Below are 225668 nucleotides of genomic sequence, written 5' to 3' on the forward strand. Positions count from 1 at the left end.
GTTCATGAAGGACATGACGCGCCAGCGCTTGGCGCATACGATCCGGGAAGGGCTTGCAAATACGTCGATGCCGGCGTGGAAGTCGGTGCTCAAGGATGATGAGATCGAGGCGATCATCGCCTACATCTCCCGAGTGTTTCATCCCGTGAAGTCGTAACGGACTGGCGCAGTAACGGTCGCCCCGCATTGTTGGGGTCGCCGTCACTGCGCGGTTCGTGCCGGCAACCCTCCGACGGTAAGCTGATCGAGGAGTTGGCGGGCACGTTCATGCTCGGGTGCCAACGACAAGGTACGATTGGCTGCTTCAATCGCGAGCTCTTTTTGACCTAAGTGCGCAAGGGCTTCTGCACGACCGTAATGGGCTCGTGCCTCCATGGGTTCCAGTTGGATTCCGAGCTCGAAATCGGAAAGCGCGGAAGGATAGTTGCCGAGTCGAAGGTGGGCAAAGCCGCGGTTCATGAAGGCCTGAGATCGGGAAGGGTCGAGGCGCACTTCCCGAGTGAAGGCGACAATTGATTCCGCGTAGCGGCCGGTACGTGCCTTCGTCATTCCTTGAAGATCAAAGAAGTCGGCAGTCGCAATAGCCGGATCCAGACCGTATGCTTCATCGAGCGCTCGTTGGGCAAGCTCGGCTCGGTTGGTCTCAAGATAGATGCTTGCGAGTTCGTAAAGGGGCAGAGGGGAACTCCGCTTCAATGTGTTCGCGCGCAGTAACAGGGCTTCGCCGTCGTTGAGCCTGCCCATCGCAGCGTAGAGGGCCCCCAGGGCATATGGGCCGCGAAAGTCATCCGGTTCCAGCGCGATGAAGCGCAGGTAGTCATTCTCGGCTTCGCTTATGCGCCCGCTCTTGCGGTAGCTCGAGCCTCGGTTAAGGTAAGCGATAGAGCGTTTCGAGTCGAGTTCGATGGCCCTTGTGTATGCTCGGAGTGCATCCTCGCTGCGATTTTCCTCTTCATAAGCCGTGGCGAGATTGGTCCAGGTGCGGGGCGCCATCGGGGCGACGTGAGTCGCGTGCTCATAGAGCGTTGAAGGGGTCCGCCAGACGGGGATGCGAATGATCGTGCTTGCAGTCAGTGATGCGGCGAGCGTGACGCTCAGTGCCGCGAGTGCCAGTCGTTTCCTCGGGCCGTTGGCCAGGACTCTCAGGGCGAGAGCCAGTAGTCCAGCTAATCCGACTGACGGCAAGTACATGCGGTGTTCGAAGACCATTTCGAGAGCGATGGCGCTGCTCTCGATCGCCAGCGTGACCGGTATCCAGAGAAGAAGGAATGCCGCGCGAGCGAAACGCGTTCGGGCGGCTAGCCAGAGTGCGCCTGCGAGCCATGCGGCAACCCCCAGAATGGCGGCGGCAGTGGTCCAGGGGGAAAAGAGGCTGGTCGATACGGGGAAGTCGTGTTCGATCGAGAAACGCCCTGGTAGCGGCCACAGAATCTGTCCGAGGTGGAACGCAATGACTCGCGGTTGGGTCAGGAGGCGCTCTGCCAGGGTGAAGTCACGGACTGCGTAGGCCGGGGTGATGTATTTCCATATCGGGCCATGGATGAGGGCGAGATCCAGCACGGCGTAGACTAGGATCAGCACCGGCAGCATCAGGATGGCCCGGTCGAGATGCGACCGGACGCGTTCGCCGGTCGGGCGACAAAGGATGTATTCCGCCAATAAGTAGAGCGCCGGAAGTACAAAGGCGTTCTCCTTCGACAGACATGCGGCCACTGCGGTAAGTGCAGTCACCGGGTACCACAATCGACCATGTCCTGTGAGGCGTGCGCGGATATAGGCGAAGACCGAGAGCAGCATGAACAGCGCGGCAAGTGATGCCATACGCTGGACAATGTAAGTGACTGCCTGAACCTGAATCGGATGAACGGCCCAGACAGCTGCGGTGATCGAAGCTGCCAGCCAATCGCTACGGGTCGCTTCGCGATTTCCTGCAAGTATCTGCAGCAAGAGAGCGAGAACGCTCAAGCTGACGCAGATGTGAATAATGATATTGGTGGTCTGAAACGTCGCCGGCCTGCCGCCGCCGCGCCACCAGTCGATGGCGATGGTGACATTGGCAATCGGCCGTTGCGGGAGTAGTCCATCCGTCCAGGCGCGGCGGAGGGAGTCGAAGGATAGGTCGGTCATGTGGACCGGGCCGTGGCTGACGATGTTGCTGGCGTCGTCGAGATGAAATCCGTTGGCCGGAGCGTCGTGGTAGGCGACGATGACCAATGCGATCAATGCGCCCACGAGCACGCCTCGATAAAGCCAACTGGGCAGGAGAGCGCGGCGAGATATGGGTTCGGAGTGGTCGGCCATCGAAAGACGCAGAGGGCAAGGGTTAGCGGTAGCAGTCGTTGCGGACGCCGAGGAAGCATGCGCGATGGCGGGCCCATCTTGCATCTTCAGGCCGGCCCGCAGCCTGATAGATCTCGAAGAGATAGTGAAAGGCTGCGCTGTCTTTGTCGGACAGGCTTATTGCGGTTTCGAGGTCGTGCTGTGCCGCATCGGCTTCGCCATGCACCCAATGGGCAACGCCGCGGTTGGTCCAAGGTGCTGCGTATCGGGCATCCAGCTCGATGGCACGTGAGAAGGCATCGAGGGCTTGCGCATAGTGCTCGGGCGAGACTTGCTCATTACGTCGCTGGCTCAGCAGCGAAATTCCGAGATAGTTCCATGCGCGCGCCGAGTGCGGCGCAACTTTGACGGCCTGCTCATAGAGCGTCGTTTCGGTTCGCCACTGCGGTATGCGCTCGTTGGTTGACCACATCGAGAGCAGGGCGAATGTGGCCAAGACGGTCCACGCGACGGCGCGTCCTCGCGGATGCCAACTTCCGGTCCGCGCAAGGCCCTGCGCGACAAGGCCGGCAAAGCCAACCGAAGGGAGGTACATGCGGTGCTCGAAAACCATTTCGAGCGGAACGAAGGAGCTCTCTATGACGAGGGTGGCGGGAATCCAGAGCATCCAGAATGCCGAGATGCGATGCATTCTTCCGTATGCAAGCTTGAGTGCGACGCCGCACCACGCAGTGATGACGAGGGCCGGCAACCAGAACGCGAGCGAAGCTGCGGAATGGACGATCTGTACATCGTGTTCGAGGGAAAAACGGTCGGGTAGCGGCCAGAGAAGCTGGGAGATGTGAAAGAGAACGACCTTGGGTTGAGTCAACAGACGGTCGCCCAGCGTGAAGCTTCTCGTCTCATAACCGCGCAAGGCCCAATGACTGATAGGGCCTTGTGCGAGGAGGTCGATAAGAATGAAAAGCGTCCCGACGAGCGGAAGGGCGATTAGAGCTCGATCGAATCGCGATCTGATCAATGGTCCGTCGGAGCGGACGATCAGGAATTCGGTCATCAGTAGCAGCAATGGCGCAATCCAGGCGTTTTCCTTGGATGTCGCTGCGAGTAGCAGGCTGATGACTGAGCATGCGAGCCACAAGAAGGGCTGACGGGTGTTGCCGCGTGCTTTGAGATATGAGGTTGCAGCTGTCAGGGTGAATAGGGCTGCCAGGATCGTCATACGCTGAACGATGTAGCTGACCGCTTGTACGTGGATGGGCTGAAGGGCCCACCACAGCGTTGCACCAGCCGCTGCGAGGAGGGGGGGCGGCGGCAGTGACCCGCCATTCGCCATCAGTTGGACCTGGCGAAGCAGGCTCCACACGGCGCAGGTGGTAAGCACGTGAAGCGCGAGGTTGGTGACCAGGAATGGTGCCGCTGCGCCATTGCCGCGCCACCAGTCCAGCGCAAATGTGATCGAAGGGAGCGGGCGCAGCGGCAAGAAGGCATGGCGGCCAGCTTCAATTAGGCCTGAAAGGCTGAGCGTCGACAGTTTGATTGCCTGAAGCTGGAGAATGTTCGGCCAGTCGTCAAAGTGGAACCCATTCCTCTCCATGCCATGGTAGGTGACTATGACGGCCAGCGAGAGTGCGACGCAGGCGACCGCTCCCCACCACCACGGAGGGTTGGAACTGGAGACGGCCTTGTCGACCTGAAGACGCTGTGAAATGAGCTGTGAGTGCATCAATTGGGTGGCGTTGCCGAGGTGGATCGCGCGATGTCGCAGTCGGATTTGATGTCAAGGCGGCAGGCCGCCGTTCGAGCCCGCCGTGCCTCCGCTGACCGTCCGAGGCCTTGATAGATCTGTGCGAGGTAATGGAGGGCTATCGGTTCGTGCGGAGACAGGCTCGTCGCCTTTTCGAAGTCGATGCGTGCACTGCCCGCGTCTCCCAGGAAAAGCTTCGCCGTTCCCCGATTGGTCCAGGCGGGTGCGTAGCTTGGGTCGACATCGATAGCGCGGGAGAAGTCCTGCAGCGCATCCTGCAATTGACCGGCTCGGAGGTTCAGGAGGCCCAGGTTGTTGTAGCCGAGCACTTGGCGAGGGAATTGCGCGATCGCTTGTTCGTAGATATCGCGTGCCTCTTGGGTCTTACCCATTGACTCGAGGATGACTCCGCGATTGACGAAGGGATAGCCGTCGCCCCAGCGGGGTTCGAGCGCAATCGCACGGTCGACCGCCTGTAGTGCCAATTGGCGCTGTCCGGCGTCCAGATAGCTCAGCGCGAGTTGATTCCAGGCGCCGACGGATCGAGGCGCGTGCTTGACCGCTTGTTCGTACAGTGTCAGATCGTTGCGCCATTGAGGAAGTCGTTGTGCCGTCGACCAGCATGCGAAGGCGGTCGCCACCGCGAGCAGGGTCCAGGCGACGGCCGCGCCGTTACTGTTGGACCGGTGCAGCCGCTCGAGTCCGAGGGCAATCAGCCCGGCGACACCGACGAGCGGCAGGTACATCCGGTGCTCGAAGATGAGTTGCAGGGGCACGAAGCTGCTTTCGAGCAGCAGCGCCGCGGGCAGCCAGAGCATGAAGAAGCCGGCCGCGCGCTGGCCGGGCCTTTGTGCCAACCTCGCTCCGACAGCGCACCAAGCGACGATCAAAGACATCGGCAGCCAGAACTCCCATGACGCCGCGCTGCGCACGAGTTCGACATCGTGTTCGAGCGAAAATCGATCGGGCAGCAGCCACAGAATCTGCGATGCGTGGAACAGGAGTACCTTGGGTTGGGTGAGCAGGCGTTCGACCAGCGTGAAGTCGCGGTCCGGATATCCGCGCAGGACCCAGTGGCTGAGCGGGCCGTCGACGGCAACGTCGAGGACGGCTGCGGCGATGACGAGAAGGGGCGACGCGAGCAGCAGCCGATCGACTGGCGAGCGGATCAGCGGGCCGTTGTTACGCAGAACCAGGAACTCGGCCATCAGTACGAGGGCAGGGGTGACCCAGGCGTTTTCCTTGGACAACGCCCCGAGTATGAAGGAGAGTGCCGAGATGACCATCCATCCCGGGCTGAACGCGCCGTTCTGGCGAGCTTTGAGGTAGGCCCAGACGCAGAGGACGGAAAAGAGTGCCGCGAGTTCCGTCATGCGTTGAACGGCGTAGCTGACCGCTTGGACATGGATTGGCTGCGATGCCCACCACAGCGCTGCGGCGCCCGCAGCGACAATTGCCGCGCGGCCGAGTGCTCGGTCGTTTGCGGCATAGAAAACGGCAAGCAGCAGAGCCATCGTTGCCCATGCAGTGAGGATGTGGAGGGCAAGATTGGTGACGAGAAAGGCGGCGGGATGGCCTTCGTCGCGCCACCAGTCAACCGCAAACGTCAGCGAGGCGACGGGGCGACGCGCGAGATGCGCATTGGCGGCGGCGTTCAGCAAGCCCTCAAGGCTGAACTGTTCCATCCGGACCGGCGCGTGATTCAGAATGTTGGGCCAGTCGTCGTAGTGGAAGCCGTTGGACGCGATACCCCGATACGCGATCAGAATAAACGCTGCCAGGGCCGCTGCGACGAGGATCCGGGTCAGGCCGGTTTCGATGCGGGAGTGTCGTATGATCACAAGCCGAAGGTAGGGGTGGCCCGAGTGGCCGAAACAAAGGCGTCAAAATGGACGCCAAGTAGCAAGCAAGGGATGTTCCAGAAGGGTGTCGTCGTCGCTTGTGCCGGTGCCGAGGTCCTCGGGGCGTGCAAGCAGTATATGATTGTAAGCCTTAATGACGAAGAGATGCCCGAAGCGTCTTCTCGGTTCACTGAACGGTGCCGAGTCGCTTGTCCGAAGCCCGATGAAAACGAAGATAAGTGTTGTGCTGCCTGCCAAGAACGAGGCGCTCGTGATCGGTCAGGTGTTGGCCGGGATCCGGGGCGCCTTGCCCGAAGCCGAGATCGTCGTGGTCAATGACGGTTCGAGCGATGCAACGGCGGAGGAGGCGCGGCGGTCGGGGGCGAGCGTCGTCGATCATCCGTACAGCATGGGAAACGGCGCGGCGATCAAGAGCGGTGCGCGTGCGGCTTCCGGCGATGTCATTGTCTTCATGGATGCGGACGGCCAGCACGATCCGGCGGACATCCTGCGCTTGATCGAGCGCCTGGACGAGGGTTTCGATATGGTCGTCGGCGCACGCGACGGCGCGTCCCAGGCGAGCGTGGGACGGGGCTTGGCCAATCGTTTCTACAATCGGTTGGCCAGTTACATGACCGGGCATCGGATCGAAGACCTGACATCCGGTTTGCGCGCGGCGCGCGCCGAACGCTTCCGGGAATTCCTGTACCTCTTGCCGAACGGTTTTTCCTATCCGACGACGAGCACGATGGCGTTCTTCCGTGCCGGCTATCCGGTCGCCTACGTACCGATCCGGGCCGGCAAGCGCATCGGCAAGAGCCATGTGCGGATTCTCAAGGATGGGACGCGCTTCCTGCTGATCATCTTCAAGATCGGCACCTTGTACTCGCCGCTCAAGCTCTTCGCGCCCGTCGTGGCGGTCCAGGTCTTGCTTGGCTTGGCCTATTACGCCTATACGTTCATCTTGCACGGTCGCCTGTCCCTGGCGACGATCTTCATGCTGACCTCGGCCGTGACGACCTTCCTGATCGGCCTGGTGTCGGAGCAGATCACGCAACTGATGTATCGAAGCAACGGCGAGGAGAAAGCTTCCCGATGAGCAAGCCGCTTTACGTCACGCGTCCTTTCCTGCCGCCGCTGGAGGAGTTGCAGCCCTATCTCGAGGAGATCTGGGCCAATCGGCAGCTGACGAACGGCGGTCCGTTCCATCAGCAACTCGAGGCGTCGCTGTGCCAGTACCTCGGCGTCGAGCATATTTCGCTCTTCGCCAACGGCACGCTCGCGCTGGTGACGGCCTTGCAGGCGCTGCGCATCACCGGCGAAGTCATCACGACGCCATACAGCTTCGTCGCGACGGCGCATTCTCTGCTCTGGAATGGGATCAAGCCGGTGTTCGTGGATATCGACCCGGAGTCCTTGAATCTGGATCCCGAGAAGATCGAGGCGGCGATCACCCCGCAGACGACGGCGATCCTGCCCGTGCATGTCTATGGCCGTCCGTGTGCGACCGAGCGTATCCAGAAAATTGCGGACACCTACGGCTTGAAGGTCATCTACGACGCTGCCCATGCATTCGCAGTCGAAGATCGGGGCGGAAGCATCCTTCGGCATGGTGACCTGTCGATCCTCAGCTTCCACGCGACCAAGGTGTTCACGACCTTCGAAGGAGGGGCGATCGTCAGCCCGGATGCGAAAACCAAGAAGCGCATCGACTACCTGAAGAATTTCGGCTTTGCGGACGAGGTGACGGTTGTCGCGCCGGGGATCAACGGAAAGATGAACGAGTTGCAGGCGGCGATCGGGCTTGCGCAGCTCAAGCATATCGACGCGGCCTTGAGCGAACGTGCCGCGATCGACCGGCGCTACCGCGAGCTGCTCTCCGACATCCCCGGCATCCGCTGCCTTCCGGCGCCCGAGTCGGCGCGACACAACCATTCCTACTTCCCGATCATGGTCGAGCCGGCGTTTGCGCTGAGCCGGGATCAGCTCTACCAGTGCCTGCGGGAGCATGACATTTACGCTCGCCGCTATTTCTATCCACTGATCAGCGAATTCCCGATGTACCGGGCGCTGCCGAGTGCAGCGCACTCGAACGTCCCGGTCGCCGTCTCAACGTCGAGCAAGGTGATTTGCCTGCCGATCTTTCCGCAGCTGGGGGCCGACGAACTCGAATCGATCGCGTCCGTCATCCGTGAGGCGGGGAAGTAGTATGGCCCGGCAGTTGGTCATCTACGGCGCGGGTGGGTTCGGCCGCGAGGTACTGCAGGTCGTTCGCGACATAAATGGTGCACGGCCCGGCACCTGGGATGTGGTTGGTTTCGCGCTGGATGAGCAATTCGTTTCGGCGTCCCTGGTTCAGGGGTTGCCCGTCGTCGGAAGCGTCGATTGGCTCGCCCGGAATCCGCAGGTCGAGGTCGTCATCGCCATCGGGGCGCCAGCGGCGCGTTGTCGTATCGCACGGCGCATCGCACAGGAAGTGGGCAATCGTTTCGCGACGCTGGTCCATCCGCGTGCTTGGCTGGGGCAGAACGTTCAGGTCGGAGAGGGCTCAGTGATCTGCGCAGGGGCGCTGGTGACGACGGACATTTCGATCGCGAGCCACGTGCACGTCAATATTGGGGCGACGATCGGGCACGACGCGATCCTCGGCGACTTCGTGACGCTGAATCCTTCTGTCAACGTGTCGGGCAACGTCCATCTGGCCGAGGGCGTCGAGGTGGGTACCGGGAGCGTGCTGTTGCCGAAAGTGATCGTGGGCGAGTGGGCGATCGTCGGTGCAGGCGCGGTCGTGACGAGAGAGGTGCCGGCCGATGCCACGGTCGTTGGCGCGCCGGCCAGGGTGATCAAGACGCGGAGTCACGGATGGCAGGGGCAGTAAGCGCGCGGCCGGCGTCGCGCGAAAGCCGCACCCGATCGGCTGGCGCGACGTGTTGAAACGCGCGCTGCTGGCGAGTTATGCGACTCAGATATACGTCGGTCTGATCGGTCTCGTGCTGATGCCGGTGTACCTCCGGTACATGGGCGCTGAAGCGTTTGGTCTGGTCGGGCTTTTCGTGTCGTTGCAGGCGTGGCTCCAGTTGCTGGACCTGGGGCTGTCGCCGAGCCTGTCGCGTGAAATGTCTTTGTACTGTGCCGGCATGCTGCCTGCGGATCTCGCGCGCGGTCGTCTGCGCAGCCTCGAATGCCTGTTGGGCGGCATGGCGGTGCTTGCAGTACTGGGCCTCGCCACAGCGCGCGATTGGATTGCGCATGACTGGTTGAACGTGAGGTCTTTGTCGGTCGAGACCGTTTCGTCCTGTCTTGTATGGATGGGAGGTGCTGCGGCCGCGCGGTGGCTGGCAGGTCTGTACCGTGCGGGCCTTGCGGGGATGGAGCGGCAATTGTCCGTGAATGCAGCGGTTGCGACTTTCTCGACCCTCAAATTTGTCGGTGTCATTCCTCTGCTGGCCTTCTGGACAAGCGAGCCGCGAGCCTTCTTTGCGTATCAGGCCTTGATAGGTGGGTTTGAACTGGTGACGTTCGCCGCGCTGATGTACCACATACTGCCGAGAGCGACACGCCCGGTTTGGCCGAGCTGGTCGGCGCTGCGTGGAATGTTGCCAGTCGCCGGTGCCATGGCCTTCCTGTCGGGGATGTGGGTCTTTCTGACGCAGATCGACAAGCTGATCCTTTCGCGCGCGCTGTCGTTGGAAGTTTTCGGTTATTACAGCGTCGCCGTGGCGGCGGCGGGCAGCGTGTTGACACTGGTACCGCCGCTCAATCAGGTGCTTCTGCCGCGCATGACGATTCTCGCAGCACAGGGGCGTACGGAGGACTTGAAGCAAATCTTCTGCATGGCCACGCAGTGTTCGGCGGTCGTATTCACGGCAACGGGTGCCGTTTTGGCGATTCTGGCCGATCCGGTGCTTTGGGTCTGGACGGGCAGTCGGGCGGTGGCGGATCAAGCTGCGCCGATCCTGTTCTGGTATGGGCTGGCTAACGGCCTGATTGGAGTGTTAACGCTTCCCTTCATGCTGCAATTTGCGTTCGGTTATCTCCGCCTGCACATCGTTGGAAATCTCGTGCTCGGCTTGACGCTGCTGCCTGCGCTGGGTGCCGCGGCGACGTATTACGGTGCGAAGGGGGCCGGCGGCGTACTGTTTGCGGCGAATCTGATGTTTCTGCTTTTCTGGATACCCCTTGTTTATCGGAAGCTGATGCCGGACTTGACCTGGCGCTGGCTAGGACGCGAGCTGATGCCGCCAGCGTGTGCAACGTTGCTGGTTGTCGTCGCTTTCGCCGCAATGATGCCGATGGCGCCAAGCCGCATCGAGGCCGCAGGCTTGTTGATTGCGGCCGTGTCGGCAAGTGCGTTGGCAGGGGTCGCCGCCGGAAACCGGACGCGTGCATTGATAGCGACTGCACTATTCAGGAAAACAATGGCTTGAGCACGTTGATGGTATCGGTCTGCGTGGTGACCTACAACCACGCGCGCTATATCAAGGACTGCCTGACCAGCGTGCTGGCACAGGGCGAGGATGTGCCGCTCGAAATTCTCGTCGGTGACGACCTTTCCAACGACGAAACGGGCGACATTATTGCAGGGCTCGCCGCCCGGCATCCGGATGTGATCCGTTACTTTCGCCACACCGAGCGGCAGGGGCCGACCGCGAACTATCTGTTTCTGATCCGCGAGGCCAAAGGGAAATACATCGCTCATTTGGATGGTGACGACTTCTGGCTGGCCGGGAAGCTGAAACGGCAAGTTGCACTGCTTGAGCAGCATCCCGAATGCCCTGCCGTCTATACGAACGCACTGGCGGTGGACGATCAGGGACGGGCACTGGGAATATTCAACAATTTGCAGCCGGAGCGATTCGATATCAACGCGCTCCTACGTCGAGGAAATTTCCTGAACCACAGCTCATTGCTTTACCGCGCTCGGTTGGGTCAGGCACTTCTCGACATTGCCCCCCCCTTTCTGGACTACCGGATTCATCTGAGGCTGGCGCGCGAAGGCGCGGTTGCCTACCTGAATGAAGTTCTCGTGTCATATCGTGTGGCGTCGAGTAGTTCGATCATCGTCCATGCAAACGATCACGTCCGGCAGTTGTACTGGGAGGCATTGTTGGATGTCCCTGTGGCGCAAGTCGATAGGAAGGCGCTGGCTGGAGGCATGGCCGAGTTCATGCGTTCGGTTGTCTTTCGATCTGCTCGGTTGCAGTCGTGGTCGCTGGTCCGGAAATGGTGGCCACAGGTCCTGGCCAACGCGCCGGAGGGGCGCGTGATGATGGTCGTTCGGACGGTGCTGGCGGTTCTGCGTACCGGTCTCCGTCTTGCGGTCGAGGAGATCTGCCGATATGTGAGCGGGAATGGCATGAAAATCCTATATCGGCGCTAGATTGAAATTAGTGGTGGGACGTTGAACTTCAAAAGAGCTTTTCAGGCCCTGATTGCCCGGCTGTCATTCGGCAATGGGCCGGTGTGCGTGATGTGTGGTCATCGTGTCGGCAGATTCCTGCCGTATGCGGGGGGATGGCGCCATGCGCCGGCCCTGACGCGAGCGCTCCAGGTGGTGGGGAGCGATCTCGACCATTTCGAATGCCCGTGGTGCGGAGCGCATGACCGGGAGCGTCATCTGCTGCTCTACATGCGGGCAGCGGGGGTGCTAGAACGGCTAAGCGGCCAGGACGTGCTGCATTTTGCACCTGAGCGGCGTTTATCCGGTGTGATCGCCGAGGCGGGGCCGCGAAGCTATCGCAAGGCCGATTTGTTTCCTCAGGCTGCCGACGTGGAACGAATGGACATGCTGGCCATCCCCTGCGAAGCCGGAAGCTTCGACCTGGTCATCGCAAATCATGTACTCGAGCACGTGGGCGATGACGAGCGTGCGGTGCGTGAAATTCATCGGGTGCTCAAGCCGGGTGGATATGCGATCCTGCAGACGCCCTTCAGCGCGAAATTGCTCCATACATGGTCCGATGCTGGCATCGATGACGATGCCGCGCGTCTTGAGGCATACGGCCAAGAGGACCATGTCCGCCTGTTCGGGCGGGACGTGTTCGGCAGGTTCGAATCTGGTGGCCTCGTGGCATGTGTCGGAACGCATGACGAGTTGCTCAAGGATTGCAGCCCGGCGACGTACGGTGTGAATCGCGACGAGCCGTTCTTTCTTTTCCGGCGGCCACCTGCCGGAGGCTAACGAATGCCTGGCAGCCCGTGCTTCAGCAGCATTTGAAGCTTGCGTGGTAGCGCAGTGAAAGCGCTGCAATACGGTGGTGAGGTCGTGTTGCGGAGGTGCTGTGCATTGCGTCGTTCCATCGCCAGGCGGCGGCGCTCCCGGTCGAGCGAGAACAGGACGTTGGCGTAGATTTCTCGCCAGATTCGGAGTTCGCGTTTGGCGACCGACAGCAGGGCGCCCTCTATAGCCAGTGCCAGCAAGTGCAGCGGCAGAAGCACCCACACCCATGGCGCCGGCGTGCATATCGTTAGGACGAAGGTCTTGTTGCGTTCGCTCAGACGCCGTCGGCGGTAGGTGCTGGCGAGGCGGCCCGCGGTGGCGCGGTTCCCGCCGAAGCTCTGACCCTGGCGATGGCGGTATGCGCTGCCAGCGGTGACCTGAACGGGATGGCCTGCCAAGCGTGCGCGGCAGCACAGGTACATGTCTTCGGCGATCGATTCGAACCACTCGGGGAAGCCGCCGAGTTCGTGCCACAGGCTACGCGGAATCCACAGGCAGGCGCCGATGACCATCGCGACGTCGTTGCGTTGCGGGTCGAGGTTGGGGACCGGGTTGTAAAAGGGATCGAGCAGGCAGCCGCGATCGACGAGTTCGTCCGTTTCCCAGTCGTGTTGTGGCAGGGTAAGAATGCCCTGCGGGCGCTGCGTTTGGGAGTGGCTGCGCAGCGTGCGCAGCGCGTCGGGGGCGAGGGCGGCGTCGTTGTTCAGGAGCAGAAGGTATTTGCCGCGCGCACGCTGCGCCATCCGGCTGTTTGCGACGCAGAAACCGACGTTCGCGGCGCTGGCGATGATTTCGACCTGCGGATAGCTTGCGCGCAGGAGTTCGAGCGAGCGGTCGGTTGAGGCGTCATCATGGACGAGGATTTCGACGGGAAAGTCGCAGTCCTGGGCGAGGACCGAGTCGATGCAGTCGGCGAGGAGACTCTCGCCGTTGTAGTTGGCGATGCAGACCGAGCAGAGCGGTTCCGTACTGCTCATTGCGCCGAATACCATGCCCAGGTGCGTTCGAGACCGGTTGGCAAAGAGGTGGTCGCGGACCATCCGTAGCGGTGCTGTGCGCGCTCGGGCGACAGCACGATGCGTGAGACATCGACGCTTCGGCCCGGTTGGTAGTGTCGCGTCATCGGTTTTCCGGTCACTGTTTCGATGTGGGCCAGCAGTTCGTTGAGGCTCACGCCGTGGCCACTCGCGGCGTTCATGATCTGCGTGCCGGCGGGCATTGGAGCGGCCAAGATGTCGAGGCAGAGGCGGATGAAGTCGACGATGTAGAGATAGTCACGCACAGTGCTGCCATCGCCCCAGATCGGCAGCGGGGTGCCCTTCATGGCGGCGTCCAAGGCGGTGGGAACGATGCCGAAGCCTTGGCGAATGGTCTGTCCCGGTCCATAGAGATTCGACGGGCGGAGGATCGTGGCGCGGGACGAGAATTGTGCGGTCCAGGCTGAGATGAAGTGCTCGGCGGCGGCCTTGCCCGCGCCGTAATAGGACTTGGGGCGGATGATGTGGTGCTCGGTGGCAGGGTCGGCGCCGGCGTCGCCGTACAGGGTGCCTCCCGAGGAGAGGTACAGGAGTTCGCAATCTGGGTGGTCCTGCAGGGCCTGCAGTAGCGCGAGCGTCGTGCGGAGATTGGTGTCGAGTTCTTGGAGGGGGTTGCCGGCGCTGCTGCCCGGTGTCGAAGCGGAGGCGCAATGGACGACGGCGCGGCATTCGGGTAGCCAGCGCGCGAATTGTTCCGGGTTGTCGAAGGTGTCGTCGATGGAGGTGATCTTGCCTGCGGTGGCGACAGGATGGTGTCCGACGGCGATCAGCGGGACGTTCGCTTCGCTGAGTGCGCGGGTCAGTGCGTTGCCGACGAAACCGCCGGCGCCGAGCAGCAGGATGGTGTCCTTCATGCCTTGGTGTCCTGCAGCAAGTTTCGATAGAGCGTGATGTAACGGGTGGCGCAGTCGTCCCAAGTGCCGATCTCGCGTGCAGCCCATTGCCGTGCCGTCTCGCCGGCCTGCCGGTTTGCTTCGGGCCGTTCCAGGGCGTCGAGCGCCGCGGCGACGTCCTGCGGGGCGTCGCAGAGCCAGCCGGTCTCGCGGTGGAAGACGATGTTCTCGTGCGCGGGCAGGCGCGAGGCGATGATCGGGAGACCTGCGGCCATCGCTTCGAGCATGACCTGCGGGCGGCCTTCGGCGTGCTGGCTGAGGGTGATCAGGCCGTGTGCGCCGGGGAACCAGTCATGCATCAGTTGGGCCGGCGAGGCGGGGCCGTGGTAGTGCACCCAGGCCGGCAGTTCGATCTCCTCCTGCATCGGACCGAAGAGGTGCAACTCGCGTGTGCCGTCGCGAAAATGCGGTTCGCACCACTCGAACAAAGGCCCCAGTTTGCCGCGCGTCAGCCGCGTGACGGCGAGCCATTTCGCGGGGCCGGTCGGGGCGAAGCTGCGGTCGATTGCAAACCAGCCGGGGTCGATGCCGAAGGGGACGAAGCGGACAGTTGCGAAATCACCGAATCGTTTCGTGAGTTCGGGAATCATCCATTCCGCATTGGGGCAGATGGTCACGGCACGGCCGCGCATCGCGCGCTTGAGGAGCGTCGCCATCAGTGGCAGCTTGAGCAACTGCATGTCGGTCCCGAGCACCGTGATCAAGGCCGGGCGTCCATTCGCCGGCAGGGGCAGGGCGTTCTGGAGCCAGTTGATGTGATAGACATCGACCTTGCGGCTGCGAGCATAGGTGCTGTGCAAGAACTGGAGGAGCCGCAGAGCGTGGGCCACGCCTTGCGCGGTGCTGTTGCGCAGCAGGTGGGCGATACCCCCCTTCTGCATCAATGCTGCGAGCCAGGCCGACTCGGACGGCGTGGCGGCGACGCGCACAGCGGGATGCGATTCGCCCGGCGGAGCCCACAGTCGCAGCGCGAGGTCGTCTCGCCGGGCGAGCGCGTCGGAGAGGTGGCGGATGAAGAGGCCACGCCAGTCGGTGAGCGTCGACGGATACGAGGTGCTCACCATTAACACGTCGAGAGGTGCGGCTTGATTGATCGGCGCAGGCATCACTTTGTCGAATGGACGCGCACCGATCGGCACGGTCTGGGATCGGGTTTCAAGAGTAGATTGAGGCTTGTTAACTAGCAATTACATCATGTAGATGGTATTTCCACCAAGGAGCGATCTGTAATCGGCGGGATGGAATGCAGTTTTCACGCCATGCGGGTCGGATTTTCGGTTGCGAGGCGAGGAGTCCGCCGCGACGAGTGGCTCATCCGCGACAAGGTCCGTCGAAGGCCCGGGTGTTCGGCGTGCAGTGCGGCGAGTAGCCGTTGGCCATTCCACGGAGTGCAAGCTGGTCCATAGAGTTGCCGATCGAGCGCTCCAAGCTCCGTCCGAGTAGCCTGTCCTCCAAGGTGCTGGGCGATTGCGAGCAGGCTTGCGGGGGCCGGTGGGAGGCCTTTGCCGCGCCATTGGAGCAGGGCGGCTCGGGCGGCGAGCGGATCATTATTGCGGCATGCACGTCGGAAGTGGAAGTACGGCGTATTGCGGCGGAGCCAGATGAGTGCCGCGGCCATTGCCAGTAGTGCCAGTCCCGCGAAGGTCGTGATGAGTGCAGGGCCGCTGGCTGGCGCGTTCACCGGGGCAGCGGAAGGGGCCAGGGGGGGTGAAACTGGGGGCGCGGATGATATTGCTTGGGCGCTCACGTCGATAGCGGGCGAGGCCGCGGTGGCGGGGCTTGTCATGGCCATGATCGTGCGTGCAGGAAGATCGGCATGGCGCGCTGCATTGTTGAGGGTGTCCCACCATGCCAGCCTCAGAGCGGGGATGGTGAGATCGCCGCTCTGCCGCGGCACCATCAGCCAGGTCTGCTCGCGCGTGCCAATAATCCCGCCCTCGTCCTCACGCTCTTCGAGGCGCGGCGGTTCGGGATGCACGGAGAAGCCTTCGGCATCCGGTTGCAGCGCGGGCAGCTGCGCGGCGGACAAGCCTCTCGCCTCGATACGGATGGTGCGCCGTAATGCTTGTCCGGGCTTCAGCGGGAGCCCGGCGGGTTGCCACGATTCGGTCAGCGTCAGCGTGCGTGCCGGCAGCCAGTCCTCGCCCCGTCGATCGAAGGGGATTGCCCGTACGGCGAGCGTCAAAGGCGGCGCATCGATACGTCGCTCGGCGGATTTGCCGGTGCTGTTGGCCTGGATGCTGACATGGCCGTCGGTTAGCGGCAGCGGCCCGCTGGCGAAAGGGAGGATCAGGTAGCGGCGTTCCGTGACGCGGTAGCGTCTGCCGGCGCGGGTGACTTCGTCCACCTTTTCGCCTGCGCTGGCGCGGATCTCGGCGAAGGCCGAGCGTGGAGCGTGGAAGGCGAGTTCGCGCGTGCTTACGGCTTGGTAGAGACGCAGGGTGTAGATCGCTTGCGCTTGAACGTAGACCGTGTCGGGTTCCAGTTGCGCCTCGATCCAGAGGTCGGCATTCGCACCATCACTTGCCATCGCCCGTCCGACGGCGAGGATCAGCGCGATGGCGCACGCGAGCCGCGCCATGGCAAGGGCGGTCCAGTGAGGACGGGCGGCATCTCGCAGTCGCATCACCATGGGCGCGACACCTCCCCGCTTTGGCGGCGGCGATGTTCGAGTTCGAGCTTGCGCCGCAGCAGCCCCGCTGGTTCGTCCGGCACGCGGCGCAGCCATTGTTCGGCGAGGCGTTGGGCTTCCTGTTCGTGATCGCTGCGCGCGGCGTTCTGCTCGGCTGCGGACGGCGCAGGCGGCGGAGGGGGTGCCTTGCCCTTGCCTCCGCCTGCAGCAGGTGGCGGCGGGGGCGGTATCAGCCTTTGCACCACATCGCGGTTGTGTCGGATATCAGGGTCGTTCGGGCGTTGCCGCAGCGCAGTTTCGAACGCTTGCAAGGCTTCTTGCAGGCGCTCCTCGTGCGCCAGCGCATTGCCGCGGTTGTACAGGGAGTCGGCATCGTCGAACGGCTCGAGCAGGGATGCGGCTTCCGCATAGCGACCGGCGCGATAGTAGGCGACGGCTTTCCAGCGGGGATCGGCGAACTGTCGGGCTGCGGCTGCGGCGTCTCCGTCTTGCAGCACGAGCGGCGCACGCTGGTCGGGACGGCGGCGCCATCCGGTGAGGTCCATCGCGTCGGCGGAGGAGAAGGGGCACACCACGGCAACGGCGAGGAGGATGAGCAGGCCGCGCCGGAACGCCAGGGCGGCGAGCGGCAGGATGAGTGGCAACAGCCATGGTCCCAGTTCCTGAGGTGTCGCCGCGTGTGCCCGGGTTGCCCGGGTACCGTGGCCGGTGGCGAGATCGGTGGCAATGAGGCTTGCAGCCGCGCTGGCATCGGCGAGGGCGACGTAGCGTCCCCCTGTTGCGCGGATCGAGTCGGTCAAGGGCGACGCGGCGGCGCTCCCATTGTCGGTCGGGCCGGTGTGCAGCAGCGAGACGCGGACGCCGTCGCGGTGCAGCGCCTCAAGAACTTCGAGGGCTTCGGCGGAGGCGACGGTATGCGACGTGAACCAGACGACGTCGCGCCCGTCCGCTCCGGACTTGGACAGGGTTTTTTGGGCGAGGCGCAGGGCGCGCTCAGGGCGGTCGCCAGCGAGCGGCAGCAGTCCCGGCGACAATTCCGGGACCAGCAATCGCAGCGTTGCCGCGTCGGTGGTCGGGGGCGCCGCGAGGTAGGGTTCCTCGCCATACACCACGAGCGCCGTTTGCCCGTCCGGCAACTGGCCGAGCAGTTCGAGCAAGGCGATGCGCATGGCCTCGTCGGTCGCGGGCGCGTCGAGCTCGGCGGCCGGCGGAGAAAGGCCGACCAGCAGCACGCGCACGGCATCGCTGCGCAGGGCAATCGCGTTCTTGCCCGGGACCGCGGGGCCCGCCAGCGCAAGCACCGCGAGCATCAGGCCGACGGTCGTGGCGATCCGCGTGCTGCGGTGCCGGTCGGGCAGACGTGGTATCGCCACATGCGGGAGTAGCGCGGGATCGACGACGCCTTCCCAGTTGCCATGCTCGGGCGTCCGGTGGCGAGCGAGGTGCCAGAGTAGGATCCCCAGCGGCAGCAGGGCGAGCAGCCACCAGGGGCGCAGCAGCGTCAGTTCTGCGAACAGCTTCGCCACGTCGGTCATCGCCGTGCTCCGGTGCGGCGACGCAGGGCGATCAGCGTGGCGAGAACCAGCGCAGCGGCCAGCGGCCAGGGATACAGCTCCTGTGCCGGTCGGCCGTCCGCGTGCCCGAGATCGGTCGGTTCGAGATCGTCGATCAGGCGATAGAACGCCGACAGGCCTGCGGCGTCGGTGGCGCGCCGGTAGGAGCCGCCCGTCCTGCCGGCAAGCTCGCGCAGGGAATCTTCATCGAGGTCGGCCGAAGGATTGGTCTCGCGCGGCCCGTCCGCCATAGCCACCTGCGTGCGTTCTGCGCCGATGCCCACGACATGGATGCGCAGTCCCTCGCGTTGCGCGATCCAGCCCGCCTGTGTCGGCGTCAGTTGCCCCGCGGTGTTGGCGCCGTCCGTCAACAGCACCAGTACGCGGGCGTTGCCGCCGAACTCCCGAAGACGCGTGGCGGCGAGCGCGATGGCGTCTCCGAGCGCCGTTTCGCGGCCCGCGAGGCCGATCGCGACGTCGTCGAGCGCGGCGCGAACGGCGTCCAGATCGAAGGTGAGCGGCGTATGCAGGTAGGCCTGTTTGCCGAACACGATCAGGCCGACGCGATCGCCGTCGCGGCGCGACAGGAAGTCCTGCGCGAGGCGGCGCGCGACGGTCAGGCGCTCGGTGGGCCGGCCGTCGACGCCAAGGTCGGCCGTCGCCATGCTGGCCGAGATGTCCAGCGCGAGCATCAGGTCGCGGCCGGTTGCCGGCAGGTCATGCGGATCGGCGGGGGCGAGCGGCCGGGCTGCTGCCAGCACGAGCAGCATCCAGGCTGTGCTGGCGAGCCATAGGTCGATGCCGACCCTTCGGCGTGTCCGGGCGGGACCGGGCAGGGCGGCCTGGTTGGGGGAAGGCAGCACGAATGCGTCGAGCGAGGGTACGCGCAGGACGGCGCCCGGATCTGTCGCCGGCAGGCACCGGCGAACGAGCCAAGGGAGCGGCAATAGCGCCAGCAGCCAGGGCCACAAGAAGCTCATGGCGCGTTGTGCTCCAACCACTGGCGGGCGAGCGCCACGAGTGGCTCGGCGTCGTGCTCGCGCCACCCGCGGACAGCGTCGGTGCGCCGATACGGCAAGTCTTCCAGCACCGCTCCGGCGCCCGCCACGAACGCTGTTTGGCCTCCGTGCGCATCCAGGAACTGCAGCCAGGCCACGCCCGTCAGGCCCGCCACGGATGCCTGTGGGAAGCGCCACCGGGCGTAGCGGCGCAGTAACCCGGAGATACCGGCTGCGAGCGCGACCGGATCACGAGCCTCCCCATAAACTCGTGCCAGGGAGTCCAGCTCATGCAGGGCATCGCGGAGCGGGCGTCGCCGCCAATATCGTCGGCCGAGCCAGATTCCGGCGGCGAGCACGCATGCCAGCACGATCCACCAGCCGGGCTCGGGCGGCCACCATCCCGATGGTGGCGGGAGGTGGATGTCGCGGAGGTCGTCGACCGTTGCGGTATTCATGCGGCGCGACGCGGCTGAAACAAGGGCGCGAGCGCCGACAGCGGATCGTCGTCCGTCGCAAGCGGCAGGAGTGTTGCGCCAAGATGCCGCGAGAGGGCGGCAAGGCGTTCGCTGCGCGCACGAAAGGGCGCGCCGTAGGCTGCGCGAGCGGCATCGTCGCGCAGATCCAGCGAGCACTCGGCGTTGGGAGTGGCAATGCGATAGATGCCAGGCGGAGGCGGCGTGGATTCGAGTGCGTCGAATACGTGCACGAGGGTAATGCGTGTCGCAGTGCGTAGCGTGTGCAGCACATGTTCGCCCGTCGTATCCAGGGCTTGGAAGTCGGACAGCACGACTGCACAGGTCCCCGGACGGACTCCACGGGCGAATGCCTGCAGGGCGGCACCGAAACTGGCCGGATTGCGGGCGATTTCCGCGTCTGCAGCGCTTGTCACGAGCCGATGGATGAAGCCGAGCGCGCTGTGTTCGCGCGCACGTGCGGGCAGGTCGTGATAAGTGCGCCCGTCGTGAATGACGCCGCCGATGCGGTCGCCCGCGTCGACCGTGGTCCAAGCCAGCAATGCCGCTACCTTTGCCGCGGCGACCGATTTGAACATGCGGCGTGTGCCGAAGCGCATTGTCGCGCCGAGATCGACGAACAGCCGGACCGGCTGCTCGCGCTCTTCGTGAAACAGTTTCGTAAAGGGGCGACCGCAGCGCGCGGTGTGTCGCCAGTCCACATTGCGCAGATCGTCGCCGGCCTGGTAAGGGCGTACCTCGGCAAAGTCGAGCCCGCGCCCGGGCGTCGTGCCGCGGTGTACTCCGCCGCGCGGGCCTCGCGCCGCCGCGGCGAGGGTGCGCAGCGCGGCGGCCCGGGCGCGCAGCGCAATCAGGTCATGTTGCGAGGGGGCGACCGCAGCGGACTGCCGGTCGAAGTCCGGGCTCACGGTACCGGTACGCGTTCGAGCAGGGCCGTCACGAGCGCGTCCGTGCTCATGCCGTTCGCTTGCGCATCCCAGCCCAGCAGGATGCGGTGGCGCAGGACGTCCGGTGCGACGGCCTGGATGTCATCAGGGGAGACGTAGTCGCGGCCGAGCAGCCAGGCACGCGCCCGCGCGGCACGTTCGAGCGCGAGCGTCCCGCGCGGACTCGCGCCGAAGCGCACGGCTTGTGCGAGATCGACGCCGTAACGCTCGGGGCTGCGGGTCGCCGCGACGAGCTCGACGATGTAGCGTTCGAGGTCCGGACTGAGGTGCAGTTCGAGGACGGCGCGCCGCGCAGCGAAAACCTGCTCCTGCGTGAGGATCGGGCTCCGCGCCGGCCGCGGCCTCGTCTCCAGCGCGCCGAGCGCTTCCGCTCGGGCGAGGCGCAGGATCTCGCGTTCGCTTTCGGGCGTCGGATAGTCCACGCGTACGTGGAGCAGGAAGCGGTCGAGCTGCGCTTCCGGCAGCGGATAAGTCCCTTCGTGTTCGATCGGATTCTGCGTCGCGATCACGAGGAACAGGCGAGGCAGTGCGAAGGTGGTCTGTCCGACGGTGATCTGCTGTTCGCCCATCGCTTCGAGCAGGGCCGACTGCACCTTCGCCGGCGCGCGATTGATCTCGTCGGCGAGGAGCAGATGATGGAACAGCGGTCCGTGCTCGAAATGGAAGCTGCCGTCCTGCGGACGGAAGATCTCGCTGCCGGTGAGGTCGGCAGGCAGCAGGTCGGGCGTGAACTGGATGCGGTGGAAGTCGGCCGCGATCATCGACGCCAGCAGGCGTGCAGCGCGCGTCTTGGCGATCCCGGGAGGGCCCTCGAGCAGCACGTGGCCGTCGGCGAGCAGCGCGATCAGCAGCCTTTCGATCAGTTGCGGCTGGCCGACCACTTCGGCCTGCAGCGCGGCAAGTAGGGTCTGCACCTGGGGGAGCGGATTCATCGGTTTGGAGTCTCGTTCAAGCTGCGGACGCCGTGTTTTCGACGACGGGCTGATCGGCGGTGCACGGACGGCACGCGAGCCAGAACAGGGCGGCGAGCATTGCCGCGAACAGGAAACCGCCCTGGTTTTGCACGAGCCAGCGCATGTCCACGAAGCCGCGCCAACCGAAGGGGACGGCTCCTATAAGCAGCATCCCCTTGCGCAGCCACCACACTGCCGCGGGCAGCGCGACACCGAATCCGCCCACCAGTGTCAGCCACTGCCGACGTTCGGAGCCCGTCAGTGAAGACCACATTGCCACGGAGAGCGGCACGAGAACGAGGCAATCGTATTCCTTCAGCCGCGGCAACAGGAGTGCCGTGCCTGCAACGGCCACCAGCGTGCGGACCAGGGAGGACGGAGTGCGCGCGATCGCCCGCAGCGTCAGCAGAACGACTCCGCAGGCCCACAGCAGGTAGGCGAAGATGACGCCGGGTCCGCCTCCGAGGCCGAGGCCGGTCTTTCTGACGAGCATCGAGAAGCCGAAGCCGGGAACCTCGTTCGCGTGACGGACGGCGACGTTCAGCCATTCGGCGAAGTAAGTGGGAAAGAGCGTCAAGTCCGCCGCATACCACGCGGCGACAAGCACGATACAGAGCCCGGGGATCAGGAACTCGCGGCGCAGGAGCACCGGCAGGATCAGGTAGGCCGAATACAGCGGCTTGAAGGGGGCCGTGACGACACACAGCGCGGCGACCGGCCGCGTCGCGGATGCTGTGCTCCAGGTCAGCCACAGCAGCAGTCCGTAGAAGGGGATGGCCATGTTTCCCGATACCAGCTCGGAGACGAACACCCCTGCGCCCGGAGCGACCACCAAAGCCAGCACGAGGGCCGCCGATCCGCACAGCCGGTAGAGGACATGGACGAAGAGCGCCGCGCCTGCGACATAGAGCGAGACGTAGGCGACGCTCAGGGCCGGCATGCCGAGCATCGATGCGATGCCGGCAAGCAGGCGCGTGCCGGCATACGGATAGGTGTGCGGGAGGAAATAGCCGGTGCAGTCGCCGACGAAGCGGTAGGGATCGCCCGTTGCCTGTGCGGCTTCGATCGCACAGCGATAGACCGTGCCGTCCCAGAAATACGCCTGATGTTCGACGAGGAGCGACAGCGCGAAGACAGCCCCCGGAATCAGGCAGGCGAGTGCGGCCAGCCAACGGGATGCGGGCATGCCGGTCATCGCGTGGCCCTCGCCGGCTGCGGTGTCATGTTCGACGGGGCACGGTGCAGGATCGCCCAGTGGGCAAAGCCCGCGATCTCCTTATATCCGAGCTTCGATTCGCCCACCTTTCGGTCCGGGAACACGACCGGGACTTCGCGGACGCGTAGCCGAGCCTGAACTGCCCGCTGCAGCAGCGCCACCAGGAACACGTAGCCCTGGGCCGTCACTTCCGCGTAATCGGCCTTGACCAAGGCGCTCGCGCGCCACGCGCGGAACCCCGCCGTGCAGTCGCGCACCGGGGCGAGACCGAGCCAGTGCCGCGCGACCAGATTGCCGCCCCAGGACAGCATCCGGCGTCGCCAGCCCCAGTCGGGCGGCGTGCGATTGCCTTCCAGGTAGCGACTGCCGATCGCGAGATCCGCGCCCTGTTCAATCGCCTCGACGAGGCGCGGCAGGTCCGATGGCAGATGCGAAAAGTCGGCGTCCATCTGGATGACGATGTTCGGCGCGAACGTGGCCAGCACGTGGTCCAGTCCGCGCACGTACGCGGCGCCGAGGCCTGCGCGGGGGCCGCTCAGCAGCGACACGCCCGCCTGCCGCGTCGCGAGGCGCTTCACCTCCTCGGCGGTGCCGTCGGGCGACTCGTCGTCGACGACCAGCACGTGGACCTGCCATGCGGGACGCGACAGCGCAGCCAGAACCTCCCCGACGAGGGGGCCGATGTTGCCGCGCTCGTTATAAGTGGGAATGACGGCGGCAATTTTCATGGGCGGGACGGGAAGGGCGCTGCGGGCGCGTAGAATACAGGGCGAAACCCTTGAAATCCATACGAATCAATGCAATCGGCAATGGTATGCGGCTCTCGGTAGTCATCCCGGTACATAACGGCGCGGCGGTGGTGAGCGGTTTGCTCGAATCCCTGGCTGCGCAGCGACTCGACGGGATCGCGGGCTGCGAATTCATCGCCGTCGACGATGGCTCCCGCGACCGGACAGCGGAGTTCCTTGCTGCGCATTCGTGGCTCCGCGTGCTGCATCATTCCGACTGCCGCGGTGCGGGAGCGGCCCGCAACACTGGCGCGCGCGCGGCCCAAGGCGATTTCCTTCTTTTTCTCGATGCCGACACGCGGCTTCGCGACCCGGATTTCCTGCGCCAGTGCGTCGCCGTCTTCGAGGCTCATCCGGAAGACGACGCGATTTCGGGCTGCTATTACGACCGCAATCCCGGCGGCGGCGCCTTCGCGCGCTACCTGGACGTGTGCGAGGCGGCGATGCGCGCGGACGGACTCGATCGGCCCGCTGCCGGAGTCTTGAGCGGATCGGTGTGCTGCATACGACGCACAGTCTTCCTGAGCCTCGGCGGATTCAGCGAGCACACCAAGGTCGTGCTCGAGGATCCCGAGCTGGGATGCCGTTTGCACGCGGCCGGATACCGGACTCGGCTTTCCGGCGCGCTGCGTGTCGAGCACCGCCAGCCCGGTTTCCTGTCCTACATGCGCGAACTGGTGCCGCGGGCGCGCCACTACATGAAGCTCATCCGGCACTACCGCATCTTCAACCCGATGATGGGGGGCGCAGCCGAGGGGCTTGGCAGAGGTACGCTGGTTCTCGGCGTGGGCCTGCTCGTCGCCGCGATCGCGCTGCCGTGGCTCGCTCCGCTCGGCGCATTTTCGCTCGGGCTGGCGGCGTGGATGTCGCGCCGCTTTCTCGGGGATCTCGCACGCAGCGAGGGCCTGTTGTTCGTGCCGACCGGGTTGGCCTTCCATGTCGCGACCAGCGCAGCGATCGTCCTCGGGGGAGGATTGGCGCTGAAAGACATGGCGTCGCGCAGCATCCGCAGTCGGCTCGTCGACGTAACGGTCGTGCTGGCTTACCTCAGGAGCCTGCTGTCGCGCGGCTCGCCCGGCTACCTGATCCAGTTCCTGACCCACCGCTGCAACGCCCACTGCCGGCACTGCTTCGACGATCCACAGCGCCAGACGATCGGTCGCACCGCCGAACTCGACTTGGCGCGCATCGAGCGCCTCGCGCAACGCACCGGTGTGCTCGGCCACTTGTCGCTCACCGGCGGCGAGCCGCTGCTGCGCGACGACTTGCCAGAAATCATCGCCGCCTACTACCGGGCGGGCGTGCGCTCGATCAGCGTGTCGACGAACGGTTCCTACCCGGAGAAGCTGGAGTCGCTGCTTGTGCGACTGCCGCAGGTCGCGCCCTTCGGGCGCATCATGGTGACCTTGTCGGTGGATGGCGTCGGCGTTGACCACGACCGCCTCCGCGGGGTGCCGGGTCTCTTCGCGAAAGTCGAGCAGTCCTTGCGCTTGCTGTGTGAGGCGCGGCAATGGCTGCCGCAGTTGCGCGTCCATGCATGCATTGCGGCCACCGCCGAAAATGCTGCAGCCGTGCCGGCTATCATTGCCCACCTGAAACGGTTCCGACTCGATCAGCTCGAGATGACGCGTTTGCGCGGAAAACCGGCGGATGCGTCGCTGCAGGGCGTCGACGATGCCACGTACGATCGCCTCGCTGCCTGCCTTGCCGAGGCAAACGGCGCGGCGTCCGGACTGTCGAAGGTCTTCGCTCTGCTCGACCGCGCCATGTTCGCCGTCGTCAAATCGCCGCAGCAGCCTTGGCCCTGCGGCGACTGTCTTGCGGGGCGCCGCCTCGCAGTGATTCACGCGGACGGTTCCGTCCTGCCGTGCGAGATGATCCGCGATGTGCGTCCCGGCGACGCGGCTGAGTTCGACAATTTCATCGTCGGCCGTCTCGCGGATCACGGGGACGATCTGCGAGCATTGCTGCGCAGCGGCCGGGCGCGTTGGGTTGCAGAATACATTCGGCGAACGCAATGTCGTTGTTCCTTCGAATGCGCGATCTTTACGACGATGGTCTATCGACCGTGGACGCTGCCGCGCTTTCTCGTGCGCGGGGCGTTCGCGGCCAAGCGCTCAGGATTCACGTTGCACCGCCATGAGAAAACGGGACAGCGCGAGTCCGAGCAGCACGGACAGGATCCACGGAGCGGCCTGGAAGGACGCGAGCTTCGCGAACTCCTTCACGCCGAGGAGGGCGATCAGCCCCGTCACGAGTATCCAGTATTCTTTGCGCCCGGCACCGTGGCGCCGCATGTCCGCCCACAGCCAGGCGGCTGCCGGCACGATCAGCACGAGGTCGTATAGGAAGGTCAGCGGCAGTGCGAGCGGCGTCGCAAAACACAGCACCGCGGCTTGCAAGCCCTGGGATTCCGTGTGGCGTCGGCCGCGCCACCACACGGCGGCGACGAGGATCAGCATCAGCGCACTGACCGCGTACTGAATGCTCCAGGCCTGCGCGAGCGACATTCCGGCCAGACGCGCGGCCGACCACGCGGTGGCCATCGCCGGCAGTGTGAAGGCGCCGACAGTGAAGCCGTCGAGATGGAAGAGGCTGGTGCCGATGAATGCGAACCACGGGTCGTCTCCGAGCATGACGACGCTGACCAGCACGGTTGCCAGCACGCTCGCGGCGGCGGCGGCGAAGACTCGCCAATGGCCGCCGGCGAGCAGCGCAAAAGGCACGAGGATGCCGAAATGGGGTTTCACGCTGGCGAGCCCGATCAGCACGCCGGCGCGCAAGGGGTGACTGCGCACGAGCAGCAGCCCGAGTCCGAGGAGGCCGGCCGTCAGGAAGCCGGTCTGGCCATACATCAGGTTGAAGAAGGCAGGCGGTGCCGCGAGCGCGAAGGGCAGTGCGATATGGCCGGGCAGGATCCTGCGGATCGTCGCCAGGTAGGGCAGCGCGGTGACCGCGAGCCAGCCCGCCCACGCGAGGAGGTAGGGCAGATAGGCAAGCGGGATGACGAGGAGGATGAAAGTCGGCGGATACATCCACGGCGCGAAGCCGACGTTGGCCGCCTGCCGCTCGTCGATGTTGTCGTAGATGCGGTGCGCCGCCGCCTTGCCCGCTGCGATCATGGAGCGCGGCAGGTAGACGAATTCCGCTGGCACTTCGCGGACAAGCAGCGATGCGGCGTAGGTCGACGTGAAGTCGGTATAGAGCGGCACTTCGCCGCGCGCGGCGTCGCGATAGCCTTCGGCGAACTTTCCGCCGATGAAGACGGCGTAGCCGAACACGACGACCCACAGGAGCGCCGCCAGCGGCAGGGCCCGGCGCTGCGGGCGCGTGTCCTCGTTCAGATGGCCCCCTTGTGCAGCGCGGTTGTGACGAAGGGGATGCCGAAGAAGGTGAAGAAGGCGATGACGAAGGTGCCAGTGGTCAGCATCGAGTTCGTCAGTGGGCGCGTGCGGAAGGAGGCGCGGATGTGCAGCGTCAGGCCGATCGCGAGCCAGGTGACGAGCGACCACACTTCGAGCGGATCCCACGACCAGTAGCGGCCCCACGCATCCTGCGCCCAGATCGCGCCGGCGGCGATGCCGAGGGTATCGAAGATCAGCGCGAGGGCCATGCAGCGATAGGCGGTCGCATCGAGTTCGTTGTCGCTTGGCAGGCGTTGCAGTCTCGCGGTGCCGATGCCGAGCTGGCGGAAGATCGTGATCAATGCGATGCCCAGCGCGACGAAGGCGGCGCCGAGGAAGATCTTCAGGAAGGCGATGTGGATGAAGAGCCAGATCGTGTGGTAGGTCGGCGGCAGCGACGACTCGTCCATCGGGATCATGATCATCCAGCCCATCAGCATCGTCACGATGGGCAGCACGAAGGCTGCAAACGCACGCACCCGCGGCAGCAGCACGTAGCCGATCCACACCGCGGCGGCCAGGCCCCAGACGTTCGCCGACAGCATTTCGAAGGTGTTGATCACCGGCAGGTGGCCGATGCGCATCCAGCGCGCGCCGAATGCGAGGGTATGCAGTGCCCAGGCGAGGAGCAGCAGCACGAAGATGCGTTTCGGCCAGTCGCGGCGGAACACCAGCCCGAAGATTGCGGTTGCGGTGGCGATGCTATAGGTGAGAACCGAGGCCCAGAAGGCCATCACCTCGATCTGGAGCAGGTCTGTCATGGTTTCTTGTACATCTCGATCCTGTCGGCGTGCTTGATCTCATATTGCTGCACGCCGTTCTTGTCCTGGGTGCCCGGGATCGGCATCTTGACCGCGACGCCCTTGCCGTCGCGGCGCAATTCCGCTTCGGTGAAACCCGGCGGGATGCCGCGCGTCGGGCCCCACGGTCCGCGCCCCAGCTTCGATTCCCATTCCCAGATCGCCGAACGGGCCTGGGCCACCTTCAGCCGGAACGGATCCTTGTCCGGCACCACGTGCAGGAAGCTGCGCATCCCGCCGAGGGCCGATTCGAGGTCGCCGAGCGCTTCGGATGCCGTGGCATGCGAGAAATAGGCATCGGCACGCATCGGGTCGCGATCGATCTCGGATTCATAGTAATCGCGGGCTTGGGCGAAGCGGCGCCGCTGCATCATGATGTCGCCCATGACGTGATAGGCGTCCGGATTTTTGGGATCCAGATACATCGCCTTCATCGTCGATTCGGTGGCGCGGTCCGGCTGGCCGGCCTTCAGGAAGTCGCGTGCGAGGCCGAGCATCGCGTTGATCGTCACCCGCTTGACCTCATCCTGGTGGCCGGCCGGATCCTTGTTCGGGTCGATCGTCAGGCCGTCGGACTTCGGCGGTGCTTCCGCCGTCTCCTCGGTGCGCATCCGGTCGGGGCCGTGCGGCGCGGAGTAGGGAAACGGCGAATGCGAGACTGTGCTGCCGCTTTCGACGCCTCGCCCCGGGAGCAGCGAGACGATCGTTGCGATCGTTGCGATGGCGAAAGGCACCGCAATGATCGAGCTCTTGCGGTAATCGCGGCCCCGTGCGGGGCGCGCGGGTGGTGTTGGCGGTGTTGCGGGCATCGGCGAAGCGTCTGTCACTGTGTGAGAACCTTGGCCGTACCTGCTTGCAACTGCCGTGCCACAACGGCTTCATCCACGGCGAAGCGGGTGCCGAAGCAGACGAAGCCGCCGTCCGGGCGATGCAGGCTGCGGGCATAGATCGTCATGCCTTGGGCATCGGTCGCCCAGCGCCCGCCCTTCAGGACCTTCTGCGGCTCAGTGATGTCGGGTGCGACCGTGCCATTCTTGGGCGGCGCGGGGTTGCGCTGGCCGTCCTTGAGCGCCAGGTCGTAGGCGTTGTTGTACCAGTCGGCGACATGTTCATAGACATTGCCGCCCATGTTGTAGAGGCCGTATGCGGAGCGGCCGTTGGCGAATGCGTCGATGGGGGCCGGACTGCATCCGGAATGCGACTTGTAGCCGGCGAAGGTGTCGTCCGGATATTCGTCGCCCCACGGGTACATGCGATGATCGGTGCCGCGTGCGGCCTTGACCCATTCGATCTCGGTTGGCAGGCGGAAGCCCATCCACTGCGCGAATTCGACCGACAGGTTGTTCGACAGGTGCGTTGCCGGGAGGTCCCGGTCGGGAGCCGTCAGCGTGTAGCCCGACTTGCCGTTTCCCCTCACGGCGCATCCGTCGGCCTCCCCCGCATATTCACTGCGGTGCTTGACGTTGGGCTGATCCATGAAGCGCTTGAAGTCGCGTGCCCGAGCCTCGAACTTGGCCATGTAGAAGCCGTCAAGCCAGATCTGGACGTCGCGGTAGTACTTGCCGTCCACAGGCCGCTGGTTGTTGAGGTGGTCGGTGTTTTCGACCCCGTACCAGAAGTTGCCGGCCGGGATATGGACGAACTCGACGCCATTGATCAGCACCTCGCGCGGTAGCGGAGTGCCGGGGGTTTGGGCGAACGACAGCGTGGATGCCGCAGTGGCGATCAGGAATGCGGCGTAGCGAAGTGGTTTCATGGCAGGGTCCTCATTCCTCGCGCACGACGCGTAGGCCGATATGGTCGAGCGTGTCCTGTTTCGGATAGCGTCCGCGCATCGTGCAGCGCGCCTGCATGAACTCGGTGCGGACGCTGCCGCCGCGGATGACGGCCTTGTCGAGGCCAGCTTTGTAGCGCGGGTTATACAGGCTGTGCTTGGTGTAAGCATCGGGGGCGTAATCGTCGGCGGTCCATTCCCATACATTGCCGAGCAGGTCGTAGAAGCCGGCGGTGTTGGGGTTGCGGCTGCCGACGGGTTCGGGGGGGCGAGGTGCATGGATGTCGGCGACCGCCTGGAGAGCGAGATCTTCGGGCGTCGTGGGCACGCCCTGGTCGAGCGTCTTCGGGTTGGCGCCGCGGCATGCGAATTCCCATTCGGCTTCGGTCGGCAGACGGAAGCGATAGCGGTTCTTGTACAGCGCGTTGAGTCGGTCGGTGAAGGCGTTCGCTTGCTCCCACGTGACGCGTGCCACCGGCAGGTTTTGAGGCAGGCTTGCATCGCCGTCGGGTAGCGCGCCCATCACCTTCAGCCATTGCTTGCGCGTGATTTCGTGGCTGCCGAGCCAGTAAGCGTCGAGGCAAGCTTCATGCGCCGGGCCTTCGTCATGGGACAGCGACTGTGTGTAATTCAGTCTGACCCAACCGCCATCGACCTCAGGGGGGATTTGCCGATCGTTGCCCATCCGGTAGCACGACTTCTCGACGTGGATGAATTCGATCGCAACTTGCGGGTCCTGCCAGATCCGGGGCGTGCCGGGACTTGCAGCATGCGCGGCCGATCCGAGCAGGGCGCCGGCGAGGATCAGCGCCGCGGGGGGCGTAGTGAACGGTCTCATGATGGGATCGATTTAGCGGAAAGGGGACGGAAGACGATGCGCGAGTAGAACCAGACAAGCGAAATGACGGCGACGGCGATGGTGCCGATGAGCCAGGGTTTGGTCGGGTCGGCGACGATCCGGTAGCCCATCCAGGAGTCGAGGCGGACGTAGGTCAGCGTGCCTTCGGGCAGCACGAGTTGCTCGCCGGGGGAAAGGGTATGCCGTTCGTCGCCTACGCGCAGGATGAGGCGGTCGGTGTCCGACCCGGCGCCGAGATTGGCACGGACATGGGCGCCAGTCTGTTCTTCTGAGGGCGCTTCGATGTCGACCATCAGCCAGGCTTGCCGGCCGTCGGGCAATTGCCATTCGTTGGCGCCCGCGAAGGCGCCGTTGTTGCTGTCCCGCAGCTGCACGGTGCCCAACTCGTCGGTGCCGTCGGTCTTCTGCCAGCGGAATACGGGCGAAAAACCGCGATGGCGGGTCGTATAGATGCGATAGCCCGCGAGGATCAGCGGGATGTCGTCGCCGATATCGGCCGTATGAGTCGCGCCGTCGGCGCGCCAGCGGACGCGGTTGTAGGTGGCGTGGTAGTGGCCGCGCTCGGGATAGTTTTCGGTGAATCCGAGATTCGTGAAGCGCAGGTCGTCGAGACGCCGGCTGTGCAATGCGCCGCTCGTTTCCGAGATCAGCTTGCCGTCGAAGGCGGTGCCTCCGGTGACGGTCGCCTGGCCTTCGAAGTAGGTGAGTCGCGCTACGACGAGTGTGACGACGAGGGCGAGTAGAGCCAGGTGAAAGACGAGCAGCGGCAGGTCGGCGCGGAAGCGGCGATTCGTGACGATCGCCGCAAGCAGGTTGGCGGTCAGCAGCGAGAACGGAAGCAGCATCGCCAGGGTGGCGCTGCGCTCCGGGATGCGGGCCCAGAGCGCGCAGCCGGCCATGACCACGAAGAACGCGGCCGACAGCTTGGGCGAAGCAAGCAGCACCACCCAGCGCGGTGTTTGCCGCCTTGCGCCGGGAGCAGGGCTTAGAACCCGCACGCGCTCGACATCCAGTCCTTGCCGTTGTAACTCGGCGCGCCGCAGCTGCCCTCGGTCCAGTTGCCGCTCGCTTGCCAGACGTTCACGCGCAGCACGGCCTGGTTGTAATAGGGGGCAATCGTCTCTTTGCTGTAGGTGGTGCTACCGACGGCCGTGCAGCCCGCTGCCTGCCCGCCTTCAGGGCCGACGCACGACAGGTTCACCAGGAAAGCCTTGTTCTTCCAGCCGTGCGGGACCGCAATGTGGCAGTACATGCAGGGCCGCACGGTCTTGCCGTCAAAGGCGTGGGATGCTTCCGACGACGAGCCGTCGAAGCCGCTGTTGTCGCCCGGGTTGTGGCAGCGCCCGCAGATGCCGTTGCTGCTGTTGCTGCCACGGGTGGTCGATGGCGTGAGGGTGGTGTCCCAATATCCCTTCAAGATGAAGTTGCGGTCCGAGCCGTGCGGGCCTTGAACCTTGGTTGTGTCCGGGCCGTTCGTCGTGGTGGTCGAGTCGGCTGCCTGGGTCCACGATCCGTAGGCGCCGTGGCAGTCCGAGCAGTACATCGTCTGTGTGCCGGTGCCGGAGAGGAAAGGATAGCGGACGTTGTCGAAGGTGCCGCTGCTGTTTCGCGTGCGCTCCTTCACGTCGCGCCCTGTCGGCCACATCACCGGGTGCCACGAACGGTGATTGTTGCCGCCTGCGCCGCTCGATTGGGGCGCGGTGCCGGTGGGAACACAATCGCCACCGCCGCAGGCGGTACCGGCGTTCGTCTGCTCGCCCTGGTCAGTGCCAGAGGTGGGTGTGTCGGTGGCATAGACCGCGAATTCGGCGGCGACGTTGGTGTAGCGGGTCATGCCGTTGGTGTTGGAGGCGGTGCCTCCCGGATAGCCCATCGTCGGCATATTGCCGCCTGAGGTGCCGCCATAATCCGAGTGGCACTTGAAGCACAGCTGGTATTCGCGCGTGAGATACGGCTGGGATTTGGCCGTGTCTGTCGAGCTGCCGGGGTCGCCCTTCTTGATGTCATAGCTCGCAGGAGCCTGAGGCCAGGTGCTCATGTTCCCGTACACGGGCTGCACGCCCCAGGCACCGCGCAGCACGCCCGACGCGACGTTGCCATTCGTTCCGGCAAGATCGTGGGTGCGCTTGTCCTTGTTTGCGTCACTGTTTGTGCCGTAAAACTTGCTGTTGCGGATCACGCGGTGCGGATTGTGGCAGTCGGTGCACTCGACGTGGCGGTTGCCATGGTTCCCCGACCCGAGCAGGGACGGCGGCTCGATGAAGTCCGCGTTGGTGATGTTGTGCTTTTCTTCCGTTGCCGCGCCGCCGCCTTGTGCGCTGGTAACGATCGGCATGTGGGTGGTGCGGCCGAATTCGAACTTGATGTCGGGCACGGTTCCCGTTGCGGCGACGACGGCCTTGGTCGCCGTGCCCTGGTGGCACTGGTAGCAGGTCTGCTCGATGGCAGACACGGTGGCCGGGTTGGAGGCCGCCGAGCCGGTCTGGTAGGCGCCGGCATCGGTGCCGACGACGGTCGAGTCGACGCCTTCCCGCAACAGCCGGCGCGTGCCTTGTGCCGTGTGGGTATCGTGGCAGTTCAGGCAGGCCGCTTCCCAGACCTTCGTGCCGCGGGGGAATTCGCGGCGGTCGGCCGCGAGGTCCGCATAGCTTTCATCGGCAACCGTTGAGTTCGCGTGGGCGGAATTGGCCCACGTCGTGCCAAGCTTGTTGTGGCAGCCGAGGCAGATCTGGTCGTTTGCCGCGATGAAGTCTCCGCCGGCAGGCACGACCTTTTGCAGACGGTTGAGGCGCAAGAATTTGGAGGCTTGGAGGTGCGGATCATGACAGCTCGTGCATTGCACCTTGCCCTCGTGGTCGAGCGGCAGCATCGGCTTGACGCCGGAACTGCGTTTTCCGACGACCACGGTACCGCCTGTCGTGTACGGCGGGCTGCGGAATTCCCCGTCGCTCGTTGCAAGATTACTGTCGAAGGTGAAGGAAATCGGATGATCGTTGCGCAGGTCGACGCCGAGGTTGCGGGTGAAGCCCGTGGTGACGCCGGTGCCGGCGGGCATCGTGCCAGTGAGGCCGGCGACGGTGGCCGGATTGGATTTGCCGTCGAGCACACCGACCGTGCCGAGGGCGAGCGTGCCGTCGTGACAGGACAGGCACAGTTTGGATGCGCCGCCGGGTTGGGGCAGCGTCTTGATGCCGGTGACCGGGTCGGGCGTGGCGTCGGTCGTGTCAAGGCTGTTCGACTGATAGGGCGAATAGGTGGCGATGTAGGTATTGCCGTCGGCGGTGCCTCCGCCGATCTTGCGGTTCCATAGAGGCGACGGCGCCGTGGTGTTTGCCGCGTGCGGGGTGTGGCAGAAGACGCAGATCTGATCTTCGCTGGTTGCCTTGACCGAGCCTGTTCCGGACGACGAAAGGTTGTGCTTGGTCGCCTTGATGTTGGCGGTGGTATTGAGCTGTGCGGGGGCGATCGCAACGTAGCCGAACAGCGCGAGCGCCGTCAGCACGAAGGCATGAGACTTGCGGAAGTTTTTCATAACCATTGGATTGCCGTGGGTATCGGGCCGTCGGTCCGGAAGGATGGTGCGCCGCACATGCTATATGAATTAAGGGATAGGCGCGAAATTGCGCGGTTCGCTACCTGATTTGGATTTCAGATCGCGGCGGTGGGCGTTGACCTTGCGCAGCATCTCCTTGACCGCCTCGGGCATGCGCTGGCCGGCGGCCATTTCCTGCATCTGGCCGGAGAGGTAGGAGTGGTTGATCAGGATGTCGAACACGGAGAGCATGAATTCGCGCTTCCATGACGACAGCTGGTCGAGGTTCTGGAACTTGTGCATGAAGAAGTCGCGCGAGGCGCGGCCCAGGGCGCGTTCGACTTCTTCGAGGGTCATCGCGTCGGGTTTGACGACGGGCTGGACGAGGTTGTACTTGCTGTAGTCCTTGGTCGCGACGTGTTGTTCGAGCTGGGGATAGAGGTCGGCATAAGGCCACGGGGCGATCGCAAGGAAGAAGGCCATGTCCGGGTTGTAGAGCTTGGCGAGTTCGACCGCTTCCTTGAAGGTTTCGGGCGTGTCGCCGGGCATGCCGAGCACGAAGGAGGTCTCGGAGACGATGTCGGCGCCGTTGATGATTTCGATCGCGCGGCGCGAGTCTTCGGCCTTCGAGCCTTTCTTGAAGAGGTCGAGCGTGGCCTGCTGGCCGGCTTCGACGCCGACGTAGATGTGCTCGATGCCCGCGAGCGCGTAGCGGTCCATGATGTCCTCGTCGCGCACGATGTCGTCGACGCGGGTTTCCATCAGCAGGCGCACGCCGGGCTTGCGCTCGATCATGAGGTCGAGGATGCGGATCCAGCGCTCGCGGTCGAGCGTGGGGATTTCGTCGGCGAGCATCGCGACCTGGACGCCGTACTTCTGGTGCAGCATTTCGATTTCAGCGACGAAGTTCTCCGGGCTGCGTGCGCGCCAGCCGCGGCGCCAGAAAAGCTTTTGCGAGCAGAAGGAGCAGTCCTGCTGGCAGCCGCGTGCGGAGGAGACGATGGCGAGGCGGGCGTCGTTCTTGGCGCGGTACTTGTAGATCGGCCACTCGACGAGGTCCCAGGCGGTGGGTAGTGAGTCGAGGTCGCGGATGAAGGCGGCAGAGCGGGTGGCGATGACCTTGCCTTCGTGCAGGAAGGCGATGCCGGCGACCTTGGCGGGGTCGTCGCCGGCGTTGAGGCAGTTGAGGAGTTCCGGCAGCGTGCGCTCGCCCTCGCCGCGCACGACGAAGTCGATTGCGTCGTGGTCGGCTTCGAGCATCTCCGGGTAGCAGAACGTGGCGTGCACGTTGCCGATGACGGTGACGATCTCGGGGTCGACTTGCTTGGCGAGGCGAAGCAGGCCGGTGGCGGCGACGATCGCGGCAGTGAACGCGGAGGTGCAGACGACATCGGGCCGGAAGTCCTCGAGCCGCTTGCGGATGTCGTCTTCCTTGTGCCACAGGGACATGGCATCGTAATAATCGACTTCATAGCCTGCGGCGCGCAGGGCGCCGGCGATGTAGACGAAGCCGACGTTGAGCCAGGTGCCGGCCGATTCGACGACCCCCGAGTGGTAGGGGACGGTGACGAGTGCGACGCGCTTGATCTTGCGCCGACGAGGAGTCGCCGGTGTGTTGCGCGGCGGGGGGATGAAAGTGATTGGGGTATCGGGTCTTTTCATTGTTTTCCGGCAGCGGGATATGTTGGGGGCCTAACCTTGGGATGGTAGGCGAGCGCCACCGCTGCCGGTTTGACGTACGTCAATGGGCCGGACGGAAGATGCTGCGCCGCCGTGTTACGGCGGCCAGCGCACGACGAATCAGCGTGTCGCGGGACCCGGCGCAGGGCGTGGTGCGTCCTGCGGGTCGCGCGCGACCGGGTTGGCAAGCACCTCTTCGGTCAGCTGGTCGCACGGGCATGAAGGGGGGATCATCGGCAAGGCCTGCGTGCCGACCGCCGTCGACGAGGGGTGCCGGGCACGGGCGAGTCCCATCTTGAAGCGGATCGAGAAATTCACATAGGCCTCGAGGAAGCGGAAGATGCGCTTGTCGCCCATCGGGCCGACGACGCGTTCGCTCGGCAGCGGAGTGACCTTGCCGTCGACGACGCGGGCGCGGCCGACGATCTGAAAGTGACCGTCGTCTTCGATATAGCCGAGGTTGTCGGTTTGCACGGCGAGGACAGTCGGGAGGTTCGCGAGGTCGTAGTGGCGCAGCAGGCCGATTTCGCCCGGCGGCAGCGGCTGCAGGTCGTCGAGGCCGACGGCGGCCACGCGCGCCCAGGGAGGGGTGGCGCGGCGGCGTTTGGAGTGGGTGCCGCGGATGGCGGCGCGCAGCGTGTCGTCAAAGTAGTTGGTGGCGCTTTCGGCCATGCCGAGCACGTTGACGCAGTGCGAGGCGGGCAGGCCGAGGACTTCGGCGGCGAGGCGGTAGTAGTCGTCCTGGGTGAGTTCGCCGAAGCGTCCGCGATAGCCGCCGCCGTCGCCGATGCGACTGCCCGGCGGAAGCCGGAAGGCGAGCCCGCGGGCCTTGCAGGCGTTGAAGAAGTACACGAAGGCGGAGGTCGAGCCGATCATCGCGACCGGCACACCCGTGGCTTCGGACTGTTCGAGGGCCGCGATCAGGCCCTTGATGTCGAGGCCGGAGTAGTCGAGCAGGAAGCGGCTGTCGGCGGTGCCGAAGTGGCGGCGGGTTTCGTCCATGCCGACGGCCATGCCCATCGACGGGGCCATCTCGGGGCTCGGCGCGAGGATCAGGACGCGGCAGCGCTGTCCTTGCTGGAAGTCCGGGAAAAGGTAGGCCGCCGTCATCACGCGGTTGGCCGTCAGGATCAGCTCGCGCCCGATCTCATCGCGGAAGATCTGGCCGCGCCGATTCGCGGTGGTGCCGCTGGTGATCTGCGCCATCACGGCCTGCTCGGGCGGAAACGAGGTGACGACGTCGGTCTTGAAGCTGTCGGTCGGGAAGGCGGGGATGTCCTGCCAGCGGGCGATGTTCTCGGGACGGATGCCCTTCGCATCGCAGAACTCGCGGTAGGGCGTGTTGTGGGCGTATTGCCAGGCGAAGACTTCCAGCGCGAGGGCGTCGAAGGGCGTGCGGTCGCCATCCACGCCCGCGGCGATCATCGCGCGGATGCGTCCGGCAAGGCGGTCGCGTTGGGCATCCGGTGCCGGGGTCGAGAGGGTCTGGTCGTTCATCGCGAGGGTCAGCCGAGGGTCCGCCCGGGACGATGCGCGAGCGGGTGGGGGAAGGAATGCCGGGTCGGCACGCGCGACTGTACCAATGCGTGCATGATGATGGCAATCGAACTGTAGCGGCGCCAGCGACTATGGCGGCGAGCGCAATGCGGACAAGTACCGGCGCAGCGTCAGGCCGAGCAGCACTGCGAGGATGACTGCGCCGATCTGGATGCCGAAGGTGGTGGCGATGGCTTTGACGCTGAGCAGGGACGCCATCGCGACCCCGAAGAAGGCCTTTTCGGCGGCCGGTGCGTCGCGTCGGCCCAAGTCGACCCACAGCCACGCGGCGGCCGGCACGATCAGGGCGAGGTCGTAGAGGTAGGCCATCGGAATCGCGAGCGGCGTCGCAAGGCACAGCGTGGCGCATTGAAGGCCGAGCGTGTCGGGGCGGGAGCGGCCGCGCCGCCAGGTCCAGAGCACAATCAGCACCATCAGCGCGGCGACGATGTACTGCGCAGTCCACGCGGAGTCGAGCGAGGCGCCTGCCATGCGCAGGGTCGCGAGCACGGTTGTCATTGGTGCGAAGTTGAAGGCACCGGCGGCGAAGCCTTCGAGGTGGAATTGCGAGGTGCCGATGAAGGCGAGCCAGGGATCGTCGCCGAGGGCAATGACGCTCGCGACGATGCTTGCAAGCACGGTTGCGGACGCGGCGGCGAAGGTTCGCCAGTAGCCGCCGGCCGCGAGGGCGAAGGGGACGAGGACGCCGAAATGCGGTTTGAAGCTCGCCAGTCCGATCAGGATGCCGGCGGCGACGGGACGCGACCCGAGCAGCGTCAGGCCCATGCCGATCAGGCCGCTCGTGAGAAAGCCGGTCTGGCCGTACATGACGTTGAAGAAGGTCGGCGGCGCGGCCAGCGCGAACGGCCAGGCGAGGGGCGCTGGCAGGATCCGGCGCATCGCGGCCAGGTAGGGCAGGGCGGTCAGCGCGATCCACGCGAACCACGATGCGAGGTAGGGCAGCGCGGCCAGCGGTGCGACCAGCAGGATGAAGGTCGGCGGGTACATCCAGGCGGAGAAGCCGACCGCGCGTGCCTGCTCATCAGTGATGCCGGCGTACTGGGCCTTGGCTGCTTCGCGTTCGGCTGCGGCCATGGGGCGCGGCAAGTACAGGTTTTCAGGCGGCAGTCGGCGGATCAGCAGGGAGGCTGCGTAAGTCGGCGTGTAGTCGGTGTAGAGCGGCGTTTCACCGTTGCGGGCGCGTCTCGTGCCCTGGATGTGCTCCCATGCAATTAAGGCTGCATAGGCTGCGACGAGGAGCCATAGGGCGGCGACGAGCAGCGCTGTCTTGCGGAGGGTGATCAATGCCGTGGCCCCCCGTTGTCATTCGGCGCGGGGCATTGATCGCACACGCCGATGCACGTCATTACGGTGGATTCGAGCAGGTGGTCGTCATCCAGTTCTTGCCGGTGTCGACCGTGTTGCTCGTGCTGTTCTGGCTGTTGGCGATGAGGTTGGTGCCTGTCTTGCCGGCCGAGCCGCAGTCGGTGTCCGCCCAGTCTGCGTTCTGGCGGAAATTGATGATCTTGAGCTTGGCGTTGCGGTAGTAGGGGCCGACGCTGTAGTTGCTGCTGCTGCCGTTCGTCGCGACTTCCTTGCTGCCGCTCTGGCCCGCTTCAGTGCTGACGTCGTTCAGATTGACCAGGAAGGACTTGTTCTTCCAGCCGTGCACGACGGCGACGTGGCACCAGTTGCAGCGGATCTTGCCGATCCTGTTGATGTGATAGGAGTGCAGGTCGCCGCGGCTGCTGTTGTAGAAGCCCGTGCGAGTTCCGCCGTCCTGGCCGTAGCCCGCAGTCGTGCTGTGGCAGCGGAAGCACAGCGTGCCGGTCGTGTTGTCGCTGCCGCTGGTGGTCTTGAACGGGGCCTTGAGGAGGAAGTCGTTGGTCGAGCCGTGCGGGCCCCAGGGATTGGTGCCCGACGGCGTGATGGTGCCGACCGCGGTAGCGTTGCCATGACAGTCGGTGCAATGCATCGTGTTGTTGCCGACGTTCGCGTTCCACGGGGCGAGCCAGGCGTTGGCGCTCGCGCCGTTGCGCAGCGCCGTGGTGCGGCCGGTGTTGAGCATGACCGGGTGCCACGAGCGGTGGTTGTTGGTGTTGTACCCCGCGCCCGCGTCGGTGCCGAGACTGCCTGGTGCACCCTGGTGCGAGACCGGCGCCTGGAATTCGCGTGCCTGGTTCGTGTAGCGGGTGTAATTGCTCCGTTCGGTCGCCGTGTAGGGCGTCGTGGTGGTATTGCCGCCGGCGCTGCCATTGAGCAGCGGCCGCGTGTTGCCGCTCGGCAGGACGTTGTCGTCGGTGTAGGCGTAGTCGGAATGGCACTTGAGACAGACTTGGTATTCGCGCGTCACCCAGGTGCTGCTGACGGCGGTACTGGCGCCGACGCCGCCGTCGCCCCGCTTGTCCGTGAAACTGCTGGGTAGCGAGAAGAAGCTGTGCGAGCCGTAGACCGGCTCGACGCCGAAGGCGCCGCGCAGCGCGCCGGATGCGAGATTGCCCGTCGTGCCGCCGGGCTGATGCGTGCGTTGATTAGCGCCTTGGCGGTTGAACAGGCTGTTGCGAGTCACCCGGTGCGGAACGTGGCAGTCGGTGCATTCTGCATGGCGGTTCTTGAGATCCAGTTGCCCCAGCGCAGTGCGCGCTTCGGTGAAATCTCCGTTCTGGATGTCATGCGCTTCGACCCCGGCGTTTTGTTCGCTGGTCTTGATCGGCATGTGGCGCAGCAGGTTGAAGTCGGTCTTGATATCGGGCACGGTGCTGCCTGCGACCGTGCCGATCACGCTCTCCGCCGCCGTCGTATGGCATTGGTAGCAGGTCTCCTCAATGGCGGAGACGCTATTCGGGGCGGAGGTTGAATCGAAACCGAGCTTGTAGGTGGCGGTCCCCGTCCCGCCGCTGCTTCCGCCAACGCCTTCGCGCAAGAGGCGGCGGGTGCCTTGCACGGCATGCGTGTCATGGCAGTTCAGGCAGCCTGCCTGCCAGACCTGGGTCGTTGTCGGAAACTCCCGCAGGTTTGCGGCATCGGTCTTGTAAGTTTCGTCGCCGATCGTCTGCGACGCGTGCGAGGAGTCGGACCAGGCCGTGCCCAGCTTGTTGTGGCAGCCAAGACAGATCTGGTCGCTGGCGGGAATGAATTCCCCGCCTGCGGGCGCCACGCTTTGGAAGCGGTTCAGGCGCAGGAATTTCGAGACGTTGAGGTGGGGATCGTGGCAGGTTGTGCACTGCACCTGGCCCGCGCCGGCGGTGCCGGTGGGCTGCAGGGGCAGCAGCGGCTTGTAGCCTGCGCTGCGGATGCCGATCACGGTGCCGGTGCCGGACGGATAGCGCTGTTGGGAATCCATGTGCCGCAATTCGCCGTCCGCGGTCGCGAGCGTGTCGTTGAAGGTGAACGAGATCGGGTGGTCGTTGCGCAGGTCTATGCCGAGGTTGCGGGTGAAGCCGGTGGTGGCGCCCTGCGTGCCGGCCGGCATCGTGCCGCCGGTCCCGGTGCCCGTCATCGTGATGGTCTGGTTGGCCTTGCCGCCCAGTACGCCGACCGTGCCGAGCGCCATCGTACCGTCATGGCAGGACAGGCACAGCTTCGAGCTTCCGCCCGGCTGCGAGAGGGCGCCGAAGATCGTCTGCGCGTCGAGCGAGTTGGACGTGTATGGCGTGTACGTCGCGCTCGACAGGCTCCGGTTCCAGATTGGTGATGGAGCGCTCGTGTTCGCGGCGTGGGGCGTGTGGCAGAAGACGCAGATCTGGCTCTCCGTGGTGGCCTTGACGGTGCCGGGGCCTGAAGCGGACAGGTTGTGCTTGGTATTGGCGATGTTGGCCTGCTGGCCGCTCGCGGACGGCACGATGCTGACCGCACCGAGCAGCACGGCAAGGAGGACGGCGAATCGGGAGAGGCTGAAGCGGGTGTCGTCGAACCTTTCGCGGAAGGAGGAAAGTGTACGACGAGCGCGGGTCGGGCAGGCGCCTGGATTGGAGGGAGCGAGTGCGAGCCGCTCGTCGCAGGCAGGGCCGCACGTGTCTGAATTTTCCGGATTGTCCATGGCGTCGGGGTTACGCGTTAACTTCCACTGCGGTCTGTAAGGCAGTGGAAGGCACCGGTCGGGCGTGCCCCGACTGCCCTGTCGACTGCTGGCCGTCTTTTGAGTTCCGGTCTCGCCGGGGTATGCCCCGTAAGCCCGCGTGCGTGCCTTCTTGCGAGGCATTCGCGGGCCATTATCCGGGACGGTCGCGGGAATGCAAGGTGCCCCGGGGCGCGCGCTGCGAGCAGGTCAGGCGCGCGGGTGGTCGCCGCCGTCTTCGAGGTAGGGGAAGTAGTGGCGGTCTGCTCCGACCAAGTGCTGCGCCACGACTTCATACGCGAGAAAGTGAAAGACTTCAGCGACCGGCAGATCCTCCCCGGCTTCGCGGAAGAGGCGGCTCGCCTTGTCGAGCAAGTGGGCGTGCTCGGCGGCGTGGGCAACGCGCTCGGGAAAACCGATCCTTGCATGGAGGCGCTCCTCGTCAGCGAAGTGCGTGGAGATGTCGACCATCAGCACGCGCGCGATCTCCAGTATATGTGCGCGCGGCGCGTGCGCGATGATGGCCTGCAGCAGGTGGTTGGCGTGGTCGAAGAGCTGGCGGTGTTGCCGGTCGACGTGCGGGTCGCCGCTGCAGTAGCTGTTGCGCCAGACGAGTTGTATGGGCGACTTGCTCTTGCGGGTACCGTCGGGCGAGAAGGCCGTCAGCGGGTCGCACTCTACGCGATTGCGGCCGTCGGCCTTCGCGCGGTACATCGCATGGTCGGCCCGCTCGAACCAGTCCTCGAAGCTTTCGCCGCATTGGTATTCGGCGACGCCGATGCTGACGGTGACGTGGCCGGCGCTCGATAGCCGGGATTCGGCGACGCGGTCGCGCAGCTTGTGGGCGAGTTGTTCGGCTTCGTGCAGCGAGGCGTCCGGCGCGAGGACGACAAATTCCTCGCCGCCCCAGCGCGTGATGGTGTCCGCGCGGCGGATGTCGGTGCGGATGCTGCGCACGAGTTCGACCAGGACGTAGTCGCCGATGGCGTGGCCGAAATGGTCGTTGATGTCCTTGAAGTGGTCGACGTCGAGGACCATCAGCGATACCGGGTGCCCGTGGCGTTCGGCGCGCGACATCTCGAGCAGCGCGGCGTCTTCGAGATGGCGCCGGTTCCACGCGCCGGTGAGGCGATCGGTGTAGGCGAGGCGCTCCATCTGTTCGAGCGCGCGCAGCAGTTCGGCGTGGCGCGCTTCGGCGGACGCCATTTCGGTTTGCTCGTCGGCCGGGACGTCTGTGGGAGTGTCAGGCGTCTGCGGGAGGGCGGGCGACAGTTCGGTCGCGATCATGCCGCGCGCAGCCGCCTCCCCCGCTGCGTCGCGAATCGGAAAGCGCGTGACGACGAAGCGCCGCGTGCGCAGGCCGAATTCGGCTTCTTCCTCGGTGTGGGTGACGTCGGTGTCGTTCGCGGCGCCGCCGACGCGCAGTACATGCGGCGAAAGGGGGCCCCGGGAGAGCTCGTCTTCCCGGCGCCCGAGCAGCGATTCGGACGGCACGCCGAGCGCCTTTGCAAAGGCGCTGTTGGCATACAGGTACTCACCGTCGCGTCCGCGGATGGCGATCAGTGCGGGGGACTGATCGACGAGCGAGTGCAGCAGGGATGTGCGGGGATCCTCGGCTTCGCCGGCCGACGAATCTGCAATTCCGCTCATTCCCGTTTCTCCGTACATGATAGGGGTGATCGCCAACCCCCGACTTCGGGGGAGGCAACATTACCCACAATTCTAACGGGAGAAATCGGTATTTGGCGTGCGACGGGTCACGTCGCCGTGGCCAGACGCGGTATATTTGCGCCATCACAGCGCCCGAATGAATTTCCGCACGAGCCTCTTGCGCGGCGCCCCGCGTGGTGTCGATCCTTTCGCCGCTGTGCGCCCTGCTCAGCGCAGACGCAAAGATGCCCGTGCCATTTCTGTAGATCCATCCGACATGCAACGTCGTCTGCCAGTTTGCCTGCATCCTGTTCCACGAGGAGTTCACGCGCGATGATCGGTCATGCAGCCATGCGGCATGTCGACCGGCTCGTCGGGGTTCCTCTGTGCGCCTTCCTGACCGGTCTGCAGCGGCTCGGACGGGCATTCGGGGGGCGTGCGGCGGGGGAGGGCGCCGAAGTGCGTCGGATCCTGTTCGTCCAGCTGGCCGAGTCCGGAAGCATGGTGCTGGCGGATCCGGCGATGCGCGCCGTGGCGGCACGCAGCGATGCGCGATTGCACTGCCTGACCTTCGCCCGCAATCGGGCGAGCCTTGCGATTGCAGGCAGCATTCCCGACGAGCGGGTGTTCGGCGTGCGGACGGACGGCGTGCTGTCGCTGCTCGTCGACGCATGCCGCTTCCTGTGGTGGGCGCGTACGATGCGCATCGATGCGATCGTCGACCTGGAGCTCTTCTCGCGCCTCAGCGCCGCGCTGTGCTTCCTGACCGGGGTGCGGCGGCGGGCCGGATTCCATCGTTTCGCAGGAATCGGTCTGTATCGGGGCGATCTCTTTTCGCGTCCGGTCGCCTTCGATCCGCGACTGCATATGGCGCAGAACTACATGATGCTCGTCGATGCGCTGTTGCGCGACGGACCGGCGCCGCTTGCCGTGCGAGAGATGCCGGTCGAACGCCTGCTGCCGAGGGTGCGCCGCCGCATCGTCGAGGAGGCGGAGCGCCGGGCGGTGCACGGCAAGTTGCGCCGGCTGGCGCCGAAGACGGTGGAGGCCGGCGCGCGGCTGGTGCTGGTGAACGCCAATGCGAGTGCCTTATTGCCGCAGCGGCGCTGGCCCGAGGAGCGTTTCGTGGCTTTGATCCAGGCGGTGCTGGAGCGTTTCGGGGATGCGCAGGTGCTGCTGATCGGCGCCGGCGAGGACAGGGCGACGACGATGGCGGTCGCGGGGCAGGTTTCGGATGCCCGGTGCGTGGACGTCGCGGGACAGTTCTCGCTCGGTGAGCTTCCCGCACTCTTCGCTCTGGCCGCGGCGATGGTGAGCAACGACTCCGGTCCCGCGCACTTCGCCGCCGTGACCGATTTGCCGGTCGTCGTGCTGTTCGGTCCGGAAACGCCGACGCTGTTTCGCCCCTTGGGCGACGCGACGGTGCTGAGTGCGGCGCTGCCGTGCTCGCCGTGCGTCAACGTCAACAATCAGCGCCGCACCCGCTGCACGAACAATCTGTGCATGCAGGGGATTGCCGTCGACGACGTATTCGCCGCGCTGTGCCGGGTGCTCGGCGAGCCGGCGCTGCGCGGCGATGCGGCGCGGGAATGCCCGGAGACGGTGGCCGCATGATTCCCCGTCGTCGAATCGCATTCGAGTGGGCCGACCTGGGCGATGCCTTGCGCGCGCTCGCGGTGTCGCCGGCGCTCGCCGCGGAGCAGGTGGGGGCCTTCGAGCGGGCGTTTGCAGCGGCGATCGGCGTGCCGCATGCGATCGTAACGGCGAGCGGGCGCGATGCGCTCGGCCTGATTCTCGACGGCCTGGGCTTCGCGCCCGGTGACGAGCTTGTCATCCCCGCCTACACGCTCGGCGAACTGGTGCCCTTGATCCGGGCGCGCGGCATCGTGGCGGTGCCGGCGGACATCGATCCGGCCACTTTCAACGTCACGGCCGACCGCGTCGCCGCACGCATCGGCCCGCGCACGCGGGGCATCTTCGTCGTGCATCTGCTGGGTGCGCCCTGCGATATCGGCGCGATCTGCGCCGTCGCCGACGCACATAGGCTCGCGGTGATCGAGGATTGTGCGCACGCGCTGGGCGCGCAGTGCGAGGGGCGACCGGTGGGGAGCTTCGGCCGCGCGGCGCTGTTCAGCCTGGAGGCGACGAAGGCGGTGGCGACCTTTGGCGGCGGCGTGTTGACGACCGCGGACGACGAGCTCGCCGCCCGCATCCGCGCGCGCGTCGCCGACCGGCCCAGGCGCGAGTGGCCGCCCGTGCGCAAGATGTTGTTGAAGTTCGCCGAGGAGGCCGTGATCCGCAGCCCCGCCTATGCCTTGCTCGCGCGCTGGATGTTCTCGGATCGCGTGGCGGGCGGCTTCGAGAAGTTCTACCGTCGCGCGCATGACCGAGTGCGCGGCAATCCGGCCGCTTTCAGTGCTTTCCAGGCGCGTCTGGGCCTGCGCAAGCTCGCGCGTCTCGCGGTCCGGCAACAGACGCTGAACGCGCGCTGGGAGGCGATGGCGGCGCAGTTGCCGGCGCGTTTCGAGCGGCAGCAACGCGGCGATCACGGCAAGGCCGCCTTCTACAACTTCGTCGCGCGCTTCGATGGCGACATCGGCGCGTTGCGGCAGGCGGCCTTGCGTGACGGGCTCGATCTCGGCGTCGGCAGCGAAGTGATGGACGACACGGCGGCGATGCTCGGTTTCGACGATTGTCCGGGAGCGGCGCGCGCGTTCCGGCAGGCCGTGTTGTTGCCTTTGTATCCGGGGCTGTCCGAGCGGCGTTTCCGGCGCGTCGTCGCGACGCTGGGCCGCCTCGCGCAGGAAGTGAAATGAGCGCGTCCGCGAGCCCGGTCGTGTTGTTGCGTGTCGACCGCGAGGCCGGGCGGCACACGGGGCATCCGCGACATCTGCATCCTGCGCTCGACCTCAAATACATCCAGGCCGGGCTGGAGGCCGCGCTGCACGCGCCGGTACCGCTGCTCGACGGCTGGCTGGAGCGGTTTTCGGTCGACGACTTCGTGTGCCGCGTGCTGGCGCTGCGGCCGCGCTATGCGGTGATCCGCGGTGTGACCTGGTGCATCGGCGAGGCCGTAAGGGTGGCGAGCCGGCTGCGGGCGGCCGGCGTCGTCACGATCGCGATCGGGCAGCAGGTGCAGCATTTCGCGCGTGCCGGCTTTGCGGGCTGGGATGAGGCCTACGATCTGGCGATTCCGGGGGAGGCCGAAGAGGAGGCGCCGCGCCTGCTCCTCCGCTTGCTCGCCGGCGAGGAGCTGGCGCACCTGCGTAGCGGCTGGCGACAACGCGTCGCGCTCGGCAACGTCATGCTCGTGCAGGAACCGGACGCGCTACCCCCGCCGCGTGTCGAAGCGGACGAAATGCGCGATTACGCCTTCCCCTTCCCGGTGCAGCGCCGCGGGGCGGTATCGCGCTGGGGCTACGTGCTAACGGCGTGGGGTTGTCCCCGTCCATGCCGCCATTGCACGGCGATCGTGCGCAAGAGCGTCGGACGGGACCTGCGGGCGCGGACCGTCGGCGCGGTCGTCGACGAAGTGCTGGCGATGCAGGACGAAGGCGTGCAGGCGATTTCCTTCGAGGATGATTCGCTGCTGGTGCACCGCGTCCGCTTCCTGCAACTCGCGGACGAACTCGTGCGCCGCGGCGTGCGAATGCCATGGATGGCGAACGCGCGGCCCGACGAGCTCGACGACGAGCGCGTTGCGGCGGCGGCCGCGGCGGGCGCGATGCTGCTCAAGGTCGGCGTGGATAGCGGGTCGGCGCGGCTGGTCGAGCGGCTGGGCAAGACCGGCGACGGCGACGGATGGCTGCGGGCGACCGAGGAGGGTTTCGCCCGGCTCGAAGTGGCCGGCATCGGATCGGTGGCGCTGCTCATGATCGGGATGCCGGGCGAGACGGTCGCGGATGCCCAGGCGAGCCTGGCGCTCGCGCGCCGCATCCGGCCGGACTACGTGCAGGTGCAGCGCTACCAGGCTTACCCCGACGTTCCGCTATGGGGCGAGCTGCCGGAAAGCGCCCGTGCGCGCGGGGACGAATACCACTACCTGGATTCGACTACCAACTGCAGCGAGATTCCCGACCGCGAACTGGCCGCGCTGCAGCGCCGCTTCTACCGCGAGTTCTATCTTCGGCCGGGCTTCGTCGTCCGGCACGTCGCGCGGTATTGGCGGCATTACCTGTCGCCGGCGACGCTCGCACGTCTGCCGGCGACGGTCGGCTATTTGCTGCGGACGTAGGGCTTACGCGCCGCCCGAGCAGCCGCAGCCGCCTCCGCCGCCACCGCATCCGCCACCGGTCGGTGCGGGCGGCGCCGATGCTTCGGTCGCATGGAGCTGGACCGTGAAGTCGATGACGACGCCCTCGACGCTGCGCGAGACGTAGTTGATGCCGATCTGCGCGCCGTAGCGCTGGCGGATCTGACCGAGCAGCGGCAGCGGGTCGTGATCGTTGACGAAACGCATCGTTTCGCCATCTTCGAGCGACTCGAGTGCGCCGAAGATCGCGGCGTGGCGGAAGCGCTTGGCGACGCCGCGGGCGTCGAAGGGATGGACGGTGTTGTCGAAGACGGGCAATTCGCAGCTCATGGGTGTTTCCTGTCGGGTCTCTCGGATGATTGGGGTCGGGGTCGCGACAGTGGGATCCTAGGGGCGCCGGCTATCCAATTCCTTGAGCCAGGACAATTTTCGGAAATTGACGGGACCGCTGTTGTGCGACGTCGTCCGGTCAGGCGCCTTCCGCCCTATGACGTTGTGCGGATAGCATTACATTGTGTTACCGTTTGCACGCGCGCGGGATAGCGCTGAATGGGGCGGGAATGGTTTCATGCGGGCGAAGACAATTCGGATGCCGGATGATCGGGGGCGCCGTCCTGCTCGCCGCGTCGAGATGGATTCCCGCGGCCGATGACAAGCGCCCCGTGATTCTTGCGATCGATGCGGAATTCGGCGTGCCGGCGGCGACGTCGGCGCAGGCGATCCAGCGCGGCGCCGAGATCGCCGCGGCGGAGATCAATGCCGCGGGCGGCGTGCTCCCGGGGCGTTCGCTGGAGATCGCGATCCGCAACAACAACTCGATGCCGGCGCGTGCCCGCGACAACCTCACGGAATTGGCCGCGCACCCGGACGTCGTCGCGGTGATGTCCGGCAAGCACAGCCCCGTTGCGCAGCAGCTGATCCCGCTGATCCACGAACTGGGTATGCCCTATCTCGTACCGTGGGCCGCTGCGGACGACATCACCGACAATCGCCATCAGCCGAATTTCGTATTCCGTCTGTCCTTGAGAGACAGCTGGGCGATGGCTGCGCTGATTGGGCGTGCCGAGGCGCGAGGCTATCGCCGGCTCGGCCTGTTGATCCCGAACAACGGCTGGGGGCGCAGCAATCTCGCCGCGATCGAGGGGCAGCTCGCCGGGTCCAAGCGTCTAGCGCTGGTGTCGCGGCAATCGTACAACATGGGCCATCCGTACTTGCACGAGCAGTACGAGGCATTGCTGAAGGATCGTGCGGATGTCGTCATCCTCGTCGGCAACGAGCTCGAGGGCGTTGCGGTGGTCGAGGAGATTTCCGGCCACCTGCCGGCCGATCGCCTGCCCGTGCTGTCGCATTGGGGCGTCACCGGCGGAGAGTTCTTCGAGCGTACCGGCGACGCGTTGAAGAAGGTCGATTTCTCGGTCGTGCAGACCTACAGCTTCATCGACGCGAAGGGCGAACGCGTGCGGCGCATCGTGGAGCAGCTGCGTGCGCGCTGGGGTGTCGCGAGTGCGCGCGAGATCGATTCGCCGGTCGGCGTGGCCCAGGCCTACGACCTGACGCACTTGCTGGCGCTGGCCGTGCGCCAGGCCGGGAGCACCGATCGCGCCGCGGTGCGTGCGGCGCTCGAGCAGATTCCCGAGTACGCCGGGCTGATCCGCCATTACCGTCGGCCGTTCACGCCGGCGCGCCACGACGCGCTCGATGCGTCGCAGGTCTTCGTCGCTCGCTATGCACCCGACGGAGCGATCGTGCGCGTCGCCAAATGACCGGTCGCCCGGCGCATGCCTGACGCTCACCCCTTCTTCCGTTGGCGCCTCGGCCTGCGGGGCCGTTACACCCTTTACAGCGCCGCGCTCACGACGCTCGTGGTGCTGGCGCTGACGGCGCTCTCCTACCTCAATGCGCGCGAGCTCGTGCGCGCCGCGACCGAGAAGCAGTTGCAGCAGACGGCGGCACAACTTGCCGACCATATCGGCCGCAGCATCATGATCGGCGCCCGCGAAGTCGTCACGCTGGCCGACCAGCCGCTCTTCGCGAATGCGATGCTCGACTCCGAGGGGCGCAACACCTACCTCGGACCCTTCCTCGCGCGCCACGAGCTGCCGGTGAAGATGGAATACAACCTCGTGCTCGTCGATTACCGCGGCGAGCCGCTCGTCTCCCGGCGGGCCCTGACGAGCTACGCCAATGAGGATTGGCTGGTCTCGGCGGTCGAGCAGGGCGAAACCCACACCGCCCTCGTACAGCACGACGGGGACGCCTGGCTGCGCATCGCCGTGCCCATCCTCTATCGGCTGACCGGCACGCACGAAGGGGCGCTCGTCTTCGAAACGAACCTCACGCAGTGGCTGGACGAACCGACCTCGCCGTTCGCCGAACTCGGCGGCGGGCTGGCCCGCGTGGAATTGCTGGCGGGCGAGGTGCCGATCGTCAGCCGGATCCGCAACGCGCCGCCCGAGCAGGTCGCGATGTCGGCGCCGATCGCAACCGAACTGCCGCTGCATCCGGGGCTCTCGGTCAGGGTCGCGATGGATGAAGCGGCGTTCGAGGCGCCGCTCGAAGCCTTGCTCGGCAAGCACTTGTGGTGGGGGATGCTGGCGGTCGTGCTCGTCGCCGCGGCAAGTGCAATCGTGGCGCGGGCGCAGACCCACCGCATCGAGGATCTCGCCGACGATGCCCGCGCGATCGCGCAGAACGGCGAGAGGCGGCATGCGCTGACGGCGGGGCGCTTCGGCAACGACGAAATCGGTGACCTCGCGAACAGCCTGATGACGCTGCTGGGCGAATTGAAATCGCATGAAGGCGAGCTCGAGGCGTTGGTCGAGCAGCGCACGGCGGAGCTGGCCGCACGCGAAGCGGACCTCAACCACGCACAGTCGATTGCCCGCGTCGGAAGCTGGGTGTTCCATCCCGATGTCGGCCAGTTCGAGCTTTCGGCGCAAGCGCGCAGCATCTGCGGGGTGCCCGACGGGCAGATGCTGCGCTTCGAAGACCTTCTACGGATGGTCCATCCGGAAGACCGCGAGCTGATGACCCAGGCCTGGCGCGCGGGCCTGGAAGGCAGCCACTACAATCACGAGCACCGCTTGCTTGTCGGAGGGGAGACGCGCTGGGTGCACGCGCAGGCGGAATCCAACTTCGACGCCGGAGGCCGCCTCGTGCGCAGCGTCGGCACGCTGCAGGACGTGACCCTGCGCCGTCAGACCGAAGCGCGCATGCGCGAGGCGCTGGCGGTGTTCGAGGCCTCCTCGCAGGGCATCATGACCACCGACGCACGCGGGGTCATCGTGTCCGTTAATCCGGCGTTCTGCCGCATCACCGGCTACACCGTGGGCGAAGTGGTCGGACGCACGCCGTCGGTCTTGCGTTCCGGTCGCCACGACCAGGCCTTCTACCACGCGATGTGGTCGCGCCTGCTCGACGACGGCCAGTGGGAGGGCGAAGTCTGGAACCGGCGCCGGTCGGGCGAGGTGTACCCCGAATGGCTGACGATTTCGGCGGTGCGCGATGTCGCCGGCCGCGTCGTCGAATTCGTTGCGCTCTTCAGCGACATCTCCGAGCGCAAGGAGCACGAGGAGGTGATCTGGCGGCAGGCGAACTTCGATGCGTTGACCGGGCTCGCGAACCGCAGCCTGCTGCATGACAGGATGGAACTCGCGCTGCTGCAGCAGCGGCGCGCCGGTCAGAAGATGGGCCTGCTCTTCCTCGACCTCGACGGCTTCAAGTGGGTCAACGACACGCTCGGCCACAACGTCGGCGACGAACTGCTGATCGAGGTCGCCCAGCGCCTGAAGGGCTGCGTGCGCGAGCACGACACCGTCGCTCGCCTGGGGGGCGACGAGTTCACGATCGTCGTCACCGGCCTGCACGATGCCGACGTGCTGCGCTCGATCGGCGAGAAGATCCTCGACGTGCTGCGCGAGCCCTTCACGCTCGGCGGCGGTTCGCATCACATCTCGTGCAGCGTCGGCATCACGGTGTTCCCCGACGACGGCGGGGACGTCCAGATCCTGCTGCGCAACGCCGACATCGCGATGTACAAGTCGAAGCAGGCGGGCAAGAACCGCTTGCACTTCTACGCACCGCAGATGCAGGCCGACGTCGCTGCCCATCTGGAGATGCAGGCCGAGCTGCGCAAGGCGATCGCCGCCGAAGCCTTCGTGCTCGAATACCAGCCGATCATCGATGCCGGCAGCGGCGAGCTTGCCGGTGCCGAGGCCTTGATCCGCTGGGAGCATACGGAACGCGGACGCATTCCTCCGGCTCAGTTCATCCCGGTCGCCGAGGAGTGCGGGCTGATCGTCGCAATCGGCGAATGGGCGCTGCGGGCGGCAGCGCGGCAATGGCGGAGCTGGTACGACGCGGGCGCCCGGGACTTGCGCCTCGCGGTCAACGTCTCGGGCATGCAATTCCGCGACGCGAGCCTGCCGCCGCTGGTCGCGGAGGTCATCCGCGAGTGGGGCATCGTGCGCGGAGCCTTGGTGCTGGAAATCTGCGAATCGGTGCTGATGGATGGCAGCGTCCAGGCGCAGGCGCGGATGCGCGAGATCAAGGAGCAGGGGATCGGCTACGCGCTGGACGACTTCGGCACCGGCTTCTCGTCACTGTCCTATCTCAAGCGTTTTCCGGTGGACGTGGTCAAGATCGACCGCAGCTTCGTCAGCGGCTGCCCGGACGACCGCAACGACGCGCACTTGGTCGAGGCGATCATCAACATGACCCACAGTCTCGGTCTGAAGGTCGTTGCCGAGGGGGTCGAGACCGAGGCGCAGAGGGCGTTCCTGCGCGCGCTCGGCTGCGACCAGCTGCAGGGCTACCTCATCGGGAGGCCGATGTCGGCCGAGGCCTTCCTGCGGCTGATCGAAGCGCGTGCCGCGAGGGCGGCAAGCGTCAGCCCGGATACTCGAAGCGAACCCGCTTGACGTTGCACAGCAATTCGTACGAGATCGTGCCCGCGGCCTCGGCGATGCGGTTCACGGGGATGTTGTTGCCCCACAGTTCGACGCGGCTGCCGATGCCCGCCTGCGGCAGGTCGGTGAGGTCGACGGTGAGCATGTCCATCGACACGCGGCCGATAAGCCGCGTGCGGATGCCGTCGACGGCGACCGGGGTGCCGTTCGGCACGGTGCGCGGATAGCCGTCGGCGTAACCCATCGCGACGAGTCCGACGCGTGTCGGACGGTCGGCGCTGAAGCGTGCGCCATAGCCGAGCGGAGCGCCTTGCGGGATCTCGCGCACGGCAATGATGCTGCTTTCGAGCGTCATCACTGGCCGCAGCGGGTTGGGTGCGCCGGGCATCGGGTCGGCGCCGTAGAGCAGGATGCCGGGGCGCGCCCAGTCGCGATGCGCCGCGGGCCAGCCGAGGATCGCGCCGGAGTTGGCGAGACTGCGCGGACCGGGAATCTCGCGCGTTGCAGCGTCGAAGGCGACGATCTGCTCGGTGGTCGAGATCACGTCCGGCTCGTCGGCACGCGCGAAGTGGGTCATCAGCGTGATGTTGCCGACCTTGCCGCAGTCCTTCAGGCGTTGCCACGCGGGAAGCATCTCGTGCGGCAGGAAGCCCGCGCGGTTCATCCCGCTGTTCATCTTCAGCCACACCTCGATCGGCAGCGCCGGGTGAGCATGGTCGATCATGCGGATCTGCTCGGCGTGATGCACGACGATCCACAGGTCGTGGCGGACGACCTCGTCGAGCTCTTCGCCCGAGAAGACGCCTTCGAGGAGCAGGATCGGCTGGTCGATGCCGGCCGCGCGCAGTTCGAGCGCTTCCTCGAGGAAGGCGACGGCGAAGCCGTCCGCCTCGGGCGCGAGCGCCCGGGCACAGGGAATGGCGCCGTGGCCATAGGCATTTGCCTTGACAACGGCAAGGGCCCGGCCGCCGTGTCGGCTGCGGGCGAGGAGGTAGTTGTGACGCAGGGCGTCGAGGTCGATCAGGGCGCGGGCGGGTCTCATGCGGCAGGAGAGAGGTTAAGGCCTTGTGAGCGGGAAGCTGCTACTTTGCCATAACGCGCGAGCCCCAGGTCTTGATGACGAATCGCTGGCTGGTGTCCGGTGACGAGGTCGGCCATCAGCTGGCCGGAGCCGCAGGCCATGGTCCAGCCGAGGGTGCCGTGGCCGGTGCTGACGAAGAGGTCGGGGTAGGCGGTTGCGCCAACCACCGGGGTGCCGTCCGGCGTCATCGGGCGCAGGCCGGTCCAGAATTCCGCCTTCGGCACGTCGCCGCCGCCCGGGAAGAGGTCGCTGACGACCATCTCCAGCGTTTCGCGGCGGCGCGGGTTGAGCGCCAGGTCGAACCCGCCGAGCTCGGCCATGCCGCCGACGCGGATGCGGTCCGCGAAGCGCGTGATCGCGATCTTGTAAGTTTCGTCGAGCACGGTCGATACCGGGGCGGCCGCGGCGTCGATGAGCGGCACGGTCAGCGAGTAGCCCTTCAGCGGATACACGGGCAGGTCGAGGCCGAGCGGCGCGAGCATCTGGCGCGAGTAGCTGCCGAGCGCGAGCACATAGCGGTCGGCGGCGAGCACTTCGTTGCCGACCTGCACGCCGATCACGTCGCCGCCGCCGACCATCACTTCGCGGATGTCCTGGCCGTAGCGGAACTCGACGCCCAGTTCGCGCGCCTTCTCGGCGAGGCGCGTCGTGAAGAGATGGCAGTCGCCGGTCTCGTCGTTGGGGAGGCGCAAGCCGCCCGCCAGCTTGTGGCTGACGCGGGCGAGCGCCGGTTCGACGCGTCCGAGTTGGTCGCGGTCGAGCAGCTCGTAGGGCACGCCGCATTCTTCCAGGACCTGGATGTCGCGCGCGGCGGCGTCGACCTGGGCCTGGCTGCGAAAGAGCTGGAGCGTGCCGAGGGTGCGTTCCTCGTACTGGATGCCGGTATCGGCGCGCAGCGCGCGCAGGCAGTCACGGCTGTACTCGGACAGCCGCATCATGCGTTCCTTGTTCACCGCATAGCGGTCGGCGGTGCAGTTGCGCAGCATCTGCGCCATCCAGCGCAGCTGGAAGAGGCTGCCGTCGGGGCGGATCGACAGCGGCGAGTGGCGCTGGAAGAGCCACTTCATCGCTTTCAGCGGAATGCCGGGCGCGGCCCACGGAGTCGAGTAGCCGGGCGACACCTGGCCGGCGTTGGCGTAGCTGGTCTCGAGTGCCGAGCCGGGCTGGCGGTCGATGACGGTGACCTTCGCGCCGCGCCGGGCAAGGTACCAGGCGGTGGTGGTGCCGACGACGCCGCTGCCGAGGACGAGAACGCGCATGACTGACTCCGATGATCCGATCTATTGAATATCGCCAGTTTAGGCACTATAAAGCAGTGATTTTCACTAAAATAAAACCGTTAATTGGTGAAAAAAATGATTCGCCGGGGCAATTCCCGGCTGGAGGAGTGAAATGCGCGAACTGGACCGGATTGACCGGCGAATCCTCGATCTGCTGCAGAAAGACGGCCGCCTTTCGATGACCGACCTGGCGCACAAGGTGGGGCTATCAGCCACGCCCTGCACCGAGCGCGTGAAGCGCCTCGAACGCGACGGCGTGATCACCGGCTACCATGCGCGCGTCAGTCCTCAGGCGCTCGGCAAGAACCTGCTCGTCTTCGTCGAGATCAAGCTGTCGGCGAAGTCCGGCGAAGTCTTCGACCGCGTGAAGAAGGAGCTGCTCTTCGTGCCCGAGGTGATGGAGTGCCACCTCGTGTCGGGCGACTTCGATTACCTCGTGAAGGCGCGCATCACCGAGATGGGCGAGTACCGGCGTCTGCTCGGCAACATCCTGCTCAAGCTGCCGTCGGCGGTCGAGTCGCGCAGCTACGTGGTGATGGAGGAGATCAAGGAGACGCTCTACATCCCGGCCGAGTGATGCGGCCAGCACAGAGTCGTTTTCAGATCATGCCCGGGATCTCGGGGCGGAAGAGGGTGTCGGGGAGCGGCAGGTCGAATTCGACGTCTTCGATGTAGGAGCGGCCGATGTAGCGTCCGCCTGCGAAGTGATGCTCGACGGCGGCATAGCGTCGTCCGTCAACGTTGCGGAAATCCTCGTAGATCGTGCCGAAGACCATCTCGCTGCCGTTCTCGGCGGCCAGGATGCCGCGCGAGCGCCGGATCAGGCCCGACTCCGGGTCGACTTCGACGACGAGTTTCAGGCCGCCCGACAGGGGGAGCTCGATGAAATGCAGGCGGCCTTCGCCGATCGCGTGCTCGCCGCCGTCGCGCAAGGTCTCCCGTGCTGCAAGCAGGTTCCACGGCAGGGCCACGCGTGCCGCCTGCAGCAACAGGGCGCCGCGAAAAATCTCGCTCATCGGCTTGTTGCGCTGCCAGGCCCGCGCGCCGTCCACGATGCGGACCTCGGTGCCTTCCGGGTAACGGATCTCGATGCGGAAGCGTTCGGGACCCCGGTAGGCGCGGATCAGCGTCCCTTCTCCCTGCATCTGCGAGATCGTGCGGCCGCGCTGCATGATGCTCGCCGGCGGCGTGACGTTGCCGTAGGCCTGCTCGATGCGCGCGAGCAGGGGAGCGAGATCCTCCGCGGCGGCCGTGCTTGCCCAGTGCAGCACGGTCGTCAGGGCAAGCAAGACGCCCAGCAGTTGCCTCAGGGGGAACGCCGGGCGCATGGGTTCATTCCTTCTTCCAGCGGTCGTGGCCGATGAATTCCTGCCAGCTCAGGTAACCGTCGTGGTTAGTGTCGAGCCGGTCGAAATTCTCCGCGACATAGGTCAGGCGCCCCTCCACCTCGGCTTTCGATAGCCGCCCGTCCTTGTCCGCATCGGCGCCGTCGAAACGGGCGACCGCCTTCTCCCGCGCTGCGCGCCCCAGATCACCGACGTGATCCTGCCGTTCGAGCGAAGGGATCAGCGTCTGGGCAGTGGCGCTGCAGGCGGCGCCGAGCAGCAGCGCGCAGAGGGTGGCGGTCGCGACGCGCTGGCAGGGGATGGGGAGGCGGAGGTGCGAAATCTTCATCGGGTTCGAAGCGGTTGGCGGTGCCGGTGGGAAAGGAAATGTTCCGCCAATTCGTGCGCACAGGCAATCAAAAAAACAGTAGTCCGGAAAGGGTTGTTCATGCTGCAGCGCCAGATGTTCCACTGTGGAACAGCCTGTATCGGCACAAAAGTGTCGAGGTGTTTCAAAGCGGATCAATGAAGCAAGGAAATTCGAAGACAAAAGCGCCCAAAACCCGTGGAAAAGCCGCTAAACCGTGCTTTACGTGCGATTGGCCCGGAGTTTGCAATGACCGCCCCAAGCCCCGCCGGCAGGCGTGGCTGCGCGCACGTATCGCCGCCTTCCGAGGCATGCGACGCAGGCGATCGAGACAGAAATAGGCATCAAACCAAAGGCCAAGGAGGCAAAACAAGATGAAATCTCGTGCGAAAACCGGGGTGTTCCAGCGGACGGTACTCGCCAGCGCGCTGTGCGTGCTCGGCCTGGGTCAAGCCCATGCGGTGAGCTTCACCCAAGGCGATTCGACGATCGACATCAACGGCACGATCAACGGTTTCTATTCGAACCGCACGTCGGAAAGTGGTGGCGTGAAGACCACGAATTCCGCACTGACCAACGGGCTGCTGCCGGGCTGGATCAACTTCGTGTTCACGACCAAGGCCGAAGGTCTGGACATCAAGGCGCACGTCGGCTTCGCGCCCGGCATCAACGACAAGTCGGACGTCGTCGGCCTGCCGACCAACCCGGGTTGCGGCGGCGCGACCGGCTGCGACAGCCCGTTCTCGCAGATCGACACGCGTAACCTGTACTTCCAGTTCGGTTCGAGCGACTGGGGCACGATCAAGCTCGGCCGCGACATCGGTCTCTTCGGCCAGAAGATCATCCTGTCCGACATGACCCTGCTCGGCCTGGGCGGCAACAGCTACGCCGCGACGCCGTTCAACACCACCTTCGGCATGATCGGCCACGGCTACATGTACACCGGCTTCCAGCCGCAGATCACCTACACGACCCCGACGATGGGCGGCTTGTCGGCTGCGATCGGCGTCTTCGATCCGAACCGCTTCGCCGGCGACGAGACGAAGGATCCCGGCGTGCAGGGCATGGTCAATTACGACTGGAAGGGCGGCAACATGAGCGCCTCGCTGTGGGGCGGTTTCGTGCATCAGACGACCAGCGGCTCCGGCAGCTTCGACGCCAATGGCTACGAGCTCGGCGCCAAGTTCGGCATCGGCGACTTTGAGGCGGTGGCCTACGGCTTCGACGCGAAGGGTCTCGGCCTGTCGACGGTCGGCGCGCTGTACTTCTCGCCGTTCGAGAAGACCAAGGGCAAGGGCTACTTCGTCCAGGGCACCTACAAGTTCGGCAAGACCAAGGTCGGCATCAACTACGGCCAGAACCGCGACACCGACGGCCTGCTGACGGACGACAACAAGTTCAAGTCGATGACCGTGGGCGTGTATCACTCGCTCAACAAGTACATCACGCTGGTCGGCGAGTTCAACCGCGAGCGTGGCACGGGTAGCGACGTCTTCCCGGGCGACCTGAAGACCCGCACCATTTCCCTGGGCGGCATCATCTTCTTCTAAGCCAGAAGCGTTAACGCAGCAACCCGAGGACGGGCTCAGAGTTTGAGCTCGTCCTCGATTAGTTTTTGATAGACGAAAGCGGTCAGCGCGACTTGGTCCCCTGGAGCATGGTCGACGAACTGGACGCCGTGCGTGAAGCGCGAGCGGCCGTCGACGGGCGCATTGTCGAGCTGGATGCCGCGGACGATGCCCTTCAGCGTCAGGAGTTGTTCGATGCCGCTGATCGGCGCCTTGAACTTCACGACGATTTCGTCGCTTTTCTGGCCGAGCTGATTTTCGGCCAGCAGCGAACAGCCGCCGGTGCTGAGGTCTGACAGGATCGCGGCCGCCGAAGGCGAATTGCGGCTCTGCACCGCTGCGATCACGCGAACCTTCACGCGCGCGTCGCGCCGGACCATCACCGCTTCCACTTCCGCCGGGTAGGACAGGTGCAGGTGCGGATAGGGGACGTTCGTGACCTTGATGATGGTCGCCGGGAATGCATACGCGTTCTTGCCCGAGAACATCCGTGCGATGAAGCTTTGTCCTTCACGCATCATCAGGAACTTGCCGTCCCGCATCGGTGCGGTGACGATGATGCTCTTTCCCTTCAGATAGCCGATCAGCGAGACCGCGAGGCGCATGTTGCCGCCGTCGAACTGCGCCTGCAGCTGGATCGTGTCTCCGACCGCGAGGCGGGTTTCGTCGAGCAGCTTGCGTTCGGTGCGCTGCTCGCTCGCCGCGGGCTGGGGGGCAGGCGCAGGAGGCGGACTGGCGGGCGCGGGCTGCCGCGGGGGCGCTGCGGCTTCGCGATAGAGTCCGCGCGCGAGCAGCGTCCGGATCTGCTGTTCCGATTCGAACTCTCCACCCTTGTCGAGCACCAGCTTGCCGTCGCGATCGTAAACGGCCCACGGCACGGGTTGTTCGACATACAGATCCAGCGGGTCAACGGGCGCGAAATACATCGGCGGCAGGGGTTTTGGTGAGTCGCAATGGGAGGCGATGGTAACGCGTGTGCATGTTCCGGACAATGCCATATTGATGGGGCGTCGGATTGCTGGAGCGTCGCCTTCCGGGCGGTTTTTCCGCCTGTCGTCGGCGGCGCCAAACTCCGCGGCGGGCGCCGTGTCTACGTGGTCACATTCCGGTAATATTGCGCACCTTCCGTGGGGATGCGGGTGCATGTCCGGAAGGGTGCCTGCGGAGTTGTGATGCGTGTCAGAAGATTGTTCAAGCCGCTGGCGATCCTCGCCGGCTGTCTGCTCTATGCCGTGCCGGACTGGCTCACGGACGAATTCGGTTCGGTGACGATCGACCAGGTGCTCTACCACCTGCGTTTCGGAACGGAAGGCCTTCTGACCACCGATCCCGAGCTCGTGCGCCGGGCGCTGTGGCGTGGTCTGGCCTTGCCGCTCGCCCTCGCGCTGGTGCTGTGGGGGCTCGACGAGTGGGTCAATCACCTGCGGGCCCATCCCGAAAAATGGCCGGTGCCCTGGCTGCGCGCGGCGATGACGTCGCTACGCAACGGGCTGACACGAGTCGGGCGCTGGGGCATGCGCGTCTTCACGCACGGCGCGCCGCGGGCGATCCCGCTGATCGTTCTCGGTGCGGGCGTCGCCTACTTCATCGACAGCTTCTCGCTCGCGAGCTACGTGCGCGCCTACTTCGGCGAGGATTACTTTTCCGGTTCGTACGTCGATCCGCGGCGCGTCGCGCTCGTGAAGGGCAAGGAGCAGCCGAAGAACCTGATCCTGATCTACGTCGAGAGCCTCGAGAACACCTATTCCGATCCGGCGCTGTTCGGGCACGATCTATTGCACCGCCTGACGGCCCTGAAGGCGAAGGGGCGTGCGATTTCCTTCGATAACTATCACCAGATGATGGGCGCGCACTTCACGATCGCCGGCATCGTCGGCACGCAATGCGGTCTGCCGTTGAAGTCGGTCGCGCTCTTCGGCGGCAACGCGCAGGGCGAGCAGGTCGAAAGCTTTCTGCCGCGGGCGCGCTGCCTCGGCGACATCCTCGCGGGCGAGGGCTATACGAACATCTTCCTGAACGGGTCGAGCCTCGCCTTCGCCGGCGTCGGCAAGTTCTTCCACGACCATCACTACAGCAAGGTGATGGGCCGCGAGGAATGGATCCGCGCGGGCGAGCGTCCGGAGCTGATGAGCGGCTGGGGCCTGCACGACGACGACCTCTTCCGTCGCGCACGGAGCGAACTCGACACGCTGATGAAGTCGCGCAAGCCCTTCAACCTCACGATACTCACGATCGACACGCACCATCCCTACGGCCATCTGTCGCAGCTGTGCGAGCGCCAAGGCTATAGCGACTTCGAAGGCATCGTGGAGTGCACGGCCGGGCAGGTCGCGGACTTCATCGACTACGTGGCCTCGCGCGGCTGGCTCGACCGGACCGCGATCGTCGTGCAGGGCGACCATCTGGCGATGGGCAACACCTCCTACGACAAGTTGATCACCAATCCGAACCGGCGCGTGTTCAACCTGCTGGTCGGCGGGGACAAGCACCTCGTGAAGAACACCGAAGACGTCACGCACTTCGACATGCTGCCGACGATTCTCGACCTGATCGGCCTGAATGTGCAGGGCGATCGCGCCGGTCTCGGTTACTCGGGGATCGGCCCGGTGACGGCGGCCCGTCCGGCCGACCGCATCGCGAAGATGACGCAGCAGTTGGGCAACTATAGCGCGGCGTATCGCGCGCTGTGGGAGTCGTCGCCGATTCCCGACGGTGACCTGCACGGCGGCGAGACGACGGCCGTGGCGCCGCCACAGCAGCCGCCGGCGCGCGTGCTGCCGCCGCCCGTGGCGGTCCGCCCCGACGCGCCGCGCACCCAGTAAGTCCTGCCGATGTCATTCGCCGTCGGGCGTTTGATCCATGTCAATTTCGTTTTGATTTGTCATTTTGATGAGGGTCTAGAGGCCCTAGAATAGGGCTTCCTGGCCGCTTTGACGTACGCCGAAGGGAATAAGCGGACGGCCGACGGAGAGCGTATCGCCGACAGTCCGATTCTCATCAAGACAGACAATGTTCCTCTCGTCCGTGAAGGCAAGAATGCTGGCGTTGCTCGCGGTGGCGGTGACCGCCAGCGTGGTGATTGCTGTCGGCTCGACCAGCGCGCCGAAGCAGATGACCGAGCGCTTCCGGCTTGCCGGCGTGGGAGCCTGAGCCATGTTCACGATCGATTGGACGCCGGATCTGGAGGTCGGGGTCGCGGAGATCGACGAGGACCACCGCGTCATGGTCGCGATGCTCAATCGTATAATGAAGGCAGGCGGCCGCCACGAGACGACGCAGGCGGTTCTGGAGGAACTCGGGCGTTACACGCTGCACCACTTCGAGCGGGAAGAGCGCTTGATGGTGGAGTGCCGCTACGAGTTCGCCGACTTGCACCGGCGCGAGCATCGCGCCTTGTACGACGAGATCCGGCACCAGATCGACGATCTGATCGCCCGCGAGCGCAGGCTTTCGGAGCTTGCGAAGTTCATGCAGCGTTGGCTGCTGAGACACATCGTTGCCGAGGATCGGCTGTTGGCGCTGGCCATTCGGCGTCATCGCGAGACGCAGGTAACGGCCGAGTCCGAGGATTGAGGGCGCGTCCTGGCCGGCTTGCCTATACTGGGGCAGGCTCCGGTCTGCGGGAGGTTCATCGTGCGCAGCGCGCTTTTGCTGGCAGGACAGTTCGTCATCCTGAGCTTGGCGGGCCCCTGCCTCGCGCAGGACGTCGATTGCCGCGCTTGCCACGGTCCCGAGCCCCGGCCCGAGGGGGCGGCGGATTTTTCAGCGTATTACATCGAAGGCGCACGTCACCATCCGGTCGGCGTCCCCGTGCCGGCAGGTGGCGGATACGTCTTGCCGCAGCGCGCAGCCGACGGCACGGCCTTCTTCGACAGCAATGGCGACGGGCTGCTCGACATCGACGAGTTGCGCCTGTCGTCGAGCGGTACGGTGGAGTGCCTGAGCTGCCATCGCGAGCACGAGGGGGCGCAGGAAGTCGCGGGGCCTGCGGCCTATCTGCGGCGGGACAATCGCGACAGCGCGCTGTGCCGCGTGTGCCACCACCTTTGATGCGTCTTAGAGGTCCGCTGAACGGTTGATTTCGACGGTGACGTGCACGAGCTCGGCATGCTCCGCGAGCGCGCCGCGCACCGTTGCCGGCGTGATCACCGGATCGTCGCTGACAAGGCCGATGATCACCGAGAAGCTGTTGCGGCCGACGCGCCACACGTGCAGGTCGATGACCTGCGGCGGCGCCTGCCAGGCCGGATGGCCCCCGAGCGTTGCGCGGATCTCGGCGACGATCGGGTGATCCATCTCGTGGTCGAGCAGCACTTTGCCGGTGTCGCGGATCAGGCCCTGGGACCAGCGTGCGACGAGCACCGCACCGACGAGGCCCATCACGGGGTCCAGCCAGTTCCAGCCGAAGAGCATGCCGCCCAGCAGGGCGACGATCGCGAGCACCGATGTGGCCGCATCGACGACTACATGAAGATAGGCAGCGCGCAGGTTCAGGTCGTGGTGGTGCGCGTCCTCGTGGGAGTGGTGATGGTGCGTGTGATGGGCGTGGCCGTGGTGATCATGGTCGTGATGGTGCCCATGGTCGTGTCCATGCTGGCCAGCGCGGGCGAGGATCAGCGCGCAGACGAGGTTGACGATCAGGCCGACCACGGCGACGACGATGGCCTCGGTAAAGCGGATCGGCTGCGGTGCAAGCAGCCGTTCGACCGAGCCCACCACCATCGCGAGCGCGACGCCGATCAGGAAGATCGCGCTCGCGAAGCCCGCGAGGATTTCGATCTTCCAGGTGCCGAAGGCGAAGCGCGGGTCGCTCGCATAGCGCCGCGCGGCGGCGTAGGCGAGGGCCGACAGGCCGATCGCGAGCGCGTGCGAGCTCATGTGCCAGCCGTCGGCGAGCAGCGCCATCGAGTTGTACCACCAGCCGGCGAGGATCTCGACGACCATCGTCACGGCGGTGATCGCCATCACCAGGCGCGTGCCTTTTTCAGCCGCGAGGTTGCCGGTGTCGAAAACGTGCGGTTGCTGAAAATTGTTCGGGGTCGCGCTCATCGTCGTGTTCACGGCAGGCCTTACAGGTAGCGAGTGATCTGTTTCAGATCGCGGATCGCTTCGGCCGGGTCCTTGCGTCCTTCGGCCGCGGCGTGGTCGAGGCAGTGGTCGATGTGGTCGTGCACGAGCGTCTTCTTGGCGCTCGCGACCGCGCTTTCGACGGCCTGCAACTGTTGTGCGATCTCGATGCACGGGCGACCCGCCTCGAGCATCGTGATGATGCTGCGCAGGTGCCCTTCGGCCCGTTTCAGGCGCTTGATGATGTCCGGGTGGGAAGTGTGCTCGCTCATGGCGATTATCCTATCCTGGGGGAGGGGATACGGCAAGCGAAACGCGGATGCTCAAGGGACTGCCACGACGCGTGGCGTCATGGCGTCGGGGCGCAATGCACGGCGAGCCACACGGTTGCGGGGCCGGTCGATTCGACGCGGTGACGGCAATGGGCGGGGATCGTGATCCAGTCGCCGGCGCGCATCTTATGTTGCCGTCCGTCGTCGAAGGCGAGCACGGCCTCGCCCTGCACGACCATCACCCATTCGGCCTGCGGCTGGTCGTACCAGAAGCCTTCGGGGCTCGCGTGGCCGTGCGAGACGATGCGCTCGATGCGCGCACCGGGCAGGTCGAGCAAGGTCTCGAAGACTTCCTCGGGGGCGGGGACGGCCAGTGGGCGAAGGAGGTTTCCGTGATCGGGCATGGCGGGTTCCGGCGGCGAAGGCGGTACAAGGATAGACGGCATCGGTCGGATCGGCGAGGTGGTGGGGGAAAGCGCCGATTGGGTGGGGCATATCGCCCGGCCGGCGGGGCGAAACGGGCGAGCCTCCGGCCGTCGCGTGTCTGAGTGGATTGCGAATCCCTTGGGAACCGGGCGATTCGGCGCTGCGAGACCGGCGCCGGCGTTTCTGGCATGCGCCATGCATTGATTCAGTCAAGTGGGAATAAATCCCACGAAACATGCTGCCCACCGGTTCGTCCGCGCGGCGACATGTCCTCAATCCGACTGGAGAGAAATCATGACGACCACAACTGACAGGATTCGCCTCGAACTTTTCGCCGTTGCCCTCGCGGCGTGCGTGGGGGCCGGCAACGCGCTCGCCGACTGGGGGGGCGACGATCTGAACGTGTCCGGCGTGAAGCTGCGCGGCGACGGGACCGTCGACGACACGCAGCCCGGCGCGGGCGTGGGAGGGGTGAAGGTGCGCGGCGACGGTACGGTCGACGATGGCGTGCGGCACGGAGGCCTCACGAAGATGGAGCGTCAGGGGCGCCGCGAGCGCGGCGAGCGGGTCGAAAAGGCTGAACGCCTGCAGAAGCCTGAGCGCCCGGAAAAGGCCGAACGCCTACAGCGCCTCGAGCGCCCCGAAAAGCTTGAGCGCATCCAGCGGCCCGAGCGCGTCGAGCGTCCGGAACGCGAGGACCGCGGCGGCTGAGTGCAGGCAAGGCGGTGGCCGGAAAGGCGCGGCCGCCGCGCGGCTCAGGCGGCGTTCTTCTTCAGGTCGACGAGCGGCACGATGCCGGGGATGTCGATGTGCGGGCGGTCGGGTTCGGCCTCGGTGAGCGGCTCGCAGGGCTTGAGCGTGGCGAGGCTGCGGCGCGCGAGGTCGTGGTAGGTGGTGGTGCCGTCGACCTTCCAGCTCATCTCCTGCGCGGTGAGCGGGCGCACGACCTTCGCCGGCATGCCCGCGACGAGCACCTGCGGCGGGATCTCCATGCCGGCCTTGACGAAGGCGCTGGCAGCGACGATGGCCGATTCGCCGATCACGGCGTTGTCCATCACGACGGCGTTCATGCCGACGAGCGCGTTGCGGCCGACGCGGCAGCCGTGCAGCACGGCGCCGTGGCCGATGTGGCCGTCCTCGCCGACGACGGTGTCCATGTTGGGGAAGCCGTGCATCACGCAGCAGTCCTGCACGTTGCTGCCGGCTTCGAGGATGATGCGGCCGAAGTCGCCGCGCAGGCTCGCGAGCGGCGCGACGTAGCAGCGCGGGCCGATGTGGACGTCGCCGATCAGCACGGCGTCGGGATGGACGTAGGCGCTCGGATGGACGACGGGGCGCAGGCCGTCGATTTCGTAGCAGGGCATGGGATCTCTCGTAGGGGCTGGGAGTGCGTCGGTGCGCAGTTCAGGCCCGAACCACCAGGTTCCGGCCGTTCTGCTTGGCGTGGTAAAGGGCGTCGTCGGCGCGCTCGACGAGCACGTGCGGCGACGGGGTGTCGGGATCGAACTGGGCGACGCCGAAGCTCGCGGTGACCGGGATCGGCTCGGCGCAACCTGTCACCGGTTCGGCGGCGATCAGCGCGCGGGCCCGTTCGGCCCACACGGCGGCGCTCGTCTTGTCGGTGCCGGGCAGGATCACGAGGAACTCCTCGCCGCCCCAGCGGCAGAAGATGTCGATCTCGCGCACGCTGCTCCGGACCTTGTCCGCGACGGCCTGCAGCACGCGGTCGCCGCAGGCGTGACCGTAGTTGTCGTTGATCGGCTTGAAGCCGTCCAGGTCGAAGAGCACGACCGACATCGGATGGCCGAAGCGCAGGCAGCGGCCGATCTCGGTCTTGAGCGTCGCATCGGCGAAGCGCCGGTTGTGGATGCCGGTCAGCGCGTCGTAGGTCGCGGCGCGCGAGAGTTCCTCGATCAGGCGCGCGCGCTCGGAAATGTCGCGCACGACGGCCGTCATCTCCATTTCGTTGCCGACACGGATCTTCGAGATCGCCACTTCGATCGGGAACTCGGTGCCGTCGGCGCGCAGCCCGCGCACCGTGGCGCGGGACTCCATCGGACGCGCATTGACGGGCGAGTCGCGGAAGCTCGCGAGGTGATCGCCATGCTGTTCGCGGAAGCGCATGGGCATGAAGCGGGTGAGCTGGGTGCCGACGACCTCTTCGCCCGTGACGCCGAAGATGTAGCGCGCGGCCTCGTTCATCAGCTTGATGGTCTGCTTTTCGTCGACGGTGATCACGCCGTCGTAGGCGCTCTCGACGACGGCCTCGAAGCGCTGGCGGACGATTTCGAGCTGATGTTCAAGCTGCTTGCGCTCGGTGATCTCGATCAGCGTCGCGATCACGCGCGTGGTTGCGCCGTCCCCGGCGAGCACCGGCGAGGCCACCAGGCGCCACCAGTGGCTCTCGCCGCCGCGCTCGACGACCAGCTCCGCCTCCTGTGCGCCCTGCACCGTCTGGCAGTGTGCGATGCAGGTGCGCAGCGACTTCTCCAGGTAGCGTGGCAGGAATTCGGTCAGCGGCCGGTCGATGCATTCGGCGACGGGACGGTGGCTGATCTGCTCGAAGCGCGAATTCGCCGTGACCAGCACCGCGCCCTTCGCGCTGTCCTTCAGGTCGAAGATCGCGAAGGCGGCGCCGATGGTTTCGAGCGAGGCGGAAAGGGTCTTGTGGTTGCCGGTGATGAACATCTGCGGTCTCGGTTTCGGCCGGGCGGCGGATTCCCGCGGGGTGGCGTACTCCGCGGGCCGCACGACCGCGACCGGGTCAGTCGATGTGGTAACGCCGCTGCACGACGCGGAAGCGGTTCGCGACGAAGGCGCTGTCGGAGTAGCTGGCGTTGGCGGCCGGGTTCATGCCGACTCCATGATAGTCGGAGAAGCCCGCTGACTGGTTAACGAAGACGCCCCCCGTCAGGTTGATCGACAGTGCGACACCCGCGCGCCACGTGGCTTCGGTCATCGCGTCGATGACGTCGGGCTTGGTCGAATAGACGCCGACGGTGAGCGCGCCATGCTCGCGCACGATGCGTTCGGACAGGGCAATCGCCGCGGCGCCGTCAGCGACCCGGACGACGAAGCTGATCGGGCCGAAGCGCTCTTCCATATAGCTCTTCTCGTCGGCGGCGTCGCAGGCGAGCAGGAGCGGGCTGCGGACCTCGGCCCGCGGGAATTCGGCGTGCTCGATCTTCGTCGAGGGGCGCACGACGCGGCCGTATTCGACGGCTTCGGCGATGCGGGTGAGCGTGTCGGGCGACTGGATCGCGCCGAGTACCGCGGTGGCGACGGCCGGGTCGGCGAGGAACTTGTCGATAGCCGCGGCGAGATCCGCGCAGACTTCGTCGTAGCTCTTGTGCCCCTGGTCGGTGTCGATGCCGCCGGCGGGGACGAGGATCGCCTGCGTCGTCGTGCACATCTGGCCCGAATACAGGCACAGCGTGAAGGCGAGATTGCGCAGCATCGCCTTGTAGTTATCGGTCGATTCGATGACGACGTTGTTCACGCCGGCGAGCTCGGCATAGACCTGCGCCTGGCGGGCGTTGTCGATCAGCCACTGGCCGAAGGTGTTGCCGCCGGTGAAGTCGATCGATTTGACGGCCGGATGGGTCGCGAGCTTCTGCGTCGCGTCGCGCTTGTCGAAGGCAGCGAGCGTGACGAGGTTCGGGTCGAGGCCCGCCTCGGCAAGCACTTCGCGTGCGATGCGCACCGTGATGGCCGCGGGCAGGATCGCGTTGCCGTGCGGTTTGACGATCACCGGGTTGCCGGTCGCGAGCGCGGCGAAGAGGCCGGGATAGGTGTTCCAGGTCGGGAAGGTGCCGCAGCCGATCACGAGCGCGACGCCGCGGCCGACGATCTCGAAGTGCTTCTGCATCTTCAGCGGCGGGTTCTTGCCCTGGGGCTTTTCCCAGACGGTCTCGGCCGGCACGGCCTTCATCGCGTCCCATGCGTAGGCGAGCGCTTCGAGGCCGCGGTCCTGCGCGTGCGGGCCGCCGGCCTGGAAGGCCATCATCCAGCCCTGGCCCGTGGTCAGCATCACCGCGTGGGCGATCTCGAAGCTTCTCTTGTTCAGGCGTTCGAGGATCTCCATGCACACGCCGGCGCGGCCCTGCGCGCCGATGCGCTGCCAAGCCGGCATCGCGGCTTGCGCCGCGGCGATCAGCGCCTCGGCATCGCACACCGGATAGCGCACGCCCAACTCGACGCCGTAGGGCGAGCGCTCGGTGGCCATCCAGCCGGTCTGGCCCGGCTGGCCGAGCTCGAACTCGCGGCCGAAGCAGGCTTCGACGGCTTTGCGGCCATCGTCCTGGGCGGTTTCGCCGTAGATCTTGGGGCTGGGCATCTCGGGGTAGGGCGTCCAATAGCCGCGGGTATGGATGGCCTGGACGGCGGCTTCGAGCGTGCCGTGATGCTTGTCGAACAGCTGCGCGGGCGTGACTGACATGGGTGTCTCCTCTGGTGGCGGGCGGATTTCTGCGAACCCGTGGGGAAGTGTTTCGACTTGAAACGGCCGTGTTGCGCCGCGGAAACCTGTCAAGCAAAAAGTAGTTGTTTTTTGATCTGGATCAAGCTTACTATTGATTGACCGGTCGGTCAAACAACGCGGCGGCTATAAAAGCGAGATGCGACCGGTCAGCCGACTGAAGGTCTAGAAACCTTCCGGGCCGAACAAACCAAGGGATTTCTGCAGAGGCGGCAGCCTGTGCAGAGGTCGCAACAGGAGGAGACGCATGAGCAGCCAGCTGGGCAGTACCGAATGGGGCATGCAGGGCGAGACGATTCGCCTGGAAGTGATCGACGGCGTCGCGACGCTGACGCTGAACCGGCCGGATCGGTTGAATTCCTTCACGACGCAGATGCACGAAGAAGTGCGTGCGGCGCTGGCCAAGGTGAAGGAGGGGCGTGCGACGGGCGTCGTGCGGGTGCTGGTGCTTACTGGCGCGGGGCGCGGTTTCTGTGCGGGACAGGATCTGGCGGACCGCGCGGTCGCGCCGGGCGCTGCGCCGGTCGATCTGGGCGAATCGGTCGAGAAGAACTACAAGCCGCTGGTGCTCGCGCTGCGCAGCCTGGAGTTGCCGGTGATCGCTGCGGTCAATGGTGTCGCAGCCGGTGCCGGCGCGAGCCTCGCGCTCGCCTGCGATCTGGTGTTCGCGGCGCGCTCGGCGAGCTTCATCCAGTCCTTCAGCAAGCTCGGCGTCGTGCCGGACACCGGCGGCAGCTGGATTCTGCCGCGTCTCGTGGGCCCGGCCCGCGCGATGGGCATGGCACTCTTGGGCGAGAAGCTCTCCGCCGAACAGGCCGAGGCCTGGGGGTTGATCTGGAAGTGCGTCGATGACGAGGCGCTGATGCCGACGGTGCAGCAGGTCGCCGCCGGTCTCGCGAAAGGGCCGACCTTCGGTTACGCGAAGACCAAGCAGGCGCTGTGGGCGAGCTCGACGAACGACTTCGAGACCCAGCTCAATCTCGAGCGCGACTTGATGACGGTGTGCGGCCAGTCGAACGACTACCGCGAAGGGGTCGCCGCCTTCATCGAAAAGCGCACGCCTCGGTTCAAGGGGGACTGAGATGGCGGCTCTCGGTAAAGACGTGAAGGTGTTGGTCGTCGGTGCCGGCGCGATGGGCAGCGGCATTGCCCAAGTCGCGGCGCGCGCGGGCCACACCGTGTATCTCTACGACGGTCGCACGGAAGCGATCGCGGCCGGCTGCGCGGCAATCGAGAAGGATCTGAAATTCCTCGTGTCGAAGGGCAAGCTCGACGAGGCCGAGGCGGAGGCGACGCTGGCGCGTGTGGTGCCGGTCGCGATACTGGCGGGCGCGGAAGACGCGGGCCTCGCGATCGAGGCGATCGTCGAGAACCTCGACGTGAAGCGCAAGCTCTTTGCCGAACTCGAAGGCCTGCTCGGCACGGAGGCGATTCTCGCGACCAATACCTCCGCGCTGTCGATCAATGCGATGGCGGCCGGGCTCGCGCGTCCCGGTCGCGTCGTCGGGATGCACTTCTTCAACCCGGCGCCGCGCATGGCGCTGGTCGAAATCGTGTCAGGGCTCAACACCGAGCGCGAGGTCGCCGACAGCCTGTACGCGACCGCGCGCGAGTGGGGCAAGATGCCGGTGCATGCGGCGTCGACGCCCGGCTTCATCGTCAATCGCGTCGCGCGTCCCTATTACGCCGAGGCGTTGCGCGTGCTCGCCGAGCACGAGGCGGAGCCCGCGACGCTGGACGCGATCCTGCGCGAAGGCTGCGGCTTCGCGATGGGCCCGTTCGAACTGATCGATTTGATCGGTCACGATATCAATTTCGCGGTCACGAAGTCGGTCTTCGAAGCCTACTTCTGCGACCGCCGTTACGCGCCGAGCCAGTTCCAGCAGGAACTCGTCGCCGCCGGGCGCCTCGGGCGCAAGACCGGGCGCGGCATCTATGAATACGGCGAGCTCGCCGCGAAGCCGGTGCCGCAGGACGAGCCGCCGCAGGACGGCGAATCGCGCATCACGGTGGTCGGGGACATCGGCGCCGCGGCGCCCTTGCTTGCGCGGCTGGAGGCCGCCGGCATCGAGGTGCGTCGCGAATCCGGCATGCATGGACGCCGCGGCTGGATGCAGATCGGTGCCGCGCGCGTCGCGCTGACCGATGGCCGCACCGCCACCTTCCGTGCGGTCGAGGAGCATTGCCCGAACCTCGTCCTCTTCGACCTCTGCCTGGATTATTCGACGAGCAGCCGCATCGGGCTCACGCGCGCCGACCAGTGCGGGCTCGGTGCGCTGCGAGCGGTCGCCGGCACCTTCCAGAAAGCCGGCTTCAAGGTCAGCGTGATCGACGACGTCGCCGGGCTGATCGCGCTGCGTACCGTCGCGATGCTCGCGAACGAGGCCGCCGACGCCGTGCTGCAGGGCGTGGCGAGCGCGCGCGACGTCGATACCGCGATGCGCTACGGCACGAACTACCCGAAGGGCGGGCCGCTCGCGTGGGCCGACATGCTCGGCGCGGGCTTCGTCGTCGATGTGCTCGCGAACCTGAAGGAGCACTACGGCGAGGAGCGTTACCGCGTGTCGCCGCTGCTACGCCGCAAGGCCTACAACGGCGAGGCGCTGTATGACTGAGGCCGGTTACCGCGACATGACGAACGGACTCGACCCGCAGACCGTCGCCGAGCGCGTGCGCGACGGCATGTCGGAGAACGACCGCGTGCTGCGCGCGAACGGCATCCGCTTCGAGGCGGTCGGCCCCGGCTACGCGAAGCTGACGATGACGGTGCGCGAGGAGATGCTGAACGGCTTCGCGATCTGCCACGGCGGCTTCATCACGGTGCTTGCCGACACGGCTTTCGCCTATGCGTGCAACAGCTACAACGAGCAGACCGTCGCCTCCGGCATCAGCCTCGATTTCATGGCGCCGGGCCGCCCCGGCGACCTGCTGTGTGCTGAGGCGAAGGAGGTGTTCGCCGCGGGACGCACCGGCGTGTACGACATCAGCGTCACGAACCAGAAGGGAGAGCTGATCGCGGTGATGCGCGGCAAGTCCTACCGGCTGAAGGGCCGGGCGGTCGTCGAGCTGTGAAAGGAATATGCGGACAGGAATTGTGAATAGGTTTTGACGCGGATCATCCGGAGTGTGGCGGCAGCGTCGCGATAATTCCGGATCCATAAAACGAAATCCGCGCGAACCGGAAAACTTGGAGGAGATGGCAATGCCCGTAAGAACCCCGCCGCCAGCCGATCTGGAGCCGATCGAAAAGGCCAGCCAGGACGAACTGCGCGCGCTGCAGCTGGAACGACTGAAGTGGAGCGTACGCCACGCGTACGAGAACGTGCCGCACTACCGCCAGAGCTTCGACGCGAAGGGCGTGCATCCGGACGACCTGAAGACGCTCGAAGACCTCGCGAAGTTTCCCTTCACCGCGAAGAGCGACCTGCGCGACAACTACCCCTTCGGGATGTTCGCGGTGCCGCGCGAGAAGGTGGCGCGCGTGCATGCGTCGTCCGGCACGACCGGCAAGCCGACGGTGGTCGGCTACACGCTGAAAGACATCGACACCTGGGCGACGGTGGTCGCGCGCTCGATCCGCGCCGCTGGCGGCCGGCCCGGCGACATGGTGCACGTGTCCTACGGCTACGGCCTCTTCACCGGTGGCCTGGGCGCGCACTACGGCGCCGAGAAGCTCGGTTGTACTGTGGTGCCGATGTCCGGCGGCCAGACCGAGAAGCAGATCCAGGTGATCCAGGACTTCAAGCCGGACATCATCATGGTGACGCCTTCCTACATGCTGACCGTGCTAGACGAGATGGAGCGCATGGGCATCGACCCGCACTCCACGTCGCTCAAGATCGGCATCTTCGGCGCCGAGCCCTGGACCCAGGGCATGCGCGAGGCGGTGGAAGCGCGCGCAGGGATCGATGCGGTAGACATCTATGGCCTTTCCGAAGTGATGGGCCCGGGCGTCGCCAGCGAGTGCGTCGAGACCAAGGACGGGCCGGTGATCTGGGAGGACCACTTCTATCCCGAGATCATCGATCCGCGCACCGGCGAAGTGCTGCCGGACGGCTCCGAAGGCGAGCTGGTGTTCACCTCGCTGACGAAGGAAGCGATGCCGGTGATCCGTTACCGCACGCGCGACCTCACGCGCCTCTTGCCGCCGACCGCGCGCAGCATGCGCCGCATGGCGAAGATCACCGGCCGTTCGGACGACATGCTGATCATCCGCGGCGTGAATCTCTTCCCGACGCAAATCGAGGAGCTGATCTGCCACATGCCCAAGCTCGCGCCGCAGTACCTGCTGGAGGTCGACAAGGACGGGCACATGGACACGTTGACGGTGAAGGTCGAGGTGAACCCGGAAGCCAACGTCGGCCGCCATCCCGAGCAGAAGGAGGCGCTCGCGAAGGAGCTCGCGCACCGGATCAAGACGCATATCGGCGTGTCGTCGAAGGTCATCGTCGGCGAGCCGTTCTCGATCGAGCGCGTCACCGTCGGAAAAGCCAAGCGCGTCATCGACCGCCGGCCCAAATAAGAAAGCGCCATAAGGAGCAATCGCAATGTACACACAAGCTCTGGACATTCCCCAGCAGACCACCGAAGCGAAAGGTCCGCGCGTCGTCGAGAACCCCGACTACCAGGCCGAGTTCGACGCGAAGATCGACGCCGGCGGCTACATCGAGCCGAAGGACTGGATGCCCGAGGCCTACCGCAAGACGCTCGTGCGCCAGATCAGCCAGCACGCGCATTCCGAGATCGTCGGCATGCTGCCCGAAGGCAACTGGATCACGCGTGCGCCGACGCTGAAGCGCAAGGCGATCCTGCTCGCGAAGGTGCAGGACGAGGGCGGCCATGGCCTCTATCTCTACGCCGCGGCCGAGACGCTGGGCGTGTCGCGTGACGAGTTGCTCGAAGCGCTGCACACCGGCAAGGCGAAATACAGCTCGATCTTCAACTACCCGACGCTGACCTGGGCCGACATCGGCGTGATCGGCTGGCTCGTCGACGGCGCCGCGATCATGAACCAGATCCCGCTGTGCAAGTGCAGTTACGGCCCCTACGCCCGCGCGATGGTGCGCATCTGCAAGGAGGAATCCTTCCACCAGCGCCAGGGCTACGACCTGCTGCTGACGATGATGAAGGGCACCGAAGCACAGCGCGAGATGGTGCAGGACGCGGTCAATCGCTGGTGGTGGCCGTCGATCATGATGTTCGGCCCGCACGACAAGGATTCCGTGCATTCGGGGCAGAGCTCGCGCTGGGGCATCAAGCGCATCTCGAACGACGACCTGCGCCAGAAGTTCGTCGACGCGACCGTCGAGCAGGCGAAGGTGCTCGGCGTGACGCTGCCCGACCCGGACCTGAAGTGGAACGAGTCGCGCGGCCATTTTGATTACGGCGCGATCGACTGGGACGAGTTCTGGAACGTCGTCAATGGTCACGGCCAGGGCAACGTCGACCGCCTCGCCGCGCGTGTGGAAGCGTGGGAAGACGGCGCCTGGGTGCGCGAGGCCGCGCTCGAGCACGAGCGCAAGCGTGCCGCACGCGAGCATCAGGCCGCCTGAACGGAATATCCCGAACACACCGATAGAAAGGGCGGCTCCGGCCAGCCCTCAAGAGAGGAGAAGAGACATGGAACGCAAGGAATGGCCGCTGTGGGAAGTCTTCGTACGCAGCAAGAACGGCCTTGATCACAAGCACTGCGGCAGCGTGCACGCGCCCGACGCGAAGCTCGCGCTGCAGGTCGCGCGCGACGTCTACACCCGTCGCCAGGAAGGCGTGAGCATCTGGGTCGTGCAGGCCGACCACATCGTCGCCTCCGACCCGGACGCGAAGCCCGAGCTGTTCGATCCGGCCGAGGACAAGATCTACCGTCACCCGACCTTCTACCAGCTGCCCGACGAAGTGAACCACATGTGAGAGGGCCGCAAAGATGACTCAGACCCCCAACACTGCTCACATCGAGTACGTCACCCGCATCGGCGACAACGCGCTGATCCTCGGCCAGCGCATGTCCGAATGGTGCGGCCACGCGCCGGTCCTGGAAGAGGACATGGCGCTCGCGAACATGTCGCTCGACCTGATCGGCCAGGCCCGCATGCTGCTCACGCACGCCGGGAAGCTCGAAGACCAGGGGCGCGACGAAGACCAGCTCGCCTTCCTGCGCACCGAGATGCACTACCGCAACCTGACGCTGTGCGAGCTGCCGAACGCGGACTTCGGCCGCACGATGGTGCGCAACTTCCTCTTCGCGAGCTTCCAGGTGCTGCTGTGGGAACGCCTGCTGGCGTCCTCCGACAGCGAACTCGCCGCGATCGCCGCGAAGAGCCTCAAGGAAGCGCGCTACCACGCCCAGCACGCCGGCGATTGGGTCGTGCGCCTGGGCGACGGCACGGCCGAATCGCACGAGCGCACGCAGGCCGCGCTCGACTACCTGTGGCCCTACACCGCCGAGTTCTTCGCCGCGAATCCGACCGACGAGGCGATTGCAGCCGCCGGCATCGGCCCCGCGTGGAGTGAGCTCGAGGCGGCGTGGGAAGCGGCGGTCGTGCCGGTCCTCAACGAGGCGACGCTGACCGTGCCGGCGCGCACGCCGTTCAAGTCCTACGGCAAGTTCGGCCGCCACAGCGAGCATCTGGGGCACCTGCTGTCCGAGATGCAGTACCTGCAGCGCACCTATCCGGGCGCCCAGTGGTAATGCGGCGATGATCACCGAAACCCAGGCCTGGGAGGTCCTCCACGCCGTGCCCGATCCCGAGATCCCGGTGATCTCGGTGACCGAGCTCGGCATCGTGCGCGAAGTCCTTGCGCGCGAGGGCGGCCTGCACGTCGTCGTCACGCCGACGTATTCCGGCTGCCCTGCGACTGAGGTCATCTCGCAGAGCATCCACGACGCGCTGGTCGCCGCCGGTGCGGGCGAGGTTTCCGTCGAGACGCGCCTCGCGCCCGCCTGGACCACCGACTGGATCACCGAGCCGGCGAAGGAAAAGCTCCGCGCCTACGGCATCGCGCCTCCGGGCGGCGATGCTCCTGTGGGCGGTGCTCAGCCGATCCGCTTCGTGCCCCGAAAACTCGCCTGCCCGCGCTGCGGTTCGACCGACACGGTGCGCCTGTCGCAATTCGGTTCGACCGCCTGCAAGGCGCTGTACCGCTGCCAGAGCTGTCTCGAGCCGTTCGAGTACTTCAAGCCCATTTAAGAACCGAATCGCCGACAGAAGCGATCGAGGAGACAAAGACATGACGACGACGCACAGAACGCCGAAGTTCCACCCCCTGAAAGTCGCCGAGGTGCGGCGGGAGACGCCCGAGGCGGTGAGCCTGCGCTTCGAGATCCCGGCCGCGCTCGCCGAGGACTACCGCTTCGAGCAGGGCCAGCATCTGAACCTGAAGGTGTCGGTCAATGGCGAGGAGCTGCGCCGGTCGTACTCGATCTGCTCCGGCGTCGATGACGACGAGCTGTGCGTCGCGATCAAGAAGATCAACGGCGGCGTGTTCTCGACCTGGGCCAACGACGGCGGCATCAAGGCCGGCGACGTACTGGAGATCATGACGCCGGAAGGGCGCTTCCATACGCCGCTCGACCCCGCGCAGGCGAAGCACTACGTGGCGTTTGCCGCCGGCAGCGGCATCACGCCGATCCTGTCGCTGATCAAGACCACGCTGCGCGCCGAGCCGAAGAGCCGCTTCACGCTCGTCTACAGCAACCGGCGCCAGGCGAGCGTGATGTTCGCCGAGACGCTCGAAGACCTGAAGAACCGCTACATGTCGCGCTTCACGCTGTACAACCTGTTCTCGCGCGAGGAGCAGGAAGTGCCGCTCTTCAACGGGCGGCTGGACGGCGAACGCGTGCGCATGTTCCTCGACACGCTGATCCCGGTGGATACCATCGACGAAGCCTTCATCTGCGGCCCCGGCGGCATGATCGACGAAGTCGAGGCCGCCTTGCTCGGCGCCGGCGTCTCGCCGGATCACGTTCACCTCGAACGCTTCGGCGTGCCGGCCACGGCTCCCGAGCACCACGTCGAGCCGGGCGACGCGACGCAGGCGAGGGTCACCGTGATCGCCGACGGGCTCAAGCGCGAGATGGAGTTCCGTGCAGAGGATCCGTCCATCCTCGATGTCGCGCTGCGCGCCGGCATGGATCTGCCGTATTCGTGCAAGGGCGGCGTGTGCTGCACCTGCCGCGCGAAACTGCTTGAGGGCAAGGTCCGCATGGACAAGAATTTCACCCTCGAACAGCCGGACATCGATGCCGGCTACATCCTCACCTGCCAGTCGCATCCGCTCACCGATCGCGTCGTCATTTCTTTCGACGAGCGCTGAGCGGCGCACGGCAAACACACGATATACGGAACCGGGCATGGCACGCGGCAAATCGGCCAATTTCGAACAGCAGCGCGGCGCGATCCTCGCGGCGGCGGCGGGACTCTTCGCGCAGAAGGGCTTCCACAACGCCTCGATGGCCGAACTGGCGAAGGCTTGCGGCATCTCCAAGCCGCTCGCGTATCACTACTACCGCGACAAGGAACATATCCTGTTCGACATCGCCGACAGCTACATCGACGAGCTGCTGGCGATCGTCGCGGAGGTCGAGGCGCGCAAGCTGGACCCGGCCGCGCATTTCTCGGCGCTGATCACGCGTTTCATGGACGAATACGAGCACTCGCAGGACCAGCACATGGTGCTCGTACAGGACGTGAAGTTCCTGCAGCAGGAGCAGTCGGCCCATATCAACGACAAGCAGCGCCGCGTCGTCGCGGCCTTCGCCGACGCGCTGGTGCGCATCGAGCCCAGCCTCAAGCGGCGCAAGCTCGACAAGGCGGTCACGATGATCCTGTTCGGGATGATCAACTGGACCTTCACCTGGCTGCGCGCCGACGGGCCGCTGACCTTCCGCGACATGGCGCCGATCGTCACGCAGATCTTCCTGAACGGCGTGCGCGGGCTGATGAGTTCCGACGTCGAGAAGGGCAAGGACGGCGGCAAGGGCAGGGCGCTCGCGGAGAGTCCGCCCGGCTGAGCACGTCGTTGGGTTCCGCTGACCGAATTACACCGAAAAAAGAGACGAGGAGACAGGTAGCGTGAGTTCAAGAGAAGTGTTCATCTGCGACGGCATCCGTACCCCCATCGGGCGCTATGCCGGCGCGCTGTCGGCCGTGCGTACGGACGATCTGGCCGCATTGCCGATCAAGACGCTGATGGCGAGGAACGCCGGTGTCGATTGGGAAGCGGTCGACGACGTCTACTACGGCTGCGCCAACCAGGCCGGCGAAGACAACCGCAACGTCGCGCACATGGCGGGCTTGCTCGCGGGCCTGCCGGTCGCCGTGCCGGGCGGCACGATCAACCGCCTGTGCGGCTCGGGCATGGATGCGGTCGGGACTGCAGCGCGGGCGATCGCCGCGGGCGAAGCGGAGCTGATGATCGCCGGCGGCGTCGAGAGCATGAGTCGCGCTCCCTTCGTCCTCGCCAAGGCCGACTCCGCTTTCTCCCGCAGCGCGAAGATCGAGGACACGACGATCGGCTGGCGCTTCGTGAATCCCTTGATGAAGGCGCAATACGGCATCGACTCGATGCCTGAAACTGCCGAGAACGTCGCCGTGCAGTTCGGCGTCTCGCGTGCCGACCAGGACGCCTTCGCGCTGCGCAGCCAGCAGCGCTATGCGGCCGCCGCCGAGCGCGGCTTTTTCGCCGGGGAGCTCGTGCCGGTCGAGATTGCGCAGAAGAAGGGCGAGCCGCTGCGCGTCACCGCGGACGAGCATCCGCGCGCGACTTCGCTCGAGGCGCTCGCGAAGCTCAAGGGCGTCGTGCGCCCGGACGGCTCGGTCACCGCCGGCAACGCGTCCGGCACCAACGACGGCTCCGTCGCGCTCCTCCTCGCGTCGGCGGCCGCCGCGTCCCGCCACGGACTCACGCCCCGCGGCCGCGTGCTCGGCATGGCGACCGTCGGCGTCGAGCCACGCATCATGGGCATCGGCCCTGCGCCGGCGTCGCAGAAACTCCTCGCCCGGCTCGGCCTGCGCCTCGACCAGATGGACGTCATCGAGCTCAACGAGGCCTTCGCCGCGCAGTCGCTGGCGGTGCTGCGCATGCTCGGCCTGCCCGACGACGCCCCGCAGGTGAACGCGAACGGGGGCGCGATCGCGCTCGGCCATCCGCTCGGCGCCTCGGGTGCGCGGCTCGTGTTGACCGCGCTGCGCCAGCTCGAAGCCACCGGCGGCCGTTACGCCCTGTGCACGATGTGCATCGGCGTCGGGCAGGGGATCGCGATGGTGATCGAACGCGTGTCGAACGGCACGAAGTAGTGATTCAGATCAATATGTTTGACTTGCAATAATTGTATCATAAGCAATAATTCGCATAGCGCGGCCGCGGCTTCCCTCAGGTCCGGTCGTACATAAACGAGAGGAGGAGACACATCATGAAGCGACGCATTTCCCTCATGGCGGCCATTGGACTCGCCTTCGCCGCTGCCGCGCACGCCGAGATCAATGTCGGTGTGATCGTGTCGGCGACCGGCCCGGCCGCCTCGCTGGGCATCCCGGAGAAGAACACCATCGGGCTCCTGCCGACGACGATCGCCGGCGAGAAGATCAACTACATCGTCCTCGACGACGCCTCCGACACGACCTCGGCGGTCAAGAACATCCGCAAGCTGATCTCCGAGGACAAGGTCGACGTCATCCTCGGCTCGACGATCACGCCGAACTCGCTGGCGATGATCGACGTCGCAGCCGAATCGGCGACGCCGATGATCTCGATGGCGGCCTCCGCCCGCATCGTTGACCCCGTCGACGACAAGAAGCGCTGGGTCTTCAAGACGCCGCAGAACGACGCGCAAATGTCGACCGCGATCGTCGAGCACATGACCAACAACGGGGTGAAGAACGTCGCCTTCATCGGCTTCTCCGACGCTTACGGCGAAGGCTGGTACGAACAGTTCTCGTCGGTGGCCGAGGCGCGCAAGCTCAAGGTCGTCGCCAACGAGCGCTTCTCCCGCACCGACACCTCAGTGACCGGCCAGGTCCTCAAGATCATGGCGGCGAGGCCCGACGCGGTGCTGATCGCCGGTTCCGGCACGCCGGCCGCGCTGCCGCAGAAGGCGCTGAAGGAGCGCGGCTTCACCGGCAAGATCTACCAGACCCACGGCGTCGCCAACAACGACTTCCTGCGCGTGTGCGGCAAGGACTGTGAGGGCACCTTCCTGCCCGCCGGCCCGGTGCTCGTCGCCGACCAGTTGCCCGACAGCAATCCGGTCAAGAAGAGCGCGCTCGACTACATCAACAAGTACGAGGCGGCGCACGGCAAGGGCAGCGTATCGACCTTCGGCGCGCACGGCTGGGACAGCGGCGTGCTGCTCGCCGCCGCGGTGCCGTCGGCGCTGAAGAAGGCCAAGCCGGGCACGAAGGAATTCCGTGTCGCGCTGCGCGACTCGCTCGAAGGCCTGAAGGAAGTGCCGGCCGCGCACGGCATCTTCAGCATGACTCCGACGGACCACCTGGGCCTCGACCAGCGCGCGCGCGTGATGGTGCAGGTCCAGAACGGCGCCTGGAAGCTGGTGAAATGAGTAGCCGGATGAGGGCGCTCGCATGACTCGCCGAACCGCCCGCCGGGGTCATCCGGCGTGAGCTCGAACCGCGACGGCCAGGGACGGATGTCCCGCGCCGCGCGGGGTTCCATCCATTGCTGTAACGTCGGAACGGCCTTCGGACCGCGCCGATAGCGGAGTTCGTCCATGGATTTCCAGATAGCGCTGTTGCTCGCGCAGGACGGCATCACCAACGGTGCGATTTATGCGTTGCTCGCGCTCGCGCTGGTGCTGGTGTTCGCCGTCACGCGAGTGATCTTCATCCCGCAGGGGGAGTTCGTCGCTTATGGCGCGCTGACCCTCGTCATGATCCAGGCCGGCACCGTGCCGGCGACACTGTGGCTGCTCGCCGGCGCCGGCGTGCTCGCCGCCATCGCCGACGCGCGCGGTGCGCTGCATAGCGGCCAGCGCGGACGGCTTGCGGCGGTCCTCGCGTGGAACGTCGGCTACCCCGGCGTGCTCGCGGCGCTGCTCTATGCGCTGCCGCTCGCGACGCTGCCGATGGCGGGCCAGGTGCTGCTCGCGTTGCTGGTGGTCGTGCCGCTGGGGCCGCTGATGTACCGGCTGATCTACCAGCCGATCGCCGCGGCGCCGGTGCTGATCCTCTTGATCGTGTCGGTCGCCGTACACGTCGGCATGGTCGGCCTGGGGCTCTTGTTCTTCGGCGCCGAAGGCTCGCGCACGCCCCCCTTCTCCGAGGCGCGCCTCGAAGTCGGTCCGATGATGATCACCGGACAGATGCTGTGGGTGATCGTCGCCTCCATCGTGCTGATCGTCGCGCTCTACCAGTTCTTCGGCCGCACGATCTACGGCAAGGCGCTGCGCGCGACCGCGATGAACCGCAACGGCGCCCGCCTGATGGGCATCTCGCCCGCGCTCGCGGGGCGCCTCACCTTCCTGCTCGCCGCGCTGATCGGCGCGCTCTCCGGCGTGCTGATCGCACCGATCACGACCGTCTATTACGACACCGGCTTCCTGATCGGCCTCAAGGGCTTCGTCGCCGCGATCATCGGCGGGCTCGCGAGCTACCCGATCGCCGCCGCCGGCGCCGTGCTCGTCGGCCTGCTGGAGGCCTTCAGCTCCTTCTGGGCCAGCGCCTACAAGGAAGTCATCGTGTTCACGCTGATCATCCCGGTGCTCTTGTGGCGCTCGCTCACCAGCCACCACGTGGAGGAAGAGGAATGAAACCACGTACCGTACTGGGCATCTTCCTCGCCCTGCTGCTGGTGGCGCCGCTCGTGATGCCGCCGTTCTACGTCACGCTGCTCAACTACATCGGCCTCTACGCGCTCGTCGCCCTCGGCCTCGTGCTGCTCACCGGCGTCGGCGGCCTCACGAGCTTCGGCCAGGCCGCCTTCGTGGGCCTCGGCGCCTACACCACCGCCGTGCTGACGACCGCCACCGAGCTCCCCGGCTGGCTCGCGTGGGCGGGCGGCTCGCCGTGGCTCGCGCTCGTCGTCGGCCTCGTGTTCACCGCGACCGTCGCACTGGTGCTCGGGTCGATGACGCTGCGCCTGTCGGGGCACTACCTGCCGCTCGGCACCATCGCCTGGGGCATCAGCCTGTACTTCCTCTTCGGCACGCTCGAATCGCTGGGCGGCCACACGGGCCTCACCGGCGTGCCGCCGATCTCGATCTTCGGCTACGCGCTCACCGACGGCAGCCAGATCTACTACCTGATCTGGGCCTTCCTGCTGTCGGCGGTGCTCACGACGCAGAACCTGCTCGACTCGCGCGAAGGCCGGGCGATCCGTGCGCTCAAGGGCGGCATGGTGATGGCCGAGGCGATGGGCGTGAACACCTCGCGCTCGCGCATGGTGATCTTCATCATCGCCGCGCTGCACGCCTGTGCCTCGGGCTGGCTGTACGCGCACATGCAGCGCTTCGTGAACCCGACCCCCTTCGGCCTGCACATCGGCATCGAGTACCTCTTCATGGCGGTCGTCGGCGGCGCCGGCCAAGTGTGGGGGGCGCTCCTCGGCGCGGGTGTGATCACGATCGCCAAGCAGTGGCTGCAGGACATCCTGCCGAAGATCCTCGGCCAGAGCGGCAACTTCGAAGTGATCTTCTTCGGCCTGATGATGGTCGTGATCCTGCAGCGCGCGCGCGAAGGCCTGTGGCCGCTCGTCGCCCGCCTCGTGCCGGTGCGGGCGGTGCGCCGCAAGCTCGACGCCGCCGCCGAGCCCCTGCCGCGCAAGGCCCAGCCGGCGCGCGGCGACGTGATCCTCGAAGCGAAGGAGGTCACCCGCAGGTTCGGCGGTCTCGTCGCCAACAACAACATGAGCCTCACGGTGAAGGCCGGCGAGATCCTCGCGCTGATCGGCCCCAACGGCGCCGGCAAGAGCACGATGTTCAACCAGATCTCGGGCGTCGACACCCCGACCTCGGGCGAAGTGCTCTTCCTCGGCAAGTCCGTCGCCGGCCACGGCTCGCGCGAGATCGCCCGCATGGGCATGAGCCGCACCTTCCAGCACGTGAAGCTCCTGCCGGCGATGAGCGTGCTCGAGAACGTCGCGATCGGCGCCCACTTGCGGGGCGGCAAGGGCGTATTCCCGGCCGCGTGGCGGATGGACCGCGCCGAGGAGGCGCGCCTGCTGAACGAGGCCGCGCGCCAGATCGAACGCGTGGGTCTCGCCGAACACATGTTCGAACCCGCCGGCAGCCTTGCGCTCGGCCAGCAGCGCATCCTCGAAATTGCCCGCGCGCTCGCCGCCGACCCCTGCCTGCTGCTGCTCGACGAGCCGGCCGCGGGGCTGCGTTTCAAGGAGAAGCAGGCGCTCGCCGAACTGCTGAAGAAGCTCCGTGGCGAAGGCATGGGGATTCTGCTGGTCGAGCACGACATGGACTTCGTGATGGGACTCGTCGATCGCATCGTCGTGATGGAGTTCGGCCAGAAGATCGCCGAAGGCCTGCCCGAGGAAGTGCAGCAGAACCCGGCGGTGCTGGAAGCCTATCTCGGAGGTGTGGAATGAACGGCATGAGCGTGGAGATGCAGGCGATTGGCTCGGCTGTCGACACGGCACCCGGTGCGGTGCGCACGGTGCTCGAAGTGCGCGACCTGTGCGTCGCCTACGGCAAGGTCGAGGCGCTGTCGAACGCCAACCTGCGCGTCGGCGAAGGTCAGATCGTCACGGTGATCGGCCCCAACGGCGCGGGCAAGACGACGATGCTGTCGGCGATCATGGGCCTCCTCGAATCGCGCGGACAAGTCACCTTCGACGGCGAAGTCGAGCTCGTCCCGCGCGTCGAGCGCATGGTCGCCCGCGGCATGAACCTCGTCCCGGAAAAGCGCGAACTCTTCAGTGAGATGAGCGTCGAGGACAACCTGCTGCTGGGCGCCTTCCAGCGCTACCGCATGGGCAAGCGCGACCACGCCGAGACGATGGCCGAGGTCTATCAGCTCTTCCCGCGTCTGCAGGAACGCCGCACCCAGATGGCCGGCACGCTCTCGGGCGGCGAGCGCCAGATGCTCGCGGTGGGCCGCGCGCTGATGGCGAAGCCGAAGCTCCTGATGCTCGACGAGCCAAGCCTCGGCCTCGCCCCGCTGATCGTGCGCGAGATCTTCCGCATCATCAGCGAGCTGCGTCGCCGCGGCGTGTCGATCCTGCTCGTCGAGCAGAACGCACGCGCCGCGCTGCAGGTCGCCGACTACGCCTACGTGCTCGAGACCGGCGAGATCGCGATGGAAGGCCCCGCCAAGCAGCTCGCCGACGACCCGCGCGTGATCGAGGCCTACCTCGGCCTCGGCGGCAAGCATCAGGACAAGCTCGCGCGGTGAGCAAAGGGCCGGCGGAACGCCGGCCCACGCACCGCATGCTGGAAGGAAGGGCATTTGATTGCTCTTTGACTAGGATATTGTCATTTGCGCGGAAACCGGTAGGATGCCGGTTTCATCAAGTCCGCGCGCCGCCATGTTCCCCTTCACGTCCGACACCCGCCTCTTCTCCCTGAGCTGGCGGGATGCGGACCTGGATCTGCCGGTCGAAGCCTGGTGGGGGGGCGAACGCCTGTCGGCGGGCTTCGAGCTGTGCATCGACCTGCTATCGACCGACGCCTTTATCCCGCTCGGGAGCCTGATCGGCCAGGCGGTCACGCTGGGCGCGACGACTTCCGACGGCAGCCGTGTGGCTCGCAGCGGCCTCGTGCGTGCGGCGCTCAAGCTCGGCGCCGACGGCGGTTTCGCGCGCTATCGGCTGGTCGTCGTGCCCTGGACATGGCTCCTCACCCGCGGCCGTCACAACCGCGTGTTCCAGGAGAAGTCGCTTGTCGCGATCGTCGAAGCCGTCTTCGCCGACTACGCGGACCACGCCGCGTGGCACTGGAGCGACGAAGTCGCCGAGTTCCTCGCCGACGTCCGGCCGCGCAGCTACTGCGTGCAGTACGGCGAATCCGACTACGCCTTCGTGTCGCGCCTGCTGGCCGAAGAAGGGCTCGGCTGGAGCGTCGAGGAAGACGCCGACGCTCCGTCGGGCCACCGCCTGCGCCTCTTCTCCGACAGCGCGCGCTTTCCCGAAGACTCGCTGTCCGCGCGCGCCAACGGCGGGCTCGGGCTGCGCTTTCACCGTGCCGACTCGCAGGAGGCGCAGGACCGCATCGTCGCCTTCGGCGCCCGGCGGCGCCTGTCGATTGCGCTCGCGACCGGGCTCGCCTACGACTACAAGGCGCGCCGCGCGGTCGCAGCGAGCACGCCGACCGCCCGCGAGCTCGGCGGCGAACACGCACCGCGGCTCGAAGCCTACGACGACGCCGGCCCTTACGCCTTCGCGAACCGCATAGAGGCCGAGCGTGCCCAGCGCCTGCTGATGGAAGCGATGGAAGCGCGCAATGAGATCTTCCTCGGCCGCGGCACGGTGCGGAGCCTTCGGCCCGGCAGCTGCTTCGACCTGATGGGCTCGCCGCTCGACACACTCGTCGCCGCGCTCGCGCCCGGAGATTCCGAGCGTGACCGCCGCTTCGCCGTCACCGAAGTACTCCACGTCGGCATCAACAACCTCAGCGCGGAGCGCATCGCCGACGTCGCGAAACGCCTCGGCGCCGCCGAGCTCCTCACCGACGACCCGCAGGCGCTCGCGACCGGCGACTTCGTCGAACCGGTGCGCGCCCCGCGCCGACTCCCCGTCGAGGTCCTCGCGCTCGCGGCCGCGCGCGGCTACGCCAACCGCTTCGAGGCCCTGCGCGGCCACGTCCCCTGGCGTCCGCAACTCGAAGACGACACCGGCGCGCGCCTCAACCCGCGCCCGACCGCCCCCGGGCCGATGAGCGCGATCGTCGTCGGCCCGCAAGGCGAAACGACACCGAACGGCGCGGACGAACTGTGGTGCGACGCCCTCGGCCGCATCAAGGTCCGCTTTCACTGGCAGCAGGGCGAGGCGCCCGATGACCGCAGCAGCTGCTGGGTCCGTGTCGCCACCCGCCAAGCCGGTCCCGGCATGGGCTGGCAATGGCTGCCGCGCATCGGCCAGGAAGTGCTCGTCGCCTTCCTCGGCCACGACATCGACCGCCCGGTCGTGCTCGGCGCCCTCTACAACGGCCGTGGCGAAGGCGGCGAGCCGCCGACCCCCGGCGGCGCTCAGGGTGACGCCCGCGACACGCGCTCCTTCGACACCGCTTCCGACCATCACCCCGGCGGCCAAGCCAATCTCACCGGAGGGAACAGTCCGGCCTGGCACGGCGCTGCCGCCGTGCCTCACCGCCACGCGGCCGCGCTGACCGGCTTCAAGACCAAGGAATTCGGCGGCCTGGGCTACAACCAGCTCGTCTTCGACGACAGCGACGGCCAGCAGCGCGTCCAACTCAAGACTACCCAGCACGCCACCGAGCTCAACCTCGGCCATCTCATCCACCAGGCCGACAACTACCGCGGATCCTTCCGCGGCACCGGTGCGGAGCTGCGCACCGACGCCTGGGGCGCGCTGCGCGGAGGCCGCGGCGTGCTGATGAGCACCTGGCCGCAGCGTAGCGACTCCGAACCCGCCGGGGATCTCGCCCCTGGTTTGGCGCTCTTACGCCAGGCCGGGACCCTCGCCGATACCCTGTCGCGCGCCGCCAGGGCCCACCAGACCGTTCAACTCGCGAGCGCGATCGGCACCACGGCCGCCGGCGCAAGCGTCGTCAGCCCCGACCACGCCCCGCTCGCCGCGTTCATCCACGTGGCTTCCGGCATGGTCGACGGCCAAGACAGCGACCAAGCGGCGAGCGACGCCGCCGCCGGCAACACCGCCATCGCCCGCGACAGGCTCCCGCATCTTTCCGCTCCGATGCTCGTGCAGAGCGCCCGCGGCGACCTCGGCATGGTCGCCGGCCAGGACCTCCAATTCACCGCCGGCGAAACCGTCACCCTGATGAGCGGCGCCGACACCAACCTCGCCGTCGGCGGCAAGGCGCGCCTCCATACCGGCCAGGCCATCGGCCTCGTCGCCGGCACCATCCGCGCAGGCGAAGGCAACACGGGCATCCGCCTCATCGCCGCGAAGGACGACATCGAGCTGCAGGCACAAAGCGACGAGCTCAAGTTGCAGTCGAAGCAGGAGCTGAAACTCGTCAGCGCTAACGCCCACATCGACTTCGCCGCCGCGAAACGGATCGTGCTCGCCGTCGAAGGCGGCGCCAGCATCACCATCGACGGCGGCATCACGGTGGCCTGTCCGGGCACGATTACGGTGCACGCAAGCAAGAAGAGCTTCAGCGGGCCGGCACGGCGCGAGTACGCCCTGCCTGCGATGCCGCTACGATCTGTATTGCCTGCCTGAAGAAGTCGCTCGCTGCGGGGCCGGCCTTCACAAGGGTCGAATGAATGCGCTGCGTCGATCCATTCCAGAGTGGTTGGCTCGACTCGCTTTACGAGATATCGGCGACAGACTCTGAGACGAACGCGTTGCTGCTCTTGGATGGCGCGTTTCTTCCTGGGCTCTGGCAGAGACTTGGTCAGACGGCACCAGCTGCTGGGGCCTGCGCGTAGCTGGTACTGCATCAATCGCTTCGGTCGCTGGGAGAGCTTGCCTACGGCTCAAAAAGTCGAGGAGGGCGACGAAGCGCCGACACTGACGACTTCGCAGTTGACTACGCTCGTCGCCGATAGTGAGCCCGACGAGATTCTCGCGGCGCTGAAGCCGGATTTTGTCGAGCCGGTCCGCGATGCGCTGCTCTCTTGGCGCTTCCTGCAGGCGCAACAGGCGCTCGCCGCAGCAGACGCCCTGGCCAAGAACTCAAGGCGAAAGGGATCAATCCGCGCAATCTCCTCGAGCCTGCCGTCCCTTTCACGGCCCAGGAGATTGAGTGGATCGAACAGTACCGCAAGACCGGCGGGATTCCGGCGATGAAAACGGCCGGCGCGAGCCCTTCGAACTCGGCGCCGGCGACTTGAGGTTCAGGCGCATCTACGCGGGCGGCGACCGCCTGCTCTTGACCCGCCGAACAATCCCCGCTGATGCGGAGAAAGCACTGACATAACCGCCATCGCAGTTCCAGCCTACCGCGCCGCCCCGCACACCCGCATCGCCGGCGTTGCCACCGGCCGTGCCGCCACAAACGCCCCCAGCGACACGCACGCAAGCCCGGCCAGCAACCACCCGGTCAGCGCCTCGCCAAGCAGCGGCGCCGCAGCGATCCCGGCCAGCACCGGCACCAGCGCGATCAGCGCACCGACGCGTTCGGCGCCGAGGTTCTTGACTGCCTTCAGGAAGAGCAGCATCGCGACGATCGTCGCGCCCACGCCCTGGTAGAGGCCCTGCACGACAAGCGTCGACATCGGTACGGCGTCGAGCGCCTTCGGTAGCCATAGGACGTACACCGGCAGGTACAACACGGAGGAGCTGATCGCGACGAAGCGGGTCAGGGTCCAGGGGTCGAAGCCCCAGCGCTTGGCGAGGACGCTGTACACCGCCCAGGCGGCGGCCGAGGCCAGGATCAGCGCGTCGCCGAAGAGCATGGCGGCCGTCCAGGTGCCGCCGAGCAGGTAGGGCTGGGCGACGAAGCCGACGCCGAGGGCGATGAAGAGGAGTCCGATCAGCCGTTCGCGCGGGATGCGCTGGCGCGTGAGCAGCCAGGCGACCGCCGCGACGAGGAAGGGCTGCATGCCGGGCAGCAGGATCGCGCCGTGCGCGGCCGGCACGAACTTGAAGCCCGCGTAGACGAGTACCCCGTAGAGCAGGCCGCCGATGAGGCCGAGCGCCCACAAGCGCCCGTCGCGCCACGCGCCCCGCGGCAGGCTGCCGGCGAATGGCAGGAGCAGGACGGCAGCGACACCCAGACGCAGCGCGAGCACGTCGTAGGGCGTCAGCGCGCTCTTGCCGCCGAGGCGGGAGATCAGGATGAAGCCGCTCCAGATCGCCACGGTGCCTGCGGCGGCGAGGTAGCCGATGGTTTGGTCGCGGCTCGTGCTCATGGTTTGCTCCGGAAAGAGGGGGACGCTGTCACGATAGGCTGGTAATTTGTTCGTGTAAAATGAATAATGAAGATCGAAATCATCTTCTGGAGAGAACGATGGATCTCGACGACCTGACGATCTTCCGTACCGTCGTCCGCGAAGGCGGCATCACACGCGCCGCGGAAAAGCTCCATCGCGTGCAGTCGAACGTGACGACGCGCATCCGCCAGCTCGAGGAGAGCCTCGGCGTCGAGCTCTTCGTGCGCGAAGGCCGGCGCCTGATGGTGTCGCCGCCGGGGCGGGTGCTGCTCGATTACGCCGACCGCCTGCTGGCGTTGGCGGACGAGGCGCGTGCCGCGGTCAGCGACGGCCGGCCGCGCGGGCGCCTGCGCTTCGGCTCGATGGAAAGCACGGCCGCGGCGCGGCTGCCGGCGCTGCTTGCGCGTTTCCATGCCGACTATCCGGACGTGCAGCTCGAATTGCGTACCGGCGCGACGGGCACGCTGATCGCCGAGGTCATCGACGGACAGCTCGATTGCGCGCTCGTCAGCGGCCCGGTGCACGACCCCCGCCTCGTCAGCGTCCCGGCCTTCGACGAGGAGTTGGTCGTCGTCGCACCGGCCTGTCATGCGCCGATCCGTTCGCCGCGCGACCTCAAGGCGCGCACGCTGCTGACCTTCGAGCCCGGCTGTGCCTACCGGCAGCGGCTGCAGGCATGGCTCGTGGCCGACGGGATCGTCGCCGAACGCGTGGTCGAGCTGTCGTCCTACCACGCGATGATCGGCTGCGCTGCATCCGGCATGGGCATCGCGTTCGTGCCGCGCAGCCTCCTCGCGTGCCTGCCGGTCGACGGCAGTGTGTCGATCCACGAACTCGACGCGGCGCTGGCGCACGTCGTCACGGTGCTGATCCATCGCGTCGGCCAGCCCGCGGCCTCGGTCGGCGTGCTTGCAGGCATGCTGCAGTCGTCGCGGGAGGCGGCAGTGCATTCCGAATGACTTGGCAGCGGCGCCGCAGTTAAATATCCTCACCTTTTGTGCGACATCGGCGCCATAGCTGCCGCAGGGACAATGAACAACCAAGCCGCCCTCGCCATCGAGGCGATCGCCCGTCGAGTCGTGGACGCGCCGTCGCACTACGTTCAGGCCGTTTCGGAGATGGCCGGCCACCACGATGTCCGTGCTTCGCGGGACATCATTTCGGCAAATGGGATCAAGCTCATCGCGCGCGGTGCGCGGGTCGATGCGAGTCTGCAGCGCAAACTCGCCGGACATCGGCTGGCTGGGCTGACGCTGGAAGAGAGCCTGCTGATCGCCGACGGTGTAACGCCGGGCACTCTCGCCGCCGACACCGCTCGCCTCATCGACAGCGATCCTTGGTACCAACGCCTTGCCGATCGTTCCGGCGACCCTAACGCCCTGCGCCATGGAGTGTCCCGGCTGACGCTGCCGCGAGAGATCCTGTTCCGCCTCACGGTTGCCCGCGATCAGCGGCACGCGCTCTACCATCATCTCGTCGGCGTGGGCCTCATCTGCCATTATCTCGCCTTGCGCGCCGGCCTGACTCCTGCCCAGATCGACGCCATCACGGTCGCCGGCCTATGCCACGACCTCGGCGAGCTGCACACCGATCCGGCCGTCCTCGCGTCCGGCCATCGTGTCAGCGAAGAGGAGTTGCGCTTCGTCTACGTCCATCCGATCACCGGCTGGCTGATCATGCGCGATCTAGTCGGAGTCGCTCCGAAGACTAACCGTGCGATTCTGCAGCACCATGAGCGGCTCGACGGCAGCGGCTACCCGTACGGTCGAGCCGACGGACAGATCGGCATCGGAGGGCGCATCCTCGCCGCGGCCGACGTGTCGGAGGCGATCATGGCGCGCTTTCGAGACCACCGTCGGCTGTCGACGCTGCTGCGCCTGAACAAGCGGAAATACGACGAGAAGATCGTGAATCTGCTGCACGATACGATGCCTGCCGAGACGGCCGCTTCCGCGCGATTCGAGCGTGCGACGCTGCTCAGGCAATTGCGTGCGGTCGCACTGGTGCTCGAAGGGCTGGGCGCGGTGCGTGCGCTGCCCGCGCTCGTGCAGTCCGAGCCGGGCGTGTTCCTGAACGAGCGCATCTTCAATCTGCGCACCGTCGTGCTGCAGTTCGGCTTCGACCCGGACAGCCTCGAAATGCCGCTGCAGCTTGCCGAGGAGGATGCGACGATCGCTGCGGAACTGACCGCGGCGCTCGACGAACTTCAGTTCCAGTTCGGCGAGCTCGGACGCGAGTTCGACCGTCGCGCGCCGGACTGGCTCGCCGTCCTTGACCCGAACAGCAGTGCGGTGCTGACCGAGTGGCGGCGGAAGCTCGCAGACTGCATTGCCGGCTAGCTAGCTGCCCGTCGCCAGCAATGCAGTGAATCGGGCTACGCCTATTTCAGAACGCCTTCGGCACGCATTGCTTCCTGCACGGCCGGGCGCGCGGCGACGCGTTTGTGGAAGGCGGCCAGTGCCGGCCAGCGGGCGAGGTCGATTTCCACGTGGGGGGCCCAGCCCGCAATCGTGAAGAGGTAGGCGTCGGCGACGGTGAACTGCGATCCGGTCAGATAGTCGCGATCCGCGAGGGTCTTGTCGATGAAGTCGAAGCGGCTCTCGATCGCCTTGCGCGCCGCAGACTTCCAGTCCGCCGAGACATCGGGGCCGAAGAGGGCGCTGAAGTTCTTGTGGATCTCGGTGCCGATGAAGGTCAGCCATTCGTGCACGCGAGCGCGTTCGACCGTGCCGGGCGGGGGCAGCAGGTGAGCCTCGGGCTTACGGTCGGCGAGATACTGGACGATCGCCGGACCTTCGGTCAGCAACTGACCGTCGTCGAGCCGCAACGCCGGGACGTAGCCTTTCGGGTTGATTGTGTAGTAATCGACGCCGTCGGCAGTGGTGTGCGTCTTCAGGTTCACCTTTTCGAGCGAATGGGGCAGGGCCAGTTCGCACAGCACGATATGCGGGGACAGCGAGCAGGCGCCGGGGCTGAAATAGAGCTTCATACGTCCTCCTTGTGATCGGTGGGGAGCGCGCAGCCGAAGCCGCGCAGCGCCGACGATTGTCGCGGATCGCTGTCGCACACGCGCGCTGCCGAAACGAACTCTTACGCGGCACGCGCCAGATCCCGGCCCGTCGTTCAGCTTTCGTTCACCTGCGGGCTCCCACAATGAGCGTGCTGTCATATCGGCATGCACCCCGACTTTCAACGGAGATCCACCATGCAATTACGTCACATGCTCCTCGCCGCCTCGACCCTCTCGCTCGCCACCGTCGCGTTTGCCGGCCCGCAGTGCACCGACACGCCCAAGACCGGCTGGCTGACCGAGGAGGCGATGAAGCAGAAGATCGCCGCCGACGGCTACACGATCGACAAGTTCAAGGTCACGGCCGGCAACTGCTACGAGATCTACGGCAAGGACAAGAACGGCCAGAAGGCCGAGGTGTACTTCAATCCGGTCGACGGCAACGTCGTCAAGGCCAAGCAGGGCTAAGCCGCGGCACGGAGGACGGCATCATGACGGGCGACAGGATCAGGGTCTGGGACCGGCCGGTACGCGTGTTCCATTGGGGGCTGGTGGCGATGTTCGCAATTGCCTACCTGAGCTCCGAGGACGCCGAAGCGCCACACCGCTGGGCGGGCTACGTCGCGCTCGCCCTGGTCGCTTTTCGGGTCCTGTGGGGCTTCGTCGGCAGCCGGCACGCGCGCTTCGACGATTTCGTGCCGCGGCCGGCGTCGCTGCGCCTCTATGTCCGCCGTCTGCTGCGCGGGCGCGAACCGCGCTACCTCGGCCACAACCCGGCCGCGGCCGTGATGATTCTGTTCCTGATGGCGATGGTCGGCGTGATCGGCACCAGCGGCTGGCTGATGACCACCGACTGGGGCTGGGGTAGCGAACTCATCGAGGACTTGCACGAGGGCGCCGTCAATCTGACGCTGGTCGCGGTCGTGCTGCACGTCGCGGCCGCGATCTTCGAGAGCGTCCGTCACCGCGAGAACCTGGTGCGGGCGATGATCACCGGCTACAAGCGGCGCTGAAAGCCGACCTGCAGCATCGAACGCCGGGCGACCGCGAGGCCGCCCGGCGTTCTGTCGTTCAGCCGTTGCTCGGGAAGGCGAACTGGGCCTTCTCGATGCCGGCCACCGCCCAGCGCTGCGTCATCGTCTTGCGCCGCGTGTAGAAGCGCACTGCATCCGGCCCGTAGGCGTAGAGGTCACCGAAGAGGGAACGCTTCCAGCCGCCGAAGCTCTGGCACGCGACCGGCACCGGCAGCGGCACGTTCACGCCGACCATGCCGACCTGCACCGTGTCGGTGAAGTGGCGCGCGACGGCGCCGTCGCGCGTGAAGACGCAGGTGCCGTTGCCGAATTCGTGCGCGTCGATCAGATGCGTGGCCTCGTCGAGATCCTTCACGCGCACGACCGCCAGCACCGGGCCGAAGATTTCCTCGCGATAGACGCGCATAGCCGGCGTCACGTGGTCGAAGAGCGTGCCGCCGAGGAAGAAGCCTTTTTCGTGCCCGGGGACGCGCAAATTGCGGCCATCGACGACGAGCTCCGCGCCTTCCTCGGCGCCGAGGTCGATGTAGCTCCTGACCTTGTCACGGTGCACGCCGGTCACGAGCGGGCCCATGTCGAGTCCGCGCGCCTGGCCGTTGCCGATGCGCAGCGCCTCGACCTTCGGCTTGAGTTTCGCGACCAGCGCATCCGCGACCGCGTCGCCGACCGCGACGACCACCGAGATCGCCATGCAGCGCTCGCCGCAGGAGCCGTAGGCCGCGCCCATGATCGCGTTGACCGCGTTGTCGAGGTCCGCGTCGGGCATCACGACAGCATGGTTCTTCGCGCCACCCAGCGCCTGCACGCGTTTGCCGTGCGCGGTGCCGGTCGAATAAATGTATTCGGCGATCGGCGTTGAGCCGACGAAACTCACCGCCTGCACGCGCGGATCGGTCAGCAGCGTGTCGACCGCCTCCTTGTCGCCATTGACGACGTTGAACACGCCCGCCGGCAGCCCCGCCTCGGTCAGCAGTTCGGCGAGGATCATCGACGCCGACGGATCCTTCTCGGACGGCTTCAGCACGAAGGTGTTGCCGCAGGCGATTGCCATCGGGAACATCCACATCGGCACCATAGCCGGGAAGTTGAACGGCGTGATGCCGGCGACCACGCCCAGCGGCGGGAATTCGGACCACGAGTCGATGTCCGGGCCGACGTCGCGGCTGTGCTCGCCCTTCAGGAACTCCGGCGCACCGCACGCGTACTCGACGACCTCGATGCCGCGGGACAACTCGCCGTGCGCGTCCTCCCACACCTTGCCGTGCTCCTCGACGATTGCCGCGACGATGCGGTCGGCGTTCCGCTCCAGCAGTTCCTTGAACTTGAACAGCACGCGGGCTCGCTTCAGCGGCGGCGTCTTGCGCCATGCGGGGAAGGCAGCCGCGGCGGCGGCGATGGCTTGTTCGACAGTCGTCTTCGAGGCCATCGCGACCTGACGCACCGGCTCGCCGAGGGCAGGGTTGAAGACGGGCTGGGCGCGGTTGTCGTCTGCAACACGGGCGCCGGCAAAGTAATGTCCGAGGGTTTCCATTTGGCTGTCGATCTCTCTCGTTGTCGGGTGGGGCTCAGGCCGTGGTGCGGATCGCCTGGCGCACGGTGTCGAAGATGCGGCCCAGTTCGTCCGGCGTCGAATCGAGGAAGGGCGAGAACTGCAGGATGTCGCCGCCGTTGCGGATCACGACGCCGGCTTCGAAGCACTTCAGGAACACGTCGAAGCCGCGCGCACCGATCGCGCCCGCACGCGGGGCGAGTTCGATGCCGCCCATCAGGCCGAAGTTGCGGACGTCGACGACGTTGGGCTCGGCTCTGAACGCATGGATCATCTCCTCGAACAGAGGTTCCAGCGCCCGAGCGCGCGCAAAACTGTCTTCCTCGCGGTAGGCGGCGAGCGTCGCGAGGCCCGCGGCCGCGGCGAGCGGATGGCCGGAGTAGGTGTAGCCGTGGAAAAGCTCGACGACGTGCTCGGGGCCCTGCATCAACGCGTCGTAGATCGTGTCGCGCACGATCACCGCGCCCATCGGTACGACACCGTTGGTGAGCCCCTTCGCGGTCGTGATGATGTCGGGTGTCACGCCGAAGCGTTCGGCCGCGAAGGGCGCCCCGATGCGGCCGAAGGCGGTGATCACCTCGTCGAAGATCAAGAGGATGCCGTGCTTGTCGCAGATCTCGCGTAGCCGGGCGAGGTAGCCGATCGGCGGCACGAGGATGCCGGTCGAGCCGGCGACGGGCTCGACGATCACGGCGGCGATGTTAGAGGCGTCATGCAGTGCGCACAGGCGCTCGAGGTCGTCCGCGAGATGCGCGCCCCAGGCCGACTGGCCCTTCGAGAACGCCATGTCGGCGGCGCTGTAAGTGTGGCGGATGTGATCGACACCGGGCAGCAGCGCCGCGCTGAACACCTTGCGGTTGCCGGGAATGCCGCCCACCGACAGGCCGCCGAAGTTCACGCCGTGGTAGCCGCGCTCGCGTCCGATCAGCCGCGTGCGCTGGCCGTCGCCGCGTGCGCGGTGATACGCGAGCGCGATTTTCAGCGCGGTGTCGGCCGACTCCGAGCCCGAGTTCGTGAAGAACACCTTGTTCATGCCCGCCGGTGCCATCGCCGTGACTTCACGCGCCAGCGCGATCGCCTTGTCGTTCGATACCTGGAAGCTCATCGCGTAATCGAGCTTGGCGACCTGCTCCTGCACCGCGGCGACGATCTTCGGATGGCAGTGACCGAGGCCCGAGGTCCACAGCCCCGAAAAGCCGTCGAGCAGTTGCCGGCCATCATCGGTCGTGTAGTAGTGGCCGCGCGCGCCGGTGATCACGCGCGGCGTTTTCCAGAACGCGCGGTTCGAGGTGAAGGGCAGCCAGTAAGCCTGATCGTGGTTCATCTGCAGCTCCGGGAGAAAGTTGCAGCCATCCTACGGGGGTAATTAGGTGCATAAAACGACAAAACACGTCCGCAAGGTTTCGCATTAATGAAACAATAACCGCATGAAAGCCCGTGCCCTGCTCGCGAACCTCGCCGAAGCCGACCTGCGCCTGCTGCGCGTCTTCATTGCGATCGCCGAATCCGGCGGCCTCGCGGCGGCGGAACTCCGCCTCAACATCAGCCGCTCGGTGATCAGCCGCCATCTGAAGGATCTCGAACTGCGCCTCGGCGTGCGCCTGTGCGAACGCGGGCGGGCCGGTTTCGCGCTGACCGAGGAAGGGGAGGTCGTGCTCGACGCCGCGCGGCGGCTGCTTGCCCAAATCGAGCAGTTCCGTAGCGAAGTCGCCGAGCTGCACGCCGGCATGCGCGGGGAGCTCAACCTCGTGATGTTCGACAAGACGGTGTCGAACCCCGGCTGCCGTCTCGCGGAGGCGATCGCCGAGTTCGGTGCCGAGGCGCCGGCCGTGACGCTCAATGTGCACGTCGCCGGCAGCAGCGAGATCGAGAAGGGCCTGCTCGAAGGCCGCTTCCACGTCGCGGTCCATCCCTTCCACCGCGCGAGCGACAGTTTCACGTCGGTGCATCTCTTCGACGAATTCCTGCCGCTCTACGCTGCACCCGACCATCCGCTGCTCGCCGGCGGCCGCGTCCCGGACGACGACGAACTGCGGCGCGCGGCCTTCGTCGGCCTCGGTTACCACTCGCCCAACATGGAACACTTCTGGCGCCTCGGGTTGCAGCCCGCAGCCCGCGCTTTCGAGCAGGAAGCGAGCGTCTTGCTGATCCGTTCGGGCCGCTACATCGGCTTCCTGCCCGACCATTACGCGCGCGCCTTCGAGGAACGCGGCGAAATCGTGCGGATTGCCTCGGAAACCCTGCGCTATTCCTGCGACTGGCTCGTTTCGGTCGCGCGCAATCCGCCGCCGGGACGCATTGCGCGTCGTTTCATGGAGATCCTGGTCGCTCAGCACTCGTCGCGCCGGATTATCTGAGGGCCCCTTGCCCCTGCATCCGGTGCGGCGCATGACTTCGATATGAATTCCTTGCTTCATCAAAATGCCCCGCAAGCCGCGACGGTGCTAGAATCCGCCCGTTAGATGCACTAGTCACACCAACTCAACACCACATCGAGGTAAAGCATGAACAAAGGTGAATTCGTCGAAGCCCTGGCTGACCGTCTGGACGTTTCGCGCGCGCAGGCCGATCGTGCCCTGTCCACCGTGCTGGACATCGTCGCCGAGCGCATGGCTGCCGGCGAGAAGGTTGCCTTCACGGGTTTCGGTTCGTTCGAAGTGTCCGAGCGTGCCGAGCGCACCGGCCGCAATCCCCAGACCGGTGCCACGATCAAGATCGCCGCGACCCGCGTGCCGAAGTTCACGCCGGGCGCAACCCTGAAGGGCGCCGTGAACGGCAAGTAATCGCCGCATAGCGAATACCGTGAAAGGCCCGGCGCCGCAAGGCGTCGGGCCTTTCTCTTGTGGGCGTCAGTCGCGCTCCTAGAGCATTGATTGGATTGGCTCTTTCGCTCGCGCCAGAAATGGGGTATCATCCCCGGTGTTGTGCAATGCAGCATTCGGTTTATCCAAACTCCCGGATCAGGAATCCGAGAATCCTTGCCGAGGGACTGTATCCACAGCCCCATCGCCCCCGACCCTCCCGCCGAATTCCCATCCGTTCTTCCGAACGCTTGGCATCGCGAAAGCCGGTTGGTGCCGATGCGCGGTCGCTTTCCGTTTCTTGACGGAACCGGCCGGCCCAAGCCCATCGCGCGCTTGCCGCCCCGCGTCCCCCCGTGGACGGTGCGATGCCTTTTTATTGGCCCATATAAGCTGGGCCCGCTGTCGTTGCGACCATCCGTCGCGACGGGGGCACATTTTGGAAGAACACATGACGTTCAACGAACTCGGTCTCAACGAACTGCTGCTCAAGGCCATCGAAACCACCGGCTACACGGTCCCGACTCCCGTTCAGATGCAGGCGATTCCCGCCGCGATCGGCGGCGCCGACCTGATGGTTTCGTCCCACACCGGCAGCGGCAAGACCGCCGCCTTCACGCTGCCCAGCCTCAACCGCCTCGTCGACCGCAAGCCCGCCCCCGGCGCCGGTCCGCGCGTGCTGGTACTGACCCCGACGCGCGAACTCGCGCAGCAAGTCGAGAAGGCCGTGAAGACCTACGGCCGCCACCTGCGCTGGCTCAATACCGCTTGCCTCGTCGGCGGCGCGCCCTTCTTCGCGCAGGTCAAGCAGCTGTCGCGCCCGGTTGACGTCGTCGTCGCCACCCCGGGCCGCCTGATCGACCACCTGACCCGCCGCAAGATCAAGCTGTCGGATGTCGAAGTCCTGATTCTCGACGAAGCCGACCGCATGCTCGACATGGGCTTCGTGGAAGACATCGAGACCATCGTCGCTGCCACCCCGGCCTCCCGCCAGACGCTGCTCTTCTCGGCGACCCTCGACGGCGTCGTCGGCAGCCTCGCCTCGCGCATGACGCGCAATGCGCAGCGCGTCGAGATCGCTCCGACGGTCGAGAACCGCGGGAACATCGAACAGCGCTTGATGATGGCCGACAACATGGTGCACAAGACGCGTCTGCTCGAATCGCTGCTCGGCGGCGACGACCTGCAGCAGGCCGTGGTGTTCACCGCGACCAAGCGCAGCGCCGAGGAAGTTTCGCTCGCGCTGCAGGAAAAGGGCTTCGCCGCGGCCGCGCTGCATGGCGACATGCACCAGACCGCGCGTAACCGCACGCTCGACAAGCTGCGTCAGGGCCGCATCGGCGTGCTCGTCGCGACCGACGTCGCCGCCCGCGGCATCGACGTCGCCGGCATCAGCCACGTCATCAACTTCGACCCGCCGCGCCAGGTCGAGGACTACGTGCACCGCATCGGCCGCACCGGCCGCGCCGGCCGTGACGGCATCGCGATCACGATGTCCGGCCCGCGCGAGATGGGCATCATCCGCGCAATCGAGCGCTTCACCGGCAAGCGCCTCGACGTGCACGTCATCGAAGGCCTCGAGCCGAGCGCGCGTCCGACCTCGCCGCGTCGCCCCGCTGGCGGTGGCGACCGCAAGCCGGGCTTCGGCGGCCGTTCGTCGTCCGGTTCGTGGAACCGCGAATCGCGCGACAGCCGTCCGGGCGCGAACAAGGGCTGGGGCTCGGATTCGCAGGGTGCCGGCCGTTCCGGCTATGGCCGCGACGAGCGTCCGAGCTTCCCGCGTGAAGAACGGTCCGCTGCTGCTCCGCGCGAAGACCGCGGCGGCTTCGGCCGTGGCGAACATCGCGGCGGCTTCGGTCGCGAGGAGAATCGCGGCGGTTTCGGCCGCGACGAGCATCGTGGCAGCTTCAACCGTGACGAGCGCGCCCCGCGTCGCGAAGGCGCCCGCTTCGGCGAGGATCGTCCGGAAGGCGCGCGTCGTCCGCGTCCCGCCGCACGTGGCTGATCGTTAGTCTCTTTGCTCCCGCCCGCGCGGGAGCAGGCGGGCCCGGCAGTGCATCCTCGTGATGCCTGCCGGGCCCGTTGCATTTTGGCCCTCGCATGCGTCAAAGTGCAGGCGTCAGTGGTAGATTCCTTCTTTCCGGGGCATTCGCACCCCGCTTGGAGGAATTCCTTTTCCATGTTCGAACACATTGATCCCTATCCCGGCGATCCGATCCTGACGCTGGTCGAGACCTTCATGCAGGACCCGCGTCCGCACAAGGTCAATCTGAGCATCGGCTTGTACTACGACGAGCAGGGCCGCATTCCGCTGCTGGGTTCGGTGCAGAAGGCCGAGGCGGCCTATTACGCGACGCCGTCGCCGCGTCCCTACCTGCCGATGGAAGGTGCCGCGGACTACCGCGCTGCGGTGCAAAAGCTCCTCTTCGGCACCGACAGCGAAGCGCTGAAGGCGGGCCGCATCGCGACGATCCAGACGATCGGCGGTTCGGGCGCGCTGAAGGTCGGCGCAGATTTCCTGAAGCGTTACTTCCCGTCGAGCGAGGTGTGGGTCAGCACGCCGACCTGGGACAACCACCGCTCGATCTTCGAAGGCGCCGGCATCCAGGTTCACGACTACCCGTACTACGATCCCGAGACCTGCGGCGTGCGCTTCCCCGAGATGATCGCGAAGCTGAAGACGCTGCCGGCGAAGGGCATCGTGCTGCTGCATCCGTGCTGCCACAACCCGACCGGCGTCGACCTGTCGCAGGCGCAGTGGCGCGAAGTGATCGGCGTGCTCGTCGAGCGCGACCTGATCCCCTTCCTCGACATCGCCTACCAGGGCTTCGGCGACAACCTCGACGACGACGCCTTCGCGATCCGTGCGCTGGCGGATGCCGGCATCAGCTTCTTCGTCAGCAACTCGTTTTCGAAGAACCTGTCCTTCTACGGCGAGCGCTGCGGCGGCCTATCGGTCGTGTGCAAGGATGCCGAGGAAGCCGGCCGCGTGCTCGGCCAGCTGAAATTCACCGTGCGCCGCAACTACTCGAGCCCGCCGCTGCATGGCGGACGCATCACCGCCGCCGTGATGAACGATGCGAAGCTCTATGGAGAGTGGGTCGGCGAGGTCGCCGAGATGCGCGAACGCATCAAGGCGATGCGGCAGAAGCTGTATGACGTGCTCAGCTCGACAGTGCCGGGGCGCGACTTCAGTTATTTCCTGAAGCAGCGTGGCATGTTCAGCTACACGGGGCTCACCGCGCAGCAGGTCGACCGCCTGCGCGACGAGTTTGCGGTGTATCTCATCAGCTCGGGCCGGATGTGCGTCGCCGGGCTCAACACCCGCAACATCGACTACGTCGCATCGTCGATGGCGGCGGTGCTGAAGGGCTGAGCCCGACTGTCGCGCGACGCCTTCGGGCGTCGGCCGCAAAAGCAAAACGGGCCTCGCGGCCCGTTTTTGTTTGTGCCTTGGTCCCGACGATCAGGACTTGCCGCCCTCGCGCGCCGCGGCAACTTCCGGTGCGCGCAGCTTCGCGGCGAGCTTGTCGAGCACGCCGTTGACGAAGCGGTGGCCGTCGGTCGCGCCGTAGGACTTCGCGAGTTCGATCGCTTCGTTGATGATCACGCGGTAGGGCGTGTCGAGGCCGGTCTTGAACTCGTGCGTCGCGAGCAGCAGGATCGCGCGTTCGACCGGCGACATCTCGTCGATTCCGCGGTGGATGAAGGGGATGAATTCTTCCTGCAGCGCTTCGACGTTGTTGAGCGTGCCGCGCAGCAGCGAGACGAAGAATTCGCGGTCGGCCTTGTCGAAGCCGGCGACCTGCGAGACGTGATCCTCGATGACGGGCAGCGAGTTGCCCGACAGCAGCCACTGGTAGATGCCTTGCAGGGCAAATTCGCGCGCGCGGCGCCGTGCAGCCTTTCCGCTCATTTCAGCATCCGCAGCAGTTTGGACATCTCGACTGCGCAGCGGGCGCAGTCGCTGCCCTTTTCCTGCATGCGGGCGAGGGCCTGGTCGTCGTTCTCGGTCGTCAGCACGCCGTTGGCGATGGGCACGCCGGTGTCGAGGGTGATGCGGGTGATGCCGGCGCCCATTTCGTTCGAGACGAGCTCGAAGTGGTAGGTCTCGCCGCGGATCACCGCGCCGAGCGCGATCAGCGCGTCGTAGCGGCCGCTGCGTGCCATCGTTTGCAGCGTCAGCGGGATTTCGAGCGCGCCGGGGACGGTGGCGATCCGCACGAGATCGGGCGACACGCCGAGCTTCAGCAGTTCGGCGGTGCAGGCCGACAGCAGGCCTTCGCACACGTCCTGGTTGAAGCGGCTCATGACGATGCCGACGCGCAGGCCGTGGCCGTTCAGGTCGGGTTCGAATTCGGTGATGTTGTCGTAGCGGGCCATGTTCGGTTCTTTCAAAAGCAAAGAGGCCGGAAGTCCGCTGCGGGACTTCCGGCGTGTTGAGTCGTCGAGCTTATCACCTCAGACGGGTTCGACGAAGCCGGTGATCTCGAGGCCGAAGCCGGCCATGCTCGGGATCTTGCGCGGGCTGGCGAGCAGACGCATCTTGCCGACCTTGAGGTCGCGCAGGATCTGGGCGCCGACGCCGAAGAGGCGGGCATCCCACTTGACGGCGGGCTTGCCGTCGCCGCGCAGGCCGGCGAGGAGCTCCGAGCCCGACTGCGGGCGGTAGAGCAGCACGATGACGCCCTGTTCGGCCTGGGCGAGGCGCGCGAGGGCCTGGTTGACCGGGAAGCTGTGACTGCCGCTTTCGGGGTCGAGGAAGTCGACGACCGAGATCGGTTCATGCACGCGCACGAGGGTTTCGCGCTCGGGGCGGATCTCGCCTTTTGACAACGCGAAGTGCACTTCGCCGGTGGTCTTGTCTTCGAAGGCCGACAAACGGAAGCGGCCGTGCGGGGTGTCGACGTCCTTTTCGGTGACGCGTTCGACGAGGTGTTCATGCGCCGAGCGGTACTGGATCAGGTCGCGGATTGCGCCGATCTTGAGGCCGTGTTCCTTGGCGAATTCGACGAGGTCCGGCAGGCGGGCCATCGTGCCGTCGTCCTTGAGGATTTCGCAGATCACGGCGGCGGGTTCGAGCCCGGCGAGCGAGGCGAGGTCGCAGCCGGCTTCGGTGTGGCCGGCGCGGATCAGCACGCCGCCGTTCTGCGCCATCAGCGGGAAGATGTGGCCGGGCTGGACGATGTCGGTGGGCTTGGCGTTGCGCGCGACGGCGGCTTCGACGGTGCGCGAGCGGTCATGCGCGGAGATGCCGGTCGTGACGCCTTCGGCGGCTTCGATCGAGGTCGTGAAGGCGGTGCCGTGCGGCGAGCGGTTGTTGCGCACCATCAGGTGCAGGTCGAGCTGTTTGCAGCGCGCTTCGGTGAGCGTCAGGCAGATCAGGCCGCGGCCGAATTTGGCCATGAAGTTGATGGCTTCGGGCGTGACGTGCTCGGCGGCGAGGACAAGGTCGCCTTCGTTTTCGCGGTCTTCTTCATCGACGAGCACGACCATGCGGCCGGCGCGGATTTCTTCGACGATTTCGGTGATCGGGGACAGGGCGGTCATTGTGCGGCTTCCTCGCGCCAGGCCAGCAGGCGTTCGCAGTAACGGGCGATCAGGTCGATCTCGAGGTTCACGCGGCTGCCCGCTTTGAGGTGCTTGAGATTGGTGACGGCGACGGTGTGCGGGATCAGGTTGATCGAGAATTCGCGGCTTTCGACGCGATTGACGGTGAGGCTCACGCCGTTGACGGTGATGGAGCCTTTGCGTGCGATGTATCCGGCGAGCGCGGCCGGGGCGCGGATGACGAGTTCGTGGCTTTCGCCGACCGGCGTGAAGCTGACGACTTCGCCGACGCCGTCGACGTGGCCGGTGACGAGGTGGCCGCCGAGTCGGTCCGCGAGGCGCAGGGCCTTTTCGAGATTGACTTCGTTGCCGACGGCGTCGAGGCCGGCGGTGCAGTTGAGGGTTTCGCGCGAGACGTCGAAGAGGGCGTTTGCGCCTTCCATTGCGATGACGGTGAGGCAGACGCCGCTGTTGGCGATGCTGTCCCCGATTTGTACGTCGGAGAGGTCCAGCCCGTTGGTGTCGACGGTCAGGCGGACGCCGTCCTGCAGGGGATCAATGCGTTCGATTCGGCCGCAGGCGGCCACGATTCCGGAAAACATGGGATGAGGGTCCCAAGGGAGTGGGGAAGGCGCAATTGTAGGCGAAATGCGGTGAGATGCGGGGCTTGGGGGCTTTTTGCGGTCTGGCCGCAAAGGGTTCTGACCGCACCCGGGCGCCGGCAGCTCTGCCGGGCAGGCGCTCGCGGCCTTCGGCTTCCCGTCGCGAAACTGGTTCCGGGAGCGGCGACGCAAACTCGCCGGCTGCGCCGGCTCAGACATGCGTCGCCTTCTTCTCCCGGAACCAGCCCCGCGACGGCGCTCGCGGACAGCCCGGCAGAGCTGCCGGCGCCCGGGTGCTACGCCGTGCAGATTGTGCCTGCGGCGGCTCTTGCTTCGTTTAGCGCAGCGCGCGGTCGAGGATGTTGCCGAAGGCGTCCGCCTTCATGAAACCGACGACGCGAAGATTGTTGCGTTCCTGGCCTTTGCCGTCGAAGAAGATGATTCCGGGCGGGCCGAAGAGGTTGAAGCGCTTGAGGAGCGCCTTGTCGTCGTCGCTGTTGGCGGTGACGTCGGCCTGCAGCAGCAGCATGCGGTTCATGCGGCTGGCGACGGCGGGCTCGCTGAAGGTGAGGTGTTCCATTTCCTTGCAGGACACGCACCAGTCGGCATAGAAGTCGAGCATCACCGGGCGGTCGGCGGCGGCGATTTTGGCTTCGAGGTCGGCAATGGAGGTGACGCGCTGGAAGGTCGGTTGGGTGGCGGACTGCGGGCCGGGGGCGGCCGTGGCTTCGGAGCGCAGCACGGCGAGCGGTTGCAACGGGTCGCGCGAGCCGGCGAGTGCGCCGACGAGGATGGCGCCGCCACCGATCAGCGCGACGATGCCGATGCCTTTCCAGAAGCGCTGCCAGCCGCGGGCGTTGGTCGGTAGCGGGTCGAGGGCGCGCAGGAAGATGCCGGAGAAGAGCAGCAGCGCGCCCCAGGCGATCATCGGCACGAGCGACGGCACGACCGGCGTGACGAGCCAGATCGCGACGCCGAGCAGCATGACGCCGAACGCTTTCTTGACGCCGTCCATCCACGGGCCGGCCTTGGGGAGCACCGATCGGGCGGCGACGCCGACGGCGATCAGCGGGGCGCCCATGCCGAGGGCCATCACGAAGAGGGCGGCGCCGCCGAGGACGGCGTTGCCGGTCTGCGCGATGTAGAGCAGCGCGCCGGCGAGCGGGGCGGCGACGCAGGGGCCGACGATCAGCGCGGAGAGCACGCCCATCACGACCACGCCGCCGAGGCTACCGCCTTTCTGGTGGCTGGCGGTGTCGGAGAGGCGGCTTTGCAGCGCGGTCGGCAGTTGCAGTTCGTAGAAGCCGAACATCGACAGCGACAGCACGACGAAGACGAGCGCGAAGCTGCCGAGCACCCAGGCGTTCTGCAGCGCGGCCGACAGCATCGTGCCGGACATGCCGGCCGCGACGCCGGCGAGTGCGTAAGTGACGGCCATGCCGAGGACGTAGGCGAGCGAGAGGAGCAGCGCGCGGCCGCGCGAGATGTGGTGGCCGTGGCCGACGATGATGCCCGACAGGATGGGGATCATCGGGAAGGTGCAGGGGGTGAAGGCGAGCAGCAGGCCGAAGCCGAAGAAGCTGACGAGGATGAGCGGGACGCTCGCGTCGCGCAGCAGGCCGGCGATGCGGCCGCTTTCGTCGCCTTCGAAGCTGGCGTTGGTGGTGCTCATGGCGCCACTGGTACTTGCCGCCTTGTCACCGCCCAGGAGGCCGTCGAGGAAGTTGCCGCCAGTCTTGACGGGCTTCGCGAGGAGGTCGATGTCGGCGCCCTGCGAGTTCGGCGGGTAGCAGATGCCGCCGTCCCAGCAGCCCTGGCTCGTCGCCGTGAGGCGGAACTTGGTGACGCCCTGCGGGGCGGTCACCGGCAGCAGGATGGTCACCGACTTGCGGTAGGTCTCGACCTCGCCGAAGAACTCGTCCTTCTTGACCTTGCCGGGCGGGCGCTGCGGCGTGCCGAATTCGACGCCGTCCGCTTCGGCGCGGAAGCGGAACTTGTCGCCGTAAAGGTAGTACTCGTCGGCGATCTTGTAGGTGACTTCGACGGTCTGCGCATCGAGCGCCTGGGCCGAGAGCACGTAGGCCTCTTCGGGGCGCATCGGGGAACCGGCAGCGTGGACGGCGGGGGCGAGGGAAAGCAGGCTGGCGACGAGCGCGATCAGTGACAGGAGACGGTGCATGGAGCGGTGATGTCGGCGGGACGTTCGGAGGTTCGCAGCGGCGCGAACCGGCACATTATCGGGGCATTGTAGGGCGGCAGGCGCGGGCCGCCTTCGACATCGGTCAAGTCATTCGCTTTCTTCTTACTTTCTCTTCTTGCGTTCATTTGGCGGACGGGGGCGGCGCACCGTCGGTGGGTGCCAGTGCCGTCTCTGCAGCGACCCAGTCGAGATACGCCGGAAGTCCCCGCATTACAGGGACAGCGACAATCTCGGGAAGTTCGTAGGGATGTTGCTCGCGGATCGCCGCCTCGAGCGCCGGGTAGCGCTCGGCGGTGGTCTTCATCAGCAGCGGGATTTCCTCGGCGCGCTCGACCGCGCCCTGCCAGCGGTACACGGAGCGGCAGGGGGCGAGGATGTTCACGCAGGCGACGAGGCGCGCTTCGACGAGGCGGGCGGCGAGCGCGTCGGCCGTGGCGGCGTCGGGCAGGTTCGTCAGCACGATCAGGGTGTCGGTCATCGCGGGGCTCCGCGTTCGGAAGACATCGATTTTCCCAGACTCCGGCCGGGCGGGCGAGTTCGACCGGCCGCTTGGCGTCGAAAGCTGATCGAAAGCTTCTTTGCGTTCAATCGCTCCCGTCGGCGCCGCGCACTGTCCTGCGCGGCGGGACGCGCAATCCACATTCCAAGATGGGAGGAGATTTCATGCAAAGGAATACCTTGACCGCGATCGCGCTGGCGGTCGCCGCGGCGGCGCCGCTGGCCGCGCAGGCACAGTCGAACGTGACGATCTACGGGCTGATCGACATCAACCTGTCTGCCGAACACTCGGGCGACCAGCGCTTTCATGGCCTCGCACATAGCGAACTGAACGGCACGCGTCTGGGCTTCAAGGGGAGCGAGGATCTCGGCAACGGGCTGAAGGCGATCTTCACGCTGGAAAGCGGATTCAACCCCGGTACCGGCACATCCGAGCAGGGCGGGCGGCTTTTCGGTCGTCAGTCCTTCGTCGGCCTCGAAGGCGGTTGGGGACGCTTCACGCTGGGCCGCCAGTACTCGCCGGCCTTTGTCGCGATCGATCCCTTCGATTCGACCGGCAGCTCGGACCGCAGCGTCGGTCTGTTGTCGCGCAAGACGGGCGGCGTGAAACCCGCCTATGAGGTGCGTTTCGACAACATGGTGAAATACCGTTCGCCGGAGTTTGCGGGCTTTTCGGTCGACACCGGCTACTGGTTCGGAGAAAAGCCGGAGAACGCGGCCGGCGACGCGTCGCAGCGCCGCGAGGGAGACGGTTACGGCGTGACCGGCCTGTATAACAACGGCCCGCTGTCGGCGTCGATCACGACCCAGACGGTGTTCCGCGACAAGACCAGCGGCAAGGTGCGCACCAACGGCCTGGGCCTGTCGTGGGACTTCGGTCCGGCGAAGGCCTTCCTCGCCTACACGCAGGACCGCGAGCTCGGCAGCCAGGGTGAAGGCAAGGCGCGCACCTACGACGTCGGCGTCGCGATCAAGGCCGGTTCGCAGGGCACGGTCGCGATCAGCTACGCGAACCGCAACGAGTCGAACGATCCCAAGGCCGAGGATGCGCACGGCTGGTCGCTGTACTACATGCACGACCTGTCGAAGCGTACGACGCTGTACACGGGCTATTCGCAGCTCAGCAACAAGGACGACGCCAACTACTCGATCGGCAACCTGACCCCGGCCGCCGGCGACGATCACCGCGTGATCATGGCAGGCATCCGGCACAAGTTCTAAGCTAACCCTGTTTCTCCTCTGCGGCCGCGAGGCGGTCCGCTTGATCGACCCTGATCGGTGGCTGAGGCCGTCGTTCGGGGTCGTTTTTCATTTACGTCTCACGTCGCGTTTGTAAGCAATCTTGCAGCGATCGGCGCCGAAAGCGTTCCGAAAGGCGCTTCAGACAGCATCTCTGTCATACCAAGGATTCATTCCACGGAGACAGCCACCATGCAGATCACGGGCATGCTTCACGGCGCCAAGCTGTTGCGCTTTGCCGACTTCCCCACCCCCGAGGTGCTCGGCCCCGACGCCAGCGAGGAGGACATCAAGGACCTGATCGAGCGCCACGGCTCGGTGTTCGTCAAGCCGGTATTCAAGGGCGGCGTCGGCAAGAAGGGCAAGGCGGGCCTGATCGGCCGCGCGAAGGACCTGAAGACCGCGCTCGCCGAGAAGGAGCGTCTGTATTTCGTCGAGCACTGCCATGGCAACCAGGTCGCCAAGGCCAACGGTGTGACTTTCGAGGCGGCGGTGCCGGCCGAGCATGAGGTGTATTTCTCGATCACCGACGCGACCCAGTTCCGCGCGCCGACGATGACGCTGACGCACTGCGGCGGCATGGACATCGAGGAGCTCGAGCCGTCGAAAGTCGCGCGCATCCCGTTCGATCCGCTGACCGGCCTGAAGGCCTTCGTCGTCGCCAACGCGCTCGCCGACATCGGCGCGCCGAAGGAGATCATCTCGCCGCTGGTGCAGCAGCTGCCGAAGCTGTGGGAGCTCTATCACGACTTCGGCATGACGACCCTCGAATTGAATCCGATCCGCATGCGCGCGGACCGCCGCGGGCGGCTGACGCCGGTCGCGTGCGACTTCAAATGCGGCTTCGACCGCGACGATCCGCGCTGGCATCGGCTGGACCTGCCGGCGCATCTGTTCGCCGCGGACTACTCGGACTTCGAGCAGGAGATCAATCAGCTGCGCACCCACCAGGGGCAGAGCGACGTCTACGTGATCAACGAGCACGGCACGATCCTCGCGCCGACCTTCGGCGGCGGGGCGAATTCGCTCGTCACCGAGATGCTCGGCGACGACGCGATCATCTCGTCGGACTTCGGTGGCAATCCGCCCTACGAAAAGATGAAGTCGGTCGCGTCGATCTGCTTCAAGCACTGGCTCGCGCAGTCGAACGTTCTCTTCGTGATCGGCGGCAAGTCCAACAACACCGACATCTTCGAGACCTTCCGCGCGATGGCCGACGCGCTGCGCGAGCACTTCTCGCGCAACGGGCCGACGCCGCTTTATGTCGTCGTCGGCCGCGGGGGGCCGAACCTCGTGCGCGGCATGGGCGTGATGCGTGACACCTGCGAGGCGCTGGGTATTCCGTATCGCCTCTTCGGCTTCGACTCGGCGATGAGCGAAGTCGTCGATTACGCGCGCGAAGTCAATGAATGGATGAAGGCCGGCGGGCGCGACGAGATCGCGCGCAGGCTCGGGCTGGCCACGGCTGCCTGAACGCACAAGACATCAAGGAGACAGCCATGTACCAGCAGGGTGTGGGGGAATTCAAATATTTCGTCGGGATCAGTTCGCTGGCGCAGATCGCCACACGGCACGACCGCGTCTGCGTGCTGAACATCCTCGGCGGCGAGTCGAGCGAGGTGACGCCGGTCGGGCACGCGTGGTCGGGCGGCAACGTCGTGTTCGGCACTTCGCCGGGGCGACGCGGGCAGGTGCTCGAGACGCCGATGGGCAACATCCCGGTCTATAACAGCGTGCGTGAGGGCCTCGACGACGGCCACCGCTTCAATTGCGGCGTCGTCTATCTGCCGCCGTCGGCGGCGCGTGACGGCGTAGCGGAGCTGATCCGCGTGAATCCCGAGCTGAAGAAGATCTTCATCATTACCGAAAAGATTGCCGTGCACGACGCGCGGGAAATCCGCGCGATGGGCCAGCAGCACGGCATCGACATCTTCGGCGCGAACTGCCTCGGCGTCGCGGATTCGTGGAACCAGGTGCGGATCGGCGGGGCGCTCGGCGGGGACAGCCCGTCGGATACGCTGAAGCCCGGCTCGATCGCGGTGCTGTCGAACTCCGGCGGCTTCACGACGACGATCGCGCAATACCTGCGCATGGCGGGCTGGGGCACGACGACGCTGGTGTCGAGCGGCAAGGACGTCTACATCCACTACGCGGCGCCCGAGTTCGCGTTCGCGCTCGCCAACGACGCGCGTAGCAAGGCCGCGGTGCTGTACTGCGAGCCCGGCGGCTACTACGAGCGCGACGCGGAGTTCACTAAGCCCGTCGTTGCCTGTGTGGTCGGCCGCTGGAAGGCCAAGCTCACGCGCGCGGTCGGCCACGCCGGCGCGATGGCCGGCGGCCACGACGACGCGGCGGCGAAGGAGCGCTGGTTCATGGAGAAGTTCGGTGTCGACGCGATCTTCACGCCGGAGAACCCGGTGTTCTCGCCGAAGGGCGCGGTCGTGACGAACATCGCCCACATTCCGGCCGCGCTGACCGCGGTGATGCGCGCGAACGCGACGCTGCCGGACTTTGCGCCGGAAGGCACGATGGAGCTCAAACCCTGGTTCGGTTCGAATATGGGCCTCGCGCTGCCGGAGAAGCTCGGTCTGCCGGTCGTCGCTGCACCGGAGCCCTACCGCGCGCAGATCGCTGCGCTCGCGAAGCAGGTCGGCGCGGTGTTCCCGCGCGAGTCTCTGAAGGATGCGTCGGGCGCGTCGAAGATGGATCCGAAGACGCAGGTGTCGAGCCTGCATGGCCTCTCCGTGCTGGAGGCGGCGCGGCTGCCGCTGGAGGCGAACGTCGGTCTCGCGCTATTGCGCGAAGCGGGCGGCGACAATGACCGCAAGCTCGTGAATGTCGCGCTTGCGGCCTGCGTGAATCTGCATGGCGACCCCACGCTTGCGGCAGCACAGGCGGCGCGCGAGGCCGGCAACGCGCCGAACAGCGTGCTCGCGGCGGCGGTCTCGATCGTCGGGCCGAAGCGCGCCGAACGAGCGCGCGAGATCGTCGCGGCCTTCATCGAACGCTTCAGCGCGGCCGGGCTGCTCGACGCGCGCGCCGAGGACTTCGACCTCGCTCCCATCGTCGATGACGGGGCGCTCGCCCGGCTGGTCGTCGCCGAGCAGTCCGACCCGCGCACCGATGCGATGCTCGCCGGGCTTGAGGCCCGTGGTGCGCGCTCGGTGTTCGTACGCTACCTGCGCGGCGTCGGCCGCCCGGTCAGTGCTGACGCGGTGCTCGCCGCGGCGACGACGACGCTCGCGTGGGGTCCGCTGATGCGCAAGCGTGTGTCGCGGCTCACCGTCGAGACGCTGCCGTGGTGGATGAAGCTCTTCGGTGCGCTGATCGGCGCTTCGGCCGACGCGGCGCAGCATCGGCCCGAAAGCTTCTGCGGCATGCCAATGACGGAACTGCTCGGCGAGGCGTCGATGACCGACGTCGCATGTCGCGCCTTGCTCGACCGCGCGCCGGACGCGGCGGATCGCTTCGCGTTCCAGACGCTCGTCGGCATCCTGCTGACCAACGGCCCCGGCACGATCTCGGCGCAGGGGGCGAAGGGTGCGGTGTCGGCCGACGGTCCCGAGTCGCCCCGGCGCGTGCAGCTCAACAAGGCGATGGTCGGCTTTCTGACGCATACCGGCTACGCGCATGGCGGGAACGGCTTCGAAGGCGTGCAGTTCCTGATCGACGCCTTCCGCGACACGCCGCTCGCCGACCCGGCGGATGCGGCGCACGGCCTCGACCTCGCCGCCCTCGCACGGGGCTGCGCCGACGAGTACGCCCGCTACAAGGCCGATGCGAGGTCCGCCGGCAGCCTCGATCTGCGCAAGATCCCGGGTGTGAATCATCCGGTGTTCAAGGATCGCCCGGTCAATATCGATCCGCGGGAGGCCTTCATCCGCGAGCTGATGGCCGAGCGGGGCGAATCCAACGTGTTCCACGACTACTACCGCGCGCTGGTGCAGGCGCTGTTCGATGCCGGCGTGTCGCGTACGGTGTATTGCGTGAATATCGATGCGGTGATCGCGGCGCTGCTGCTGAAGCTCACGTGGAAACCGTGGCGTGCCGGTGAGATCGGTGAGGCGGCGCTCGAATCGGCCGCCTTCACGGTGTTCCTGTACGCCCGCATGCTGGGTTGCGCTGCCGAGGTCGACGACCACCTCAATCGCGGCCGCAACATGGACACGCGCACGCCGGCGTCGCAGTGCCGCTTCGTGAGTTGAGCCTGGTGGCCCCGGTCAGAACAGCGCGAGCTGGGGCGAAGGCGGGTCCGGCCGCCGGAAGAGGTCGGTCCGCAGGTCCAGCGTGCGCTCGTTGAGCCTGTTGCGGCGGCAGGCGAGGTGGAAGCGCTGGCGGATCAGGTCGGCGTAGGTGCCGGAGCCGCGCATGCGGCTGCCGAAGCCGGGGTCGTTGTCGCGGCCGCCGCGCGCCTGCTGCACGAGGCTCATCACGTGCCTGGCGCGATCCGGGTAATGCTGCTCGAGCCAGTCGACGAAGAGCTCGCGCACTTCCAGCGGCAGGCGCAGCAGCACATAGGCTGCCTGGGAAACGCCGGCCGCGGCGGCGGTTTCGAGGATGTGCTCGATCTCGTGGTCGGTCAGCGCCGGGATCACCGGCGCGACCAGCACCGCTGTCGGGATGCCGGCTTCGGCCAGTCGGCGCAGGGTCTCGACGCGGCGGTGCGGAGCCGTCGCGCGCGGCTCCAGGCGGCGGGCGAGTTCGGGGTCGAGGGTCGGCAGCGAGACGTTGACCTGCGCGAGCCCTTGCGCGGCCATCGGCGCGAGAATGTCGATGTCGCGTTCGACGAGTGCGCCTTTCGTCGTCACCGACACCGGGTGCCCGAATTCGGCCAGGACTTCGAGGATCTGGCGCGTGATGCCGAGCTCGCGCTCGAAGGGCTGGTAGGGGTCGGTTGCCGCGCCGAGCGCGAGCACGCCGGCACGGTAGCCCGGCCGGCTGAGCTCCGCGCGCAGCACGGCCGCGGCGTCGCGCTTGACGAAGATCTTGGTCTCGAAATCGAGGCCGGGCGACAGGCCCAGGTAGGCGTGAATCGGCCGCGCGTAGCAGTAGATGCAGCCGTGCTCGCAGCCTTTGGCGGGGTTCACGGAGCGGTCGAAGGGGATGTCGGGCGAGCGGTTCCAGCTGATGACGGTCTTCGCGCGGTCGTCGAAGAGCATCGTCGGCACCCGGCTGGCGGGCGGTGTGTCGTCGTCGAGCTGCGCTTCGCGGGTCCATTCGAGAAAGCGCGAGCTGGTGTTCGTCGCGGCGCCGCGCCCGCGGAGTCCCCGTCCCGGTTTTTCCTTATCCACGTCTTTCCTTTGCCGAGGGCCCGTGACTGTGACTCGCCGGGACGCTGACGGTTCTGGAAAGCTGCCGGAAGGGTTCAGCGCGGACGCATCGCGTCGTCCCATTCGCGCAGGAAATCGCGACGCTTGATCTGGTCGAGGTAGGCGAGCAGCGAGGTGCCGAGCGCGATCGGCCGGAAGGCGGTGCCCAGTTGCTGACGCAGGCTGGAGGCGGCCTTGCCGGGGGCGTCCTCGCGCACCGAGAAGAGGCCCGCGCCTTGGGCGAGGATCTCCTGGCCGTGGGCCGAGAGCAGGAAGTCCAGCCACAGGCGCGCGGCGGCCGGATGCTGCGCCTTGCGCGCGATGAAGGCGACGCGGCTCAGCACTAGGGTGTAGTCGCGCGGCCACACGACACCGATCGCCGGATCGTGCTGGGCGCGCGACTGGGCATAGGAGCCGAGCAGGTTGTAGCCGATCAGCACCTCGCCCGAGGCGATGCGGTCGAGCATTTTGGCGGTGCTGGCATGGCGCTCGACGCCTTCGCCGCCCATCGCGCGCACGAGCTGCCAGAAGGCGGTCGGGTTCGCCTGCGCGTCCTGGCTGTGCAGCAGCAGGCCCAGGCCCGAGCGCTCGGGGTCGTAGGTCGCGAGCCGGCCGCGGAAGCGCGCCGGCTGCTCGGTGAGCAGGCGGATCAGCGCCGCGTGCGTGTCGGGGACTTCTTCGGGCGAGAGCGCGCGCTTGTTGTAGACGAAGGCCGCCGGCTCGTAGGTCGTGCCGAAGGCTTCGTCCTTCCATGTGGCCCAGGCGGGCAGGGAGGCCGTTTCCGGCGAATGCCAGGGCTGGGCGTAGCCGTCGTTGACGAGCTTCACCTGCAGGTCCATCGCCGAACTCCACAGCACGTCGGCGCTCGGGCCGCGCTCGCTCTCGGCGACGAAGCGCTGGTAGAGCTCGCTCGAGTTCATGTCGTGGTAGTCGACGTGCAGGCCGCGGTACTGGGCCTCGAAGGCGGCGATGACCGGCTGCACGACGTCGCGGTCGGTCGCACCATAGACGATCACCGTACCGCCTTCGCGCAGCGCCGTCCCGAGCCGGTCGGGCGTGACCTGCGCGAAGGCCTGTATCGCGAGCGCCATCGTCGCGGCGATCGCAGCGCCCAGCACCCATCGGATCCAGCTCATGAAGTCTCCCTTCCCTTCCTGTCCCGCACCTGGCTTGGCCCGGCCGGCGTTTTACGACAATAATGGCCTTCCAAGCTTTCGATTCACTTTCGTTTTTTCCGAACCGATCATGCGCCTGCTGCTAGTCGAGGACCACGCCGAACTCGCCGAATGGGTCGCCAAGGCCCTGCGCCATGCCGGCTATGCGCTCGACGTGTTGGACCGCGGCGATCATGCCGATCACGCGCTGAAGAGCCAGAGCTACGACCTCGTGATCCTCGACCTGTCGCTGCCCGGGCTCGACGGCCTCGAAGTGCTGCGTCGGCTCCGCAGTCGCCAGCAAGGGGCTCCGACCCCGGTGCTGGTGCTCACCGCGCGCGGTACGACCGAGGAGCGCGTCAAGGGCCTCAATCTCGGCGCCGACGATTATCTGCCGAAACCCTTCGAGCTGGCCGAACTCGAAGCGCGCATCAAGGCCCTGCTGCGCCGCAGCGGCAATCTCGTGCCGATGGTGCGCATCGGCCGGCTGGAGTTCGACACGACGAGCCGGCTCGTCGCCGTCGACGGCAAGCCGCTCGCGCTGACGCCGCGCGAGCTCGCCGTGCTCGAAGCCCTGCTGTCGCGCGTCGGCCGTCCCGTCGCGCGCGAGGCGTTGTTCGAGAAGGTGTTCGACTTCGATGCCGAGGCGCGCGTCGAGGCGATCGAGATCTACGTCTCGCGCCTGCGCAAGAAGCTCGAAGGCTCGGGGGTGGTGATCAACACGCTGCGCGGCCTGGGCTACGTGCTGGCCGAAGCGGCCGCTTGAAAGCCGCCGCCCCGATGCGCCCGCGCTACAGCCTGCGCCGGCGGGTCGGCTGGTGGCTGCTGCCGCCGCTGCTGATCCTGCTCGCGATCAACGCGGTGTTCGCCTATCGTAGTGCGCTCGAAATCGTGAACCGCGCCTACGACCGTTCGCTCACGGCGTCGATCAAGGCGGTCGGCGAACGCACGCACTCGCTTGCGGGCGAGATCCACGTCGACATCCCGTACTCCGCGTTCGAGGCCTTCGAGGACAGCGCGCAGGAGCGGCTCTATTACGCCATCGTCGCGCCCGACGGCGCGGTGCTGACCGGCTATCCCGATCTCGCGCCGCGCGAGTTGCCGCCCGAAGGCGGTGAGGTCCGTATCGCCAACGCCGAGTACCGCGGCTACGACGTGCGCCTCGGCGCGATGCGCAAACGCCTGTACGACCCGGCGCTCAAGGGCGGCGACGCGGTGCTGATCGTCTTCGCCGAGACCACCGGCGCGCGCAATCGCCTCGCACGCGATCTCTTCTTCGACAGCCTGCGGCGCCAACTCGCGCTGATCGGCGTCGGCGCCGTGCTGATCGTGCTCGCGCTGCGCTCGGCCTTCCGCCCGCTGGTCGAACTGCGCAACGCAATGCGCAACCGCGACGAGGAAGACCTGACCCCCGTGCCCGGCGGCAACGTGCCGAACGAGGTGGGCCCGCTGATCGACGCGATCAACCATCACATGGAGCGCCTCTCGGCGATGCTCGTCGCGCGCCGCCGCTTCCTCGCCGACGCCGCGCACCAGATCCGCACGCCGCTCGCGGTGCTGACGACCCAGGCGGAGTATGGCCTGCGCCAGGAGGACCCGGCCGAAATGCGGCGCACGCTCGCGAGCCTGCTGGCGAGCATCCATTCGACGCGCCGGCTCGCGAACCAGATGCTCGCGCTGTCGCACGCCGAGGCGATCAACGGCGTGATCGGCGAGCGCGCGCCGGTCGAGCTCACGGCGCTCGTGCGCGACGTCGCGATGGACCTCGTGCCGCTCGCGCTGAAGAAGCACATCGATCTCGCCTACGAGGGTCCGGACGCGCCGATGACGCTGCAGGGCAACGCCGCGATGCTGCGCGAGATGGTCGCGAACCTCATCGACAACGCGATCCGCTACAGCCCACCGGAGTCTCAGGTCGTCGTCGCGACCGCGGCCTGGGGCGAGGAGGCGGTGATCAGCGTCTGCGACGAAGGGCCGGGCATCCCGCCGGCCGAGCGCGAGAACGTCTTCAAGCGCTTCTACCGCATCCTCGGCCAGGGCGACAGCGAAGGCAGCGGGCTGGGCCTCGCGATCGTGCGCGAGATCTGCTGGGCGCACCGCGGCAAGGTCACGCTGAAGGAGGGCGAAGGCGGGCGTGGGCTGTGCGTGGAGATCGAGTTGCCGCTCGCGTGAGGGCGTTGGGGCTGCGCGTCGGGTACGGACCGCGCTATCCTGAGACTTTCCGACACGCGATTCCTGACAATGAATACCTCTTCGGCCACGCCTTTCGCCCGCTGGCCCGACGTGCCCGCCTGCTACGACTGGCTGTCGCTCGACCGGCGCGGCGGCTGGCGGCTGCAGGGCGAGCCGGTCACGCATGCCGGCCTGTTGCGATTCCTTAACGACAATTACACGAGCGACGACGCCGGCAACTGGCTCGTGCATAACGGGCCGCAGCGCGTCTACGTGACGCTCGACTACACGCCGTGGGTGCTGCGGCTGCAGCCCGACGGCAACCTCGTCGCCCACACCGGCGCCGCGGCGGGTGCGGTGGACGCGGTGCATCTCGACGACGAGGGTAATGTGCTGCTGCATACGGCGCTCGGCATCGGGCTCCTCGACGACCGCGACCTGCAGGCTTTCCTCGCCGCGTGCGTCGGGGGCGACGGTGCTCCCGTCGACGACGACGGGTGGGTCGCGCTGATGGCGGGCGAGGGGAAGGCCTTCTGGTGCGGGTTGCCACTTGCCCTCATCGCGCGCGACGAGGTTCCGGCGCGCTACGGCTTCCGGGCGAGGCCCGCGCCTTGATGTGAGCGGCGGCGATGGCGACGGCGAGCTTCCGCTTCTATGAGGAACTCAACGACTTCCTCGCCCCGGACCGCCGTTACCGTGAATTCCAGGCCCTCTGCGCACGGGCCGCGACCGTCAAGCACATGATCGAGGCCTGCGGCGTGCCGCACACCGAGGTCGAACTCGTGCTGGTCAACGGGGAGTCGTCAGGCTTCGACCGCTTGCTCCACGACGGCGACCGCGTCTCCGTCTATCCGAAGTTCGAGGCCTTCGATGTCACGCCGCTCTTGCGCGTACGCGAGCACCCACTGCGCCACATGCACTTCGTCGCCGACGCGCACCTCGGCGGACTCGCGCGCCTGCTCCGGCTGACGGGCTTCGACACGCTCTACGACAACCATTTTGCGGACGACGCGATCGAGGCCATCGCCGCGGCCGACGGCCGCATCGTGCTCACCCGCGACCGCGAACTCCTCAAGCGCCGCACCATCACGCACGGCTGCTACGTGCACGAGCTCAAGCCCGAACGTCAGCTACGCGAGATCTTCGACCGCCTCGACCTGGCGCGCAGCGCGCGTCCTTTCACGCTGTGCCTGGAGTGCAACGCGCCGCTGCGTGCAATCGACAAGGCCCTCGTCGAAGACCGCCTGCCGCCCAGCGTGCGCGAACGCCATCAGCGCTTCAGCACCTGCGATGTGTGTCGGCGCGTGTTCTGGGAAGGCTCGCACTGGGTGAAGATGCACGACCTCGTCGGGCGCCTGCTGGGAGACTGAGCGCCGCCCGGCTCAGCGCGTCGGCATCTGCGCGACCGTATCGCGGCTGATGCGGATGTCGGTCGCCATCAGGTAGTAGATGACGCCCTTCGGGTCGATCGTGCGGATCTGCACCGGCAGGCTGAAGTGTTCGATCGCGATCCACACGTCGGTCATCTCGCGCCCGGTGCCGTAGGACGCGCGCAGGTGCAGCGTGCGCCAGACCTGGCCCCAGGGCATCTGTAGCGCTTCCTCGCCGATCTGCTCGAGGCGGTACTCCACCAAGGTGCCGCCCGTGGTCACGGCCAGGTTACCGCTGCTGACGACGCCCGGATAGCCGATCTGGTAGAGGAAGGACAGCGTGTCCTGCGCATTCTCCGGCAGTGGCGCGGTGCCGGCAGCGCTGCGGATCTGGCCCTTTTTCCAGTCCATCTCGACGGCGAGTTCGCCGGGGCGGCCTTCCTGGCGTTCGACGAAGCGATCCGGACGCAGGCCGGCGGCCGTGAAGTGACCGGTGCTTTCCCACAGCTTGCGCCCGGGCTGGAACCACGGGATCGGTGTGACGGTGACCGGTTCGGACAGGGCGGAGAATTCGTAGCTGCCGTCTTCCTTGATCTCCCACTGGTGCGTGTTGCGGCCCATCGGGTAGCGGCGCTCGCCCATGAAGGCGGCGTAGCTGATGCGCCCCGCGCGCGGCCAGGCGCTGCTGCCGCCGGGGGCGGCGTCGGGCGAGGGGGTGGCCGCGGCTGCTGCGCTGTCGGCGGGACCCGCCGGCGTGTCGGTCGTTGCGACGTTTTCGGGCGCGGCTGCCGTTTCGGGTGCGGGTTCCGGCTTTGCCGGTTCGGGCGGCGGTTCCGGCGCCTCGATCGGCTTGTCGGTGATCGCGGCTTCCGGCTTCTTCGGCGGCGGCTTCGGACGCGGCGGTTTCTTTTCGGCGGCGGGGGCGGGCTGGGCGGCTGCGGCGAGCGGTTCGGGCTTCGGCAGCGTGCGCACGAGCGTGACGTCGAGCGGCTGAAGGTCGGGTGGCGGGCGCAGGTCGAGGCGCGTGCCGACGAAGAGCAGCGCATGCAACAGGAGCGACAGACCGAGGGCGATCAGCAGGCGGCGCGGGACGGCGGGGGAGCGGTACGGCTTGGATTCGGGCATGGATCAGCGCCTGTGCGCCAGTGGAGGCCAGGGCATTCCGGCGGTGGGCTGCCATTCTACCGCGCCCGGCCTGTCGCTTCGGGCTCGTCCGCGGCAATGCCGGATGCAAAAAGATTGTATTGTCATGGACACGGGCGGGTTTGCTCAAGTCGACCGTGTCGGCGGCTCACGTGGCGGCCGGAGCGTGCAGCATCTCGCGGTAGAAATCGACGAAAGCTCGCACGCGGGCCGGCAGATGCCGTCCGGGCGGGTAGACGGCATACACGCCGCCGCGCGCGAGCGACCACTCGGGCAGCAGGCGCACGAGGCGCCCGTCGGCGATCGCCGCTTCGGCGCTGAACTGGTCGAGCGCCGAGATGCCCGCCCCGCTTTCGAGCAGCGCCCGCAGCGTCGCCGCGGAGTCGGCCCGCAGGCGGCTACGCATGCGCACGCTGCGCACTTCGCCGGCCGGCGAAGTGAATTGCCAGGTGAGCGGCGAGGGCAGCAGGCTCAGCGCGACCCAGGGGTGGTCGGCGAGGGCTTCGGGCCGCTCGGGCCGCGGCGCGTCGCGCAGGTAGTCCGGCGAGGCCACGACGCACTGTTCGAAGTCCGTGAGCTTCACCGCGCGCTGGGTCGAGTCGCGCAGCCAGCCCATGCGGAAGCTGACGTCGATGCCTTCCTCGACGAGATCGACGACGCGGTCGCTGGTGCGCAGCTCGATCTGCAGGCCGGGGTGCAGTGCCGCGAAGGCGGCGACGACGCGCCCGAGCGACTGCACGGCGTGATCGACGGTGCAGCCGATGCGCAACGTGCCGGTGAGTTCGGCCGGGCTGCTGCCGAGTTGGGCGAGCGCGTCCTCGATGCCGCGCAGGCGCGGCGCGCACTCGTCGTAGAGCATCTGGCCGGCGTCCGTCAGGGCGACACGGCGCGTGGTGCGCGAGAACAGGCTTGCGCCGAGATGGGTCTCGAGCCGTCCGATTTCGAGGCTGACCTTGGCCTTCGCGATGCCGAGGCGATCGGCCGCCGCGGTGAAGCCGCCGGCTTCGGCAACGGCGGCGAAGATCGACAGCGCGTTGAGATCGATGCGGTCAGAGAGGCTCATTTCAATTGTCCAGAATTGGAAAACAGTGAATTTTCACTGTTGCGGTTTTTCTCTGCAATCGGGATTGCGATGATGGCGCCGTTCCAATTTCAAATTGATCCTCTACGAAAGGTGATGCAGATGAAGATTGCTCTGATCGGTGCTTCGGGTTACGTCGGTTCCGCGCTGCTGAGGGAAGCGCTTGCGCGCGGGCTGCAGGTGAAGGCGCTGGTGTCGAATCCTGCGAAGATTGCCGCGCAGGCGGGCCTCGAGGTCGCGAAGGTCGATGTGCTGGACACGGCTGCGCTGGCCGCACAGCTTCGTGGCGTGGATGCCGTCGTCTCGGCCTTCAGCGGCCACGCGCAGAGCGACGTGTTCGGCTACTACGTGCAGGGCATCCGCTCGATCATCGCGGCGGCGAAAGAGGCCCGTGTGCCGCGCCTGCTGGTCGTCGGTGGCGCCGGCAGCCTCGAAGTGGCGCCGGGCGTGCAGCTCGTCGATACGCCGGAATTCCCGGCGCAGTGGAAGGGCACGGCCGAAGGTGCGCGCGAGGCGCTGAAGCTGCTGCGGGCCGAGCCGGCGCTCGACTGGACGATGCTGAGCCCCTCGGCCCACCTCGAACCGGGTGAGCGCAGCGGCAAGTTCCGCCTTGGCACCGACCAGTTGCTCGTCGACGCGCAGGGCGAGAGCCGGATCTCGGTCGAGGATTACGCGGTCGCGATGATCGACGAGGTCGAGAAGGCGGCGCACTCGCGGCACCGCTTTACCGTGGGCTATTGAGCTGGCGGGGGCGACGACCGCCCCCGAAGGTTCTAAAGATTGCCGACGCAAGTGATCGCGGTTCGGACCGAGCTGTTGATCAGGCTTGCATCGTTGAGCTTCGGCTTTGGTGCGCCGGCAAGGGCGGTGGCCGCGTTAGAGATGTCCTCGAGTTTGTCGATCGCGTCCGGAAACTTCTGCAGCTGGATCTTGGCGGCGGCGGCATCGAGCTTGGCGAGCAGGTTGCTCTGGTCCGTCGCGGCACTTCTGCCGAGGAACGTGCCCGCCATGATTGCGGCCTCCACGGCGTTGAGTTCCGGGGCGCACGCGACCGTATAGTGTGTCGCCTGCGCTGGCCCGGCGCCGAAGGCGCAGGCAGCGGAAATCAGTGCGGCAGCAAGGGTCCGGTTTGCGAGTGACATGATCTTCCTCCTGTTCGGAATTGATTCGGGGGCAGCTTTCCAAATATAGGAGGGCGATTTCAAAAACACTACTCGCGTATATGGTATTTCGGCGTCGATCGTGATCGAGGATGCGCAGGGTGACGATCTCCTGCGTTCAGGGCGAGGCCTAGCCGCCGCTCAGCGCCCCCACGATCACCAGTTCGTCTCCGTCCGCGATGGGCTGGGCGAGCGTCAGGGCGCCGTTGCCGTTGAGGAAGAAGCGCACGTGCGGGCGGATCGCGCCGTGTTCGTCGACGACGCGAAAGCGCAGGCCGGGGAAGCGCCGGTCGATGTCGTCGAGCACGGCGCCCAGCGTCGCGCCCTCGACTTCGAGTTGCGATAGGCCCCCCGTGTAGCTGAAGAGCTGGCCGGGGATGCGAACCCGTACGCTCACTTGACTACCCTCCTGTCGCTACGCGACATCCTCCCCGAGGGAAGGTGAGCGCCCCCTTCGGGCGGCCGGGCGGGGGCGCTCATGCGGCCCCCACCGCCGCCTCGACCGAGAAGATCTCGGGCAGATGCTCGGCGATGCGGCGCCACGAGGCGCCTTCGTCCGTGCTCGCCCACAGTTCGCCGCTGGTCGTGCCGAAGTAGAGCCCGAGCGGATCGCCCGCGTCGGCGCAGAAGGCCTGGCGCTTGACAGTCCACCATGCGTGCTCCGATGGCATCCCACTGTCCTGGCGTATCCAGCTTTCGCCACCATCGCGGCTGCAGTACGCGGCAGGCCGGCCGCCGGGGGAGGTGCGCGGCCAGTTCTCGGTGCCGTCCATCGGGAACACCCACAGCGTGTCCGGGTCGCGCGGATGCAGTACGACAGGGAAGCCGATGTCGCCGATTTCGGTCGGCATCGCGCGGCCGATGCGCTGCCAGGTGTCGCCGGGGCGGTCGAGGCGGTAGATACCGCAGTGGTTCTGCTGGTACAGGCGGTCGGGGGCGAGCGGGTGCAGCGCGACGTGGTGCGGATCGTGGCCGAATTCGGCGTTGGGGTCGGGCAGGAATTCCGCGGCAACCCCGCGGTTGAGCGGGCGCCAGTTCGCGCCGGCGTCGGTCGTCTCGAAGGTGCCGCCCGAGGACACGGACACGTACATGTGCTTGGCGTCGCGCGGGTCGACCAGGATCGAATGCAGCGGCGGGCCACCGGGAATCGGTCCGACCGCCTCGCGGATGACCGGCATCAGGCCGCGGTTGAAGCCGGCGACTTCCTGCCACGTGTCGCCGCCGTCTTCGGAGCGGAACAGCCCCGGTGGCACCGTGCCGGCGTACCACACGTCGGGTTCCGACGCGTGGCCGGGCGCGAGCCAGAAGACGATGTCGACGCTCGCGGCTTTCGGGTCGTCGGACGGGGCGAAGGCGGGTGGTTTGCTCGCCTCCTGCCAGGTGTCGCCGAAATCGGTCGAACGGAACAGGCTGGGGCCGAGATGGCCGGGACGCGTGCCCATCAGCAGCGTCCTGCGGTCGCGCGGATCGAGCACCATGTGATGCACGGCCGAGCCGAGGAAGCGGGGACCGGCGAGTTGCCAATATTGTCGGCTGGCGTCGCCGCGGAGGAAGAATGCGCCCTTGCGCGTCCCGATCAGCAAAACGACGTGGTCCATGCGTTTGCCCTCCAAGAGCTATCAGGATAGATAGTCTGCCACTGGAAACAAGGCGCCCGGAGGCGGGGCGACACTGCGTTACACTTGCCGGCCACGCTTCCCGCGCCCCGACCCCGCGATCCCGACATGTCCCACGCTTCCGACCCGCAACATTGGCGGGCCGTCGCTCTGCTTTCGGTCGCCGCATTCGCGAGCGGCGCATCGGCGCGCTTGTGCGACCCGATGCTGCCGGATCTCGCGCGCACTTTCGGCACGAGCGCGACCGCGACGGCCCAGGTCGTGTCGGCTTTCTCGGTCGCATACGGCCTGCTGCAGGCCGTCTTCGGGCCGCTCGGCGACCGCGTCGGCAAGTACCGGCTGGTCGCGCTGACGACGCTCGCCTGCACCGTCGGCACCCTCGGTTCGGCGTTCGCGACCTCGCTCGAGATGCTGATCCTGTTCCGGCTCGTGCTCGGCGCGTCGGCGGCCGGCATTATCCCGCTGTCGATGGCCTGGATCGGCGACACCGTACCCTACGAGCAGCGCCAGGCGACGCTCGCGCGCTTTCTCGGCGGACAGATCCTCGGCGTGATCGGCGGCCAGTTCATCGGCGGCGTCTTCACCGACACGCTCGGCTGGCGCTGGGCCTTCGGCTTCATCGCGCTCGTCTACCTCCTTGTCGGCCTGACGGTGCTCGCCGAATCGCGCTCGAATGCGACGACCCATCACCGCCCCGCGGCGGACGTCCCGCGTGCCGGGATCGTCACGCAGGCCATGGGCGTGCTCGGCATCGGCTGGGCGCGGGTGATCCTCTCCGTGGTCGCGCTCGAAGGCATGCTGGTGTTCGGCGCGCTTGCTTTCGCGCCGAGCTATCTGCACGAACGCTTCGGCCTGTCGCTGACGATGGCGGGCGCTCTGATGGCCTTCTTCGGGCTCGGCGGGCTGTCCTACATCGGCTTTGCGCGCCATTTCGTCCGCCGCTTCGGCGAAGTCGGGCTCGCGCGGATCGGCGGATCGCTGCTCGGCGCGGCGTGGTTGCTGCTCGCGGTGGCGCCGTCGTGGATCTGGGCGGTGCCGGCCTGCTATTGCGTCGGGCTGGGCTTCTACATGCTGCACAACACGCTGCAGACGAACGCGACGCAGATGGCGCCGCAGGTACGCGGCACGGCGGTGTCGCTTTTCGCGTCGGCCTTCTTCCTCGGCCAGTCGGCGGGCGTCGTGCTCGCCGCGGCGCTGCTCTCGCACATCGGCGCGAACGGCGTGTTCGGGCTCGCGGCGCTGTTGCTGCCGGTGTTGGCGCTGGGATTCGGGCGCCTGCTGCGGGCGCATCACCGGCTGCGCAAATGAAAATGCCGGCGCAAGGCCGGCATCGCGCTGCAGTCGGAAGGGCTTACTTCGCGGCCTTCGCGTCGGCCATGCACTTCTTCATGAACGAGTTCTTGGCGGCGCCGGCGAGCGGCTTGCCGTTCTTGTCCATGGCCTTCGTGGCGCATTCGTTGCTCGCGGCCTTCGACATTTCGCCGTGGCACTTCTTCATGAACGAGCTCTTGGCAGCGCCGGCCAGGGGCTTGCCGTTCTTGTCGACGGCCTTCGCTTCGCAGCTCGAGTCCGGCGCTGCCTGTGTAGCGGGCTCCGCAGCGGGGGTCTGCGCGAAGGCGCTTGAAGCGAGGAAGAGGGAGGTCAGAAGGACTGCGGTCAGACGGGACATGCGCGTATCTCCTGGTTGGCCGGGCGGCGGTGCCGTCCGGGGTTTACGGAATGCTGCTTGCAAGTTGCGATCGCAAATATACGCCCGGATCGGCCATGTCGGGGGAAGATGTCAGCGCGATCGTATGAAGAGGATCGGTCTCGCAACGCATGTCTGTTCTATGATCCTTGCGATTGCCCGGACAAGTGCGTCCGCGCCTTACGCCTCGTTACGTGGGCATCACGAGACGCTTGGCAATATCTGATGTATAAATCAAGTAATATGGCGTACGCATGAAGTGCGCCCGGGTTGGCCGGGAAGATCAGGCAGGGAGGTTGAGCGCAATGGAAAGGACAGCTCCAACCGCCCTCGTTGCAAGTCCGGACAACAGCTTTCGCGAAAAAATCGTTGCCGCTGCGGAACTCGCAGGCGTTCAGCTGGTTGCCCACGTATTCAGCCATGAACAACTCGCCGCGTTGCTCGGCGCCCTGCATCCGGACCTTCTGGTGTTTGACGCGGACCCGAACGGACCGGGAGAGCGGGAGCGGCTTTCGTCCCTCCGTCATTCAAACTCCGGAACTGCAATTCTTATGGCTGCCAGCGACCTGGCCGACAAGCGCGTGTCGGATGGGCTGTTGCACGGGGTCTGTGGGTTCGTGGCGAAGAGCAGCGGCAGCCGAGAATATGCCAATGCCATGCTTGCGATCCTGCGCGGAGAAATCTGGCTTGGTCGCGAGAAACTGGCGCAGGTGCTCACGAGCCTCATCGACGCGATCAATCTGCAGGCCCAGCACCGGGAGAGCGCGGGTGCAGCCGAAAGGCTGAGCCCGCGGGAAGAGGAAATCGTCAGGCTGATCACGCGCGGTTGCACCAACAAGGAGATCGCCAGGGCGCTGGGCATGAGCGACAAGACCGTCAAGGCGCATCTGAGTCACATCTTCGCCAAGCTCGGCGTCACCCGGCGTGCCCAGTTGGCCTTGCAGCGCAACGCTTCCGGCTCCTCGGTCGTCGGCTGATATTCCCCTGCCCACAGCGGCCTAGGCCGACCGTCACAGGACCTATGACACGGGACCTAGGCTACTGACGCGCAATTTCACGCGCATTCCTTCGTCAATGCCAAAGTCATCTTCGGCCCGGCCCCGGAGGGCAGCATTTTCACGGGTGGCGGCTCCAAGGCTTAGGCCAATAGGCCTAGACAATCGACATCGTCGCCAAACTCCCCCTCGCCTGCTATCCCTAAAAAAAAGACGTCGGGCGACCCAGGAAGGAAGGCGGAAGGGTTGTCCCGATATTCGAGGGGGCCCTCAAACGCAGGGCACATCGCGCCGCCGGCAACTCCAGCAGATTGGAGCGAATCGGGCCAGTAGGGCGGCCAAGGGAAGGCACTTGGAAGAGAGGAGCGAAACATGGAAGAGATGAGCAAAGAACGGCGTGCGGTTGGCACGCTGGTGGCAGCGCAATTGTGTCTTATAGGCGTGTTCAGCTTGGGTGCAGGTTGGGCCTTTGCGGACAGTCCCCATTTTGTCAAGCAAGACGCGGTGGTGGACGGCAGTGGAAACTTGGACTGTAGTTTCAAGGTAGCGGGCCTGGGAGATAACCAGACCATATTGGTCACATGCTCCGCTGATGCGAGCGCTTTCTATGCGTGCTTCAATAAGGGCGGGAACCATCCCCAGGCTTCCAACAAGGAAGATTCGGCAGGCCCGGTGAGCGGGAGTGACGAATTCACCTCCGGCAAGAATGGCCAGGTCACAGGCTCAGTTGAAGTGAATCCTCCGGCGTCCACCCTCACCTGCCCTGGAAACCAGGTACGGCGGCTTTGCTCAGTGAGCTATACAAATATCGTGCTCACCGCTGACAGCCTTCAGGCAAGCGTCCCGGGCACGCTCAACCGAGAGTTTATTGACTGCTTCTGACGCTGTTTTGGGGCAACCGCCCGGCATGAGCATAGGCTGAAGCCTGCACGGCGACGAGGTCGCCGTGCGCCCTGTTGTCGTGCTGTTACGGCCGGGCGCTGTGGGGCGAGCATTTGCGCCTCTAAAGTGGGATGCGATTGGCAATCGTGAGGGGGCGAGTGTCGCGGTATGGCGGCACTTCGGACAGCGGGGAGATGAGCCCAGCGACCGAATGGATGCATCTTGATGCATATTCGCGATGCCAGTTGGGCAATGGCCGCACTTCGATGCGATGTGCCCGAAGGGCTTCTGGCCATCGGGTAAACGAAAAATGCCGGCCACCGGGGCCGGCATGTCATCGAGGGACCGGAAGGTCTTACTTTTCGACGAAGGCGTGCTCGATCACGTAGTCGCCCGGCTCGCCGATGCGCTTCGACATCTTGAAGCCGCGGCGGTCGAGCAGTTCGCGCGAGCTCTTCAGCATCGCGGCGCTGCCGCAGATCATCACGCGGTCGACGGCCGGGTCGAGCGGGGGCAGGCCGATGTCTTCGAAGATCTTGCCGCTTTCGATCAGGTCGGTGAAACGGCCCTGGTTGCGGAAGGGTTCGCGCGTGACGGTCGGGTAGTAGATCAGCTTCTCGCGCACGGCTTCGCCGAGGAACTCGTGCTGCGGCAGCTCGTGCGTGATGTAGTGTTCGTAGGCGACTTCGCTGACGAAGCGCACGCCGTGGATCAGGACGATCTTCTCGAAGCGGTCATAGACGTCGAGGTCGCGGATCACGCTCATGAACGGAGCGAGGCCGGTGCCGGTCGAGAAGAGGTAGAGGTGCTTGCCGGGCAGCAGGTCGTGCAGCACGAGCGTGCCGGTGGGCTTGCGCGACACGAGGATCTCGTCGCCCGGCTGGACCTTCTGCAGGCGCGAGGTCAGCGGGCCGTCCTGCACCTTGATGCTGAAGAACTCGAGGTTTTCCTCGTAGTTCGGGCTGGCGATCGAGTACGCGCGCGTCAGCGGGCGGCCATCGACTTCGAGGCCGATCATCACAAACTGGCCGTTTTCGTAACGCAACGCGCGGTCACGCGTGGTGGTGAACGAGAACAGCGTGTCGTTCCAGTGATGCACGCTGACGACCTTTTCGGTGATGTAGGCTGCCATGACTTTATCTGCGATTATTGAAAGATTGGATGGACGGCGCGCATTGTACTGCTGCGGCGCAGCGACGGGGGCTATATCTTCTGGCCAAAAAGTTATATGCAAAGCTCCGTAAGTGGCGAATCTGGCACAAAGAAATAGGCGACGCCCTCCGAGGAGGCTGCGCCTGACGACGGGAGCTGCCGGCATGGACGTCAATGCCTACCACCAGCGCAGCAAACACCGGCTCGACGGCTATGCGCCGGGGCCGGGCCGGCTCGACTGGGCCAACCAGCCCGATCCGTGGCGCCGCTTCGAGGGCGCGCCGCGGCTGCGGTTGCCTTTCGGCGCCGACGGCGTGGCGACCCGCTACGAGGATCTGCGTCGCGGCGCGCGGCCGGAGCCTGCCGCGCTCAAGCTTGCAAATCTCGCGGTGCTGTTCGAACTGTCGCTCGCGCTGTCGGCGTGGAAGGAGTTCGAGGGATCGCGCTGGGCGCTGCGCTGCAACCCGTCGAGCGGCAACCTGCATCCGACCGAAGCCTACCTCGTCGCGCCCTCCTTGACCGGCCTTGCCGGCGGCGTACATCACTACCTGAGCCGCGACCACGTGCTCGAGCAGCGCATGGCGGGCGGCGAGGACTGGAACGCGGCTTTCGGCGGCGGCGCGGTGCTGGTCGCGCTGAGCTCGATCCACTGGCGCGAGGCCTGGAAGTACGGGATGCGCGCCTACCGCTACTGCCAGCACGACTGCGGGCATGCGATCGCGGCGATCTCCGTCGCCGCGGCGGCGCTCGGGTGGTCGGTCCGGGTGATCGATCGCGTGGGCGACGACGACATCGCGCGGCTGGCGGGACTCGATCGCGACGGCGATTACGGTGACGCGGAGCGCGAGGCGCCCGACGTGCTGCTTCAGGTCGGTGATGTGCGGGCTGCGGTCGATGTCGACGCATTGCTCGCGCTGGGGGCGGACGTGGCATGGCAGGGCCGGGCGAACCGGCTCAGCGCCTCGCACGTCGAGTGGCGCGACATCGATGCCGTTGCAGCGGCTGCGTGGAAGCCGCGCACGACGCCGGTCGCCACCCCGAGCTTGTCGGCCTTGCCGCCGCCCGCCGCGTCGGTGCTCGATCTGCCGGCCGCGACCTTGGTCCGACAGCGCCGCAGCGCGGTGGCCTTCGACGGCGTCACGACAATGCGCTCGGACGCCTTCTTCGCGATGCTCGACACGCTGCTGCCGCGCGCAGACGTGTCGCCCTGGGACGCGTGGCCCGAGCCGCCGCAGGTGCATCTGGCGATGTTCGTGCACCGCGTGACCGGGCTGGATCCGGGGCTCTACATGCTGCTGCGCGATCCGGCCGCGCTCGACGAACTGCGCGCGGCGCTGCGCGAGGACTGGGTGTGGGCCAAGGTCGGCCCGGACCATCTGCCGCTTTACCTGCTGATTCCCTACGACCTGCGCGCGTCGGCGCAACTCGTGTCCTGCCACCAGGAGATCGCGGCCGAGTCCTGCTTCGCGCTCGGCATGCTGGCGCGCTTCGGGCTCGCAAAGCGCGAGGCGTGGCGCTATCCGCAGCTCTATCGCGAATGCGGCATGGTCGGCCACATGCTGTACCTCGAAGCCGAAGCCGCCGGCCTGCGCGGCACCGGCATCGGCTGCTTCTTCGACGACGCGATGCACGAGCTGCTGGGCCTTGCCGGCGAAGAGTGGCAGAGCCTTTACCACTTCACGGTCGGCGGGCCGGTCGAGGACCGGCGGCTCACGTCGCTGCCGCCGTACTAGCGCCGTCCGAGGCTATCTCGGCGAATACGCCTGCAAGTCGCCCGGCTTGCGCAGCATCTTGTCGACTTCGGCGAGGTGGGTTTCTTCGATGCGGATCATGTCGCGCGCGTACTCCTCGAGCGCCACCGAGCGGTCGGCGACGAGCTTGAGCAGATCGCGATAGAGATTCAACGCGGCGCGTTCGGATTCGAGCGATTCGCGCAGCATCGCGCCGATGTCGTGCTGGTGCGAGTCGAGCAGCGGGCCGATGGCGAGCGAGGGATAGGCGCCGAGCGCCGTGATCCATTCGCCGGCCGCGCGCGCGTGCATCAGCGATTCGTCGGCCTGGGCGTTGAGCCAGGACACGATCGGGATGCGGCCGAAGCCGAAGACGAGGAAGGAGTAGTGGGTGTAGCGCACGACGCCAGCCAGCTCCGCTTCGAGGATGCGGTTCAGCGCCGCCACTGTTTGCGCCTTGTCGAGTTCCGCCATGGCGAGTCTCCTGTGCCGTTTGATTCCCCCTTTGAGGAAAACAGCCTCGCTTCACTGTAGTTCATGGCTGCCGCCGCTGCCGGGAGCGCGGCGGCCGGCGGGTCAGCCTTTGGCGTCGGGCTTGACGAGGGTCACGGGGATCGGCGAGCGCTCCAGCACGGCCTTCGCGACCGAGCCGAGGAGCGTCTGCAGCAGCCCGCCGTGACCGTGCGTGCCCATCAGGATCTTGTCGAAATGATGTTCGTTGGCGAAACGGACGATGGTGTCCGCGACGTGGCCGACGGCGATGTGGTGGGTGTAGGGGATGCCCGCCGCGTCGAGTCGGGCGCGGGCCCCGGCGAGCGCCTTCAGGCCTTCGTCGCGGTGCCAGGATTCGATGTCGTCGTGGCTCACGAACATGCGCGCGTGGCCGGAGTCGATCGGGATCTGCACGTTGAGCAGATGGATGTCGAGCGCGCTGCCGTTGGCGCGCAGCGTCAGCAGGTGGTCGAGTGCCCGGTTGCTGTTGTCCGAGCCATCGATCGGTACCAGGATCTTCAGCATCGTGATCTCCCTTACTGGCCGCGCGGGCGGGGGGGGCTGGGATTTTCGACGGCGAGGTCGACGAGCGGCGCCTCCTCGGCCTGGCGTCTCGCGATCCACGCACCGACGGCGACGACGACCAGCGCGCCGACGACCGAGGTCGCGTAATGCAGCCAGCCCGGCGCGTCGTCGACGATGTCCTCAAGCGCCGCGTCGCCGACCAGCATGCCGCCGGCGATCCAGCCGAGGAGTGCTGCGCCGAAGGTGATCACGACCGGGAAGCGGTCCATCAGCTTGAGCACGACTTTGCTGCCCCAAACGATGATCGGGATGCTGACGACGATGCCGAAGATCACCAGCATCAGGTCGCCCTTCGCGGCGCCGGCGACGGCGATGACGTTGTCGAGGCTCATCACGGCGTCGGCGACGACGATGGTCCTGATCGCGCCGAGCAGATTCGTGCTGCCTTCGATGCTGCCGTGTCCGTCGTCGTCCTCGGGCTGCATCAGCTTGACGCCGATCCACAGCAGCAGGAGTCCGCCGACGATCTTCAGGAAGGGCAGCGCGAGGAGCTGCAGCGCGAAGAAGATCATCGCGACGCGCAGCGCGATCGCCCCGACCACGCCCCAGGCGATGCCCTTGTTGCGTTGGTGATCGGGCAGCTTGCGGCACGCGAGCGCGATCACGACGGCGTTGTCGCCGCCGAGCAGGATGTCGATGGCGATGATTTGTGCGACCGACACCCAGAAGGCGCCGCTCATCATCGTTTCAAGCACGGGCAAATCTCCATTCATGGCGCAACCAAGCGGCCGCGCCCCCCATTGTCGCAAAGATCTGCGCTCCCGGCACTGAAGGCAAATTGAAAGCTTCCTGGCCCAACCTTGCGACCGTGGCGAAGCGCCCGGATTCAAGAAGCCGGCAAGCCGCAGCCAATTTCACAGACCGAGGAGACCCTAGATGAAACCCCTGAACCGCTTGCTTGGCGTCGTTGTGTTCGGAACCGCGTGCGCAGCTTTTGCCCAAGTGCCTGCCGGCTACCCCGCCGACTATTCGAAGATCGTCGACGCGGCCAAGAAGGAAGGCAAGGTCGTAGTCTATGGCGCGACCGACACCAATGCCGTCGCGCCGCTGATGAAGGACTTCCAGGCGCTCTACCCGGGCGTCACGGTCGAGTACAGCGACATGAACACGACCGAGGTCTACAACCGCGTGATCAGCGAACAGGCGGCAGGCGCGGGCTCGGCCGACGTGGTCTGGAGCTCGTCGATGGACCTGCAGGTGAAGCTTGTCGGCGACGGCTACGCGCTCACCTACGCCTCGCCCGAAATCCCCAAGCTGCCCGACTGGTCGGTGTGGAAGAACGAAGCCTACGGCATCACCTATGAGCCGATCGTCTTCGCCTACAACAAGCGCCTGCTCAAGCCCGAGGAGGTGCCGCAGTCGCACGCCGAACTGGTGACGATGCTCAATGCCAACGTCGAGCGCTTCAAGGGCAAGGTCACGTCCTACGACATCGAGAAGTCCGGCGTCGGCTTCATGATGGTCACGCAGGACGTCAAGGCCAATCCGAACTTCTGGGACGTGCCCAAGGCCTTCGGCAATGTCGGCGCGCGCTTCCAGTCGAGCTCGGGCACGATGATGGAGCGCCTCTCGTCGGGCGAGAACCTGCTCGCCTACAACCTGATCGGCACCTACGCGATCCTGCGCGCGAAGAAGGATCCGAGCATCGGCGTCGTGATGCCCAAGGACTACACCCTGGTGCTGTCGCGCGTGATGTTCATCTCGAAGAGCGCGAAGAACCCGAACGCCGCCAAGCTGTGGCTGGACTACCTGCTGTCGCAGCGCGGGCAGAAGATCATCGCCAACCAGTCCGACCTCGGCTCGATCCGTAGCGACGTCGAAGGCGAAGTCACCGCGGCCGGCCTGCAGAAGACGCTCGGCGCGAGCCTCAAGCCGGTGCCGGTCAACCCGTCGCTGCTGACCTACCTCGATCCGGCCAAGCGCCTCGACTTCCTGAAGCAGTGGCAGTCCGCCGTCAAGGGAACGAAATGATGTCTACCCCCGCTCAACCGACCATGGTCGCGGGGACCGCACCGGCCGCTCCGCGGCGGCCGGCGCGTAGCGGCGGATTTCCGCGCTATGCGGTGATCGGGCTTACCGCGCTGCTGGTGTTCCTGCCCCTCGGCCTGATCCTGTTCCAGAGCCTGCTCGACGCGCCCTTCTTCGCGCCGGCCAAGCACTTCGGGCTCGGCGCCTTCGAGTTCATCTTTGCCGATTCGGACTTCTGGATCGCCTTCCGCAACTCGCTCGTGATCGCGCTCGGCATGGCGCTGATCGCCGTGCCGATGGGCGGCGTGCTGGCCTTCATGATGGTGCGCACGGACCTGCCCGGACGCACCTGGATCGAGCCGCTGCTGCTGGTGCCGGTGTTCGTGTCGCCGATGGTGCTGGCGTTCGGCTACGTCGTCGCCGCCGGCCCGGTGGGCTTCTACTCGGTGTGGTTCAACGGGATCTTCGGCGGCGTGCCGTGGAACGTCTATTCGCTCACCGGCATCGCGATCATCGCCGGCCTGACCCACGTGCCGCACGTGTATCTGTACTCGGCGTCCGCCTTGAAGAGCCTGGGCTCGGACGTCGAAGAGGCGGCGCGCATGGCCGGCGCGAGCCCGCTGCGGGTCGCGCGTGACGTCAGCCTGCCGATGGTCACGCCGGCGGTGCTGTTCTCGGGCGTGCTGGTGTTCTTCCTCGGCTTCGAGATCTTCGGCCTGCCGCTGGTGCTGGGCGACCCCGAGGGCCACCTCGTGCTCGCGACCTACCTCTACAAGCTCACGAACAAGCTCGGCACGCCGTCCTACCACCTGATGGCCGCGGTCGCCGTGTGTCTGATCGCGGTGACCTTCCCGCTGGTGATGCTGCAGCGCTACCTGCTGCGCGGCGCCTCGAAGTTCGTCGCCGTGAAGGGCAAGGCCGGACGTCAGCGTCCGCTGCCGCTGGGCGCCTGGCGCTGGGTCGCGGTCGCGATCCTCGGCCTGTGGCTCTTCCTGACGGTGTTCGTGCCGCTGTCGGGCATCACGCTGCGGGCTTTCGTGTCCTTCTGGGGCGAGGGCGTGAACCTGATGGAGGTGCTGACGCTGGATCACTTCCGCGAAGTGTTCGAGCAGCCGGCCCTGGTGCGCGGGATCATCAACACCGTGCTGATCGGCGTCATCGGCGGCGCGCTGGCCGTCGTCTGCTACACCGCGCTGGGCCTCGCGACGCACCGCAAGGCCGACGGCTGGACGCGTTTCGTCGATTACCTGGTGCTCGTGCCGCGCGCCGTGCCCGGGCTGCTCGCCGGTCTCGCCTTCCTGTGGGTGTTCCTGTTCTTCCCGCCGTTCGCGCCGCTGCGCTCGACCATGGTCAGCGTGTGGCTCGCCTACTCGGTGGTCTGGCTCGCCTACGGCATGCGCCTCGTGTCGAGTTCGCTGCTGCAGGTCGGACCCGAGTTGGAGGAAGCGGCCCGCAGCGTCGGCGCGACGCGGGGCCAGGTGAGCCGCCACGTGACGCTGCCGCTGATCCGTTACGGTCTGATGGGCGCGTGGCTGCTGGTGTTCATGATCTTCGAGCGCGAGTACTCGACCGGCGTGTATCTGCTGGCGCCGGGGACCGAAGTGATCGGTTCGCTGCTCGTCTCCCTGTGGGCCACCGGCGCAAGCGACATCGTTGCCGCCCTGTCCGTCATCAACGTCGCGCTGGTCGGGGTGGGCCTCGCCGTCGCGCTGCGGTTTGGAGTGAAACTTCATGATTAAGCTGAATGTCGAGGACCTGCACCTCTCCTACGGTGACAACGCCATCCTCAAGGGCGTGTCGATGCAGTTGAAGCGCGGCGAAGTGGTGTCGCTGCTGGGGCCTTCGGGTAGCGGCAAGACGACGCTGCTGCGGGCCGTTGCCGGGCTGGAAGCGCCGCACAAGGGCCGTATCCGCATCGACGACAAGGCCGTGTTCGACGGTGCGACCGGCTTCGAGTTGCCGGCCGAAAAGCGCAACCTGGGCCTGGTCTTCCAGTCCTACGCGCTGTGGCCGCACAAGACGGTGTTCGACAACGTCGCCTATGGCCTCAAGCTGCGCAAGGTCTCGTCGAGCGAGATCGCGCCGAAGGTCACGTCCGCGCTGAAGAACCTCGGCCTCGGCCATCTCGCCGAGCGCTTCCCGCACCAGCTCTCGGGCGGCCAGCAGCAGCGCGTCGCGATCGCCCGCGCACTGGTCTACAACCCGCCGGTGATCCTGATGGATGAGCCGCTCTCCAACCTCGACGCCAAACTGCGCGAGGAAGCACGCGCCTGGCTGCGCGAGTTGATCCTCGAGCTGGAGCTGTCGGCGCTGGTCGTCACGCACGACCAGGGCGAGGCGATGGCGATGTCGGACCGCATCCTGCTGCTCTCACAAGGCCGCATCGAGCAGCAGGGCACGCCGCAGGAGATGTACGGCAATCCGCAGACGCTGTTCACGGCGGACTTCATGGGCAGCAACAACCGCATCGCGGGTGAAGTCGCCGAAGTCACGAACGGCACCGCGGTGCTCGCCGGCGCGGGCTGGAAGTTGCGCGGGCAGGCGCGCGGTACACTGAAGAGCGGTACGAAATGCACGGGCATGATCCGGCTGGAGCGCGTGCGCGTCGCCGAAGGCCCGGGCGACAACCGGATTCGCCTGCCGCTCGTGACTTCGATGTTCCTCGGCGACCGCTGGGAGCATCTCTTCCACCAGGACAGCATCCGCGTGCGCGCCTTCGGTCCGCGCCCGCTCGCCGACGGCGAGCATTGGCTGGAGCTCGCGCCCGAGGACGTGTGGGTGTTCCCGGAACAGGCGGCCGCCTGATCCCCGTAGCGTGCGGCCATTCCGGTCGTGGCATCAGCAATGCCGCGACCGGTTGGCCGTATCCATCGCCGCGTCAGCCGCCGATTTTCACGACGACGCGCCCGCGCACTTGCCCCGCGAGCAGCTTTTCGGCGACCGAAGTGGCGTCGGCGAGTGCGATCTCGCTCGTGATCGCGTCGAGCTTCGAAGCGTCGAGATCGCGCGCGAGCCGCTCCCAGGCTTCCTGGCGCACGGGTTGCGGCGCCATCACGCTATCAATGCCGTAGAGCGTCACGCCGCGCAGGATGAAGGGCGCGACCGTGGCCGGGAAGTCCATGCCGCCCGCGAGTCCGCAGGCCGCGACCGCACCGCGGTAGCGCGTCGTCGCGCAGGCATTCACCAGCGTGTGGCTGCCGACGGTATCGATGACGCCCGCCCAGCGTTCCTTGCCGATCGGCTTGCCGGGCTCAGACAGCTCCTTGCGGTCGATCACGCTCGCGGCGCCGAGGCCGGTCAGGTAGTCGGATTCGGCGACGCGGCCGGTGGAGGCGACGACCGTGTAGCCGAGTTTCGCGAGCAGCGCGATCGCGACGCTGCCGACCCCGCCGTTCGCGCCGGTGACGAGGATCTCGCCGTCGCCCGGCCGGATGCCGTGCTTCTCGAGCGCGAGCACGCACAGCATCGCCGTGTAGCCCGCCGTGCCGATCGCCATCGCCTGGCGCGTCGTGAAGACCGCCGGCAGGCGCACGAGCCAGTCGCCTTTCACGCGCGCGACTTCCGCGAGGCCGCCGCAATGCACTTCGCCGACGCCCCAGCCGTTGAGCACGACCTGATCGCCCGCCTTCCACGCCGGATGGCTGCTGCTTTCGACCGTGCCCGCGAAGTCAATGCCGGGGATCATCGGGAAGCGCCGAACGACCGGTGAGCGCCCGGTGATCGCGAGTCCGTCCTTGTAGTTCAGCGTCGACCACGCGACGCGCACCGTCACGTCGCCTTCCGGCAGCACGGCCTCGTCGATGGCCTGCAGCCGGGCCTGGTAGCCCGCTTCGTCCTTGGTGATCAGAATGCCCTGGAACATCGTCTTCTCCTTGCCGGTTAATTAGACTAACTACCTAAAAATAGGTACAAAAAATCAGCGCAATGCCGCCGTGAAAAACCGGAAGAACGCGCGCATCGGCTCAGTCGAGCGCATCAGCCGCGCACGCAGGATCGCGCCTTCCCAGCCGATCCAGAACGCGTGCGACAGGCCCGCGCAGTCGGCGCCCGCGGGCAGTTCGCCGGCGCTGACTGCGGCCTGCAGGCAGTCGGCGACGCGCGCTTCCCACGTCAGGAAGATCTCCTCCAGCCGCTGCCGGATCTCTGCGTCCAGACAGCCGACTTCCTGACCGAGGTTGCCGACGAGGCATCCACGCGCGAAGGCGTGGCGCTCCACGCCGGAGCAGGCGTCGTCGACGAAAGACTGCAGGCGCGCAAGCGGGGCGAGGCTCGCGTCGCGCAGGTGGCGGTCGAGCTTGCACAGCAGGTAGGCCGCGTAGGAATCCAGCGTCGCGAGCACGAAGGCGTCCTTGCTCGGGAAGTAGTGATAAAAAGACCCCTTTGGCACGCCGACCGACTTCAGCACCTCGTCGAGCGCCGTCGCGCTGACCCCGCGCTCGGTGAGGAGCTCGGTGCCGCGGCGGATCAGCAGTTCGCGCGTGTCGGCGTAGCTATGGCCGTTGCGCGGCGGGCGGCCGCGCGGACGACGGGGGAGGGAGCCGGGCTGATCCATCGATCGATATTAGACCAGGTGTCTATTAATCTCAAGGACGAGGGAGCGATCCTCGACGCCCCCGGTCGAAGCTCTAGCCTGCCCGCCGCAGTATCATTCCAAGACATGGCTTCCCTCTTCGACATCCTCGCCGAGCAGCGCATCTCGGACGCGATCAAGCGCGGAGAATTGGATCACCTGCCGGGCGCGGGCCGCCCGCTGGTGTTCGACGACGACCCCTTCGTGTCGCCCGAGCAGCGCATGGCCAACCACATCCTCAAGAACGCCGGCTTCGTGCCGCAGGAAGTGCTGCTGCGCAAGGAAATCGCGAGCCTGCGCCAGCAGCTCGCCGAGGCGCAATCCGGCGAGGACGAACGCGAGCGCGTGCGCCGGCGGCTGGGATATCTGATCGCGACGCTGGGGAGCCTGCGGCGGCGCTGAGGCTCAGCTGAGGCTCAGCTGAGGAGGCGTCGCCGCGTCAGCCCGAGCGCGATCCAGAATCCCGTCACGCCGTACGCGACCAGCACCGCCAGGTGCAGCGCGATGTCGTGCGGGATCTCGCCGAGCAGGAGCGGGCGCGCCAGCGCGATCGCGTGGGCGAGCGGCAGCGCCTGGGCGACGAGCTGCACCGCGGCCGGGAGTTGTTCGGCCGGGAAGAACACGCCCGAGATCAGCGTCATCGGTGTGATGAAGAGCGTGAAGTAGTACATGAAGAAGTCGTAGCTCGGCGCGAGCGCGGTGATCACCAGTCCCACGGCACCGAAGCTCAGGCCGACCAGGAACACCAGCGGCGGCAGCCACAGCACGTAGCGCACATCGACCAGGCCGAAGGCGGAGATCACGACGAGGATCGCGAGGCCGGACAGCAGCGACTTCGACGCCGCCCACACGAGCTCGGCGAACACCACGTCGTCGAGCTCGACCGGCGCGTTCATGATCGCCTCCCAGGTCTTCTGCACGTGCATGCGCGAGAAGCCCGAGTACAGCACCTCGAAGGAGGCACTGTTCATCGTCGAAGAGCACACCATGCCGGCGGCGAGGAAGCTGATGTAGGACACGCCGCCGATCTTGGGCACCAGCATGCCGATGCCGAAGCCCAGGCCGAAGAGGTAGATCATCGGATCGGCGAGATTGCCCAGCACCGAGGGCAGCGCGAGCTTGCGCCAGACCATGAAGTTGCGCCGCCACACCGGCAGGAAGCGGCGCGACACGCGCGGGGGGTGGAGCAGCGAGGAGAGCAGGGCCGTGGTCATCGTCTCAGTCGCGCAGTTCGCGCCCGGTGAGTTTCAGGAACACGTCTTCGAGGTTCGCCGGCCGGCGCAGGTAGCGCAGGCCGGGTTGTTCGGCGAGATGTGCGAGCAGCGGTGCGGCGTCGTCGAGGTAGCAGAAGGCCGTCTCGCCGCTGACCTCATAGCGGCGCGAGAAGCTCCCCGCGTGTGCCTCGGCCCAGGCCTGCGCGCCGCTGACACCGCTCAGGCCGTTCGCGCCGCTGCCGTTCCAGTCGCCATAGACCTCGACGACCTGCGGTTCGATCTGCGCGGCGATCACCTCGCGCGGGCTGCCTTCGGTGAGCATGCGGCCATTGTCGAGGATCGCGAGCCGGTCGCCGAGACGCTCGGCCTCGTCCATGAAATGCGTCGTCAGCAGCACCGTCGTGCCGGCGCGGATCAGCTGCTTGAGGCGATCCCAGATCAGGTGTCGCGCCTGCGGGTCGAGGCCCGTCGTCGGTTCGTCGAGGATCAGCAATTCCGGGCGATTGACGAGTGCGCGGGCGAGCGTCAGGCGCCGCTTCATACCGCCGGAGAGCGTCTGGATGCGCGCGTCGCGCTTGCCCTCGAGGCCGGCGAAGGCGAGCAGCTCGGGGATGCGTCCCTTGATCGTCGCGTCGTCGAGCCCGAAGTAGCGGCCGTAGACGAGCAGGTTCTCGGCGCAGGTGAAATCCGGATCGAGGTTGTCCTGCTGCGGCACGACGCCGACGCGCATCCGCGCCTCGCGCGCCCGTGCCGGAACCGGCAGCCCGGCCAGAAGGATCTCGCCCGCCGAGGGCGTCGTCAGCCCGAGCGCGCAGCGCAGCGTTGTCGTCTTGCCGGCGCCGTTGGGGCCGAGCAGCGTGAAGCACTCGCCGGCCGCGAGCGTGAGGTCGATGCCGGCGACGACTTCCTTCGTGCCGTAGGACTTGTGCAGCCCGCGGATCACGAGTGGCGTGGTCTGTGCGACGCCGCGTGCGCCCGCCGCGAGGTCGTCCGGCATGCTGCGCACGACGCTCAGCTGACCGGCGGCTTGGTGGTGGCGAAGCTCGGGCGCGCGAACATGCGCTCGGCGAGCGCCGCCAGCGCCGGATGGGTGCTGCGCCATTCGTGATCCGGGAAGCGCAGGTCGAGGTAGCCGAGCGCGACCGCGACCGAGATGTCGGCGAGGCTCATCGCGTCGCCGTGCAGCCACTCGCGGCCGGCGGCGCGCCGCTCAAGTTCGTCGACGCTGCGGTCGACCTTCTCGATCTGGCGGTCGATCTCCATGTCGCTGCGTTGGCCGGTCGGGCGTCGCGATTCAAGCACCGCGAGCACTGCCGCGTCGATCACGCCGTCGGCGAGCGCTTCGAACTGGCGCACCCGCACCGCTTCGAGCGGATCCTGCGGGATCAGCGCCGGTGCGGCGCCCAGCGTCTCAACGTAGCCGGCGATCACCGGCGAATCGAAGAACACTTCGCCGTCGTCCGTGACCAGCGCCGGCACCTTGCCGAGCGGGTTCACGGTCGGGATCCGGGTGTTCGCCTCCCACGGCGAATCGACCACGAGTTCGAACGGCAGGCCCTTCTCGGCGAGGATGATGCGGATCTTGCGTGCGTAGGCGCTGGTGAGCGAGGCGAACAGCTTCATGCAGATCTCCTGTGGGGGACGGTGCGCTCAGAGCGGGTCCCAGTTGCGGCGGATGATGTCGCGGATCAGGTGCAGCTTGCCGTGGAAGAAGTGGTCGGCGCCCGGCACGACGACGACGGGCAGCTCCTGCGGCCGTGCCCAGTCGAGCACGTTCGCGAGCGCGACCGTCTCGTCGATCTCGCCGTGGATCACCAGCGTGTCCTTCGGTACCGCGCCGGTCGAGTAGCTGCGCGCCCCGGTCACGTCGCCCGCGGCGGTGCCAACGAGCACGATGCGCTGCGGCGCCATCACGCCGTCGCCGAGGCGGGCGGCGACGCGCGTCTGCACGTAGGCGCCGAACGAAAAGCCGCCGAGCGCGAGCGGCAGGCAGCCCCAGCGCGACTGCGCCCAGGCGATCACCGACAGCATGTCCTCGGTCTCGGCCCCGCCGTTGTCGTGCGCGCCTTCGCTCTTGCCGACGCCGCGGAAGTTCGGGCGCACGACCGCGTAGCCGAGCTCGCGCAGGCTGCGCGCGAGCGTGTGGGCGATCTTGTTGGTGTTGGCGCCGCCGAACAGCGGGTGCGGATGGCAGACCAGCGCGATGCCGCGCACGGTCTCGGGCGTGTCGATCAGCGCGTCGATGGCTCCGTCGGGCCCGCGCAGCAGGACGGATTCGGTGGGCTGCGGGCGGGTCATGGATTATCCGGGAGGCGCAGGCGGGTCACGATGCGGCCATGGACGAGATGCTCCTGGATGATCTCCTCGATGTCCTCCTGGTCGACGTAGGTGTACCAGACGTTGTCCGGATACACGACGAGCACCGGCCCCTCGTCGCAGCGGTCGAGGCAGCCCGCCTTGTTGATGCGGATCTTGCCGCGGCCCTTCAGGCCGAGCGCGCCGATGCGGTCCTTGGCATAGGCCTGCATCATGCTCGCCTTGTGGTCGTTGCAGCAGGTGTCGCCGGGTTCGCGCTGGTTGCAGCAGAAGAAAACGTGGTGCTTGAAATAGCTCATTCAGGGGCTCCGCATGGCCGGACCGGCGCGCCGCCGCTCCGTATCCGGCCGATTATAGCTGTCACTCGACCGGACGCTTCGCGAGATGCTCGCCGCGCCACAGGCCCACGGCGGACAGGTAGGCGAGCGCGGCGAAGGGCCAGAGGCTCGCCGTCAGCTGGGTGAGTCCGTGGAAATTGAGGAAGTTTCCCTGCAGCAGCAGGCGGTGGCCGGCCTGGAAGTAGGGGTTGTCGGGCAGCAGGTTCGTGAGGCTCGTCGCCGCGAGTAGCGCGACCCCCGCCAGCGCGTGCTGGAAGAGGCGCGGCAGCGCCAGCGCGATGCCGAGCGCAGGCAGCCCGTAGATCAGGCCTTGCCGTGTGCCGGGCGTGAGCCACAGCAGCGGCGCGCCGGGGTCGAAGAAGGACGCCGTCGCGAGCGTCTTGGCACCGACGCCGAGCACGAGGAGGAGCAGGATCGCCGGCACGCTGACGCTGGGCATCATGCAGCGCGCGAAGAGGCCGACGCCGACGAGCGTGATCGCGACCTGCATCGTCTCGAGCAGGATGAAGCGTTCGGCTTCGAAATGCAGGGGCGTCGGTAGCCCCAGCAGCTGGCGCAGGTCGCCGCTGACGAAGAGCACCCGGTCCGGCGTGAGCTGCGCCAGCAGCCACAGCGCGAGCAGGATCAGGCCGAAGTCGCCGAGGTGGCCGGGGATGATGCGAGCGGTGCGCCAGCGATGCAGCCAGCCCCGTTCATCGAAGAGCGGATGCCCCCACCGCGCGCCGAAGATCGCGCCGATCAGGCCGCCGAGTGTGTTGCAGCCGAGATCGACGTTCGAGGAAACGCGCGTCGGAATGAAGTTCTGCGTGAATTCCATCGCGAAGCTGAGGGTCGCGGCGATCAGCGTCGCGACGGCAATGTCGCCGATGCGCCCGAGTCGCTGCGGCAGCGCCGGGGCGAGCACGAAGCCGAAGGGCAGGAAGCCCAGCACGTTGAGGACGATGTCCGCGCCGCGGTAGTACTTCGGCCACGGGGCAGAGAGGAAGTCGAGCAGCGGCAGCCCGGTGAGGCGCCAGCCGGTGAGCGGGTGGAGGCAGGCGTAGACGATCAGCAGCCCGTAGGCGATCGTCAGGGTGCGCGGCAGGGAAGAAACGGCACGCGCGGGGGGCATCGGCGGTCCGGGCGGTTGGGGAGGCCTGATTTTACCGCGTAAGGCCGTCCCGCCGAGCTTTCGACGGCGTCGCATCGAACGCGCGACGCCGCCGGACGGCGGTTTTCAGCTGCCGATCGCGATGCGCGAGTGCTCGCTCGCGCGGCGCGAGGTCGGCAGGAAGCGACCCAGGACCTTGGCCGGCGCGTATTCCTTGACCAGCGCATCCCAGTCGATGGCGTCGAGCGTGTTCTTGACCAGCAGGCCGAGGTCGGTCGCGCCTTCCATCAGCAGGCGGCGGCCGAAGAACAGCGTGTCGGCGTCTTCCTCGCGTAGCGCGAGCGCGATGTAGTCGCGCACGTTGGCGGTCAGCGTCAGGTCGGGCGTGCCCGCGCCCGACAGCGCCGAGAAGCCGCGCGGCCCGAGCGTGAAGTCGAGCGTCAGGCCGGCGTCACGCACGCACATGCGCAGGTGGCGGCCGGTCAGGGGTTCGAGGTCTTCGCGCGACAGCACGCGGCCGAGCGCGAGGTTCAGCGCGGTCGTCAGCATCAGGGTCGGCGGGCGTTGCGGCAGGCGCGCGGCGAGGCGCGCGAGCGGCGCGGGCAGCGTGAAGGCCGGGAGGCGGAATGAGCTCATCGGTCGGGCTCCAGGGAGGCGGTTCAGGATTTGACGTATTGTTCGACGCCGGGACGGCCATGCCAGAAGCCGTTGCACGGGGCTTCGACCATCCATTCGGCGCTGCGGCGGAAGGCGTCCTGCGGTGACACTTCGTCGGCGACGGCGTCGCGGAAGAGCTTCAGCACCTCGACGGTGTGGTCGCCCTGCGGACTCACGCGCAGCACCTGCGCCGTGCGGCGCACCGAGGCGAGATCGCCGAGCAGATTGTGCACGCGCGCCGACTGCGTCTGCACGCCGTTGAGCGTCAGGAAGGGCTCGCCTTCGCGGGTGCGCAGCACGAGGCCGTCCTTCATGCCGAGGCAGCGGAACTCGCAGGTGTCCTTCTGCAGGTTGTAGTGGCGGGCGGTGAAGCAGCGCGCCGAGTGCGCGAGCGGCAGGCGCCCCCAGGCGAGGACTTCGGTCTCGATCGCCGGTGCGCCGCTGGCGAGGAGTTCGGTGAGCACTTCGCCCGACATCTCCGGCGGGGCCATCCAGCGCGTGGCGCCCGATTCGGCCATCAGCGACAGCGTCTGCGGGTTGAAGATGTTGAGCGTCGGCCCGGCGATCCAGTCGCCCCGGCCGGCGGCCGAGAGCACGTGCACGGCCGACATGTCGTTGGCTTCGACGCGGAATTCGGCCTTGCCCACGATGCGGCGCAGCGCCTTCAGGTCCGATTCGGACTCGATCAGCGCCTGCGAGGACATGACGACTTCCTTGCCGGCGTCGGCGAGCATCTCGCCGACTTCGAGCCAGTCGTCGAGGCGTAGTTCGTGGCGGCGCGAGCAGACGGTTTCGCCGAGATAGACGATGTCGGCTTCGCTTTCTGCGATCTGCGCGTAGAAGTCGAGGGTCGACTGGCGCGACCAGTAGTACAGCAGGGGTCCAAGAGCGATTTTCATCGGTGTCATCACTTCCACGGCCGGTAGTACGCGCCGAGCGTGTGGCTGCGGCCTTCGGAGACTTTGTCGAGCTCGGCGATCCACGCGGGCTGCACGGTGAAGCTGTCGGCGTCGCGCATCACGCGGTCGAGCGCCTCGCGCCACACGCGCGTGACCTGGCCGGTGTAGGCCGGACTCCTCTGGCGGCCTTCGATCTTGATCGCGCGCACGCCGGCGCGGGCGAGATCGGGCAGGAGCTCCAGCGTGTTGAGGCTGGTCGGTTCCTCGATCGCGTAGTAGGTCTCGCCGTTCACGTCGAAGCGGCCCTTGCACAGCGTCGGGTAGCCGGCGCGTTCGCCGTCGGCGAAGCGGTCGATGAGGATGCCGTTGAGGCGGGTTTCCATGCCCTGCGGGGTTTGTTCCCAGCGCACGTGCTTGCCCGGCGAGCAGGCGCCGTTGCAGTTCGGCGACTCGCCGGTGGCGTAGGCCGACAGCGCGCAGCGGCCTTCGACCATCACGCACAGGCCGCCGAAGCCGAAGACTTCGATCTCGACCTTCGTGTTGGCGATCACCTGCTCGACCTGGGCGAGCGACAGCACGCGCGGCAGCACGGCGCGCTGGATGCCGAAGCGTTCGGCGTAGAAGTTGATCGCCTCGTAGCTGGTGGCCGAGCCTTGCACCGAGAGGTGCAGGCGCAGGTCGGGGTGGGTCTTGCGCGCGTAGGCCATCAGGCCGGGGTCGGCGACGATGATCGCGTCGATGCCGAGGTCGGCGGCGCGGTCCACGGCGGCGGTCCAGCCCGCCCAGTTGCTCGCCTGCGGGTAAGTGTTGAGCGCGAGCAGCACCTTGCGCTTGCGGTCGTGGGCGTAGCGCACGCCTTCGGCCATCGCCTTGGCGTCGAAATTCAGGCCGGTGAAGTTGCGCGCGTTGGTCGCGTCCTTGAAGCCGAGATAGACACAGTCGGCACCATGGTCGACGGCCGTCTTCAGCGCCGGCAGGCTTCCTGCCGGGCAGACGAGTTCGATTTTGGTATGGGTGGTCATGGCCGGGGTCGGGAAAAAAAGCTCCGCAACCATAGTGCGAGTCGCTCCGGCCCGCGTTGACGGCGGTCAAGGGGCCGGCCCGGCCGAAGTGCTTACTTGCGTTACTGCTTCGCGGCGTTGGGGAAGAAGAGCTGCTCGCCACCGATCTTGTAGTCGGCGATGGCCTTCTGGCCGGCGGGCGAGACCACCCAGTCGATGAACTGCTGGCCGAGTTCGCGCTTGACGTGCGGGTGCTTGGCGGGATTGACGAGGATCACGCCGTACTGGTTGAAGAGCCGCTTGTCGCCCTCGACTGCGATCACGAGATCCTGGCGGTTCTTGAACGACAGCCAGGTGCCGCGGTCGGCGAGGATGTAGGCGCCGAGCGCGGCCGCCATGTTGAGCGCGGGGCCCATGCCGGAGCCCGAATCGCGGTACCACGGCCCCTTCGCCTGGTCGATGTCGATGCCGGCGACTTTCCACAGACGCAGTTCGGCGGCGTGCGTGCCGCTCTTGTCGCCGCGCGACACGAAGGGCGCCTTGGCGGCCTCGACCTTCTTCAGCGCTTCGACGATGTCGTGACCGCCGGCGACTTTCGCCGGGTCGCTCTTCGGGCCGACGAGGATGAAGTCGTTGTACATCACTTCCTTGCGTTCGACGCCGTAGCCTTCGGCGACGAATTTCTCCTCCGCGGGCCGGTCATGCACGAAGACGACGTCGGCGTCGCCGCGTCGCGCCGTATCGAGCGCCTGCCCGGTGCCCAGTGCGACGACGCGTACCTTGATACCGGACTGCTGTTCGAAGATCGGCAGCAGGTGGCCGAAGAGGCCGGACTGCTCGGTCGAGGTCGTCGAGGCGACGGTGATGAACTTGTCCTCGGCGTGGGCGCCGGCGAGGCCCAGCGCGCAGGCCAGGGTGATCAGCAGGGAACGGAAGGGACGAGCCATGGAGGGTCTCCGTGAAATTCTTGTCGGTCGATGCAGGCGGTGATCGCGGCGACAGCCGCGCCTGGACAGGGTTTTACCAAAGCGGCAGACGGTCGGCCAGCGCGATGCGGATCGGTTGCTGCTGAGTTTGGCAATCTATTGCATAAGTTGTCCGGGTGCCGTCTGACAGGGCTTCTTTGGAACACTCGATATGAGACGGGCTGCGGCGGTCCCGGAGATGCGAGCCCGTCCGCGGGATGTATTTGTTGTTTCAAAATCAGGTGCCGATCTTTGTTCGAGCTTTCACGCCTGTGCTTGCGATGACAAAATGAACGACGTACGATATTGAACGTCGTTCATTTTTATCGGGCCGCATCATGTCCAGCCTTCCGATTTCCGACGGTCGCCGCGAGCGCAAGCGTCTGCAGACGATCGAGCATCTAGTGAGCAGCGCCTTCGATCTCTTTGCCGAACATGGCTACGAGAAAGTCACGATGGAACAGATCGCGGCCCGTGCCGACGTCGCGAAGGGCACGCTGTACAAGCACTTCCCGGTGAAGGAGGCGCTCGTCCGGCATCGCTTCCACGGCGAGCTCGCGGCGGCCTCGCCTGCGCTGCTCGAAGAGCTGCGGGCCTTGCCGGACTGCGTAGCGCGCCTGCGCGCCTTCATGCACGCGTCGGCGGCCTTCTCCGAGCGTCATCGGGAATATCTCGGCCCCTACCTGCACTATCGCCTGAGCGAGCCGGTGGATACGCTGGGGCGCGACAACCGCAGCGGTCTCGACCAGATCTATGCGCGGCTGCTGGCGCAGGGGCAGGCGAGCGGCGAGATCACCGATGCCTTGCCGGCGCAGCATCTCGCCGATTACCTGCAGTTCCTGCACCTGGGCGTGCTGCTGCGCTGGCAGCGGGAGCCGGAAATGTCGCTCGTGGCGGCCTTCGACGGGATGCTGGCGCTCTTCCTCGATGGTGCCCGCGCGCGGAGGACGACATGAGCGAGGACCCGGTCCTGATTCTCGACTTGGCTGCAGCGGCCGAGATCGGTCCCGCCAGCGCGGGCGGAAAGGGCGCCCAGCTCGGGCGCTTGGCGCGTTACGGCTTCCCCGTGCCCGACGGTTTTGTGATTTCGACCGCCGCGCTCGGGCTCGCGATGGCGGGGGAGGACGCTGCGGGCGACGACCCCGAAGCCCTTGCCGTCGTGCGTGCACGGATCGAATCGGCGCCGCTGCCGTCGCTACTTGCGGACGTCCTGCGCGACGAACTTTGCCGTCGCGGCTGGGAAGACACGCCGCTCGCGGTGCGCTCTTCGGCGCCGATGGAGGACTCCGGGCGCGCGTCCTTCGCCGGCATCCATCGCAGCGAACTGGACGTCGTCGGCTTCGACGCCGTCGCGGATGCGGTGAAAACCGTGTGGGCCTCGCTGTGGACGCCGCAGGCGGTCGCCTATCGCAGTCGCGTTGGCGTCGCCGAGGCTGCCATGGCCGTCGTCGTGATGCCGATGCTCAAGGCCCTCGCCGCGGGCGTTGCCTTCAGTTGCGAGCCGGCGAGCGGACGCGACGACCAGGTCGCGATCAATGCCGTCGCCGGGCTCGCGGACGGCCTCGTCGCGGGACGCGAAAGCGGCGAGGAAATCGTCCTCGAAGCCGATCCGGTGAGCGAGGACTATCGCGTCCTGCACCGGCGCGGAGTGTCGTCGGGACTTCCCGACGCGTGCGCGGTCGAGCTCGCGCATCTCGTCCGCGAAACGGCTTTCGCGCTGGATTACGGTGCACCGTGGTTCGACATCGAATGGGTATGGGACGGCGCGGGCTTTCATCTCGTGCAGGCGCGCCCGGTCACCGCGCGGCCCTGGTACACCTATCCCGCGCTCGCCGGCCAGCCGGCGCTGTGGTCCAACGGCAACACGCGCGACGTCGCGCCGCATGTGATGACAGCCTGCGAGTGGGTCACGTGCCGCCGCTGGGCGAACCAGCTGTTGGAGCAGGGCTGGCGGATCGCCGGTTATCCGGTCTTGCCCGGCGCGCAGCGCGCCGCGCTCTTCCAGGGGCGGCTCTACCTGAACGCGTCCTTCATCCAGTGGGAAGGCTACGCCGCCCTGGGCATCGTCCCCGCGGCAATGAACCGGCTGCTCGGCGGCCATCATTCCGAGATCGCGGTGCCGCCACCGACACTGCGGGATCGGGTCGCATGGCTGGGACGCATGCTGCGCTATCTCGTGAAGTCGGGCGGCCAGCGCCGGCTCGGCCGCCAACAGGTGGAAGCGGCACATGTCGCGAGTGCCGCATGGCGTGCCGAGGACCTGAGCCTGCTGAGCAACGCGGAGCTGTGGCGGCGGATCGCGTCATTGGGGCTGCACTACCGCCGGCAGGAGGGGCTGATCTTCCTGCAGGGTTCGAGCGGCGGGACGCTGTCGATGCTGCTCGATCTGATCGAGCGCTACCTCCCGGGCGAATCGCACGCGCTCGCCGCAGCGCTGATGGCGGGCGGCGAGCCGAGCGTCACGGCGCGCCAGGCCTACGAGCTGCAGGCGCTCGCCGCGACGGCCGCCGCCGATCCCGACATCGCGGCATGGCTGCGCAGCGGCTCGGATGCGTGGCAGGACCTGCCGGAAGACAATCCCTTCCGCCGCGAATTCGCCGACTTTCTCGAGCGCTACGGCCATCGCGGCATCTACGAGTCCTATCTGCGCAGTCCGCGCTGGCGCGACGATCCGGGCTACCTGCTGCGGCAGATTGCCGGGCTGATGGACTGCGATGCTGCCGCGATGCGTGCCCGCCAGACCCAAGCGCGGGAGGCCGCCCGTGAGCATCTCGCGCGAAAGATGCCCTTCTGGGCGCGCCGCTGGGCCGAGGCACTCGCCCGGACGGCGATGCGCGAATGCAACGACCGTGAAGCCGCGCGCAGCGCCTTCACGGCCTACGGCGAGGTCGCCCGGCGCCTGATGCTCGAAGCCGGCCGGCGGCTCGTCGCGAGCGGGGGCCTCGCGGCAGCGGAAGACATCTTCCACCTGATGCCGCCGGAGTGGGATGCGGCGCTCGCCGGACAGCTCACGGGGGCACCGCTGCGAAATCGCGTCGCGGACCGGCAGCGCCTGTGCGCGCAGTGGGAGGCAAATCCGGCGCCGGATGTGGTCGTGGACGGCGCGAGCGCCCCCGCAGCCGCTCCCACCGCGGCGGGCGCGCGAGACGGGGGCTGGCATGGCACTGCGGTCGGTGCCGGCCTTGCCACAGGCCCGGCCCGCCCGATCCGCCGTCCCGAAGAAGGCGGGCATCTGGCGCCGGGCAATATCCTCGTCGCGCCTTCGACCGACCCTGCCTGGACGCCGCTCTTCCTGAAGGCGGGCGGGCTGGTGATGGAGACGGGCGGCTATCTGTCGCACGGTGCGATCGTCGCCCGCGAATTTGCGATTCCCGCGGTGGTGAATCTCCCCGGCATCCTCGACGAGATCGGCGACGGCGCCCCTGTCGAGGTCGACGGGCGGCGCGGGACAGTGCGGCGCTTCGGTTGAAGCGAACATCCGTTGCATCCAACTGAATGCCAAACGAATTGTTTCGCCCGGGTCGGGCAGGCTGCGGCGGAAGGGGCGGTTCCCGCCGCCAGTTTTCGGTTAAGCTTTTGGAATGAGTGTGAAACTCGACTACTGCTTCGTACCGGGGGCTGCCGACGCGCTGCCGGAGCGGGTATTGCAGTTGCAGAATCCGCTCCTCGCGATGCTCGACGCGATCCACATGCACGGCACGCTGGGCAAGGCGGCGACTGAGCTCGAAGTGTCTTACCGCCACTTGTGGGGCGAGTTAAAGCGCTATGAGGCGACTTTCGGGCAAGCGCTCATCGTCGGCGGCCAGGGGCGGGCCGCGCAGTTGTCCGAGTTCGGCGAGCGCCTGCTATGGGCCGAGAAGCGCATCCTCGCGCGCCTGTTGCCACAAGCCGAAAGCCTCGCCGCCCAGCTCGATCGCGAACTGCTGCTGGCGATCAATCCGGCCTTGCAGGTGCTGCGAGTCTGCGCGAGTCACGACCTGCTGTTTTCCGGCCTGCGAGATGCGCTATGGCACCAGGCGGGCGTGCTGCTCGACGTCGATTACGTCGGCAGCGCGCAGGCGCTCGAACGCCTCAATGCCGGCGCCTGCGTGCTTGCCGGTGTGCACCTGCCGTTCGAGGACGAGGAACTGTCGAGGCGCGGGTCGCGGATCCAGCTCGCGCTCGGGCCGGAACTGCGGCTCGGCATGCATAAGCTGATCCGCTTCATGGGCCGCGAGCAGGGGCTGATCGTGCGCCAGGGCAATCCGCTCGGGCTCGCATCGCTCGCCGACCTCACCCGGCCCGGCGTCGCTTTCGTGAACCGGCCCCGCGGGTCGGGCACGCGTCTGATCCTCGACGAACTGCTCGCGCGGGACGGAATCGCCCCCGAGCGGATCGCGGGCTATGCGACCGAGGAGGCGACGCACCTGTCCGTTGCGGCGAGCGTCGCGGCCGGGCACGCGAGCTGCGGCTTCGGGCTGCGCGCCGCGGCCGATCGCTTCCGCCTCGGTTTCGTGCCGCTCGTGCGCGAGCAGTATTGCCTCGTCTGCCTGAAGGAAGCGCTCGACAGCGAGCCCGTGCGGGTGGTGCTCGACTTCATCCGCAGCCCGGACTTCCGCCTCCTTGTCGAGACTTTGCCGGGCCATGACGCCGAAGCGGCGGGCGAGATCGTGTCCCTGCGGCGCACCTTGCCCTGGTACAAGTAGCGGTCGGCGCCGCTCACGCGAGCGTGGGGCAGGCCTCGGCCGACGACGGGATGCGCTCGACGGCCGCGGTCAGCGCGACGCCGTTCCGCCGCGCCGTGATGTCGGCGAGGATCGCGAGCGCGATCTCGGGTGGCGTGCGCGCGCCCAGCGGCAGGCCGACCGGGCCGTGCAGGCGGTCGACGTCGGCATCGGTCAGGTCGAAGAGCTTCAATCGTTCGCGGCGCCGCTCGCTGTTCGCGCGCGAGCCGATCGCGCCGATGTAGAAGGCGTTGGTCTTCAGCGCGTCGATCAGCGCGAGGTCGTCGAGCTTGGGGTCGTGGGTCGCGCCGATGATCACGGTGCGGCGGTCGGGGCGCAGCGCGATGACCGCGTCGTCGGGCATCTCGGTCGTGATCGTCGCGCCGGGCACGGTCCAGCTGTCGCGATACTCCTCGCGCGGCTCGGAGATCGTCACCTGGTAGTCGAGCGCCAGCGCGAACTCGGCGAGATAGCGCGAGAGCTGGCCAGCGCCGATGATCAGCATGCGCCAGCGCGGCCCGAAGGCCGAGACGAGCGTCTTGCCGTCGAATACGACCGCGGCATCGGGCACGTCGCCGAGCAGGTCGACGGCGCCGGTTATGAGGTCGAGGCTGCGCGCAACCATCTCGCCGCGCTCGATCGCGGCGAGCGTCTCGGCCAGCCGGTTGGCGGGGCCGATCGGCTCCAGCACCAGTTCCAGCTTGCCCCCGCAGGGCAGACCGAAGCGGCGCGTCTGCTCGGCGGTGATGCCGTAGGTGACATGCTCGGGCGCCGTCGGGCGCTCGCTGCGCAGGCGGTCGAGAAGGTCGTCCTCGATGCAGCCGCCGGACACCGAGCCAACGAGCCGGCCGTCGCCGGCGATCGTGAGCAGCGCCCCTTCGGGCCGCGGCGACGAGCCCCAGGTGCGCACGACGGTCGCGAGCGTGACCGGGATGCCGGCTTCGTTCCACGCGACGGCCTGGCGCAGGACTTCGAGATTGACGGAATCCATCTCAGCCTCCCTGGTTCGCTTCGTCCCACAGACGGCGCACGAGGCGCTTCGCGAGCACGGGTGTGGTGCGCCGGCGGTATGGCACGCTCATCAGCGTGGTTTCCATCGGCTGCGTGCCGCGCTTGATCGCGCGTTCGATCGCCGCAAAAGCCGCATCGTCGAGCGGCTTGCCGACGAGTTCGTCGAGCCCGACGAGGAATTCCGGGCGCGAGGACACGCCGGTGCAGGCGATGCGTACTTCCGCGATCGCCTCGCCCTCACGCCGCAGCACCACCGCAACGCCCGCGAGCGGGAAGTCGATCGCGCCCCGCACGCGCAGCTTCTCGTAGCTGCCGACGCGGCCTTCGACGAGCGGCACCGTGACCGCGACGAGGAGCTCATCAGTGCCGAGCGCGAGCCACTTCATGCCGTCATCGACGTAGAAGTCGGTCAGCGGCAGACGGCGTACGCCCTGCGGGCCGAGGAGCTCGACTTCGGCGCCGAGGGCGAGCAGTGCCGGCGCAACGTCGCCGCTGAAGGCCGCGTAGCAGCGGCTCGACTTGGGCGCGACGCGGCAGGTGTCGCCGTCGAGCTTCATGCAGAACTGGTTCGCCGCCCGCCAGTGCTCGCTCTGGTTGAAGTACTGGCAGCGCGTTTCGAGGCACAGGTTGCCGCCGAGGGTCGCGGCGACGCGGTGCGTCGGACCCGCGACGGCGAGCGCGGCCTCGGCGAGCGCCGGCAGCCGTTCGCGCACCAGCGGGTCGGCCGCGACCGCCGCGAGCGAGACGCCGGCGCCGATGCGAAGCCGATCGCCGTCGCGGCGCATGTCGCGAATCTCATCGACCGCGGAAAGATCGATCAGCACCTCCGCGCCAACGAGCCCGCGGCGCATGTTCGGCAGGAGATCCGTGCCGCCTGCGATGAAGCGGCTCGCCGGATGTTCGGCGCGCAGACGCACCGCTTCGGCCGCGCTCGCCGGCCGGAAGAAACGGAATTCGGACAGCGCGCCCATCAGGCTTCTCCTTTCGCGGTCGTCGTTGCCGCTGCCGCGGCGCCGGGTTTGGGTTTGCGATTCAGGGCCTCGAAGACGCGGTCCGGGGTGAAGGGCGTCTGCTGGATGCGTGCGCCGGTCGCGTCCTCCACTGCCGCCGCGAGCGCCGACATGAAGCCCGACAGCGGCCCTTCGCTCGCCTCCTTCGCACCGAAGGGGCCGTTCGGGTCGATACTTTCGACGATATGGACTTCGATCTCGGGGGACTCGGCCATCGTCGGCACGCGGTAGTCGAGGAGATTCGCGGCCTTGTGGCGGCCGTTCTCGTACACCGTCTCCTCGCAGAGCGCCTGCCCCATGCCCATCCACACCGCGCCCTGCACCTGGCCTTCGACCGACATCGGGTTTAGCGCAAAACCACAGTCGATCGCCGCCCACGCCTTGTCGACCGTGACGGTGCCCAGTTCGGTATCGACGCTGACCTCGACCGCCTGCGCCGCGTACGAAAAACCCATCGTCGAGCCGACCGCGCCGCCGCGCTGCTTGCCCCCCTGGAATTCGGGCGGGCAGGTGAAGGTGCCTTTCGTCGTGATCGTGCCGGTCGCGACCAGCGCCTCTTCGACGATGTCCGCAAACGGAATTTGACGCGCGGAGTCGCCGACGACCGCGGCCGCCTCACCGAGCCAGTCCACTTCCGCTTCGCTGACGCCCAGCCGCTTCGCCGCCGCGGTCACGAGGATGCGCTTCAGGTTCTGCGCCGCGTCCAGCGCCGCATTGCCGACCATATAGGTCACGCGCGACGAGTAGGAGCCGTTGTCCTTCGGCGTGATCGCCGAATCGTTCGCGATCAGGCGGATGCGCGAATAGTCGATGCCGAGCACTTCGGCGACGACCTGCGTGATGATCGTCGAGGAGCCCTGGCCGATGTCGGACGCGCCGGTCAGGATCGTCACGCTCGCGTCGAAATCGACCTTCAGCACGATCACCGCGTGCGGCTCGCCCGACCAATGCACGGGCTTTGCGGAGCCGCTGACGAAGTGCGAGCAGGCCATGCCAAGGCCGCGCTTCACCGGTCCGTCGCCCGAAAGCTGTCCGCGCCGCTCGCGCCAGCCCGACGCTTCTTCGACCCAGTCGAGGCACTCGGGCAGCCCGTAGCTCGTCACCTTCAGCCCGTTGATCGTCTCGGTCGGCGCCTTCAAGAGATTCCGGCGGCGCACCGCGATCGGATCGAGCCCCAGTTCGCCCGCCATCGTGTCGAGCAAGGATTCGAACGCGAAACGGGCGTTCACCGTGCCGTGGCCGCGCATCGCACCGCAGGCCGGGGTGTTCGCATAGACGCGATAGCCGTCGTACTTCACCGCCGGGATGTCGTAGAGGCCGTTCAAGAGCGCCCCGGCGTAGAGGATCGTGACGAGGCCATAGCCGCCATAGGCGCCGCCGCGCTGCACGACTTCCGCCTGGCAGGCCGTGATGCGGCCGTCCTTCGTGAGGCCGAGCTTCATGCGGATCTCGCTTTCGGGCCGGCCCCGATGCGTCAGGAAGGTCTCCTCGCGCGTCTGCAGCAGGCGCACCTTGCCGCGCGCGGCGCGGGCGAGCAGCGCGCAGATCACCTCGAAGTTCAGCGCCTCGGTGCGGTGGCCGAAGCCGCCGCCGACGAAGGGCTTGATGACGCGGATGTGCGCCGCTTCCATGTGCATGCAGCGCGCGAGCGTCAGATGCACGTAGTAGGGCACCTGGCTCACCGACCACAGCGTGAGGTGGCCGCGCTGGTTGTCCCATTCGGCGAGCGCCGCGTTCGGCTCCATCATCGCGTGATGGACTTCGGCGGACTGGTAGGTCTCCTCGCGCACGAGGTCCGCCGCCGCGAAACCGGCCGCGACGTCGCCGAACTCGTTATGCACCTCGCGCTCGATGTTGCCCGGCTTGTTGTCGTGAAGCTGCACCGCGCCGGGCTTCCTCGCGTCGGCGGCGGTGAAGTACGCGGGCAGTTCTTTCACCTTCACGCGGATCAGCGCGATCGCCGCGTCGGCCGTGGCTTCATCGACCGCCGCGACGGCCGCGATCGGGTCGCCGTGGTAGCGCACGCGGCCCCGCGCGAGCGGGAATTCGTTCTGCGCGATCGGGATCACACCGTAGGGCATGTCGCAGGCGCCGCCGGTGATCACCGCGCGCACGCCGGGGAGCTTCTGCGCTTCGCTGACGTCGACTTCGAGGAGTTCGGCATGCGCCCAGGAGCTGCGCAGGATGCGGCCGACCAGCGCCCCGGCAGCGGGCAGGTCCGCCGTGTAGCGCGCGGCGCCGGTAACCTTTTCGACGCCATCGACGAAGGGGAGCCGTGCGCCGACGCCGCGCGGTTCGCCAGAGGCGCGGCCGATGCCGGGTACGACGCGGTCCGGGGCGTTCATGCCGTCACCTCGCCGCACTTCGATGCGGCTTCGACCGAATCGACGATCTTCACATAGCCCGTGCAGCGGCACAGGTTGCCCGCGAGTGCGACGCGGATCTCGTCGCGCGAAGGCTGCGGATTGCGCCGCAACAGCGCCTCGGCCGCCATGATCATGCCCGGCGTGCAGAAGCCGCACTGCGTGCCCAAGTGTTCGTGGAAGGCCCGCTGCAGCCGCGACAGGTTCCCTTCGTGCGCGAGCCCTTCGATCGTCTCGACATGGCGCCCCGCCACGCTGTGCGCCAGCGTGCTGCACGCGAGCCGCGGTTCGCCGTCGACCAGCACCGTGCAGGCGCCGCATTCGCCGCCGTCGCAGCCCTGCTTGGTGCCGGTGAGGCCCAGCGTGTCGCGCAGGTAGTCGATCAACAGCGCATTCCCTCCGACCGCGTCCTCGCGTAGCCGGCCGTTTACCGTCAGTGTCAGCAGTCCCTTCACATTGCCTCCTTCATCCGCTTTTCCGCGCGTCCGGTGCGGATGCGTGCTGTCATTCATATTGTTTGACATCAAACAAATTAAATTAAAGCAATGTCGGCGGCGTTTTGCAAATGGAAATTGCAAAGAGAAAATGAAAATCGCCGCGGGGCGGGGAGCCCGGCGGCGATTCGAGGGGGCGCGATCGGTGCCCGCAGCGGAGAGCGGGCCTGTCGCCCGCGGGATCAGTGCTGGTGCGGCGCCGATGCCACGTGGTGGGTCTGCGCGGCGGCGTGACCCCGGCGCAGCATGTCGTGGATCCCGTGATCGTGCGGGATCGCTTGCGGCAGCAGCGAACCGGCGACCATGCCGATCGCGCTCGCGATCAGGCCGGCGAGCTGGGCCGGGATGAACGGATCCTCGGGGCCGCCGACCAGCACCGTCAGCCAGGTGCCGACGCCGAAGAAGATCGACACCAGCGCGCCCTGGTTCGTCGAACGGCGCCAGTACACCCCGCAGGCGAGCGGCACGAAGGCCATCACCAGCGTGATCTGGTAGGCGTTCTCGACCATCTTGAAGATGCTGGCCTTGGAGTACATCGCGTACAGCGTCACGAGCACCGTGAAGGACAGCGTGACGATGCGCATCGTCAGGAGCAGCTTGCGGTCGCTGACCTTGCCCATCATCGGCTTCAGCAGGTTTTCGGTGAAGGTGACCGAGGGTGCGAGGAGCGTCGCCGAGGCGCAGCTCTTGATCGCGGACAGCAGTGCGCCGAAGAACATCACCTGGGCGAAGAGCGGCGCCTTTTCCATCACGAGGCGCGGCAGGATCATTTGCGGATCGGATTCAGTCAGCTCGGCGACCATCTCGGGCGAGATCAGCGTCGCCGAATAGGCGAGGAACATCGGCACGAAGGCGAACACGAAATACAGGCTGCCGCCGAGCACCGAGCCCCACACCGCGATCTTCTCGGTCTTCGATGACTGCACGCGCTGGAACACGTCCTGCTGCGGAATCGAGCCGAACATCATCGTGACCCAGGCGGCGACGAAGCCGATGATCTCCTTCGCATCCATCGCGGGCCAGAACGCGAACTTGCCTTCCTCGGTTGCCTTCGCGATCACGACATCGACGCCGCCGACCATGCCGCTCACTTCGCCGCCGATCCACAGCATGCCGAGCACGATCACGATCATCTGCAGGAAGTCGGTGATCGCCACCGCCCACATGCCGCCGAAGATGGTGTAGATCAGGATCGTGCCCGAGCCGATCCACATGCCCGCGAGCCGGCTGATCTCGCCACCGGACACGACGTTGAACACGAGGCCCAGCGCCGTGATCTGTGCGCCGACCCAGCCGAGGTAGGAGATCACGATCGCGATCGTCGTCAGCGCCTCCGCCGTGCGGCCGAACCGCTTGCGGTAGAAGTCGCCGATCGTCAGCAGGTTCATGCGGTACAGCGGCGCCGCGAAGAACAGGCCGACGAGGATCAGGCACATCGACGAGCCGAAGGGGTCGGACACGACGCCGGCGAGGCCGTCGTTGAGGAAGGTCGCCGGGATGCCGAGGACCGTCTCGGAGCCGAACCAGGTCGCGAACACGGTCGCGGTGACCATGTAGAAGGGCAGGTGCCGGCCGGCGACGGCAAAGTCCTTCGTGGTGTGTACCCTGGTGGCGGCCCACAAGCCGATACCGACGGAAATGGCCCAGTAGGCGATGACGAACCAGAGCAGCATAAGCGTTGTCTTTTTAAGTTGTGTGGAGAGAGGTCGCTGTCAGATATTGCACTGCAAAATTATACTTTCGTGCCGATCGCCCGGGGCGTGCTGCCGGGGATCGAAAGCGATTGAATTCGCGGGGAATTCTAACAATGAATGCCGCCCGTCTGGGGAGAAAATCCCCTCCGCGCGGCGCACTGTTTCGGTGCGGGTTTCGCTCAGGCTTGTAGCGGTTCGTGGCGCCGTGCCGCGGTCGCCGAGGCGAGCGTTTCGATGATGATGTCGGCCGCATGATCGAGCGTCGCGTCGTCGATCACGAGCGGCGGCGCGAAGCGGATCACGGTGTGGTGGGTGTCCTTCGTCGCGATGCCGTGCGCGAGCAGCAGTTCGGCCGCCTGTGGCGCCGGCAGGATCGCCGGGTCGAGTTCCACGCCGATCAGCAGACCCCGTCCGCGCACGTCGCGCACGCACGGAAGGCGCTTCTCGATGAAGCGCTTCATCAGCCGTTCGCCGAGGCGGTCCGCGTTTTCCCACGGGCGCGTTTCTTCGAGCAGGTCGAGCACTTCGAGCGCCACCGCCGCACCAAGCGGATTGCCGCCGAAGGTCGAACCATGGTCGCCGGGCCGGAACACGTCCATCACGCGGCCGTCGGCGAGGAAGGCCGACACCGGCAGCAGGCCGCCGCCGAGCGCCTTCCCGAGAATCAGCCCGTCCGGATGCACGCCCTCATGGTCGCAGGCGAGCAGGCGTCCCGTGCGGCCGAGGCCGGTCTGGACCTCGTCGGCGATCAGCAGCACGTTGTGGCGCTTGCAGATCTCGGCGCAGCGCGTGAGGTAGCCCTGTGGCGGCAGGATGATGCCCGCCTCGCCCTGCACCGGCTCGACCAGGAAGGCCGCCGTGTCCGGCGTGATCGCCGCTTCGAGCGCCGCCGAGTCGCCGTAGGGGATGCGCTTGAAGCCCGGCGGGAAGGGGCCGAAGCCCTCGCGATACTGCGGCTCCGACGACATGCCGACGATCGTGATCGAGCGGCCGTGGAAATTGTTTTCGCAGGCGATGATCTCGGCGCAGCCGGGTGTGACGCCCTTGACCGTGTACGCCCACTTGCGCGCCGCCTTCAGCGCCGTCTCGACGGCCTCCAGCCCGGTATTGACGGGCAGCACCCGCTCATAGCCGAACAATCCGCTCAGCCGTTCGAGCAGCAGCGGCAGGCGGTCATTGGAATACGCGCGCGAGGTCAGCGACAGACGCTGCGCCTGGTCGATCAGCGCGCGCAGCAGGCGCGGATTCGCGTGGCCGAAACTCACCGCCGAGTAGGCGCTCATCATGTCGAGATAGCGCCGCCCCTCGACGTCCCAGAGCCACACGCCTTCGCCGCGATGGAAGACGACCGGCAGCGGTGCGTAATTGTGCGCGCCGAACTGGCGCTCCTTCGCGCGCAAGAGGTAACTGCCCGGCCCCAGCGCGGCGGCGGCGAATTCGGCGACCCAGGTCGCACCTTGGCCGGACGGATCCAGCCCCGGCACATATTCGACAATCTCAAGCGCCGCGAAATCGCCGCAGGCGCGCAGCGAGCGCAACGCATCGCACAGCTCGCGTGGCGCGATGCCCAGCTCTTCCGGGCAGAGCACGGCGGGAAACGTCGCCGGCTCCAGCGCATCCAGGTCGATCGTGACCCCGAACGCCGCAGTGTCTGCCTGCACGATCGCGAGCGCGTCGGCGAACACCGCGGCGAGTCCGCGCGAGCGCACGGACAGGATGTCGAAGATCTTCACGCCGAGCCGTTGCAGGCGTTCGAGCTCTTCCGGTTCCCAGGCACGCGCGCCGATGATGCAGACCTTTGACGGATCGAGGGGTGGTCCTTCAGTGGTGAGGGCTCCAGCGCCTTCGCCGAGCAGCGCAGCGAGCGGCATCCCGTGGATGTTGCCGGAGTGCGTCGAGCAGTCGGTATGGCTGTCGAGATGCGCGTCGATCCAGATCAGACCGAGCCTGCCGCGCGCCGCGACGCGTCGTGCGATGCCGCGCCAAGTGCCGACCGCTATCGAATGATCGCCCCCGACGACGAGCGGGAAGCTGTCCACGGGCAGTGCCGCAACGTGGTCGGCGACGCGGTGTGCGAGCTCGCTGACCGCCATGAGGCGTTCGGCCATTTCGGCTCCCGCGGGCGGTACACCGCGCGGCGTGAGCGTCTCATGCCAGTGCGCGGCAATGCCGTAGGCGTCGAGGCGACGGATCAGGTCGGCCGCCGCGAGTGCAGCCGGAGCCGCATCGGGTCCGACAACGGGGGCACCGAGCGCCGAAGCGACGCCGACCACGCTCACGCGCGTGTGCGTCGCGGCATGCGGCGGCATCTGAAGCGGGGCCGAGTGCGTCATGGTCATCCTCCCCGCCCGCGCGTCGTGCGGGCGAATAACCGGTATGCGCCTTTAATTCGACGCGGCTCCAGTGCTTTCGTTCGGGAGGATCAGGGGAAGAAGCGGAAATATTCCACAGTCGCGATGCCGGCGAGGAGCAGCGTCAGCAGCGCCAGCAGGCGGTTCTGCCATTGCTGGCTGGCGCGTAGGCGCTCGATGTCCTCGCGCTGCGCCGCATGCTGGCGGGCGGGTTCCGACAGCGCGTGGTGCACGAGGCGCGGCAGCTGCGGCAGCATCGCCGCCCAGCCCGGCGCCTCGTCGCGGATGTTCTTCAGCATCCCGCGCCAGCCCATCTGCTCGTCCATCCAGCGCTCGAGGAAGGGCTTGGCGGTCTTCCACAGGTCGAGCTCGGGGTCGAGCTGGCGGCCCAGCCCCTCGATGTTGAGCAGCGTCTTCTGCAGCAGCACGAGCTGCGGCTGCACTTCCATCTCGAAGCGCCGCGCGGTCTGGAACAGACGCAGCAGCGTCTTGCCGAAGGAAATGTCCTTCAGCGGCCGGTCGAAGATCGGCTCGCACACCGCTCGGATCGCGCCTTCGAACTCATCGACGCGCGTCTTCGCCGGCACCCAGCCGGCCTCGATGTGGGCGCGCGCGACGCGATTGTAGTCGCGCTTGAAGAAGGCGAGGAAGTTCTGCGCGAGGTAGTTCTTGTCGACCTCGGTCAGCGTGCCGACGATGCCGAAGTCGAGCGCGATGTAGCGCCCGTCGGCATGCACGAAGATGTTGCCGGGGTGCATGTCGGCGTGGAAGAAGCCGTCGCGGAACACCTGCGTGAAGAAGATCTCGACGCCCGCACGCGACAGCGCCTTCAGGTCCGTGCCCTGCGCGCGCAGCGCCTCGATCTGCGAGATCGGCACCCCGTGCATGCGCTCCATCACCATCACCGACTTGCCGCACCAGTCCCAATGCACTTCGGGCACCACCAGCAGCTTCGAATCGGTGAAGTTGCGCCGCAGCTGCGAGCAGTTCGACGCCTCGCGCATCAGGTCGAGCTCGTCGTGCAGGTACTTGCTGAATTCGGCGACCACTTCGCGCGGCTTCAACCTCCGGCCCTCGACCCACAACTTGTCGAGCATCATCGCCGCCGTTTCGAGCAGCGCGAGGTCGTGTTCGATGACACGCTCGATGCCCGGGCGCAGGATCTTCACGGCGACCTCGGTGCCGTCCGGCAGTTCGGCGAAATGCACCTGTGCGACCGAGGCGGAGGCGACTGGCGTGCGCGCGAAATTGACGAAGACGTCGTCGACCGGCTTGCCGTAAAAGTCCTCCAGCACCTCCAGCGCCTGTTCGGTCGGGAAGGGCGGGACGCGGTCCTGCAGCAGTGCGAGCTCGTCGGCCAGGTCCGCGGGCAACAGGTCGCGCCGCGTCGACAGCATCTGGCCGAATTTGACGAAGATCGGGCCGAGCGATTCGAGCGCGCGGCGCAGGCGCACGCCACGGGGTTCCTTTGGGTGGCGCCAGAAGAATACGGCGTGCCACAGCCGCACGAGCCGGCCCGTGGGATCGGCTTCGAGCACCATCTGGTCGAGCCCGTAGCGAAGGCCCACGGTGATGATCTTGGCGAGACGGAACAGGCGCACGGGACGAAGCGTAGGAGGGAAAGGCCGGACTTTAGCCCGAAAGCCCGTTGCGCGAAAGCCGCGGTGCGCACGGATTACGCGGCCGAACGATGCCGATCCGCTATAATTCCGCGCTTTTACGCCACTCCGAGTGCCATGAGCGCCGATCCGAAAGTACTTCTTGCCGACCTGCTGCGCGCCGCGCTGAAGAGTGTCGCCCCCGACCTCGTCGAAACTCCGATCCAGCTGGAGCGTCCCAAGCAGGCCGGGCACGGCGATTTCGCCACCAACCTCGCGCTGCAGCTCGCGAAGCCGCTGCGCCGCAGCCCGCGCGATCTGGCGAACATGCTGCTCGCCGAGCTGCCCGAATCGAAGCTGGTCGCGAAGACCGAAGTCGCTGGCGCCGGCTTCATCAATTTCACGCTCAACTCCGGCGCGAAGACCGCCGTCGTCGGCGAAGTGCTCGCGCGCGGCGCGGACTTCGGCCGCGGTGTGCGCAGCGGCACCAAGGTGCAGGTCGAATTCGTCTCCGCCAACCCGACCGGCCCGCTGCACGTCGGCCACGGCCGCGGTGCCGCCTACGGCGCCTCGCTGTCGTCGGTGCTCGAGTTCGCCGGCTGCGAGGTCACCCGCGAGTACTACATCAACGACGCCGGCCGCCAGATGGACATCCTCGCGCTGTCGACCTGGCTGCGCTACCTCGCCTTCTTCAACATCGACATCGCCTTCCCGCCGAACGCCTATCAGGGCGACTACGTGATCGCGATGGCGCGCGAGCTGCGCGAAGGCCACAAGGACCGCTTCGCGAAGGTCTCCGCCGCCGAGATCCTCGACGGCGCGCCCGGCCTGCCGGCCGCCGAACGCAAGGACGACGAGGCCAAGAACCAGCGCGAGGAACACCTCGACGTGTTGATCGCCAACGCCAAGCGCCTGCTCGGCGAGGACTACAACTGGGTGCACGGCTTCGCGCTCAACGAGCAGCTCGGCGACGGCCGCGAGGACCTCGAAGAGTTCGGCGTGCATTTCGACAAGTGGTTCTCCGAGAAGAGCCTCTTCGATACCGGGCTCGTCGAGCGCGCGGTCGCCGAGCTCGAAAAGCGCGGCCACATCTACATGCAGGACGGCGCCAAGTGGTTCCGCTCGACCGCCTTCGGCGACGAGAAGGACCGCGTCGTGCAGCGCGACAACGGCCTCTACACCTACTTCGCGTCCGACATCGCCTACCACCTGAACAAGTACGAGCGCGGCTTCGACCGCATCATCGACATCTGGGGCGCCGACCACCACGGATACATCCCGCGCGTGAAGGGCGCGCTCGCCGCGCTCGGCCTGCCGCCGGAGAAGCTCGAAGTGTCACTGGTGCAATTCGCGGTGCTGTATCGAAACGGCCAGAAGGCGTCGATGTCTACCCGTTCGGGCGAGTTCGTCACGCTGCGCGACCTGCGCCGCGAAGTCGGCAACGATGCCTGCCGCTTCTTCTACGTGCTGAGGAAGAGCGACCAGCATCTCGACTTCGACCTCGACCTCGCCAAGAGCCAGAGCAACGAGAACCCGGTGTATTACATCCAGTACGCGCACGCTCGCGTGTGTTCGGTGCTGCAGCAGTGGGGCGGCGACCTCGCCGAGCTGCCGGCGGCCGATCTCGCCCGCCTCGAGAACGAGCGCGAGCTCGCGCTGTGCGCGCGCCTGGGCATCTTCCCGGAACTCGTGCAGAACGCCGCCGCCGACTACGCGCCGCACCAGATCGCCTTCTACCTGAAGGATCTCGCCGGCGAGTTCCACAGCTGGTACAACGCCGAGCGCATGCTCGTCGAGGATGCGGACCTGCGCCTCGCGCGTCTCGCGCTGGCCGCGGCGATCCGCCAGGTGCTCGTCACCGGCCTCGCGCTGCTCGGCGTGTCCGCGCCGCAATCGATGTGACGCAGTCGCTGTAATTTTCGGAGAATGCCGTGAGTCGTGACCACAAGCCCCGCCAGCAAAATCGCCAGCCCGCCAAGAGCCGCGGCGGCGTTCTCGTGGGGATCTTCATCGGGCTGGTGCTGGGAGCGCTGTTCGCGGCCGCGGCCGCGTGGTACTTCACGCGCAAGTCCCCGTTCCAGGTGCCGCAGTCCCCGGCCCCGGTCGCCAGCCGCCCGCAGGCCATGGAACCGCCGCCTCCGGCCTCGCTGCCGGGCAAGCCGGGCGATCGTCCGGTACAGAAGCCCGACTTCGAGTTCTACAAGATCCTGCCGCAGGGCGAGGGCGCGCCGACCGAGTCGCGCCCGGCCCCGCAGGCCGCGCCCGTCGTTGCAGAAAAACTCTACCTGCAGGTCGGGGCCTTCGAGAACCCGGCCGAGGCGGACAACCTCAAGGCGAAGCTTGCCCTCAACGGCATCGAGGCCAGCGTACAGCGGGCGCAACTGCCCGACGGGCGCAACCTGCACCGCGTGCGCGTCGGTCCCTTCGTGAAGCCCGAGGACATGAATCCCGTGCGCACGCGCCTCAATGAGGCTGGCGTCACGGCGACCGTCGTGAAGGCCAACCCTTGATCGTTTGTCATTGCTGCGATATTTATCTGAGATCAATGGAACCTGCAGCGGCGGCCGCCGTCTGAGTTCCGTCCATACATTCCGGAGCATTGCATGAATCGTCGTGTCGCACTGAAGCAGCTTTCCGCGCTGGCCGCGCTGTCCCTGGTCGGCGGCGTGGGCCACGCTCAGCAGGAGCAGTTCAAGACGCTGTCGGCGAAGGTGCCGACCGAGGTCCCGGGCAAGGTCGAAGTGATCGAGTTCTTCTCTTACGGCTGTCCGCACTGCAACGACTTCGAGCCGCTGCTGAGCCGCTGGTCGAAGGCGCTGCCGGCCGACGTGAATTTCATCAAGGTTCCGGTCACCTTCAACCGCCAGCCATGGACCGTGCTCGCCCGCCTGTACTACACGCTCGAGGCGATGGGTGAAGCGAACAAGCTGAGCCCGGCCGTGTTCGCCGCGATCCACGAGCAGCACCGCAAGCTCGACCAGGAAGACGGGCTGTTCGAGTGGGTCGGCAGCGTCACGGACGCCAAGCGCTTCCAGGACACCTACAAGTCCTTCGGCGTGCAGTCGCGCCTGCAGCGTGCGACCCAGCTCGCCGCAGCCTACCGCGTCGACGGCGTGCCGATGATGGCCGTCGATGGCCGCTTCGTGACCTCCGCATCGCAGACCGGCGGCTACGACCAGATGCTGAAGGTCCTCGACCAGCTGATCGCCCGCGCACGCACCGAGAAGGGCCGCAGCTGAGCGGCGCGGCCCGCGCAGGTGCAAGTCTGCGCGTTTTCCTGACCGGCGCCTCCAGCGGCCTGGGCGAGGCCTTCGCCCGTCACTACGCACAGCGCGGCGCGAGCCTCGGGCTCGTCGCGCGGCGCGGCGAGGCGCTCGCCGAGCTGTCGGCGAGCCTGCCGGGCGAGCATCTGGTATTGCCCGCGGACGTCGGCGATGGGGCGGCGCTTGCCGCCGCAGCCGAAGCCTACGTCGCGCGCTTCGGCGTGCCCGACATCGTGATCGCGAACGCCGGCGTCTCGGTCGGCACGCTGACCGAATACGCCGAAGACCTCTCGGCCTTCGACCGCGTGCTGCGCACCAACGTCAGCGGCATGGTCGCGAGCTTCCAGCCCTTCGTCGCCGCGATGCGGCAACGCGGCTCCGGCCGGCTCGTCGGCATCGCGTCGGTCGCGGGCATCCGCGGCTTGCCGGGCGCGGGCGCCTACAGCGCGTCGAAGGCCGCGGCGATCGCCTATCTCGAAAGCCTGCGCGTCGAACTGCACGGCACCGGCGTGCGGGTCGTGACGCTCGCGCCCGGCTACATCGAGACGCCGATGACCGCGATCAATCCCTATCCGATGCCCTTCATCCTGCCGGCCGCCGAGGCGGCGCGCCGCATGGCGAAGATCATCGACGCCGGACGCGGCTATGCCGTCGTGCCATGGCAGATGGGCGTCGTCGCGCGCCTGCTGCGCGTGCTGCCGAACCCGGTCTTCGATGCCGTATTTGCGCGCGCCGGCCGCAAGCCGCGCGGCCTGCCCCTCTGATCCGGGCGTGTCGTTCACCACTGACAACTGCCTTCGCTCATTTATGATGTCCACTTCTCTCATAGGGGATGGAGTCGGACATGACCGGCGAAAACGAAGTCCTTGAGCGCCGAAAGCGCCAGCGGTTCATTGCGCGGCGTGATGGCGCCCATTGTTTCTGGGTGAGCTTCGGCGGCGAGCGTCTGCCGGTGCTCGATCTTTCCCTCGAAGGTTTCGCCGTGCCGGCCGCGACGCCGCCCGAGGCGAACCGCGAGTTCGATTTGGTGCTGCATTGCGACGGCGTGGTCGAAGAGGTGCGCGGACAGGCGCGGGTCGTCAATTTCATCGCATCCGCCGCGGGCGGGCAGGCCGGTTGCCTGTTCGACGGCTTCGAAGGCGAGGGCGCGGCACGCCTGCAGGCGTGGCTCAGTGATCATGTGCAGGCGGTTTCTGTTTTGCCGGTGAGCGAGGACGAAGCCGCCGACATCGTCACGGGGCCGTCGCTCGTCTAAGCGCTTCCAGCCTTCCCGCGTCGCCGGATTTGCCTCTTTCGCCGGCGCGCATATGCGCGTATGTTGTGCCCCATAACATGGGGCAGCGTTTTTTGGCGCTTCCGGGTGTCGTGGCGCGTTCCCCAATGACAGCGGGAGACAGCCATGACGACACGCCATCCGGTCGCGGAAGCCGCAAGCCACGATGCGGTCCTGGAGCTGATCAACACTCGCCTGCCGCCCGAGCAGGCAGCGGTCGTCGGGCCGTTCGCGCAGCGCTGGTTCAGTCAGGTCGCCCCGGAGGATCTCGCCGACCGCGCCGTCGACGACCTCTACGGCGCCGTGCTCACCCACTGGCAGTTCGTACGCAAGCACCGCGGCGGCACCCGCCTGCGCGTGTATAACCCCAAGCTCGAGGAGCACGGCTGGGAATCGACCCACACGGTGGTCGAGATCGTCAATGACGACATGCCATTCCTCGTCGACTCGATCACCATGGAGGTCAACCGCCAGGGCCTGACCCTGCACCTGATCATTCATCCGGTGATGTGCATCGTGCGCGACGGCGACGGGCTGTACCAGCGCCTCGCGGAGGATTCCGCCGATCGCGAAGGGCGTTACGAGTCGATCATCCACGTCGAGGTCGACCGCCGCACCGAAGCGGAGGACCTCGAGGCCTTGCGCAGCGGGCTCGAACACGTGCTCGCCGACGTGCGCGCGGCCGTCACCGACTGGCCCGCGATGCAACAGCGGGTCGCGGACATCATCGCCGAGATCGAGCACAGCCCGCCGCCGGTACCTGCCGACGAAACCGAGGAAACGGTCGCCTTCCTGAAATGGCTGATGGACGACAACCTCGTCCTGCTCGGTTGCCGCGACTACGACCTCACTACCCCGAGCGAAGGCGAGCCCGAGCTGCGCATCCTCGCCGGTTCGGGGCTCGGCCTGCTGCGCGAGAAGCCGGGCGAAGGCCCGTCGCGCTCCTTCGGCGCCTTGCCGGCGCAGCTCAAGACGACCCTGCCCAACCTGCCGGTGCTGCTCACGGTGACGAAGTCGAACACACGCTCGACGGTGCATCGCGGTGGCTACATCGACCGTTTCAGCATCAAGCGTTTCTGCGCGAACGGCAAGGTGTGCGGCGAGCATCGCGTGATCGGGCTCCTCGCGTCGACGGCCTACAGCGCCAGCCCCAAGCTGATTCCCTTCCTGCGTCGCAAGGTCAATGCGGTGATCACCCGCGCCGGCCTGATGCCGAAGAGCCATGCGGCGAAGGAGCTGCTGACGATCCTCGAACGCTATCCGCGCGACGAGCTCTTCCAGATCGGCGCCGACGAGCTCTTCCTCCAGACGATGGGCATCCTGCGCCTCGGCGAGCGCCAGCGCACACGGCTTTTCGTACGCTGCGACCCGTTCGCGCGCTTCGTGTCCTGCCTGATCTACGTGCCGCGAGAGCACTACAACACCGACCAGCGGCTGCGCATGCAGGCGGTGCTGATGGAGGCGTTCAACGGCTCGGGGTCGGACTTCGACGTGCAGTTTTCGGAGTCGGCCCTCGCGCGCATCCTGATCATCGTGCGCACGCGCGAATCGGTGATCCCGCCCTTCGAAGTCTATGAACTGGAGCAGCGCCTGGTGCGCGCGACCCGCCGCTGGGAGGACGAACTGCATCGCGTGCTGCTCGAACATTGTGGCGAGGAGCGCGGCATGGAGCTCTTGCGGCGCTACGGTAGCGGCTTCCCCGCCGGTTACCGCGAGGAATACTCGCCGCGGGTCGCCGTGTTCGATATCGAGCAGATGGAGTCGATCGTCGACGACCGGCTCGCGATGAGCCTCTATATCCCGCTGGAGGCGCCGCCGGGGCGGCTCAACTTCAAGATCTACCGCGTCGGCGCGCCGGTGCCGCTGTCGCAGAGCCTGCCGATGCTCGAACGCATGGGCGTGAAGGTCATCGACGAGCGGCCGTCCGAGATCTTCCGCCAGGACGGACGCTGCGTATGGATCCACGATTTCGGGCTGGCCTACGTCGGGGCGGAGGAGCTCGATATCGACACCTTGCGGCCGCTCTTCCATGACGCCTTCATGCGTGCGTGGCGGGGCGAGATCGAGAGCGACGACTTCAACCGCCTGACCCTGCTCGCGGGCCTGACCTGGCGCCAGATCACGGTCGTGCGGGCCTACGCGAAGTATCTGAAGCAGGCCGCATTCACGTTCAGCCAGGCCTATATGGAGCAGACGCTCGCAGCGCATCCGCGGCTCGTGCGGCAGCTGATCGAGCTCTTCGAGCTGCGCTTCGACCCGGCCCGCGAGGAAGCGCGTGCGCGCCATGCGGCGACGCTGATCGCCGGTATCGACGACGCGCTCAACAACGTCGCGAACCTCGACGAAGACCGCATCCTGCGGCAGTTCCTCGCGATGGTGCGGGCAACGCTGCGCACGAACTACTACCAGCGCGGCGCCGATGGGCAGATCAAGCCCTACCTGTCGTTCAAGTTCGACCCGAAACGCATCCCGAACCTGCCGCAACCGCTGCCGATGTTCGAGATCTTCGTCTATGCGCCGCGCTTCGAGGGCGTGCATCTGCGCGGCGGCAAGGTCGCGCGCGGCGGTCTGCGCTGGTCGGACCGCATGGAGGACTACCGCACCGAGATCCTTGGGCTGGTGAAGGCGCAGATCGTCAAGAACGCGGTGATCGTGCCGGTGGGCTCCAAGGGCGGCTTCGTCGTCAAGAATCCGCCGCCGGCGAGCGACCGCGAAGCGGTGATGACCGAGGGCATCGCGTGCTACAAGCTTTACCTGCACGGCCTGCTCGATCTCACTGACAACCTCGTGCAGGGGAAGGTCGTGCCGCCCGCCGACGTGGTCCGCCACGACGCCGACGACCCCTATCTCGTCGTCGCCGCCGACAAGGGCACCGCGAGTTTCTCCGATTACGCCAACGCGGTCGCCGCCGAATATGGCTTCTGGCTCGGCGACGCCTTCGCCTCGGGCGGTTCCGCGGGCTATGACCACAAGAAGATGGCGATCACTGCGCGCGGGGCGTGGGAGTCCGTGAAGCGCCACTTCCGCGAAATGGGGCACGACACCCAGACGCAGCCCTTCACGGTCGTTGGCGTCGGCGACATGTCGGGCGACGTGTTCGGCAACGGCATGCTGCAGTCGCGCCAGATCCGACTAGTGGCGGCCTTCGACCATCGCCACATCTTCATCGACCCCAATCCCGACGCGGAAGTGTCGTTCCGCGAGCGCGAGCGCATGTTTGCATTGCCGCGCTCGTCTTGGAACGACTACGACAAGAGCCTGATCTCGGAAGGCGGCGGGGTGTGGCCGCGCAGCGCGAAGTCGATCGCGGTGTCGCCGCAGACGCGCGCAGTGCTCGGCATCGAGGCCGAATCGCTGACGCCCTCGGAGCTGATCCACGCGATCCTGTGCGCGTCGGTCGACCTGCTCTACAACGGCGGTATCGGCACCTACGTCAAGGCGACGAGCGAGACCGATGCGGCGGTCGGCGACCGGGCCAACGATGCCGTGCGCGTTAACGGGGCCGATCTGTGCTGCCGAGTCGTCGCCGAAGGCGGCAACCTGGGCATGACCCAGCTCGGGCGCATCGAGTATGCGCTGAAGGGCGGGCGCGTGAATACCGACGCGATCGACAACTCGGGCGGGGTCGATTGCTCGGATCACGAAGTCAATATCAAGATCCTGCTCAACAGCGTGATCGCGGAGGGCGAGCTCACCGGCAAGCAGCGCGACGCGCTGCTTGTCGAGATGACTGACGAGGTCGCCGCACTCGTGTTGCGCGACAACTACGGACAGACCCAGGTGCTGTCCGTGACGCGTTCGCGCGGCGCGGGCCTGCTCGACGAGCAGGCGGAGTTCATTCGCCGGCTGAGCATTGCCGGGCGGCTGAATCGCAAGCTCGAGTTCCTGCCGATGGATGACGAGATCGCCCACCGTGCCGCGGCGAAAATCGGCCTCGTGACGCCAGAACTCGCGGTGCTGCTGGCCTACAGTAAGATCGAGCTCTTCGATGAGGTGCTCGCCTCCGATGTGCCGGAAGATCCCTACATCAGCACTGCGCTGTCACGCTACTTCCCGCAGCCGCTGCGCGAGCGCTTCGCCGCCCACATCGCGCAACACCCGTTGCGCCGGGAAATCATCTCGACGCACGTCGTCAACAGCATGATCAACCGCGTGGGCCCGACCTTCGTCAGTCGCCTGCAGGGTGAGGTCGGCGGCTCGCCGGCGGACGTCGTGCGCGCCTACATGGCCACGCGCGAGGTCTTCGGGCTGGTGCCCACCTGGCGTGCGATCGAGGCGCTCGACAACGTGGTCGAGGACAGTGTGCAGACCGCGATGATCCAGGACTGCGGGCGACTCGTGTTGCGCGGCACGTTTTGGTTCCTGCGCCATCGCGAGTGGATCGCCGACCTGCAGGCGACGCTCGCCTACTTCTCGCCGGGCGTCACGGCGCTGTCCGAGCATTTGCACCGACTCGTCTCCGACGACTACCGCGCCCAGCTCGACGCTTTTGCCGGACGCTACGTCGAGCGCGGCGTGCCCGAGGAGCTTGCGCGCCGCATCGCGTCGCTCGACGAGTTGTATTCGGCGCTCGACCTCGTCGAAGTCGTCGCCGATACCGCGCGCCCCGAGGCGACGGTCGCGGCGGTCTATTTCACGCTCGGCGGACACCTCGACCTCTACTGGCTCGGCGCCCAGATCGGCGCGCTCCCGGCCGATACGCGTTGGCAGTCGCTCGCACGCGGTGCCTTGCGCGTCGACCTGTCGAACCTCGCGCGCGAGCTCGCCGCCAATACGCTAAAGCTTTCGCCCTCGCTCACCGAGCCGGACGAACTGCTCGCCGCGTGGGAGGCGAGCCGTGCGCTGCAGATCGACCGCTACCGCCATCTCCTCTCCGATGTGAAATCCGCGCCGACGATCGAGATGTCGATGCTGTCGGTGCTGCTGCGCGAGCTGCGCGGAATGGTCTGAGGAAGGCGCCCAGGTCTTAGCGGGCGCCGTCGACCGGAGCAGGCGCGCACTCGAGGCTGCAGTCGCAGCCGCTGCCGGCCGAAATCCAGCGCCGCGCGAGTCGTCCGACGAGCCCCGTGCCGCTCGCCGGTGCGCAGCGGTAGCGCCGCGCGCCCGCATCCCAGCGCAAGGACGGGCAGGGGCCGCGCCGGCGCCGGTGCAGCAGCAATCCGACCGGACAGAGCGAATACGCGCAGCACACTCCGCAGCCGTTGCAGGCCGCCCCGGGCGTTGGTTTGGGAGGCGCTTCGGCGTAGAGGTGGATGACGTGCTGTGGCATCGGTGTCGGAGTGGGGGCTGGGAAGGTAGGAGGATTCTCCTATGCCCTTTGCCTGTGGTTTGTTTCTTGTCGTGTCGTAATGCACGAATTCTACAAAGGATTTTCCTTAGACTGGCCTCGCGTCACGGAACGCGGAGCCCGGCGGGGGGCTTCGGCGTGAAACGCAATGCCGGAGGAGGGAGCAATGAAAACAAGCCAAATCGTCACTCCTGCAGCGCTTCTGACAGCGCTGCTGATCTCCGGTCACGCCGCTGCGGCTCCGGTCACCGTGACGCTGACCGACGGTTCGTGGGACCTCGGCAGCGGCTGGGGTGCCGCCTGTGCCAGCGCTGCCTGCGACGGTTCGCATACCCAGCTGAACGTGGACTGGACCGTCGACAGCGCCCTGGCCGGGACGAGCTTCCTCCTGAACCACGTCGGCGACACACAGACGCTGCGCTTCGGCAGCTCGCTCTTCGCCGAGGAAGACGGTTCGATCGCGAACTCGGAAATCGACAATCTGGGACTCGCGGCCTTCCTGCACTTCAGCTCGCCGACTTTGGGCCTGACCAACAACACGGCCATCGTTTCGGCGACCGTGGGCTTGCTGAAGGACACCGGGCCACTGAACAGAGACCTGGAAGTCAGCTTCAACTCCGTGTTGCTCAATTTCGCCTCGGGCGGCGAGATCGGTATCGATTTCTCGCCGATCACCTGGAACTGCCAGGGGACGGCTCACTGCACGTACAACAAGCCGGTCAATCAGTGGATCGACGCGACCTTCACGTTGCTGCACGACGCCCTGCCCGTATCGACGCCCATCGAAACGCCGGCTCAGGTCCCGACCTCGGTTCCCGAGCCGTCTTCGATCGCGCTGCTCGCCGCCGGGTTCGTCGGGCTCGGACTGAGCCGGCGCAAGATGCTCGTCACCGTCCCGCGCTTCGCCTGAAGCGCGCCTGATCCGCCGCTTGGAGCGGCACGGGGAGAGCCCTCGCGGCGGATCAGGCAAGGGCGCGCCAAAACGCCTATCATCCGCTTCTGCCCATCCCCCCGCGTTCCGCCCGATGTCCCTCGCTTCATCGCTCGAACTCCTCGCCCCCGCACGCAACCTCGAATCCGGTATCGCCGCGATCGACCATGGTGCGGACGCCGTCTACATCGGCGGTCCGTCCTTCGGCGCGCGCGCGGCCGCGGGCAACAGCATCGCCGATATCGCCGCCCTCGCCGGACACGCGCACCGCTACTGCGCACGCGTGTTGCTCGCGCTCAATACCATCCTGCGCGACGACGAACTGGACGACGCGCGGCGCCTCGTGTGGCAGGCCTACGAGGCCGGCGTCGATGCATTGATCGTGCAGGACATGGGCCTGCTCGAACTCGACCTGCCGCCGATCCAGCTGCATGCGAGCACGCAGTGCGACATCCGCACGCCCGAGAAGGCCCGCTTCCTGCAGGATGTCGGCTTCTCGCAGATCGTCCTTGCGCGCGAACTCGATCTCGCGCAGATCCGCGCGATCGCGGAGGCCACGGACCGCGAGCGCTGCGCCCTTGAATTCTTCGTCCACGGCGCGCTGTGCGTGAGCTTCTCCGGCCAATGCACGATTAGCCACGCCTTTACGGGCCGCAGCGCGAACCGCGGCGAGTGCTCGCAGATGTGCCGCCTGCCCTGGACGCTGAAGGACCCGGTGGGCAACACGCTTTCCGAGCGGCGCCACCTGCTGTCGCTGAAGGACAACGACCAGAGCGCGAACCTCGAAGCGCTGATCGATGCGGGCATCGGCTCGTTCAAGATCGAGGGCCGATTGAAGGACCTCGCCTACGTCAAGAACGTCACCGCCCACTACCGCCAGTCGCTCGACGCGATCCTCGAACGCCGGCCGGAACTCGCACGCAGCTCGGCCGGACGCTCGGCCTTCACTTTCGAGCCGCGCCCGGAGAAGACCTTCCATCGCGGCAGCACCGACTACTTCGTCAACGGCCGCCAGGGCGACATCGGCTCCTTCGAGTCGCCGAAGTTCGTCGGTGCGCCGGTCGGACGGGCACTGCGCGTGCAGGGCCGCACGCTCGTCGCGGAACTTGCACAGGCGCTCGGCAATGGCGACGGTCTGTCGTGGTTCGATGCCGCCGGTGCCCTGCAGGGCGCTCGCGTAAGCCGTGTCGAAGGCGCGAATGTGACGCTGTCGGGCGCCCCCGAAGGGCTGGTGCCGGGCGCGACTTTGTACCGCAACCTGGACCACGCTTTCGACAAGCAGCTCGCGGGGCGTACCGCCGAACGCCGCCTGCAAGTACGGATGCGGCTGTCGGAGGTCGATGACGGACTGCAACTTGAAGTGACAGACGAAACCGGCGTATCCGCGAGCGCGCGCATCGCCTGCGACAAGGCTGAAGCGCGCGATCCGGACCGGGCCGCGACGACGCTGCGCGAAGCGCTGTGCAAGCTCGGCAACACGATCTTCGCGTGCGAGCCGGACGCCGTCGAACTCGCGACGCAGGCCCCGTGGTTCGTCCCGATGGCCCAGCTCAATGGTCTGCGGCGCGCCGCGGTCGACGCGCTCCTCGACGCCCGCGCCGCCGCCTGGCGCCGTCCGCAGCGGGCGGCACCCGTCGAGCCGTCCGCCCGCTATCCGGACACCACGCTGAACTACCTCGGCAACGTCTTCAACGAGCGCGCGCGCGCCTTCTATTGCCGCCACGGCGTGGAACTCATCGCCGACGCCTTCGAAGCCAACCGCGAGAGCGGCCTCGTGTCGCTGATGATCACCAAGCATTGCCTGCGCTACAGCTTCAACCTGTGCCCGAAACAGGTCAAAGGCATCCGCCCCGAGCCGATGACGCTGTGGCAGGAGCGCAGCGAGGACGGCACGGTCGTGCGCGAGCCGCTGACGCTGCGCTTCGATTGCCGCCGCTGCGAGATGCACGTCATCGGCCGGCGAGTGGGCGGCAAGGGGCGCAAGCCGGCCCGCGGCTGAGCGCCCGTCCGGCGAAGCTTACAGCTCGACCTGCGTGCCGAGCTCGACGACGCGGTTCGGCGGCAGGTGGAAGTAATCGGCCGCGCTGCCCGCGTTGCGGAACATGAACATGAAGAGCTTCTCTCGCCAGCGCGGCAGCGAGCGGCTCGTGCGCGAGACGATCGTCTCGCGGCCGAGGAAGAAGGACGTCTCCATCAGCTCGATCGGCAGCCCTTGCGCCCGGCAAAGCTCCAGCGCTGCCGGGATGTCCGGGTCGTCGGTGAAACCGAAGGTCACGCGGACGCGGTAGAAGCCATAGTCGAGCTCTTCGACCTTGACCCGGTCCCGCTCGGGCACGCGCGACACGTCGGCCGTTTCGGCCTTCACGAGGACGACGCGTTCGTGCAGGACCTTGTTATGCACGAGGTTGTGCAGCAGCGCGCGCGGCACGCCATCGAGCCAGGTCGTCATGAACACCGAGGTGCCCTGCACGCGCGGCGGCGGACTCGTGAACATCGACCGGATGAACATGTCCAGCGGCATCGTGTCGATCCGGATGCGCGCATTGACGAGGCCGCGCCCGCGCTTCCAGGTCGTCAGCAGCGTGAAGATGATGCCGCCGATGAGCAGCGGGAACCAGCCGCCGGCAATGATCTTGACGGTGGTCGCCGAAAAGAACGCAAGATCGACGGTCAGGAACACAGCGAGAAAGAGCGCCGCCTTGCCGAGGCCCCAGTTCCACAGTCCGCGGATCACGACGAAGGCGAGCAGCGTGTCGATCATCATCGTCATCGTCACGGCGATGCCGTAAGCGGATGCGAGCGCGCTCGACGAGCGGAAGCCCACGACGAGCGCGATCACCGCGCCGAGCAGCATCCAGTTGATCCCCGGCACGTAGATCTGGCCCATCTCGCGCTCGGACGTGAAGATCGTGTGCATCCGCGGCGAGTAGCCGAGCTGCATCGCTTGCCGCGTCAGCGAGAAGGCACCGGAAATCACCGCCTGGCTCGCGATGATCGTCGCGAGCGTCGCCATGCCGACCATCGGATAGACGAGCTCGTCCGGCACCAGCATGTAGAAGGGGTTGCGGATGTTGTCCGCGTGGTCGAGGATCAGTGCGCCCTGGCCGAGGTAGTTGAGATACAGCGCCGGGAACACGACCGTGAACCACGCAAGCTTGATCGGACGACGGCCGAAGTGGCCCATGTCCGCGTAGAGCGCCTCGCCGCCGGTGATCGCGAGCACGACCGCGCCGAGCGCGAGCCAGCCGATCAGCGGGTTGTTGGCGAAGAAGCGCAGCGCCCAGACCGGATTCAGTGCGCCGAGGATCTCGGGGTGCAGGCGGATGCCGGAAATGCCCAGTACCGCCAGCAGCACGAACCAGCACACCATCACCGGCCCGAAGATCGCGCCGACGCGGTTCGTGCCGTGGCGCTGCATCATGAAGAGGCCTACCAGCACCGTCCCCGCGATCGGCAGCACGTAGGGCTGGAAGGCCGGTGTCGCCACTTCGAGGCCTTCGACCGCCGAGAGCACCGAGATCGCCGGCGTGATCATCCCGTCGCCGTAGAACAGCGCCGCGCCGAACACGCCGAGCGAGGACAGCAGCCACGCGCTGCGCCCTTCGGGCACGACCCGCAGCGCCAGCGAGGTCAGCGCCATGATGCCGCCCTCGCCGCGGTTGTCCGCGCGGGTGATGAAGATCACATACTTCGCCGACACAACCAGCATCAAGGCCCAGAACACCAGCGACAGGATGCCGTACACGTTTTCCGGGGTGACCGGCACGGCGTGCGGGCCGCTGAACACTTCCTTCAGCGTATAGAGCGGGCTGGTGCCGATGTCGCCGTAGACCACGCCAATGGCCGCCATCGCCATGGTGGCGAGACTGGCGGGGGCGTGAGCCTGGGCCGAAATTTCCGAGGCAGAGTGATTCGCACGTTCCGCGCTTTGCACGAATGCTCCCTGGTAATCGATGCGGGCCGCTAGCTTACTGCAGCGCAACACGATGCAGCACAAGAATTTAACTTTAGTCGTATCCCTTTGCACACCTTGTGCCGCATTCCTGGCGACGCCGCGCACGGGAAGCGGCGCACGGCCTAAAATCGCCTTCCGACCATCACGACGCGTTTGCCCATGGATTGCAGCACCTTGCCCGAAGCTCCCGCCGCCCTGACCGATGCCGCCGGCAAGCTGCATCGCCCTGCCGAGGGCGAGGTACGTATCGTCAGCCTCGTGCCGTCGCTGACCGAGCTGCTGTGCGAGCTCGGGCTCACCGATCGCCTCGTCGGGCGCACCGGCTTCTGTATCCATCCGCGCGAGACGCTGAAGCCGATCCGGAAAGTCGGCGGGACCAAGGACGTGAAGCTCGACGTCGTGCGCGAGCTCGCACCGACGCACCTGATCGTGAATATCGACGAAAACCGGCGCGAGACCGTCGAGGAGCTCGCCGCCTTCGTCCCCAACATCATCGTCACCCATCCTTGCCGGCCCGAAGACAACTTTGAGCTGTTCCGCCTCTTCGGGCATGTGTTCGGCTGCGAGGAGGAGGCGTCACGTCTCGCCGCGGAACTGGAAGCGTCCCTCGCCGCCGCCGCGGCCGTCGCCCGTGCGCTGCCGCCGGAACGCGTGCTCTACCTCATCTGGCGCGAGCCCTGGATGAGCGTGTCGCGCGACACCTACATCTCCGCCACGCTGCGGGCGCTGGGCTGGGAAACGCTGCCCGCGGACGCGGCGCTGCGCTACCCGGAGATCGACTGGTCGGCGCCCTGGATGAGTGAGGCCGCGCGCGTCTTCCTGTCGAGCGAACCCTACTGCTTCCGGGAACGTCATCTCGACGAGGTGGCGGCGCTTTCCGGACGGCCGGTCGCCTTGATCGATGGCGAGATGACGTCCTGGTACGGCAGCCGGGCGGCGGCGGGGCTGCGCTACCTGGCCGAGTTGCGCATGCGCTTGGCCCGGTCCTAGCCGGCGACTTCGGGTCAGGCCGAATCTGCAGTCGCCGCCGTCGCCGCCGTCGCGGTCGTCAGGCTCGCGGTGAGCGTTTCCGGCGTCAGGATCGCGAACAGCGGCCGCAGGAGCCGATGGCGGTTCAGGCGCAGCAGCGCCTTGTCGCGGCTGACGAGGTGGGTGGCGCGTCCGTCGCGCGCGATTTCGAGGAATTTCTGGTCGTCCGCATCGCGGCAGGTCGGCAACGGTGAGATGCCTTCGGGCTCGCTCGCGGCCGCATCGCCATCGGCGGCGCCGATCGTCGTGACGCGCGCCGAATAGGCCGCGAGCAGGTCCGCCTGCCGGGCGGGATCGATGCCGAACTGCCGATAGGCGAGCACGCGGCGCAACTCCTCCAGCGCATCGGCGCGCGCGATCAGCGGCGGGCGCGCCTCCTCGATAAGTTGCCGCAGGGGCGACAAGGCCGGATCCTCGAAGAACCACAAGGCCATCACCGTGTTGGTGTCGAGCACGAGGCGCAGGGCGGACGGTGGAGCGATCATGAGGGGACGGAGCAGGGGTGGAGGGGCGTAAACGCAAACGAGGGGGCGGAGCCCCCTCGTCGTCAGCGTGCCGGAGTGGCGATCAAGCCGCTGCGGACGACGTCGTGTCGAGACGCATCTTGACGAAGGAGCCTGGGGCGTCTTCGAGGACCTTCAGCTTGCCCTTGGCGGGATCGCGCGCGTCGACCTGCTCGGGGTCATGGGCGGTGACCCACGACTGCCAGTCGGTCCACCACGAACCGGCCTGCTGCTGGGCGCCTTCGAACCACTTGTCGGCGCTGTCCGGCAGCTTCGCGGCCGGGTTCAGCCAGTAGCCGTACTTGTTCGCGGCCGGCGGGTTGACGATGCCAGCGATGTGGCCCGAGCCGCCGAGCACGAAGCGCACGGGGCCGCCGAAGTTCGTCGCGCCGATGTAGGTGCTCTTCCACGGGGCGATGTGGTCTTCCAGCGTCGAGATGAAGTAGCACGGAACCTTGATCTTCCCGAGATCGATCGGCACGCCGTCGATCTCGATCCCTCCCGGCTGGGCCAGCAGGTTCTGCATGTACATCGTGCGCAGATAGAAGCTGTGCATCTTCGCCGGCATGCGCGTCGAATCGGAGTTCCAGTACAGCAGGTCGAACGGGAAGGGGTCCTTGCCCATCAGGTAGTTGTTCACCACGAAGGACCAGATCAAATCATTGGCGCGCAGCATGTTGAAGGTGCCGGCCATCTCCGAGCCTTCCAGGTAGCCGCGCTCGAACATCTTTTTCTCGAGGCTGGTGACCTGGCCTTCGTCGATGAAGACACCCAGCTCGCCCGGCTCCGAGAAATCGGTCATCGTCGTGAAGAAGGTCGCTGCCGCGATGCGCTTCTGCTTCTTGCCGGCAAGGTAGGCGAGCGTCGTTGCGAGCAGCGTGCCGCCGAGGCAGTAGCCGCAGGCGTTCACTTCCTTCTCGCCGGTCTGCTTCTCGATCGCGTCGAGCGCGGCGACGATGCCTTCGAGCACGTAGGAGTCGAAGGTCTTCTCGGCCTGGCGCTCGTCGGGGTTCACCCACGAGATCACGAACACCGTGTGGCCCTGGTCCACGCACCACTTGATGTAGGAGTTCTTCTCGCGCAGGTCGAGGATGTAGAACTTGTTGATCCAGGGCGGCACGATCAGCAGCGGACGCTTGAGCGCCTTGCCGGTGGACGGCGTGTACTGCACCAGCTGCATCATGTCGGTCTGGAACACGACCTTGCCCGGGGTTGTCGCGACGTTGCGGCCGAGCTCGAATGCGGTGGTGTCGGTCATCTTGACGCGCAGGTGGCCGCCGCCGTCTTCCATGTCGCGCAACAGGTTGTTGAGACCCTTGATCAGGTTCTGGCCGTTGCTCTTGACCGTCTCGCGGAACACTTCCGGGTTGGTCAGCGCAAAGTTCGACGGCGACAGCGCGTCGATGTACTGGCGGGTGTAGAAGTTGACCTTCTTCTGCGTCTGCTCGTCGAGGCCGTCGACGCCGCACACGGTGTCATGCACGTGGCGCGCGGCGATCAGGTAGGACTGCTTGACGAAATCGAACAGGAAGTGCTCTTCCCACTGTTCGTCCTTGAAGCGCTTGTCGCTCTTCTCGGGTTCGGCGATCGGCGTGCCGTGCATGCCCATCACGCGCAGCATCGAGTGCTGCCACAGCGAGAAGTAGTCCCACACCAGGTTCATCTGCGACTGGGCGAGCTTGTAGGGGTTCGCGAGCAGCTTGGCCATCATGTCCATGAAGGCCTGGGCGATGCCCAGCTCGTCGCTGGGGGTCGCGACACCCTTCTTCAGCTGGCGTTGCACGTGATCGCTGATCAGGTGGGAGGCGCGCTGTGCGACTTCGGCGTAGGTCTTCGCGACTTCCTGGGGGTCGGGCAGTTCCGGGAACACGGTCTCGGGGGTGGGTGCAGCCATTTTGTAACTAGCTCCTGTTTTCAAGCGGATCTTCGTGCAAATCGGATGATGCCGTCCTGGCCCGCCACCTTGCGCGCTTCATCGCGCGCAACGAGGTAGTTCAGGTGGGCAATCGCCTCTCCCATGGCGAACATCACCTGGTGCGTGTCCAGCTCGCGGGGGAACAAGGTCGATAGCAGCTCTCCCGCGCTGCGCGGGGTGCCAATCTCACCCAGCAACGCGTCACACCGTTCCCGGTGGTGCGCTTCGAGTTGTGCAATGCGCGCACGGATACCACGGAACGGATGACCATGCGATGGTAGCACGAGCGTGTCGTCCGGCAAGTCCTTGATGCGTTGCAATGAATCAAGAAACCAGCCCAACGGGTCGTCATTTGGCGTTGCAGCATAAACGCTAACATTGGTCGAGATCCGCGGCAGCAGCATGTCGCCCGAAATGAGGACTCCGAGTGTCTCGCAGTACAGGCTCGCGTGCTCGGGGGCGTGCCCGTAGCCGACGATGACGCGCCAGTCGTTGTCGCCGATGCGCAGAACGCTGCCGTCGAAGAGGCGGTGGTAGCTCGACGGCAGCGCCGGCACGCCGCGCCGGTAGCCGTTGCCGCGCTCCTGAAGGGCTTCGAGGCGCGCGTCGTCGAGGCCATTGGCGCGGAACTGCGCGAGCATGTCTGCGACGCCGCTGCCGGGCATCTGGTTCCAGATCGCATGGCCGGCGAGGAATTCTCCCTGGGTCATGGTGATCGGCGCGCCGTCGCGCTCTGCGAGCCAGCTTGCGAGTCCAAGGTGGTCCGGGTGGCAGTGCGTGACGACGATGCGCGACAGCGGACGGGTGTCGCGGGCGAGGATGGTTTCCCAGTGCGCGCGGACCGGGTCGAGCCCGAAGCCGGTGTCGACGACGGTGAGGGCCTCGCCGTCGTCGAGCAGCCACAGGTTGATATGGTCGAGCGCGAACGGCAGGGGCATGCGGATCCAGCCGACGCCCGGCGCGACGGCGCGGACCTCGCCGCCGGCGGGCACGCCGTCGAAGGGGTAGGTGAGCGCGTTGGGGCTTGCTGCGGAAGCTTGTGTCATCTGTCGCCTCGTTGGGGGGAGGAAGGCAGTTCGGGCAATTGGGACGATTGCCCAAAACCTGCAATTCTGTTTAACTTTTTTGTCCGGTCGGCGCGAACGCCGACGATAAATAGTTGGACAACGGTTTTACTTCGAGCATCAGGCAATGGCAAGCGAACAAACCTATTCGATCACCCAGCTCGCACGCGAGTTCGACGTCACGCCGCGCGCGATCCGCTTCTACGAGGACCAGGGGCTGCTCAAGCCCGCGCGCTCCGGGCGGACCCGGGTGTATTCCAAGGCCGACCGCACCCGCCTGAAACTGACGCTGCGCGGCAAGCGCCTCGGGCTCTCGCTCGCGCAGATCAAGGAACTGCTCGAGATGCACGGCGGCGTGCGCAATTCCGCGCCGCAGCTGCGGCAATTCCTCATCGTGCTCGCCGAACGCCGCGCGGCGCTGGAGCAGCAACGCGAAGACATCGTCGGCTTGCTGTCGGAAATCGATTCCCTTGAAAAGCAATGTTCCGAACTCCTCGGGCACGACCCCGGCCGGGCAGCCGAGGAACGCGCGGAAGTCGTTCGTCAGGCCCGCACGGGGGCTTGATTTTTTTTGCCGTTGATTTACGTTGACGTAAACGTAATCAAAATCAAAAATAGCCGCAACAGGAGACGCGATGAAACACGAAGCCCTGGTTTTCCAGCCGCGCGACGAGGGCTACGCCGAGCGCGTGCGGGCGAGCTTCGACCTGCAGCAGGCGATGACGCTGATCGGGGCGGAGCTGGCGGTGGTCGATCCGGGCTACGTGGAGATCCACCTCCCGTACAAGCCGGAGATCACCCAGCAGCACGGCTTCATCCACGGCGGCGTGGTGGGGATGATCGCGGATTCCGCGGCCGGCTACGCGGCGAACACGCTGACGCCCGCGGACGCGAGCGTGCTGACGGTCGAGTACAAGCTCAACCTGCTCGCGCCCGCCGACGGCGAGCGGCTCGTCGCCCGCGGCGAGGTGATCCGTCCGGGACGCACGCTACTGATCACGCGGGCCGAGGTGTTCGCAGTGAAGCATGAACAATGGACGCTGTGCGCCGTGATGCAGCAGACGATCATGGCGATGCACGGAAAGAAGGAAAAGGCCGGCTGAGCCGGTTGCGAACAGCGAAGGAGTGGCAGGCGGAATGGTTGGGATCAAGGGGGCAGCGAGCCGAATCGCGAATGCGAATCATCGCCGCCGGATGTGGCTGTGGCAGGATGCAGGGTTGCGTGTGCGATTCGTTCGCGCCGGCGCGGCCCGCTGCATCGCGGCCGCGAGATCCATATAACCAGCGGACCCGGCTGATTTTGCGGTCCGCCCCTTGTTCCCGGGAGAGAAGATGACAGTGAAGCTTCGCGCACTGAGTGCTGACGATCAGGTCGAACTGGATCACGTGCGGCAGTTTTTCCGCAATTACGCGGCATGGCTGGGTGTGGACCTGTGTTTCCAGGGCTTCGGCGACGAGATGGCGTCGCTGCCGGGTGCGTATTCGGCGCCGGAAGGCCGCCTGTTCTACGCGGAACAGGACGCTCAGCCAGCCGGATGCGTGGGGCTGCGCCGGTTCTCCGAAGGCGTGTGCGAGATGAAGCGCCTGTACGTCGAGCCGAGTTTCCGCGGCCTGGGTATCGGGCGTGAACTGGTGCTGGCGGCGATCCGCACGGCGAAGGACCTCGGCTACCGCCGCATCCTGCTCGACACGCTGCCGGCGATGCGCATTGCGGTGAAGCTGTATCGCGAGATGGGTTTCAAGGAGGCCCCGGCCTACTACCCGACGCCGATCGAAGGCACGATCTTCCTGTCGCTGGACCTCGAGAACTGGTCCGAGGAAGAGGTCGCGAGCGAGAACCTGTTCCACCTCTTCGACTACAACCGCGCGTGGGCGCAGCAGATGCGCCAGGTCGATCCGGGCTTTTTCGAGAAGCTGTCGAAGTTGCAGTCGCCGGAGTACCTGTGGATCGGCTGCTCGGATTCGCGCGTGCCGGCGAACCAGATCATCGGCCTGTTGCCGGGCGAAGTGTTCGTGCATCGCAACGTCGCGAACGTTGTGGTGCATACCGACCTCAACTGTCTGTCGGTGATGCAGTTCGCCGTCGACGTGTTGAAGGTCAAGCACATCATGGTCGTGGGCCACTACGGCTGCGGCGGCGTGAAGGCGGCGCTGACGCGCGAGCGCGTCGGGCTCGTCGATCTGTGGTTGCGCCATGTGCAGGACGTGCATGTCAAACATCGCAAGCGCGTGGATGGACTGCCGCTCGAACTGGCACAAGACCGTCTGTGCGAGTTGAACTCGCTGGAGCAGGTCGTGAACGTGTGCCAGAGCGTGGTCGTGCAGGACGCATGGCGTCGCGGCCAGCCGCTGACCGTGCACGCGTGGATTTATGGATTGAAGGACGGGCTGGTGCGCGATCTGGGTCTGAACGTGCGCCGCCCCGAAGATTTGATGCCGCGCTATATCGCGGCACTTGAAGCACTGGCCTGAGAGCCGGATCTATGTATGGTTAGTTTCTGAGGAGAGAAGCATGAGTGATCCCGTCGTTATCGTTTCCGCCGCACGTACCCCGATGGGCGGTTTCCAGGGCGAGCTGTCCGGCCTTACCGGGCCGCAGCTTGGCGCTGTCGCAATTCAGGCCGCCGTCGAGCGCGCCGGGATCACTCCCGAGCAGGTGCAGGAAGTGCTGATGGGCTGCGTGCTGCCGGCGGGTGTCGGCCAGGCGCCGGCCCGCCAGGCGGCGCTCGGCGCGGGCCTGCCGCTCTCCGCAGGCTGCACGACGATCAGCAAGGTGTGCGGTTCGGGCATGAAGGCGACGATGCTGGCGCATGACCTGCTCGTGGCTGGCACCAACGACGTGATGGTCGCGGGCGGCATGGAGTCGATGTCGAACGCGCCCTACCTGCTGCCCAAGGCTCGCGGCGGCTATCGCCTCGGCCATGGCCAGGTGCTCGACCACATGTTCCTCGACGGTCTCGAAGACAGCTACTCGAAGGAGAACAAGGGCCGCCTGATGGGCACCTTCGCCGAGGACTGCGCAAGCCACTTCGACTTTACGCGCGCCGCGCAGGACGAGTTCGCGATCGCCTCGACGACGCGCGCGCAGGCCGCGATCAAGGACGGCAGCTTCGCGTGGGAAGTCGCGCCGGTGACCGTGTCGGGCCGCAAGGGCGACGTCGTCATCGACAAGGACGAGCAGCCGCCGAAGGCGCAGATCGACAAGATCGCCGGCCTGAAGCCCGCGTTCGCCAAGGACGGCACCGTCACCGCCGCGAACTCGAGCTCGATTTCCGATGGCGCCGCGGCACTCGTGCTGATGCGCCGCTCGACCGCCGACAAGCTGGGCCTGAAGCCGCTCGCGACCATCGTCGGTCACGCGACGCACGCGCAGGAACCCGCGTGGTTCACGACCGCCCCGGTCGGCGCGATGCAGAAGGTGCTCGCGAAGGCCGGCTGGACGAAGGACGACGTCGACCTGTGGGAAATCAACGAAGCCTTCGCGGTCGTCACGATGGCGGCGATGAAGGAGCTCGACCTGCCGCACGACAAGGTGAACGTGCATGGCGGCGCCTGCGCGCTGGGCCATCCGATCGGCGCTTCGGGCGCTCGCATCATCGTCACGCTGCTCGGCGCGCTGAAGAAGTACGGCAAGAAGCGCGGCGTCGCGAGCCTGTGCATCGGCGGCGGCGAAGCGACGGCAGTTGCGGTGGAGTTCGCCTAAATGATCCTCACGCAAGAACAGGAAATGATTCGCGACTCTCTGCGCGCCTTCGCGCAGGAGCGTCTCGCCCCCTTCGCCGCCGAATGGGACCGCAACCATACCTTCCCGCGCGAAGCGTTGAAGGAACTCGCCGAGCTGGGTGCCTTGGGCATGGTCGTGCCTGAGCAGTGGGGCGGCGCGGGCATGGACTACGTGAGCCTCGTGCTCGCGCTGGAGGAGATCGCGGCCGGTGATGGCGCGACCTCGACCATCGTGAGCGTGCAGAACTCGCTCGCCTGCGGCATCCCGAACCGTTACGGCAACGACGCGCAGAAGGAAAAGTGGCTGAAGCCGCTCGCGAGCGGCCAGAAGCTCGGCTGCTTTTGCCTGACCGAGCCGCACGTGGGCTCGGACGCCTCGGCGCTGAAGACCTCCGCCGTGCGTGACGGGGATCATTGGGTCATCAACGGGGTAAAACAGTTCATCACGACCGGCCGCGAGGCCGACGTCGCGATCGTGTTCGCGGTGACCGACAAGACCGCGGGCAAGAAGGGCATCTCGTGCTTCCTCGTGCCGACGAACACGCCGGGCTACATCGTCGCGCGCATCGAGGAAAAGATGGGCCAGAAGGCCTCCGACACCGCGCAGATCCTCTTCGAGAACTGTCGCGTGCCGGCGGACGCGCTGCTCGGCGCCGAAGGCGAAGGCTACAAGATCGCGCTGTCGAACCTCGAAGCGGGCCGCATCGGCATCGCCGCGCAATGCCTCGGCATGGCGCGCGCAGCGCTCGAAGCGGCCGTCAAGTACGCGCACGAGCGCGAGACTTTCGGCAAGCCGATCTTCGAGCACCAGGCGGTGAATTTCCGCCTCGCCGACATGGCGACGCAGCTCGAAGCCGCGCGCCAGCTCGTGTGGCATGCCGCAACGCTGAAGGATGCCGGCCGGCCCTGCCTGAAGGAAGCCTCGATGGCGAAGCTCTTCGCTTCCGAGATGGCGGAGAAGGTGTGCTCGGACGCGATCCAGATCCACGGCGGCTACGGCTATGTCAGCGACTTCCCGGTCGAGCGCATCTACCGCGACGTGCGGGTGTGCCAGATCTACGAAGGCGCGAGCGACATCCAGCGCCTCGTGATCGGCCGCTCGCTGGCGATCTAGTAGGTTTTTGTTTTACGGTCCTGCGGGAGTAGTCGCGGCGGGCATCTCCCTGCAGCCTCCCTCTCGATTCTCTGCCGTGTTCCGCAGGACCTCTTTATCCCGGCAAGGGGCCGCAAGAGCCCCGCTAACGAACAAGACTCAATCAGGAGACGGAATTGAAGTACGAAACCCTCGAAATTTCGCTCGAACAGGGCGTGGCGACAGTCTGGATGAATCGTCCGGATGTGCATAACGCCTTCAACGCGCAGCTCATCGCCGACATCACCGCGGCCTGCCGCCAGCTCGACGGCGACGACGCAGTGCGCGTCGTGGTGCTCGCGGGCCGTGGCAAGAGCTTCTCGGCCGGCGCCGACCTCAACTGGATGAAGGCCGCGGGCGAGGCGAGCGTCGAGGAAAATCTCGCCGATGCGCGCAAGCTCGCCGGCATGCTGCGCACGCTCTCCGAAATGCAGAAGCCGACGATCGCGCGCGTGCAAGGTGCGGCGTTGGGCGGCGGCATGGGGCTCGCGTCCGCGTGCGACATCTGCGTCGCGTCCGACAAGGCGGTGTTCGCGACCTCCGAGGTCAAGTTCGGCATCATCCCGTCGGCGATCAGCCCCTACGTGATCCGTGCGATCGGCGAGCGCCAGTCCTACCGCTACTTTCAGTCGGCCGAGCGGATTTCCGCCGAGCGCGCCGGGGAGATCGGCCTCGCGCACGAGGTCGTCGCGGCCGAGGAACTCGACGCGAAGGTTCATGAGATCGTGATGGCGCTGTTGCAGGGCGGGCCGAAGGCGCAGGCCGCGGCGAAGGACCTGATCCGTGCGGTTGCGAACCGGCCGGTGTCGGACGAAGTCGTCGAGGACACCGCGCGCCGCATCTCGGGCCTGCGTGCGACGCCGGAAGCGAAGGAGGGCCTCGACGCCTTCCTGTCGAAGCGTCCCGCCGCCTGGATTCCGGCGCACTAAGCGCTGCGCGAGGAGAACATCATGCAACTGCCGAAAAGCGTACGCATCGTCGATGTCGGCCCGCGCGACGGGCTGCAGAACGAGAAGCAGGTCGTCGCGACCGGGACCAAGGTCGAGCTGATCGCGCGGCTCGCCGAAGCGGGCCTGAAGACGATCGAGGCGACGTCCTTCGTGTCGCCGAAGTGGGTGCCGCAGATGGGCGACAACGCCGAGGTGATGGCACGCATCGCGCGTCGGCCGGGCGTTGCCTACCCGGTGCTGACGCCGAATCTCAAAGGCTTTGAAGCGGCGCTTGCTGCCGGCGCGGAGGAGGTCGCGGTGTTCGGCGCCGCCTCCGAGTCCTTCAGCCAGAAGAACATCAACTGTTCGATCGCGGAATCCTTGGAGCGCTTCCGTCCCGTCACCGAGGCCGCGCGCGCGGCCGGGGTGAAGGTGCGCGGCTACGTCTCGTGTGTCGCCGGCTGCCCCTACGAGGGCCCGGTCGCGCCGGAAAAGGTCGCCGAGGTCGCGGCGACGCTGATGGAGATGGGCTGCTACGAAGTGTCGCTCGGTGACACGATCGGCAGCGGCAATCCGGCGAACATCTCGCGCATGCTCGAAGCGGTCATGAAGTGCGTGCCGGTCGAGCGCTTGGCTGGCCACTACCACGACACCTACGGCATGGCCGCGGTGAACATCTACGCGTCGCTGCAGATGGGCGTGTCGGTGTTCGATGCGTCCGTCGGCGGGCTGGGCGGTTGCCCCTATGCCGCCGGTGCTTCCGGCAACGTGGCGACCGAGGATGTCGTGTGGCTGCTCAACGGCCTGGGGGTCGAGACCGGCATCGATCTCGAACGCCTCGTCGATATCGCTGCGTGGATTAGCGGCGAGCTCGGGCGCGAGCCCGCCTCGCGCGTTGCCCGTGCGGTGCTCGCCAAGCGTGCGAAGGCGAGCTGCGGAGCCTGAAACATGGGCTGAACTTTGAACTCCGTCGGGCGGCGGCAGACCAATCCATCAACTAAAGCAATAGCCGCTCCCGACCCTGACAACCCCCGACCCCGACATGAGTGTTGCCTCGCCCTGCATCAATATCTGCCGCATGAACGGCGAAACCGGCCTGTGCGAAGGCTGCTTCCGGACGCTCGACGAGATCGCCGGCTGGAGCCGCCAGGGCGACGACGAGAAGTTGCGCATCCTGGCGTTGATCGCCCAGCGGCGGTCTGCGCGAGTGACCGCGACCGCCGCTGCGTCGTCGCTGTCTCCGACGGAGGAATCATGAGCGACTCCCTGTGCGTCGGTGTGTGCATGATCGACTGGGACTCCGGCGTCTGCCTCGGCTGCGGGCGCACCCCCGACGAGATCGACGGCGTGCCGGTTCCGCCGCCGGCCGAACCGGCACCAGCGGCCGCGCCGCTGCCGCAGAACGTCGCAGAGCAGGTCGGCGCAGGCACCGAATGAGCGCAGCAGCGCCTTTGCCCGACAGCCTGCGGGTGCTCGAGCGCGGCTGGCTGTCCGCGAACAACGTCGTGCTCTTCGATGGCGCCGAGGCGACGGTGATCGACAGCGGCTATGTAAGCCATGCCGATCAGACGGTCGCGCTGCTACGCGAGGTTCTGGACGGGCGACGGCTTGCCCATCTCGTGAACACCCATTCGCACTCCGACCACATCGGCGGCAACGCGCGGCTGCAGCGCACTTTCGGTTGCGAGATCAGCGTGCCAGCCGGGATGGTGCCGGCGGTGGCGGCGTGGGACGAGGATGCGCTGCTGCTGTCGACCGCCGCCCAGTCCGGCGAACGCTTCCACGCCGATCACGCGCTGCACCCTGGCGACACGCTCGGCATGGGCGGGCTGGAATGGCGGGCGATCGCCGCGCCGGGCCACGACATGGACGCGCTCGTCTTCCACAACCCGGACCGGCGCATCCTGATCTCTGGCGACGCGCTGTGGCGCGACGGGTTCGGCATCCTGTTCGCCGAGGTGCTCGGCACCGGGGACGGCATCGGCGCCGCGCGGCGCACGCTCGAAGCGATCTCGCGCCTCTCCGTCGACATCGTGATCCCCGGTCACGGTGCGCCCTTCGTCGAGGTGGACGACGCCCTGGCAAGGGCCTTCGGACGGCTGCGGGCCTTCGAGGAGGACGGCAGCCGGATGGCGCGCAACGCGATCCGCGCCTGCGTGACCTTCTCGCTCCTCGACACGCGCAGCATCGCGCTCGCCGATCTCGCGGAACATCTGCAGACTGTGCCGCTCTACCGCGAAGCCAATGCGCGCTTCCTCGGCCTCTCGCCGGATGCGCTGGCCGACTGGCTGGTCGCCGAGCTGACCCGGGCCGGTGTCGCGCGCCGAGACGGGGAGCGGCTCATCGCGGCGTGAAGGTGGCCGCGGGCTCATACTTTGGCGATAATCGGACTCCCACGTGGAGTGATTGGTCATGCAGGTCGTCCTGATTAGCGGACTGTCGGGGTCCGGCAAGAGTGTCGCGCTGAAGGTGCTCGAGGATGCGGGCTACTACGCCATCGACAACCTGCCGGGGAATCTGCTGCCCCAACTCGTCGAAGAGCTGCGCGGCACCGGTTACCGGCGCCTCGCGGTCGCCGTCGATGTGCGCTCGGGCGCGAGCATCGAGGCGCTTCCCGAGCAGGTCGACGCGCTGCGCAAGATGGGCCACGACCTGCGCGTGATCTTCCTCGATGCGCGCGACGACACGCTGATCGCGCGTTTCTCGGAAACGCGCCGCCGGCACCCGCTCGCCAGCGAGGACGTCTCGCTCGCCGAAGCGATCCAGAAGGAACGCGATACGCTCGCAGGCATCGCCGAACTCGGCCATCGCATCGATACCAGCGACCTGCAGGCGAACACGCTGCGCGGGTGGATCAAGGACTTCATGGGCATCGACGCGACCGAGGGCCTGACGCTGATGTTCCAGTCCTTTGGCTTCAAGTACGGCATCCCGCTGGACGCGGACCTCGTCTTCGACGTGCGTTGTCTGCCCAATCCGCACTACGACCCGGTGCTGAGGCCCTTCACGGGCAAGGACCAACCCGTCATCGAATTCCTTGAAGGCCAGCCCGAAGTGGCGCGGATGAGCGAGGACATCCGCCGCTTCGTCGCGGACTGGCTGCCGGCCTATGCGCGCGACAACCGCAGCTACCTGACGGTGGCGATCGGCTGTACCGGCGGGCAGCACCGTTCGGTGTACATTGCCGAATGGCTGGGGCGGCAGTTCGTCGATCGCGTGCGGGTACTCGTACGGCACCGCTCGGCGGCGCGCCGGCAGGTGGACGGGCCGAAGGGAATGCCCGATCAGTGAAAGCATCTCTTGCGGGCTGGCTCGAGCTGCTGCGTCCCGGGGATTACGTGATTCTCGTTGCCGCCCTCGCAGCCTGCGTGTTGTCGGCCGTCGTGCTGTGGCGCGGCGGGGCGCCGGACAAGGCCATTGTGCGTACCGGCGGCAAGGTCGTTGCGGAACTGGCGCTCACGCGCGCGCAGACCGTCGAAGTGCCGGGCCCGCTGGGCACCACCCGCATCGAGATACAGCCCGGCCGGGCGCGTGTGGCCTCCGATCCCGGTCCGCGCCAGTATTGCGTGCGCCAGGGATGGCTGACGCGTTCGGGCTCGGTCGCGATCTGCGCGCCCAATCAGGTCAGCCTCAGCCTCAGCGGCGGGGCCACGGACTATGACTCCCTCAACTATTGAGATCCAGCCGACCGACGACGACCGGCGCATCGCTCGGCTGGCGGCGGCGGCGATCGCGCTGTCCGTCGCCGAGGCCGCGATCCCCTTGCCGCTGCCCGGCGTCAAACCCGGCCTCGGCAACATCGTTATCCTGATCGTGCTGCTGCGCTGGGGGTGGCGCGACGCGGTGTGGGTCGGGCTGTTGCGCGTCTTCGCGAGCAGCCTGCTGCTCGGCCAGCTTTTCGCACCGGGCTTCTTCCTGAGTCTTTCGGGGTCGGTGGTCAGCCTCGCGGTATTGGGGCTCGCCAAGCACCTGCCGCGGCGCTGGTTCGGCCCCGTTTCGCTCAGCGTGTTTGCGGCCTTCGCGCACATCGGCGGGCAGCTCGTCCTCGCGCGGCTGTGGCTCGTGCCGCACAACGGCGTGTTCTACCTCGTGCCGGTCTTCGCCGCGGCGGCGACGTTGTTCGGGCTCATCAACGGACTGGTCGCGGCGAAGATGCTCGTCCGCCTCGGACCGCTCACATCCCCTGACGCTTGAACCAGTCGAGCATGCGCTGCCAGCCGTCGGTCGCCTCGGCCGGCCGGTAAGTCGGGCGGTAGTCGGCGTGGAAGGCGTGGCCGGCTTCAGGATAGACGACGATCGTGCACTCCTCGTCGGCCAGTGCGAGCCGGGCGCGCATCATCTCGATGTCCTCCGGCGGGATCTCCGCGTCCTTGCCGCCATATAGGCCGAGGACCGGCACCTTGAGGCGCTCGACCACATCCGCGGGCTGCAGCGGCGTCTCGCGCGTGCGGGGCGTGTCGAGCAGCCCATACCAGGCGACGGCCGCGGCAAGCTTGGCGTTGTGCGTCGCGTACAGCCACACGACGCGACCGCCCCAGTCGAAGCCGGTCGCCGCAATCCGCCTGGGATCGCCGCCGTTGTTCGTTGCCCATGCGACGCAAGCGTCGAGGTCGCTCATCACCTGCGCGTCCGGAATGCGGGAAACGGTAGTCGCGGACAGCGCCGGGCGATCGCCGATCGGCGCCATATTCCCCTGGCGGAAGAACAGCTCGGGTGCGACCGCCAGATAGCCGAGCTTGGCGAGCCGCCGGCATACGTCACGGAGATAGTCGCTCACGCCATAGATTTCCTCGACGACGAGGACGGTGGGCAGAGTTTTGGTGTCGGCGGGTTTCGCAAAAAAGATCGGCATGCTGCCGCCAATCACCGCGATCCTCGTCGAATCGGATTCGATGCCCACCTCGTCCGTGAGGATCGCGGTTTGCGCGCGCGTCGCTTGCGCCACAATCGCAACGCCGACTGCCCCGAGCGCCGCGACGAAATTGCGGCGATCCATGCGTATCGCGGCCAGCGCGCTCGCGCAGCGTGATGGTGAACGCATCTTCCGGTCCTCCTGAGAGCGTGCGCATGCCTTGATGACAGGCGCGCAGGCCCGAGCGTTCCGCGTGCTTGACTTTGCAGTCGCCCGGCATTACATGTGGATCTCTTCGACCGCCTTTGGATAACGATCATGAGCGATCTGCCGATCAGCCGCTTTCCCGTGCCGGAGCTGAAGGATCTGCCCGAAGACATCCGCGCCAAGATCCTCGCCGTGCAGCAAAAGGCCGGCTTCGTACCCAACGTGTTCCTGACGCTCGCGCACCGGCCGGACGAGTTCCGCGCCTTCTTCGCCTATCACGACGCCTTGATGGAAAAGGACCAGGGGCTCACGAAGGCCGAGCGCGAGATGATCGTCGTCGCGACCTCGGGCGCGAACAACTGCCTCTACTGCGTCGTCGCCCACGGCGCGATCCTGCGTATCCGCGCGAAGAACCCGCGCGTCGCCGACCAGGTCGCGACCAACTACCGCAAGGCCGAGATCACGCCGCGGCAGCGTGCGATGCTCGATTTCGCGATGAAGGTCGCGCTGGACTCCGGGGCCGTCGACGAGGCCGACTTCGCACCGCTGCGCGAGCAGGGCTTCAGCGACGACGACATCTGGGACATCGGCGCGATCGCCGGCTTCTTTGCGATGAGCAACCGCCTCGCGAACCTTTCCAGCATGCGGCCCAACGACGAGTTCTACCTGATGGGGCGCCTGCCGAAGGCGTGAGGCGCGGACCGCGCCGGATCAGCGCGCCCCGGGACTGACGAGGATGCGCCCGGCGCGCCGCCGCCGCCCGATCTCGCCCTGCACGCCCAGGCCGCCGTGGGCGTGGCAGATTGCGCAGGCGAGCGCGTCGGCCGCGTCCGGACTCGGGCTGCCGTCGAGCGAGAGCAGGCGCTGCACCATGTGCTGGACCTGGTCCTTGTTCGCCTTGCCGTAGCCCACGACGGCCTGCTTCACCTGCAGCGCGGTGTATTCATGCACCTCGAGGTCCCGTGACACGGCGCCGCAGATCACCGCGCCGCGCGCCTGCCCGAGCAGCAGCGTGGATTGCGGATTGACGTTCACGAACACCTTCTCGACCGCCACCTGGTCGGGCGTGTAGGTCGCGATCACTTCGCGCACGCCGTCGAGCAAGGTCTTCAGCCGTCCCGGCAGTTCGCCGTCGCGCGTGCGGATGCAGCCGCTGGCAACGTAGCGCAACTCGTTGCCGAGCTTGTCGATGAGGCCGAAGCCGGTGATGCGCAGGCCCGGGTCGAGGCCGAGGATGCGGGTGGAGACGATGCGGGAAGCGCTGGGACCATTCATCCGTGCATTTTACGGGCTACGGGCGCATCCTGCCCGGACATACCCCCCGTTTGACCGGTCCGGCTTGTCCGACGATACTTTTCCGTCATTCAAGAAAACGCTTCCAGGGCCATGACAAGGAGTTCGCCAATGATCCGACGTTCCATCCTTGCCGCTGCGATCGCTGCCTTCTGCAGCAGCGGCGCGCAAGCGGCCGACTTCAGCGCTACCTATTTCTTCGGCGACAGCCTCAGCGACGCCGGCAGCTTCTCCGCCTTCCTGCCGGCGGGGACCGGCCGTTTCACGACCAACCCCGGCCCGGTGTGGGCCGAGGATCTCGCCGCTGCACTCGGCACGCGCGCGGTTCCGGCGCTCGCCGGCGGCACCAACTTCGCGCAGGGCGGGGCGCGCGTGACTCTGCAGCCCGGCGTGCCGGACACCAACCTCCTGACGGCGAACGCGACGCCGATCGCGGATCAGATCGCTGCCTATCTCACCGTCGCCGGGCATGCCCGCAGCAATGCCCTCTATTCGGTGTGGGGCGGCGCAAACGATCTTTTCCGCGCCATCGACTCCACCACGCCCGAATCCGCCGATCCGGTGGGCTACCTGCTGACGACGGCCGGCCAGACCGTCGCCGCCGTCTCTGAACTGAAGGTAGCCGGCGCGCGCTACATCCTCGTACCGACGCTCCCCGACGTCGGCACGACGCCCTTCGGCAACTCGCTCGGCCCGGTGGGTGCAGCCGGCGTGACGCAGCTGTCTTCGCTCTACAACCAGGCCGTGTTCGGCGGCCTCGCCGCGGCTCGCGTCCAGGTCATTCCGCTCGACATCTTCTCGCTCCTGAACGAGGCGATCGCTTCCCCCGCACAGTTCGGATTCGTCAACGTCACCCTGCCGGCCTGCGGCGCGACGCAGGCGCTGCTGTGCACGCAGGCCGACCTGATTGCGCCGGGAGCCGACCAGACCTTTCTCTTCGCGGATGGCGTTCATCCGACGACGGGGGCGCACCGCATCATCGCGGACTACGCGCTCTCCGTGCTGCGCGCCCCGGGCGCGATATCGCAGCTCGCCGAATCGCCGGCGCACACGCGCGAGATGCTCATGACCACGATCGCAGACCAGGCGGCGCTCGGCCTGTGGTCCCGCACCCAGCCCGGCTTCGGCGCGTGGGCGAGCCTCGGCGCGAGCCACCTCAAGCAGGCCTCGAGCGATAGCGTACCGGGCGCCGACGGCAACCCGTACGACGTCACCGTCGGCATCGACACGCACCTGTCTGCCAACACCGTCGTCGGTGCTGCCTTCGGTGCAGGCTCGCTCGATGCCGACTTCTCGGGCGACGCCGGAAGCTATCGCCAAGACGAGCGGACGCTGGCGCTTTACGCCGGTTACCGCAGCGGACCCTTGCGCGCAACGGTCGTTGCTGCGGCCGGCGACATCGACTTCGACACCCGCCGGGCTGCCACCCTCGGGCCTGCCCGCCGCGTGATGAAGGGCGATACCTCCGGTACGAACCGATCGCTCGGTGCCGAGGCCTCGTACGACCTCTCCGAAGGCGTGGTCCGGCACGGGCCGCTACTCGGCGTGGATTGGCAGCAAGTGCGCGTCGAAGGCTTCCGCGAGCGCGGCAACGCGTCGACGACGATGGAGTTCGACTCGCAACAGCGCGACTCGCTGGTAGGGCGCATCGGTTACCAATTGCGCTACGAGCAGGGGCGTTGCCAGCCTTATGCCCGGATCGCGTTCAACCACGAATTCGCGGATCAGGACCGTGACGTGCGCGCCAATCTGGTGACCCTGCCGGACAACGGCTTCGCGCTGCCCGCCTTCGCCGCCGAGCGCAACTACGGGACCGCGACGGTCGGTGTCGCCGCGAAGCTCTCGCCGACGGTCAGCGCCAATGTCGCACTCACCGGACGTTTCGCCCCCGACGACGTCAGCTGGTACGGGCTGCAGGCTGGCATCCAGATCGGCTTCTGAGTTGTGGGCGGCGTGGGCGGCAGCGTGCCCCGCCGCCCACGCGCCTGCCCCGGATGGGCGCAAAGACCGCTCTGTTGGCGTGGTTAATCGGCTACACTTCTCTCGATGACGTCCGGATTGTCCCTCGGACTCCGGGCGCCGCAGCTGCAATCGCAAGGGGAGAAGAACCATGCAGAACAGAACATCCATCGGTATCGTCGCGGCCATGATGCTTGCCGCGGGTTTCATCGTGCAGGCGGACGCCTTCGCGCAGCAGACGTCGGCGCGCGTCGCGGCCACCGCCGAAGCGCGGCAGAAGGACGAGTTCACCCGTCTGCTCGACAGCACCAAGGTGCTGAACCAGGCGCTCAAGCGCGTCAGCGAACAGAAGAAGGTCGACAACGCGGCGTTGGTTCAGGCCAACGACAAGAAGATCCACGATGCCGAAAGCGCCGCCGCCGACGGGCGCATCGCCACCGCGCGGATCCTGGTCGACGACGCCTATCTGAATTGCAAGCTCGCGCTCGCCGATCTCGCCCAGAAGTCGCCGTCGGTCGCGCAGCCCGCTCCTGCGGCCGATGCGCCGAATCCGCGCGTGCAGAAGGAATACGCCGCGCGGATGGACTCCACGCGTGCGCTGCGTGACGCGCTCGAGCGCATCGCCAACGAAAAGAACGACGATCCCGGCAAGCAGGAGGTCGCCCTCATCGACAAGCTGATGCGCGATGCGGATGCCCAGGTCGCGCAGAACAACGCCAAGCGCGGCCGCGCGATCCTCGACCACGCCTACCTGCGTGCGAAGGTGCAGATCGAGCGCCTGCGCGGCGGCGAGACCCTGGTGCGCGAGCTCAAGTTCGACACCAAGGAAGACGAATACCGCTACGAACTCGACCGCAACGACACCTACGGCATGCTGATGAAGCTGCTGGTGCAGCCGGGCGGGGCGAAGGAAGCGGAACTGAAGGCCCATGTCGAGCGCGCGGCGCGCCTGCGCAAGGATGCCGAAGGGATCGCGGCGAAGAAGGGGTTTGAAGATGCCGTGAAGACGATGGAGGAATCCTCCGGCGAGTACCAGCGCGCCCTGCGCACCGCCGGCGTGATGATTCCCGGCTGATCGGTAGGGGGCGAGGCCCCCGTGAACGGAAATCGGCCCGCGAGCGCAAAAATCGCGGGCCGATCTTTTTTGATCCGGTCAGGCCGGGTCAGCCCTGCTGCAGTTCGCGGTCAGGCGCGGGCTCCGGCTATGGCGGGCACGCCCATGTGGGCTTCCTGCTCGTCGAGCACGGCTTCCGGCTCGTCCGCCTCTTCCACCGTCTCGTTGTTGAGGTGGCGTTGCAGCGCGACCGTGTCGAGGTCATTGCACCACTTCGCCACGACGATCGTCGCGACGCTGTTGCCGATCAGGTTGGTCAGCGCACGGGCTTCCGACATGAAGCGGTCGATGCCGAGGATCAGCGCGAGGCCGGCCACCGGCACGCCGCCCACCGCCGACAGCGTCGCGGCCAGCACGATGAAGCCGCTGCCGGTGACGCCGGCCGCGCCCTTCGAGGTCAGCAGCAGCACCGCGAGCAGCGTGATTTGCTGGGTGATGTCGAGCGGGGTGTTGGTCGCCTGGGCGATGAACACCGCCGCCATCGTCAGGTAGATCGAGGTGCCGTCGAGGTTGAACGAGTAGCCGGTCGGAACCACGAGGCCGACGGTCGACTTCTTGCAACCCAGGTTTTCCATCTTCGCCATCAGGCGCGGCAGGGCCGATTCCGACGACGAGGTGCCGAGCACGATCAGCAGCTCTTCCTTGATGTAGGCGATCAGCTTGACGACCGAGAAGCCGTGCACGCGAGCGATCGCGCCCAGCACGCCGAAGATGAAGATCAGGCAGGTCGCATAGAAGGTGCCCATCAGCATGCCGAGTTGCGCGAGCGTGCCGACACCGTGCTTGCCGATCGTGAAGGCCATCGCGCCGAATGCGCCGATCGGGGCGACCTTCATGATGTAGCCGACGATGCCGAACAACACGTGCGAGAACTTCTCGATGAAGTCGAACACCAGCGTGCCGCGGCCGCCGAACTTGTGCAGCGCGAAGCCGAACAGCACCGAGAACAGCAGCACCTGCAGGATCTCGCCCTTCGCGAAGGCATCGACGATCGTGCTCGGGATGACCGCCATCAGGAAGTCGACCGTCGACTGCATCTTCGACGGATCCGTGTAGGCCGCGATCGCCTTGGTGTCGAGCGTCGTCGGGTCGATGTTCATGCCCGCGCCCGGTTTGACGACGTTCACGATGATCAGGCCGATGATCAGCGCGATCGTGCTGACGATCTCGAAGTACAGCAGCGCCAGGCCGCCGGTCTTGCCCACCTTCTTCATGTCCTCCATGCCGGCGATGCCGACGACGACGGTGCAGAAGATGATCGGGGCGATGATCATCTTGATCAGCTTGATGAAGCCATCACCCAGCGGCTTCATCGCCGCGCCGGTCTGCGGGTAGAAATGCCCGAGCAGGACGCCGATGACGATCGCGACGATGACCTGGAAGTACAGCGAACGGTAGAACGGTTTCTTTCCCATAATCCCTCTCCTTTGGATTTTTTCACGCGGGAGCGATTATTCCGGCGAGGAGGGAGGCTTGGGCAGTGTGAACTTCCGCATTGTGGATACCACGTATTAATCAGGGTTATACGTGGCGGGGCGTCGTCAGGGCCGTGTTGCTACGGCCCGAGACCAGGAAAGCGAACGGGCCGCGTCAACGACGGATGCGCAAGCGAGTGTCGCCGCAGGAAGCCTTGATGGGGCGCATCGTCAGACCTTGCGCGCGAGCCACACCCCGGCCACGGCAACGACCATGCCGGCGAGTGCGACCCCGCTCAGCGTCTCGCCGAACAGCATCCAGGCCATCAGCGCAGTCGTCGGCGGCGTGAGGTAGAAGAGGCTCGCGACGTTGACGGCGCTACCGTTGCGGATCAGCACGTTGAGCAGGCTGATCGCACCGAGCGAGAGCACCAGCACCAGCCACAGCAGCGCGAACACGAACTGCCCGCTCCACACGATATGCATCGTCTCGCTGCGGCTCGCGAGGAAGCCGGTCACGGTCAGGCTCGGCACGAACTGGATGACCGCGCCGGTGCGCAGATCGAAACTCGGGCAGAAGCGCTTCTGATACAGCGTGCCGCCGGTGATGCCGGCGAGCGCCGCCAGCGCGGGCGCGAGCATCCAGCCGAGTTCCGCCAGGCCGCTGCCGACCGAGACCTTGTTGCTGACGACCAGCGTCACGCCGACGAAGCCGAGCGCGAGCCCTGCCCACTGCCGCGGCGTGACGCGCTCGCCGAGTAGCCACCCGGCGCCGAGCGCGGTGAGCAGCGGTTGCATGCCGACCACGAGTGCCGTGACGCCGGCGGGCAGGCCGCGATGGATCGCCATGAACACGCCGCCGAGATAGGTCGCCTGCAGCAGCAGGCCGGCGACCCCGATGTGCCCGACCTGACGCAAGTCCTTCGGCCACGGCGCGCGCATCAGCAGTGCCAGTGCGCCCATCAGCGCGATCACCAGCACGTAGCGTGTCGCGAGAAAGGTCAGCGGTTCCGCGTAGGGCAGGCCGAATTTGGCGCCGATGAAGCCGGTGCTCCAAAGCAGCACGAAGAGCAGCGGAGTGAGTGCGGCCAGGCGTGGGGGCAGCGTGGGCATGAGTGGCGATGTCGCGCCGCGTGACGGCGAGGAGGGATGAAGCCCGACATCATAGCGGCACAATGGGGCGGAACAAGGCCGGGTCTTGCCATCGGAAGTTGCGAATTATGCCGAATGGAATTGCCCATGAAGCCGACAAGGATTACACTTCACTTGATTGCCAATCCCGCAATCGCAGTCCTTGTTTCCAGTACCTGTCGGCAGGTCGCGTTTATGCCGGCTCCAGAGATTTTCCAAAGTGTTTTCACCGCTTCCCGCTGGGAAGGGAGGAGACGAGCGTGGAAGCATTCAAGGCGGACGTGGCGATTGTCGGTGCCGGCGGCGCGGGGCTGAGGGCGGCGATCGCGGTCGCCGAGGCCGATCCGAGTCTCAGGATCGCGCTGATCTCCAAGGTCTATCCGATGCGCAGCCATACCGTCGCGGCCGAAGGCGGCTCGGCGGGTGTCGTGCAGGCCCACGACAGCCTCGAAGACCATTTTCACGACACCGTGGCCGGCGGCGACTGGCTGTGCGAGCAGGACGTGGTCGACGACTTCGTCTCGCGCTGCACCGAGGAGATGGTGCAGCTGGAGCACTGGGGCTGCCCGTGGAGCCGCAAGGAAGACGGCCACATCAACGTGCGCGCTTTCGGCGGCATGAAGATCGAGCGCACGTGGTTCGCCGCCGACAAGACCGGCTTCCACATGCTCCACACGCTGTTCCAGACCTCGATCAAGTATCCGTCGATCCGCCGCTTCGACGAGTATTTCTGCGTCGATCTCATCGTCGAGGACGGCCGCGCGCAGGGCGTCGTCGCGGTGCAGATCGCGTCGCGCGAGTTCACGCTGATCGAGGCGGGCGCGGTGATCATCGCCACCGGGGGCGCCGGCCGCGTCTTCCGCGAGAACACCAACGGCGGCATCGTCACCGGCGACGGCATGTCGCTCGCCTACCGGCATGGCGTGCCGCTGCGCGACATGGAGTTCGTCCAGTACCACCCGACCTGCATGCCGGGCACGGGCCTGCTGTTCACCGAAGCCTGCCGCGGCGAGGGCGGCTTTCTGCTCAACAAGGACGGCTACCGCTACCTGCAGGATTACGGGCTCGGGCCCGCGGAGCCGACGCCGCGCAACAAGGCGATGGAGCTCGGCCCGCGCGATCGCCTGAGCCAGGCGTTCTGGTACGAGCAGCAGAAGGGGCGCACGATCGACAGCCCGCAGGGCCCGGTTGTGCATCTGGACCTGCGTCACCTCGGCGAGGCGAAGCTGCGCGAGCGCCTGCCGCAGATCTACGAGCTCGCCGAGGAGTTCCTCGGCGTCGACCCCGCGCTGACGCCAATCCCGGTGCGCCCTGCCGTGCATTACACGATGGGCGGAATCCTCGTGGACGGGCGCTGCGCGTCGCCGCTGCCCGGGCTCTTCGCGGCCGGCGAATGCTCGAGCGTCGGCATCCACGGGGCCAACCGGCTCGGCTCGAATTCGCTCGCGGAACTGTGCGTGTTCGGCAAGACGGCCGGCATCGAGGCAGCTGCGTTCGCGCGCAACGTGCCACCGGCAGATTCCGCCCGGCTGCTGAAGCAGGCCGAATCCATCGAGCAGCGGACACTCGCGCTCGTGACGCATCCGTCGGGCAGCGAACGCATCGCCACCTTGCGCAAGGAGATGGCCGAGTCGATGGAAAACGGCTGCGGCATCTATCGCGACGCTGCCACGATGCGGGCCACCTGCGACAAGCTCGCGGAGCTGAAGCACCGCTTCCATAAGGTCCGTGTCGAAGACCAGTCGCGCGTCTGGAACACCGAATGGCTGCTGGCCGTCGAACTCGGGTACCAGCTCGATGTTGCGCAGGCGATGGCGCATTCGGCGCTGAACCGCCGCGAATCGCGCGGCGCCCACCAGCGCCTCGATGGCTACACCGCGCGCGACGACGTGAACTTCCTCAAGCATTCGCAGGCCCATTACGCGGGCGACGATGCGCCGCGCATCGACTATGGCGACGTGAAGATCACGCGCTCGCCCCCCGGCACGCGCGCGTATGGAGCGGCGGGCGAGAAGGCCGAACAGGAAAGGGAGGCTCATCGTGCGTGACGCTCCGGTGCCCGAGAAGCGGATCGAAATCGAAGTCCTGCGCTATCGACCCGAGCAGGACGTCGAGCCTGTGCCGCAGGTCTACACGGTGCCTTTCACCGACGACATGTCGGTGCTGCAGGGTCTGCAGTACATCAAGGATTACCTGGACGGCTCGCTGAGCTTCCGCTGGTCCTGCCGGATGGCGATCTGCGGCAGCTGCGGCATGATGATCGACGGCGTACCGCGGCTGTCGTGCAAGACCTTCCTGCGCGATTTCCATCCGCGCCGCGTGCGCGTGGAGGCCCTGGCCCACTTCCCGATCGAGCGCGATCTGGTCGTCGTGATCGACGATTTCATCCAGAAGCTGGAGCAGATCAAGCCCTACATCGTGCCGAAGACGCCGCGCACGCTGGCCGAAGGCGAGTACCTGCAGACGCCGGCCGAGCGCGACGTCTACGAGCAGTTCAGCTCCTGCATCAACTGCCTGCTATGTTACGCCGCCTGCCCGCAATACGGCCTCAACCCCGAGTTTGTCGGGCCGGGCATCATGGCGCTGCTGCACCGTTACAACGTCGACTCGCGCGACGGCGGCGCTGCCGAGCGGATGAAGATCGCGGGCTCCGAGGCCGGTGCCTTCAACTGCACCGCGGTCGGATACTGCTCGGAGGTCTGCCCCAAGCACGTCGATCCGGCCAATGCCGTCAATCAGAACAAGACCCTCGCCGCGAAGGACTACTTCCTGCGCTGGGGGAAGCCCAAGGGAGGCGAGCGATGAGCGTGCCCGATCCCCGTCGTCCTTATATGCGCCCGATGACCGGCTGGTGGCGCCGCAACCCCTTCTTCGTCGAGTACATGATCCACGAGGGCACGGCGCTCTTCGTCGCCGCCTACGCGATCGTGCTGCTTGTCGGCCTGCTGCGGCTCGCACAAGGCGAGGCGGCGTGGAACGGCTGGCTCGACGCCCTGAGAAGCCCTCTGTCGGTCGCGTTCCACGTCGTGCTGCTTGCCGCGATCGGCTACCACGCCTGGACCTGGTTCCGGATCATGCCCAAGACGATGCCCCCCCTCGTGATCGGCGGGCACCGCCTGCGGCCGGGTGAGATTACCGCCGCGGGCATCGGCGCCGCGATCCTCGCGAGCATCGCGCTGCTCCTCGCGGCATGGGGGCTCGTGCGATGAAGGCGATCGAAAAACGCTCGAATGCGCCGATCTTCTGGGCGCTCTTCGGTGCCGGCGGCATGCTCGCGGCCCTGCTCGGGCCCGCGCTGGTATTCCTCACGGGGATCGCCGTTCCGCTCGGGCTGATCTTCCCGCCGGACGCGCTGAGCTGGCCCCACGCGCTCGCGTTCGCCCGGAACTGGGCCGGAAAGGCTTTCCTGTTCGCGGTCGTCGCGCTCTTCCTGTGGCACGCCGCGCATCGCATCTTTCACAGCCTGCACGACCTCGGGGTCCATGCAGGCATCGCCGCCAAGCTCGTCTGCTACGGCTTCGCGGCGGCCGGTTCGCTGCTCGCGGCCGGTGCATTGCTGTCGCTCGGTTTCTGATTGGGGCGGCCTCGCGGGGCCGCGGGCGTACCGGAGCCGCGCGGATGCTCTCCCGCTAGGGATGGCGTCGCCGGCACTTGTGGCATGACAACGAGCAGAAGGGGAATCATCATGAAAAAGACAGCACTGGTCGTGGCGCTGGCGGCTCTCGGCATCGGCGCGACGCAGGCGGCCGATCCCGCCAAGATCAACTGGGCGAAGGTCCCGGCGGTGACCGTCACGCTCTTCTATCCGGGGCAGTCCTCGTACGAATGGCTGCGCAGCGACGCGCACAAGGGAGCGTCGAAGGAAGTGAAGCGCGGCGATTCCTGTACCTCTTGCCACGACGAGGAGGACGCCGAGAAGGACCTGGGCGAGAAGCTCGTGAAGGGCGGGCCGCTCGAGCCGCGGCCGGTGAAAGGCAAGTCCGGCTTCAAGGAACTGAAAGTTCAGGCGGCCTACGACAGCAAGAATGCCTACCTCCGCTTCCAGTGGAAGACGGACAACGCCTTCCCCGGTTCCGAGCACCAGTACCTGCGTTTCGACGGCCACGAGTGGAAGGTGTTCGGTTTTCCCAAGCTCGACAAGCCGGTCCAGGACGGCTCCGAGATGGGCATCTACGAGGACCGCATGTCGGTCATGATCGACGACGGCAAGGTGCCGGGCTTCGCGCAGCAAGGCTGCTGGCTCACCTGCCACGACGGCGAGCGCGACATGCCGAAGCAATTCACGAAGGACGAGGCGGCCGCGAACCCGCTGCTGCAGGCGATCAAGAAGAACGACGTGCGCAAGTACCTGCCCGAAACGCGCAGCGATCCGTCGGACTGGAAGACCGGCAAGAGTGTCGCGGAAGTCGAGAAGATCAAGGCCGCGGGCGGCTTCCTCGACCTGATCCAGTGGCGTGCGCACCGCAGCAATCCCGTCGGGATGGCCGACGACGGCTACGTGCTGGAGTTCCGGTTGAGCGACGGCGGCAAGGACATGTTCAGCGGCAATGCCGATCCGAAGACTCACCAGCCGAAGTACATGTGGGACGCGGCCAAGGTGGGCTACAAATCGATCACCGTCGACAAGCTGCACCAGGCCGACCACTTCCTGATCCGCGAGAAGAATGCCGTGCCCTTCGATCCGAACGCCGGATGGAAGGAAGGCGACATGGTGCCGGACTACGTCGTCAGCCGCGCCGACGCGTCGGGTTCAGCGGCGGACAACAATGCGATCGCAAGCTGGAAGGACGGGGTTTGGACCGTCGTCATGGTCCGCCCGCTTGCGCTGACGAACGCGGACGACAAGGCCTTGAAGCCGGGGGGCGTCTATAACGTCGGCTTCGCGATTCACGACGACAACATCACGACGCGGGGCCATCACGTGTCCTTCGTGAGGACGCTCGGCCTCGGTGCGAAGGGCAAGGCCGATATCAAGGCGGTGAAGCTCCCGTAAGGGCGAGAGGCACGGTCCCGGTGAGCGCCGGGGCCGTGCCGGTGCGGCAGGGTGAAGCCTTACTCGTCCATCACGGCCGAGCTGTAGACATCCTGCACGTCGTCGAGCGATTCGAGCGCGTCGAGCAGCTTCTGCATGCGCACCGAGTCCTCACCCGAGAGTTCGGTCTCGTTGAGCGGCTTCATCGTGACTTCGCCGAATTCGGCCTTGAAGCCGGCCTTCTCGAGCGCTTCCTTGACGGTCGTGAACTCGTAGGGCGCGGTCAGCACTTCAATCGAGCCGTCGTCATTCGTCACGACGTCTTCGGCGCCGGCTTCGAGCGCGGCTTCCATCAGTGCGTCCTCGTTCGTGCCGGGCGCGAACAGCATCTGGCCGCAGTGCTTGAACTGGAACGCGACGCAGCCGTCGGTACCCATGTTGCCGCCGAACTTCGAGAAGGCGTGGCGGACGTCGGCGACGGTGCGGGTCTTGTTGTCGGTGAGGCAGTCGACCATCACCGCGGCGCCGGCAATGCCGTAGCCTTCGTAGCGCACTTCCTCGTAGCTCACGCCGTCGAGCTCACCGGTGCCGCGCTTGATCGCGCGGTCGATGTTCTCGCCGGGCATGTTCTCGGCCTTGGCCTTGTCGACCGCGAGGCGCAGGCGCGGGTTGAAGTTCGGGTCACCCCCGCCCATGCGCGCGGCGACGGTGATTTCCTTGATCAGCTTGGTGAAGACCTTGCCCCGCTTGGCGTCCTGGCGCCCCTTGCGGTGCTGGATGTTGGCCCATTTGGAATGACCAGCCATAGATTCCTCGATGCTGCCGGTTGGCGGTTTGAAAAGTGGCAGAGATTATACAGGGCGCGGCCACTCCTCGTCCGCTGCCGCGAAGCGGCCCGCTCTGGTAGATTGTTGTCATTTTTCCGGGCGCGCTGCGGGCCTCGGCCATGCGTCGCCATCTATTCTCCGCGGAGGAGTCCGTCGATGAAGTTCCGCATCCTGCTGGCGCTACTGTCGGCTGTATTGTTGATGTCGTCCGCGCACGCCGACGTGCAGACTACCTACGAGGGCTGCACCGATGCCGCCGGCCGCCTCGTGCCGGCCATCTCCGATCCGACGATCGACAAGGTCGTCGAGTCGCGCAGCGACGCGAGCGGTGCCGACATCCGCTACAACCCGGATGTGCTGCCGCGCTTACTTCCGGAAACACGACTCTTCCTGTTCGCGCACGAATGCGCGCGGCACAATCTCGGCTACGCGGCCGGTGCCGCGCTCGACGTCCTGGAGGCGGCGCGTGCCGATTGTGTGGCGGTTGAGGCGCTGCTGCGTTCGCAACTCCTCGTGCCCGAGCAGATCGAGACCGTGCAGCGCGATCTGCGGTTGACCCCGACCGAGTGGGCGTTCGTCCCCGGCCCGGCGCGTCGCGTTGCGCTGAGCGCCTGCGTCGCCGGGAACGCACGTCGTCATGCGTTGACCCAGCCGTCGGCGAACCAGCCGAACTGGAACGCCTGCGTCCGCGGCTGCGGCGACCGCCGACGCGCCTGTCAGTCGCATAGCGCCGGCTGCGACGACGCCTACGAGCGTTGCGTGAGCCTGTGCGACTTCCGCTCGGCGCCGTGAGGCGGCCGTCGGCCGCTGATAAACTCGTCCTGCTCCTAACCCGCTGAAGGCATTTCTCATGGTCGAACCCCTGCTCATCGCGAAGAACGCCGCCAAGGAAATCCACCTGTTGCCGCGGCTCGCGAACCGCCACGGACTGATCACCGGCGCGACCGGCACCGGCAAGACGGTGACCTTGCAGAAGATGGCGGAATCGTTTTCCGCGATCGGCGTGCCCGTCTTCATGGCCGACGTGAAGGGCGACCTGTCGGGCATCGGCGCGGCCGGTGTCGCGTCCGAGAAGCTGCTGCAGCGGCTCGCGGCGATCGGCATCGAGGACTTCACGCCGCGCGCGAACCCCGTGGTCTTCTGGGACGTGTTCGGTGTCGGCGGTCATCCGGTGCGCGCGACGATCTCGGACATGGGGCCCTTGTTGCTCGCGCGCCTGCTGAATCTGAATGAAACGCAGTCCGGCGTGCTGCAGCTCGTGTTCAAGGTCGCCGACGACAACGGCCTGCTGCTCCTGGATCTGAAGGACTTGCGGGCGATGGTCCAGCATGTCGGCGATAACGCGAAGACCTTCACAACCGAATACGGCAACGTGTCGGCCGCATCAATCGGCGCGATCCAGCGCGGGCTCCTCACGCTGGAACAGGAGGGCGGCGAGCAGTTCTTCGGCGAGCCGATGCTCGATCTCGCCGACCTGATGCAGACCGACGCGGACGGCCGCGGCGTCGTCAACGTCCTCGCCGCCGAGAAGCTCTACCAGTCACCCAAGCTTTACTCGACCTTCCTGCTGTGGATGCTGTCGGAACTCTTCGAGCAGTTGCCCGAAGTCGGCGACGTCGACAAGCCCAAGCTCGTGTTCTTCTTCGACGAGGCGCATCTGCTCTTCAACGACGCCCCGCAGGCCCTCGTCGACAAGGTCGAACAGGTCGTGCGCCTGATCCGCTCGAAGGGTGTCGGCGTCTATTTCGTGACGCAGAATCCGCTCGACGTGCCGGACACGGTGCTCGGGCAGCTTGGCAACCGCGTCCAGCACGCGCTGCGCGCCTTCACGCCGCGCGACCAGAAGGCAGTGAAGACGGCAGCCGAGACGATGCGGCCGAATCCGGCCTTCGACGCTGCGGCGGCGATCACCGAGCTCGGCGTCGGCGAGGCCCTGATTTCCTTCCTCGACGACAAGGGCCGCCCGGAGATGGTCGAACGCGCCGTCGTCATCGCGCCGGCCTCCCGCCTCGGGCCGCTGACCGCAGAAGAGCGCAATGCGGCGATCCGCGGCTCGGTGCTCTACGGCCACTACGAGCAGCAGCTCGACCGCGAGTCGGCCTATGAGAAGCTGCGCGGCAAGGCGGCCACTGCGCCCGGTCCTGCGGCCGGAGCGCCGGCAGGTGGTGGGTCGGCCGGTGGTGGGTCGGGCGGGGAGGGCGGTGGTGTGCTGGGCGGCATGAGCGACATCCTGTTCGGCTCCACCGGGCCGCGCGGCGGACGGCGCGAGGGCCTCGTCGAGGTCGCCGCAAAGACCGTCGTGCGCACCATCGGCAGCTCCATCGGGCGCGAGATCATGCGCGGCGTGCTCGGTTCGCTGCTTGGCGGCAGTGGCAGTCGGCGACGCTGAAGCAACCTCCGGTGCCGCCATCCACGGAAGGGCGCGGCACCGGTCCCCCTTTTCTGACGGGAAATCAATGAGCCCAATCCCCATCGCCCGATCGGGCAACGGGACAGGATTGCTGTTCGCGGTGCTCGGCGCCGTCGGCTTTTCCTTCAAGGCGATCCTCGTCAAGCTCGCCTACCAATACCGCGTCGATGCCGAAACGCTGCTCGCGCTGCGCATGGGGCTGTCGCTGCCTTTCTTCGTCGTGATGGGCGTCGTCGCCGACCGCCGCGCGCGACATCGGCTTGAGGGGCGCGACTGGCTGTGGATGGGCGGGCTCGGCTTCTGCGGCTACTACCTCGCGAGTTATCTCGACTTCCTCGGCCTGCGCTATATCACCGCGGCGCTCGAACGCCTGATCCTCTTCCTGTACCCGACCCTCGTGATCGTGCTGTCGGCGCTCTTCCTCGGCAAGCCGATCGGCCGGCGGGCGATGATGGCGCTCGGCCTGTGCTACCTCGGCATCGGTCTCGCGGTCGGGCACGACCTGCATATCGCGGGCGAGGCGGCGGACGTGCTGCTCGGTTTCGCGCTCGTGTTCGGCAGTGCGCTGTCTTATGCGCTCTACCTGATGGGCAACGGCGAGGTCGTCGGTCGCCTGGGTTCGATGCGCGTGACGGCCTTTGCGACGATGATCGCCTGCGTGCTGTGCATCGGCCAGTTCGTGATCCTGCGTCCGCTCTCGGCGCTCGACCTGCCGTGGCAGGTTTATGCATTGGGGCTCGCGATGGCGCTCTTCTCGACGGTCGCGCCGGTGTGGCTCGTGTCGGAGGCGATCAGCCGCCTCGGCGCCGGCCCGGTGTCGCTGACCGGCACGTTGGGGCCGGTGATCACGATCTTCCTCGGCTGGCTGCTGCTCGACGAGACGATCGGCGGCGGGCAGGTCGCCGGCGCGGCGCTGGTGATCGTCGGCGTGCTGGTGATGGCGCGGCGCAAATGAAGCGGAAGCGGCCGGCCCGGGCACTCAGCGCGCATTGAGCCTGTCCAAGTCGGCATGACACAACGGGAGTCACGCCATGACGCCACAGTCCGTTGAATCCCTGATGGCCGAGATCGATGCCGAAGACCAGCCTGATTTCGGCGGGCTCGGCATCGGTGAAGTGGAAGCGCGCCGCCTGATGGCGAACCACTTCTGCGAGATCGACAGCCGCCTCGCCGAGCACGGGCTCAGCGCCGAGGCGCGGCTCGAGGTCATGGCGGCGATCGCCGCGCACACGATGGTCGAGAACATGCTGCTCTACGTGGAGCGGCTGCGCAGCGCCCCGGCCCAAGCGGACTTCCGCGACTGGATGCAGCGGCACGGACTCGCCTAGCGCCACCGACCGTCGATGGCGCTCATTGCCACGTCCAGGCGTGCTCGAACGCGATCGCCGTTCCCCACGCGATCAGCGCGACCCCGAGCGGCTCGCCCAGCAGACGCCCGCGCGGATGGTTCTTCTCGATCGCCATGATCGTGCCAAGCGCGAGCATCCAGCCGATGTTGCCCGTGCCGACCGCGAACATCAGCAGCATCAGCGCCCAGCAGCAGCCGACGCAGAAGAGGCCGTGATGCGCGCCGATCGCGAACGACTGGCCGCCCGCGCCTCCGCCGCGCCAGTGCTGGAAGATGAAGCCGACCGGGGCCCGGCAGCGGTCGAGGCAGCGGTATTTCAGCTCGGAGAACTGGAACAGCCCGGCCAGCAGCAGCGGCGCCGCGCCGAAGACCCAGGGATTGGTCTGCAGCCAGGCGATGTGCTCGAAGAGTTCATGCAGGCCGAAGTCGAAGAGGTGGGCGGCGACGCCGAAGACCAACCAGACGCCGAGGTAGCCGGCAATGACCAGCGCCACCAGCCGGCGGCGGTCGTCGCGCTGCGCAGTCATGCGCTCGAAGGCCTGGATCAGCGGCACGGCCGTCGGCAGCATCATCGCGCAGGTCATCAGCAGCCAGCCGGCGATATAGAGCGCCCCCTGCTCGAGCACCACTTCGAGTTCGTTTCCCTCGACGAATCCCGCCAACTCCCCGTGATGCAGGTAGCGGGCGTAGGGCGAACGTTCCCATGCCCACAACGCAAACCACGCCAGCGCGATCAGGAGACCGACGCTGAGCGTGGTGGCGTTGCGATGAAGGCTGCGTGGCATGGGCACCTTGCAGGGGCCGGAACCGTGCCGTCGCTTCTGCCCGGCGGAGAGGCCGGTACGCGCGGGAGAGAGCGGCGGCACGCCGGCGGACTCAGCCTTCGAAGACGAAGTTGCCCTGGACCGAGTTGTAGCCGCTGAGGTCCACGTCTATGCCGAGACCTTCGGACTTGGCCCAGTACTTCGGTGCGCGGCCGATGTAGGCGGGCGAGCCGGGAATGGTCGAGAAGACCGTGTCGCTCATCACCGTCGGCCGTCCGTCCGGACCGCGAGCGCTCTCGAGCACCGCCTCGACCTTGTTGCCCAGGCGCAGGTGGCCGGAGCCCTGTTCGACGTCGAACTGGATGGGGACGCGCTCGACCCCGATCACCTCGCCGACCAGTTTTGCAAGGTCGGCGATCGGGCCTCCCAGCTTGCCGGTGAATACCGACAGCAATGCCTCTTCTTGGGCCGGGCTCGCCCGCTCGTCGACGAAGGCGAGTGCGCGCCAGTTCCCACTGAAGACGTTGCCGGGGATGTGCGCGAGCATGCCGAACGTCAGGCCCGACACATCCGTGCCGCCGACCGCGCCTTTGTCAATATGCCAGGCGAGCGTGCCTTCGCAGGTTCCGCCGTCAGGGTCGTCGCCGATCCAGCACGGGCATATCGCCTTGCAGGTGCACACCTCGAGCAGTTTCCCTTCGATCCGGTAAGCCATGTCTGTCCTCCTTGTGTCGTGGTGCGGAACAAGGGGCGGAGGGGGGCTCGGTCTCAATGTTCATGCATTGCCGGCCGTGCTTCGGCGCCGCTCCTGCAGGTAAGCGGATTGCGTCTCACTTGTATTTATAGTCCCGATTGGCTGGCATTCAATGACAGGTGGGCCGGGCGACCCACAGGCTTTCGGGTCTTGCGGGCTATGCTTAAAGTTGTATGAAATGTGCCGATAATAGAACTCGGACAGCAATGAATGTGTTGGCGTCCGGCGAATGGTCGGCTGGCGCCGGATACCCCGAACGGAGAATCGCGATGGGATGGTTTGGAGGTGGGGCGGAGCTTGCCGCTCTGAAACAGGAACTGGCGGCCAGCAACGACGCGCTCGCCCGTGAGCGGGAACGCGCCGCCGCGCTCGAGACTCGGCTCGCCGCGCAGCAGGCCGGGGCGGAAGAGGCGACGCGGCGTGCCTCAATACTGGAGGCGCTGTTCGCGAATTTGCGCACCTACGGCGACACGCTGGTATCGGTGCAGGGGACTTTCGGGCGGCTCGCCGACGGGCTCAGCGGACAGCAGGAATCGGCGCAGCGCTCGACCGACTCGGCGAGCCGGAGTGCCGAGGCGATCGAGGCGATCTCGACAAGCCTGGATCGTCTCGCGGACGAGACGCGCAGCACCGTCGATTCGGTGCATCGCCTCAATGAGCGGGCCGGGCAGATCGACGGCATCGTGCGCCTGATCCGCGAAATCGCCGACCAGACCAACCTGCTCGCGCTCAATGCCGCGATCGAGGCGGCGCGCGCAGGCGAGCAGGGGCGGGGCTTCGCGGTCGTCGCCGACGAGGTGCGCAAGCTCGCCGAACGCACCGCCACCGCGACGAACGAAATCTCCGGCCTCGTCGGCGCGATCCAGGGCGAGACCGGGCAGGCGAAGGACGTGATCCAGTCGCTCGCCGGCAAGGCCTCGGATGCGGCGACGCAGGGGCGGGATGCGCGGACCAGCATGACGGAATTGTGTTCGCTCGCCCGCGGGCTTGCCGACATCATGCAGGATGCGTCGGTGCGCAGCTTCGTCGAGCTCGCGAAGATGGACCACTTGATCTACAAGATGGAGGTCTACAAGACTGCCTCCGGCCATTCGGAGAAGCGCCCGGACGAATTTTCGAGCCACCACAAGTGCCGGCTTGGCAAGTGGTATTACGAAGGCGGCGGCAAGCGCTTTGCGGGGCTGCCGGCGTACCGGCGCCTCGAAGCGCCGCATGCGCGCGTGCATGAGAGCGGCCGGCGCGCGCTGGAACGCCTACAGTCGGGTCAGAGCGATTCCGGTTTGCAGGACATCGCCGCGATGGAAGCGGCGAGCATCGAGGTGCTGAACTGTCTGCAGGGCATCGCGGACGGCGCGAGGTCGGTGTAAGGGTAGCGGGCGGGGCGGGATCGGATCCCGCCCTGCCCGCTTGCGGTGGTCAGCAGCCGAGCTTCAGCCGCTCGCAGATCGCGGTCGTGAGACCGGCCTGGTTCATGCTGTAGAAGTGCAGGCCGGGTGCGCCGGCCGCGATCAGGCGCTCGCAGAGTTCCGTCACGACGTCGAGGCCGAAGGCGCGGATCGACTCCGCGTCGTCGCCGAAGGCTTCGAACTTCTTGCGCATCCAGCGCGGCAGTTCGGCGCCGCACGCATCCGAGAAGCGTGCGAGCTTGGAGAAGCTCACGATCGGCATGATGCCGGGCACGATCGGCAGCTCGACGCCCATCGCGCGCACCGACTCGACGAAATGCGCGTAGGCGTCGAAGTTGTAGAAGTACTGCGTGATCGCGGAGTTCGCCCCGGCGTCGGCCTTGCGCTTGAAGGCGAGGAGGTCGTCCTTCGGGCTCTTTGCCTGCGGGTGCCATTCCGGGTAGGCCGCCACTTCGAGGTGGAAGCGGTCGCCGGTCTCATTGCGGATGAATTCCACCAGCTCGTTGGCGTAGCGGAATTCGCCCGGATCGCCGACGCCCGAGGGTAGGTCGCCGCGCAGCGCGACGATGCGGCGGATGCCGGCCGCGGCGTACTCGGCGAGGATCTCGCGGATGCTCGCGCGGGTCGAGCCGATGCACGACAGGTGCGGCGCGGCTTCGAAGCCGTCGGCGGCGATTTCCCTGACCGTCGCGAAGGTGCGTTCGCGCGTCGAGCCGCCGGCCCCGTAGGTCACCGAGAAGAAGCTCGGCTTCAACGTGGCGAGCTTGCGGCAGGTGTCGCGCAGCTTCTGCGCACCTTCCGGCGTCTGGGGCGGGAAGAATTCGATCGAAAGTTCGGGTTTGGCCATGGTGTGTCCCGATCAGTAGCGGTAGTGCGCCGACTTGTACGGGCCTTCCTTCGGCACGCCGATGTAGGCCGCCTGCTGGTCGGTGAGCTCGGTGAGCTGCACGTTGAGCTTCCGCAGCTGCAGGCGCGCGACTTTCTCGTCGAGATGCTTGGGCAGTGTGTAGACGCCGACCGGATAATCCGCGGTGCGCGTGAAGAGCTCGATCTGCGCGATCGTCTGGTTCGCGAACGAGGACGACATCACGTAGCTCGGGTGGCCGGTCGCGCAGCCGAGGTTCACGAGGCGGCCCTTGGCGAGCAGGATGATCCGTTTGCCGTCCGGGAAGATCACGTGGTCGACCTGCGGCTTGATCTCTTCCCACTGGTACTTCTCGAGCGACGCGACGTCGATCTCGTTGTCGAAGTGGCCGATGTTGCAGACGATCGCCTGGTCCTTCATCTTGACCATGTGATCGTGCGTGATGACGTGGAAGTTGCCGGTGGTCGTGACGAAGATGTCGGCATGTGCGGCGGCGTATTCCATCGTCACGACGCGGTAGCCTTCCATCGCCGCCTGCAGTGCGCAGATCGGGTCGATCTCGGTGACCCACACCTGGGCGGACAGCGCACGTAGCGCCTGCGCCGAACCCTTGCCCACGTCGCCGTAGCCGCAGACGACCGCGACCTTGCCGGCGATCATCACGTCGGTGGCGCGCTTGATGCCGTCGACGAGCGACTCGCGGCAGCCGTAGAGGTTGTCGAACTTGCTCTTGGTGACCGAATCGTTGACGTTGATCGCCGGGAACTTCAGGTCGCCGCGCGCATGCATCTGGTACAGGCGATGCACGCCGGTGGTGGTTTCCTCGGTGACGCCCTTGATCTGCCCGAGGCGGGTCGAATACCAGGTCGGGTCGGTCGCGAGCTTGGCGCGGATCGCGGCGAAGAGGATCGTTTCCTCTTCTGAACCGGGCTTCGCCAGCACCGAGATGTCCTGCTCGGCCTTCGCGCCCAGGTGCAGCAGCAGCGTCGCGTCGCCGCCGTCGTCGAGGATCATATTCGAATAGATGCCCTCATTTCCGTTGGCCGGCCATTCGAAGATGCGGTGGGTGTAGTCCCAGTAGTCGGCCAGCGATTCGCCCTTCACCGCGAAGACCGGGATGCCCTGCGCGGCGATCGCGGCGGCGGCGTGGTCCTGCGTCGAGAAGATGTTGCACGAGGCCCAACGGACTTCGGCGCCGAGCGCGGTCAGCGTCTCGATCAGCACCGCGGTCTGGATCGTCATGTGCAGCGAGCCGGTGATGCGCGCACCCTTGAGGGGCTGGCTGGCGGCGAATTCCTCGCGGATCGCCATCAGGCCCGGCATTTCGGTTTCCGCGATGCGGATTTCCTTGCGGCCCCAGTCGGCAAGCTTGAGGTCGGCAACAACGAAGTCGGTGAAGTTTTCAGCCACAGTGTTCATGCGAACTCCTGAACGTGTGGCCGGGAAGGGGTGCTGCGGGTGGGCTCACCTCGTCACCCCGTGCCCGGCACGGGTTAAGGTGAGCGCAGTTGAGAATTGGCCGAGCCTGGGACAGGGGTCTCGCAGCGCTCCTCGGCAGACGAGCATTATAGCCGCGAAATCTTTTTGGTTGCTAAATGGACCAATACAGTCCACAGTGTGCGTAGCGATCTTCAAGAAGCAAGTTGTTGTACGGTTCAGTATCTGCTGTTTCTGCGGTATGTTCCACTTCACCGTAGCGTCTTGAGCTTCGCCCGCAACCTCAGGGCAAAGTCCCTATTTTTTATTCAGGATATTCAAGACATGGCAAACGGTACCGTTAAGTGGTTCAATGACTCCAAGGGCTTCGGCTTCATCACCCCGGAAAATGGCGGCGACGATCTGTTCGCGCACTTTTCGGCCATTCAGGGCTCCGGCTTCAAGACGCTGGCTGAAGGCCAGCGCGTCACCTTCGATGTGACCACCGGCCCGAAGGGTCAGCAAGCATCCAACATCCGCGCTGCTGACTAAGTGAGCGCTGACCGGGCCGCCCGCAGGCTGAGCCCGGAAATCCCGTCGGTGCCGCGCGGGGCTTCGTCCCCGATCACGGCCTGACTGGAAAAAGCCCGGCCTACGCGCCGGGCTTTTTTTCTTTTCCGCTGTCCCTTCTGGAGTAATCGTCATCGCCAAGGAAGATCTCATCGAAATGAGCGGTGTCGTGGATGAAGTCCTGCCCGACGCTCGATTCCGCGTGACCCTCGACAATGGTCACTGTCTCATCGCCTATTCCGCAGGCAAGATGCGCAAGCATCACATCCGTATTCTGTGCGGCGACAAGGTCTCGCTCGAACTTTCCCCTTACGACCTGAGCAAGGGTCGTATCACTTTCCGTCATCTCGAAACCCGCGGACCCGCGGGACCGCAGGTCCGACGGCGTCGTTGAGCCGTACGCTGCGGGCAGGCGCGGCGGTGTGCCGCGTCCCGCTCACTCGCCCAGCATCGATTCGATCAACGCAAAGAGGCGGTGATAGAAGTCCGGATCGGCGATCGTCTCTTCGCCGGTCTTGACCATCGCTTCCTTGTCTGCCGTCCACGGCAGCGAAATCGAACCGATGCCGGCGACGCCGACGCCGGCGCTCGTCGCGGCGGACTTCAGTTCATAGCGCGTCTGCAGCGCGTTCGCGTACATCGCGGTCCCGAGATTGCTCGGCAGGCACTCCAACGTGATCCCCAAGGTCATGCTGTAGCTCGGCTGCGGCAGGAAGTGCTTGTCGCCGCGGATGCGGGTCGGATTGGTGCTGTCGACCTGGTAGCCCTGCGAGAGCAGCGCGCGCCGGCCGACTTCGCACGCGGCCGCTGGATCTCGCTGGCTCCATGTGACGAAGGGCGATTCCGCCTTGAAGGTTTCGGCGCGGTAGGCGGGGGCCGGGGCGTGGGAGCAGCCGGTCAGCAGCAGTCCGCCGAGCAGCAGGGCAGGGGCGCGGCGCGCAAGATGAAACATGGGGAAAATCCGGGGCATGGCGATGCAATGAAGCAGTTTAGAGCATCCGGTGCGCCGTGGGTTCAAGCGAGATGATCGGTAACCGGTCTCTTGTAGCCTCGGCTTGCGTCAGGGAATAAAACGTATCGGTCGGCTGTTGTTTCGAAAGCGCCGGCCGCCAAGGGATGTCGCGGCGGCGCGCCGAAAACTTCCCCCAACGACGTGGATTCCCGATGACAAAAAAAGTCCTGATCCTTGCGGCGTCCCTCGCCGCGTTCTCCGGCTGCAGCTTAGCAGCCGACCCCGCTCCGAACGGCATCGTGCTGCCTGAAGGTTTTCGCCAATGGCAGGTGCTGTCGGTGCACCACCGTTCGGACAACACCACCTTGCGCGTCGTACTCGGCAACGAGGCGGCACAACAGGCCGTGCGCGAAGGCAAGACGAATCCGTGGCCGGATGGTGTCGTGCTCGGCAAGATGGTCTGGAAAGGCGTCCAGCACGACCGCTGGGCAACGGCGACCGAGCCGGGCGGCTTCGTCCACGCCGAGTTCATGACCAAGGATGCGGCGAAGTACGCCGCGACCGGCGGCTGGGGCTATGCCCGCTGGGTCGGGAAGGAGCTCAAGCCCTACGGCAAGGACGAGAATTTCGTGCAGGAGTGCCTGGGCTGCCACACGCCGCTGAAGGATCGCGACTACGTCTTCACGCATCCGGCAACGATGCCCTGAGGCAGGACGCCGCTGCGCATGTGGCAGGCAGGGCGGCGGAGACCACCGCCCTGCAGGTTGGGACGATTACAGCCCGGCGTCGGCGCGCAGCGCGGCGGCCTTGTCGGTGTTTTCCCAGGTGAATTCCGGCTCGTCGCGGCCGAAGTGGCCGTAGGCGGCGGTCTTGCTGTAGATCGGGCGCAGCAGGTTGAGCTCCTGGATGATCGCCTTCGGACGCAGGTCGAAGTGGCGCTGGACCAGCTCGACGATCTTCTCGTCGGCGATCGTGCCGGTGCCGAAGGTCTCGACCATCATCGACACGGGCTTCGCGACGCCGATCGCGTAGGCGACCTGCACTTCGCAACGGTCGGCGAGGCCGGCCGCGACGATGTTCTTCGCGACCCAGCGACCGGCGTAGGCGGCCGAACGGTCGACCTTCGACGGATCCTTGCCGGAGAATGCGCCGCCGCCGTGGTGGGCCGCGCCGCCGTAAGTGTCGACAATGATCTTGCGGCCGGTGAGGCCGCAGTCGCCGTGCGGGCCGCCGATGACGAAGCGGCCGGTCGGGTTGATCAGGTAGCGCACTTCGCCCTGCATCAGCTCCTTGGGCAGCACCGGCTTGACGATCTCCTCGATCACCAGTTCGGAGAGCTGCGCGTGCGAGACATCCGGGCTGTGCTGGGTCGACACGACGACGGTGTCGATCGCGACCGGCTTGCCGTCGACATACTTCACGGTGAGCTGGCTCTTCGCATCCGGGCGCAGCCAGTTCAGGCGGCCGTCCTTACGCAGCTCGGCCTGGCGCTGCATGATGCGGTGGGCGTAGTAGATCGGTAGCGGCATCAGCGACGGCGTCTCGTTGCACGCGTAGCCGAACATCAGGCCCTGGTCGCCGGCGCCCTGGTCGAGGTCGATGCCTTCGCCTTCATTGACGCCCTGGGCGATGTCGGGCGACTGGCGGTTGATCGCCGTCAGGATCGCGCACGACTTGTAGTCGAAGCCGATCTCGGAGTTGTCATAGCCGATGCGGCGGATGACGTCCTGCGCGATTTCCTTGTAGTTCGGGTGGGCGTGGGTCGTGATTTCGCCGGAGATCACGACGAGGCCCGTCGACACGAGGGTCTCGCATGCGACGCGTGCCGCGGGATCGTCCGCGAGAATCGCGTCGAGGATGCCGTCGGACACTTGGTCCGCGACCTTGTCGGGATGGCCTTCCGAGACCGATTCCGAGGTGAAGAGGAATTCCTTGCTCACTGAGCTGCTCCTGAAAAACAAAAATCCCCGGTGCTGTCCGGCGTTGCCGGCTCCGGGGATTTCGTCGAGCAGGCGACGCTTTAGCAGTACTTGTTTGTCGCGACCGGTTTGGTGCGTTCGCAACGCCGCCCTGCAAGTTGTCGTATTAACTCGGCGGCTAAGCGATAATTATAGCTTCCCTATTCAGTCGGTCAATTGCGCGTCGCCCGTCGGCTCGCACGGGGGCCGACGCTTGTGATCGTGACCGTCGATTTTCTCTTCCGTGTTCTGTCCCGCTTTTCGCTCGCCTGGCTGCACCGCCTGGGCGGCGTTGCCGGCTGGCTGACCTGGCGCTTCTCGCCAACCTATGCCCGCCGTCTCGAGGAAAACCTGACCCGTGCGCTGGGCCGCAAGGATCCCGCGATCCTGCGCGCCGCGATCCGCGAAGCCGGCCGCCAAGCCCTCGAATTGCCTTACGTGTGGCTGCGTCCGCAGGACGAGGTGCTGTCGCGCATCGTCCGCGTCGAAGGCGCCGAGCTGCTCGTGCAGGCGCGTGCGGACGGCGCCAGCGTGCTGCTGCTGACGCCGCATCTAGGCTGCTTCGAGATGTGCGCCCAGTACTGTTCGACGCATGGCCCGATCACGGTGCTGTTCCGTGAGCCGCGCAAGGCGGCGCTGGGGCCCCTGATGGAGGCGGGGCGCAAGCGCGGCAACATCAATGTGGCGCCGGCCGACGTCTCGGGCGTGCGCCGTCTCGTGAAGGCGCTGCGCGGCGGCGAGATGGTCGGCATGCTGCCGGACCAGGCCCCGGGGCAGGGCGAGGGCGTGTGGGCGCCGTTCTTCGGCAAGCTCGCGTGGACGATGACGCTCGCCGCGCGCCTGTCGGAAGTGAAGGGCGTGCGCGTGATCATGCTGTGGACCGAGCGCCTGCCGCGCGGCGAAGGCTACGTGCTGCGCCTGTCGGAGCCGGCCGAGCCGATCACCGGTTCGCTGGAGGAACGCTGCGTGGCGATCAACCGCGAGATCGAGCGCCTGATCCTCGCGTGCCCGCAGCAGTACCTGTGGGGCTACAACCGCTACAAGCGTCCCTCCGGCGTCGAGCCGCCGCCGGCCGAGGGGGGCGCGCAATGAGAATCCTGAGCTATCTCGCGGTCGCCGTCTTCTGGCTGCTGCACTGGTTGCCGCTGCCGGTGCTGGCCGTGCTGGGCGAGTGCTTGGGCGAACTGCTGTTCCTGTTCGGGCGCCATCGCCGCCATGTCGTCAGCGTCAATCTGCGCCTGTGCTTCCCTGAGCTCGACGACGCAGCCCGGCGGCGCCTCGCGCGTGCGCATTTCCGCGCGCTCGGCCGCAGCCTGCTGGAGCGCGGGCTTGTGTGGTGGGCGAGCAAGGAGCGGCTGAAAAAGCTGATCCGCTTCGAAGGGGTGGAGCATCTGCGTGCGCTCGTCGACGCCGGCACGCCGGTGATGATGCTGTCGCCGCACTTCCTCGGCCTTGACATGGGCGGCGCGCGCATCGCGATGGAGTTCGACAGCGTCAGCGTCTACGCGCGGCAGAACAACCCGGTCTTCGACCGCCTGCTGTATCACGGCCGCAGCCGTTTCGGCGACCAGCTGCTGCTGTCGCGCCAGGACGGGGTGCGTGGCACGATCAAGGCGATGAAGGCCGGACGGCCCTTCTACTATTTGCCGGACATGGACTACGGGCGCAAGGATGCGATCTTCGTGCCCTTCTTCGGCGTGCCGGCGGCGACGATCACCGGCGTGTCGCGCCTCGCGCGTCTCGCGCGCGCGGCGGTCGTCCCCTGCGTGACGCGCCAGTTGCCGGGCGGGCGCGGCTACGTGGTCGAATTCGGCGCGCCGTGGGCCGATTTTCCGACCGAGGACGTCGAGGCTGATACCCTGCGCATGAACCGTTGGCTCGAATCGGTGGTCCGTACGATGCCGGAGCAGTATTACTGGGTGCACCGCCGCTTCAAGACCCGCCCGCGCGGCGAGCCGCGGCTATATTGACATGACCGCCGCACCGGGCGGGAAGTGGACTCCCCCCGGTCGCTGCGCGAGAATTCCCGGATTCGCCCCGCGCGGATCCCCCGCCACCCTCCTACCCGAAGATTCGCCATGCGCCTGCGCTTTGCCAAGATGCACGGACTGGGCAACGATTTCGTCGTCATCGACGCGGTCCGCCAGTCCGTCGAGCTGACTCCCGAACGCGTCCGTTTTCTCGCCGATCGCCATTTCGGCGTCGGCTGCGACCAGCTGCTGGTGGTCGAACCGGCCTCGCAGCTCGGCGTCGATTTCCGCTACCGCATCTTCAACGCGGACGGCGGCGAGGTCGAGCAGTGCGGCAACGGGGCGCGTTGTTTCGTGCGCTTCGTGCATGAGCAGGGCCTGACCGAGAAGCGCGAGATCCGCGTCGAGACGAAGTCGGGAGTGATCGCGCCCAAGCTCGAAGAAAGCGGGCTCGTGACCGTCGACATGGGCGTGCCGGTATTCGAGCCGGCGCGCGTGCCCTTCGTGTCGGACTCCGACGCGGTGGTTCAGCCGCTCGACGTTGCGGGCGAGACGGTGGCGATCACCGCTGTGTCGATGGGCAATCCGCATGCGGTGCAGGTCGTCGCCGACGTCGACAGCGCGCCGGTTGCGAGCCAGGGGCCGCTGATCGAGAACCACGCCCGTTTCCCGGCGCGGGTGAACGCCGGCTTCATGCAGGTTGTCGACGAGCACAACATCCGCCTTCGCGTGTACGAGCGCGGCGCGGGCGAGACGCTTGCCTGTGGCACGGGCGCCTGCGCCGCGGTCGTCGCCGGCATCAGCCGCGAACTGCTCGCGTCGCCGGTGCGCGTGCAGACGCGCGGTGGCGAACTCGACATCGCCTGGGGCGGTCCGGGCCAGCCCGTGATGATGACCGGCCCCGCCGTGACCGTATTTGCCGGCGAGATCGAACTCGCCTGAACCCTACCCCCGGGGCGTCCTCCGCCCGACTGGAGTTGTCTGCAATGAATGCCGCCGATGTCGCACGTTACTTGAAGGAAAACCCCGATTTCCTGTCCGATCACGGAGAGTTGTTTGCCGAACTGACGGTGCCGCACCCGCACGGTGGGCAGGCGATCTCGCTTTCCGAGCGGCAACTGCACGCGCTGCGCGACAAGATCCGCCTGCTCGAAGGCAAGCTCGCCGAGCTGATCCGCTTCGGCGAGGAGAACGACGAGATCGGCGGCAAGGTGCATCGCATGAGCCTCGAGCTGCTGGCCGCGGAAGACTACGAGAGCCTGCGCAGCGTGCTGTTCGAAAGCCTGCGCAGCGACTTCTCGGTGCCGAATGTCGCCCTGCGCGTGTGGAACAGCGTGCTGACGCGCGCCGGCGAGGATTTTTCGCCGGTCAGCGAATCGGTGCGCTTCTTCGCCGGCGACCTGCGCCACCCCTACTGCGGCGCACCCGGCAACCTCGAGGTGCTGGACTGGTTCGGCGTCGTTGCGCCGCACGTGCGCTCGGTCGCGCTCGTGCCGCTGCGCCGCGACGCTCAGGTGTTCGGCCTGCTCGCGCTCGGTAGCGAAGAGGCCGAGCGCTTCTACGCGGAGATGGGCACGCTCTACCTGTCGCGCATCGGCGACCTCGTCGCCGCCGCCCTGCGCCGCCAGCTCGGCTGAGCATGGACGCGCCGCGGGAAGACGAGAGCGGGGCGCTGGAGCCGCCGGAGTGGCTGGCCCCCTATCTCGACTACCTCGCGAGCCAGCGGCGCGCCGCCCCGCTGACACTCGAAAACTACCGCCGCGATCTCCAGCGCCTCCATGCCTTGTGTGACGGACGTTCGCCGGTCGATCTGACCGCCCATGACATCCGCCGCTTCGTGGCGCGCCTGCATGGACAGGGGCTGGGCGGGCGCTCGATCGCGCGCGTGCTGTCGGCGTGGCGCGGCCTCTATCGCTGGCTGATCCGCCATCGGCGGGTGCTGCAGGTGAATCCCGTCGAAGGCGTGCGCGCGCCGAAGTCGCCGCAGCGCCTGCCGAAGGCGCTGTCGCCGGATCAGGCCCAGGCGCTTCTCGACGCGCCCGGCGAGGAGCCGCTCGACGTGCGCGACCGCGCGATGTTCGAGCTCTTCTATTCGTCCGGGCTGCGCCTGGCCGAACTCGCGGCGCTCGATATCGGCGGCGGACTCGATCCCGTCGAAAGCATGGTCACGGTGCGCGGCAAGCGCAACAAGATGCGCACGGTGCCGGTCGGCAAGCCGGCGCTCGCGGCCGTGCAGGCCTGGCTCGCCGAGCGCGCTGCCTTCGTCCTGGCTGAGGGTGAGGCAGCGCTCTTTGTCACGCGCTCGGGCGGGCGCATGAGTCCCGGCGCGATCCGCTCACGGCTCGCGGCTTGGGCGCAGAAGTGCGGGCTGGGTGTGCACGTGCATCCACATATGCTGCGTCACAGTTTCGCCAGCCACCTGCTGCAGTCGAGCGGCGATCTTCGCGCCGTGCAGGAGTTGCTCGGCCATGCCAGCATTCGCAGCACGCAGGTGTATACCCACCTCGATTTCCAGCATCTGGCGAAGGTCTACGACGCGGCGCATCCCCGTGCAAAGCGCCGCTGAGAAACCCCTGAGAAGCGCATAGAACGGGCGTTCCGCGTGGAGTGCAAATATGTGTGAATTTGTGCCCAAATCGGGTAGCAACATTAGCGGGAGGTGATGGGGTCTGGGCTATGCTCGGCTAGAAACCTGCTCGCTAAAGGGGTCGGAACAGAGTCTGGATGCGACCGAGTTTTGATGACGGCTGCCTTGTGTGCCCCGAGGAATGGGCGAAGAAATGAGGCGGTCATGCCCAACAACGAAAATCCGCGAATCAATTATTCCATGGGCAAGTCTTACACTGCGCCGAACATGCGCCCGGGGACACTCGATCCAGGCGCAAAGATATTGCGCGCCGCGGCAGTCCTGCTCGCGCGCTACCAGATCCGCAGCCTGCGGCGGCTGTTTGAGGAGTTCGAGCGCGACATCCTCCTGCCGATCCTGCTCGGCGAAATCGCATTACATAATCTCGGCGCCCTCGAGAATGGCGTCAACGCAGGCATCTTCGACGACATGCCGTCGTTGATGGTGAAATTGCGGCCCTGTAACGCTTACTCGATCGCGGCAGCGACGGGCCTGCCGCGCGAGACCGTGCGACGCAAGATCGCGCGCCTGGCCGAATTGGGCTGGATCATGCGGCAGGACAACGGTCACCTGTTCCTGACCGAGCAGGCGGTGCAGCATTTCGGCGACCTGCTCGGTTCGCGCGACCTGCCCGAGCTGCTCGAGACGGCCGACCGGCTTCGGCGCTTCATCGAGGACTGAGCCCCGCCGTCTGGCGACGGCGGCAGGCAGGCGATACACTCTCGCGCCTGTCCCTTCCTGCGGTGCCGTCCCATGTCCAAGCTGATCCTCAAATCCGGCAAGGAGCGCTCGCTCCTGCGCCGTCACCCGTGGGTGTTCGCCGGTTCCGTCGAGCGGCTGGACGGCCGTGCGCGGCCGGGCGACACCGTCGAAGTCGTCGCCGAAGACGGGCGTGAGCTCGGGCGCGCCGCGTGGTCGCCCGAATCGCAGATCCGCGCACGGATGTGGACCTTTGCGTCGGACGTGTCGATCGACCACGCCTTCTTCAAGCGCCGCGTCGCCGAATCGGTGGCCCGCCGTGCGACGCATCCGCTGCTCGCGAACGAGAGCGGGGTGCGCCTGATCCACGGCGAATCGGATGGCCTGCCGGGCGTCATCGCGGATCGCTTCGGCGACGTCGTCGTCGTGCAGCTGACGAGCGCGGGCGCCGAGAAGTGGCGCGATGCGATCGTTGCCGGGCTGGTGCAGGCGACCGGCTGCAAGGCCGTCTATGAGCGCTCGGATTCGGACGTGCGCGGGCTCGAAGGGCTGGGGCCGAAGACGGGCTGCGTGTACGGCGAACTTCCCGAAGGGGCGCTCACGATCGTCGAGAACGGGGTGCGCATGGAAGTCGACGTCGTCGCCGGCCACAAGACCGGCTTCTACCTCGACCAGCGCGAAAACCGCAAACTGACGGGCATGCTCGCAGCCGGGCGGAGCGTCTTGAACTGCTTCTGCTACACCGGGGGCTTTTCGCTGCAGGCGCTCGCCGGGGGGGCGACCTCGGTGCGGTCGATCGATTCGTCAGGCCCCGCGCTGGAAGTCGCGCGCCGCAACGTTGCGCTCAATCCGCAGCTCGACGCGTCGCGCGCCGAGTGGATGGAGGCCGACGTGTTCGCGGCGCTGCGCGCGCTGAAGGCGGAAGGGCGGCGCTTCGACCTGATCGTGCTCGATCCGCCGAAGTTCGCGCCGTCCGCGGCGCATGCCGACCGCGCTTCGCGCGCCTACAAGGACATCAACCTCTTCGGCTTCCGCCTGTTGAATCCGGGCGGGATCCTGATGACCTACTCGTGCTCGGGCGGGATCGGGCTGGAGCTTTTCCAGAAGATCGTCGCGGGCGCGGCGAGCGATGCCGGCGTCGATGCGCGCATCCTGCACCGCTTGTCGGCGGCGGCGGATCATCCGATCGGGCTGGCGGTGCCGGAAGGCGAATACCTGAAGGGGCTGGCGGTTCAGGTCGGCTGATCAGCCGATGAGCCCGGGGCGCGCCAGTCCGGGTTCGGGCCGCGCTCGCCGAGGCTGAAGGCGGCGCTGACGAGGCCGATCGCGAGCAGGATCAGCAGGAAGTAGCGGATCTGCCAGCGCTGAGAGGCGCTGCCGACGCGCCCGCGTCGGGCTTGGCCGATCGCCATCAGGCCCGCGCCTGCGATCGTCAGCAGGCCGCCGCCGAGGAGTTGCGACGCGAGCCCGCCGAGGAAGACGCCTTGCGACGGGTCGAAGCGGTCCGGCCAGAAAAAGGCCGGGCCCTGCAACAGCCACAGACCGCCGACCGTGCAGAGCACGATCGTGAAGGCGATGAAGGTGCGCATCGCGGCAGATCAGGACGAAAACAGGTCTCCGTCGCCGCGCCCCGGGCGGGCGAGGCCGAAGTGTTCCCAGATCGTCGCGGTGGCGATCCGGCCGCGCGGCGTGCGCTGCAGGTAGCCTTGCTGGATCAGGTAGGGTTCGAGCACGTCCTCGATGGTGTCCGAGGACTCGCCGATCGCCGCGGCAAGGTTGTCGAGGCCGACCGGTCCGCCGGAGAATTTTTCCAGCATCGCTCCCAATAGCTTGCGGTCCATCAGGTCCAGGCCGAGGTGGTCGACGTCGAGCATGCGCAGCGCGGCGTCCGCGATCTTTGCGCTGATGTCGCCGTCGGCCTTGACCTGTGCGTAATCGCGCACGCGGCGCAGCAGGCGGTTCGCGATCCGAGGCGTGCCGCGCGAGCGGCGGGCGATTTCGAAGGCGCCGTCGTCGTCGATCGCGACGTCGAGCAGGCGCGCGGAGCGGCTGACGATGAAGGCGAGTTCCTCGGGCGTGTAGAACTCGAGCCGCGCGACGATGCCGAAGCGGTCGCGCAGCGGGTTCGTCAGCATGCCGGCGCGGGTCGTCGCGCCGACCAGCGTGAAGGGCGGGAGATCCAGCTTGACCGAGCGCGCGGCCGGGCCTTCGCCGATCATGATGTCGATCTGGAAGTCTTCCAGCGCCGGGTACAGGATCTCCTCGACGACCGGCGACAGGCGGTGGATCTCGTCGATGAAGAGCACGTCGTGCGGCTCGAGGTTGGTCAGCAGCGCGGCGAGGTCGCCGGCGCGTTCGAGCACGGGGCCGGAGGTCTGGCGCAGGTTCACGCCCATTTCGGCCGCGACGATGTGCGCGAGCGTGGTCTTGCCGAGGCCCGGCGGGCCGAACAGCAGCACGTGGTCGAGCGCTTCGCTGCGCTGGCGCGCGGCGGCGATGAAGATTTCGAGCTGTTCGCGGATCTTCGCCTGGCCGACATATTCGGCGAGCCGCTTCGGGCGTAGCGCGCGCTCGACGGCATCTTCCTGGCGGTCGGCGGGCTGCGCCGAGATCAGGCGCGGGGCCTGCAGTTTGTCGGTTTCGATCATGGGGGGAGTGTACTGCGAAATCCCCCTGCAATCCGCTCAGTGCCGCTTGGCGGGCGGCTCGATCTGGATGCGCAGGTTCGCGAGCTTGACGTAGAGCGTGCTGCGCGAGATGCCGAGCAGTTTCGCGGCGCGCGAGATGTTGCCTTTCGCGTTGGCCACGGCCGAGTAGATCGCTTGCCGTTCGAGGTTTTCGAGACTGGAGCAGGGGAGGGCGGTCGGCGCGTTCGTCGCCGCTTCGGGTGCGGGCGCGGGCCCCCGGATTTCATCGGGCAGCAGCGAGGCGTCGATCGCGTCGCCTTCGGAGAGCGCGAACACCGATTCGAACACGTTCTGGAATTCGCGCACGTTGCCGGGCCAGCGGTAGTCGCGGAAGGCCGCGCGCACGTCTCGGCTGATGTGGCGCGGCAGGCAGCCGTACTTGGCGGCGAGGCGCGCGTTGAGGTGATCGAGGATCAGGTCGATGTCGCCGGGGCGCTCGCGCAGCGCGGGCAGGCGCAGTGTCGTCACACACAGGCGATGGTAGAGGTCCTCGCGGAAGCGGCCGGCGACGACTTCACTCTTCAGGTCGCGGTTGGTCGCGGCGATCATGCGCACCGTGACGTGCCGCTCGCGCGTGTCGCCGAGGCGCACGACGATGCCGTCCTGCAGTACGCGCAAGAGGTGCGGCTGCATGTCGAGCGGCATTTCGCCGATTTCGTCGAGGAAGAGCGTGCCGCCGTCGGCCTGTTCGAACTTGCCCGCGAGGCCGCCGCGGCGCGCGCCGGTGAAGGCGCCCTCGGCGTAGCCGAAGAGTTCGCTGGCGAGCAGTTCGCGCGTCAGCGCGCCGCAATTGACGGCGACGAAGGGCGCGGCAGACTTCGGTCCTGACTGATGGATCGCGCGGGCGAACACTTCCTTGCCGACGCCGGTCTCGCCGAGCAGCATCACCGGCAGATCGAGCGTCGCGAGGCGGCGCGCACGGCGGCGGGCGCTGTCGATGACTTCGCTGTCGCCGATGACGTCGACGAACGGGTCCGGACGGCCGGTCGATGTCTGAGTGCGCGGCGCCGCGTGGGCGGGGGCCGGCATGTGCGTCAGCGGGACCACCAGCAGCGTTCCGAGATCGCCGTTGCGCGAGCGGACCGGGTGCAGCCACTCGGGCCGCAGCCAGCGCGGGGCGCGAACGGCGCGCTCGTCAGGTGCGAGTCCGAGGTCGAACGCGTCGATGCGCGTGCCGATGTCGAGCGGCAGATGCACGCCGTGCTGCTCGCGCGCCGCTTGCAGTCGGCCGTTGCTCTTGACGAGCCGCCCGTGGCGGTCGAAGAGCACGATGCAGTCGCCGCCGTAGCGCACGAAACTTTCCATCGACTGCTCCAGCAGCCGGACCTGTAGGTCCATCTCCTGGCGTGCGATGACCGACTCGATCTGGCGTGCGGCCGCGATCACGAGGCCGAGGCTGTGGCCGTGGAAAGTCTCCTTGACGCCCGAGACGTCGACCACGCCGAGCAGGATGCCGCGGCCGGGGTCGAACACGGGCGCCGCCGCGCAAGTCCAGCGCTTGACGTCCAGACAGTAGTGTTCGCTCGCGTAGATCTGCACCGGCTCGCGCGCGGCGATCGCGGTGCCGATCGCGTTCGTGCCGATCACGTCCTCCATCCAGCGCCCGCCCTGGGCGAGGTTCACGATTTCGCCGGCGTGGCGCGCGCGGCTGTCGCCGTGCAGGTCGATGATCACGCCGCCGGGATCGCTGAGCATGATCAGCGTGCCGGATTCGCGCAGCACTTCGCGCAGGTTGTCGAGCACCGGCTGCGCGGCGTCGTAGAGCTGGTGGTGCTGCTCGCGCAGCTGGCGGATGCGGACGTCGTCGGCGGCCGGGGCGCTGTGGCGGGCCGGATCGACGGCCTCGGAGCGGCAGCGCCGCCACGACGCGAGCACGACGTCACGCACGGACGCCCGCGGAAGCGGATCGTTCTGAACGAAGCGCTCCCAGCATTGGGCGACCGCTTGTTCGTTGTTCGCACGCGGGATCAACAGGCCGGCTGGGCACATGGCGAGGACGTCGGGGCTCCGGATGGGCGGACGGTAACTTGGAAAAGTTAATCCTTATGCCTGCCTTGCGTCAAGAAAAACCTTGAAAGATCAAATGGTTGTGCAATGCAACATGTCCGCCGCGAACTTGCCCGGAAGCCGGACAGTCGCGGCCGGAGTGTCCGGATTCCGGACAGTATCAAAATTGCTTTTTGTCATATAAAAAATATTCATATTCTCGCGCAAGTCGCTGAAGAGATGGGGCTTTCGTTCTTGCGCCGATCGTTTGGTCGCGATGTGGCCCACCCCTTGCGGAATAGGCAGCGGGGGCGACAGCTCTCCGGATCGTCCGAGGCGACCGGCCGGCGTCCAGCGTGACTGGCGACCGGCGGGCGCCGCGACTTCCAACACACCAATGACAGGAGGCAACATGCAAGTCCAGCAGTCATCCGTACAGGTGATGGGCATCGATGCCGGCGGCACGATGACCGATACCTTCTTCGTGCGCGCCGACGGCCGCTTCGTCGTCGGCAAGGCCCAGAGCAACCCCGGCGACGAGTCGCTCGCCATCTACAACTCCTCCGTGGACGCCCTCGCCCACTGGGGCCGGGACGTGGATGACGTCTATCCCGAGCTCGTGACCTGCGTCTATTCCGGCACCGCGATGCTCAACCGCATCCTGATGCGCAAGGGCCTCGACGTCGGCCTGATCTGCAACCGCGGCTTCGAGCAGATCCATTCGATGGGCCGTGCGCTGCAAAGCTATCTCGGCTATGCGCTGGAAGATCGCATCCACCTCAACACCCACCGCTACGACGAGCCGCTGGTGCCGGTGTCGCGGACCCGCGGCGTGACCGAGCGCACCGACGTGCAGGGCAAGGTCGTGATCCCGCTGCGCGAAGACGAAGTGCGCCAGGCGACGCGCGAGCTGGTGGAAGCCGGCTCGCAGGCGATCGTGATCTGCCTGCTGCAGTCGCACAAGAACGAGAGCAGCGAACAGCGGGCGCGCGATGTGGTGCGGGACGAACTGAAGAAGCTGAAGGCGGATATCCCGGTGTTCGCGTCGGTGGATTACTACCCGTCGCGCAAGGAAAGCCACCGCATGAACACGACCATTCTCGAAGCCTACGGCGCTGAACCCTCGCGCCAGACGCTGAAGAAGGTCAGTGACCGCTTCAAGAAGCACGGCGCGAAGTTCGACCTGCGCGTGATGGCCACCCACGGCGGCACGATCTCGTGGAAGGCGAAGGAGCTCGCGCGGACCATCGTCTCCGGCCCGATCGGCGGCGTCATCGGCTCCAAGCTCCTGGGCGAGTACCTGGGCGACGAGAACATCGCCTGCTCGGACATCGGCGGTACCTCCTTCGACGTGGC

The 225668-nt window shown here is 66.7% G+C and carries 206 protein-coding genes, 3 pseudogenes and 1 riboswitch (2 of these 210 only partly in view); of the genes and pseudogenes, 110 read left to right on the plus strand and 99 right to left on the minus strand.

From position 1 onward, the window contains the following. On the plus strand, window positions 1–157 hold the final stretch of the coding sequence (locus AZKH_RS01740) for a cytochrome c (RefSeq protein ID WP_015434006.1). 854 nt of this gene lie to the left of the window's left edge; 157 of the gene's 1011 nt are visible here — the last part of the coding sequence; its start codon lies beyond the left edge, outside the window; it ends in the stop codon at window positions 155–157. Window positions 158–201: 44 nt separating this feature from the next. On the opposite strand, the gene AZKH_RS01745 is transcribed toward AZKH_RS01740, so the two are convergent. From AZKH_RS01745 to AZKH_RS01755, 3 genes are all read right to left on the minus strand, one after another. Continuing rightward, window positions 202–2232 (minus strand): lipopolysaccharide assembly protein LapB, encoded by a 2031-nt coding sequence (locus tag AZKH_RS01745; protein ID WP_231874448.1) that lies wholly within the window; start codon window positions 2230–2232, stop codon window positions 202–204. A gap of 91 nt (window positions 2233–2323) precedes the next feature. Beyond that, window positions 2324–4006 (minus strand): tetratricopeptide repeat protein, encoded by a 1683-nt coding sequence (locus AZKH_RS01750; RefSeq protein WP_015434008.1) that lies wholly within the window; start codon window positions 4004–4006, stop codon window positions 2324–2326. Beyond that, the gene (locus AZKH_RS01755) at window positions 4006–5688 is read right to left on the minus strand and encodes a tetratricopeptide repeat protein (RefSeq protein WP_231874449.1); all 1683 of its coding nucleotides are present in this window, start codon (window positions 5686–5688) and stop codon (window positions 4006–4008) included. The genes AZKH_RS01750 and AZKH_RS01755 overlap by 1 nt, the downstream gene beginning before the upstream one ends. A 403-nt stretch (window positions 5689–6091) precedes the next feature. On the opposite strand from AZKH_RS01755, the gene AZKH_RS01760 reads away from it, so the two are divergent. Genes AZKH_RS01760 through AZKH_RS01785 form a run of 6 tightly spaced genes read left to right on the plus strand, consistent with a single transcriptional unit; the run spans window position 6092 to window position 12049 of the window. Further along, on the plus strand, window positions 6092–6967 hold the full coding sequence (locus AZKH_RS01760) for a glycosyltransferase family 2 protein (protein ID WP_015434010.1): 876 nt from the start codon (window positions 6092–6094) through the stop codon (window positions 6965–6967). Beyond that, window positions 6964–8076 (plus strand): DegT/DnrJ/EryC1/StrS aminotransferase family protein, encoded by a 1113-nt coding sequence (locus AZKH_RS01765; protein ID WP_015434011.1) that lies wholly within the window; start codon window positions 6964–6966, stop codon window positions 8074–8076. Before AZKH_RS01760 ends, AZKH_RS01765 begins: the two co-directional genes overlap by 4 nt. A gap of 1 nt (window position 8077) precedes the next feature. Further along, complete coding sequence (locus AZKH_RS01770; protein WP_015434012.1) at window positions 8078–8746, plus strand: acetyltransferase; 669 nt, start codon at window positions 8078–8080, stop codon at window positions 8744–8746. A 52-nt stretch (window positions 8747–8798) separates the two neighbouring features. Beyond that, window positions 8799–10295: a lipopolysaccharide biosynthesis protein gene (locus tag AZKH_RS01775; protein WP_041655814.1), complete on the plus strand. Its 1497-nt coding sequence runs from the start codon at window positions 8799–8801 to the stop codon at window positions 10293–10295. Beyond that, window positions 10292–11248 (plus strand): glycosyltransferase, encoded by a 957-nt coding sequence (locus tag AZKH_RS26110; protein WP_015434014.1) that lies wholly within the window; start codon window positions 10292–10294, stop codon window positions 11246–11248. Before AZKH_RS01775 ends, AZKH_RS26110 begins: the two co-directional genes overlap by 4 nt. Window positions 11249–11269: 21 nt before the next feature. Then, window positions 11270–12049 carry a class I SAM-dependent methyltransferase gene (locus tag AZKH_RS01785; RefSeq protein WP_015434015.1) on the plus strand — a complete coding sequence of 260 codons (780 nt, stop codon included), beginning with the start codon at window positions 11270–11272 and terminating at the stop codon, window positions 12047–12049. On the opposite strand, the gene AZKH_RS01790 is transcribed toward AZKH_RS01785, so the two are convergent. The 11 genes from AZKH_RS01790 to AZKH_RS01840 form a co-directional block, all read right to left on the minus strand. Then, complete coding sequence (locus AZKH_RS01790; protein ID WP_197538749.1) at window positions 12046–13065, minus strand: glycosyltransferase family 2 protein; 1020 nt, start codon at window positions 13063–13065, stop codon at window positions 12046–12048. The two genes, AZKH_RS01785 and AZKH_RS01790, sit on opposite strands and share 4 nt — an antisense overlap. Next, window positions 13062–13979 carry an NAD-dependent epimerase/dehydratase family protein gene (locus tag AZKH_RS01795; protein WP_015434017.1) on the minus strand — a complete coding sequence of 306 codons (918 nt, stop codon included), beginning with the start codon at window positions 13977–13979 and terminating at the stop codon, window positions 13062–13064. Before AZKH_RS01795 ends, AZKH_RS01790 begins: the two co-directional genes overlap by 4 nt. After that, complete coding sequence (locus AZKH_RS01800; RefSeq protein ID WP_041656660.1) at window positions 13976–15082, minus strand: glycosyltransferase family 4 protein; 1107 nt, start codon at window positions 15080–15082, stop codon at window positions 13976–13978. The genes AZKH_RS01795 and AZKH_RS01800 overlap by 4 nt, the downstream gene beginning before the upstream one ends. A gap of 188 nt (window positions 15083–15270) precedes the next feature. Next, window positions 15271–16650, minus strand: a complete 1380-nt coding sequence (locus tag AZKH_RS01805) for a BatD family protein (RefSeq protein ID WP_015434019.1) — start codon at window positions 16648–16650, stop codon at window positions 15271–15273. Further along, window positions 16644–18185 (minus strand): tetratricopeptide repeat protein, encoded by a 1542-nt coding sequence (locus AZKH_RS01810; RefSeq protein WP_015434020.1) that lies wholly within the window; start codon window positions 18183–18185, stop codon window positions 16644–16646. The genes AZKH_RS01805 and AZKH_RS01810 overlap by 7 nt, the downstream gene beginning before the upstream one ends. After that, the gene (locus tag AZKH_RS01815) at window positions 18182–19183 is read right to left on the minus strand and encodes a VWA domain-containing protein (RefSeq protein ID WP_015434021.1); all 1002 of its coding nucleotides are present in this window, start codon (window positions 19181–19183) and stop codon (window positions 18182–18184) included. Before AZKH_RS01815 ends, AZKH_RS01810 begins: the two co-directional genes overlap by 4 nt. Continuing rightward, on the minus strand, window positions 19180–19659 hold the full coding sequence (locus tag AZKH_RS01820; protein WP_015434022.1) for a DUF4381 domain-containing protein: 480 nt from the start codon (window positions 19657–19659) through the stop codon (window positions 19180–19182). The genes AZKH_RS01815 and AZKH_RS01820 overlap by 4 nt, the downstream gene beginning before the upstream one ends. Further along, the gene (locus tag AZKH_RS01825) at window positions 19656–20585 is read right to left on the minus strand and encodes a DUF58 domain-containing protein (RefSeq protein ID WP_015434023.1); all 930 of its coding nucleotides are present in this window, start codon (window positions 20583–20585) and stop codon (window positions 19656–19658) included. The genes AZKH_RS01820 and AZKH_RS01825 overlap by 4 nt, the downstream gene beginning before the upstream one ends. Further along, a complete protein-coding gene (locus AZKH_RS01830) occupies window positions 20582–21556 on the minus strand; it encodes a MoxR family ATPase (RefSeq protein WP_015434024.1) in 975 nt (324 codons plus the stop codon). Before AZKH_RS01830 ends, AZKH_RS01825 begins: the two co-directional genes overlap by 4 nt. Window positions 21557–21572: 16 nt before the next feature. Further along, window positions 21573–22763 (minus strand): hypothetical protein, encoded by a 1191-nt coding sequence (locus AZKH_RS01835; RefSeq protein WP_156822025.1) that lies wholly within the window; start codon window positions 22761–22763, stop codon window positions 21573–21575. Between the two features lie 5 nt (window positions 22764–22768). Then, window positions 22769–23521, minus strand: coding sequence for a polyprenol monophosphomannose synthase (locus AZKH_RS01840; protein ID WP_015434026.1), 753 nt, complete (start codon window positions 23519–23521; stop codon window positions 22769–22771). 86 nt (window positions 23522–23607) lie between these two features. Between AZKH_RS01840 and AZKH_RS27565 the strand changes: the two are divergent. After that, window positions 23608–25074: pseudogene (locus AZKH_RS27565) on the plus strand (glycosyltransferase); the annotation flags it as partial. Window positions 25075–25698: 624 nt separating this feature from the next. Here AZKH_RS27565 and AZKH_RS27570 read toward each other — a convergent pair. The 12 genes from AZKH_RS27570 to AZKH_RS01900 form a co-directional block, all read right to left on the minus strand. After that, the gene (locus tag AZKH_RS27570; protein ID WP_015434028.1) at window positions 25699–26862 is read right to left on the minus strand and encodes a glycosyltransferase family 87 protein; all 1164 of its coding nucleotides are present in this window, start codon (window positions 26860–26862) and stop codon (window positions 25699–25701) included. A 59-nt stretch (window positions 26863–26921) separates the two neighbouring features. Next, on the minus strand, window positions 26922–27746 hold the full coding sequence (gene ccsA, locus AZKH_RS01850; RefSeq protein ID WP_015434029.1) for a cytochrome c biogenesis protein CcsA: 825 nt from the start codon (window positions 27744–27746) through the stop codon (window positions 26922–26924). After that, window positions 27743–28594 (minus strand): lipopolysaccharide assembly protein LapB, encoded by an 852-nt coding sequence (locus tag AZKH_RS01855; protein WP_015434030.1) that lies wholly within the window; start codon window positions 28592–28594, stop codon window positions 27743–27745. Before AZKH_RS01855 ends, ccsA begins: the two co-directional genes overlap by 4 nt. Window positions 28595–28608: 14 nt before the next feature. Beyond that, complete coding sequence (locus AZKH_RS26115; protein ID WP_015434031.1) at window positions 28609–29541, minus strand: SUMF1/EgtB/PvdO family nonheme iron enzyme; 933 nt, start codon at window positions 29539–29541, stop codon at window positions 28609–28611. A 10-nt stretch (window positions 29542–29551) separates the two neighbouring features. Beyond that, window positions 29552–30397, minus strand: a complete 846-nt coding sequence (locus AZKH_RS01865) for an SUMF1/EgtB/PvdO family nonheme iron enzyme (RefSeq protein ID WP_015434032.1) — start codon at window positions 30395–30397, stop codon at window positions 29552–29554. Beyond that, window positions 30394–31362, minus strand: a complete 969-nt coding sequence (locus tag AZKH_RS01870) for a cytochrome c biogenesis protein ResB (protein WP_156822026.1) — start codon at window positions 31360–31362, stop codon at window positions 30394–30396. Before AZKH_RS01870 ends, AZKH_RS01865 begins: the two co-directional genes overlap by 4 nt. 41 nt (window positions 31363–31403) lie before the next feature. Beyond that, on the minus strand, window positions 31404–33956 hold the full coding sequence (locus AZKH_RS01875; protein WP_156822027.1) for a multiheme c-type cytochrome: 2553 nt from the start codon (window positions 33954–33956) through the stop codon (window positions 31404–31406). A 63-nt stretch (window positions 33957–34019) separates the two neighbouring features. Next, window positions 34020–35612: a B12-binding domain-containing radical SAM protein gene (locus AZKH_RS01880; protein WP_015434035.1), complete on the minus strand. Its 1593-nt coding sequence runs from the start codon at window positions 35610–35612 to the stop codon at window positions 34020–34022. A 138-nt stretch (window positions 35613–35750) separates the two neighbouring features. Continuing rightward, on the minus strand, window positions 35751–37127 hold the full coding sequence (locus AZKH_RS01885) for a hypothetical protein (RefSeq protein ID WP_015434036.1): 1377 nt from the start codon (window positions 37125–37127) through the stop codon (window positions 35751–35753). 129 nt (window positions 37128–37256) lie between these two features. Then, the gene (locus AZKH_RS01890) at window positions 37257–38471 is read right to left on the minus strand and encodes a glycosyltransferase family 87 protein (RefSeq protein WP_015434037.1); all 1215 of its coding nucleotides are present in this window, start codon (window positions 38469–38471) and stop codon (window positions 37257–37259) included. A gap of 61 nt (window positions 38472–38532) precedes the next feature. Beyond that, window positions 38533–41205, minus strand: a complete 2673-nt coding sequence (locus AZKH_RS01895) for a cytochrome c3 family protein (protein WP_015434038.1) — start codon at window positions 41203–41205, stop codon at window positions 38533–38535. Window positions 41206–41433: 228 nt separating this feature from the next. Beyond that, window positions 41434–42873 (minus strand): diguanylate cyclase, encoded by a 1440-nt coding sequence (locus AZKH_RS01900; RefSeq protein ID WP_015434039.1) that lies wholly within the window; start codon window positions 42871–42873, stop codon window positions 41434–41436. Between the two features lie 333 nt (window positions 42874–43206). On the opposite strand from AZKH_RS01900, the gene AZKH_RS01905 reads away from it, so the two are divergent. From AZKH_RS01905 to AZKH_RS01915, 3 genes are read left to right on the plus strand one after another with little or no spacing between them, the layout of a single operon-like run. Then, on the plus strand, window positions 43207–44487 hold the full coding sequence (locus tag AZKH_RS01905) for a glycosyltransferase family 9 protein (protein WP_015434040.1): 1281 nt from the start codon (window positions 43207–43209) through the stop codon (window positions 44485–44487). After that, window positions 44484–45689, plus strand: a complete 1206-nt coding sequence (locus tag AZKH_RS01910; protein WP_015434041.1) for a DegT/DnrJ/EryC1/StrS aminotransferase family protein — start codon at window positions 44484–44486, stop codon at window positions 45687–45689. The genes AZKH_RS01905 and AZKH_RS01910 overlap by 4 nt, the downstream gene beginning before the upstream one ends. Then, the gene (locus AZKH_RS01915; RefSeq protein ID WP_015434042.1) at window positions 45686–47107 is read left to right on the plus strand and encodes a radical SAM protein; all 1422 of its coding nucleotides are present in this window, start codon (window positions 45686–45688) and stop codon (window positions 47105–47107) included. Before AZKH_RS01910 ends, AZKH_RS01915 begins: the two co-directional genes overlap by 4 nt. A 3-nt stretch (window positions 47108–47110) precedes the next feature. Here the strand turns inward: AZKH_RS01915 and AZKH_RS01920 are convergent, their stop codons facing one another. After that, window positions 47111–47455: a DUF2249 domain-containing protein gene (locus tag AZKH_RS01920; protein ID WP_015434043.1), complete on the minus strand. Its 345-nt coding sequence runs from the start codon at window positions 47453–47455 to the stop codon at window positions 47111–47113. 266 nt (window positions 47456–47721) lie between these two features. Here AZKH_RS01920 and AZKH_RS01925 point away from each other — a divergent pair, with 266 nt between their 5' ends. Further along, window positions 47722–48888, plus strand: a complete 1167-nt coding sequence (locus AZKH_RS01925; RefSeq protein ID WP_015434044.1) for an ABC transporter substrate-binding protein — start codon at window positions 47722–47724, stop codon at window positions 48886–48888. 15 nt (window positions 48889–48903) lie between these two features. Next, a complete protein-coding gene (locus tag AZKH_RS01930; RefSeq protein WP_015434045.1) occupies window positions 48904–52044 on the plus strand; it encodes a bifunctional diguanylate cyclase/phosphodiesterase in 3141 nt (1046 codons plus the stop codon). Here the strand turns inward: AZKH_RS01930 and alr are convergent. Together alr and AZKH_RS01940 are read right to left on the minus strand one after the other, a co-directional pair. Then, a complete protein-coding gene (gene alr / locus AZKH_RS01935; RefSeq protein WP_015434046.1) occupies window positions 52013–53074 on the minus strand; it encodes an alanine racemase in 1062 nt (353 codons plus the stop codon). The two genes, AZKH_RS01930 and alr, sit on opposite strands and share 32 nt — an antisense overlap. Continuing rightward, window positions 53071–54372 (minus strand): D-amino acid dehydrogenase, encoded by a 1302-nt coding sequence (locus AZKH_RS01940; RefSeq protein WP_015434047.1) that lies wholly within the window; start codon window positions 54370–54372, stop codon window positions 53071–53073. The genes alr and AZKH_RS01940 overlap by 4 nt, the downstream gene beginning before the upstream one ends. A 133-nt stretch (window positions 54373–54505) precedes the next feature. On the opposite strand from AZKH_RS01940, the gene AZKH_RS01945 reads away from it, so the two are divergent. After that, entirely contained in the window at window positions 54506–54970 is a 465-nt protein-coding gene (locus AZKH_RS01945) for a winged helix-turn-helix transcriptional regulator (RefSeq protein ID WP_015434048.1), read from the plus strand. 22 nt (window positions 54971–54992) lie between these two features. Here the strand turns inward: AZKH_RS01945 and AZKH_RS01950 are convergent, their stop codons facing one another. Together AZKH_RS01950 and AZKH_RS01955 are read right to left on the minus strand one after the other, a co-directional pair. Further along, window positions 54993–55721, minus strand: a complete 729-nt coding sequence (locus AZKH_RS01950) for a hypothetical protein (RefSeq protein ID WP_015434049.1) — start codon at window positions 55719–55721, stop codon at window positions 54993–54995. A 4-nt stretch (window positions 55722–55725) separates the two neighbouring features. After that, a complete protein-coding gene (locus AZKH_RS01955; RefSeq protein ID WP_015434050.1) occupies window positions 55726–56067 on the minus strand; it encodes an EF-hand domain-containing protein in 342 nt (113 codons plus the stop codon). Window positions 56068–56459: 392 nt separating this feature from the next. Between AZKH_RS01955 and AZKH_RS01960 the strand changes: the two genes are divergently transcribed. Continuing rightward, complete coding sequence (locus AZKH_RS01960) at window positions 56460–57635, plus strand: porin (protein ID WP_015434051.1); 1176 nt, start codon at window positions 56460–56462, stop codon at window positions 57633–57635. Between the two features lie 35 nt (window positions 57636–57670). On the opposite strand, the gene AZKH_RS01965 is transcribed toward AZKH_RS01960, so the two are convergent. Continuing rightward, window positions 57671–58531, minus strand: coding sequence for a flagellar brake protein (locus tag AZKH_RS01965; protein ID WP_172642449.1), 861 nt, complete (start codon window positions 58529–58531; stop codon window positions 57671–57673). Between the two features lie 294 nt (window positions 58532–58825). Here AZKH_RS01965 and AZKH_RS01970 point away from each other — a divergent pair, with 294 nt between their 5' ends. Continuing rightward, window positions 58826–60475: a sulfatase-like hydrolase/transferase gene (locus AZKH_RS01970; RefSeq protein ID WP_015434053.1), complete on the plus strand. Its 1650-nt coding sequence runs from the start codon at window positions 58826–58828 to the stop codon at window positions 60473–60475. An 84-nt stretch (window positions 60476–60559) separates the two neighbouring features. On the opposite strand, the gene AZKH_RS01975 is transcribed toward AZKH_RS01970, so the two are convergent. After that, window positions 60560–60808, minus strand: coding sequence for a hypothetical protein (locus AZKH_RS01975; RefSeq protein ID WP_015434054.1), 249 nt, complete (start codon window positions 60806–60808; stop codon window positions 60560–60562). Between AZKH_RS01975 and AZKH_RS01980 the strand changes: the two genes are divergently transcribed. Together AZKH_RS01980 and AZKH_RS01985 are read left to right on the plus strand one after the other, a co-directional pair. Further along, complete coding sequence (locus AZKH_RS01980; protein ID WP_015434055.1) at window positions 60807–61226, plus strand: bacteriohemerythrin; 420 nt, start codon at window positions 60807–60809, stop codon at window positions 61224–61226. The genes AZKH_RS01975 and AZKH_RS01980 overlap by 2 nt on opposite strands. A gap of 60 nt (window positions 61227–61286) precedes the next feature. Continuing rightward, window positions 61287–61703: a hypothetical protein gene (locus tag AZKH_RS01985; RefSeq protein ID WP_015434056.1), complete on the plus strand. Its 417-nt coding sequence runs from the start codon at window positions 61287–61289 to the stop codon at window positions 61701–61703. A 6-nt stretch (window positions 61704–61709) separates the two neighbouring features. Here AZKH_RS01985 and dmeF read toward each other — a convergent pair whose 3' ends face one another. The 3 genes from dmeF to AZKH_RS02000 all read right to left on the minus strand — a co-directional run bounded on the left by dmeF (window position 61710) and on the right by AZKH_RS02000 (window position 63396). After that, on the minus strand, window positions 61710–62702 hold the full coding sequence (gene dmeF, locus AZKH_RS01990; protein ID WP_015434057.1) for a CDF family Co(II)/Ni(II) efflux transporter DmeF: 993 nt from the start codon (window positions 62700–62702) through the stop codon (window positions 61710–61712). A 20-nt stretch (window positions 62703–62722) separates the two neighbouring features. Further along, window positions 62723–62992: a metal-sensing transcriptional repressor gene (locus tag AZKH_RS01995; RefSeq protein ID WP_015434058.1), complete on the minus strand. Its 270-nt coding sequence runs from the start codon at window positions 62990–62992 to the stop codon at window positions 62723–62725. Window positions 62993–63069: 77 nt separating this feature from the next. Next, window positions 63070–63396, minus strand: a complete 327-nt coding sequence (locus AZKH_RS02000) for a cupin domain-containing protein (RefSeq protein WP_015434059.1) — start codon at window positions 63394–63396, stop codon at window positions 63070–63072. 316 nt (window positions 63397–63712) lie between these two features. Here AZKH_RS02000 and AZKH_RS02005 point away from each other — a divergent pair, with 316 nt between their 5' ends. Next, on the plus strand, window positions 63713–64129 hold the full coding sequence (locus AZKH_RS02005; RefSeq protein WP_015434060.1) for a hypothetical protein: 417 nt from the start codon (window positions 63713–63715) through the stop codon (window positions 64127–64129). Between the two features lie 44 nt (window positions 64130–64173). Here the strand turns inward: AZKH_RS02005 and paaY are convergent, their stop codons facing one another. The 3 genes from paaY to paaN form a co-directional block, all read right to left on the minus strand. Beyond that, window positions 64174–64782, minus strand: a complete 609-nt coding sequence (gene paaY, locus AZKH_RS02010) for a phenylacetic acid degradation protein PaaY (protein ID WP_015434061.1) — start codon at window positions 64780–64782, stop codon at window positions 64174–64176. 40 nt (window positions 64783–64822) lie between these two features. Further along, a complete protein-coding gene (locus AZKH_RS02015) occupies window positions 64823–66106 on the minus strand; it encodes a sensor domain-containing diguanylate cyclase (protein WP_015434062.1) in 1284 nt (427 codons plus the stop codon). Between the two features lie 76 nt (window positions 66107–66182). Next, window positions 66183–67856, minus strand: coding sequence for a phenylacetic acid degradation protein PaaN (gene paaN / locus AZKH_RS02020; RefSeq protein WP_015434063.1), 1674 nt, complete (start codon window positions 67854–67856; stop codon window positions 66183–66185). A gap of 286 nt (window positions 67857–68142) precedes the next feature. Between paaN and paaG the strand changes: the two genes are divergently transcribed. The 17 genes and pseudogenes from paaG to AZKH_RS02105 all read left to right on the plus strand — a co-directional run bounded on the left by paaG (window position 68143) and on the right by AZKH_RS02105 (window position 86789). Beyond that, window positions 68143–68976, plus strand: coding sequence for a 2-(1,2-epoxy-1,2-dihydrophenyl)acetyl-CoA isomerase PaaG (paaG, locus tag AZKH_RS02025; RefSeq protein WP_015434064.1), 834 nt, complete (start codon window positions 68143–68145; stop codon window positions 68974–68976). Between the two features lies 1 nt (window position 68977). After that, window positions 68978–70510 (plus strand): 3-hydroxyacyl-CoA dehydrogenase PaaH, encoded by a 1533-nt coding sequence (paaH, locus tag AZKH_RS02030; RefSeq protein ID WP_015434065.1) that lies wholly within the window; start codon window positions 68978–68980, stop codon window positions 70508–70510. Next, window positions 70503–70967: a hydroxyphenylacetyl-CoA thioesterase PaaI gene (gene paaI / locus AZKH_RS02035; protein ID WP_015434066.1), complete on the plus strand. Its 465-nt coding sequence runs from the start codon at window positions 70503–70505 to the stop codon at window positions 70965–70967. The genes paaH and paaI overlap by 8 nt, the downstream gene beginning before the upstream one ends. Before the next feature lie 130 nt (window positions 70968–71097). After that, entirely contained in the window at window positions 71098–72417 is a 1320-nt protein-coding gene (gene paaK, locus AZKH_RS02040) for a phenylacetate--CoA ligase PaaK (RefSeq protein ID WP_015434067.1), read from the plus strand. Window positions 72418–72442: 25 nt separating this feature from the next. Continuing rightward, window positions 72443–73447, plus strand: a complete 1005-nt coding sequence (gene paaA, locus AZKH_RS02045; RefSeq protein WP_015434068.1) for a 1,2-phenylacetyl-CoA epoxidase subunit PaaA — start codon at window positions 72443–72445, stop codon at window positions 73445–73447. Between the two features lie 67 nt (window positions 73448–73514). Further along, a complete protein-coding gene (paaB, locus tag AZKH_RS02050) occupies window positions 73515–73802 on the plus strand; it encodes a 1,2-phenylacetyl-CoA epoxidase subunit PaaB (RefSeq protein ID WP_015434069.1) in 288 nt (95 codons plus the stop codon). Between the two features lie 10 nt (window positions 73803–73812). Next, window positions 73813–74580 (plus strand): annotated as a pseudogene (paaC, locus tag AZKH_RS02055) (1,2-phenylacetyl-CoA epoxidase subunit PaaC); the annotation flags it as partial. A gap of 7 nt (window positions 74581–74587) precedes the next feature. Beyond that, window positions 74588–75079, plus strand: a complete 492-nt coding sequence (gene paaD, locus AZKH_RS02060; RefSeq protein ID WP_015434071.1) for a 1,2-phenylacetyl-CoA epoxidase subunit PaaD — start codon at window positions 74588–74590, stop codon at window positions 75077–75079. Window positions 75080–75119: 40 nt separating this feature from the next. Further along, window positions 75120–76205: a 1,2-phenylacetyl-CoA epoxidase subunit PaaE gene (gene paaE / locus AZKH_RS02065; RefSeq protein ID WP_015434072.1), complete on the plus strand. Its 1086-nt coding sequence runs from the start codon at window positions 75120–75122 to the stop codon at window positions 76203–76205. Window positions 76206–76242: 37 nt separating this feature from the next. Next, window positions 76243–76902, plus strand: a complete 660-nt coding sequence (locus tag AZKH_RS02070) for a TetR/AcrR family transcriptional regulator (RefSeq protein WP_015434073.1) — start codon at window positions 76243–76245, stop codon at window positions 76900–76902. A 61-nt stretch (window positions 76903–76963) separates the two neighbouring features. Continuing rightward, window positions 76964–78187 carry a 3-oxoadipyl-CoA thiolase gene (gene pcaF / locus AZKH_RS02075; protein ID WP_015434074.1) on the plus strand — a complete coding sequence of 408 codons (1224 nt, stop codon included), beginning with the start codon at window positions 76964–76966 and terminating at the stop codon, window positions 78185–78187. A 116-nt stretch (window positions 78188–78303) separates the two neighbouring features. Continuing rightward, window positions 78304–79449, plus strand: coding sequence for an ABC transporter substrate-binding protein (locus AZKH_RS02080; RefSeq protein ID WP_015434075.1), 1146 nt, complete (start codon window positions 78304–78306; stop codon window positions 79447–79449). A 168-nt stretch (window positions 79450–79617) separates the two neighbouring features. Further along, window positions 79618–80655, plus strand: a complete 1038-nt coding sequence (locus tag AZKH_RS02085; RefSeq protein ID WP_015434076.1) for a branched-chain amino acid ABC transporter permease — start codon at window positions 79618–79620, stop codon at window positions 80653–80655. After that, window positions 80652–82442 (plus strand): ATP-binding cassette domain-containing protein, encoded by a 1791-nt coding sequence (locus AZKH_RS02090; protein ID WP_015434077.1) that lies wholly within the window; start codon window positions 80652–80654, stop codon window positions 82440–82442. Before AZKH_RS02085 ends, AZKH_RS02090 begins: the two co-directional genes overlap by 4 nt. Continuing rightward, window positions 82439–83248, plus strand: a complete 810-nt coding sequence (locus AZKH_RS02095; RefSeq protein ID WP_015434078.1) for an ABC transporter ATP-binding protein — start codon at window positions 82439–82441, stop codon at window positions 83246–83248. Before AZKH_RS02090 ends, AZKH_RS02095 begins: the two co-directional genes overlap by 4 nt. A gap of 103 nt (window positions 83249–83351) precedes the next feature. Then, the gene (locus AZKH_RS02100) at window positions 83352–86219 is read left to right on the plus strand and encodes a type VI secretion system Vgr family protein (RefSeq protein WP_231874450.1); all 2868 of its coding nucleotides are present in this window, start codon (window positions 83352–83354) and stop codon (window positions 86217–86219) included. A 138-nt stretch (window positions 86220–86357) separates the two neighbouring features. Continuing rightward, window positions 86358–86789, plus strand: a complete 432-nt coding sequence (locus AZKH_RS02105) for a hypothetical protein (RefSeq protein ID WP_041655821.1) — start codon at window positions 86358–86360, stop codon at window positions 86787–86789. 149 nt (window positions 86790–86938) lie between these two features. On the opposite strand, the gene AZKH_RS02110 is transcribed toward AZKH_RS02105, so the two are convergent. Further along, window positions 86939–87853, minus strand: coding sequence for a DMT family transporter (locus tag AZKH_RS02110; RefSeq protein ID WP_015434081.1), 915 nt, complete (start codon window positions 87851–87853; stop codon window positions 86939–86941). A 98-nt stretch (window positions 87854–87951) separates the two neighbouring features. Between AZKH_RS02110 and AZKH_RS02115 the strand changes: the two genes are divergently transcribed. Continuing rightward, on the plus strand, window positions 87952–88833 hold the full coding sequence (locus AZKH_RS02115) for a LysR family transcriptional regulator (protein ID WP_015434082.1): 882 nt from the start codon (window positions 87952–87954) through the stop codon (window positions 88831–88833). Window positions 88834–88905: 72 nt separating this feature from the next. Next, on the plus strand, window positions 88906–90213 hold the full coding sequence (locus AZKH_RS02120) for an HD-GYP domain-containing protein (RefSeq protein ID WP_015434083.1): 1308 nt from the start codon (window positions 88906–88908) through the stop codon (window positions 90211–90213). A 41-nt stretch (window positions 90214–90254) separates the two neighbouring features. On the opposite strand, the gene gstA is transcribed toward AZKH_RS02120, so the two are convergent. Next, window positions 90255–90863 carry a glutathione transferase GstA gene (gene gstA / locus AZKH_RS02125; protein ID WP_015434084.1) on the minus strand — a complete coding sequence of 203 codons (609 nt, stop codon included), beginning with the start codon at window positions 90861–90863 and terminating at the stop codon, window positions 90255–90257. A gap of 216 nt (window positions 90864–91079) precedes the next feature. On the opposite strand from gstA, the gene AZKH_RS02130 reads away from it, so the two are divergent. Together AZKH_RS02130 and AZKH_RS02135 are read left to right on the plus strand one after the other, a co-directional pair. After that, entirely contained in the window at window positions 91080–91352 is a 273-nt protein-coding gene (locus AZKH_RS02130; protein WP_015434085.1) for a PepSY domain-containing protein, read from the plus strand. A 23-nt stretch (window positions 91353–91375) separates the two neighbouring features. Then, window positions 91376–91897, plus strand: coding sequence for a cytochrome b/b6 domain-containing protein (locus AZKH_RS02135; RefSeq protein WP_015434086.1), 522 nt, complete (start codon window positions 91376–91378; stop codon window positions 91895–91897). Between the two features lie 58 nt (window positions 91898–91955). Here AZKH_RS02135 and AZKH_RS02140 read toward each other — a convergent pair whose 3' ends face one another. Both AZKH_RS02140 and AZKH_RS02145 read right to left on the minus strand, forming a co-directional pair. Then, window positions 91956–93449 (minus strand): CoA-acylating methylmalonate-semialdehyde dehydrogenase, encoded by a 1494-nt coding sequence (locus AZKH_RS02140; RefSeq protein ID WP_015434087.1) that lies wholly within the window; start codon window positions 93447–93449, stop codon window positions 91956–91958. Between the two features lie 34 nt (window positions 93450–93483). After that, the gene (locus tag AZKH_RS02145) at window positions 93484–94791 is read right to left on the minus strand and encodes an aspartate aminotransferase family protein (protein ID WP_015434088.1); all 1308 of its coding nucleotides are present in this window, start codon (window positions 94789–94791) and stop codon (window positions 93484–93486) included. A 103-nt stretch (window positions 94792–94894) separates the two neighbouring features. Between AZKH_RS02145 and AZKH_RS02150 the strand changes: the two genes are divergently transcribed. The 4 genes from AZKH_RS02150 (at window position 94895) to AZKH_RS02165 (ending at window position 99644) form a co-directional block, all read left to right on the plus strand. Beyond that, entirely contained in the window at window positions 94895–95824 is a 930-nt protein-coding gene (locus AZKH_RS02150; protein ID WP_015434089.1) for a LysR family transcriptional regulator, read from the plus strand. Window positions 95825–95971: 147 nt separating this feature from the next. After that, window positions 95972–96250, plus strand: coding sequence for an HU family DNA-binding protein (locus AZKH_RS02155; RefSeq protein WP_015434090.1), 279 nt, complete (start codon window positions 95972–95974; stop codon window positions 96248–96250). Window positions 96251–96719: 469 nt separating this feature from the next. After that, a complete protein-coding gene (locus AZKH_RS02160) occupies window positions 96720–98273 on the plus strand; it encodes a DEAD/DEAH box helicase (protein ID WP_041655823.1) in 1554 nt (517 codons plus the stop codon). Between the two features lie 174 nt (window positions 98274–98447). Further along, window positions 98448–99644 (plus strand): amino acid aminotransferase, encoded by a 1197-nt coding sequence (locus AZKH_RS02165; RefSeq protein WP_015434092.1) that lies wholly within the window; start codon window positions 98448–98450, stop codon window positions 99642–99644. Window positions 99645–99734: 90 nt separating this feature from the next. Here the strand turns inward: AZKH_RS02165 and nusB are convergent, their stop codons facing one another. The 6 genes from nusB to cutA form a co-directional block, all read right to left on the minus strand. After that, window positions 99735–100184, minus strand: a complete 450-nt coding sequence (nusB, locus tag AZKH_RS02170; protein WP_015434093.1) for a transcription antitermination factor NusB — start codon at window positions 100182–100184, stop codon at window positions 99735–99737. Further along, window positions 100181–100651, minus strand: a complete 471-nt coding sequence (ribH, locus tag AZKH_RS02175) for a 6,7-dimethyl-8-ribityllumazine synthase (protein ID WP_015434094.1) — start codon at window positions 100649–100651, stop codon at window positions 100181–100183. The genes nusB and ribH overlap by 4 nt, the downstream gene beginning before the upstream one ends. A gap of 78 nt (window positions 100652–100729) precedes the next feature. Then, window positions 100730–101818, minus strand: a complete 1089-nt coding sequence (ribBA, locus tag AZKH_RS02180) for a bifunctional 3,4-dihydroxy-2-butanone-4-phosphate synthase/GTP cyclohydrolase II (RefSeq protein ID WP_015434095.1) — start codon at window positions 101816–101818, stop codon at window positions 100730–100732. Continuing rightward, complete coding sequence (locus AZKH_RS02185; RefSeq protein ID WP_015434096.1) at window positions 101815–102420, minus strand: riboflavin synthase; 606 nt, start codon at window positions 102418–102420, stop codon at window positions 101815–101817. Before AZKH_RS02185 ends, ribBA begins: the two co-directional genes overlap by 4 nt. A 337-nt stretch (window positions 102421–102757) precedes the next feature. After that, the gene (locus tag AZKH_RS02190; protein ID WP_015434097.1) at window positions 102758–104599 is read right to left on the minus strand and encodes a protein-disulfide reductase DsbD; all 1842 of its coding nucleotides are present in this window, start codon (window positions 104597–104599) and stop codon (window positions 102758–102760) included. Between the two features lie 142 nt (window positions 104600–104741). Further along, window positions 104742–105098, minus strand: a complete 357-nt coding sequence (cutA, locus tag AZKH_RS02195) for a divalent-cation tolerance protein CutA (protein WP_015434098.1) — start codon at window positions 105096–105098, stop codon at window positions 104742–104744. 185 nt (window positions 105099–105283) lie between these two features. Here cutA and AZKH_RS02200 point away from each other — a divergent pair, with 185 nt between their 5' ends. From AZKH_RS02200 to AZKH_RS02210, 3 genes are all read left to right on the plus strand, one after another. Then, window positions 105284–106339, plus strand: a complete 1056-nt coding sequence (locus tag AZKH_RS02200) for a porin (protein ID WP_015434099.1) — start codon at window positions 105284–105286, stop codon at window positions 106337–106339. A gap of 210 nt (window positions 106340–106549) precedes the next feature. Continuing rightward, entirely contained in the window at window positions 106550–107830 is a 1281-nt protein-coding gene (locus tag AZKH_RS02205; protein ID WP_015434100.1) for an ATP citrate lyase citrate-binding domain-containing protein, read from the plus strand. Window positions 107831–107856: 26 nt separating this feature from the next. Then, window positions 107857–110562 carry a CoA-binding domain protein gene (locus AZKH_RS02210; protein WP_015434101.1) on the plus strand — a complete coding sequence of 902 codons (2706 nt, stop codon included), beginning with the start codon at window positions 107857–107859 and terminating at the stop codon, window positions 110560–110562. Window positions 110563–110577: 15 nt separating this feature from the next. Here the strand turns inward: AZKH_RS02210 and AZKH_RS02215 are convergent, their stop codons facing one another. Next, window positions 110578–111648, minus strand: a complete 1071-nt coding sequence (locus AZKH_RS02215) for a PA0069 family radical SAM protein (protein WP_015434102.1) — start codon at window positions 111646–111648, stop codon at window positions 110578–110580. Between the two features lie 74 nt (window positions 111649–111722). Then, window positions 111723–112802: an ABC transporter substrate-binding protein gene (locus AZKH_RS02220; RefSeq protein WP_015434103.1), complete on the minus strand. Its 1080-nt coding sequence runs from the start codon at window positions 112800–112802 to the stop codon at window positions 111723–111725. A gap of 109 nt (window positions 112803–112911) precedes the next feature. Between AZKH_RS02220 and AZKH_RS02225 the strand changes: the two genes are divergently transcribed. The 4 genes from AZKH_RS02225 to AZKH_RS02240 all read left to right on the plus strand — a co-directional run bounded on the left by AZKH_RS02225 (window position 112912) and on the right by AZKH_RS02240 (window position 116362). After that, entirely contained in the window at window positions 112912–113586 is a 675-nt protein-coding gene (locus AZKH_RS02225) for a response regulator (RefSeq protein ID WP_015434104.1), read from the plus strand. Beyond that, window positions 113583–114992 (plus strand): sensor histidine kinase, encoded by a 1410-nt coding sequence (locus AZKH_RS02230; protein ID WP_231874451.1) that lies wholly within the window; start codon window positions 113583–113585, stop codon window positions 114990–114992. The genes AZKH_RS02225 and AZKH_RS02230 overlap by 4 nt, the downstream gene beginning before the upstream one ends. A gap of 69 nt (window positions 114993–115061) precedes the next feature. Next, window positions 115062–115607, plus strand: coding sequence for a DUF2946 family protein (locus tag AZKH_RS02235; RefSeq protein WP_015434106.1), 546 nt, complete (start codon window positions 115062–115064; stop codon window positions 115605–115607). Between the two features lie 14 nt (window positions 115608–115621). Beyond that, the gene (locus AZKH_RS02240; protein WP_015434107.1) at window positions 115622–116362 is read left to right on the plus strand and encodes a Mut7-C RNAse domain-containing protein; all 741 of its coding nucleotides are present in this window, start codon (window positions 115622–115624) and stop codon (window positions 116360–116362) included. A 12-nt stretch (window positions 116363–116374) separates the two neighbouring features. Here the strand turns inward: AZKH_RS02240 and AZKH_RS02245 are convergent, their stop codons facing one another. Together AZKH_RS02245 and AZKH_RS02250 are read right to left on the minus strand one after the other, a co-directional pair. Further along, entirely contained in the window at window positions 116375–117487 is a 1113-nt protein-coding gene (locus AZKH_RS02245; protein ID WP_015434108.1) for a DUF3108 domain-containing protein, read from the minus strand. 166 nt (window positions 117488–117653) lie between these two features. Then, window positions 117654–118568, minus strand: coding sequence for a LysR family transcriptional regulator (locus AZKH_RS02250; protein WP_015434109.1), 915 nt, complete (start codon window positions 118566–118568; stop codon window positions 117654–117656). A 120-nt stretch (window positions 118569–118688) separates the two neighbouring features. Here AZKH_RS02250 and AZKH_RS02255 point away from each other — a divergent pair, with 120 nt between their 5' ends. Then, window positions 118689–119327: an NAD(P)-dependent oxidoreductase gene (locus AZKH_RS02255; protein ID WP_041656696.1), complete on the plus strand. Its 639-nt coding sequence runs from the start codon at window positions 118689–118691 to the stop codon at window positions 119325–119327. Between the two features lie 32 nt (window positions 119328–119359). On the opposite strand, the gene AZKH_RS02260 is transcribed toward AZKH_RS02255, so the two are convergent. The 3 genes from AZKH_RS02260 to AZKH_RS02270 form a co-directional block, all read right to left on the minus strand. After that, complete coding sequence (locus AZKH_RS02260; protein WP_015434111.1) at window positions 119360–119728, minus strand: hypothetical protein; 369 nt, start codon at window positions 119726–119728, stop codon at window positions 119360–119362. Between the two features lie 148 nt (window positions 119729–119876). Continuing rightward, a complete protein-coding gene (locus AZKH_RS02265) occupies window positions 119877–120143 on the minus strand; it encodes a MoaD/ThiS family protein (RefSeq protein ID WP_015434112.1) in 267 nt (88 codons plus the stop codon). Between the two features lie 79 nt (window positions 120144–120222). After that, a complete protein-coding gene (locus AZKH_RS02270) occupies window positions 120223–121344 on the minus strand; it encodes a glycosyl hydrolase (protein WP_015434113.1) in 1122 nt (373 codons plus the stop codon). Window positions 121345–121470: 126 nt separating this feature from the next. Here AZKH_RS02270 and AZKH_RS02275 point away from each other — a divergent pair, with 126 nt between their 5' ends. After that, window positions 121471–122670 (plus strand): MFS transporter, encoded by a 1200-nt coding sequence (locus AZKH_RS02275; RefSeq protein WP_015434114.1) that lies wholly within the window; start codon window positions 121471–121473, stop codon window positions 122668–122670. 43 nt (window positions 122671–122713) lie between these two features. Here the strand turns inward: AZKH_RS02275 and AZKH_RS02280 are convergent, their stop codons facing one another. Beyond that, a complete protein-coding gene (locus AZKH_RS02280; protein WP_015434115.1) occupies window positions 122714–123031 on the minus strand; it encodes a hypothetical protein in 318 nt (105 codons plus the stop codon). A gap of 323 nt (window positions 123032–123354) precedes the next feature. Between AZKH_RS02280 and AZKH_RS02285 the strand changes: the two genes are divergently transcribed. Both AZKH_RS02285 and AZKH_RS02290 read left to right on the plus strand, forming a co-directional pair. Next, the gene (locus tag AZKH_RS02285; protein ID WP_015434116.1) at window positions 123355–124026 is read left to right on the plus strand and encodes a response regulator transcription factor; all 672 of its coding nucleotides are present in this window, start codon (window positions 123355–123357) and stop codon (window positions 124024–124026) included. 390 nt (window positions 124027–124416) lie between these two features. Beyond that, a complete protein-coding gene (locus AZKH_RS02290; RefSeq protein WP_015434117.1) occupies window positions 124417–124926 on the plus strand; it encodes a hypothetical protein in 510 nt (169 codons plus the stop codon). Window positions 124927–125281: 355 nt separating this feature from the next. Here the strand turns inward: AZKH_RS02290 and AZKH_RS02295 are convergent, their stop codons facing one another. Then, complete coding sequence (locus AZKH_RS02295; protein WP_015434118.1) at window positions 125282–126058, minus strand: ferredoxin--NADP reductase; 777 nt, start codon at window positions 126056–126058, stop codon at window positions 125282–125284. 184 nt (window positions 126059–126242) lie between these two features. Between AZKH_RS02295 and AZKH_RS02300 the strand changes: the two genes are divergently transcribed. Next, entirely contained in the window at window positions 126243–127811 is a 1569-nt protein-coding gene (locus tag AZKH_RS02300; RefSeq protein ID WP_015434119.1) for a SagB/ThcOx family dehydrogenase, read from the plus strand. Window positions 127812–127823: 12 nt separating this feature from the next. Here AZKH_RS02300 and AZKH_RS02305 read toward each other — a convergent pair whose 3' ends face one another. From AZKH_RS02305 to AZKH_RS02315, 3 genes are all read right to left on the minus strand, one after another. Further along, a complete protein-coding gene (locus AZKH_RS02305; RefSeq protein WP_015434120.1) occupies window positions 127824–128282 on the minus strand; it encodes a bacterioferritin in 459 nt (152 codons plus the stop codon). A gap of 102 nt (window positions 128283–128384) precedes the next feature. After that, a complete protein-coding gene (locus AZKH_RS02310; RefSeq protein ID WP_015434121.1) occupies window positions 128385–128825 on the minus strand; it encodes a universal stress protein in 441 nt (146 codons plus the stop codon). 11 nt (window positions 128826–128836) lie between these two features. Beyond that, on the minus strand, window positions 128837–129580 hold the full coding sequence (locus AZKH_RS02315) for a TerC family protein (RefSeq protein ID WP_015434122.1): 744 nt from the start codon (window positions 129578–129580) through the stop codon (window positions 128837–128839). 181 nt (window positions 129581–129761) lie between these two features. Here AZKH_RS02315 and AZKH_RS02320 point away from each other — a divergent pair, with 181 nt between their 5' ends. Genes AZKH_RS02320 through AZKH_RS02330 form a run of 3 tightly spaced genes read left to right on the plus strand, consistent with a single transcriptional unit; the run spans window position 129762 to window position 133658 of the window. Then, window positions 129762–130856, plus strand: coding sequence for an ABC transporter substrate-binding protein (locus AZKH_RS02320; RefSeq protein ID WP_015434123.1), 1095 nt, complete (start codon window positions 129762–129764; stop codon window positions 130854–130856). After that, window positions 130853–132592: an iron ABC transporter permease gene (locus tag AZKH_RS02325; RefSeq protein WP_083902978.1), complete on the plus strand. Its 1740-nt coding sequence runs from the start codon at window positions 130853–130855 to the stop codon at window positions 132590–132592. Before AZKH_RS02320 ends, AZKH_RS02325 begins: the two co-directional genes overlap by 4 nt. Beyond that, on the plus strand, window positions 132585–133658 hold the full coding sequence (locus AZKH_RS02330) for an ABC transporter ATP-binding protein (protein ID WP_015434125.1): 1074 nt from the start codon (window positions 132585–132587) through the stop codon (window positions 133656–133658). Before AZKH_RS02325 ends, AZKH_RS02330 begins: the two co-directional genes overlap by 8 nt. Window positions 133659–133731: 73 nt before the next feature. Here the strand turns inward: AZKH_RS02330 and AZKH_RS02335 are convergent, their stop codons facing one another. Together AZKH_RS02335 and AZKH_RS02340 are read right to left on the minus strand one after the other, a co-directional pair. Next, window positions 133732–134715: an MDR family oxidoreductase gene (locus AZKH_RS02335; protein ID WP_015434126.1), complete on the minus strand. Its 984-nt coding sequence runs from the start codon at window positions 134713–134715 to the stop codon at window positions 133732–133734. Between the two features lie 54 nt (window positions 134716–134769). Beyond that, window positions 134770–135405, minus strand: coding sequence for a TetR/AcrR family transcriptional regulator (locus tag AZKH_RS02340; RefSeq protein WP_015434127.1), 636 nt, complete (start codon window positions 135403–135405; stop codon window positions 134770–134772). Between the two features lie 105 nt (window positions 135406–135510). On the opposite strand from AZKH_RS02340, the gene AZKH_RS02345 reads away from it, so the two are divergent. Further along, entirely contained in the window at window positions 135511–135825 is a 315-nt protein-coding gene (locus tag AZKH_RS02345) for a DUF1992 domain-containing protein (protein ID WP_015434128.1), read from the plus strand. Between the two features lie 14 nt (window positions 135826–135839). Here the strand turns inward: AZKH_RS02345 and AZKH_RS02350 are convergent, their stop codons facing one another. The 10 genes from AZKH_RS02350 to AZKH_RS02395 form a co-directional block, all read right to left on the minus strand. Further along, complete coding sequence (locus AZKH_RS02350; protein ID WP_015434129.1) at window positions 135840–136637, minus strand: ABC transporter permease; 798 nt, start codon at window positions 136635–136637, stop codon at window positions 135840–135842. Between the two features lie 4 nt (window positions 136638–136641). Beyond that, window positions 136642–137634 (minus strand): ATP-binding cassette domain-containing protein, encoded by a 993-nt coding sequence (locus AZKH_RS02355; protein WP_051071633.1) that lies wholly within the window; start codon window positions 137632–137634, stop codon window positions 136642–136644. 14 nt (window positions 137635–137648) lie between these two features. Beyond that, a complete protein-coding gene (locus AZKH_RS02360; protein WP_015434131.1) occupies window positions 137649–138260 on the minus strand; it encodes a glutathione S-transferase in 612 nt (203 codons plus the stop codon). 27 nt (window positions 138261–138287) lie between these two features. Beyond that, window positions 138288–138935: an alpha/beta hydrolase gene (locus AZKH_RS02365; RefSeq protein WP_015434132.1), complete on the minus strand. Its 648-nt coding sequence runs from the start codon at window positions 138933–138935 to the stop codon at window positions 138288–138290. Then, window positions 138932–139252, minus strand: a complete 321-nt coding sequence (locus tag AZKH_RS02370) for a ferredoxin (protein WP_015434133.1) — start codon at window positions 139250–139252, stop codon at window positions 138932–138934. Before AZKH_RS02370 ends, AZKH_RS02365 begins: the two co-directional genes overlap by 4 nt. 61 nt (window positions 139253–139313) lie before the next feature. After that, window positions 139314–140402 (minus strand): VanZ family protein, encoded by a 1089-nt coding sequence (locus AZKH_RS02375; protein ID WP_015434134.1) that lies wholly within the window; start codon window positions 140400–140402, stop codon window positions 139314–139316. A 105-nt stretch (window positions 140403–140507) separates the two neighbouring features. Beyond that, window positions 140508–141017, minus strand: coding sequence for an SCP2 domain-containing protein (locus tag AZKH_RS02380; protein ID WP_015434135.1), 510 nt, complete (start codon window positions 141015–141017; stop codon window positions 140508–140510). 23 nt (window positions 141018–141040) lie between these two features. After that, window positions 141041–141937: a U32 family peptidase gene (locus tag AZKH_RS02385; protein WP_041656713.1), complete on the minus strand. Its 897-nt coding sequence runs from the start codon at window positions 141935–141937 to the stop codon at window positions 141041–141043. 8 nt (window positions 141938–141945) lie between these two features. Further along, window positions 141946–142959, minus strand: coding sequence for a peptidase U32 family protein (locus AZKH_RS02390; protein WP_172642450.1), 1014 nt, complete (start codon window positions 142957–142959; stop codon window positions 141946–141948). A 101-nt stretch (window positions 142960–143060) separates the two neighbouring features. Then, window positions 143061–143885 carry an extracellular solute-binding protein gene (locus AZKH_RS02395; RefSeq protein ID WP_015434138.1) on the minus strand — a complete coding sequence of 275 codons (825 nt, stop codon included), beginning with the start codon at window positions 143883–143885 and terminating at the stop codon, window positions 143061–143063. A gap of 356 nt (window positions 143886–144241) precedes the next feature. On the opposite strand from AZKH_RS02395, the gene AZKH_RS02400 reads away from it, so the two are divergent. The 3 genes from AZKH_RS02400 (at window position 144242) to AZKH_RS02410 (ending at window position 148588) form a co-directional block, all read left to right on the plus strand. Next, window positions 144242–144859: a TetR/AcrR family transcriptional regulator gene (locus AZKH_RS02400; RefSeq protein WP_015434139.1), complete on the plus strand. Its 618-nt coding sequence runs from the start codon at window positions 144242–144244 to the stop codon at window positions 144857–144859. Then, a complete protein-coding gene (locus tag AZKH_RS02405) occupies window positions 144856–147372 on the plus strand; it encodes a PEP/pyruvate-binding domain-containing protein (protein WP_015434140.1) in 2517 nt (838 codons plus the stop codon). The genes AZKH_RS02400 and AZKH_RS02405 overlap by 4 nt, the downstream gene beginning before the upstream one ends. A 112-nt stretch (window positions 147373–147484) precedes the next feature. Continuing rightward, entirely contained in the window at window positions 147485–148588 is a 1104-nt protein-coding gene (locus AZKH_RS02410; protein ID WP_015434141.1) for a substrate-binding domain-containing protein, read from the plus strand. 13 nt (window positions 148589–148601) lie between these two features. Here the strand turns inward: AZKH_RS02410 and AZKH_RS02415 are convergent, their stop codons facing one another. The 7 genes from AZKH_RS02415 to ubiB all read right to left on the minus strand — a co-directional run bounded on the left by AZKH_RS02415 (window position 148602) and on the right by ubiB (window position 159130). After that, entirely contained in the window at window positions 148602–149597 is a 996-nt protein-coding gene (locus AZKH_RS02415) for an XdhC family protein (RefSeq protein ID WP_015434142.1), read from the minus strand. Window position 149598: 1 nt separating this feature from the next. After that, window positions 149599–150588 carry a 4-hydroxybenzoyl-CoA reductase subunit beta gene (gene hcrB, locus AZKH_RS02420; RefSeq protein ID WP_015434143.1) on the minus strand — a complete coding sequence of 330 codons (990 nt, stop codon included), beginning with the start codon at window positions 150586–150588 and terminating at the stop codon, window positions 149599–149601. Beyond that, window positions 150588–152972, minus strand: coding sequence for a 4-hydroxybenzoyl-CoA reductase subunit alpha (gene hcrA, locus AZKH_RS02425; RefSeq protein WP_015434144.1), 2385 nt, complete (start codon window positions 152970–152972; stop codon window positions 150588–150590). The genes hcrB and hcrA overlap by 1 nt, the downstream gene beginning before the upstream one ends. Then, entirely contained in the window at window positions 152969–153445 is a 477-nt protein-coding gene (gene hcrC, locus AZKH_RS02430) for a 4-hydroxybenzoyl-CoA reductase subunit gamma (protein WP_041655828.1), read from the minus strand. Before hcrC ends, hcrA begins: the two co-directional genes overlap by 4 nt. A 221-nt stretch (window positions 153446–153666) precedes the next feature. Further along, complete coding sequence (locus AZKH_RS02435; RefSeq protein WP_015434146.1) at window positions 153667–155157, minus strand: sodium:solute symporter family protein; 1491 nt, start codon at window positions 155155–155157, stop codon at window positions 153667–153669. Between the two features lie 200 nt (window positions 155158–155357). Further along, complete coding sequence (gene rocD / locus AZKH_RS27895; protein WP_015434147.1) at window positions 155358–157511, minus strand: ornithine--oxo-acid transaminase; 2154 nt, start codon at window positions 157509–157511, stop codon at window positions 155358–155360. 89 nt (window positions 157512–157600) lie between these two features. Then, the gene (gene ubiB / locus AZKH_RS02445; RefSeq protein WP_015434148.1) at window positions 157601–159130 is read right to left on the minus strand and encodes a ubiquinone biosynthesis regulatory protein kinase UbiB; all 1530 of its coding nucleotides are present in this window, start codon (window positions 159128–159130) and stop codon (window positions 157601–157603) included. Between the two features lie 135 nt (window positions 159131–159265). Between ubiB and argS the strand changes: the two genes are divergently transcribed. The 6 genes from argS to AZKH_RS02475 all read left to right on the plus strand — a co-directional run bounded on the left by argS (window position 159266) and on the right by AZKH_RS02475 (window position 168613). Then, window positions 159266–161029 carry an arginine--tRNA ligase gene (argS, locus tag AZKH_RS02450; protein ID WP_015434149.1) on the plus strand — a complete coding sequence of 588 codons (1764 nt, stop codon included), beginning with the start codon at window positions 159266–159268 and terminating at the stop codon, window positions 161027–161029. A 29-nt stretch (window positions 161030–161058) separates the two neighbouring features. Further along, window positions 161059–161637 carry an SPOR domain-containing protein gene (locus AZKH_RS02455; RefSeq protein WP_015434150.1) on the plus strand — a complete coding sequence of 193 codons (579 nt, stop codon included), beginning with the start codon at window positions 161059–161061 and terminating at the stop codon, window positions 161635–161637. A gap of 93 nt (window positions 161638–161730) precedes the next feature. Then, window positions 161731–162366 (plus strand): thiol:disulfide interchange protein DsbA/DsbL, encoded by a 636-nt coding sequence (locus AZKH_RS02460; RefSeq protein ID WP_015434151.1) that lies wholly within the window; start codon window positions 161731–161733, stop codon window positions 162364–162366. A gap of 26 nt (window positions 162367–162392) precedes the next feature. Continuing rightward, window positions 162393–163154: an SDR family oxidoreductase gene (locus tag AZKH_RS02465; protein WP_255345696.1), complete on the plus strand. Its 762-nt coding sequence runs from the start codon at window positions 162393–162395 to the stop codon at window positions 163152–163154. 80 nt (window positions 163155–163234) lie between these two features. Continuing rightward, window positions 163235–163645 carry a PilZ domain-containing protein gene (locus AZKH_RS02470; RefSeq protein ID WP_041655829.1) on the plus strand — a complete coding sequence of 137 codons (411 nt, stop codon included), beginning with the start codon at window positions 163235–163237 and terminating at the stop codon, window positions 163643–163645. 144 nt (window positions 163646–163789) lie between these two features. Continuing rightward, on the plus strand, window positions 163790–168613 hold the full coding sequence (locus tag AZKH_RS02475; RefSeq protein WP_015434154.1) for an NAD-glutamate dehydrogenase: 4824 nt from the start codon (window positions 163790–163792) through the stop codon (window positions 168611–168613). Between the two features lie 16 nt (window positions 168614–168629). On the opposite strand, the gene AZKH_RS02480 is transcribed toward AZKH_RS02475, so the two are convergent. After that, window positions 168630–168932, minus strand: a complete 303-nt coding sequence (locus AZKH_RS02480) for a hypothetical protein (protein WP_015434155.1) — start codon at window positions 168930–168932, stop codon at window positions 168630–168632. Window positions 168933–169116: 184 nt separating this feature from the next. Between AZKH_RS02480 and AZKH_RS02485 the strand changes: the two genes are divergently transcribed. Beyond that, the gene (locus AZKH_RS02485) at window positions 169117–169860 is read left to right on the plus strand and encodes a PEP-CTERM sorting domain-containing protein (RefSeq protein WP_015434156.1); all 744 of its coding nucleotides are present in this window, start codon (window positions 169117–169119) and stop codon (window positions 169858–169860) included. 115 nt (window positions 169861–169975) lie between these two features. Beyond that, window positions 169976–171880 carry a U32 family peptidase gene (locus tag AZKH_RS02490; protein WP_015434157.1) on the plus strand — a complete coding sequence of 635 codons (1905 nt, stop codon included), beginning with the start codon at window positions 169976–169978 and terminating at the stop codon, window positions 171878–171880. Window positions 171881–171898: 18 nt separating this feature from the next. On the opposite strand, the gene AZKH_RS02495 is transcribed toward AZKH_RS02490, so the two are convergent. Beyond that, window positions 171899–173737, minus strand: a complete 1839-nt coding sequence (locus tag AZKH_RS02495) for a potassium transporter Kup (RefSeq protein ID WP_197538767.1) — start codon at window positions 173735–173737, stop codon at window positions 171899–171901. A 258-nt stretch (window positions 173738–173995) separates the two neighbouring features. On the opposite strand from AZKH_RS02495, the gene AZKH_RS02500 reads away from it, so the two are divergent. Next, window positions 173996–174826 (plus strand): helical backbone metal receptor, encoded by an 831-nt coding sequence (locus tag AZKH_RS02500; protein WP_015434159.1) that lies wholly within the window; start codon window positions 173996–173998, stop codon window positions 174824–174826. A 14-nt stretch (window positions 174827–174840) separates the two neighbouring features. On the opposite strand, the gene AZKH_RS02505 is transcribed toward AZKH_RS02500, so the two are convergent. The 3 genes from AZKH_RS02505 to AZKH_RS02515 all read right to left on the minus strand — a co-directional run bounded on the left by AZKH_RS02505 (window position 174841) and on the right by AZKH_RS02515 (window position 178329). Further along, window positions 174841–175350, minus strand: a complete 510-nt coding sequence (locus AZKH_RS02505) for a putative toxin-antitoxin system toxin component, PIN family (RefSeq protein WP_015434160.1) — start codon at window positions 175348–175350, stop codon at window positions 174841–174843. An 82-nt stretch (window positions 175351–175432) separates the two neighbouring features. After that, window positions 175433–177262 (minus strand): alpha/beta hydrolase, encoded by a 1830-nt coding sequence (locus AZKH_RS02510; RefSeq protein ID WP_015434161.1) that lies wholly within the window; start codon window positions 177260–177262, stop codon window positions 175433–175435. 20 nt (window positions 177263–177282) lie between these two features. Further along, a complete protein-coding gene (locus AZKH_RS02515; RefSeq protein ID WP_015434162.1) occupies window positions 177283–178329 on the minus strand; it encodes an MBL fold metallo-hydrolase in 1047 nt (348 codons plus the stop codon). A 145-nt stretch (window positions 178330–178474) separates the two neighbouring features. Between AZKH_RS02515 and AZKH_RS02520 the strand changes: the two genes are divergently transcribed. From AZKH_RS02520 to AZKH_RS02580, 13 genes are all read left to right on the plus strand, one after another. Further along, window positions 178475–178912 (plus strand): MerR family DNA-binding transcriptional regulator, encoded by a 438-nt coding sequence (locus AZKH_RS02520; RefSeq protein ID WP_015434163.1) that lies wholly within the window; start codon window positions 178475–178477, stop codon window positions 178910–178912. 70 nt (window positions 178913–178982) lie between these two features. After that, window positions 178983–179450, plus strand: coding sequence for a PaaI family thioesterase (locus AZKH_RS02525; protein WP_015434164.1), 468 nt, complete (start codon window positions 178983–178985; stop codon window positions 179448–179450). 229 nt (window positions 179451–179679) lie between these two features. Then, window positions 179680–180819, plus strand: a complete 1140-nt coding sequence (gene can, locus AZKH_RS02530) for a carbonate dehydratase (RefSeq protein WP_015434165.1) — start codon at window positions 179680–179682, stop codon at window positions 180817–180819. A gap of 40 nt (window positions 180820–180859) precedes the next feature. Beyond that, a complete protein-coding gene (locus tag AZKH_RS02535; RefSeq protein ID WP_015434166.1) occupies window positions 180860–182050 on the plus strand; it encodes an acetyl-CoA C-acetyltransferase in 1191 nt (396 codons plus the stop codon). Then, window positions 182051–183184: an acyl-CoA dehydrogenase gene (locus AZKH_RS02540; protein WP_015434167.1), complete on the plus strand. Its 1134-nt coding sequence runs from the start codon at window positions 182051–182053 to the stop codon at window positions 183182–183184. Window positions 183185–183339: 155 nt separating this feature from the next. After that, window positions 183340–184131, plus strand: a complete 792-nt coding sequence (locus tag AZKH_RS02545; protein WP_015434168.1) for an enoyl-CoA hydratase/isomerase family protein — start codon at window positions 183340–183342, stop codon at window positions 184129–184131. A 21-nt stretch (window positions 184132–184152) separates the two neighbouring features. Next, window positions 184153–185076 carry a hydroxymethylglutaryl-CoA lyase gene (locus AZKH_RS02550; RefSeq protein ID WP_015434169.1) on the plus strand — a complete coding sequence of 308 codons (924 nt, stop codon included), beginning with the start codon at window positions 184153–184155 and terminating at the stop codon, window positions 185074–185076. A gap of 97 nt (window positions 185077–185173) precedes the next feature. Next, a complete protein-coding gene (locus tag AZKH_RS02555) occupies window positions 185174–185389 on the plus strand; it encodes a DUF1289 domain-containing protein (RefSeq protein WP_015434170.1) in 216 nt (71 codons plus the stop codon). Next, window positions 185386–185568 carry a DUF1289 domain-containing protein gene (locus tag AZKH_RS02560; protein ID WP_015434171.1) on the plus strand — a complete coding sequence of 61 codons (183 nt, stop codon included), beginning with the start codon at window positions 185386–185388 and terminating at the stop codon, window positions 185566–185568. Before AZKH_RS02555 ends, AZKH_RS02560 begins: the two co-directional genes overlap by 4 nt. Then, a complete protein-coding gene (locus AZKH_RS02565) occupies window positions 185565–186485 on the plus strand; it encodes an MBL fold metallo-hydrolase (protein WP_041655831.1) in 921 nt (306 codons plus the stop codon). Before AZKH_RS02560 ends, AZKH_RS02565 begins: the two co-directional genes overlap by 4 nt. A gap of 58 nt (window positions 186486–186543) precedes the next feature. Further along, window positions 186544–187422 carry an RNase adapter RapZ gene (gene rapZ / locus AZKH_RS02570; protein WP_015434173.1) on the plus strand — a complete coding sequence of 293 codons (879 nt, stop codon included), beginning with the start codon at window positions 186544–186546 and terminating at the stop codon, window positions 187420–187422. Then, window positions 187419–187808, plus strand: a complete 390-nt coding sequence (locus AZKH_RS02575) for a NusG domain II-containing protein (RefSeq protein WP_015434174.1) — start codon at window positions 187419–187421, stop codon at window positions 187806–187808. Before rapZ ends, AZKH_RS02575 begins: the two co-directional genes overlap by 4 nt. Continuing rightward, the gene (locus tag AZKH_RS02580; protein ID WP_015434175.1) at window positions 187789–188325 is read left to right on the plus strand and encodes a Gx transporter family protein; all 537 of its coding nucleotides are present in this window, start codon (window positions 187789–187791) and stop codon (window positions 188323–188325) included. Before AZKH_RS02575 ends, AZKH_RS02580 begins: the two co-directional genes overlap by 20 nt. Here the strand turns inward: AZKH_RS02580 and AZKH_RS02585 are convergent. Further along, a complete protein-coding gene (locus AZKH_RS02585; protein ID WP_041655833.1) occupies window positions 188306–189172 on the minus strand; it encodes a dienelactone hydrolase family protein in 867 nt (288 codons plus the stop codon). The two genes, AZKH_RS02580 and AZKH_RS02585, sit on opposite strands and share 20 nt — an antisense overlap. A 129-nt stretch (window positions 189173–189301) precedes the next feature. On the opposite strand from AZKH_RS02585, the gene AZKH_RS02590 reads away from it, so the two are divergent. Then, on the plus strand, window positions 189302–189883 hold the full coding sequence (locus AZKH_RS02590) for a peroxidase-related enzyme (protein WP_041656725.1): 582 nt from the start codon (window positions 189302–189304) through the stop codon (window positions 189881–189883). Window positions 189884–189901: 18 nt separating this feature from the next. On the opposite strand, the gene ruvC is transcribed toward AZKH_RS02590, so the two are convergent. Next, entirely contained in the window at window positions 189902–190465 is a 564-nt protein-coding gene (gene ruvC, locus AZKH_RS02595; RefSeq protein ID WP_015434178.1) for a crossover junction endodeoxyribonuclease RuvC, read from the minus strand. A 129-nt stretch (window positions 190466–190594) separates the two neighbouring features. On the opposite strand from ruvC, the gene AZKH_RS02600 reads away from it, so the two are divergent. Both AZKH_RS02600 and AZKH_RS02605 read left to right on the plus strand, forming a co-directional pair. Beyond that, window positions 190595–192424, plus strand: coding sequence for an autotransporter domain-containing esterase (locus tag AZKH_RS02600; protein WP_015434179.1), 1830 nt, complete (start codon window positions 190595–190597; stop codon window positions 192422–192424). Between the two features lie 169 nt (window positions 192425–192593). Further along, a complete protein-coding gene (locus AZKH_RS02605; RefSeq protein ID WP_015434180.1) occupies window positions 192594–193517 on the plus strand; it encodes a hypothetical protein in 924 nt (307 codons plus the stop codon). A gap of 110 nt (window positions 193518–193627) precedes the next feature. Here AZKH_RS02605 and AZKH_RS02610 read toward each other — a convergent pair whose 3' ends face one another. Then, complete coding sequence (locus AZKH_RS02610; RefSeq protein WP_015434181.1) at window positions 193628–194971, minus strand: dicarboxylate/amino acid:cation symporter; 1344 nt, start codon at window positions 194969–194971, stop codon at window positions 193628–193630. A 231-nt stretch (window positions 194972–195202) separates the two neighbouring features. Next, window positions 195203–196084 carry a DMT family transporter gene (locus tag AZKH_RS02615; protein WP_015434182.1) on the minus strand — a complete coding sequence of 294 codons (882 nt, stop codon included), beginning with the start codon at window positions 196082–196084 and terminating at the stop codon, window positions 195203–195205. A gap of 278 nt (window positions 196085–196362) precedes the next feature. On the opposite strand from AZKH_RS02615, the gene frdA reads away from it, so the two are divergent. The 5 genes from frdA to AZKH_RS02640 all read left to right on the plus strand — a co-directional run bounded on the left by frdA (window position 196363) and on the right by AZKH_RS02640 (window position 201095). After that, window positions 196363–198150, plus strand: coding sequence for a fumarate reductase (quinol) flavoprotein subunit (gene frdA / locus AZKH_RS02620; protein ID WP_015434183.1), 1788 nt, complete (start codon window positions 196363–196365; stop codon window positions 198148–198150). Next, a complete protein-coding gene (locus AZKH_RS02625; RefSeq protein WP_015434184.1) occupies window positions 198143–198907 on the plus strand; it encodes a succinate dehydrogenase/fumarate reductase iron-sulfur subunit in 765 nt (254 codons plus the stop codon). The genes frdA and AZKH_RS02625 overlap by 8 nt, the downstream gene beginning before the upstream one ends. Continuing rightward, window positions 198904–199311, plus strand: a complete 408-nt coding sequence (locus tag AZKH_RS02630) for a fumarate reductase subunit C (protein WP_015434185.1) — start codon at window positions 198904–198906, stop codon at window positions 199309–199311. The genes AZKH_RS02625 and AZKH_RS02630 overlap by 4 nt, the downstream gene beginning before the upstream one ends. Next, window positions 199308–199676 (plus strand): fumarate reductase subunit FrdD, encoded by a 369-nt coding sequence (gene frdD, locus AZKH_RS02635; RefSeq protein ID WP_015434186.1) that lies wholly within the window; start codon window positions 199308–199310, stop codon window positions 199674–199676. The genes AZKH_RS02630 and frdD overlap by 4 nt, the downstream gene beginning before the upstream one ends. Before the next feature lie 111 nt (window positions 199677–199787). Beyond that, window positions 199788–201095 (plus strand): ethylbenzene dehydrogenase-related protein, encoded by a 1308-nt coding sequence (locus AZKH_RS02640; protein ID WP_015434187.1) that lies wholly within the window; start codon window positions 199788–199790, stop codon window positions 201093–201095. A gap of 59 nt (window positions 201096–201154) precedes the next feature. Here AZKH_RS02640 and AZKH_RS02645 read toward each other — a convergent pair whose 3' ends face one another. Further along, a complete protein-coding gene (locus tag AZKH_RS02645; protein WP_015434188.1) occupies window positions 201155–201880 on the minus strand; it encodes a YebC/PmpR family DNA-binding transcriptional regulator in 726 nt (241 codons plus the stop codon). 177 nt (window positions 201881–202057) lie between these two features. Between AZKH_RS02645 and AZKH_RS02650 the strand changes: the two genes are divergently transcribed. From AZKH_RS02650 to AZKH_RS02665, 4 genes are all read left to right on the plus strand, one after another. Continuing rightward, window positions 202058–202693 (plus strand): hypothetical protein, encoded by a 636-nt coding sequence (locus tag AZKH_RS02650; protein WP_015434189.1) that lies wholly within the window; start codon window positions 202058–202060, stop codon window positions 202691–202693. A gap of 58 nt (window positions 202694–202751) precedes the next feature. Further along, window positions 202752–204290, plus strand: a complete 1539-nt coding sequence (locus AZKH_RS02655; RefSeq protein WP_015434190.1) for a helicase HerA-like domain-containing protein — start codon at window positions 202752–202754, stop codon at window positions 204288–204290. Window positions 204291–204357: 67 nt separating this feature from the next. Further along, window positions 204358–205266, plus strand: a complete 909-nt coding sequence (locus tag AZKH_RS02660) for a DMT family transporter (protein ID WP_015434191.1) — start codon at window positions 204358–204360, stop codon at window positions 205264–205266. A 76-nt stretch (window positions 205267–205342) separates the two neighbouring features. After that, the gene (locus tag AZKH_RS02665; RefSeq protein WP_015434192.1) at window positions 205343–205639 is read left to right on the plus strand and encodes a hypothetical protein; all 297 of its coding nucleotides are present in this window, start codon (window positions 205343–205345) and stop codon (window positions 205637–205639) included. Window positions 205640–205661: 22 nt separating this feature from the next. Here the strand turns inward: AZKH_RS02665 and AZKH_RS02670 are convergent, their stop codons facing one another. Both AZKH_RS02670 and AZKH_RS02675 read right to left on the minus strand, forming a co-directional pair. Beyond that, the gene (locus AZKH_RS02670) at window positions 205662–206444 is read right to left on the minus strand and encodes a DUF2182 domain-containing protein (protein WP_041655834.1); all 783 of its coding nucleotides are present in this window, start codon (window positions 206442–206444) and stop codon (window positions 205662–205664) included. 91 nt (window positions 206445–206535) lie between these two features. Further along, the gene (locus AZKH_RS02675; protein ID WP_015434194.1) at window positions 206536–207138 is read right to left on the minus strand and encodes a DUF1326 domain-containing protein; all 603 of its coding nucleotides are present in this window, start codon (window positions 207136–207138) and stop codon (window positions 206536–206538) included. Window positions 207139–207833: 695 nt separating this feature from the next. Between AZKH_RS02675 and AZKH_RS27945 the strand changes: the two are divergent. Both AZKH_RS27945 and AZKH_RS27950 read left to right on the plus strand, forming a co-directional pair. Next, a pseudogene (locus AZKH_RS27945) lies at window positions 207834–208133 on the plus strand (methyl-accepting chemotaxis protein); the annotation flags it as partial. Window positions 208134–208217: 84 nt separating this feature from the next. Further along, window positions 208218–208544 carry a CZB domain-containing protein gene (locus tag AZKH_RS27950; protein ID WP_255345697.1) on the plus strand — a complete coding sequence of 109 codons (327 nt, stop codon included), beginning with the start codon at window positions 208218–208220 and terminating at the stop codon, window positions 208542–208544. 49 nt (window positions 208545–208593) lie between these two features. Here AZKH_RS27950 and metF read toward each other — a convergent pair whose 3' ends face one another. Next, the gene (gene metF, locus AZKH_RS02685; protein WP_015434196.1) at window positions 208594–209430 is read right to left on the minus strand and encodes a methylenetetrahydrofolate reductase [NAD(P)H]; all 837 of its coding nucleotides are present in this window, start codon (window positions 209428–209430) and stop codon (window positions 208594–208596) included. 12 nt (window positions 209431–209442) lie between these two features. Then, window positions 209443–210867, minus strand: coding sequence for an adenosylhomocysteinase (gene ahcY / locus AZKH_RS02690; protein WP_015434197.1), 1425 nt, complete (start codon window positions 210865–210867; stop codon window positions 209443–209445). Between the two features lie 74 nt (window positions 210868–210941). Continuing rightward, window positions 210942–211007, minus strand: a riboswitch (S-adenosyl-L-homocysteine riboswitch). 202 nt (window positions 211008–211209) lie between these two features. Between ahcY and AZKH_RS02695 the strand changes: the two genes are divergently transcribed. Further along, window positions 211210–211416: a cold-shock protein gene (locus tag AZKH_RS02695; RefSeq protein WP_015434198.1), complete on the plus strand. Its 207-nt coding sequence runs from the start codon at window positions 211210–211212 to the stop codon at window positions 211414–211416. Window positions 211417–211567: 151 nt separating this feature from the next. Further along, a complete protein-coding gene (infA, locus tag AZKH_RS02700; protein WP_041655836.1) occupies window positions 211568–211828 on the plus strand; it encodes a translation initiation factor IF-1 in 261 nt (86 codons plus the stop codon). A gap of 42 nt (window positions 211829–211870) precedes the next feature. Here the strand turns inward: infA and AZKH_RS02705 are convergent, their stop codons facing one another. Next, the gene (locus AZKH_RS02705) at window positions 211871–212386 is read right to left on the minus strand and encodes a DUF2242 domain-containing protein (RefSeq protein WP_015434200.1); all 516 of its coding nucleotides are present in this window, start codon (window positions 212384–212386) and stop codon (window positions 211871–211873) included. A 212-nt stretch (window positions 212387–212598) separates the two neighbouring features. Between AZKH_RS02705 and AZKH_RS02710 the strand changes: the two genes are divergently transcribed. Then, window positions 212599–213093 carry a cytochrome P460 family protein gene (locus AZKH_RS02710; RefSeq protein WP_015434201.1) on the plus strand — a complete coding sequence of 165 codons (495 nt, stop codon included), beginning with the start codon at window positions 212599–212601 and terminating at the stop codon, window positions 213091–213093. Window positions 213094–213159: 66 nt separating this feature from the next. Here the strand turns inward: AZKH_RS02710 and metK are convergent, their stop codons facing one another. After that, on the minus strand, window positions 213160–214326 hold the full coding sequence (gene metK, locus AZKH_RS02715) for a methionine adenosyltransferase (protein ID WP_015434202.1): 1167 nt from the start codon (window positions 214324–214326) through the stop codon (window positions 213160–213162). A 240-nt stretch (window positions 214327–214566) separates the two neighbouring features. On the opposite strand from metK, the gene AZKH_RS02720 reads away from it, so the two are divergent. The 7 genes from AZKH_RS02720 (at window position 214567) to AZKH_RS02750 (ending at window position 220884) form a co-directional block, all read left to right on the plus strand. Next, a complete protein-coding gene (locus AZKH_RS02720; RefSeq protein ID WP_041656733.1) occupies window positions 214567–215436 on the plus strand; it encodes a lysophospholipid acyltransferase family protein in 870 nt (289 codons plus the stop codon). Window positions 215437–215441: 5 nt separating this feature from the next. Next, complete coding sequence (locus tag AZKH_RS02725) at window positions 215442–216314, plus strand: lysophospholipid acyltransferase family protein (protein ID WP_041656735.1); 873 nt, start codon at window positions 215442–215444, stop codon at window positions 216312–216314. A 108-nt stretch (window positions 216315–216422) separates the two neighbouring features. Then, window positions 216423–217256, plus strand: a complete 834-nt coding sequence (dapF, locus tag AZKH_RS02730) for a diaminopimelate epimerase (RefSeq protein WP_015434206.1) — start codon at window positions 216423–216425, stop codon at window positions 217254–217256. 44 nt (window positions 217257–217300) lie between these two features. Continuing rightward, window positions 217301–217951, plus strand: a complete 651-nt coding sequence (locus tag AZKH_RS02735) for a DUF484 family protein (protein ID WP_015434207.1) — start codon at window positions 217301–217303, stop codon at window positions 217949–217951. A gap of 2 nt (window positions 217952–217953) precedes the next feature. Further along, entirely contained in the window at window positions 217954–218880 is a 927-nt protein-coding gene (gene xerC / locus AZKH_RS02740) for a tyrosine recombinase XerC (protein WP_015434208.1), read from the plus strand. Between the two features lie 288 nt (window positions 218881–219168). Beyond that, window positions 219169–219621 (plus strand): helix-turn-helix domain-containing protein, encoded by a 453-nt coding sequence (locus AZKH_RS02745; RefSeq protein WP_041656742.1) that lies wholly within the window; start codon window positions 219169–219171, stop codon window positions 219619–219621. Between the two features lie 72 nt (window positions 219622–219693). Further along, window positions 219694–220884 carry a class I SAM-dependent rRNA methyltransferase gene (locus AZKH_RS02750; protein ID WP_015434210.1) on the plus strand — a complete coding sequence of 397 codons (1191 nt, stop codon included), beginning with the start codon at window positions 219694–219696 and terminating at the stop codon, window positions 220882–220884. On the opposite strand, the gene AZKH_RS02755 is transcribed toward AZKH_RS02750, so the two are convergent. The 3 genes from AZKH_RS02755 to AZKH_RS02765 are packed head-to-tail and all read right to left on the minus strand — an operon-like array spanning window position 220872 to window position 224315. After that, the gene (locus AZKH_RS02755; RefSeq protein ID WP_015434211.1) at window positions 220872–221228 is read right to left on the minus strand and encodes a hypothetical protein; all 357 of its coding nucleotides are present in this window, start codon (window positions 221226–221228) and stop codon (window positions 220872–220874) included. The two genes, AZKH_RS02750 and AZKH_RS02755, sit on opposite strands and share 13 nt — an antisense overlap. A 9-nt stretch (window positions 221229–221237) precedes the next feature. Next, a complete protein-coding gene (gene ruvB / locus AZKH_RS02760) occupies window positions 221238–222287 on the minus strand; it encodes a Holliday junction branch migration DNA helicase RuvB (protein WP_015434212.1) in 1050 nt (349 codons plus the stop codon). A gap of 36 nt (window positions 222288–222323) precedes the next feature. Beyond that, the gene (locus AZKH_RS02765; protein ID WP_015434213.1) at window positions 222324–224315 is read right to left on the minus strand and encodes a sigma-54-dependent Fis family transcriptional regulator; all 1992 of its coding nucleotides are present in this window, start codon (window positions 224313–224315) and stop codon (window positions 222324–222326) included. Between the two features lie 409 nt (window positions 224316–224724). Between AZKH_RS02765 and AZKH_RS02770 the strand changes: the two genes are divergently transcribed. Further along, window positions 224725–225668: the start of a hydantoinase/oxoprolinase family protein gene (locus AZKH_RS02770; RefSeq protein WP_015434215.1), read on the plus strand. It continues 1204 nt past the right edge of the window; 944 of the gene's 2148 nt are visible here — the first part of the coding sequence; it begins with the start codon at window positions 224725–224727; its stop codon lies beyond the right edge, outside the window.

Source organism: Azoarcus sp. KH32C (assembly GCF_000349945.1).
Lineage (GTDB): Bacteria > Pseudomonadota > Gammaproteobacteria > Burkholderiales > Rhodocyclaceae > Aromatoleum.

What these genes read in the sequence shown, in the direction of transcription:
- AZKH_RS01750 (WP_015434008.1), bottom strand. Translation starts at nt 4,006, where the DNA reads ATGCACTCACAGCTCATTTCACAGCGTCTTCAGGTCGACAAGGCCGTC.
- AZKH_RS01760 (WP_015434010.1), top strand. Translation starts at nt 6,092, where the DNA reads ATGAAAACGAAGATAAGTGTTGTGCTGCCTGCCAAGAACGAGGCGCTC.
- AZKH_RS01765 (WP_015434011.1), top strand. Translation starts at nt 6,964, where the DNA reads ATGAGCAAGCCGCTTTACGTCACGCGTCCTTTCCTGCCGCCGCTGGAG.
- AZKH_RS01770 (WP_015434012.1), top strand. Translation starts at nt 8,078, where the DNA reads ATGGCCCGGCAGTTGGTCATCTACGGCGCGGGTGGGTTCGGCCGCGAG.
- AZKH_RS01790 (WP_197538749.1), bottom strand. Translation starts at nt 13,065, where the DNA reads ATGAGCAGTACGGAACCGCTCTGCTCGGTCTGCATCGCCAACTACAAC.
- AZKH_RS01795 (WP_015434017.1), bottom strand. Translation starts at nt 13,979, where the DNA reads ATGAAGGACACCATCCTGCTGCTCGGCGCCGGCGGTTTCGTCGGCAAC.
- AZKH_RS01800 (WP_041656660.1), bottom strand. Translation starts at nt 15,082, where the DNA reads ATGGTGAGCACCTCGTATCCGTCGACGCTCACCGACTGGCGTGGCCTC.
- AZKH_RS01805 (WP_015434019.1), bottom strand. Translation starts at nt 16,650, where the DNA reads ATGGTGATGCGACTGCGAGATGCCGCCCGTCCTCACTGGACCGCCCTT.
- AZKH_RS01810 (WP_015434020.1), bottom strand. Translation starts at nt 18,185, where the DNA reads ATGACCGACGTGGCGAAGCTGTTCGCAGAACTGACGCTGCTGCGCCCC.
- AZKH_RS01815 (WP_015434021.1), bottom strand. Translation starts at nt 19,183, where the DNA reads ATGAGCTTCTTGTGGCCCTGGCTGCTGGCGCTATTGCCGCTCCCTTGG.
- AZKH_RS01820 (WP_015434022.1), bottom strand. Translation starts at nt 19,659, where the DNA reads ATGAATACCGCAACGGTCGACGACCTCCGCGACATCCACCTCCCGCCA.
- AZKH_RS01830 (WP_015434024.1), bottom strand. Translation starts at nt 21,556, where the DNA reads ATGAATCCGCTCCCCCAGGTGCAGACCCTACTTGCCGCGCTGCAGGCC.
- AZKH_RS01835 (WP_156822025.1), bottom strand. Translation starts at nt 22,763, where the DNA reads ATGCCCGCATCCCGTTGGCTGGCCGCACTCGCCTGCCTGATTCCGGGG.
- AZKH_RS01840 (WP_015434026.1), bottom strand. Translation starts at nt 23,521, where the DNA reads ATGAAAATTGCCGCCGTCATTCCCACTTATAACGAGCGCGGCAACATC.
- ccsA (WP_015434029.1), bottom strand. Translation starts at nt 27,746, where the DNA reads ATGACAGACCTGCTCCAGATCGAGGTGATGGCCTTCTGGGCCTCGGTT.
- AZKH_RS01855 (WP_015434030.1), bottom strand. Translation starts at nt 28,594, where the DNA reads ATGCCCGCAACACCGCCAACACCACCCGCGCGCCCCGCACGGGGCCGC.
- AZKH_RS26115 (WP_015434031.1), bottom strand. Translation starts at nt 29,541, where the DNA reads ATGAAACCACTTCGCTACGCCGCATTCCTGATCGCCACTGCGGCATCC.
- AZKH_RS01865 (WP_015434032.1), bottom strand. Translation starts at nt 30,397, where the DNA reads ATGAGACCGTTCACTACGCCCCCCGCGGCGCTGATCCTCGCCGGCGCC.
- AZKH_RS01875 (WP_156822027.1), bottom strand. Translation starts at nt 33,956, where the DNA reads ATGGTTATGAAAAACTTCCGCAAGTCTCATGCCTTCGTGCTGACGGCG.
- AZKH_RS01880 (WP_015434035.1), bottom strand. Translation starts at nt 35,612, where the DNA reads ATGAAAAGACCCGATACCCCAATCACTTTCATCCCCCCGCCGCGCAAC.
- AZKH_RS01885 (WP_015434036.1), bottom strand. Translation starts at nt 37,127, where the DNA reads ATGAACGACCAGACCCTCTCGACCCCGGCACCGGATGCCCAACGCGAC.
- AZKH_RS01895 (WP_015434038.1), bottom strand. Translation starts at nt 41,205, where the DNA reads ATGGACAATCCGGAAAATTCAGACACGTGCGGCCCTGCCTGCGACGAG.
- AZKH_RS01900 (WP_015434039.1), bottom strand. Translation starts at nt 42,873, where the DNA reads ATGAGCGGAATTGCAGATTCGTCGGCCGGCGAAGCCGAGGATCCCCGC.
- AZKH_RS01905 (WP_015434040.1), top strand. Translation starts at nt 43,207, where the DNA reads ATGATCGGTCATGCAGCCATGCGGCATGTCGACCGGCTCGTCGGGGTT.
- AZKH_RS01910 (WP_015434041.1), top strand. Translation starts at nt 44,484, where the DNA reads ATGATTCCCCGTCGTCGAATCGCATTCGAGTGGGCCGACCTGGGCGAT.
- AZKH_RS01915 (WP_015434042.1), top strand. Translation starts at nt 45,686, where the DNA reads ATGAGCGCGTCCGCGAGCCCGGTCGTGTTGTTGCGTGTCGACCGCGAG.
- AZKH_RS01920 (WP_015434043.1), bottom strand. Translation starts at nt 47,455, where the DNA reads ATGAGCTGCGAATTGCCCGTCTTCGACAACACCGTCCATCCCTTCGAC.
- AZKH_RS01925 (WP_015434044.1), top strand. Translation starts at nt 47,722, where the DNA reads ATGATCGGGGGCGCCGTCCTGCTCGCCGCGTCGAGATGGATTCCCGCG.
- AZKH_RS01930 (WP_015434045.1), top strand. Translation starts at nt 48,904, where the DNA reads ATGCCTGACGCTCACCCCTTCTTCCGTTGGCGCCTCGGCCTGCGGGGC.
- alr (WP_015434046.1), bottom strand. Translation starts at nt 53,074, where the DNA reads ATGAGACCCGCCCGCGCCCTGATCGACCTCGACGCCCTGCGTCACAAC.
- AZKH_RS01940 (WP_015434047.1), bottom strand. Translation starts at nt 54,372, where the DNA reads ATGCGCGTTCTCGTCCTCGGCAGCGGCGTCGTCGGCACCACCACCGCC.
- AZKH_RS01945 (WP_015434048.1), top strand. Translation starts at nt 54,506, where the DNA reads ATGCGCGAACTGGACCGGATTGACCGGCGAATCCTCGATCTGCTGCAG.
- AZKH_RS01950 (WP_015434049.1), bottom strand. Translation starts at nt 55,721, where the DNA reads ATGCGCCCGGCGTTCCCCCTGAGGCAACTGCTGGGCGTCTTGCTTGCC.
- AZKH_RS01955 (WP_015434050.1), bottom strand. Translation starts at nt 56,067, where the DNA reads ATGAAGATTTCGCACCTCCGCCTCCCCATCCCCTGCCAGCGCGTCGCG.
- AZKH_RS01960 (WP_015434051.1), top strand. Translation starts at nt 56,460, where the DNA reads ATGAAATCTCGTGCGAAAACCGGGGTGTTCCAGCGGACGGTACTCGCC.
- AZKH_RS01970 (WP_015434053.1), top strand. Translation starts at nt 58,826, where the DNA reads ATGCGTGTCAGAAGATTGTTCAAGCCGCTGGCGATCCTCGCCGGCTGT.
- AZKH_RS01980 (WP_015434055.1), top strand. Translation starts at nt 60,807, where the DNA reads ATGTTCACGATCGATTGGACGCCGGATCTGGAGGTCGGGGTCGCGGAG.
- AZKH_RS01975 (WP_015434054.1), bottom strand. Translation starts at nt 60,808, where the DNA reads ATGGCTCAGGCTCCCACGCCGGCAAGCCGGAAGCGCTCGGTCATCTGC.
- dmeF (WP_015434057.1), bottom strand. Translation starts at nt 62,702, where the DNA reads ATGAGCGCGACCCCGAACAATTTTCAGCAACCGCACGTTTTCGACACC.
- AZKH_RS01995 (WP_015434058.1), bottom strand. Translation starts at nt 62,992, where the DNA reads ATGAGCGAGCACACTTCCCACCCGGACATCATCAAGCGCCTGAAACGG.
- AZKH_RS02000 (WP_015434059.1), bottom strand. Translation starts at nt 63,396, where the DNA reads ATGCCCGATCACGGAAACCTCCTTCGCCCACTGGCCGTCCCCGCCCCC.
- AZKH_RS02005 (WP_015434060.1), top strand. Translation starts at nt 63,713, where the DNA reads ATGACGACCACAACTGACAGGATTCGCCTCGAACTTTTCGCCGTTGCC.
- paaY (WP_015434061.1), bottom strand. Translation starts at nt 64,782, where the DNA reads ATGCCCTGCTACGAAATCGACGGCCTGCGCCCCGTCGTCCATCCGAGC.
- AZKH_RS02015 (WP_015434062.1), bottom strand. Translation starts at nt 66,106, where the DNA reads ATGTTCATCACCGGCAACCACAAGACCCTTTCCGCCTCGCTCGAAACC.
- paaN (WP_015434063.1), bottom strand. Translation starts at nt 67,856, where the DNA reads ATGTCAGTCACGCCCGCGCAGCTGTTCGACAAGCATCACGGCACGCTC.
- paaG (WP_015434064.1), top strand. Translation starts at nt 68,143, where the DNA reads ATGAGCAGCCAGCTGGGCAGTACCGAATGGGGCATGCAGGGCGAGACG.
- paaH (WP_015434065.1), top strand. Translation starts at nt 68,978, where the DNA reads ATGGCGGCTCTCGGTAAAGACGTGAAGGTGTTGGTCGTCGGTGCCGGC.
- paaI (WP_015434066.1), top strand. Translation starts at nt 70,503, where the DNA reads ATGACTGAGGCCGGTTACCGCGACATGACGAACGGACTCGACCCGCAG.
- paaK (WP_015434067.1), top strand. Translation starts at nt 71,098, where the DNA reads ATGCCCGTAAGAACCCCGCCGCCAGCCGATCTGGAGCCGATCGAAAAG.
- paaA (WP_015434068.1), top strand. Translation starts at nt 72,443, where the DNA reads ATGTACACACAAGCTCTGGACATTCCCCAGCAGACCACCGAAGCGAAA.
- paaB (WP_015434069.1), top strand. Translation starts at nt 73,515, where the DNA reads ATGGAACGCAAGGAATGGCCGCTGTGGGAAGTCTTCGTACGCAGCAAG.
- paaD (WP_015434071.1), top strand. Translation starts at nt 74,588, where the DNA reads ATGATCACCGAAACCCAGGCCTGGGAGGTCCTCCACGCCGTGCCCGAT.
- paaE (WP_015434072.1), top strand. Translation starts at nt 75,120, where the DNA reads ATGACGACGACGCACAGAACGCCGAAGTTCCACCCCCTGAAAGTCGCC.
- AZKH_RS02070 (WP_015434073.1), top strand. Translation starts at nt 76,243, where the DNA reads ATGGCACGCGGCAAATCGGCCAATTTCGAACAGCAGCGCGGCGCGATC.
- AZKH_RS02080 (WP_015434075.1), top strand. Translation starts at nt 78,304, where the DNA reads ATGAAGCGACGCATTTCCCTCATGGCGGCCATTGGACTCGCCTTCGCC.
- AZKH_RS02085 (WP_015434076.1), top strand. Translation starts at nt 79,618, where the DNA reads ATGGATTTCCAGATAGCGCTGTTGCTCGCGCAGGACGGCATCACCAAC.
- AZKH_RS02090 (WP_015434077.1), top strand. Translation starts at nt 80,652, where the DNA reads ATGAAACCACGTACCGTACTGGGCATCTTCCTCGCCCTGCTGCTGGTG.
- AZKH_RS02095 (WP_015434078.1), top strand. Translation starts at nt 82,439, where the DNA reads ATGAACGGCATGAGCGTGGAGATGCAGGCGATTGGCTCGGCTGTCGAC.
- AZKH_RS02100 (WP_231874450.1), top strand. Translation starts at nt 83,352, where the DNA reads ATGCCGGTTTCATCAAGTCCGCGCGCCGCCATGTTCCCCTTCACGTCC.
- AZKH_RS02105 (WP_041655821.1), top strand. Translation starts at nt 86,358, where the DNA reads ATGGCGCGTTTCTTCCTGGGCTCTGGCAGAGACTTGGTCAGACGGCAC.
- AZKH_RS02110 (WP_015434081.1), bottom strand. Translation starts at nt 87,853, where the DNA reads ATGAGCACGAGCCGCGACCAAACCATCGGCTACCTCGCCGCCGCAGGC.
- AZKH_RS02115 (WP_015434082.1), top strand. Translation starts at nt 87,952, where the DNA reads ATGGATCTCGACGACCTGACGATCTTCCGTACCGTCGTCCGCGAAGGC.
- AZKH_RS02120 (WP_015434083.1), top strand. Translation starts at nt 88,906, where the DNA reads ATGAACAACCAAGCCGCCCTCGCCATCGAGGCGATCGCCCGTCGAGTC.
- gstA (WP_015434084.1), bottom strand. Translation starts at nt 90,863, where the DNA reads ATGAAGCTCTATTTCAGCCCCGGCGCCTGCTCGCTGTCCCCGCATATC.
- AZKH_RS02130 (WP_015434085.1), top strand. Translation starts at nt 91,080, where the DNA reads ATGCAATTACGTCACATGCTCCTCGCCGCCTCGACCCTCTCGCTCGCC.
- AZKH_RS02135 (WP_015434086.1), top strand. Translation starts at nt 91,376, where the DNA reads ATGACGGGCGACAGGATCAGGGTCTGGGACCGGCCGGTACGCGTGTTC.
- AZKH_RS02140 (WP_015434087.1), bottom strand. Translation starts at nt 93,449, where the DNA reads ATGGAAACCCTCGGACATTACTTTGCCGGCGCCCGTGTTGCAGACGAC.
- AZKH_RS02145 (WP_015434088.1), bottom strand. Translation starts at nt 94,791, where the DNA reads ATGAACCACGATCAGGCTTACTGGCTGCCCTTCACCTCGAACCGCGCG.
- AZKH_RS02150 (WP_015434089.1), top strand. Translation starts at nt 94,895, where the DNA reads ATGAAAGCCCGTGCCCTGCTCGCGAACCTCGCCGAAGCCGACCTGCGC.
- AZKH_RS02155 (WP_015434090.1), top strand. Translation starts at nt 95,972, where the DNA reads ATGAACAAAGGTGAATTCGTCGAAGCCCTGGCTGACCGTCTGGACGTT.
- AZKH_RS02160 (WP_041655823.1), top strand. Translation starts at nt 96,720, where the DNA reads ATGACGTTCAACGAACTCGGTCTCAACGAACTGCTGCTCAAGGCCATC.
- AZKH_RS02165 (WP_015434092.1), top strand. Translation starts at nt 98,448, where the DNA reads ATGTTCGAACACATTGATCCCTATCCCGGCGATCCGATCCTGACGCTG.
- nusB (WP_015434093.1), bottom strand. Translation starts at nt 100,184, where the DNA reads ATGAGCGGAAAGGCTGCACGGCGCCGCGCGCGCGAATTTGCCCTGCAA.
- ribH (WP_015434094.1), bottom strand. Translation starts at nt 100,651, where the DNA reads ATGGCCCGCTACGACAACATCACCGAATTCGAACCCGACCTGAACGGC.
- ribBA (WP_015434095.1), bottom strand. Translation starts at nt 101,818, where the DNA reads ATGACCGCCCTGTCCCCGATCACCGAAATCGTCGAAGAAATCCGCGCC.
- AZKH_RS02185 (WP_015434096.1), bottom strand. Translation starts at nt 102,420, where the DNA reads ATGTTTTCCGGAATCGTGGCCGCCTGCGGCCGAATCGAACGCATTGAT.
- AZKH_RS02190 (WP_015434097.1), bottom strand. Translation starts at nt 104,599, where the DNA reads ATGCACCGTCTCCTGTCACTGATCGCGCTCGTCGCCAGCCTGCTTTCC.
- cutA (WP_015434098.1), bottom strand. Translation starts at nt 105,098, where the DNA reads ATGACCGACACCCTGATCGTGCTGACGAACCTGCCCGACGCCGCCACG.
- AZKH_RS02200 (WP_015434099.1), top strand. Translation starts at nt 105,284, where the DNA reads ATGCAAAGGAATACCTTGACCGCGATCGCGCTGGCGGTCGCCGCGGCG.
- AZKH_RS02205 (WP_015434100.1), top strand. Translation starts at nt 106,550, where the DNA reads ATGCAGATCACGGGCATGCTTCACGGCGCCAAGCTGTTGCGCTTTGCC.
- AZKH_RS02210 (WP_015434101.1), top strand. Translation starts at nt 107,857, where the DNA reads ATGTACCAGCAGGGTGTGGGGGAATTCAAATATTTCGTCGGGATCAGT.
- AZKH_RS02220 (WP_015434103.1), bottom strand. Translation starts at nt 112,802, where the DNA reads ATGAGCTGGATCCGATGGGTGCTGGGCGCTGCGATCGCCGCGACGATG.
- AZKH_RS02225 (WP_015434104.1), top strand. Translation starts at nt 112,912, where the DNA reads ATGCGCCTGCTGCTAGTCGAGGACCACGCCGAACTCGCCGAATGGGTC.
- AZKH_RS02235 (WP_015434106.1), top strand. Translation starts at nt 115,062, where the DNA reads ATGAATACCTCTTCGGCCACGCCTTTCGCCCGCTGGCCCGACGTGCCC.
- AZKH_RS02240 (WP_015434107.1), top strand. Translation starts at nt 115,622, where the DNA reads ATGGCGACGGCGAGCTTCCGCTTCTATGAGGAACTCAACGACTTCCTC.
- AZKH_RS02245 (WP_015434108.1), bottom strand. Translation starts at nt 117,487, where the DNA reads ATGCCCGAATCCAAGCCGTACCGCTCCCCCGCCGTCCCGCGCCGCCTG.
- AZKH_RS02250 (WP_015434109.1), bottom strand. Translation starts at nt 118,568, where the DNA reads ATGAGCCTCTCTGACCGCATCGATCTCAACGCGCTGTCGATCTTCGCC.
- AZKH_RS02255 (WP_041656696.1), top strand. Translation starts at nt 118,689, where the DNA reads ATGAAGATTGCTCTGATCGGTGCTTCGGGTTACGTCGGTTCCGCGCTG.
- AZKH_RS02260 (WP_015434111.1), bottom strand. Translation starts at nt 119,728, where the DNA reads ATGTCACTCGCAAACCGGACCCTTGCTGCCGCACTGATTTCCGCTGCC.
- AZKH_RS02270 (WP_015434113.1), bottom strand. Translation starts at nt 121,344, where the DNA reads ATGGACCACGTCGTTTTGCTGATCGGGACGCGCAAGGGCGCATTCTTC.
- AZKH_RS02275 (WP_015434114.1), top strand. Translation starts at nt 121,471, where the DNA reads ATGTCCCACGCTTCCGACCCGCAACATTGGCGGGCCGTCGCTCTGCTT.
- AZKH_RS02280 (WP_015434115.1), bottom strand. Translation starts at nt 123,031, where the DNA reads ATGTCCCGTCTGACCGCAGTCCTTCTGACCTCCCTCTTCCTCGCTTCA.
- AZKH_RS02285 (WP_015434116.1), top strand. Translation starts at nt 123,355, where the DNA reads ATGGAAAGGACAGCTCCAACCGCCCTCGTTGCAAGTCCGGACAACAGC.
- AZKH_RS02290 (WP_015434117.1), top strand. Translation starts at nt 124,417, where the DNA reads ATGGAAGAGATGAGCAAAGAACGGCGTGCGGTTGGCACGCTGGTGGCA.
- AZKH_RS02295 (WP_015434118.1), bottom strand. Translation starts at nt 126,058, where the DNA reads ATGGCAGCCTACATCACCGAAAAGGTCGTCAGCGTGCATCACTGGAAC.
- AZKH_RS02300 (WP_015434119.1), top strand. Translation starts at nt 126,243, where the DNA reads ATGGACGTCAATGCCTACCACCAGCGCAGCAAACACCGGCTCGACGGC.
- AZKH_RS02305 (WP_015434120.1), bottom strand. Translation starts at nt 128,282, where the DNA reads ATGGCGGAACTCGACAAGGCGCAAACAGTGGCGGCGCTGAACCGCATC.
- AZKH_RS02310 (WP_015434121.1), bottom strand. Translation starts at nt 128,825, where the DNA reads ATGCTGAAGATCCTGGTACCGATCGATGGCTCGGACAACAGCAACCGG.
- AZKH_RS02320 (WP_015434123.1), top strand. Translation starts at nt 129,762, where the DNA reads ATGAAACCCCTGAACCGCTTGCTTGGCGTCGTTGTGTTCGGAACCGCG.
- AZKH_RS02325 (WP_083902978.1), top strand. Translation starts at nt 130,853, where the DNA reads ATGATGTCTACCCCCGCTCAACCGACCATGGTCGCGGGGACCGCACCG.
- AZKH_RS02330 (WP_015434125.1), top strand. Translation starts at nt 132,585, where the DNA reads ATGATTAAGCTGAATGTCGAGGACCTGCACCTCTCCTACGGTGACAAC.
- AZKH_RS02335 (WP_015434126.1), bottom strand. Translation starts at nt 134,715, where the DNA reads ATGTTCCAGGGCATTCTGATCACCAAGGACGAAGCGGGCTACCAGGCC.
- AZKH_RS02340 (WP_015434127.1), bottom strand. Translation starts at nt 135,405, where the DNA reads ATGGATCAGCCCGGCTCCCTCCCCCGTCGTCCGCGCGGCCGCCCGCCG.
- AZKH_RS02345 (WP_015434128.1), top strand. Translation starts at nt 135,511, where the DNA reads ATGGCTTCCCTCTTCGACATCCTCGCCGAGCAGCGCATCTCGGACGCG.
- AZKH_RS02350 (WP_015434129.1), bottom strand. Translation starts at nt 136,637, where the DNA reads ATGACCACGGCCCTGCTCTCCTCGCTGCTCCACCCCCCGCGCGTGTCG.
- AZKH_RS02355 (WP_051071633.1), bottom strand. Translation starts at nt 137,634, where the DNA reads ATGCCGGACGACCTCGCGGCGGGCGCACGCGGCGTCGCACAGACCACG.
- AZKH_RS02360 (WP_015434131.1), bottom strand. Translation starts at nt 138,260, where the DNA reads ATGAAGCTGTTCGCCTCGCTCACCAGCGCCTACGCACGCAAGATCCGC.
- AZKH_RS02365 (WP_015434132.1), bottom strand. Translation starts at nt 138,935, where the DNA reads ATGACCCGCCCGCAGCCCACCGAATCCGTCCTGCTGCGCGGGCCCGAC.
- AZKH_RS02370 (WP_015434133.1), bottom strand. Translation starts at nt 139,252, where the DNA reads ATGAGCTATTTCAAGCACCACGTTTTCTTCTGCTGCAACCAGCGCGAA.
- AZKH_RS02375 (WP_015434134.1), bottom strand. Translation starts at nt 140,402, where the DNA reads ATGCCCCCCGCGCGTGCCGTTTCTTCCCTGCCGCGCACCCTGACGATC.
- AZKH_RS02380 (WP_015434135.1), bottom strand. Translation starts at nt 141,017, where the DNA reads ATGAGCTCATTCCGCCTCCCGGCCTTCACGCTGCCCGCGCCGCTCGCG.
- AZKH_RS02385 (WP_041656713.1), bottom strand. Translation starts at nt 141,937, where the DNA reads ATGAAAATCGCTCTTGGACCCCTGCTGTACTACTGGTCGCGCCAGTCG.
- AZKH_RS02390 (WP_172642450.1), bottom strand. Translation starts at nt 142,959, where the DNA reads ATGACCACCCATACCAAAATCGAACTCGTCTGCCCGGCAGGAAGCCTG.
- AZKH_RS02395 (WP_015434138.1), bottom strand. Translation starts at nt 143,885, where the DNA reads ATGGCTCGTCCCTTCCGTTCCCTGCTGATCACCCTGGCCTGCGCGCTG.
- AZKH_RS02400 (WP_015434139.1), top strand. Translation starts at nt 144,242, where the DNA reads ATGTCCAGCCTTCCGATTTCCGACGGTCGCCGCGAGCGCAAGCGTCTG.
- AZKH_RS02405 (WP_015434140.1), top strand. Translation starts at nt 144,856, where the DNA reads ATGAGCGAGGACCCGGTCCTGATTCTCGACTTGGCTGCAGCGGCCGAG.
- AZKH_RS02410 (WP_015434141.1), top strand. Translation starts at nt 147,485, where the DNA reads ATGAGTGTGAAACTCGACTACTGCTTCGTACCGGGGGCTGCCGACGCG.
- AZKH_RS02415 (WP_015434142.1), bottom strand. Translation starts at nt 149,597, where the DNA reads ATGGATTCCGTCAATCTCGAAGTCCTGCGCCAGGCCGTCGCGTGGAAC.
- hcrB (WP_015434143.1), bottom strand. Translation starts at nt 150,588, where the DNA reads ATGGGCGCGCTGTCCGAATTCCGTTTCTTCCGGCCGGCGAGCGCGGCC.
- hcrA (WP_015434144.1), bottom strand. Translation starts at nt 152,972, where the DNA reads ATGAACGCCCCGGACCGCGTCGTACCCGGCATCGGCCGCGCCTCTGGC.
- AZKH_RS02435 (WP_015434146.1), bottom strand. Translation starts at nt 155,157, where the DNA reads ATGCTGCTCTGGTTCGTCATCGCCTACTGGGCCATTTCCGTCGGTATC.
- rocD (WP_015434147.1), bottom strand. Translation starts at nt 157,511, where the DNA reads ATGACGCACTCGGCCCCGCTTCAGATGCCGCCGCATGCCGCGACGCAC.
- argS (WP_015434149.1), top strand. Translation starts at nt 159,266, where the DNA reads ATGAGCGCCGATCCGAAAGTACTTCTTGCCGACCTGCTGCGCGCCGCG.
- AZKH_RS02460 (WP_015434151.1), top strand. Translation starts at nt 161,731, where the DNA reads ATGAATCGTCGTGTCGCACTGAAGCAGCTTTCCGCGCTGGCCGCGCTG.
- AZKH_RS02470 (WP_041655829.1), top strand. Translation starts at nt 163,235, where the DNA reads ATGACCGGCGAAAACGAAGTCCTTGAGCGCCGAAAGCGCCAGCGGTTC.
- AZKH_RS02475 (WP_015434154.1), top strand. Translation starts at nt 163,790, where the DNA reads ATGACGACACGCCATCCGGTCGCGGAAGCCGCAAGCCACGATGCGGTC.
- AZKH_RS02480 (WP_015434155.1), bottom strand. Translation starts at nt 168,932, where the DNA reads ATGCCACAGCACGTCATCCACCTCTACGCCGAAGCGCCTCCCAAACCA.
- AZKH_RS02485 (WP_015434156.1), top strand. Translation starts at nt 169,117, where the DNA reads ATGAAAACAAGCCAAATCGTCACTCCTGCAGCGCTTCTGACAGCGCTG.
- AZKH_RS02490 (WP_015434157.1), top strand. Translation starts at nt 169,976, where the DNA reads ATGTCCCTCGCTTCATCGCTCGAACTCCTCGCCCCCGCACGCAACCTC.
- AZKH_RS02495 (WP_197538767.1), bottom strand. Translation starts at nt 173,737, where the DNA reads ATGGCGATGGCGGCCATTGGCGTGGTCTACGGCGACATCGGCACCAGC.
- AZKH_RS02500 (WP_015434159.1), top strand. Translation starts at nt 173,996, where the DNA reads ATGGATTGCAGCACCTTGCCCGAAGCTCCCGCCGCCCTGACCGATGCC.
- AZKH_RS02505 (WP_015434160.1), bottom strand. Translation starts at nt 175,350, where the DNA reads ATGATCGCTCCACCGTCCGCCCTGCGCCTCGTGCTCGACACCAACACG.
- AZKH_RS02510 (WP_015434161.1), bottom strand. Translation starts at nt 177,262, where the DNA reads ATGGCTGCACCCACCCCCGAGACCGTGTTCCCGGAACTGCCCGACCCC.
- AZKH_RS02515 (WP_015434162.1), bottom strand. Translation starts at nt 178,329, where the DNA reads ATGACACAAGCTTCCGCAGCAAGCCCCAACGCGCTCACCTACCCCTTC.
- AZKH_RS02520 (WP_015434163.1), top strand. Translation starts at nt 178,475, where the DNA reads ATGGCAAGCGAACAAACCTATTCGATCACCCAGCTCGCACGCGAGTTC.
- AZKH_RS02525 (WP_015434164.1), top strand. Translation starts at nt 178,983, where the DNA reads ATGAAACACGAAGCCCTGGTTTTCCAGCCGCGCGACGAGGGCTACGCC.
- can (WP_015434165.1), top strand. Translation starts at nt 179,680, where the DNA reads ATGACAGTGAAGCTTCGCGCACTGAGTGCTGACGATCAGGTCGAACTG.
- AZKH_RS02535 (WP_015434166.1), top strand. Translation starts at nt 180,860, where the DNA reads ATGAGTGATCCCGTCGTTATCGTTTCCGCCGCACGTACCCCGATGGGC.
- AZKH_RS02540 (WP_015434167.1), top strand. Translation starts at nt 182,051, where the DNA reads ATGATCCTCACGCAAGAACAGGAAATGATTCGCGACTCTCTGCGCGCC.
- AZKH_RS02550 (WP_015434169.1), top strand. Translation starts at nt 184,153, where the DNA reads ATGCAACTGCCGAAAAGCGTACGCATCGTCGATGTCGGCCCGCGCGAC.
- AZKH_RS02555 (WP_015434170.1), top strand. Translation starts at nt 185,174, where the DNA reads ATGAGTGTTGCCTCGCCCTGCATCAATATCTGCCGCATGAACGGCGAA.
- AZKH_RS02560 (WP_015434171.1), top strand. Translation starts at nt 185,386, where the DNA reads ATGAGCGACTCCCTGTGCGTCGGTGTGTGCATGATCGACTGGGACTCC.
- AZKH_RS02565 (WP_041655831.1), top strand. Translation starts at nt 185,565, where the DNA reads ATGAGCGCAGCAGCGCCTTTGCCCGACAGCCTGCGGGTGCTCGAGCGC.
- rapZ (WP_015434173.1), top strand. Translation starts at nt 186,544, where the DNA reads ATGCAGGTCGTCCTGATTAGCGGACTGTCGGGGTCCGGCAAGAGTGTC.
- AZKH_RS02580 (WP_015434175.1), top strand. Translation starts at nt 187,789, where the DNA reads ATGACTCCCTCAACTATTGAGATCCAGCCGACCGACGACGACCGGCGC.
- AZKH_RS02585 (WP_041655833.1), bottom strand. Translation starts at nt 189,172, where the DNA reads ATGCGTTCACCATCACGCTGCGCGAGCGCGCTGGCCGCGATACGCATG.
- AZKH_RS02590 (WP_041656725.1), top strand. Translation starts at nt 189,302, where the DNA reads ATGAGCGATCTGCCGATCAGCCGCTTTCCCGTGCCGGAGCTGAAGGAT.
- ruvC (WP_015434178.1), bottom strand. Translation starts at nt 190,465, where the DNA reads ATGAATGGTCCCAGCGCTTCCCGCATCGTCTCCACCCGCATCCTCGGC.
- AZKH_RS02600 (WP_015434179.1), top strand. Translation starts at nt 190,595, where the DNA reads ATGATCCGACGTTCCATCCTTGCCGCTGCGATCGCTGCCTTCTGCAGC.
- AZKH_RS02605 (WP_015434180.1), top strand. Translation starts at nt 192,594, where the DNA reads ATGCAGAACAGAACATCCATCGGTATCGTCGCGGCCATGATGCTTGCC.
- AZKH_RS02610 (WP_015434181.1), bottom strand. Translation starts at nt 194,971, where the DNA reads ATGGGAAAGAAACCGTTCTACCGTTCGCTGTACTTCCAGGTCATCGTC.
- AZKH_RS02615 (WP_015434182.1), bottom strand. Translation starts at nt 196,084, where the DNA reads ATGCCCACGCTGCCCCCACGCCTGGCCGCACTCACTCCGCTGCTCTTC.
- AZKH_RS02630 (WP_015434185.1), top strand. Translation starts at nt 198,904, where the DNA reads ATGAGCGTGCCCGATCCCCGTCGTCCTTATATGCGCCCGATGACCGGC.
- frdD (WP_015434186.1), top strand. Translation starts at nt 199,308, where the DNA reads ATGAAGGCGATCGAAAAACGCTCGAATGCGCCGATCTTCTGGGCGCTC.
- AZKH_RS02640 (WP_015434187.1), top strand. Translation starts at nt 199,788, where the DNA reads ATGAAAAAGACAGCACTGGTCGTGGCGCTGGCGGCTCTCGGCATCGGC.
- AZKH_RS02645 (WP_015434188.1), bottom strand. Translation starts at nt 201,880, where the DNA reads ATGGCTGGTCATTCCAAATGGGCCAACATCCAGCACCGCAAGGGGCGC.
- AZKH_RS02650 (WP_015434189.1), top strand. Translation starts at nt 202,058, where the DNA reads ATGAAGTTCCGCATCCTGCTGGCGCTACTGTCGGCTGTATTGTTGATG.
- AZKH_RS02655 (WP_015434190.1), top strand. Translation starts at nt 202,752, where the DNA reads ATGGTCGAACCCCTGCTCATCGCGAAGAACGCCGCCAAGGAAATCCAC.
- AZKH_RS02660 (WP_015434191.1), top strand. Translation starts at nt 204,358, where the DNA reads ATGAGCCCAATCCCCATCGCCCGATCGGGCAACGGGACAGGATTGCTG.
- AZKH_RS02665 (WP_015434192.1), top strand. Translation starts at nt 205,343, where the DNA reads ATGACGCCACAGTCCGTTGAATCCCTGATGGCCGAGATCGATGCCGAA.
- AZKH_RS02670 (WP_041655834.1), bottom strand. Translation starts at nt 206,444, where the DNA reads ATGCCACGCAGCCTTCATCGCAACGCCACCACGCTCAGCGTCGGTCTC.
- AZKH_RS02675 (WP_015434194.1), bottom strand. Translation starts at nt 207,138, where the DNA reads ATGGCTTACCGGATCGAAGGGAAACTGCTCGAGGTGTGCACCTGCAAG.
- AZKH_RS27950 (WP_255345697.1), top strand. Translation starts at nt 208,218, where the DNA reads ATGGACCACTTGATCTACAAGATGGAGGTCTACAAGACTGCCTCCGGC.
- metF (WP_015434196.1), bottom strand. Translation starts at nt 209,430, where the DNA reads ATGGCCAAACCCGAACTTTCGATCGAATTCTTCCCGCCCCAGACGCCG.
- ahcY (WP_015434197.1), bottom strand. Translation starts at nt 210,867, where the DNA reads ATGAACACTGTGGCTGAAAACTTCACCGACTTCGTTGTTGCCGACCTC.
- AZKH_RS02695 (WP_015434198.1), top strand. Translation starts at nt 211,210, where the DNA reads ATGGCAAACGGTACCGTTAAGTGGTTCAATGACTCCAAGGGCTTCGGC.
- AZKH_RS02705 (WP_015434200.1), bottom strand. Translation starts at nt 212,386, where the DNA reads ATGTTTCATCTTGCGCGCCGCGCCCCTGCCCTGCTGCTCGGCGGACTG.
- AZKH_RS02710 (WP_015434201.1), top strand. Translation starts at nt 212,599, where the DNA reads ATGACAAAAAAAGTCCTGATCCTTGCGGCGTCCCTCGCCGCGTTCTCC.
- dapF (WP_015434206.1), top strand. Translation starts at nt 216,423, where the DNA reads ATGCGCCTGCGCTTTGCCAAGATGCACGGACTGGGCAACGATTTCGTC.
- AZKH_RS02735 (WP_015434207.1), top strand. Translation starts at nt 217,301, where the DNA reads ATGAATGCCGCCGATGTCGCACGTTACTTGAAGGAAAACCCCGATTTC.
- xerC (WP_015434208.1), top strand. Translation starts at nt 217,954, where the DNA reads ATGGACGCGCCGCGGGAAGACGAGAGCGGGGCGCTGGAGCCGCCGGAG.
- AZKH_RS02745 (WP_041656742.1), top strand. Translation starts at nt 219,169, where the DNA reads ATGCGCCCGGGGACACTCGATCCAGGCGCAAAGATATTGCGCGCCGCG.
- AZKH_RS02750 (WP_015434210.1), top strand. Translation starts at nt 219,694, where the DNA reads ATGTCCAAGCTGATCCTCAAATCCGGCAAGGAGCGCTCGCTCCTGCGC.
- AZKH_RS02755 (WP_015434211.1), bottom strand. Translation starts at nt 221,228, where the DNA reads ATGCGCACCTTCATCGCCTTCACGATCGTGCTCTGCACGGTCGGCGGT.
- ruvB (WP_015434212.1), bottom strand. Translation starts at nt 222,287, where the DNA reads ATGATCGAAACCGACAAACTGCAGGCCCCGCGCCTGATCTCGGCGCAG.
- AZKH_RS02765 (WP_015434213.1), bottom strand. Translation starts at nt 224,315, where the DNA reads ATGTGCCCAGCCGGCCTGTTGATCCCGCGTGCGAACAACGAACAAGCG.